At 42.8% G+C, this 168,860-nt stretch carries 140 protein-coding genes; 99 read left to right on the top strand and 41 right to left on the bottom strand.

Features of this window, described 5'->3' with window-relative positions:
• Both M3180_RS15990 and M3180_RS15985 read left to right on the top strand, forming a co-directional pair.
• On the top strand, positions 1 to 269 hold a 269-nt coding region (locus M3180_RS15990; RefSeq protein ID WP_285855757.1), incomplete at its 5' end, for a group II intron maturase-specific domain-containing protein.
• Positions 270 to 528: 259 nt separating this feature from the next.
• The gene (locus M3180_RS15985) at positions 529 to 2,907 is read left to right on the top strand and encodes a polyprenyl synthetase family protein (protein ID WP_251669321.1); all 2,379 of its coding nucleotides are present in this window, start codon (positions 529 to 531) and stop codon (positions 2,905 to 2,907) included.
• An 86-nt stretch (positions 2,908 to 2,993) separates the two neighbouring features.
• Here M3180_RS15985 and M3180_RS15980 read toward each other — a convergent pair whose 3' ends face one another.
• The 13 genes from M3180_RS15980 to M3180_RS15920 all read right to left on the bottom strand — a co-directional run bounded on the left by M3180_RS15980 (position 2,994) and on the right by M3180_RS15920 (position 18,667).
• Entirely contained in the window at positions 2,994 to 5,696 is a 2,703-nt protein-coding gene (locus M3180_RS15980) for a beta-mannosidase (protein ID WP_251669319.1), read from the bottom strand.
• Positions 5,697 to 5,710: 14 nt separating this feature from the next.
• On the bottom strand, positions 5,711 to 7,273 hold the full coding sequence (locus M3180_RS15975; RefSeq protein WP_251669318.1) for a helix-turn-helix domain-containing protein: 1,563 nt from the start codon (positions 7,271 to 7,273) through the stop codon (positions 5,711 to 5,713).
• Positions 7,270 to 9,033, bottom strand: coding sequence for a sensor histidine kinase (locus tag M3180_RS15970; protein ID WP_251669316.1), 1,764 nt, complete (start codon positions 9,031 to 9,033; stop codon positions 7,270 to 7,272). The genes M3180_RS15975 and M3180_RS15970 overlap by 4 nt, the downstream gene beginning before the upstream one ends.
• A gap of 29 nt (positions 9,034 to 9,062) precedes the next feature.
• Positions 9,063 to 9,902 (bottom strand): carbohydrate ABC transporter permease, encoded by an 840-nt coding sequence (locus tag M3180_RS15965; protein ID WP_251669331.1) that lies wholly within the window; start codon positions 9,900 to 9,902, stop codon positions 9,063 to 9,065.
• Positions 9,903 to 9,957: 55 nt separating this feature from the next.
• The gene (locus M3180_RS15960; RefSeq protein ID WP_251669313.1) at positions 9,958 to 10,827 is read right to left on the bottom strand and encodes a carbohydrate ABC transporter permease; all 870 of its coding nucleotides are present in this window, start codon (positions 10,825 to 10,827) and stop codon (positions 9,958 to 9,960) included.
• A 59-nt stretch (positions 10,828 to 10,886) separates the two neighbouring features.
• Positions 10,887 to 12,200 carry an extracellular solute-binding protein gene (locus M3180_RS15955; RefSeq protein WP_251669311.1) on the bottom strand — a complete coding sequence of 438 codons (1,314 nt, stop codon included), beginning with the start codon at positions 12,198 to 12,200 and terminating at the stop codon, positions 10,887 to 10,889.
• 275 nt (positions 12,201 to 12,475) lie between these two features.
• Positions 12,476 to 12,724, bottom strand: coding sequence for a hypothetical protein (locus tag M3180_RS23145; protein WP_251669309.1), 249 nt, complete (start codon positions 12,722 to 12,724; stop codon positions 12,476 to 12,478).
• A gap of 178 nt (positions 12,725 to 12,902) precedes the next feature.
• Positions 12,903 to 13,169, bottom strand: a complete 267-nt coding sequence (locus tag M3180_RS15945) for a CD3324 family protein (RefSeq protein ID WP_251669308.1) — start codon at positions 13,167 to 13,169, stop codon at positions 12,903 to 12,905.
• Positions 13,170 to 13,611: 442 nt separating this feature from the next.
• A complete protein-coding gene (locus tag M3180_RS15940) occupies positions 13,612 to 14,661 on the bottom strand; it encodes an NAD(P)/FAD-dependent oxidoreductase (RefSeq protein WP_251669306.1) in 1,050 nt (349 codons plus the stop codon).
• On the bottom strand, positions 14,658 to 15,488 hold the full coding sequence (locus tag M3180_RS15935; protein WP_251669304.1) for an ABC transporter ATP-binding protein: 831 nt from the start codon (positions 15,486 to 15,488) through the stop codon (positions 14,658 to 14,660). Before M3180_RS15935 ends, M3180_RS15940 begins: the two co-directional genes overlap by 4 nt.
• Complete coding sequence (locus M3180_RS15930; protein WP_251669302.1) at positions 15,488 to 16,525, bottom strand: FecCD family ABC transporter permease; 1,038 nt, start codon at positions 16,523 to 16,525, stop codon at positions 15,488 to 15,490. Before M3180_RS15930 ends, M3180_RS15935 begins: the two co-directional genes overlap by 1 nt.
• A complete protein-coding gene (locus tag M3180_RS15925; protein ID WP_432806948.1) occupies positions 16,522 to 17,532 on the bottom strand; it encodes a FecCD family ABC transporter permease in 1,011 nt (336 codons plus the stop codon). The genes M3180_RS15930 and M3180_RS15925 overlap by 4 nt, the downstream gene beginning before the upstream one ends.
• A 19-nt stretch (positions 17,533 to 17,551) precedes the next feature.
• Positions 17,552 to 18,667: an iron-siderophore ABC transporter substrate-binding protein gene (locus tag M3180_RS15920; protein ID WP_251669301.1), complete on the bottom strand. Its 1,116-nt coding sequence runs from the start codon at positions 18,665 to 18,667 to the stop codon at positions 17,552 to 17,554.
• 222 nt (positions 18,668 to 18,889) lie between these two features.
• Here M3180_RS15920 and M3180_RS22780 point away from each other — a divergent pair, with 222 nt between their 5' ends.
• Positions 18,890 to 19,018 (top strand): hypothetical protein, encoded by a 129-nt coding sequence (locus M3180_RS22780; RefSeq protein WP_285855755.1) that lies wholly within the window; start codon positions 18,890 to 18,892, stop codon positions 19,016 to 19,018.
• Between the two features lie 368 nt (positions 19,019 to 19,386).
• Here M3180_RS22780 and M3180_RS15915 read toward each other — a convergent pair.
• Positions 19,387 to 20,720, bottom strand: a protein-coding gene (locus M3180_RS15915) for an IS3 family transposase (protein ID WP_251669299.1) whose coding sequence is annotated in 2 segments (ribosomal slippage) — positions 19,387 to 20,336 and positions 20,336 to 20,720 — 1,335 coding nt in all. Because the reading frame shifts where the segments join, the coding sequence is not laid out codon by codon here.
• Between the two features lie 113 nt (positions 20,721 to 20,833).
• Positions 20,834 to 21,229, bottom strand: a complete 396-nt coding sequence (locus M3180_RS15910) for a VOC family protein (protein ID WP_251669297.1) — start codon at positions 21,227 to 21,229, stop codon at positions 20,834 to 20,836.
• Positions 21,230 to 21,532: 303 nt separating this feature from the next.
• Here M3180_RS15910 and M3180_RS15905 point away from each other — a divergent pair, with 303 nt between their 5' ends.
• Positions 21,533 to 22,534 (top strand): DoxX family membrane protein, encoded by a 1,002-nt coding sequence (locus M3180_RS15905; RefSeq protein ID WP_251669296.1) that lies wholly within the window; start codon positions 21,533 to 21,535, stop codon positions 22,532 to 22,534.
• A gap of 102 nt (positions 22,535 to 22,636) precedes the next feature.
• Here the strand turns inward: M3180_RS15905 and M3180_RS15900 are convergent, their stop codons facing one another.
• The 3 genes from M3180_RS15900 to M3180_RS15890 all read right to left on the bottom strand — a co-directional run bounded on the left by M3180_RS15900 (position 22,637) and on the right by M3180_RS15890 (position 28,023).
• Entirely contained in the window at positions 22,637 to 24,829 is a 2,193-nt protein-coding gene (locus tag M3180_RS15900; protein ID WP_251669295.1) for a methyl-accepting chemotaxis protein, read from the bottom strand.
• 443 nt (positions 24,830 to 25,272) lie between these two features.
• On the bottom strand, positions 25,273 to 25,674 hold the full coding sequence (locus tag M3180_RS15895) for a hypothetical protein (RefSeq protein ID WP_251669294.1): 402 nt from the start codon (positions 25,672 to 25,674) through the stop codon (positions 25,273 to 25,275).
• Positions 25,675 to 25,899: 225 nt separating this feature from the next.
• On the bottom strand, positions 25,900 to 28,023 hold the full coding sequence (locus M3180_RS15890; RefSeq protein ID WP_251669293.1) for a pectate lyase family protein: 2,124 nt from the start codon (positions 28,021 to 28,023) through the stop codon (positions 25,900 to 25,902).
• Positions 28,024 to 28,378: 355 nt separating this feature from the next.
• Here M3180_RS15890 and M3180_RS15885 point away from each other — a divergent pair, with 355 nt between their 5' ends.
• The 4 genes from M3180_RS15885 to M3180_RS15870 all read left to right on the top strand — a co-directional run bounded on the left by M3180_RS15885 (position 28,379) and on the right by M3180_RS15870 (position 33,566).
• Positions 28,379 to 29,062, top strand: a complete 684-nt coding sequence (locus M3180_RS15885) for a response regulator transcription factor (protein WP_251669292.1) — start codon at positions 28,379 to 28,381, stop codon at positions 29,060 to 29,062.
• Positions 29,059 to 30,321: a sensor histidine kinase gene (locus M3180_RS15880; RefSeq protein WP_251669291.1), complete on the top strand. Its 1,263-nt coding sequence runs from the start codon at positions 29,059 to 29,061 to the stop codon at positions 30,319 to 30,321. The genes M3180_RS15885 and M3180_RS15880 overlap by 4 nt, the downstream gene beginning before the upstream one ends.
• A 136-nt stretch (positions 30,322 to 30,457) precedes the next feature.
• Complete coding sequence (locus M3180_RS15875; RefSeq protein ID WP_251669290.1) at positions 30,458 to 31,219, top strand: ABC transporter ATP-binding protein; 762 nt, start codon at positions 30,458 to 30,460, stop codon at positions 31,217 to 31,219.
• A 1-nt stretch (position 31,220) separates the two neighbouring features.
• Positions 31,221 to 33,566, top strand: a complete 2,346-nt coding sequence (locus M3180_RS15870; RefSeq protein ID WP_251669288.1) for an ABC transporter permease — start codon at positions 31,221 to 31,223, stop codon at positions 33,564 to 33,566.
• A gap of 134 nt (positions 33,567 to 33,700) precedes the next feature.
• Here the strand turns inward: M3180_RS15870 and M3180_RS15865 are convergent, their stop codons facing one another.
• Entirely contained in the window at positions 33,701 to 34,402 is a 702-nt protein-coding gene (locus tag M3180_RS15865) for a Dph6-related ATP pyrophosphatase (protein ID WP_251669287.1), read from the bottom strand.
• A gap of 260 nt (positions 34,403 to 34,662) precedes the next feature.
• Between M3180_RS15865 and M3180_RS15860 the strand changes: the two genes are divergently transcribed.
• From M3180_RS15860 to M3180_RS15830, 7 genes are all read left to right on the top strand, one after another.
• Entirely contained in the window at positions 34,663 to 35,277 is a 615-nt protein-coding gene (locus M3180_RS15860) for a DUF4358 domain-containing protein (protein ID WP_251669285.1), read from the top strand.
• A gap of 45 nt (positions 35,278 to 35,322) precedes the next feature.
• Entirely contained in the window at positions 35,323 to 36,726 is a 1,404-nt protein-coding gene (locus M3180_RS15855; RefSeq protein WP_251669283.1) for an MBOAT family O-acyltransferase, read from the top strand.
• A gap of 41 nt (positions 36,727 to 36,767) precedes the next feature.
• Positions 36,768 to 37,925 (top strand): DHHW family protein, encoded by a 1,158-nt coding sequence (locus M3180_RS15850; protein ID WP_251669281.1) that lies wholly within the window; start codon positions 36,768 to 36,770, stop codon positions 37,923 to 37,925.
• Between the two features lie 203 nt (positions 37,926 to 38,128).
• Positions 38,129 to 38,656, top strand: coding sequence for a YceI family protein (locus tag M3180_RS15845; protein WP_251669280.1), 528 nt, complete (start codon positions 38,129 to 38,131; stop codon positions 38,654 to 38,656).
• Positions 38,657 to 38,788: 132 nt separating this feature from the next.
• Positions 38,789 to 39,730: a ring-cleaving dioxygenase gene (locus M3180_RS15840; RefSeq protein ID WP_251669278.1), complete on the top strand. Its 942-nt coding sequence runs from the start codon at positions 38,789 to 38,791 to the stop codon at positions 39,728 to 39,730.
• Positions 39,731 to 39,923: 193 nt separating this feature from the next.
• Entirely contained in the window at positions 39,924 to 40,817 is an 894-nt protein-coding gene (locus tag M3180_RS15835) for an aldo/keto reductase (RefSeq protein WP_251669277.1), read from the top strand.
• A gap of 162 nt (positions 40,818 to 40,979) precedes the next feature.
• Positions 40,980 to 41,750: a hypothetical protein gene (locus M3180_RS15830; protein WP_251669275.1), complete on the top strand. Its 771-nt coding sequence runs from the start codon at positions 40,980 to 40,982 to the stop codon at positions 41,748 to 41,750.
• Positions 41,751 to 41,850: 100 nt separating this feature from the next.
• Here the strand turns inward: M3180_RS15830 and M3180_RS15825 are convergent, their stop codons facing one another.
• A complete protein-coding gene (locus M3180_RS15825) occupies positions 41,851 to 42,636 on the bottom strand; it encodes a glucose 1-dehydrogenase (protein ID WP_251669273.1) in 786 nt (261 codons plus the stop codon).
• A gap of 82 nt (positions 42,637 to 42,718) precedes the next feature.
• Positions 42,719 to 42,895, bottom strand: coding sequence for a hypothetical protein (locus M3180_RS15820; RefSeq protein WP_251669271.1), 177 nt, complete (start codon positions 42,893 to 42,895; stop codon positions 42,719 to 42,721).
• A gap of 220 nt (positions 42,896 to 43,115) precedes the next feature.
• Here M3180_RS15820 and M3180_RS15815 point away from each other — a divergent pair, with 220 nt between their 5' ends.
• The 4 genes from M3180_RS15815 to M3180_RS15800 all read left to right on the top strand — a co-directional run bounded on the left by M3180_RS15815 (position 43,116) and on the right by M3180_RS15800 (position 47,096).
• On the top strand, positions 43,116 to 44,072 hold the full coding sequence (locus M3180_RS15815) for an ABC transporter permease (RefSeq protein ID WP_251669269.1): 957 nt from the start codon (positions 43,116 to 43,118) through the stop codon (positions 44,070 to 44,072).
• Complete coding sequence (locus M3180_RS15810; protein ID WP_251669267.1) at positions 44,059 to 45,015, top strand: iron chelate uptake ABC transporter family permease subunit; 957 nt, start codon at positions 44,059 to 44,061, stop codon at positions 45,013 to 45,015. The genes M3180_RS15815 and M3180_RS15810 overlap by 14 nt, the downstream gene beginning before the upstream one ends.
• Complete coding sequence (locus M3180_RS15805) at positions 45,012 to 45,779, top strand: iron ABC transporter ATP-binding protein (RefSeq protein ID WP_251669265.1); 768 nt, start codon at positions 45,012 to 45,014, stop codon at positions 45,777 to 45,779. Before M3180_RS15810 ends, M3180_RS15805 begins: the two co-directional genes overlap by 4 nt.
• A gap of 270 nt (positions 45,780 to 46,049) precedes the next feature.
• A complete protein-coding gene (locus tag M3180_RS15800; protein ID WP_251669263.1) occupies positions 46,050 to 47,096 on the top strand; it encodes a siderophore ABC transporter substrate-binding protein in 1,047 nt (348 codons plus the stop codon).
• 156 nt (positions 47,097 to 47,252) lie between these two features.
• Here M3180_RS15800 and M3180_RS15795 read toward each other — a convergent pair whose 3' ends face one another.
• Positions 47,253 to 47,582, bottom strand: coding sequence for an antibiotic biosynthesis monooxygenase family protein (locus tag M3180_RS15795; protein WP_251669261.1), 330 nt, complete (start codon positions 47,580 to 47,582; stop codon positions 47,253 to 47,255).
• A gap of 196 nt (positions 47,583 to 47,778) precedes the next feature.
• Here M3180_RS15795 and M3180_RS15790 point away from each other — a divergent pair, with 196 nt between their 5' ends.
• From M3180_RS15790 to M3180_RS15765, 6 genes are all read left to right on the top strand, one after another.
• The gene (locus M3180_RS15790; protein ID WP_251669260.1) at positions 47,779 to 48,519 is read left to right on the top strand and encodes a MerR family transcriptional regulator; all 741 of its coding nucleotides are present in this window, start codon (positions 47,779 to 47,781) and stop codon (positions 48,517 to 48,519) included.
• The gene (locus tag M3180_RS15785; protein WP_251669259.1) at positions 48,512 to 50,236 is read left to right on the top strand and encodes an ABC transporter ATP-binding protein; all 1,725 of its coding nucleotides are present in this window, start codon (positions 48,512 to 48,514) and stop codon (positions 50,234 to 50,236) included. Before M3180_RS15790 ends, M3180_RS15785 begins: the two co-directional genes overlap by 8 nt.
• A 201-nt stretch (positions 50,237 to 50,437) precedes the next feature.
• A complete protein-coding gene (locus M3180_RS15780) occupies positions 50,438 to 51,421 on the top strand; it encodes a ring-cleaving dioxygenase (RefSeq protein ID WP_432806949.1) in 984 nt (327 codons plus the stop codon).
• A gap of 54 nt (positions 51,422 to 51,475) precedes the next feature.
• Entirely contained in the window at positions 51,476 to 52,420 is a 945-nt protein-coding gene (locus M3180_RS15775) for a ring-cleaving dioxygenase (RefSeq protein WP_251669327.1), read from the top strand.
• Between the two features lie 217 nt (positions 52,421 to 52,637).
• Positions 52,638 to 53,240: a helix-turn-helix domain-containing protein gene (locus M3180_RS15770; RefSeq protein ID WP_251669257.1), complete on the top strand. Its 603-nt coding sequence runs from the start codon at positions 52,638 to 52,640 to the stop codon at positions 53,238 to 53,240.
• A 99-nt stretch (positions 53,241 to 53,339) separates the two neighbouring features.
• The gene (locus tag M3180_RS15765; RefSeq protein ID WP_251669256.1) at positions 53,340 to 53,588 is read left to right on the top strand and encodes a hypothetical protein; all 249 of its coding nucleotides are present in this window, start codon (positions 53,340 to 53,342) and stop codon (positions 53,586 to 53,588) included.
• Between the two features lie 74 nt (positions 53,589 to 53,662).
• On the opposite strand, the gene M3180_RS15760 is transcribed toward M3180_RS15765, so the two are convergent.
• Positions 53,663 to 53,851, bottom strand: coding sequence for a hypothetical protein (locus M3180_RS15760; RefSeq protein WP_251669255.1), 189 nt, complete (start codon positions 53,849 to 53,851; stop codon positions 53,663 to 53,665).
• Positions 53,852 to 53,990: 139 nt separating this feature from the next.
• Between M3180_RS15760 and M3180_RS15755 the strand changes: the two genes are divergently transcribed.
• On the top strand, positions 53,991 to 54,875 hold the full coding sequence (locus M3180_RS15755; RefSeq protein ID WP_251669253.1) for a helix-turn-helix transcriptional regulator: 885 nt from the start codon (positions 53,991 to 53,993) through the stop codon (positions 54,873 to 54,875).
• Positions 54,876 to 55,317: 442 nt separating this feature from the next.
• Here the strand turns inward: M3180_RS15755 and M3180_RS15750 are convergent, their stop codons facing one another.
• A complete protein-coding gene (locus tag M3180_RS15750; RefSeq protein WP_251669251.1) occupies positions 55,318 to 56,046 on the bottom strand; it encodes a hypothetical protein in 729 nt (242 codons plus the stop codon).
• Positions 56,047 to 56,335: 289 nt separating this feature from the next.
• Entirely contained in the window at positions 56,336 to 57,817 is a 1,482-nt protein-coding gene (locus M3180_RS15745; RefSeq protein ID WP_251669249.1) for a catalase, read from the bottom strand.
• Positions 57,818 to 58,564: 747 nt separating this feature from the next.
• Here M3180_RS15745 and M3180_RS15740 point away from each other — a divergent pair.
• The 10 genes from M3180_RS15740 to M3180_RS15695 all read left to right on the top strand — a co-directional run bounded on the left by M3180_RS15740 (position 58,565) and on the right by M3180_RS15695 (position 69,871).
• Positions 58,565 to 59,320 carry a hypothetical protein gene (locus tag M3180_RS15740; protein WP_251669247.1) on the top strand — a complete coding sequence of 252 codons (756 nt, stop codon included), beginning with the start codon at positions 58,565 to 58,567 and terminating at the stop codon, positions 59,318 to 59,320.
• A gap of 134 nt (positions 59,321 to 59,454) precedes the next feature.
• Positions 59,455 to 60,921: an MFS transporter gene (locus M3180_RS15735; RefSeq protein ID WP_251669245.1), complete on the top strand. Its 1,467-nt coding sequence runs from the start codon at positions 59,455 to 59,457 to the stop codon at positions 60,919 to 60,921.
• 158 nt (positions 60,922 to 61,079) lie between these two features.
• The gene (locus M3180_RS15730) at positions 61,080 to 61,514 is read left to right on the top strand and encodes an Hsp20/alpha crystallin family protein (RefSeq protein WP_251669243.1); all 435 of its coding nucleotides are present in this window, start codon (positions 61,080 to 61,082) and stop codon (positions 61,512 to 61,514) included.
• Positions 61,515 to 61,742: 228 nt separating this feature from the next.
• Entirely contained in the window at positions 61,743 to 62,852 is a 1,110-nt protein-coding gene (chvE, locus tag M3180_RS15725) for a multiple monosaccharide ABC transporter substrate-binding protein (RefSeq protein ID WP_251669241.1), read from the top strand.
• Between the two features lie 91 nt (positions 62,853 to 62,943).
• Positions 62,944 to 64,473 (top strand): multiple monosaccharide ABC transporter ATP-binding protein, encoded by a 1,530-nt coding sequence (mmsA, locus tag M3180_RS15720; RefSeq protein ID WP_251669239.1) that lies wholly within the window; start codon positions 62,944 to 62,946, stop codon positions 64,471 to 64,473.
• A 3-nt stretch (positions 64,474 to 64,476) separates the two neighbouring features.
• Positions 64,477 to 65,640 carry a multiple monosaccharide ABC transporter permease gene (gene mmsB, locus M3180_RS15715; RefSeq protein ID WP_432806947.1) on the top strand — a complete coding sequence of 388 codons (1,164 nt, stop codon included), beginning with the start codon at positions 64,477 to 64,479 and terminating at the stop codon, positions 65,638 to 65,640.
• 61 nt (positions 65,641 to 65,701) lie between these two features.
• Positions 65,702 to 66,715: a substrate-binding domain-containing protein gene (locus M3180_RS15710; protein WP_251669237.1), complete on the top strand. Its 1,014-nt coding sequence runs from the start codon at positions 65,702 to 65,704 to the stop codon at positions 66,713 to 66,715.
• Positions 66,690 to 66,845, top strand: coding sequence for a hypothetical protein (locus tag M3180_RS15705; protein WP_251669235.1), 156 nt, complete (start codon positions 66,690 to 66,692; stop codon positions 66,843 to 66,845). Before M3180_RS15710 ends, M3180_RS15705 begins: the two co-directional genes overlap by 26 nt.
• The gene (locus M3180_RS15700) at positions 66,835 to 68,700 is read left to right on the top strand and encodes a cache domain-containing sensor histidine kinase (RefSeq protein ID WP_251669233.1); all 1,866 of its coding nucleotides are present in this window, start codon (positions 66,835 to 66,837) and stop codon (positions 68,698 to 68,700) included. The genes M3180_RS15705 and M3180_RS15700 overlap by 11 nt, the downstream gene beginning before the upstream one ends.
• Positions 68,660 to 69,871: a response regulator gene (locus tag M3180_RS15695; protein WP_251669231.1), complete on the top strand. Its 1,212-nt coding sequence runs from the start codon at positions 68,660 to 68,662 to the stop codon at positions 69,869 to 69,871. Before M3180_RS15700 ends, M3180_RS15695 begins: the two co-directional genes overlap by 41 nt.
• 129 nt (positions 69,872 to 70,000) lie before the next feature.
• Here M3180_RS15695 and M3180_RS15690 read toward each other — a convergent pair whose 3' ends face one another.
• The gene (locus M3180_RS15690) at positions 70,001 to 70,558 is read right to left on the bottom strand and encodes a DUF1697 domain-containing protein (RefSeq protein WP_251669230.1); all 558 of its coding nucleotides are present in this window, start codon (positions 70,556 to 70,558) and stop codon (positions 70,001 to 70,003) included.
• A 371-nt stretch (positions 70,559 to 70,929) separates the two neighbouring features.
• On the opposite strand from M3180_RS15690, the gene M3180_RS15685 reads away from it, so the two are divergent.
• From M3180_RS15685 to M3180_RS15665, 5 genes are all read left to right on the top strand, one after another.
• Entirely contained in the window at positions 70,930 to 71,931 is a 1,002-nt protein-coding gene (locus M3180_RS15685; RefSeq protein ID WP_251669228.1) for a LacI family DNA-binding transcriptional regulator, read from the top strand.
• Between the two features lie 99 nt (positions 71,932 to 72,030).
• Positions 72,031 to 72,993: an ABC transporter permease gene (locus M3180_RS15680; protein WP_251669226.1), complete on the top strand. Its 963-nt coding sequence runs from the start codon at positions 72,031 to 72,033 to the stop codon at positions 72,991 to 72,993.
• A gap of 17 nt (positions 72,994 to 73,010) precedes the next feature.
• Positions 73,011 to 73,898: a carbohydrate ABC transporter permease gene (locus M3180_RS15675; RefSeq protein ID WP_251669224.1), complete on the top strand. Its 888-nt coding sequence runs from the start codon at positions 73,011 to 73,013 to the stop codon at positions 73,896 to 73,898.
• 75 nt (positions 73,899 to 73,973) lie between these two features.
• Positions 73,974 to 75,599, top strand: coding sequence for a type 2 periplasmic-binding domain-containing protein (locus tag M3180_RS15670; protein ID WP_251669222.1), 1,626 nt, complete (start codon positions 73,974 to 73,976; stop codon positions 75,597 to 75,599).
• Between the two features lie 64 nt (positions 75,600 to 75,663).
• Positions 75,664 to 77,016, top strand: coding sequence for a glycoside hydrolase family 30 protein (locus M3180_RS15665; RefSeq protein ID WP_251669220.1), 1,353 nt, complete (start codon positions 75,664 to 75,666; stop codon positions 77,014 to 77,016).
• Between the two features lie 193 nt (positions 77,017 to 77,209).
• Here M3180_RS15665 and M3180_RS15660 read toward each other — a convergent pair whose 3' ends face one another.
• Entirely contained in the window at positions 77,210 to 77,761 is a 552-nt protein-coding gene (locus M3180_RS15660; RefSeq protein WP_251669218.1) for a CGNR zinc finger domain-containing protein, read from the bottom strand.
• Positions 77,762 to 77,941: 180 nt separating this feature from the next.
• Between M3180_RS15660 and M3180_RS15655 the strand changes: the two genes are divergently transcribed.
• A complete protein-coding gene (locus M3180_RS15655) occupies positions 77,942 to 78,421 on the top strand; it encodes a DinB family protein (protein WP_251669216.1) in 480 nt (159 codons plus the stop codon).
• Between the two features lie 2 nt (positions 78,422 to 78,423).
• On the opposite strand, the gene M3180_RS15650 is transcribed toward M3180_RS15655, so the two are convergent.
• The 3 genes from M3180_RS15650 to M3180_RS15640 form a co-directional block, all read right to left on the bottom strand.
• On the bottom strand, positions 78,424 to 79,158 hold the full coding sequence (locus M3180_RS15650) for an SDR family oxidoreductase (protein ID WP_251669214.1): 735 nt from the start codon (positions 79,156 to 79,158) through the stop codon (positions 78,424 to 78,426).
• Positions 79,159 to 79,210: 52 nt separating this feature from the next.
• Complete coding sequence (locus tag M3180_RS15645) at positions 79,211 to 79,798, bottom strand: Crp/Fnr family transcriptional regulator (protein ID WP_251669212.1); 588 nt, start codon at positions 79,796 to 79,798, stop codon at positions 79,211 to 79,213.
• A gap of 83 nt (positions 79,799 to 79,881) precedes the next feature.
• Entirely contained in the window at positions 79,882 to 81,486 is a 1,605-nt protein-coding gene (locus M3180_RS15640) for an alkaline phosphatase family protein (protein ID WP_251669210.1), read from the bottom strand.
• A gap of 191 nt (positions 81,487 to 81,677) precedes the next feature.
• On the opposite strand from M3180_RS15640, the gene M3180_RS15635 reads away from it, so the two are divergent.
• The 10 genes from M3180_RS15635 to M3180_RS15590 all read left to right on the top strand — a co-directional run bounded on the left by M3180_RS15635 (position 81,678) and on the right by M3180_RS15590 (position 91,616).
• Positions 81,678 to 82,451 (top strand): alpha/beta fold hydrolase, encoded by a 774-nt coding sequence (locus M3180_RS15635; RefSeq protein ID WP_251669209.1) that lies wholly within the window; start codon positions 81,678 to 81,680, stop codon positions 82,449 to 82,451.
• Positions 82,452 to 82,654: 203 nt separating this feature from the next.
• A complete protein-coding gene (locus tag M3180_RS15630; RefSeq protein ID WP_251669207.1) occupies positions 82,655 to 83,389 on the top strand; it encodes a glucose 1-dehydrogenase in 735 nt (244 codons plus the stop codon).
• A 295-nt stretch (positions 83,390 to 83,684) separates the two neighbouring features.
• Positions 83,685 to 84,116, top strand: coding sequence for a MerR family transcriptional regulator (locus M3180_RS15625; protein ID WP_251669204.1), 432 nt, complete (start codon positions 83,685 to 83,687; stop codon positions 84,114 to 84,116).
• Positions 84,117 to 84,206: 90 nt separating this feature from the next.
• Complete coding sequence (locus tag M3180_RS15620) at positions 84,207 to 84,869, top strand: MBL fold metallo-hydrolase (RefSeq protein ID WP_251669203.1); 663 nt, start codon at positions 84,207 to 84,209, stop codon at positions 84,867 to 84,869.
• A gap of 1,532 nt (positions 84,870 to 86,401) precedes the next feature.
• Positions 86,402 to 87,070: a response regulator transcription factor gene (locus tag M3180_RS15615; protein ID WP_251669201.1), complete on the top strand. Its 669-nt coding sequence runs from the start codon at positions 86,402 to 86,404 to the stop codon at positions 87,068 to 87,070.
• On the top strand, positions 87,067 to 88,422 hold the full coding sequence (locus M3180_RS15610; protein ID WP_251669199.1) for a HAMP domain-containing sensor histidine kinase: 1,356 nt from the start codon (positions 87,067 to 87,069) through the stop codon (positions 88,420 to 88,422). The genes M3180_RS15615 and M3180_RS15610 overlap by 4 nt, the downstream gene beginning before the upstream one ends.
• A gap of 214 nt (positions 88,423 to 88,636) precedes the next feature.
• Positions 88,637 to 89,545 (top strand): ABC transporter ATP-binding protein, encoded by a 909-nt coding sequence (locus tag M3180_RS15605; protein WP_251669197.1) that lies wholly within the window; start codon positions 88,637 to 88,639, stop codon positions 89,543 to 89,545.
• Positions 89,545 to 90,255: an ABC transporter permease gene (locus tag M3180_RS15600; protein WP_251669195.1), complete on the top strand. Its 711-nt coding sequence runs from the start codon at positions 89,545 to 89,547 to the stop codon at positions 90,253 to 90,255. The genes M3180_RS15605 and M3180_RS15600 overlap by 1 nt, the downstream gene beginning before the upstream one ends.
• Entirely contained in the window at positions 90,256 to 90,987 is a 732-nt protein-coding gene (locus M3180_RS15595) for an ABC transporter permease (RefSeq protein ID WP_251669193.1), read from the top strand.
• 86 nt (positions 90,988 to 91,073) lie between these two features.
• Positions 91,074 to 91,616, top strand: a complete 543-nt coding sequence (locus M3180_RS15590; protein ID WP_251669191.1) for an HPP family protein — start codon at positions 91,074 to 91,076, stop codon at positions 91,614 to 91,616.
• Between the two features lie 99 nt (positions 91,617 to 91,715).
• Here M3180_RS15590 and M3180_RS15585 read toward each other — a convergent pair whose 3' ends face one another.
• A complete protein-coding gene (locus M3180_RS15585) occupies positions 91,716 to 94,064 on the bottom strand; it encodes a glycoside hydrolase family 2 protein (RefSeq protein ID WP_251669189.1) in 2,349 nt (782 codons plus the stop codon).
• Between the two features lie 716 nt (positions 94,065 to 94,780).
• On the opposite strand from M3180_RS15585, the gene M3180_RS15580 reads away from it, so the two are divergent.
• From M3180_RS15580 to M3180_RS15530, 11 genes are all read left to right on the top strand, one after another.
• On the top strand, positions 94,781 to 96,856 hold the full coding sequence (locus tag M3180_RS15580; protein WP_251669187.1) for a hypothetical protein: 2,076 nt from the start codon (positions 94,781 to 94,783) through the stop codon (positions 96,854 to 96,856).
• A 114-nt stretch (positions 96,857 to 96,970) separates the two neighbouring features.
• The gene (locus M3180_RS15575) at positions 96,971 to 99,847 is read left to right on the top strand and encodes an extracellular solute-binding protein (protein ID WP_251669185.1); all 2,877 of its coding nucleotides are present in this window, start codon (positions 96,971 to 96,973) and stop codon (positions 99,845 to 99,847) included.
• Positions 99,848 to 99,889: 42 nt separating this feature from the next.
• Positions 99,890 to 100,819, top strand: coding sequence for a carbohydrate ABC transporter permease (locus M3180_RS15570; RefSeq protein WP_251669183.1), 930 nt, complete (start codon positions 99,890 to 99,892; stop codon positions 100,817 to 100,819).
• A gap of 1 nt (position 100,820) precedes the next feature.
• On the top strand, positions 100,821 to 101,711 hold the full coding sequence (locus M3180_RS15565) for a carbohydrate ABC transporter permease (protein WP_251669181.1): 891 nt from the start codon (positions 100,821 to 100,823) through the stop codon (positions 101,709 to 101,711).
• A 59-nt stretch (positions 101,712 to 101,770) separates the two neighbouring features.
• The gene (locus tag M3180_RS15560; protein ID WP_251669179.1) at positions 101,771 to 103,225 is read left to right on the top strand and encodes a hypothetical protein; all 1,455 of its coding nucleotides are present in this window, start codon (positions 101,771 to 101,773) and stop codon (positions 103,223 to 103,225) included.
• Between the two features lie 52 nt (positions 103,226 to 103,277).
• The gene (locus tag M3180_RS15555; RefSeq protein WP_251669177.1) at positions 103,278 to 103,901 is read left to right on the top strand and encodes a Yip1 family protein; all 624 of its coding nucleotides are present in this window, start codon (positions 103,278 to 103,280) and stop codon (positions 103,899 to 103,901) included.
• 6 nt (positions 103,902 to 103,907) lie between these two features.
• Positions 103,908 to 106,523 (top strand): DUF5696 domain-containing protein, encoded by a 2,616-nt coding sequence (locus M3180_RS15550; protein WP_251669175.1) that lies wholly within the window; start codon positions 103,908 to 103,910, stop codon positions 106,521 to 106,523.
• Positions 106,524 to 106,626: 103 nt separating this feature from the next.
• Entirely contained in the window at positions 106,627 to 107,556 is a 930-nt protein-coding gene (locus tag M3180_RS15545) for a carbohydrate ABC transporter permease (protein ID WP_251669163.1), read from the top strand.
• Positions 107,543 to 108,547 (top strand): carbohydrate ABC transporter permease, encoded by a 1,005-nt coding sequence (locus M3180_RS15540; RefSeq protein WP_251669162.1) that lies wholly within the window; start codon positions 107,543 to 107,545, stop codon positions 108,545 to 108,547. The genes M3180_RS15545 and M3180_RS15540 overlap by 14 nt, the downstream gene beginning before the upstream one ends.
• Before the next feature lie 246 nt (positions 108,548 to 108,793).
• A complete protein-coding gene (locus M3180_RS15535; RefSeq protein ID WP_251669160.1) occupies positions 108,794 to 111,547 on the top strand; it encodes a beta-galactosidase in 2,754 nt (917 codons plus the stop codon).
• 144 nt (positions 111,548 to 111,691) lie between these two features.
• The gene (locus M3180_RS15530) at positions 111,692 to 112,747 is read left to right on the top strand and encodes a LacI family DNA-binding transcriptional regulator (protein ID WP_251669158.1); all 1,056 of its coding nucleotides are present in this window, start codon (positions 111,692 to 111,694) and stop codon (positions 112,745 to 112,747) included.
• Positions 112,748 to 112,947: 200 nt separating this feature from the next.
• On the opposite strand, the gene M3180_RS15525 is transcribed toward M3180_RS15530, so the two are convergent.
• Positions 112,948 to 113,568 (bottom strand): HAD family hydrolase, encoded by a 621-nt coding sequence (locus M3180_RS15525; RefSeq protein WP_251669156.1) that lies wholly within the window; start codon positions 113,566 to 113,568, stop codon positions 112,948 to 112,950.
• Between the two features lie 274 nt (positions 113,569 to 113,842).
• On the opposite strand from M3180_RS15525, the gene M3180_RS15520 reads away from it, so the two are divergent.
• The 10 genes from M3180_RS15520 (at position 113,843) to M3180_RS15475 (ending at position 124,491) form a co-directional block, all read left to right on the top strand.
• Positions 113,843 to 114,202: an ArsR/SmtB family transcription factor gene (locus tag M3180_RS15520; protein WP_251669154.1), complete on the top strand. Its 360-nt coding sequence runs from the start codon at positions 113,843 to 113,845 to the stop codon at positions 114,200 to 114,202.
• Positions 114,195 to 116,357, top strand: a complete 2,163-nt coding sequence (locus tag M3180_RS15515) for a heavy metal translocating P-type ATPase (RefSeq protein ID WP_251669152.1) — start codon at positions 114,195 to 114,197, stop codon at positions 116,355 to 116,357. Before M3180_RS15520 ends, M3180_RS15515 begins: the two co-directional genes overlap by 8 nt.
• Positions 116,358 to 116,510: 153 nt before the next feature.
• Positions 116,511 to 116,729, top strand: a complete 219-nt coding sequence (locus tag M3180_RS15510) for a hypothetical protein (RefSeq protein ID WP_251669150.1) — start codon at positions 116,511 to 116,513, stop codon at positions 116,727 to 116,729.
• Between the two features lie 127 nt (positions 116,730 to 116,856).
• The gene (locus M3180_RS15505; RefSeq protein WP_251669148.1) at positions 116,857 to 119,742 is read left to right on the top strand and encodes an S-layer homology domain-containing protein; all 2,886 of its coding nucleotides are present in this window, start codon (positions 116,857 to 116,859) and stop codon (positions 119,740 to 119,742) included.
• Between the two features lie 271 nt (positions 119,743 to 120,013).
• On the top strand, positions 120,014 to 121,135 hold the full coding sequence (locus tag M3180_RS15500; RefSeq protein WP_251669146.1) for a helix-turn-helix domain-containing protein: 1,122 nt from the start codon (positions 120,014 to 120,016) through the stop codon (positions 121,133 to 121,135).
• The gene (locus M3180_RS15495; RefSeq protein WP_251669144.1) at positions 121,135 to 121,335 is read left to right on the top strand and encodes a PLDc N-terminal domain-containing protein; all 201 of its coding nucleotides are present in this window, start codon (positions 121,135 to 121,137) and stop codon (positions 121,333 to 121,335) included. The genes M3180_RS15500 and M3180_RS15495 overlap by 1 nt, the downstream gene beginning before the upstream one ends.
• A complete protein-coding gene (locus M3180_RS15490) occupies positions 121,332 to 122,249 on the top strand; it encodes an ABC transporter ATP-binding protein (RefSeq protein WP_251669142.1) in 918 nt (305 codons plus the stop codon). Before M3180_RS15495 ends, M3180_RS15490 begins: the two co-directional genes overlap by 4 nt.
• A complete protein-coding gene (locus tag M3180_RS15485; RefSeq protein ID WP_251669140.1) occupies positions 122,221 to 123,003 on the top strand; it encodes an ABC transporter permease in 783 nt (260 codons plus the stop codon). The genes M3180_RS15490 and M3180_RS15485 overlap by 29 nt, the downstream gene beginning before the upstream one ends.
• Positions 123,004 to 123,264: 261 nt before the next feature.
• Positions 123,265 to 123,471 (top strand): copper chaperone CopZ, encoded by a 207-nt coding sequence (copZ, locus tag M3180_RS15480; RefSeq protein ID WP_251669138.1) that lies wholly within the window; start codon positions 123,265 to 123,267, stop codon positions 123,469 to 123,471.
• Positions 123,472 to 123,774: 303 nt separating this feature from the next.
• Entirely contained in the window at positions 123,775 to 124,491 is a 717-nt protein-coding gene (locus tag M3180_RS15475; RefSeq protein ID WP_251669136.1) for an alpha/beta fold hydrolase, read from the top strand.
• Between the two features lie 77 nt (positions 124,492 to 124,568).
• Here M3180_RS15475 and cobA read toward each other — a convergent pair whose 3' ends face one another.
• From cobA to nirB, 4 genes are read right to left on the bottom strand one after another with little or no spacing between them, the layout of a single operon-like run.
• Entirely contained in the window at positions 124,569 to 125,372 is an 804-nt protein-coding gene (gene cobA, locus M3180_RS15470) for a uroporphyrinogen-III C-methyltransferase (protein ID WP_251669134.1), read from the bottom strand.
• A 4-nt stretch (positions 125,373 to 125,376) separates the two neighbouring features.
• Positions 125,377 to 126,216, bottom strand: a complete 840-nt coding sequence (locus tag M3180_RS15465) for a formate/nitrite transporter family protein (RefSeq protein ID WP_251669132.1) — start codon at positions 126,214 to 126,216, stop codon at positions 125,377 to 125,379.
• A gap of 18 nt (positions 126,217 to 126,234) precedes the next feature.
• The gene (gene nirD, locus M3180_RS15460; RefSeq protein WP_251669130.1) at positions 126,235 to 126,552 is read right to left on the bottom strand and encodes a nitrite reductase small subunit NirD; all 318 of its coding nucleotides are present in this window, start codon (positions 126,550 to 126,552) and stop codon (positions 126,235 to 126,237) included.
• Positions 126,553 to 126,563: 11 nt separating this feature from the next.
• Positions 126,564 to 129,005, bottom strand: a complete 2,442-nt coding sequence (nirB, locus tag M3180_RS15455; RefSeq protein ID WP_251669128.1) for a nitrite reductase large subunit NirB — start codon at positions 129,003 to 129,005, stop codon at positions 126,564 to 126,566.
• A 323-nt stretch (positions 129,006 to 129,328) separates the two neighbouring features.
• Here nirB and M3180_RS15450 point away from each other — a divergent pair, with 323 nt between their 5' ends.
• The 4 genes from M3180_RS15450 to M3180_RS15435 all read left to right on the top strand — a co-directional run bounded on the left by M3180_RS15450 (position 129,329) and on the right by M3180_RS15435 (position 133,190).
• Entirely contained in the window at positions 129,329 to 129,925 is a 597-nt protein-coding gene (locus M3180_RS15450) for an ANTAR domain-containing response regulator (RefSeq protein WP_251669126.1), read from the top strand.
• Entirely contained in the window at positions 129,922 to 130,971 is a 1,050-nt protein-coding gene (locus tag M3180_RS15445; RefSeq protein WP_251669124.1) for an anthranilate phosphoribosyltransferase, read from the top strand. Before M3180_RS15450 ends, M3180_RS15445 begins: the two co-directional genes overlap by 4 nt.
• 355 nt (positions 130,972 to 131,326) lie before the next feature.
• Complete coding sequence (locus M3180_RS15440; RefSeq protein WP_251669122.1) at positions 131,327 to 132,664, top strand: hemolysin family protein; 1,338 nt, start codon at positions 131,327 to 131,329, stop codon at positions 132,662 to 132,664.
• 211 nt (positions 132,665 to 132,875) lie between these two features.
• Positions 132,876 to 133,190, top strand: a complete 315-nt coding sequence (locus M3180_RS15435) for an MTH1187 family thiamine-binding protein (protein WP_251669120.1) — start codon at positions 132,876 to 132,878, stop codon at positions 133,188 to 133,190.
• A 348-nt stretch (positions 133,191 to 133,538) separates the two neighbouring features.
• Here M3180_RS15435 and M3180_RS15430 read toward each other — a convergent pair whose 3' ends face one another.
• Positions 133,539 to 135,929 (bottom strand): cellulase family glycosylhydrolase, encoded by a 2,391-nt coding sequence (locus M3180_RS15430; protein ID WP_251669118.1) that lies wholly within the window; start codon positions 135,927 to 135,929, stop codon positions 133,539 to 133,541.
• Positions 135,930 to 136,212: 283 nt separating this feature from the next.
• Here M3180_RS15430 and M3180_RS15425 point away from each other — a divergent pair, with 283 nt between their 5' ends.
• The 12 genes from M3180_RS15425 (at position 136,213) to M3180_RS15370 (ending at position 153,813) form a co-directional block, all read left to right on the top strand.
• Positions 136,213 to 137,319, top strand: a complete 1,107-nt coding sequence (locus M3180_RS15425; RefSeq protein ID WP_251669116.1) for a M24 family metallopeptidase — start codon at positions 136,213 to 136,215, stop codon at positions 137,317 to 137,319.
• A 212-nt stretch (positions 137,320 to 137,531) separates the two neighbouring features.
• Complete coding sequence (locus tag M3180_RS15420; RefSeq protein WP_251669114.1) at positions 137,532 to 138,086, top strand: hypothetical protein; 555 nt, start codon at positions 137,532 to 137,534, stop codon at positions 138,084 to 138,086.
• Between the two features lie 17 nt (positions 138,087 to 138,103).
• Positions 138,104 to 139,591 (top strand): methyl-accepting chemotaxis protein, encoded by a 1,488-nt coding sequence (locus M3180_RS15415; RefSeq protein WP_251669112.1) that lies wholly within the window; start codon positions 138,104 to 138,106, stop codon positions 139,589 to 139,591.
• 361 nt (positions 139,592 to 139,952) lie between these two features.
• The gene (locus M3180_RS15410; RefSeq protein WP_251669110.1) at positions 139,953 to 140,948 is read left to right on the top strand and encodes a phage lytic cycle repressor MrpR family protein; all 996 of its coding nucleotides are present in this window, start codon (positions 139,953 to 139,955) and stop codon (positions 140,946 to 140,948) included.
• A gap of 189 nt (positions 140,949 to 141,137) precedes the next feature.
• Entirely contained in the window at positions 141,138 to 142,703 is a 1,566-nt protein-coding gene (locus M3180_RS15405) for a response regulator (RefSeq protein ID WP_251669108.1), read from the top strand.
• A gap of 15 nt (positions 142,704 to 142,718) precedes the next feature.
• On the top strand, positions 142,719 to 144,452 hold the full coding sequence (locus tag M3180_RS22945) for a sensor histidine kinase (protein WP_251669106.1): 1,734 nt from the start codon (positions 142,719 to 142,721) through the stop codon (positions 144,450 to 144,452).
• 414 nt (positions 144,453 to 144,866) lie between these two features.
• Entirely contained in the window at positions 144,867 to 146,558 is a 1,692-nt protein-coding gene (locus M3180_RS15395; protein ID WP_251669105.1) for an ABC transporter substrate-binding protein, read from the top strand.
• A 158-nt stretch (positions 146,559 to 146,716) separates the two neighbouring features.
• Complete coding sequence (locus tag M3180_RS15390; RefSeq protein ID WP_251669323.1) at positions 146,717 to 147,625, top strand: ABC transporter permease; 909 nt, start codon at positions 146,717 to 146,719, stop codon at positions 147,623 to 147,625.
• Between the two features lie 27 nt (positions 147,626 to 147,652).
• The gene (locus M3180_RS15385) at positions 147,653 to 148,579 is read left to right on the top strand and encodes a carbohydrate ABC transporter permease (RefSeq protein ID WP_251669104.1); all 927 of its coding nucleotides are present in this window, start codon (positions 147,653 to 147,655) and stop codon (positions 148,577 to 148,579) included.
• Positions 148,580 to 149,040: 461 nt separating this feature from the next.
• On the top strand, positions 149,041 to 151,110 hold the full coding sequence (locus M3180_RS15380) for an alpha-glucuronidase family glycosyl hydrolase (RefSeq protein WP_251669103.1): 2,070 nt from the start codon (positions 149,041 to 149,043) through the stop codon (positions 151,108 to 151,110).
• 112 nt (positions 151,111 to 151,222) lie between these two features.
• Positions 151,223 to 152,221, top strand: coding sequence for an endo-1,4-beta-xylanase (locus M3180_RS15375; protein WP_251669101.1), 999 nt, complete (start codon positions 151,223 to 151,225; stop codon positions 152,219 to 152,221).
• Between the two features lie 23 nt (positions 152,222 to 152,244).
• Positions 152,245 to 153,813 carry a glycoside hydrolase family 43 protein gene (locus tag M3180_RS15370; protein ID WP_251669099.1) on the top strand — a complete coding sequence of 523 codons (1,569 nt, stop codon included), beginning with the start codon at positions 152,245 to 152,247 and terminating at the stop codon, positions 153,811 to 153,813.
• Between the two features lie 59 nt (positions 153,814 to 153,872).
• Here the strand turns inward: M3180_RS15370 and M3180_RS15365 are convergent, their stop codons facing one another.
• The 3 genes from M3180_RS15365 to M3180_RS15355 are packed head-to-tail and all read right to left on the bottom strand — an operon-like array spanning position 153,873 to position 155,602.
• Positions 153,873 to 154,721: a DUF4097 family beta strand repeat-containing protein gene (locus M3180_RS15365; RefSeq protein ID WP_251669097.1), complete on the bottom strand. Its 849-nt coding sequence runs from the start codon at positions 154,719 to 154,721 to the stop codon at positions 153,873 to 153,875.
• A gap of 1 nt (position 154,722) precedes the next feature.
• Entirely contained in the window at positions 154,723 to 155,280 is a 558-nt protein-coding gene (locus tag M3180_RS15360) for an HAAS signaling domain-containing protein (RefSeq protein ID WP_251669095.1), read from the bottom strand.
• Positions 155,273 to 155,602, bottom strand: coding sequence for a PadR family transcriptional regulator (locus tag M3180_RS15355; RefSeq protein ID WP_251669093.1), 330 nt, complete (start codon positions 155,600 to 155,602; stop codon positions 155,273 to 155,275). Before M3180_RS15355 ends, M3180_RS15360 begins: the two co-directional genes overlap by 8 nt.
• A gap of 563 nt (positions 155,603 to 156,165) precedes the next feature.
• On the opposite strand from M3180_RS15355, the gene M3180_RS15350 reads away from it, so the two are divergent.
• The 10 genes from M3180_RS15350 to M3180_RS15305 all read left to right on the top strand — a co-directional run bounded on the left by M3180_RS15350 (position 156,166) and on the right by M3180_RS15305 (position 167,395).
• Positions 156,166 to 156,954, top strand: coding sequence for a response regulator transcription factor (locus M3180_RS15350; RefSeq protein WP_251669091.1), 789 nt, complete (start codon positions 156,166 to 156,168; stop codon positions 156,952 to 156,954).
• Between the two features lie 106 nt (positions 156,955 to 157,060).
• Positions 157,061 to 158,479 (top strand): type 2 periplasmic-binding domain-containing protein, encoded by a 1,419-nt coding sequence (locus tag M3180_RS15345; RefSeq protein ID WP_251669089.1) that lies wholly within the window; start codon positions 157,061 to 157,063, stop codon positions 158,477 to 158,479.
• 61 nt (positions 158,480 to 158,540) lie between these two features.
• A complete protein-coding gene (locus M3180_RS15340; protein WP_251669087.1) occupies positions 158,541 to 159,509 on the top strand; it encodes a carbohydrate ABC transporter permease in 969 nt (322 codons plus the stop codon).
• Positions 159,510 to 159,512: 3 nt separating this feature from the next.
• Positions 159,513 to 160,361 carry a carbohydrate ABC transporter permease gene (locus M3180_RS15335; RefSeq protein WP_251669086.1) on the top strand — a complete coding sequence of 283 codons (849 nt, stop codon included), beginning with the start codon at positions 159,513 to 159,515 and terminating at the stop codon, positions 160,359 to 160,361.
• A gap of 312 nt (positions 160,362 to 160,673) precedes the next feature.
• Complete coding sequence (locus tag M3180_RS15330; protein ID WP_251669084.1) at positions 160,674 to 161,006, top strand: metal-sensing transcriptional repressor; 333 nt, start codon at positions 160,674 to 160,676, stop codon at positions 161,004 to 161,006.
• 94 nt (positions 161,007 to 161,100) lie between these two features.
• Positions 161,101 to 161,307 (top strand): copper chaperone CopZ, encoded by a 207-nt coding sequence (gene copZ, locus M3180_RS15325; protein WP_251669076.1) that lies wholly within the window; start codon positions 161,101 to 161,103, stop codon positions 161,305 to 161,307.
• A gap of 78 nt (positions 161,308 to 161,385) precedes the next feature.
• Complete coding sequence (locus M3180_RS15320; RefSeq protein WP_251669075.1) at positions 161,386 to 163,815, top strand: heavy metal translocating P-type ATPase; 2,430 nt, start codon at positions 161,386 to 161,388, stop codon at positions 163,813 to 163,815.
• Positions 163,816 to 164,527: 712 nt separating this feature from the next.
• Complete coding sequence (locus tag M3180_RS15315; RefSeq protein ID WP_251669073.1) at positions 164,528 to 165,643, top strand: hypothetical protein; 1,116 nt, start codon at positions 164,528 to 164,530, stop codon at positions 165,641 to 165,643.
• 27 nt (positions 165,644 to 165,670) lie between these two features.
• On the top strand, positions 165,671 to 166,138 hold the full coding sequence (locus M3180_RS15310; RefSeq protein ID WP_251669071.1) for a hypothetical protein: 468 nt from the start codon (positions 165,671 to 165,673) through the stop codon (positions 166,136 to 166,138).
• A gap of 309 nt (positions 166,139 to 166,447) precedes the next feature.
• Positions 166,448 to 167,395, top strand: coding sequence for an alpha/beta fold hydrolase (locus M3180_RS15305; protein WP_251669069.1), 948 nt, complete (start codon positions 166,448 to 166,450; stop codon positions 167,393 to 167,395).
• Between the two features lie 121 nt (positions 167,396 to 167,516).
• Here the strand turns inward: M3180_RS15305 and M3180_RS15300 are convergent, their stop codons facing one another.
• A complete protein-coding gene (locus tag M3180_RS15300; RefSeq protein WP_251669062.1) occupies positions 167,517 to 168,452 on the bottom strand; it encodes an MBL fold metallo-hydrolase in 936 nt (311 codons plus the stop codon).
• Between the last annotated feature and the right edge of the window lie 408 nt (positions 168,453 to 168,860).

Below are 168,860 nucleotides of genomic sequence, written 5' to 3'. Positions count from 1 at the left end.
GTGTGTTCCAAGCGTTGGACGAATGGATAAGAAGAAGGCTTCGAATGTGTATATGGAAAGAATGGAAGCAGCCGAAGACAAAGGTCAGAAAACTGCTGTCGTTAGGCGTTTCGAAACAAAAGGCACATGAATGGGGAAATTCGAGGAAGAAACACTGGCGAATTGCATGTAGTCCGATTCTTCATCGGTCAATGAACAACCAATATTGGTCATCTCTTGGACTGAGAAGTTTAACGGACAGATACAGTCTTTTGCGGAATATGACATGAACCGCCGTGTACCGAACGGTATGCACGGTGGTGTGAGAGGACGGGGGCTAGCCGCCCCCTCCTACTCGATTTATGTTGAATTTGTGAATGAGGAAGTAACTTAATTAGCAGCTAAATTTGCAATAACATTATGTAGTAAGATCTTTCTAAAAAGCATATGGTTAGTGATAACAATATAATCTACAAGATGACATGCAACCGGACTACTATCCCTTCGTATTAGTATGACACGGATTTGATAAGTTGAGGTATACATCATATGAATAAAGAATTAATTGTTGATGTCGATACTAGTTATCGGCAGGCAGAACAGAAAGCCAAGCAATATTTTGCATCATTATATAAGATTGTTAAGGAAAAAACGTATGCTCCTGCTTTGACAGAGGACTTCAGATTATGGAAGGAACATCACACTCAACATGGATCCTGGTTATCCTTCCTGTCACCAAGAAGAAAATCAAAAGCTGGGCATAATTATAGTTATATTCAATGGCTGAATCGTACAGGCAAATTGGATGATTACCTCGATCGAAGCATCTCCTATATTTATATGAGAGATTTGGGCAAAGCCTTGGATTCACCTGATACTGAGGCCAAAATTCAGCGTGTTGCTGCTGACGTTAAGCAGCGCTTGCTTCGTTCCACGAAAGGCAAGCAAGACGAGCAGTCAGAGTTTTTCAGCTTAGTAGAGCTGTATCGGTGGGCACAGAAGGAAGATGTAGAAACAGCTGTAATCTGGGTGTTAGAGAAGCTACGGAATGTTGCGTCTCATATCCCCGAGGGAATGAATGCCGAGCATGCCCAGCGCAAGCTGATTAAGATTATTGTAGGTGTTGTCCTACATGCGAGTGAAGAGATAAGTGAAGAGACATCGACTGAAGAACGTGCTCGTAGACTTGATGAAGCGATAAGGCTTGGCTATTCCTATGGATTGACGTACCCATTCATAGATGATTTGCTCGATGCGCAGGTGTTAACGGATCAAGAGAAAGCAGAATATTCTCGAGTAATACGAGCTGCGCTTTGCACGGGTACGGTGCCGCAGGTTGGCGAATGGACGGGAGAGAACAACGCTTTAATGCTCTATATTCACGCAGAGCTAACAGAGGCTTTTGAATATATTAAGCAGCATCAACAAGACGCGCAGAGTCAATTTTTTGAGCTGGCGTATACATTCTTTCATTCCCAGGAGCGTGATAGAGCTAAGAATTTATCCGATGCTGCGTATACGAACGAAGAGCTGTATATTCCTGTTATATTGAAATCTGCTGCTTCCAGATTAATAGCAAGATCTGTCATTCGTGCTCCTCTTGATCAAGGCTTTGAGGATCGAACCTTCTTCTATGGTATTTATAATCAGCTGGCAGACGATTTTGCTGATATGTTCGACGATATGAAGGATGGAGCGGTAACATCCTATACCTATTATTTAACATACCGAGATCAGCGACCAGATCTCATTAATCCCTATGAATTATACTGGACGGTTATATACTATTTGATTCACGAGGTTTATCATTCCGATGCTAAGAGCCGTGAAGTTATTCTTAGTCGTGCCATCAACGGTCTCAAGCGGTATAAAGCTAGAATCGGTACGGAACAATACAATCGAACGATGGACATATTCGCTTCCGGAAATTCCGTGTTGAATCGGATCATTCAACGACTGGTGCAAAAAGCTGATGATGTGGATTTCTTTGACAAGCTACTGCGAGATCAATTTATTAACAATCTTAAAAACGAACGCAAGCTTAAGGAAGAGTTTAAGAAGACGATTCAGGCGACACGTGAGCAAATTAATAGCACGCTACAGATCGCCAAGTCCGACGAGCTCCTTGCTACAAAGGAGATACTAATCGATGCGGCAAATTATAGCCTGGCAGGAGATGCTAAACGGCTGCGACCAATTATAACTTGGTTCATGGGTGTGCAGGAATATGGATTCAAGCCGGAATCGATCGTGCCTTTATTACGATCATTAGAGTACATGCATACTGCTTCTCTTATATTTGATGATTTACCATCACAGGATAACGCGTCTATTCGAAGAGGGCGCTCAACACTGCACCAGATACACAATAGTGCAACTGCAGAATTAACGGGTCTATATCTCATTCAAAAGGCGATTCAGGATCAAACCTCGCTTGACCAATTCGACCCGAAAGCCGTACTTAAGCTTATTCATTATTCTTCGCGTACAACAGAGGAACTCTGTATGGGGCAGCTAATGGATCTAAACGCTAAAGGGAAAGCATTAACGCTGGAGCAATTAAATATGATTTGCTTCTACAAAACCGGAATAGCCTTTGAGGCTGCCTTACTCATGCCGGCTATACTTGCGAACGTTGATGATCAGGAAATATCGCTACTAAAAACATTCGCTTATCATGCAGGAATCGCTTTTCAGATTCAGGATGATTTACTTGATCTGGAGGGAGACGCGCATTTGCTTGGAAAATCCGTAGGTCAGGATGCTCTGAACAATACGTCAAATTTCGTTACCGTATTAGGGCAGGAAGGTGCGAAGAAGGAGATGTGGAAGCACTACTGTCTTGCTATGGAAGCGTTGAAGGAGATGCCGCGGCGAACAACATTTTTGCAGCATATATTGAATTACTTAGTCAATCGAGACCGTTAAGGGGTTATAACAACAATGGCGTTGCAGGGATAACCTCCCCGCAACGCCATTTATTCATGTATTGTAATAGGATTAGCTTTTGCGCCCTATGTTGAAGGAGTCGGCTGCACGCTATTTATAGCAGTGATGTGCAGATGTTCCCACTGAATCGAAGCATCATGCTTAACGACGTTAATGACTCGCTGCTCACCAGCTAATAGGTCGAAGTAGTTATCCTCAAAGCTAACGGCCTGATTCATGATTTCTAGCTTAACCATACGTGCTAGTGCGTGATTTGCTTTAACGGTAACGCTTTGTTGTTCATGGTTGATGCTCCACTCGAGCTCAGCAGAAGGAAGCGAAAGCTCCTTATGATCTCGTAAATAATAATAGTTATTGCTGACAGGCAGATCATTAGAGGACATGACAACGACGACGTCGCTTGCCTTCCATGTCGTTAAATAGAGAGCTTCTTCAATTATGCCAATAGGTGTGCAGCAGCCTGGCTCCACAACAACATCATAGCTTTCCGAAGCAATCTGTTCACCTGTGAATGAGGCAAGTGTGACAGTGACCTTACCGGAATAGCGCTCAAGCGTATCATTAACGACATAAAATTTCATTGGCTCATGAGGCTCATGTTCCATCGATAGTAATACAGGAGCAAAAAAACTTCTAGCGTAATAGTAAGATGCTTTTGGAAGCAGTAAATAATCGACTAAGGACCAGCTGGTACCCGGCCAGCTATCGTTAAACTGCCAGATTAAAGCTCCGCTTGTTCGGTGCATATGACGACGGTAATGCTCAATACCATACTTCAGTCCTTCAGCCTGTGTAAGCATTGAGAAGTTCATGTACTGCTCAATGTTTTGCGGGATATCGGTATATCCCTCCATTAATAGAATCCCCTTTAGATGATTCGTGTCCTTGTTCCGATAAGCCATCTCATCGCTATTCCAGTAAAACTCACCTTCTGGAATATAGGATTGCAGCGTAAAGCGATTAGCCGAAGCATGCATGCCGAATTCACTGCTAAACAACGTAAAGTCCTGCTTATAATGCTTGAAGCTAACGCCCTCAACACTGTAATCAAGCAGTGGAATGTCTCCAGAGCGGCGCGGGTATACAGAGCCATGCCATACCTGCCAGTTGTGACGATCACCTACATCTGGATCGTTCGCATCATCGCCGCCATAGGGAGATGAGGGCCAATAAGGACGATCAGGATCCAGCTCCTCCAGCAGCTCAGGAATCCACTCATGATAGATGGCTTCTCCATAAAAGGGGGAAGTGATGCTGCCTTCGGAGGATTTCATATCATAGAGCCAGTCGATCTCATTGTTCCCACACCAAAGTGCAAGGGAGGTATAGCTGCGCAATCTCTTCACATTATCGATAATCTCTGCCTTCACATTGTGCTCGAATGGCTGATTAAAGTCCGGGAACAAGGTGTTAGCAAAGGCAAAGTCCTGCCATACTAGCAGTCCTTGTTCATCACATTGCTCATAGAAGATGTCCTTTTCATATATTCCTCCGGCCCAAACACGTAGCATATTCATGTTGCTAGCGACGGCCAGCTTAATATGCTCGATATAACGTTGATCTGATATCGTAGCTATCATATGATCTGCAGGAATCCAGTTTGCTCCTTTGGCAAAAAGCTTTACGCCATTAAGGACAAATTGGAAATGTGGCTGCCCTTGCTCGTTCTCTAGCTGTAGCTCGATGGTGCGAATCCCAACACGTTGTGACTTTTTAGCGACGCACACATCATTAACGCTATCAATGAGCTCCACATGCAAGGTATACAGATACGGCTTACCTAAGTCATGTGTCCACCATAGCTGGGGCTGAGCAACAGTAAGCAGTACGGTACAGACATTGCCTTTTACGCTGGCCGTTTGCTGAGTAACAGCTGTTTCGTTTGTGCTAGCAGTATGCTGATTGTTGGCACTGTTGTTTGAGTTAACTGTCTGCTGAGTGATTCGGCTGTGCGCTACGTTAACAGTTCGCTTAGCGTCAGCACTGCTTCTATTGTCCAGCTCAACGGTATGCTGCGCCACGATGCTGCCCTCGGCGTCATACAGCATAGCTCGACATTGATATTGTGAATAGCTTCTTGCTTTTGTTAGCTCGACATTTACTTTAAACTCGGCGTGTTGATCCTGAATTTGATTTGTTTGCACATGCAGGTGCTCGATCGTTATTCTGTGCTTCTGCTCGAGCCTAACCTCTTTCCATATCCCAACGGTAACGAGACGTGGGCCCCAATCCCAGCCCCAATTCATCGCTGCTTTACGTATCCATGGTCTTTCCTTCGTATAGGACGACCAGTCGAACAGCATTTTGTTTTCATAGTGAAGATGGAGCGGGTCAAACCGTATCGCAATAACGTTTTTTCCATTCTTCAGTAGCCTCGTAACATCAAAGCGATACGTGCGATGCATATTTTCTGCTTTGCCAATTTCTACACCGTTAAAGTAAATGGTAGCAAACGTGTCGAGGCCTTCAAAAATGAGCTCATGCTTTAATGCAGTAGATGACTCGGATTGCTGAGTTGAATGAACAGTCTCATGCTGGAATGACTTGCGATACCACCATTCCTTGCGCTCAATAAATCGGCTTGCTTGATCCTGATGCCCAAAGTACGGATCAGGAATGAGTTTACGCTGAATATAGATCGAATGGATATCTGCTGGCACGGAGGTGTTAATCCAAAAACGATCATCCAGATCCGCAGCAGCTAGCTCCAGCGGCCTGCGTTCCCCGACTTCAAAGCCTTGTACCTTCCAATTATTATGCAGCTTCATCGATATGCTCCTTCCTATTGATACGTCATCTCTCTATACTCGCTTGGAGTAATACCTGTATCCTTCTTGAACAGCTGACTAAAATACTTCACATCGGTATAGCCAACATGGTTTGCGATTTCGCCTACCTTCAATCTCGTCGTGCTTAATAGCTGAGCTGCACGCTTCATGCGCTGCTGTGTAATGTAATCGCTAAAGGTCATGCCTGTTTCTTTCTTGAACAGCTCACTCAAATGGCTAGGATGAATATGGATTCGGTTCGCTACCTGTTGAAGATTGAGATCTAGCTCAGCATTAGATTCAATAAAGCTTTTCGCTTTTTGAACATGTGATATTGTCGAGCTAGCAAGCTGATGATGATACATTTTCATGACGGAATGAATATATTGGAACAAGCAAACAGAAGGCTCCATCTCTCTGCTATAACGGAAAAGTATGCTAAGAGGGTAGAGACTTGCTCTGTCGATGGCTTGCTGTGCCCTTGTTAGCCATTGATTCACAATCGTGACGACATGCTGCATCGCAGCTTCTAATGAATCAAGTGTAAATTGTGGATGCGCTAAATGCTGCTGGATGTAATCATTCACCCATGTCTTCAACGATAGCGGATCATCCTCAAGCAGAATTGTAATTAGTTGATGCTCATGGCCTGCTGTACAGGTGGTAGGTGCACCTGCTCGTAAGAGCATATCGTCATACCGAGTAATGGAATCGTTAATCAGACGATGATAAGGCTCGATGTGCAGGGCGGATTTATAGGAATCATGTAAATGTACTTTGTTATGAACAAGCTGCCCAATCGTGACATTGAGCTGGCAACGCAGCATGCTTTTTATCTTCATGACAGCTTGCTCGTTACGACGAAGCTTAAGCTCACGTTCACGTTCATCCTGCATGTGAGGAACAGGCATAAGCACGATGACACGCTCCTGTTGAATAAATGTTTCACATTGAAGCAGCTCTCTGCAGATGTTTTCAATCGCAAAGGAGAGCAGCTTTTCCTTCTTAGGTGACTCATTCCAGCCGCTGCCTGTAATCATCCACACTTGATACCCCAAAATCTGTTGCGCCTGACTGTCAGGATTCAAGAGCTGCAGCTCTTCAAGCTCATTCTGTTCTTGAATAGGCTCACCGTGAATGATCCACTTTTCGAGTAAATGATTTCGACGGGCAAGCTGCTCTTGATTATGCTGATGACTTTTTTCCTCGAGACGCTGCTTTGCTCTTAGAACCGTTCGGATAATATCATCGGGCCTGCTCGTTTTTAGTAAGTAGTCATTGATTCCTTGGCGTATCGCCTGCTGGGTATAGCTGAAATCATCATAGCCAGTCAAAATAATAATATCTAAACTAGGTAAAATCTCTCGTGCTTCTTCGGCAAGCTGAAGTCCGGTTTTTCCAGTCATGCGAATATCGGTTAACAAGATATCAGGCTGCTCTACTGGAATTCGTTCCATCGCTTCCTCTGCAGATGCCGCAGGCTCTAAAAAGGTTAGTCCTAGCTCATCCCACTTAATTACGGTGGCTAATCCGGTACGAATAATCACTTCATCATCTACAATCATAATTTTCATCATGGCTTATCTCCTATAATTGGAGTGGTGAAATAAATTTGAGTTCCTTGGTTAGCACTGCTCTTTATATGTAATCGTGAATCGGGACCATAGTGTAGGATGAGGCGTTCGTTTACATTGCGTAAGCCGTAAACCTCATCGGAGCTTTCATCCTGCATCGAGGATTGCAGCATTTGCTGTACAAACTCAAGCCTTTCAGCGCTCATGCCGACTCCATTATCGAGCACCATATAGTGAATAAGATTACCCTTTTGCTCAATACATACGGTAATACTGCCTTTGCCAGTAAGCTTTTGAATGCCGTGAATCATCGCATTTTCTACAAGTGGCTGCAGCAATAGCTTGAGCATATAATGATTCGTTACGTCAGCATTCACAATATAATCGACGTCAAATTTATCAGGGTATCGGATGTTTTGTATCGTTACATAGTTTTTTACATGTTCGATTTCATGCTCAATTTTACAAAATTCATTGCCCTTGTTTAGACTAAAGCGCAGAAAGTCACTTAGTGCGCCGATCATATCTGCAATTTTTGATTGGTTCTCCATTAAAGCAATCCATTGGACGGAGGAGAGTGTGTTATATAGAAAGTGAGGGTTGATCTGGGATTGCAGTGCACGCATATCGGCTTCTTTTTTTCGAACTTCAATCCGAACAACCTTTTTCTTTAATTGCTCAATATGCTTACTGAGCCTGCTATAGCTCTTGGCCAGCTCACCTATCTCATCATTAGAGCGGCTATGATAGACAGGCATCGGCTCGTCGGGATTGATCTTGGACAATAATCTTGTAAGCAGTCGTAGTGGATTCGTAATATGACGCACTGTAAATAGTATTAAAAAACCTGTAATCATAATCGATATGACGACGGTAATGATGGCGAATTTTAGAATGGAGCTGCTTTCAGCTCGGTAGATATCGTGAGGATACATACCGATAATACTCCATTGCTCATAGAAATTAGGGGAGTACAGCATGACGTGGCGAGTGCCCTCATAGCTATATCGATTTACCCCTTTATGAAACTCAGCTTTTTCTCTAGCGTCCTTCACTAATAATGGATAATAGTGGCCCATTGCTTCAGTAAGCCTATCTTTTTGTGAGGCAGCGATAATGATATTGTGTTCATTAAGGATGTACATGTCACCTTGCTTACCGTCCAGTCGAAAATGGAGGAGTGAGTCAATGAGCTGCTGTTCATTAACACTAATAGAAATCCAGCCTAATGTCTCGTAGTTGTTAATGCTGCGCAGTGGGCGAGCGAACGTAATGATGCGATGCTCTCCTGCATAATTAACGACGGCATAAGGATTACTCCATACCTTTTTGTTCACGGAGCTGATATCTAGATGATTGGATAGGTCGGAGGAGTACAGGCTCGAGGTTGATATCACATCAGGTGAGCCCTTCGTATATAGCGATATATCAAAGATATGGTCCTTAGAGCTGACGAGATTCGTTAGTATGCTCAGAACGACCGATTGCTGTTGTCCTGTAGGGCTTGTGCTGCTAGCATAGGCTTGAATTTCTTGCAGGCCAATTAGAAAGATGGACGTTCGCTCAATATCCTGCAGCTGATACTTGAGACTCGCTTCCATCTGATTTAATATATCGTTGCCTGTTTGATCAATGTTTTGACGGTTTCCCTGCAGTGAGATGTAGAAGGAATATATCCCCAGTAGCAAAATCGGAAATATCGTAGATAATATCATAAGTATCGTTAGCTTTTGACGTAAAGATTGATCAATCCATCGCTTCAAGAATATATCCCCTCCACAAATCGAAGCATCTAACCTTTCACTGCTCCAGCGGTCATGCCCTTCATCACCTGCTCCTGAAATAGTAAAAATACGATAATGGTTGGTATGACGGATAGCGTCATTGCTGCCAGCGTTAGACTATAATCCGTCTGAAAGCCATCAGCGAAGTTGGAAACAGCAAGTGGTAATGTTTTTAATGTAGACTTGCTTATAAATACTAATGCAAACGAAAAGTCATTCCAGGAGTGAAGAAACGTTAAGATCGATACGGTCGATAGAGCAGGGAGTGAGATCGGCAGCATAATTCGGAAGAATACGCCCCATAAGCTAGTACCATCTATATAAGCTGCTTCTTCTATTTCCTTCGGAATGGTAGATAAATAGGCCGTTAATATAAAAATTGCTGTCGGCAGGGCGAAAGCTGTATAAGGTAATATAAGCGCCCAGTAAGAGTTAAGTATGGATAGCTGCTTCATTAATATAAAAAGGGGGACCAGCGTGCTATGGATCGGAATTAACATGCCGACAACAAAAAAGAGCATCGTTAGGCCCTTTAGTTTGAAATTAAATCTAGCAAGTACATAAGAGGTCAGACCAGAAAGCAATAAGGTAAACAATAAGGCAATGATGGATACGAGCGTCGAGTTGCGGAAAGCTACACCCATCTTAGACGTTGTCCATGCGGTAATAAAGTTATCGAACATCCATTGATTAGGCAATGCAAAAGGCTCACTAAAGAACTGTGCATTGGATTTAAATGAGCTTAGAATAAGCCAAAACAAGGGATATATAGTAAGAATGCCATAAATCGTAATGAATATCCATCCGATCGTAGATACGATTCTACGAATGGAATACGTTTTTTTCATAGAATAGGGAGAATGAAACGCAAGTTTACTCATGATAACCTCCTTTGCAGGTGCTTTATTTTCTTCTGCTTGTTAACCATTGACTCGTACCGATGAGTAATAGGCTAATGATCACAATCGCTGTGGATATGGTGCTGCCATAGCCATATCGAAAGGTTGAGAAGGTAGCATTATACATATAGGTCGCGAGTAGCTCAGTCGCATGTGCAGGACCTCCACGTGTCATGATATAGACGAGATCGAATGATTTTAAGCTGCCTGCAATACACAAGATTAATGCAACTTGAATGGTTCCCCATATCATAGGCAATGTAATTTTGAACAGCTTCGTGAAGCCCTTTGCGCCGTCTATTTTAGCTGCGTCATCAAGCTCCCCTGGAATATTTTGCAATGCAGAAATAAAAATAATGAGATAGAGTCCGACAAAGCTCCATATTAGTGGTGGAATTAACGAAAAGATGGCGATGTCAGGATCGGATAGCCATTCCATTTTTAATGCGCTTAGATTTAAGGCATCTAATAAAAAGTTTAATATACCGATTTGTGGATGATAGACATAGTTCCATATGAGCCCGATGACGACCGTTGATAGCACCATTGGCATAAACACCGCTGCTCTAAGAAAGCGCTGAAGCGCATTGCTTTTATATAAAATAATCGCCAGCAGCAAGGCGAGAGGGACTTGCCCAAGAACAGAGGCGAGTACAAAAATCACATTGTTACCGAGAGAATGCCAGAATATGCTGTCGCTTAGAAGCTCTTTGTAGTTTTGCAAGCCAATAAAGGCCGCTTGCCCGATCCCTGACCAGTTAAATAGGCTGTAATATGCTGACCATATAACAGGGACAAACACAAACAACGAATATAGAATAAGCGAAGGAGCTAGCGCTACAGCGATAAATCGTTTGACGGTTGCAGAATTCATGATCTCACTCCTTTAAAGGAGTAGCTCTCCATAATGGAGAGCTACGTCCAATCCTTCGATTAATTAACAGCTCCAGCTTGTGCAGCTTGGATTCGTTTCGCAATATCCTCTGGATCTCCGCCAAGCAGCAGCTCCTGTAAGCCGTTATTGATGGCTTCTACTGCAGCAGAGCTAAGCTTGGAATCATAGACAGGAACGATTTTTGTTTCCTTCATTAGCTCTGTCAGCTTAATAAATAAAGGGTTAGCTTTAGAAGGATCTAGCTCAAGATTGTAGCTAATTAGTGTACTGCTCTCTAGTGTAGCTTTTTGTCCATCTGGGCCAGCTAGCGCATAGAATAGCTTCATTGCAGCGTCCTTTTTAGCACCAGATAGCTTTTTGTTGACGCCAAGACCAGTCCCAACAACGCCAGCTGTTGTTTTCGCAGCACCTTTACCGCCGTCGACTGTAGGCAGAATGGTAATATTGGTTGCGTTTAATATCTCCTCGGAAGCAGTGTTTACTAGTCCAGCTACTGCCCAGCCACCGTTAATCACCATAGCTGCTTTCCCTTGTGTATATAGCTGCAACATTTGGTTTTCATCAATGCTGTTGAAGCCTTCCTGATAAGCTTTTGCTTCTCCTAGCTCTTGATATAGCTTCAATGCCTCAATAAATTCTGGGTCTGTAAAGCTCGCTCCACTCTGATCAACTGCTTTAAGGAACCATTCTGTCCCAGTTACTCGATCACCGATCGTGGAGAAGGTAGTAGATTGAGCGACCCAGTTTGCTTTATTGCCTAGAGCAATGGGGATAATGTTATTAGCATTAAAGGTATCGACGGCTTGTAACAGCTCATCCCAAGTGGTAGGAACCTTTACGTTGTACTGCTTGAACAGATCCTCGTTATAATATAGCAATGAGCTTGGTGCGAGATTCATAGGCACAGAGTAGATATTATCCTCGACCGTGAAATCGACCAATGCATTTTCGATAAAGTTGTTTTTCCACTCCGCGTTCTGATCTAGAAATTCATTAATAGGCTGCAATAGATCACCCTGCACAAACTCCTTCGTCATAGCACCCGGCCACATAACGAATAAATCTGGCATTTCATCAGCAGCAGCAGCTGTTCTCAGTCTAGTTTTCAATCCATCAGTTGCCAGTGCTTCAATCTCAAGCGTAATATTTGGATTTTCAGATTGAAAGTCTTCTAATATTTTGCGCATGGCTACCGCTTTAGCATCTTGTCCGGACCAGTTATTCCAAATGGTAAGTGTAATTTTTTCTGTAGACTTATTGGTGGAGCCGTCGCTCGATGAGTTTGAACCGCACGCAGCAAGAAGAACAACGATGAGTATTCCGACTAGCCCTAACTTTGCAGCTTTAAACATTTAATATTTCCTCCCTTTATATGAATATGTTGTAATTGTAAGCGTTTAATAGAGTGAGGGTAAGGTGAGAAATATCGGATGCAGGGTAGAAATGTTTCGGCAATGAGGTCAAGAGGTGGCATAATGAGAGGAGAGGGACGAGCTAAATAATAACGGCAGTGTACATCGCCTTGGTTAATATCATGGGCAAAAAGCGATGAAGAAACACTTCATCGCTTTTTTTGTGCAGGTAACATATCTGCTCTGTTGGCCTACTATCTCTTGAAGCACTGTTTTCAGGTCCGTACATGGGGCAGCAGCTTTTTATGCTTTCGTCGGAAGGGAAGGGGCAGATTACTAAGGTATGCCTCATCAACTTTATGGCTAGCTGCAGCTGAGCAACGTTTACACACCTTCATTTGTTCCCCATGTGATGTAGTGCGCGTATATAACAGTTTAATTCTTGTTGCTAGACAGATTGGGCAAGTGCCTCTACCTCTTGCTGGTACATTCCAAAGTGCCTTACCTCTATTTACTTTTGGCATTCATTTCCTCCTAATTTTTGTAAATAATGCTTTAACGTTGACCTCATTGTTACGGGATGTTGCGGGATACTGTAATTATAATAAGGACGTGAATTAGAACATATATCCAGAATAACTAGAGCCATTCTTTACATATAAAAAAGCCACATCAGAATTTATCCAATGTGGCTTATCGGGTCTATTTTCTCGAATAGACGATTTTTTTAATGCTTTCGCAAGAGAGGAAGAATTGTTCTGATAGTTGATCGATGGTTAAACCTTCAGAAAATTTTCTTCGAATCTCATCGTTTCGGAGGTTCAAATATGTTCTACCCCCGGAGTTTTCGCCCCATCCTTTTCGCGAGCTTTCAGGAGTAGGGATATATACCATTCCACCTTGGATATACTTCTGGACTTCCTTTAGTAGATCGCTTGGTAGAATAGTATCAGCGTTTATATATTTCATCGTTGCTCTGCCCCTTAAAATTTTTTCGAAGTTTTAAGGAAGCAAAGTCTTAACTACAAACGCGTAATCACCATATATTTGTTAGCGGTAAATGTTTTTCCAGCTCCATACAACAACCGCCGTTGTTTGTAGTTCAGACTTTGCATGGAGCACATCGTAGTAAAAACGAACATTTTCATTCCCTCCTTCTTAAAGGATAACAATAACATTCTAGAAGATTATACCATATGATACCTTAGATACCCTTATTTTCAAAAGAAGTTATTGTATACAGATATTCCTATTATATTGGTTTGGATTAGCACAGAAATATGTAAAAGATAATTAGAATCGTTTTTTACATAAATGCACGTTGCTTACAATTGTTCAGATATCAGGATAGTAATAACTTTAAACGAAAAAAAGCTGCAGCCAATGTGGACGCAGCTTTCTTTATATATGTCTAGACCAGCATTTGCTGGATGAGTTCCTTATTTTTTGCTTTGAACAGATCATTGTGCGAGGATACCATACCATACGAGGTAGCATCCGGTGTAATATATTGCTTCGCACGATTTGCTGCATTAGCAGCATCCTGAAATGTGCCGGCGATGAGATGGAGCTTCCCTTCATGAGTTAGCACATCTCCCGCAGCAAAGATACCCGGCACGGAAGTCTCACTCAGCGGCGTGCCGTCAATGCAATATTCATTCTTCATCTTAATGCTGACCTTGCTGTTGTTAATAAGCTCCTTCTCATGCTCATAGCCGTGACACACAATGACTTCATCGACTTGAAGCTCGATGGAGGAATTCTCTTGCTGGTTGTGCAGGATAACACGTTCAATAACGGTGTGATCATCAGAAGCAATTAGCTTCTCAATCTCTGTATTTAGTAGAAATTGCACCCCGTTCTGCTGTACCTTTGTAATCGTGGCCTCGTGTCCCTTCAGTGTATCCTTACGATACGTAATATACACCGCCTTGGCGATTTCGCTTAATTCATGTGCCCAATCTAATGCAGAGTTACCTCCACCTGAGATAAGAATCGTTTTATTATGAAAGCGTGCGTACGACTTCACGGTATAATGCAAATTCGTTACCTCAAACTTTTCGGCGCCCTCAAGCTGCAGCTTCATCGGCTGCAGAATTCCTCCACCGATAGCGACAATAATCGTTTTAGAGTAATGCAGCTGACCGGAGCTCGTATGGAGGACGAACAAGTCTTCTTCGTCCTTGTCGATGGAATTAACCTTTTCATTTAACACAACGGTAGGGTTAAAGGTTAATCCTTGCTTGATAAGCTGCTGAATTAATTGCTCTCCTGTTACTGGGGTTAGCCCGCCAACATCCCAGATCAGCTTCTCAGGATAGACATTGACTTTACCACCCAGAAAGGATTGAAACTCGATAATTTTGGTTTTCATCTCTCGAAGCCCACAGTAAAAGGCAGAATACAATCCGGCTGGTCCTGCTCCGATAATCGTTACATCGTACACATCTTTAGTGTTCATCCTTGTACCTCCATTAACATATTCCCGTTCACATGATGTCTTCCAATCGGAATTACCGATGGAGAATCAGATATTGGATCCTGAATGACTGTACAGTCTAACCCAAAGACGTCCTTAATCAATTGACTCGTAATGACCTCTGAAGGAGGGCCCTCTGCAATAAGCTTTCCTTGACGCAGAGCAAAGATATAATCTGCATATCTCGCAGATAAATTAATATCATGCAGCACCATTACGATCGTTGTACCGTAGTTTCGATTAAGATCGGTTAGTAAATCTAAAATTTCAACCTGATACGTAATGTCTAGAAATGTAGTTGGCTCATCGAGAAATAAGATATCGGTTTGCTGCGCCAGTGCCATCGCAATCCATACGCGCTGACGTTGACCACCCGATAATTCATCGATATTTCGATTAGCGAGCTCTGTGATGTTCATAATGTCCATCGCTTCGGCAACCGCTTCGTAATCACGCTTGCTCCAGCTGCCGAAGATTGACTGATGAGGATAGCGTCCGCGTCCGACTAGATCAGCTACCGTAATTCCTTCTGGAACAATGGGTGACTGAGGAAGCAGGCCAACGACTCTAGCTAGCTGCTTAGAAGGGATTTTATGAATAGGTTGCCCGTCGAGAATAACTTGACCCGAGGCTGGCTTGATCAAACGTGCTAGCGTTTTTAATAAGGTCGACTTACCACAAGCATTGGCACCAATAATGACGCTAATCTCATTGCTGGGGATTTGCAGGCTAACATGATCAAGAATCATCTTCGAGTCATAGCCAGCCACAAGCTGCTGAGCCTCAAACATATGGCTTTTTGTTATCATTAGAAATCCCCCCTGCGGTTCATTTGAATTAACAACAATAATAGATAAGGCGCACCAATGATTGCGGTAATAATACCTGCTGGGTACTTCGTCGTAAATGCGAACTGACCAATAAGATCAGCAGCTAATACGATGTTTGCGCCGACAAGCCCTGCTGCTATACTGTTTGAATTGCCAGCGCCAACTAGACGATTCGCTATCGGACCAGATAGTAAAGCGATAGAGGCGATAGGTCCAGTAATCGATGTCGCAATGGCTACAAGAAATACGGCACTTACGATCAGCAGAACGCGTGTAAGATCGGTACGTACACCGAGCGTTGTCGCCATCTGCTCACCAAGCTCCAGCATCATGAGCGGTCTGCCTAGTATATAGATCAGCGGTACGAGAATAAAGGAGGAGATCATAAGCACAGGAAGCTCATCCAGCTTTACTCCATTCAAGCTCCCAGTTATCCAGCGAATGGCAGCAGGGAGGTCATGCTCTTTTCCGATCAGTAATAGATAGGTGACGATGGAGTTGCACATCGCTTGAATTCCAATCCCTACGAGTACTAATCGTCCAATCGAGAAGGTGTTTCCGCCAACACGCGCCAGCATATAGATGACAACAACGGTTACAAGCCCTGCAGCAACTGAGGCGATAGATATAACCGCTTTGCTGCTTTGCAGTACAATAATACAATATACGGCAGCGGCGCTTGATCCAGAAGTAATCCCAATTACATTTGGATTCGCTAATGGATTTCGAAGAATCGTTTGAAATACATAGCCTGCGATTCCGAAAGCAAAGCCTGCAAATAGTCCAGCAAGCATTCGGGGCAAGCGAATCGTCTCAATGGCAAACGTTGCACCCTTTATTTCCTCACCCATTAAGACTGATATGACAACGGGGAGCGGATAAAATGTATTGCCTAGCAATAGAACGGCCACGCATAAGCAGCATGCCAGAGCAGCGAGCAGGGCTGTCACTAGCATCCATCTGCGTCTACGCTGTAATCGGCCTGCGATAACATAGTCAATCGAATGTATTTTCATAGTGAACGCACTTTCGCTTTCATCGCTAATATGATAAGGATGGGGGCACCTATAAATGCGGTCAGCACCCCAACCTCTAATTCTCCTGGTCTACCAATAATTCTGCCTAATACATCGGAAATCGTTAAGATTACGGCACCCGATATAGCGGACAGTGGAATGAGCCAGCGCTGGTCAGAGCCTACAATGAGTCGGATGACATGTGTAGCTAATAGGCCGATAAAGCCGATCGGACCAGCGACAGCAGTGGTTGCACCACATAGAATGACACCAGCAAATACTGCAAAGAATCGCAGCAAGCCCGTTTTAACTCCAAGCCCAGTTGCAACCTCGTCACCTAGTGCTAGCGCATTTAACGCTGGTGCACTGATGAGTGCCACGATTACGCCAACGACTAGAAACGGAATAAAGGTCGTCAGTGAATTCCAGGTGCCTGCGCCAACACTGCCAACCTGCCAAAACCTAAATTGATCCATCACATAGGAGCGCGGAATCATGATAGCTGTCGTTAAAGAGGAGAGGGCAGCTGTCGTAGCAGCTCCAGCTAATACAAGCTTTAATGGTGTAGCTCCGCCACGTCCCATCGATCCGATACCGAACACGAACACAGAGGTTATGACTGAGCCAGCTAATGCGAACCAGATATATTGATTGGCTGTACTGATCTGGAAAAATACCATGCCACAAACAACAAACAAGGCTGCACCAGTATTGACACCAAGAATGCTCGGGTCAGCGATAGGATTACGGGTGACAGACTGCATAAGGGCACCCGATATTCCTAATGCTATGCCGCAGCATAAGCAAAATATCGTGCGCAGCACTCGCTTCTGTATAATACTTGCGGCGCTGCTGTCTGGATTTTGCATTAAGCCCTCAATGACCTCTTGAAGGCTTAGTGGTCTAGCGCCAAACATAATGGAGGCTAGAATACAGAGCATTAGTAAAACGAGAGAAAACACTAACACTGCTATAAAATGTTTTGGTAAATACGTACCTCGCTCCATTGATGTAGACCCCATCTTCTTATTGATTAATTTTTTGGATTGCATCTGCAACTAATTCTAAATATTCACCAGTCGTGTACTCGATGGAAAGTGGATTCGGATTGCCTGCGGCAGCTAATGCTGTGCCGTCTGGAATGAGTACCATAGAGCCTCTTTTAATCGCTGGAACTTGACTGAATAGTGGATCAGCCTGCAGCGCTTCAAGTAATGCTTGGTCGCCATAAGTAACGAGAATATCAGCTTCATTCAGCGCATCTGCATTTTCTGCACTTAACGTAAGGGCAAAGCCTGTTTCTGGCGTAAAGTGGCTGTTAATGCTCTCTGGAAATTCCATACCAAGCTCTAGTAGAAATTCTCCGCGAGGATCAGTAGTACCATATACATAGAAGCTTGATAGATCAGAAGGCGAGAAGTAAGTAAAGGCTGCCTTCACACCTTTTAACTCTGGATATTGACTTGCTTTATCTGCAATGAGCTGTTCTGTTTCCTTAATTAATTGCTCACCCTCAGCGACCATGCCCATCCCAGCAGCATTAAGCTGAACCTGCTCGCGCCATGAGATGACCCAAGGAACCGTTGGATAGGCTACTACTGGAGCGATTTGGCTTAGTGTGTCATATTCCTCCTGTGTAATGCCTGAATATGCTGCAAGAATGACTTCAGGATTGGAATCGGAGATCGCTTCATAATCTAGACCAGCCGTATCTTGATACACATTAACATCTGTCGCGCCAAGCTCCTCCAGCTTCTTAGCTGTCCATGGCAGTAGGCCGCTATCGTCCTGAACGCCATAGTTTGCAGCAGAGAAACCTACAGGCACGACGCCTAATGCAAGTGCAACGTCATGATTCGCCCAAGCGATCGTAGCTACACGCTCCGGCTTACTTTCAATAATGGTTTCGCCGAAGGCATGCTTAATGGTAATAGGGAATTGCGTGCTAGCTTCTTCACCGGACTCTGTGTTAGCATCTGCATTCGTTTCTTCTGGTGTAGCTGTAGCTTCGGCATTGCTATTGGACGCTTGATTTGTGTCAGGTGTATTAGACGACGAATTGCTTGAACAACCAGTGATAACAATTAGTGCTAGAAAAGCAAAAACAATGCTCTTTATTGATAAACGACTTACTAATTTCATTACAAAACCCACCCTATCTATTATTATTGATGATGTCGTCGTGTAGATGATAATGATTATCAGTGTCGTTTGTATTATAGGTATTTATATAAAATTTGTCAATAACTTATTTTATTTACGGAGGAGTGTACCTATACCACATACGGTGGCTTTAAAGGAATAGAATAATAGATTGCGAATAATATTGTATTTATTTACAATAAATGGTGAGGAGGTGGCGAGATGAATCATATTAAAAAATATTTTGTCATTGGGTCTTCAGAGTGGAAGGTAACGGTAAAGTGGTCATTGCTATTAGGTGTTATGCTAGGTGTATTAATGGGAACGGCGTATCTACTTAATGTTTTGTAATATTTATAATTCCCTCATATTCACCAGCTCAACTAGAAAAGCGACCTGCAAAGGTCGCTTCATTATATTTAGAGGAGATTATATATGGAATTAGGTGCATTTTCAGTAAGTCTTAAAACGCTGAAAACCTCGATACGTTTATGGATATTCGAGATATTCAAAAACAACTCAAATCTAAAGGATTGAAATTGTTGACTGAGGCGGATGAAACGAATCAGGGTCCAGCACATCTAGTCATTGAAGATCCCGATGGTAATCAAATTCTCATTGATCAGCATCGGTAACGAACAAAGACACCATCTAAAAAAGGATGGTGTCTTTGTTCGTTATATGAAATGTACCCTTTGTAAAGGACAATTATTAAAAGGTTAGGCAACTTGAATAAGCTGCTGTCTGTATTTTGCAGGCGGCAGCTTATTTAGATTCCACTGACCACGATAATGATTGTAATAAATTATATAGTCTTTAATTTCTTGTCTAACCTCGTCTTTCGTTTCACAATGACTAATTCTTGTTTCATCTTTAAAATGACCAAAGAAGGATTCTTGCGGGGCATTATCCCAACAATTTCCTCTACGTGACATCGATTGGCCCAACTTCATTTTCTTTACCAGCTTTTGAAATTTTGGATTTGTGTAGTGCACTCCTTGATCGGAATGAATAATAGCATCTTTGGTTAAATGACGGCGTTTTAACTTCAATTTTTGGAGCGTGTTGATTGCAATATCTAATGTGATTTTATCGGATACTTCATAGGCTAAAATTTCATTGGTTTCGGCATCTTTTATGGTAGACAAATAGGCACGCTTGCCGTATCTATACGTTAAATAGGTAATGTCCGTTAATAATACTTTTCCTGCTACCCCTTGCTTAAACTGACGTTGTAGCAGGTTTGGACATGTTCGATGTTCCTTTGTTGCTTTCGCCATTCTTCGGTATGGATTGGCTTTTCGAATCGGACATAGGATTGAAAACTTTTTCATAATACGACGAATTCGTTTTAAGTTAAATACAATCTGATATTGATTTTCTAACGTCATTTTAATTTGACGTGCCCCTTTGTTGCGATGGCGGAAACGATAGGCTTTTAGAATGATCGCTCTCAATTTCATATCGGCTTCCTCACGCTTTATCCGATTGCGTACTGCCTCTTCTTTGAAATAACCATAATAGCCTGAACGTGATACGCCTGTAAGTTTACAAAGATAGCTAGCAAGACGTTTTAATTGATATTTCTCAATGATATGATAAATGAGTTGAAATTTCTGACTGGTACTTAATAGGATTTCTTTTTCATCATCTGCCTTTCTAGTTGATCGAGCTTTTTTAATAGTTCATTCTCCGCTTGTACTAATTTCATCTTCGCCTCTAAACGTGCATATTTCTCTTCGATGCTTAACTCACGCTCTAACGGGCGACCAGAACTGTGCTTACGTGTATCCTCTAATCCCGCTACTCCGTTATCCTTATAAGCTGCACGCCAACGACTAGAAGCCTTCCAGATACGTGTCGTCCCTAACACTTCTGCATCAAACCCAGCTTCTTCAAAAATTTGAGATGGGAGTTTCCCTTGCTCATTTTCATGAATAAATAACTGCTTAAATGCGTCCGTATACGTAATTGCTTTTTCGCTAACTCTTTTTACATGAGGATTCTGTCTTAATTGCTCCTGTTGCTGCTTTGTAAATAATTGTTTGCTCATATTCATCCGCCCCGATAGTTTGTACTTCTCATTATAAACAAAAAAGACCCAATAAGATGACCTTTTTCAAGTGTCCATCTTATTGGGTACATTTTAATATGGGCAGTTACCATTTATTTTGCATTTTTATCCGGCTGATGAACACCGAAAATATTACCTTCTGTGTCTAAATAATAGCCTTGCCAAGCCATTCCGGGAAGTGCATGCTTAGGCAATGCTACTTTCCCCCCAAGGCTAAGGATTTTAGCCTCCGTTGCATCATAGTCTTCTACATTCATTGTACAAGCAAAGCCACTCAACGGCTTACCTGGTTCAGGGGGAGAACCGTGACGCTGCATTAAAGCACCGTCAATGCCAGGTTCACTAGAATCACCTGTAACAGCACCGAAGTAAGGCATGCCAGCATAGCTGCTCCAATCCTCAAATGTCCACCCAAAAACGTCACCATAAAATTTTTTTGCGCGCTCCATATCATCGACGTGGATCTCAAAATGAACGACTCTACCCATCATTTACCTCCTATGTATCGATTGCTACTCCATACATTTTTTCTATTACAACGAAGTTTCATACTTAGCTTAGCAGAATTATACACCAAAAAAAGAACGTATGTTCTGATTTTAGTCAAGCATATATAGAGATGATAAATTTATTAGTATTTAAGGTGGCTGAGAATGGGAAGGATAAGAATAATATTATGCTGAACTACTGCCAAGTCATATGTAATGCCATATTAGCTTGACATGTGAACTATTGTTATCTGTCATAATTTGTTACAATGTTCAAAAATAGAGATCAAAGGATGATTATGCTTGAAAAAACCAATCGTTATTTTACTTGCAGGCTTGCTTATCTTCTGCTCAGGGTTGACTGTTGCCGAGGCTCACGTTAAGTGGTTTACCGATGTTGCACCAGAAAAGGAAACGATCACCAATATTTTATCGCCATTATTTTTAGTCTTAGCTGTATTTATCGCGATTTTGCTCGCGGTCTTAACGCAGCTACTACCTTCCTTATCGAAATGGGGACCAATGGCTGCTGTTGATCGCAAGCTAGATCAATGGCGAGATTATACGTATACGATATTAAAATACGGACTGGCAGCGGCACTGCTCATTCAGGTGATTTCTGGCACGCTTTTTGTACCGGAATTTGAGATTAGCTCAATAGTTGAAACTATTCTGCTTTGGGGCGCCATCGTCCTCCTGCTGATTCCTCATCACATCGCTACGAAAGCTGGGGCATTCGTAACGTTGGTGCTGTTAATTATGCTAACGATATCCGTGGGCATGTTTCATATGCTGGATTACGGCTTCTATCTGGCAATCGTTGGTACGTTATTGCTGCAGAAGACGAAGTGGGAACCATGGGGGATGCCGCTACTTTATCTAGGAACGGGGCTATCCTTGTGCTGGGTTGCCGTAGAAAAATGGGTTTTTCCAACGATGGCGCTAGACATTATCGAGCATCATGGCGTCCCAACCTTCGGTTTTGCTCCTGAGGCATTCGTAGTGATGGCTGCTTTTATCGAGTTTATTGTCGGTTATTTACTCGTAGTTGGTATCTTAAACCGTCTGCTCTCTGCCGTCCTAACTGCTATATTCATATCGACAACGATGTTGTTCGGGATGACAGAGCTGATAGGGCATTTCATGATCCATATCGTATTGATTATCTTTATTATTGAAGGCGTCAGCTTCTATAAGCCTCCTGTAGAGATGCATAGTAGAAGGCTGGACCAGATGATCTTTGTTTCACTGAATTTCATCTTTGCTCTGTCTACGTTCCTGCTGATCTATTATCGCTTTACATAAAAAGATCCGCTACTTTCAGATGGATGACAAAAGGGATTTAGAGTCGTAAGATTCTAAATCCCTTTTGCTACTATACTATTTTATCTCTTTAATTTTTAATCATTAAAGCTTAAACCGTGTAACAAGTTGTTGAAGATGTGCTGCCATATCAGCCAGTTGTTGAGAGGATGTATTGATCTTCTCGATTGAACTCATTTGTTCCTTGACCGCAGTAAACGTGGTCTGTGCTCCCTCAGCAGAGTGGGCTGACACTCCCGACAGCTCGTTAACAGATGCAGCTACTTGCTCTGCACTTGCAGAAAGTTGCTCGGAAACTGCTGAGATTCCTTGAATCTGTTCGGTGATCTTAGAAGTGGACTGTTCGATATTTGCGAAGGCTGTTGCGGCCTCACTGCTAATGCGAATCCCTTCTTGTACTTGATTCGTTACATCACCTTTCATCTTTTGACTAGATTGTTCAATGAGATCAACCATTTGCATTATCGTAGCATTAATTCGCTCCGCAGCTTGTCTGGATTGTTCGGATAGCTTGCGTACTTCTCCAGCTACTACTGCAAATCCTCGGCCTTGCTCACCTGCACGTGCCGCTTCAATCGATGCATTTAGCGCTAGTAGGTTCGTTTGCTCGGAAATATCAGTAATCGATTCGTTCATTCTTCTTGCGTCTATAGACAGGTCGCTTAACCCATTCATTATCTCCGTGCTTTGACCTACCGCATGTAGGATTCGATCCATCTGTGACTGAACCTGTTCAATGGTATGATTGCCGATTATTACATCCTTTTCTGTTTGCCCCGTTGTATCCACGATCACAGCTGCAGAATCAGCAATGCTTGTCACACCTTTAGCCATTTCATCAACTGCAATCGCTGTTTGTTGGGAAGAGATTGCCCCACTACTAGCTAGCTCAGCTGTCTCCTGCATCGTTGTAGCAACCTGTTGAATCGATTCGGCAGTTTGCTCTGTGCTTGAGTGAATCGTTGTCGACGAATCTGACAAGCGAGAGGAAGTCGTGCTAAGTTCACGAACCATGGATTGCAGTGACTCTGTCATATCATTGAAAGCTTTCGCCATAAGCCCGAATTCATCCTTCGTGCGCATATTAACCCGACTAGTTAGATTACCGTTACTTACCGCAATCGTTCCTTCGCGCAATGCAATCATCTTCAATATAAACCCGCGTATGATGATAAACACAATGATGGCAGCGAAGAGAAAGGATATTCCTATAACGGTTATGGCCCTTTTCAGAATAGGCGCTGCCGCGTCATTATAATCGGCAACGGCTAGCATACCTGTTACGGTCCAACCGGTCATAGGGTCAGCAGCGGTATACATGTCGAGAACCATTTCATCATCATCCGGTGCCCCAGAATTAACTTGCACATACGATATATTTCTCGTTTCATCCATTACAGGTTCTGATAAAGCTGGCATTGGAAAGTAAGGCATGCCAGGCACAAAAATACCAATGTCGAAAATAAAGCCTGAGCCTGATACCACTTTGTTTTGTGAATCGACCACAATTAACGTTCCAGTATCACCAATTAGAGTTCTTTTTACGAGCTCTGTAAATTCACTCATATCAATTCTTACTTGCAGCACATCTCCGCTAGAGAGCAATCTGGAAACGGCGACGGTTGTCTGACCAGTCGCTTGATCGACTAAAGTGTCAGAGATCACAGGCGCACCTGATTTTTCAATCGTATGGACATACCACTCTGATTCAAGAATATTGTCCGGTTTTCCATTATTCATAGAGGGAGGGGGCGCTTGTTCGGTTGCACCAAAAGCTTCTTGCATTTGCTGTATGAAGGCAGCAGATTGCTTATCAAGTTCTTTAAAAACTTCTTGTGAAGATGACTCGACAACCGTGCCATCGTTTTTCACCAAACGAATAGATTTAAGATCAATAAAACGTGTGTTATTCATTATGGCGTTGAGTTCATTACTGGTTAAAGCTCGATCACTTGTCTGAAGCTGTGCCTCTAAGCCCTCAATCGTGTTTATTGCAGATTTAAGCTGCATATGAAGATTACCACGGATTAGATCAAGGTTGTAATCAATAGAATCTTCAATTCTTTTTTGCACTTCATCTTTGGCAGTTTGATATGAAAAGTAGCCAATTAGAAAACTTGGTGCAACGAGCACGAGTAAAAAAGCGAGAATCATTTTTGTTCTCATCATACTGAGCTGTCTCCATGATTGCTTTACTAATGACCTGCGGTCACTCCACAGTTGCTTTAACGAAACTTTAGATTTCTTTGCCCTTGGCTGCTCTTCTCTTGCTGTCATTTGGCGTCATCTTCCTTCTAATATGTATTTATATAATAGATATCGACATTTTTCGTCATAATCTTAATATGTTCAAAAGTTTTTGATGAAACGATAATTAAAATTTCGCTAGCGGTAGAATACCAATATCCAATATTTACGATGATGACCCAATATCAAATTATGCGGTTTGATGGTCGTGACACTACAACTCTTGAGAAAGAGATGGAGGAGCAAGTCTCATTTTTCTTACACAAAATTACTAAGGAGTGAGGAGATGAAATGGTTTAGTACCAATTTCAAAGTTTCAGATAAGGCATAAGTGTGATTGAGCGCGTTAAGATCGGAGGGGCTAATGCAAAGCATCCTTATACAGACTGAAAAACCAGGTAGTCCGGTTGTGCTTTTAATTCATGGGGGTCATGATGGTATAGTTTAGATGTCCTCGCTCTGTCTGCATACTATTATCTTTTTTCAATCGCCATACGCAAGTTCGAGATGACTCCAATAAGCAATACTAACGAACAAACCATTTTTTCAAAAGGTGTTCCAAACAATTGTTGTATAAAACCCAAAGACCAAAGTACAACAAAAAACCAACATATAACGGTTATTCCTCTTTTGTATTTATATCGTTTAATTCTACCAACAATCAACGTAAAAACTACACCAATAATAGAAATAACGAAATTTACAATAGATATTGGTAGCTGTTCAGCGAATGATTCAGACCTTCCGCCATTAACCCATGTGAATGGAATACTTTTGCTTATAATAAGAATGTGGATTAAGATAGTCAGTGAGTAAAAAATAATACCCATAAATACAGCAGTTCTCATATTAATTTTCCTGAGTTTTTCTAACATGAAATCACCTCATATTTCTTCCTGTTTCAATATTATTAATCCAGCAATATACAAAGTTGGATTTTATAATTCATATATTCATTATACCCTTCGTTATCTGCTAAGAAATTAGTCTGGGGTTGGACTTAATGTCAATCGCAAGAATGAAAGAAAAAAGCGGCCTGTAGAGGACGCTTTTTTCTTTCATCATAAATATAAACAATATCACGAGTTTCCTATTAGCTATTACGTTAGCTGCATGTAGTAGAGATTAGACACGCTGTCTTTTGTAATCGTGTGAGCACCAGGTGAAAGTGATACGGTGACGATACCACCTGATATCGTATGACTTGTTCCATCTACTTTAATTTTCGTGCCATCTGCAGAATTAAGCACTAGCGTTAGCGTTGTGGAAGTAGTTGTCGTAAAGGTAATGCTGGTTGAGCTTTCAATTTTTAAGCACTGCGTAAGGGTCAGTCCGTTATAGGACACTGTACCTTTGCTAGTCGATAGATTACCTTGAATATTGAAGAAATTGCTCGTCGTTCCATCGGCCGTAAAGTTATGAACATATTGACCCGCTGTAGGCACAGGAGTTGTGGTCGGTACAGGAGTCGAGGTCGGTGTTGGAGTCGGAGATGCTGTTGGTGATGGTGTAGCTGAAGGAGTAGGGCTAGGTTGTGCTGGGCTAGAATTACCGCCTACAGAAACAAGCTGTGAGGTGTAGTTTATAATTTTATTCATTAGCGCTGCGTTAACGGCATAGGAGGTATCGTCGACGGCATTATTAAACTGCCACGTAAAGTCTCCCTTGTTCAAGCGTCCCGCCTTTGACGTAACGACTTGCACCACATTGCTTACTTGATCAATATTGGAGGATTGTACGCCCAGATCGACACTTGTATCAAAGTTGTTGTAGACGGTTCCGCCCTTCAATGCTTTGTAGGAGCTCGGAACGGTTTCATTTCTAGTTGAAGCGAGATAGGCATCAAAGGATGTGGCGTGTGCAGGAGCTGTTCCCGCATTGGCGTTTGCATAGATGAGACTTGTAGCACCGACAATGGTATTGTTGTAGGCTTTTATCATGCCACCGTTCTCACCTGAGAACGTACCTGCTCCTAATGTATCGGTTCCTTGCTGTGAGCTCATCATTGGGTATTTGGCATTTCTAAAGTAGTTAGATTCTACAAAAGCAGACCCACCTGTTGTAATTCCAACGCCGTATTTGGAAATACCATCAAAGTAGTTATTGTAAATATGGACGGAGGCTACTCTAATGCGTGGATGGCGAGAGTCCGAATGATCAAACCAGTTATGATGGAACGTAACAAAGAATTCAGAGGACTCACTGAGCCCGACAAGCGATGCTTTTCCTGAATCCCAGTAGTGATTGTAGGAGATGGTAATGTAGGTTGATCCTTTTTTCAGATCAGTGGAGCCGTCACCTTTTGCCTGATCTGCATCTCCGCCTGCCGCTCCATAGAAAATATCGTTATTGTGCACCCACACATTAACGTTACCTGTATCCATCGAGATCCCATCGTCAGGGAACATCATAAGGCCGAGATTTCTTACCTCGACATTGCCTACATATCTAAGCAATAATCCCCAGCCATAAGCGTAGGCATCATTTCCAATGCCTTCAATCGTCATATTCATCTCTGAATAATTGTTCTTACCTTTCACCTCAAGATAGCCACTGCTGTTCAGCTGTCCGCTCATATCACTTGCCGTCACTTTACCAATTACTCTAATGGCAAGCGGAGTAGTGTCATAGCCTTTTTGACGCAGCTTTAATATTTCTCCAATCCCAATACCGGTTTGTATTTGTCCAGAGCTGCTTGTCTTTACGTTAAGGGTAACTGTTCGAGCTGTCTCCGAAGTAATATAAAGCACCTGGGCGCCAGGCTTAAGTGTTCCGTTATTATTGTAAGCACCTGAGCCCGTACCGTATGTGGAATTACTCGAGAATGCGAATCCAGATCGGTCATGGGCGGCTACAGATAATGTACCCGATACTGCACTTGCGGTTGAACCACCAGACAGTCTAGCTTCCACCTTCATCACATATTGTCCAGCCGCAAGACCAACCGCGTCAGCTCTCCAATGATTAGGATACTTACGAATGAGTTCATTATCGAGTTGTTGGTATTGGGAATCAGAAGCATTGGCGGCTTTTACATATACGTTATATCCTACTGCATTGCTTACAGAAGCCCATTCGACATATGCAGCTTCATTCCAGCCACCGCTATTGATGATGGTTAGACTTGCGGCCTGTACAGACGTAACCGCTGCTGCAGCAATAAGTGTTAATGCAAGTGAGAGCACTAAAGCGATGCTGGTGACGCTTTTAATAGTTTTCTTCAATGAAATCCCTCCTGATTTTTAGATTAGGTATGACATTGAATCCATAGGGTAAGCAGCTCAGAAGCGAAGCTTAACATTACCTCCTTATATCATTGTTTTATTTACAAAAAATTTACATATTTAGCATATCAGTAGGTAATCTGATTCCGAAACAATCATTTGCTCATATCGTCAATAACGTCATATGTAAATAAATGCTCTGCAACTAATGAGGACCAGTTCTGAGCTAATGATTATTAATCAGGTGAAATGATACTCATAGTACAATCTATGCAATAAACAGCACCGTAAACGAGAAATATGATATGTTAGAGATGAGCTATGGTTAGCTAAATAATGGATATGGAGATTGATCATGAACTATCATTGCTTAATTGTAGATGACGAGTTGGAGCTAGCAGAAACGACTAGTGAATACTTTAATATGTTTGATGTAAAAACCTACTATGTTACCAGTGCGGAGGAGTGCTTGCAGTTTCTGGAGCAGCACAATACAGAGCTTATCCTGTTGGACATTAATCTAGGACAAAATTCAGGCTTTGACTTATGTAAGAAGCTAAGAGCAACGACGCAAATTCCGATTTTATTTATTAGCGCCAGATCGAGTGATGATGATGTGCTGATTGCGTTGAACATCGGAGGAGATGATTATATCCATAAGCCGTATACGCTTAGTATATTGCTCGCAAAAGTAAAAGCCGTTCTAAAGCGATATGGTGGTCAGCAGCAGCTTGAAACGTTAGCATTTGGTGACGTATATATTGATCGAGATAAAAATCGGGTGCGAGTAAAGGGCAAAGAGATATCGCTAAAAACGATGGAATTCAAGCTGCTTTGTTACTTGGCAGAAAATAAAAATCGTATCATCTCCAAGGATGAGCTCTTCCGCAAGGTTTGGGGAGACGTCATCACGGGAGATGGAACTTTGAATGTACATATTCGTCATTTGCGTGAAAAAATAGAGGAGAACCCTAATGAACCAATCTACATTAAAACGATTTGGGGCACAGGCTATATGCTCGAGGATCAACCGTTATGAGGATGAGAGGGCTAATACTTATTAGTGCTGCTATGCTCGTTGTCAGTATTACGATAACCATGCTGCTCTTGCAGAGAACAAACATGAGCAGTCAAGTGGACGTAGTGGCAATGAATGAAATTGTGAAATTGGTTGAACAGCATTGGTCAGATATTGAAGCGGGAAACTATAGTGAGAGCGATCTCGTTTTCTCAGTTGTAAATGACAAAGGTGAGCTCATCTACCAAAATAATGAGAATGCGGACTCTTCGATTAATGAAGCAATAAAAAACCGTAGTACCGTCATCGATGTCTCCATTATGCAAAAACATGTAGGGAAAGTGCTCATTCACAATAACTACGAAGCGGTTATTAACGATATTAAGCATCGGCTTGTTGTTGCACTTATTATTATTTTCATCGTAATTGCTATGTTTTTAATGGTTTATATTGTCTATATTCATCAAGTTATATTTAAGCCGTTTAAGCAGCTGCAGCATTTTGCTCAGCATATTGCTAGAGGGAATTTCGATATTCCGCTGCACATGATGAAAAACAATCCATTCGGTGCGTTTACAGAGAGCTTTGATATGATGAGGGATGAATTGGCAGCTGCAAAAGCTAGTGAATACGAAGCCAATCGCAGTAAGAAGGAGCTTGTCGCAAGCTTAAGTCATGACATTAAAACTCCTGTAGCATCGATTAAAGCGATTAGCGAGCTAATGCTGCTTCGTGCCGAAGATGAGAAGACGGTGAAACAATTAAATATGATCTATTCCAAGTCTGAGCAAATTAATCTACTCGTTACGGATATGTTCCATGCAACGTTGGAGGAATTGAATGAGCTGCAAGTTACATTATCTGAAGAGTTAAGCATCGTATTAACGCGTATGATCGATTCGGTTAATTACGATAACCGGATTATCTGTGGTGATATACCAGAGTGCCTGCTTCTAACCGATACGAATAGATTGCAGCAGGTTATTGATAATGTAGTTAGCAATGCGTATAAGTACTCGGATGGCAGCGTAGCTATTCAAGCCAAGCTGGTGAATGAATATCTTGAGCTTTCCATTACAGATGAAGGGAAGGGAATGAAAGAGGATGAAATCCCTCTCATCTTCCGGAAATTTTATCGTGGAAGTAATGCAGACGGTCAAAACGGATCGGGGCTGGGCTTATATATTTCAAAATATCTCATGAACAAAATGCAGGGTGATATTTACTGTTTTAATCATAACGATGGATTTACGGTTGTCCTGCAAATTAAGCTGGTATAGCTAGCGGGTTATCGATAATAGTTGAACAATTAAGAATCAGTTAAGGAATAGATAAAGATTCAATAATATCTTCTTTTGTATGATAGAGCTACCTTGATAAATAAATTAATGTTCGATACAAAAGGAAGGTGCAAGCATGTCTGACAGTTTAATCGTAACGGAAAAGCTTTGTAAAACCTACTCTAGTGGTGGTAATCAGCAGCATGTGTTGAAAAACCTAGATCTAACGCTGCAAAACGGTGATTTCACCGTTATTATGGGCGCTTCAGGCTCTGGGAAATCCACACTGCTTTATGCGTTAAGCGGTATGGATCAGCCAACGCTTGGAAGCATCATCGTGAACAATCAAAATATAAGCAAGCTGAATCAGGATCAGCTCGCATTATTTCGCAGAAAACATTGTGGATTTATTTTTCAGCATATTAATTTGTTGGATCATATGAGTGTCCTTGATAACATTCTAGCTAGTGGTTTGCTGGTAAGCAGAGATAAGAAGAATGTAGTAAAAAGGGCGAAGGAGCTACTATTAAAGGTAGGCTTGCTAGAAAAGGATTGGGGCAAGTTCCCTTCACAGCTTTCTGGAGGAGAGGCTCAGCGTGTGGGGATCGTGCGTGCACTTATTAACAGACCACAAATCGTATTTGCAGATGAGCCGACGGGCGCGCTTAACTCTTCTTCAAGTGATGCCGTGCTAGATATTTTAAGCAGCTTCAATGAACATGGGCAGAGTATTGTTATGGTTACACATGATTTGAAAACAGCTCTTCGTGGTAATCGAGTGCTCTATTTACGGGATGGCGTTATATGTGGAGACTTATCACTGGACTCCTACTATAATAACAACCGCGAACAACGACAGCACCAGCTCCAAGCTTTTCTCAATGAGATGGGGTGGTAGTATGAAGCTGTGGAATCTTGCTCTATCTAATATGAAGGGCTCTAGAAGCTCGATTATATCTTTATTTTTCATGATTATGATAGCAAGCATTTTGCTGAATGTCAGCCTAACGATAGCTATAAAAATGAATACATTTTTTGATAACAAATTCGAGCAATTGCAGGAGCCTAACATTAACCTTTTACTTGATCGCTCCGATGAACAGCAAGTCTACTATGATTACATTAAGCAAGACCCTCGAGTAGCCGCTTCGGAAAGAGAGGCTGTCATTTGGGCCGCAGGAAGGTTTTCCTATGGTGAGAATGATATGAGCATTGGTATAGCTGTGCAGCAAGCCGAACAGGATAGACAGCTTTCTCCAATAAAGCTGGTCGAGCAGTCATCAGAGCCAGAGGTTACAAATGGGATTTATGTTCCATATGACTTTAAGCTGAATGCGGGGTATCAGCTAGGGGATTCCTTTACCTTGCATATTGACGATCAGTCATTCCACTACACGATTGCCGGTTTCTTTGAAAGTGCAATGATGGGGATGCATAATACCGGAATATTAAAGTTTTATTTGCCAGAGGAACAATTCATTAAACTAGAGGAGCATACTGCCGATCATGGCGTTCTATATTCAATTAAGCTTCAGGATAGTGGACAGATCACCGGTTTTCTGAACGACTTTACTGGGGAATTTCCAGATCCTCCTGGGAGAAGTGCGTCAGCTCCATTATTTACAACGCTAGATAGTGACATTGTAAAGAGTGTGGGATCTATGACCATCAACATCATTACGATGATTCTTATGGCATTTGCTCTAGTTATTATTGCTGTCGCATTAATCGTCATTCAATTTAGAGTGAGCAATCATATTACAGAAGGCATGAATAATATTGGGGTTCTTAAGGCGCTAGGATATACAAGCTATCAAGTCATGTTATCGATCTTATTGCAATTCGTCATCATCACTTTAAGTGCAGGTGTGTTAGGAGCAGCTATATCTTATCTCGTTCTACCTGTATTCGGTAGTGTTGTGACGACACTATCTGGCTTGTTATGGAGTAAAAGCTTTTTACCACTCATTAATCTCATAAGCATTGCGCTAATTCTACTATTAATCGTGCTTGTGGTAGTTATGTCTTCACTACGTATTTTCAGACTACCTCCTGTCGTCGCGTTAAGAGGGGGAATTATTACTCATAACTTCAAGAAAAATAGATTTCCGCTCGATAAAGCGAAAGGCCCTCTTCAATTGCTACTAGCCTGTAAGACGACCCTTACGAATATGAAGCAAAATTTAATGATATCTGTTATCGTAACAGCTATTACCTTTGCATCCGTATTCTCGGTTGTGCTTTATTACAATATTGGAAAAGACAAAACAGCTTTTATCCATCTTGTTGGTGCAGAAACCTCAAATATTATGCTGCAAATTACAGATGCAGCCGATTATGAGCAAATCCTGACGAGCTTGGAACAGATGGAGCATATGACTAAAGTTGCCGTACTGGATATGACCAGCATGAAGGTAGATGGCCAATCGTTCTATATGAATATGTCCGATGACTACAGTAAATTGAATAATCAATTGGTCTATGAAGGGAGATATCCGAAGTATGATAACGAAATTGCTGTGTCATGGGTTGTGGCCAGCGCGCTAAATAAAACGATTGGTGATATGGTCGAGGTTGAGGCAGGGGAGCTGAAGTCCAATTATCTGATTACAGGTTTGAGTCAGTCCATTAGTAATCTCGGTCAGATGACGTATATAACGGTGAGTGGGGCCAAGCAGGTGCTGCCACATTATGAGGGGACATTGTTAAACCTGTATATAGAAGGTGTTGATAATACGAGCTTTATTCAACAACTAAAAGCTCAGTTTGGACATGACATTACCAATATTATTGATGTTACAGATACGATCCAAAGTCAGAGTAAAATCTATACTTCAGCGGTGTTTACGGTCATGGTTACCGTATTGGTGATCACCTTTCTAGTTGTTGTGTTAATTCTGTACCTTGTTATTAAGAAAATGATCCTGCAGCGTAAAAAAGAGCTAGGCGTTCTAAGGTCATTAGGATATACGACCTTTCAGCTAATGTCGCAAATATCATTGAGCTTTTTGCCGGTCGTTGTACTATCTGTGCTGTTAGGTGGGGGCTTGGGCGCTATATATACTAATCCATTGTTGTCCGTGCTGCTAACCGGTGCAGGGGTTCGAAATGTGCAATTTATTATAAACATACCGCTTATTCTGTTCGTTTGCATCGCTCTTATCCTGTTGTCCTATGTCATATCCTTCCTTGTCTCTTATGGAATAAAAAAGATAACGACACGCCGTTTAATGATAGAGGAGTAAATGAGTATGCAATAAATGAGTAATGTTCAAATCAATAAGTGATGGTTCATGAACTGTTCCAATCAACGATGGGCGATAGCATTAGCATTAACCCATCGTTGATTTTTATTTGAAGCAAATGTCTCTGTACTTTCTTAGCTCCGCTTGAGATCCTCTGTTGCTAATGGTAAGAAAGCATACTCCCCGTTGCGAATGATTTCACCTTTTGTTACGTTGATTCTTTGTTTGAATAGAGGGCCGTCAATGACAGTCGTATGGAACTCACCGCCTTCGCCGCATGGGTCGATCCCGCGTACAATAAGCTCATCCACATAATCAAGGGTCAGTATACGCCCAAGATCCTCCTCTTTCATACCTAATGACAAATTAACCGTGACAATGATCGTGATGAATCCAAGCCGGATAAACTCTTCAACAGCATCTCGATGATTCATCTCCCATAGAGGCATGGCGAGCTTTAACCCAGCTATTTTTGTTACTTTATCGTGCCAACAGCCGTGAGCAGGCATGTCCAAGTCTCCCGTTACTAACACTTCGGCACCTTGAAGCTTAGCTGTTTCTAGCATGCGTATAAATTTTTCTTCGTAATCTTGCCAGCTAGAAGCCGTGGTATGTAGTGGTAAGCCTATAGAATCAGCTTGCGCTTGCAATAGCTCGGGAGGCATGCCATGAGATCTGGAGCGTGTTCCCTCTTCCTCCAGCATAGCGATAAGCCCAATGGCTTCCCCAGTCTTCATTGCTTTATATAAGGCAAGGGTACTATCCTTACCTCCGCTAAAGGAAGCTATAAATTTGTATCCGGTAGCACCTGTTTTCCAATTTGGATGAGTGGACATTTCTTTCATACCCCTTTATTCAATATGACCTTATATTATCATGCTTCTGAATATGCCGTCCCCGTCCTGGTTGCATTAACGGAAAAAAAAGTGGATAAGTTTAGCGATAATAGCTCTAGAATTATTCCGGTTTTTAACATATAACCTAACGATATCATCAGATTCTAAAAGAGTATTCGACAATTTTTGCAACAATATTTAAATTTTATACGTTAGTGATACATGAAACGACAACTATGAGATAAGGGAGTATGACAACTATGAAAAAAAGAGCAATCGCATTTGTATTAGTCATTGCTATGGGACTTGCACTAACAGCCTGCGCTGGTAATGACAACAAGGAAAAGCCTGAATCCACGCCACCAACCGAGCAAGGTTCAAACAATAACTCGAATAATGATGCGGCTGGTGAGCAAAATAAACCAACTGAAGATGCTGGCAACGATCAGACAGGAAGCGAAGAAGAACTAAATGAAGTCAACGGTTCAAGTACTCCTGCAGAAATGATGGATGCTATTCTTGCAGCTGTAGAGGAGCCATCACAATTAGATATGAATGCTGAGATGATCAAGGATATGTATCATTTCGACCCTGCTTTGGCAGAGCAATTCGTCGTCAAAATGCCAATGATGAATATAAAAACGAATGAGATTGCTATTTTTAAGCTTAAAGATGCAGCTTCAATGCCTACAATTGAAGAAGGCATAAAGCAACGTGCGACAGATGTTCAGAAACAATTTGAAACCTATCTGCCGGATCAATATGAAAATGCTAAAAACTACAAAATTGTTACACAAGGCAATTATGTGCTTTTCGTAATATCTGAAAATGCTGATGATATTGTTGAACAGTTCAATAGCTTTTTTGCTTCATAATATTGAACCTTTCTAATTTTTATTTAGGAAAAGATGGAGGCCAGTATGGTCTTTAGCAGCTTATTATTTTTATTTCTCTATTTACCTATTTTGCTGTTCATTTATTATGTTTCTCCTAAACGCCTGAAAAACGTGGTACTACTAGTAGCTAGCCTCGTCTTTTACGCTTGGGGGGAGCCTGTCTACATTGTGCTCATGATTTTTGCAACGATAGGAGATTATGTTTTCGGCTTACTACTTAGCAGTCCAACGTACGGTGCTATGAAAAGAAAGCTTATAGTCGTTGCATCGGTTGCAATTAATGTTAGCGTGCTTGGTTTTTTCAAGTACGCTGATTTTTTAATTATTAATATAAATACAGCATGGGGTACATCTATTCCATTGCTTGAATTACCGCTGCCCATCGGTATTTCCTTCTATACGTTCCAATCGATTTCTTACATTATCGATGTGTATCGAAGAGATGTTGAGGCTCAGCGTAATTGGATTGACTTTGCAGCCTATATCTCACTATTTCCGCAGCTTGTTGCAGGCCCAATTGTTCAGTATTCAACGATTGCTGAGCAATTGCTCAGCCGAACGGTTGGTCATGCGATGTTTGCTGAAGGCGTAAGGCGCTTCATTATTGGTCTTGCGAAAAAAGTACTGCTTGCTAACAATATCGGTATCATTTGGAACCAAATTTCAGCACAGCCAGTTGAATCACTCTCGATGCTCATGGCATGGCTCGGTATTATAGCTTTTGCCTTTCAAATTTATTTTGATTTTAGCGGCTATTCAGATATGGCTATCGGACTTGGTTTAATGCTTGGCTTTCGATTCAATGAGAATTTCAACTTTCCTTACATTTCACGGAGCATAACCGAGTTTTGGCGTCGTTGGCATATATCGCTAGGGTCATGGTTTCGCCAATATGTCTACATTCCACTTGGAGGCAATAGGCAAGGGCGACTCAAGCAATTACGGAACATAGCAATGGTTTGGATGCTTACAGGAATTTGGCATGGAGCAAGCTGGAACTTTCTGATTTGGGGCGTTTATTTCGGCATTATTCTGATGCTAGAGAAGTGGTTTATGTTGCGTATGCTTGATCGTTTACCGGCTTGGATGAGTCATGGCTACGCTATACTTTTCATTCTGCTTGGTTGGGTTATATTCGCAGTTGAATCCATACCACAGATGGCCGGCTACTTCAGAGCTATGTTCGGTGGGAATAGTATGCCAGCTTGGAATGAACCGTTTCTATACGTGCTATATACAAACGGTATATTGCTGTTAATCCTTATCTTGGCATCGATGCCGCTCAGTAAGAGCCGTCTCATAGCATCACATTCCAGTTCGCTCGTATTTCAATCTGTCTCGTTCATTTGGCACATCATCTTGCTGCTTGTATCGATTGCTTATTTGGTCGATGCATCGTTTAATCCGTTTCTATATTTCAGGTTTTAATGTATTCGCCACAATCGTGTATTAAGGAGGAGCCGCTCATCATGTCATCACATTCATCAACGATAAGCAAATGGTATACGTGGAGCTTTATTACTATTTTGAGCGGCTTATTCCTTCTGTTTATACTGCTGCCCAAAAGCTATTATTCGGAGTTGGAAAATCGAAAATTACAAGGTGTTCCGCAATTTACTTGGATGAAGCTGTTCGAGGGTCAATTCACCAAAGATGCCGAGACTTACATTACCGATCATTTTCCTTATCGGGATCAATGGGTGGTTAGTAAATCTATATTAGAGCGGCTTAGGCTGCAGCAAGAGAACAATGGCATATACCGCGGTAAGGATGGCTATCTCTTTGAAAAATTAGAGGCCCCCGATTATGATAAGCTTGAGCAGTATACGAATGCAGTGAATGAGTTTGCAAAGCGTCATCACGATAAGAACATTACTTTTTTGCTAGCTCCTACTTCTATCGGGCTCTATCAAAATAAACTTCCTTGGCTTGCACAGTCCTACTCACAGCAGCTCATCCATCAATTTATTGCTGAGCAGGTAGCTGCTAATATGACATGGATTGATGGCTATACTTTTCTAGAGCCGATGAAAAACAGCAGTAAACCGATTTTTTATAAAACCGATCATCATTGGACTAGCTATGGTGCTTATTTAGCTTATGAAGCCTATGCTAAGCAGCAGGGATGGCATGCAGCTACAGAGGAGGATTTCACAATAACAACCGTATCTGATAGCTTTCTTGGAAGCTATCATACAAGAAGCTTATTTAGCGGGATAAAGCCAGACTCCATTGAAATCTATACGCCGGTTAAACCTGTCAGCTCAGAGCTATATATTGCGGATACGAACACGACGAGTCATTCGCTATATGATCCTACTTATTTAACTAAAAAGGATCAATATTCATATTTTCAAGGCGGTGTCCATGCGTTGATGCAAATTGTTACGGAGCTAAACGCTAAACAGGTTGATTTAGATAAGCTCTTAATAATTAAAGATTCTTACGCTCACAGCGTGCTTCCATTCCTCGTTTCTCATGTCAAGGAGCTGCATGTTATCGATATTCGTTATTACAATGGCAGCATCGACAGTTATATGGAGGAGCATCAGATTAACGATGCACTATTATTATTCAATAGTTCGACATTCAAAACTGAACAAAATATATTAAAGCTCAAATACTAATTGTCGTTTATTCCCTGATTGCTGCTTATCGTGAGCTCCAAATGGAAAATAATTCTTAAAATACAGTAGACAGTGTATTCGATCTATGATAAATTTATCTTAAATTTAAGATTAATTACTTCATCAGAGCAAGAAGAGCTAGATGATTTTTTTTCAAACACATATCTCAATTTAGAGATAATAACGAATTGGAGGAATTTATAATGGCTAAATGGGTAGTAGATCAATCGCATTCATCTGTAGGTTTTGAAGTGAAGCATATGATGGTTTCTAAGGTGAGAGGAAAGTTCAATGCATATTCTGCAGATATTGAGGCAGCAGATCTTGCTGATCTAACGACAGCAACGATTGCCTTTTCATTCGATGTAGCAAGCATCGATACAAGCAGTGAGGATCGCGATAATCATTTGAAATCCGCTGATTTTTTTGATGTAGAGAACAATCCTACGATTGACTTCAAGTCAACAAGCATTACGAAAGACGGCGACGACTATGAAGTAACTGGCGATTTGACAATTAAAGGCGTAACGAAATCCATTACGTTTGAAGTGGAATACGGTGGCAAAGGTAAAAATCCTTGGGGCGTTGAAGTATACGGCTTTGAAGCAGAGGCTAAGCTGAACCGTGAAGAGTTTGGTTTGACTTGGAACGCAGCGCTTGAAACTGGCGGTGTGCTCGTAGGTAAGGATATTAAAATTAAAGTTGAATTGGAAATCAATCCAGCGGCATAATAATACAAAGGTTATCGGCATGCTGCCTGCTCTATAGTTGGAGCGGGCAGCATGCTGTAATCGTATATAATAAAGTGACATTATTTTTGGGTGATTATCTTAATATTAAGATAATTTATGGAGGTTATGAGCATGCTTCAAATTGCTGGACATCATCACATTTCGATGATTACAAAAAATGCACAGCAAAATCATCGTTTCTATAATGAAATATTAGGCATGCGGCGAGTGAAAAAGACAGTCAACCAAGACGATCCTAGCATGTATCACTTATTTTATGGTGATATGACGGGAAGTCCAGGGACAGAGCTAACGTTTTTTGAGCTTCCATCAGTCGGCAGAACACATCGTGGCACGAACGCCATTACGCGTATCGGATTATTCGTTCCTTCGGTGGAAAGTCTTCATTATTGGAGAGAGCGATTTTCCAAGTATGGTGTGTCCCATGGTGAGCTGACAACCTATATCGGTCGTGCTGCACTGCATGTTGAGGATGTGGATGGACTTAGACTGGTGCTGCTGCATGTGAGTGGCGATGAAGTGCCGGATTACTGGACGGCATGGGAGGGTTCAACGGTTCCTAAGGAGCACCAAATATTAGGGATGGGTGCTGTGGAGATGACGGTCGAATCAGCGGCTAGCTTAGCTCATACGTTAGAGCATATCTTCGGTTACGCTTTGGCAGGAGAAACAGAGCAAGGACTACTTTACCAGTCCGTAGAAGGAAAAGCATACGGTGAAATTGTTATCGTCGAGCAGCAAGGGCCGAAGGAGAGAGCTGGGAGAGGCAGCGTTCATCATCTGGCGATACGAGTGAAGAATGGCGAGCAGCTGCGTCAATGGTATGATCGCATTAATGAGCATGGCTTTCACGTCATGAAAATTACCGATCGATATTATTTTGAAAGCTTGTACTTCCGAGAGCATAATGGAATTGTATTCGAGCTAGCAACGGATGGTCCGGGCTTAACGGTAGATACATCGATAGAGGAGCTAGGTCAAAGGCTTGATCTACCGCCATTTTTGGAAGGTAGACGTGCGGAGATTGAAGCGATGCTTACGCCAATTGAATAATTCATCGTAAGTCCATTGTAAAGTATCGTAAAGACCATAATAAAAGTTCATAGAAAGCGGCTAGTCGGTTATGTCCGATTAGCCGCTTTTTATATCGTACAAGTCGATTCGTTCCACATGCTGAATCGGTATGATTGGCGTGATTCGTATTCATAAGTTGGTTATAATGAAAGGAGAACAGGAGGGGGATCGTATGAAGAAAAATCAATTAGGTCGCTCAGAGCTTATGGTGAGCGAGATTGGATTAGGCTGCATGTCATTAGGCACAGAGGAAGCGCCTGCTACGCGTATCATTCATGAAGCAATTGAGCTTGGCGTCAACTTTATTGATACGGCTGACTTATATGATGCGGGTCGTAATGAAGAGCTTGTTGGAAAAGCTATTGCAGGCAAGCGTGATCAAGTGATTCTAGCTACGAAGGTTGGGAATCGACGCATTCCAGGGCAAGACGGATGGGTGTGGGATGCCTCTAAGGAATACATATTACGTGCAGTGAAGCAAAGCTTGCAGCGTCTCGGCACAGACTATATTGATCTCTACCAGCTGCATGGCGGAATGATCGAGGATAACATAGAGGAAGCGATTGAAGCGTTCGAGCAGCTCAAGCAAGAAGGTGTGATTCGAGCATATGGAATTTCCTCCATTCGTCCGAATGTAATACGAGAATATGTAGCTCGTTCCTCTATCGCGAGTGTCATGAACCAGTACAGCATCGTGGATCGTAGAGCAGAGGAGGAGGTACTTCCACTGCTACAAAAATCCGAAATTAGTGTCATTGCACGCGGGCCGTTAGCAAGTGGTGCTTTAGCAACTGGTCGTGAGCCAGTAAAAGGTGTGTTAGGCTATGAGCTGGAGGAGCTTCGTGAGCTGCGCAGCCAGCTGCAAAACATTGATCCGAATTTAACGCAGCTTGCGATTCGATACTCACTTAGTCATCCAGCAGTTGCCGTTGCGATTCCTGGGGCTAGAACGCTGGAGCAGCTAAAGCAGAATATAGCAGCTGCCGATATGCCAGCATTGACTAGCGAGCAGATTGACCGCATTCGCGCCATTAGCAAAGCGAATGTATACACAGCTCATCGCTAAGGTAGTTAAACGATAAGCTATCAAGCAGAAGCGCATCATCTCTAAACTAGAGTGATGCTAATAGGCGAAAAAAATGAATAAAACAGCTTATGAACAGCAACATATGGTGACGTCCTATCGTTAGGTAAGCAATACAATCTAACGATAGGAAGTGTGAGTGATATGAGCATGAAAAGCTGGATAGCAATCCTATCAATGCTCGTCATACTAATGGCTTGCTCTGCATGCGCTGGTAAAGGCAATGACACGGCTGGAAACGTGGCACAAAACCAATCTAATAAGCATGAGGAGCAAGTGGATGGAGCAGGCAATGAACAGATCAATGGTGAGGGCAATGACCAAATCGCAGTTGAGGGCATAGACCAGAACATTGGTGGGAGTGTTGACTCAACCGACGATCATACTGATAGCGAGCATGATGGGCTGACGAATGATCAGCCAAATCCATCACCTGCCACTCAGGGCGAATTGGTGCCGCTTGAACATCAATATGCCATCGTTTATGAGGACCATGTCATTCCACTTAAAGCATTGGACGATGAAGTTGATCTCGAGTCGATATTTGGTGCGCCGATGTCAACAAATGTACAGGAAGTAAAGGGCGACACACTAACAGGATCATTGCAGAAGACGATTATATATGAAGGTCTACAGCTCGAGCTGTTCTCGCCTAAGCAAAACCGTGAGCAGTTTTGGATAATGTCCATCTCATTAACAGCAAGTGGTTATCCCACCACTAAAGGCATTGAGGTCGGCAGCTCGTTAGATGAGGCGCTTATCGCATATCCAGAGCTTGTTCTAAGTAATGATGGCAGAAGTAAGGAGAATAATGGAGCGTATATTGTTCAGGACCCGATGGAATACAACTTTATGGAGCTGGAAGTGAAGGATGGCATAATTGAAAAGATAGAGATATACCATCTCATTCCTTAAAGGCATGAGGGACTAAATTAGCTCGCATAAAAAGTCGACTGCATTGCTGCAGTCGACTTTTTTGTGCTCGATATCTCGGAGCCATATTGAAGAGGCAATCTTAGTATTTATACGATTGACCACCATCGATAGGAATAACTGTCGCATTAATAAAGGAAGCTTGATCCGATAATAGAAAGGCAACGAGATTAGCTACTTCCACTGGTTTACCAAAGCGCTTCATCGGATTGCTTGAAACAAACTGCTTACCTGCTTCTTCCCAGTTCACGGGATCTATTTGCTTTAATGAATTTTCCACCATTGGCGTCATAATTGCCCCTGGCGCAATGGCATTGACAGTTATTCCAAACTCCCCATACTCAATGCCCGAGTTGCGAGTTAAGCCTACTACGCCGTGCTTACTTGCTGCATAGCCAGATTGATTGCCCACTCCACGGATGCCTCCTACAGAAGCCGTATTTACAATCGCACCGGAGCCTTGCTTTTTCATCACTTCAAGCACGTATTTTAGCCCGTAAAAAACACCGTTTAGATTAATATTGACAACTTTACGGAACTCTTCAATGCCATAATCCTCGGTTAGATTTTGCTTGCCTTCAATGCCTGCATTGTTGAAAAAGCCATCAATACGACCGAATTTCTGAACCGTCTGATTAACAAAGTCTTGAACCGCTTGTTCATTAGAAACATCTGCGGTAATTAACAGTACTTCAGCCTGCGGTGCAGCCTGCTCGATTAATTTCTTGGAAGCCTCTAAACCCTCCTGACTGAGGTCGACTAAGGTAAGCTTCGCTCCCTCCTTAGCTAACTGCACAGCAGAGGCTTGACCAAGTCCAGATCCCCCGCCAGTAATTAATACAACCTTACCCTCAAAACGATGACTCATCGTATGTATCGCTCCTTAGTTTTTATTTAGCTTTTAATTATAATTGAACTCGACTGCTGCATTGCAGCCGAGCTTTATCATGCTATTCGTGATCTCGATGGCTAATAAATTCATTCGGCACGTCTTCGCCTTGCGGATTGTTATTCTTGATTTGGCTTAAACGTCCATTGCGGAATTCCCCGCCATGTACCTTGTTTTTTCGCTGGCCATTATTGTCTGTGCGTTCATGATCATTATGAATATAGTTTCTATCACTCATGTTACGTTGCGCTCCTTTCCTTAGACCTATGACTTAGCATGGTTAACTAATCTCAAAAATATGTACGCATATAAAGCAAATCCAAAGGATGGCATTGCATCGTAACAAGCTAGTCATTGATTTTAAGGCCTGTTTTTACTATAATTGAAATCGTACACTCAGAATGATAATCGTTTTCAATTTTCATACTGAAATAATAAATACATGATGAGGATGACGTATGAGACTTTGGATGTTAATGATTGCCATTGTGGTCTTGTCATGTATATCGCTATTTATTGGTGCAATCGATATTAGATTGAGTGATCTGTTTAATGGGAACACAGATAAAATTGAAATCTTTCTCATTAGTCGGGTTCCACGCTTAATGGCGATTATATTGGCGGGCGCAGGCATGAGTATTGCGGGATTGATCATGCAATCTTTAAGCCGTAACAAATTCGTTTCACCAACGACAGCTGGTACATTAGATGCAGCAAAGCTCGGGATATTAATTTCGATGCTGTTTATCACGAATGTAACGTATACGCAGCAAATTATATTTAGCTTTCTATTTGCCTTAGTCGGAACGTTAGTCTTTATGCAAATTCTTGATCGCATTAAATTCAAGGATGTCATCTTTGTTCCGCTAATCGGAATTATGTATGGTAATATCCTTTCATCAGTTACGACATTTTTCGCCTATGAAAATGATTTGATTCAAAATATCTCATCCTGGCTAATGGGCAGCTTTACGCTAGTGATATCAGGACGCTACGAGCTGCTGTACATCAGCATTCCAGCGGTTATACTTGCCTACCTGTATGCTAATAAGTTTACGGTTGCAGGCATGGGCGAGGACTTCGCGAAAAATCTAGGACTGAGCTATAAGCTTGTATTGAATCTAGGGCTCGTACTTGTTGCCATTATTTCAACAACTGTCGTCCTTACTGTCGGGGTAATCCCATTTTTAGGTTTAATTGTACCCAATATCGTGTCATTATATTTGGGAGATAACTTGCGCAAGACGATTCCACATACTGCTGCTTTAGGTGTCGCATTTTTATTGCTTTGTGATATTTTAGGGCGTGTCATTGTTCATCCTTACGAAATTCCAGTTAATGTGACCGTTGCAGTTATCGGTAGTGCGATCTTCTTATTTATGCTATTTAGGGGGAGAGCCTATGCGAAAAAATAGTACAAAGCTTATTGCTCTTGGCGTGCTAGCAATCATTTGCATCTTATTTTATGGTTTTTATGATATAAAGGGCGGCTTTGATTACGCATTTCCACGTCGTATGGTACGCGTAGCTGCTATGGTACTTACAGGTATCGCCATCGCTTATTCAACGGTCGTATTCCAGACGATTACTCACAATCGAATTCTGACTCCATCGGTTATGGGACTGGATTCCATGTATACCGTCGTCCAAACGTTAATTTACTTTTTTGCTGGCTCGATGTCGGTATGGGTATTGAACAAGTATCTTAACTTTGGGGCAGCGATCATTGCGATGGTGTTATTTGCACTCATACTGTACCGATTTCTATTCCGAGCAGATAAGCACCCGATCTATTTGCTACTGCTCATTGGGATGATTCTCGGTACACTATTAGGCAGTCTCGTCACATTTCTGCAGGTCATTATTGATCCAGTTGAATATCTCAGCCTACAAAACCGACTATTCGCGAATTTTGTTAATGTGAAGAAGGATCTGTTATATATCGCCCTCGCTATATTAGTCGTCGCGTTTATTTACGGCTATCGTATGATGGGCAAGCTTGATGTCATGTCACTTGGTCGTGAGAATGCGATGAACCTTGGTATCAATTATGATCGAATGGTTATGAATGTGCTTATTCTGTCATCGGTTTTAATTGCAACTTCCACAGCACTAGTTGGACCAATTACGTTTCTAGGGCTGATCGTAGCTAATTTAGCCTATCAATATTTAACGACCTATAAGCACTCGGTTCTTATTCTTGGGGCAAGTCTAATTAGCATTATCGCGATCGTTGGCGGTCAGTTTTTGGTCGAGCATATCTTCGAGCTACGAACGACATTAAGTGTCATCATTAACTTTATTGGCGGCATTTACTTTATTTATCTATTACTGAAGGAAAGTAGGGCAGCAGGATGATTCAAATCAAAGATTTAACGAAACGATTCGGCAAGAAGCCTGTTGTAGAGGACGTGTCGATTACGATTGAGCCTAAAACGATTACATCGTTCATCGGGCCGAACGGCGCCGGCAAATCCACTCTGCTATCTATGGTAAGTCGGCTGCTAGAAGCAGATTCTGGTGAAGTACTATTGGACCAGAACAGCGTTAGGAAGTGGAAATCTAGTGAATTTGCAAAGCGTGTATCGATCCTAAAGCAAACGAACCATATTAGTGTTCGCTTGACGGTACGCGAGCTGGTTTCCTTTGGACGCTATCCATATTCCAAAGGGCATCTGAATTCCGAAGATGAGAAATTCGTGGATACTGCGATTGAATATATGAACCTTGGCGATATGCAGCATAAATTTATTGATGAGCTGTCAGGCGGACAGAAGCAGCGTGCGTTCATTGCGATGGTTATTGCTCAGGATACTGAGTATATTCTGCTTGATGAGCCACTCAATAATTTAGATATGAAGCATTCGGTTCAAATTATGAAGATTTTGCGCAGACTCGTTGATGAGCTTGGCAAAACGGTTATTATCGTTTTACACGATATTAACTTTGCATCGGTATACTCTGATCGTATTGTAGCGCTGAAGGATGGCAAGCTCGTAAAAGACGGACCAACACACGAAATTATTAACTCCGATGCTTTGCGTGACATTTACGACATGGATATTCCGATTCAGGAGCAGAACGGTTGCCGGATTTGTATATATTTTAATTCTCATACGTAATGATTCATGTAATGATATAGCCCCTTGTAGATTAGAGCGATCTAACCTGCAAGGGGCTTTTGTAATAGTAAGCTTGTTACTAGTTAGTTTTAGTTAGCTATAGATGAATGATTGTTAACATTTCAGAAAAGAATATGACGATACAAATAAATTTTACAAAATATACTTGACGATGCTGACAAATGCATCTATAATGAGAATCGTTGTCAGTGATAATGATTATCATTTTTGTAGGGGTACATAGAACATATATAAGGAGAGAGATATAAAATGAAAATGTGGAAATTAGCAAGTGCCATCTTGGCAATTTCAGTTTTACTTGTTGGATGTGGAACTGAAAAGGGGAATGAAGCAAACAAAACGACAGGTGGTAATACGACTGAAGAGCAACCAGTTACTTCAGAACAACCAGCTGCAGATGAGCAAGGCAATTCAGCTTATCCTCTAACGGTTTCTTCTACAGTAGCATCTACTGAAGACGAAGCAAAAGGCACGATTAATTATGAGGATGTAACGTTTGAAACAATGCCAGAAAAACTTGTAGTATTTGACTATGGTTTCTTAGATACATTAAATGAACTAGGTGTTGAAGGTGTTGTTGGACTTCCTAAGGATTCTACTTTGCCAGCACATCTACAAGAGTTTGCAAGTGATGAGTATACAAGCGTAGGTACATTAAAAGCACCATTGCTTGAAGATATCGCTGAGCTTGCTCCAGATGTAATTTTTATCTCTGGTCGTCAATCTACGTATTATGAAGAGCTGAAAGAAATCGCTCCAGTTATTTTTGTAGGTGCAACGCAGGATGATTATTGGAATACATTCCTAGCATCTGTAGATGTAGCAGCTACAATGTTCGATAAAAAAGCTGAAGCTGATGATTACCTAGCTAAATTTGATAGTGCGCTTGAAGAAATTAATGCACTAGCTGGCAACTTTGAAACATCTCTTGTAACGATGTATAACGAAGGTAAATTGTCTGGCTTCGCACAAAATTCTCGCTTTGGATATATTTATGACATCTATGGCTTTAAGCCAGTGACGGAAGACATTCAGTCTTCATCTCATGGCTCTGACTTTGGCTTTGAAGCAATTCTAGAGTTCAACCCTGAAGTATTGTTCGTTATCGACCGTACAGCTGCAACGGGTGGAGAATCCAACATCCAAGCGGATATGGAAAACAACATTATTAAGAAAACAACAGCTTATGAAAATGGCCGTATTGTATATCTAGATGGACCGCTTTGGTACCTAAGCGGCGGTGGCTTGCAGTCTGAGCTAGCTAAAATCGAAGAAGTGCTTGCTGAATTGAAGTAATATGTAATAAAGCCGTGAGGCATCTGGAAGCTCCAGATGCCTTGCGGCTTTTTATTATGCAGGAGAGCTTGATAAACAATAAAGCGCAAAGCGGACAGACATAGTACGCTTTGCGCTTCATTCGTGATGCAGGGAATAGCTTGAATTGTTGACGAGCTATTCTACGACGTAGTACGCGCCGTGCTCCATGCTGATTACATAATCTGGCTGAGCAGGCTTGCCGCCTTCTTTCAACTTTGCACGGTGTCCAGCGATATGCTCGGGGCTTTTTTCCCAAGCCTTCCACGCTTCCTCAGACTCCCAACGAACAAGCATAATGACCTCTTCGTCACCGCGACGAGTTTTCTTCACTAGAAGCTCTCGACCAATGAAGCCTTCACGCTGCTCGATCAGTGAAGGTCCATCCTCAGGCTTTCTTTTGAATCGCTCTAGTATTTTATCTGCATTCCCTTCAGTTACAATCCATTTGCGAAGCTGTATAAACATATTGCTCCTCCTTAAGTATAGGAATAGTGTATTTCCGTTAAATAATAATGAGAATCAATCCCAATAACAATAGTATACCTTAAACGAGCTATATGCGTAAATGCTTGGCGAAAGATATGAAGAACGAATTATAAAGATAGCGCTTGATTCTACCGTTACGTCAGCATTTATAATGAAGCGTGAGGGAGGGAAAACAATGCTTACGATAGGACAATTTTCCAAAAAGACCGGAGTTACAATTAGAACATTGCGCTATTACGACGAGAAAGGGCTGCTTAAGCCTACTTATGTATCGCCATCTGGGCGAAGATATTATGAGGATGACAATATGGTCACCTTACAGAAAATATTGACCTTTAAATTTTTAGGGTACCCGCTGGAGGATATACAGAGCATGCTGGCTACGAGTGATCTTAATCTTCATAAATCGCTCGTAAGGCAGAAGCAGGAGATGCTTATTAAAAAGGCACAAATCGAAAAGACGATTGCTACTCTTGAGAATGCGATTACACTGTCAGAGAACCAGGAAGAGATTCATACGGACGTCTTCTTATCGATCATACATGATTTAATTCATAGCGATGAGCAGCATACCTACTTCAAGACGCTTCTGCCTGAAGATTTGGTAGATGAGCTAGAGCAATTGTATAAGGAAAACATTATAGATTACACGAAGCATCATATGGAAACGACGTTGAAGCTGAAGGAGGCATATCGCATGCAGCTGCCGGATGAAGAGGTTCTCCTTATCGTTGAAGAGATGCTCTCCATTGTACCCGAGCATTTGCTGACTCGTATTATTGAAGCGACAAAGCAGATTGATGAAGGAACAGAAATTGACGAATCGCTTTTTCATATGCCATTTACGAAGGAAGAAGAGCAGTGGCTTGAACGAATTATGAAGAAGTCCATACTAGGAGGGAATAACGATGAGTAAGGCTGCATTTCAACCGAGTAAGCTGCTGAGGCTTATGAAGGAGGCCAATCCTCCAACATGGATGATCATCATCGCCGTGCTGCTAGGCATTATAGAAACAGGGCTTGGACTAGCGGTGCCTTTACTGACGATGAACGTCGTCAATTCATTTGCAGAGCAGGGCATGTCGTGGCTGTCGCTGATTTTCGTGGGACTTGCGCTGATCGTACAGACGGCGATATCAGGTGTTGCCTTTTACATGATGTCGGCGATTGGTGGTAAGATCGTAGCAGCGATCAGACAGCGAGTATGGTCACATGTGCTGCGTTTGCGTATTACTTATTTTGATCAGCATGAGTCAGGCGAAACGATGAGCCGCATTACACAAGACACCAATGTAATTAAGGAACTGATTACCCAGCACTTTATATCATTTTTTACAGGTATGCTTTCCGTTGTTGGCTCTGTAGCTATTCTGCTATGGATTGATTGGAGAATGACACTTCTTATGCTAGTGGCCGTACCTTTATCGATTATTGTGCTGCTGCCGCTTGGGCAGAAGATGAATAAAATTTCTCTTGCTAATCAGGATGAGATGGCAAACTTCACAGCTAATCTTGGACGTGTGCTTACCAATATTCGTCTTGTAAAGGCCTACCAAGCTGAGGAAACAGAAAATAAAAAGGGACAGCAGCAAATTCATAATTTGTACCGTTTCGGGCTAAAGGAAGCGAAAATATTATCCATTCTGTCTCCGGTTATGACACTCGTTATTATGCTGGTCCTTATTATGATCTTTGGTTACGGCGGAGCACAGGTAGCGTCTGGTGCTGTAACAGCGGGTGCACTTGTCGCTATTATGTTCTATCTCGTTCAGATTGTCGTTCCATTCACGCAGATGGCGACCTTTTTCACCTCCTTCCAGAAAGCTTTAGGAGCGACAGAGCGTCTGCACGAGATGCTGGAGCAGCCAGTTGAGTCGTCTGGAAGTGAAGGCCTGAAGTCGAAGCAAGGAGATATCGTATTTGATCAAGTTAACTTTCGATATGATGAGAAGGAAATCTTCGATCAGCTGTCCCTTCATATCCCTTACGGCAAAACGACGGCGCTTGTTGGTACGAGCGGCGGCGGGAAGACGACGATCTTTTCCTTGCTTGAGCGCTTTTATGAACGGGCAGGAGGCAGTATTATGTTCGGAGAACAGCCGATTGATCAGATTAAGCTTACAGAGTGGCGCGGGCTGTTTGGCTATGTATCACAGGAAAGCCCACTAACGAACGGAACTATACGTGAAAATGTCGCTTACGGTGATGCGAGCGCCAGTGAGACAGAGATCATTGCAGCACTGAAAAATGCAAACGCTTGGGAATTTGTAAGCAAGCTAGAGGAGCAGCTCGACACTCAGGTTGGGGAAGCTGGTATTAAGCTATCTGGAGGGCAGCGTCAAAGAATTGCCATTGCGAGAGCTTTACTACGAGATCCCAAAATATTATTGCTGGATGAGGCCACATCTAGCTTAGATAATGAGTCAGAAGCCTATGTGCAGGAAGCATTACAGCAAGCGATGAAGGGAAGAACGACAATTATTATCGCGCATCGACTATCTACGGTTACACATGCCGATCAATTAATTGTACTTGAAAACGGTGAGATTACAGGAAGAGGAACGCATCAAGAGCTGCTGGAGCGTCATGCTTATTATCAGAAGCTTGTGAAGCGTTCGGCAGAGGCCATATAGTACGTACGTATATGAAGTCTTGAGCGCAGCAGATAATCTGCTGCGCCTTTACGGTTGACGAGAGAAAACAAAGATGCTACAATTATCTTAAATTAAAGATTATTTATTGGTCGCTAGTTGAACATAATAAGCAAGAGTTAACATTTTTTTTGGATATATATCTTAAAATTAAGACATATAATATTGGAGGAAAAACAAATGATTAGTCCATTAAAAGGTATTCACCATGTTACTGCCATTACAAGCAGTGCAGAGAAAAATTATCAATTTTTTACGTATGTGCTTGGCATGCGTCTCGTAAAGAAAACGGTCAATCAGGATGATATTCAGACCTATCATTTATTCTTTACCGATGATACCGGCTCAGCTGGTACAGATATGACGTTTTTTGATTTTCCAGGCATTCCAAAGGGAACACACGGTACGAACGAAATTTATAAAACAGCATTTCGCGTGCCTACCGATGCGGCACTTGAGTACTGGGTTAAACGCTTCGACAAATATGAGGTCAAGCATACAGGCATCGAGGAGCTTTTTGGCAAAAAAGTATTGTCCTTTGTTGATTTTGATGATCAGCAATATATGCTTGTATCCGATGAGCATAACGAAGGCGTTGCCTCTGGTACGCCGTGGCAGAACGGTCCCGTACCGCTTGAATTTGCAATTACAGGCCTTGGGCCGATTCATATACGCGTTATGAAAATTGAATACATGCAGGAGCTGCTAGAAAAGGTATTGCTGATGCGTCAGGTAGCGAAGGAAGGCTCGTTATATCTATATGAGACTGGCGAAGGGGGCAATGGTGCCCAGGTCATTGTCGAACACAATATTGTTCTACCACCTGGACGACAAGGCTTCGGGACTGTGCATCATGCTGCGTTCCGTGTAGAGGACAACAGCGTACTACATGATTGGATTAAACGAATGAGCGATTTTGGATTCCCGAACTCAGGTCACGTCGATCGCTTCTTCTTTGAATCATTATATGTGCGTGTTGCACCGGGGATCTTATTCGAATGGGCAACAGACGGACCAGGCTTCTTAGGTGATGAGCCTTATGAGACACTCGGTGAAAAGCTATCCTTGCCGCCGTTTTTAGAGCCGCAGCGCGAGCAGATCGAACGATTAGTTCGACCGATAGACACCGTTCGCAGTACGTTGAAGCTGGAGAAGGAATATTTATAATGGGGGAAGCTTCATGTGAATAGAAGCTTTCAAACCGTATTGGAGATGAAATATATGAAGAAGCATACTGCTGGCATACACCATATTACCGCCATTGTCGGGCATCCACAGGAGAATATCGATTTTTACGCAGGTGTGCTTGGCTTGCGTTTAGTGAAGCAAACCGTTAACTTCGATGATCCAGGCACCTATCATTTATACTTTGGGGATGAAGCTGGAAGTCCAGGGACGATCATCACGTTTTTCCCATGGGCTAACGCACATCCTGGGGTCATTGGCGATGGTCAGGTTGGAGTTACGACGTATGCCATTCCTGTCGGCGCACTTGAATATTGGAAGCAACGTCTAACGTCTTTTAACATTCCTTATGTCGTGGCAGAGCGATTTGGCGAAACCTTGCTGCAGTTTGACGATGTTCATGGACTGCATCTCGAGCTGGTCGAGCGTGAAGAAGGTCCGTTAAATCACTGGACATTCGGAGGAGTTACGAAGGATGTAGCTATTAAAGGCTTCGGTGGTGCAGTGCTCTATTCCAGTCGTCCGCAGCATACAGCGACTGTACTGTCCGATGTGCTTGGACTTCAAGCAATTGGAACGGATGGGGTATATGCTAGATATGCTTCTACTGCACAGATCGGCAACATCATCGATATAAAAATGACCGAGGGTCAGCTTGGTAAGATGGGGCCAGGCACCGTCCACCATATCGCTTGGAGAGCGGAGGACGATCAAGATCAACGCTCATGGCAGGAGTTCGTATCGAGCTTTGGCTTGCATGTGACAGATGTGCGAGATCGCAGCTATTTCAATGCAATTTATTTCCGCGAGCCGGGCAGCATTCTGTTTGAGATTGCGACCGATCCGCCAGGATTTGCTTATGATGAATCGCCAGAGACGATGGGCAGCAAGCTAATGCTGCCGGTACAGTACGAGCAGCACCGTGACCGCTTAAAGCAAATGCTTCTTCCAATTGAGGTGCGAGAGCTAACGAGTGATTGATACGTATCTGCACAGGAGCATAAGCTATTGATTCAGAATGCATCAGTCAGAACGTGTGATATACTGATGAAAAGTTAAACAGGAAATATCGAATGAAAACAGGAGCTAGCATGGTATAGCTCCTGTTTTGTGATATATAGCGGTAAACTCTACGAAGCGTTGATTGAGCGCGAGCATCGGTTCGCGTTATGATGGAGAAGCTGGAGGTGAATGAACGGTGGATTGCGTAAAAGTCGGTGCACTAATTCTTCAATTACGAAAAGAAAAAGGAATGACGCAGAAGCAGCTAGCCGATCAGATGAATATTAGCGATAAAACAATATCAAAATGGGAACGCGGCCTAGGCTGCCCTGATGTGTCCTTGCTAAGTGAGCTGGCTGCGATATTGGGCGTTCATGTCGATAAGCTATTAGAAGGGGATCTAAAACCGAATGAACAGGATCGTGGAAATATGAAATCAATTAACTTTTATGTATGCACAGATTGTGGGAATGTCATGACGAGTACTGGCCATCCAACACTATCCTGCTGCGGTAGAATCGTAGAACCACTCAAGGCTCAACCTGCAGAGGCTGAGCATCAAGTACAAGCAGAAGCGGTAGACAATGACTATTATATGACGCTGGAGCATGAGATGAGCAAGGAGCATTATATCTCCTTCGCAGCGTTCGTTACGTATGACCGTATGAACCTCATTAAGCTGTATCCGGAGCAGAATGCAGAGTTCCGCATGCCGATTCAGACTCGCGGTACGCTTTACTTCTATTGTACAAAGCATGGCTTGTACAAGCAGGATTTTATAAAATCGAAGAAGGTTTAATGACAGACGATAAGACATGATTATGCTCGTATGCAAGCTACAAAGAAGGATATACTAAACTTGCATGTTTACATCATGATGCTACCGGAGGAATGAACGATGGCAGTATGTCCTTTATGTAATGCACTACGGCAAATAAATGATGAATGTCCGGTATGCCGTGCTCAGATGACCGATGCAGGTAAAGTTAGCGATTTTCTTGACCCTTACGGTCATTATAATGATGACGAGACCGTGAAGATGGGGGATGGCTATCCTCATACGGCTAATGAACCGGTATGTCCTCATTTGCTAGTATGTGAGAGCTGTGGTAAAGATCAAGTAGCGTTTATTGCATACGAAAATTAACGACAAAACATAGGACAGTCATTCTAAAAAAGGGTACGCCAATTCAACTGCTGCTGAATTGGCGTACCCTTTAATTATGGAGATTGGTCATCTGGATCATGCTGCTCATTGGATACATCTGATTCAATAGAAGAATCGGGAGTAAAAGCAATTAAATTCACGGTTCTGCCTAGCTGTTGTTCAATTTTTTGTTCAAGCTGTTGAAGATCTTCAAGCAGCTCTGGTTGATCGTTCAGATCTGCAAATGAATATTGCTCTCTCATTAGGTTTTCCTCACAGTCGATGATTGAGTTTAGCTGTCATTATTGTTTACAGCAAGCGCTCGAATATTCGTCAAAAACATAGCAATTTATATCAAAACGATCTTGTTCGGATACGTTATGATAAGGATGAGGTGAGCGAATGAAATATAGTAACGTTACGCAGCGAACCATTCAATATATTGAGGAGCATCTGACCAGCAGCTTATACTTAGACGACTTTTCAGAGCTAGTAGGATATTCAAAGTTTCATCTGACACGGATATTTAAGCAAGAAACAGGCCTAGCCATTAGTGAATATATTCGAGTACGAAGGCTAGCCCTTGCAGCGATGCTGCTTATGCACACGGATGAGCCGATACTCCATATTGCTATTGAGCTGCAATTCCAGTCACAAGAAGCATTTACTCGATCATTTCGTGAGCTGTATGCGATGCCACCAGGTAAATATCGAAAAATAATGAGCACGTTAATTGGAACGGAGGACAATGGTATGAGCAATGATGACAAGCAAGCAAAAGGTTGGTTTTTAAGTGGTTCACATCCAGGGAGTTATGCTTTTGGCGTAGATGAAAAGATTTTTCATTCAGGAAAAAAATCAGGCGTTCTATATTCGATAGAGGAAGTGGATGAATCTGGAGGCCAATTCGGTACAATGATGCAAAGCTTTCTTGCAGATGATTATAAAGGCAAACGTATCAAAATGTCCTGCTATTTGAAATCGGAGAATGCGGCACGATGTGCAGCATGGTGCAGAGTGGACAGTGCTGCTGGCGATCCAATTCAATTTGATAATATGGAGAATCGACCAATCGTTGGCTCTACGGATTGGAACCATTATTCAATAGTGCTCGATGTGCCCGAGGAAAGTGCGTCGATTCACTTCGGGGTGCTGCTTATCGGCAAGGGTAAGGTATGGGCAGACGGCTTTAAGTTTGAAGCAGTCGATCATCGAACACCAGTAACCAATATGATGGCACTAGACGCACTTCCGAAGCAGCCATCCAACCTTGATTTTAGTGAATAAACAAAACCCTCCTGCTGGCCAAGGTCAGCAGGAGGGTTTTGTTAGTCGAAGTTTAGAAAGTTCGGCTTTCAGTACCGAGAAGATGGAGGGCTAGTAGAAAACGAGGAGCACAGCGTAGGTACCACTACGTGAGCACCTAAAATGTTTTCGTAGAAAACATACTACGGAAGCATAACCTTTCGGTAGCACTACATATTCGATGTCGAATAAACGACAACGGATTACCTCGTAATTAAAGCTGGACTTTTTGAACATCTTTGCAAATGTAGTTTAGAAAGTTCGGCTTTCAGTTCCAAGAAGATGACTGGATACTAAAAAGCGAGGAGCACAGCGTATGTTTTTAATACGTGAGCACCGCAGCTTTAGGTAGCCTGACATATTCGAAGTCGAATATGCATCAGCGCTATACACCGAAATCAAAGTCGTACTTTATAAACAACCTCTACACGAGTTTGATTTGTGCGAGCTTAAACTGCTTCTCCAGCAACTCATAGCTCATCTCCAGCGTACCGATTGTAAGGGTAGGAGCAACCTGCAGTGATAACGATACGATAAGCTGACCGTTTTCGATTCGGTATGTCGTTGTTTTGCCGACAACAACCTCTTCGAACCACATCGCAGCTTCATCGTGCTTGAAGGTATACGTATAGGTTTTATTCTGTAGTTTTAAAGTATAGTGTTGCTCGCTATCGATCTCTTCTACGGAAGATTGCAGCTTGTCCTTTAGATCTACGGATGGATTAGGTGCGGTAATTTCTGAAAAATCTTTACGTAGAATATGGATTTGTGTGTCAATAACACCTGTGCCGTAGCCTTTTGTTAGGAATAGATAGATCTCATCCTGTTGATCTTGATTGAGATCGTCCACAATAAGCTTGGGGTAGTATTCTGGATCAGCAACGTTTTGCCATTGGTACGTTTTCGATTTATCATCTATATGCACGGTGATAGGTACAATAATCTCTGCATCTTTTTGAAGTGCTCCTGTAACAGAAATTCCATTATTTTCTATAAGTAGAATGTCAGATTCAATTTGATCAACCGTTAATGGTACTTCCGAAGGCTGATTTTGCGCTTTATTAGCAGGTGTATTATTTACAGCGCTTGAACAGCTCGATAATATGATGCCTAAGAAGCCAAGCACGATTACCGTTTTTGTAAGCTTGGACAAGGAGAAATACCCCTTTCTAGGTTAAAGTTTTCTATAATCATAACATACCCCGATATTAGACTAACAAATGTTACGGAAAGTTGCAAAATACAGTGAAATCAACCTATCTCACCTTAATTTATTCTACAAAATGCTACTAAAGTCCTTTATTTATTCGCTTTTTTCACAATGAAGTAACATAATTTAGCGGCAAGAAAAAAGGATGGATCTCTCCGTCAGCTCACAATGACGAGAAATCCATCCTTTTTATATACCGAGAAGCTTAGAAGCTTCTAGCTTCAGCATTAGCTTAATTACTGCCTGCAGCTGCTTCAACTTCACTTAGTGCAATACCAAATGCATTTGCCAGACCTTCACCATATGCAGGATCAGCCTTGTAGCAGTTGTTGATATGGCGCAATTTGATATCCTTCGTTGTTCCTTGCATAGCAGCTACCGTGTTAGCGAACAGTCTTTGCTGCTCTTCAGCGGATAGAAGATTGAACAATTTACCTGGTTGCTCGTAGTAGTTGTCATCATCCTCACGGAAGTTCCAATGATCTGCAGCACCGAATAGGTCAAGAGCAGGCTCTTGATGCTCTTTGCTGCTTTCATTTTGATTATAGCTGTTTGGAGCGTATGGAACGCTTGGATTGTTCTGATATACACGACCAGCACCATCACGATGGAACGGGCAGAAGTTTGCAACGTTTTTCGGATAGTTTACTGGAATTTGCCAGTAGTTTGTTCCTAGACGATAACGTTGAGCGTCACCATAAGAGAACAGACGACCTTGAAGCATTCTATCAGGTGAGAAGCCGATACCTGGTACTACGCTCGCAGGAGAGAATGCTGCTTGCTCTACGTCGATAAAGTAGTTTTCAGGGTTACGGTTAAGCTCAAGCACACCAACCTCGATGAGAGGGAAGTCTTTTTTATACCATACTTTTGTTAAGTCAAACGGATTGTATGGCATATTGTTCGCTTGCTCTTCAGTCATCACTTGGATGTACATTTTCCATTTAGGGAAATTGCCCTCTTCAATTGCGTTGAATAGATCTCTTTGATGAGATTCACGGTCTTGGCCGACAACTTTCGTTGCTTCCTCATCGGTTAAGTTATGAATGCCTTGCTCGCTGCGGAAGTGGAATTTAACCCATACACGCTCGTTGTTTTCGTTGTACATGCTGAACGTATGGCTTCCGAACATATGCATTTGACGATAGGAAGCAGGGATACCACGGTCACTCATAACGATCGTAACCTGATGAAGTGCCTCTGGAAGGCTAGTCCAGAAATCCCAGTTCGCTTGAGGGTTATGCATATTTGTTTTAGGGTCGCGCTTTACAACGTGATTAAGATCAGGGAAACGCTTAGGATCACGGAAGAAGAATACTGGTGTGTTGTTACCTACAATATCCCAGTTGCCTTCTTCAGTGTAAAACTTAATCGCTGTACCACGAATATCACGCTCAGCATCAGCGGCACCACGCTCACCTGCAACAGTAGAGAAGCGAATAAATACATCGGTTTGCTTGCCGAGTTCTGAGAAGAGCTTTGCCTTTGTATATTTAGTAATGTCGTTAGTGACTGTAAATGTACCGAAAGCACCGGAGCCTTTAGCATGCATACGACGCTCAGGAATAACCTCGCGATCAAAATGAGCCAGCTTTTCAAGAAGCCATACATCTTGAAGTAGAACCGGTCCACGAGGACCTGCTGTTAATGAATCATCGTCGTTAGCCACAGGAGCACCAAATGCTGTTGTAAGTTTTTTGTTAATATCTGTCATGCTAATCCCTCCCGAAATAATTTATAAGTGAACTTATACTAAGTATTATATTATATTTAGTCTAAAAGTAAAATGAAAATCTGATGATATTTCAAGAGAGATAATGGAAACTGTAAAAAGCGAGTAGATATGTAATAGATATGAAAATAGACTGAGAATGAGATTGAGATAGATCAAGTTAGCTTGAACATAGCTTGAAAACAGTTGGCGGTTATTTAAGATCGGTAACGATGCTTAAGAAGTGTTAAGAAATACGCAGATGGTTTGATGGATTGATGAATGACAGTCTGATGAATGGAAGTGCTGTCTTACATTGAAGGTAAAAGTACATCGAAGGTGAACGTATGTATAAAGCTAGAAAGCTAATCTTATACTTTAGTCAATTAGAAGAGAAATACATAAGGAATAGAAGCTATATTCCATAGAGAGTATCGTAGAGAAGGTAAAATGAAAAGAAGGGTACAAGCCCGTGTCTTTACTATAAACGAAAATCACCACAGCTTCTAGGCTGAACTTTGTATATAAATGTTGAATTCAAATGTAAAAAAAGTGATAATCCGACATCCTTCTACGATCACCATAATAGTAATCATAAATTGGGAATGAATCTAGAAGCGACAGCTACAGCTACAGTCCATGACACTGGTCTAACGATAGCACTGTAACCTCGTAGGAGTATGTATCGTCTAGACTTATAACATCGGAATTTTAGATGAAGGAGAAGTTCCTGAATAGGAGTTGAGGATATTGAAAAGGAAGCTCGCTATACTATTGATCGTTGCAGTAGTACTGATCATTGCCTTGTTCAGCTGCGGAGGTCGAGGAATTCTATATCTAAATCCAATAAAAGGCGTTCCTCAAGCTTCGATTGACTGGGTGGATTTTGTTAAGCTAAAGAATAATCAGTACACAGGGCTGCATAATGCGATAATCGCTGACCCTGCTTTAGTAACGGATGAGGTCGTTGGTGAGGTAAAATTTAAAGTAGGTGACGTCGTGACCAATGCTAGCTATCGCATTCAGCCAGGAGATGCAGCTTATCTCGACATTGGCACGAAACTGTATCGGGTAGAAGGCTACGATACCACTGTGCTGATTGCAGCAATTGATGAGCGTAGCATTAACGGTTACCGTCTATATGTAGCCAATGACCAGCGGGATCCATTCAAAACAAGCTTTAGCGAAGGCATGAAGAAAAATATTGAAAAGATAGAGTGGTATAGCCTGGAGGATGGGAAAGCTCCTTTAGTTGTACTTGATGCAGCTCGAAGTAACGAGCTCGTTACGTTGCTTCAAGAAGGTGAGCCAAAGCTTAGCTCCAATAACAATAATGGCTATCAACAGAATTATTATAAACTATATATCTTCAATGGCGAGCCCATTGCCTATTCCTATACGATGCTCGACAACGGCCTACAGGTATTATTTTACGGCTATGACGAGCCGGTCGTGCTAGATGAATCTATTCGGGAGTGGATGAACCATTTTCAAGCAGTACATTGAGCAATTACCAAGCAATTTGTGAAGCTGTTCGCTTAAAAGTCATCATATTGGCATGAAAATGTTTATCAATTGTGATATTTTCTCGCGCTAAATCCTTTATAATAGAGTAAATATGATGATAAGGACATGGTTAGATGAGAAATCAAAAACTTCCAATACGTTTTTTACGTTTATTTGGTCTTATGGATGGCTTATCCTTGCTTGTGCTGCTATGCATCGCTATGCCTCTTAAATATTGGGCTGGTATGCCACTAGCCGTTACAATCGTTGGTGCGATTCATGGATTTATATTTACTGTTTATGCGATTTCCATCGTTGTTGCGCAGCTGTTTATACGATGGAAGCCCTATTGGAGCTTGCTCGCAGTTCTTGTAGCATTTATTCCACTTGGAAACTTTGTGTTCGATCGGTACTTGAAAAAGCATGAAGAGTCCTTGCTTGCAAAGCCGATACCGTTACTATGGGTCGTGTATAGCATTATATTTTTCACCTTTATTGATCTGTTTACGCAATTGCCCGTTATGAGTACCTTTGCAGAGTCGTTAGGAGCTTCACTGACCGTTGCAGGCTTTATCGTAGGGGCATATTCACTGGCTAATACAGGTGGAAATATATTAGCGGGATTCTTTACAGACCGCTTCGGTGCATTTAAGATGCTGACGGTTGGGCTGGTCGGAACAAGCATACTTCTTGTATCCTATAGCTTTGTAAGCACACCAGCTGCGCTGTTAACGGTTCGATTTATTCACGGGTTTATCGGAGGCTTTATCGTACCGGCTGCCTTTACCTTTGTAGCGAATCAGAGTAAGGCAGAGAAGGCTGGCAGTCAAAATGCAGTGACGGGCGCATTTGTAGGGATTGCGGCCATTGTTGGTCCAGCCTTTAGCGGGATCGTAGCAGCGAGAACGTCAGCTCCAACCGTATTTATATGCGTGGCTGTGTTTGGAATACTGCTTGCGATCGTTACGTTAATTTACTTGCGTAATATCGTATTTAACAAGGAGAAGAAGGAATCACAGCCATTTACATGGAATCGTCCGGTGGTCTTCTCTTTCTTAGGCGCTTTTCTGCTTATGTTCTCACAAGGGGCGCTAGCTTATTTGCTGCCGCTGCGTGTAGCACAGTTCGGCTACGACTCTAGATTTAGTGGAACGCTGCTAAGTGTGTTTGGTCTAGTCGTTGTATTTATCTTCGTAATGAGGACTAAAAATTTATTCGACCGTATCCCTGCGCATTACAGCTTAATTATAGGGCTATCCTTACTTGGCATTAGTCAGCTTTTGCTCGCAATGATTGAGAGTGTGAGTGTTTATTACGGAGTGCTCGCATTATATGGTGTCGGCTTCGCTTTCTTGTTCCCTTCCATTAATGTACTGCTCATGCGCGGCACGAACAATGAGAACAGAGGTAAGGCTTACGGATATTTCTATGCATTCTTCTCCTTAGGAGTTGTTGCAGGCTCTTCAGGCTTAGGTCTGCTGCAAACCTCCATTGAGACGCTATTCATCGTTACGAGTGTTTTACTGCTATTCGGTGCACTGTTTGTGCTTCTATTGAAGAAAGCAACAGGAGCTGTGCTGCAGCACTCGATAAACAAATAACAAGCTACAAATAACAAATAAATGTAAACAAATGATCTCAATAGGCATGGAACGGCACTTGTGCTATGTTCCTGCCTATTTTTTTAACCTTTTTTTGCATGCTGCATATAGTTTTTTCAGAAGTCACTTTAAGAGTAGGAAAAAGGGAGGCGTTTGCTATGGCGCAATGGCCATATGATCCGTTTCGTCAGTTGAGCCAATTTAGGCATGAAGTAGATAGCATATTCCAGGAATTCTCTTCGATAAGCCGTGACTATCTTTTTGGGAGTGTTCGTGTAGATGTATACGAAACAGCCGATGAAGTCATTGCGACCTGTGATCTACCTGGCATAGAGAGTAAAGAGGATGTGCAGATCAGCATCGATAACCATATGCTGCATATTAAGGGCACGTTGAAGCGCTCGAATCAAGGGAAGGAAAAACATACGCATAGACAGGAGCGGGTTGTTGGCCGCTTTGAACGTGCGGTATCGCTGCCTTGCGCTGTGTCTCAGGATGGGATTAGTGCAGTATATAAAAATGGTGTGCTTGAAGTGAGGATGCCAAAGCTTGCAGACGAGCAAAGGAAAAGCATCGATATCGAGTTTTATTAATCGTATATATTATTAAACTCCTAAACGATACATCCTGCTAAGCAATGCGTAAGAGAACAAATACCCCTTGAGCTCATTCGAATGAATCCAGTTCGAAGCTCAAGGGGTGTTTTGTTTTAAATCGAAGTAGTTAAATTTTTATAAAAACTGGTTAATTCATTCGAAATACATAAACTGGAGCCCTCGGTACAATGGGGATGAATTCAAATGAAAGAGGGGATCGTCGAGATGAAAAAAATGTGGTTAAGTGTGCTCATTGTTATGCTGGCTGTCGTATTGGCTGCATGCGCTGGTAATGGTCAAAAGGAAAGCAACGGTGGAAGCAATGGCGGCAGCAGTAATGGTGGAAGCAAGGGCAGTGTTGGGCTTGCTATGCCAACAAAGTCGTCTGAGCGCTGGGTTAATGACGGGGCGAACATGAAGAAGGAATTCGAAGCGCTTGGCTACTCGGTTGATTTGCAATATGCAGAGGATGTCATCGAGAACCAAGTCTCTCAGATCGAGAACATGATTACGAAGGGCGTTAAGGTGCTTGTCATCGCAGCGATCGACGGTGAATCGTTAACGGATGTACTGCAAAAAGCAGCGGATGAGAATATAGCAGTTATCGCATATGACCGACTTATTCGCAATTCCGAGCATGTTAGCTACTACGCAACCTTCGATAACTTTAAGGTTGGTGTACTGCAGGCCTCCTACCTAGAGGATAAGCTTGGCCTGAAGGATGGCAAAGGTCCATTCAATATCGAGCTGTTTGCAGGCTCGCCGGATGATAACAATGCATACTTCTTCTTTAACGGTGCGATGAGTGTGCTACAGCCATATATCGATAGTGGCAAGGTAGTCGTTAAGAGCGGTCAAACAACAATGGAGCAAGTTGCAACGCTGCGCTGGGATGGAGCTACAGCTCAAGCGCGAATGGATAACCTGCTAAGTGCGAATTACACAACAGAGGATGTTCATGCTGTATTGTCGCCTTATGACGGTATTAGTATCGGAATTATCTCTTCATTGAAAGGCGTAGGCTATGGTACAGCGGATAAGCCAATGCCGATTATTAGCGGTCAGGATGCAGAGCTTGCTTCCGTTAAGTCAATTGTTGCTGGTGAGCAGACATCTACAATATTTAAGGATACGCGTGAGCTGGCTAAGGTCGCTGTAAGTATGGCAGAGGCTGTGCTAGAAGGTAAGGAAGCGCAAATTAATGATACAGAAACATATGATAACGGCGTAAAGGTTGTTCCATCGTTCCTACTGGAGCCTGTATCGGTTGATATCGAGAACTATAAAGAGGTGCTGATTGATTCCGGCTACTACAAGGAAAGCGATCTGAATTAATCAACGATAAGCAATGAACGAATGATTTAGCGCACATGCTGCGCTAAATCATTTCTGTCTCACTGAGTATAACGACAGGAGTGTGAGTACAGTGTCTGATTATATATTGGAAATGCGAAGCATTACGAAGGAGTTTCCAGGCGTCAAGGCGCTTGAAAACGTAAATTTGCAGGTAAAGGAAGGCGAAATACACGCCTTAATGGGAGAAAACGGCGCGGGCAAATCTACCCTGATGAAGGTGCTGTCAGGTGTGTACCCAAGCGGCTCCTATGAGGGAGAGATACTTTTCAAGGGACAGCTCTGCCAGTTTCGCACGATTACGGACAGCGAAGCGAAGGGGATCGTCATTATCCATCAGGAGCTGGCTTTAATTCCGCAGCTTTCGATTGCAGAGAATATATTTCTAGGCAATGAGCGGGTAGCTAGAGGATTAATAGATTGGTATAAGACAGAGCTTGATACAAGAGCGCTTTTAACAACGGTTGGCTTACAGGAATCACCGTCTGTACGTGCCGGCTCACTTGGTGTTGGTAAGCAGCAGCTCGTCGAGATCGCCAAGGCATTATCTAAGGAAGTAAAGCTGCTCATCCTAGATGAGCCTACTGCAGCCTTGAATGAAGAGGATAGTGAAAACCTGCTGCAGCTGCTGCTAGCCTTCAAGAAGGAAGGGATCACCTCAATCATTATTTCTCACAAGCTGAACGAAATTATGAAGGTTGCTGATTCGATTACGATACTTAGAGACGGGAAAACGATCGAGACGCTTGATGTACATCTTGAGCAGATTACCGAGGAACGGATTATTCAAGGGATGGTTGGACGCGATCTGACCCATCGTTATCCACACCGTAAAGCGAATATTGGAGAAGCCTTCTTTGAGGTTAAGGACTGGACCGTATATCACCCGACACAGGCGGAGCGGAAAATCGTCGATCAAGCAAGTCTTCATGTACGAAGAGGCGAAATTGTCGGTATAGCCGGGCTAATGGGGGCGGGAAGAACGGAATTTGCGATGAGCCTGTTTGGAAAAAGCTACGGTCAAAAAATTAGCGGGCAGCTGTCTAAGAACGGACAACCGCTCAGGCTGAATACCATTACGGAGGCGATCGAGCACGGTATTGCCTACGTAACAGAGGATCGCAAGGAGTACGGTCTTATTCTTATGGAGGATATTAAGCGCAATATCACGCTTGCTAGCTTAAAGAAAATATCGAAGCGCTATTTGGTGAACGATCATCAGGAGCTCATTGAAGCCGAAAGCTTTAGAGAGAAGATGGCGATTAAGACGCCAAGCGTGCATCAGAAGACAGGTAACCTGAGCGGCGGTAATCAGCAGAAGGTTGTCCTTAGTAAATGGATATTTACAGATCCGGAGCTGCTTATTCTCGATGAGCCGACGCGGGGCATCGATGTTGGCGCCAAATACGAAATTTATACGATTATTCACGATGTTGCGGCACAAGGCAAGGGTGTATTGATGATTTCCTCCGAGCTGCCCGAGCTGCTCGGCATGTGCGATCGCATTTACGTAATGAATGAAGGTCGAATTACAGGAGAGGTGGGTCGTGAAGACGCCTCACAGGAGCTGCTTATGAAGTACATGACGAAGGGAAGGGATTAACCGATGCTGGATACCGTTAAGAGGTTATTTGTTGGCAACATAAGACAGTACGGGATGTTTATTGCATTAGCACTCATTATGCTATTTTTTCAAATTATTACAGACGGCACTTTGCTTAAGCCGCTTAATATTACCAATCTAGTTCTACAAAATAGCTATATTCTCATCTTGGCGATCGGGATGCTGCTCGTCATTATTACTGGTCATATCGACTTGTCTGTTGGCTCTGTCGCTGCCTTCGTCGGTGCGGTGTCAGCGATTATGATGGTCAATTACAACATACATTTTGGTGTAGCGATTGTGCTTTCGCTGCTGATCGGTGCAGCGGTCGGGGCGTGGCAAGGCTTTTGGGTGGCCTACGTAAAAATACCGTCATTTATCGTTACGCTCGCAGGAATGTTGCTGTTCCGCGGCTTGACGATGCTTGTGCTTGATGGCAAATCTGTCGCTCCTTTCCCGGATGGCTTCCGTGCAATAAGCACCGGCTTCCTGCCTGACTTTTCAAGTGGCAGCACGCATTTGCTAACGATTATGATCGGTGTGGGCTTGTCGCTGCTGTTCGTGTTAATGGAATGGAGAAAGCGGATGATAGATCAGCGCTACCAGCTGGAGGTGCTCCCTTTTGGTATGTTTATCGCGAAGCAAGTGCTGATCGTGGCGATTATTAACTACTTTATGATTATCTTAGCCTCCTATAAGGGCTTGCCTAATATCTTCATCTTGCTGTTTGCTTTAATTGCCTTCTATACCTTTATGATGCGCAGAACTGTGATGGGTAGACATATCTATGCCCTTGGAGGCAACGAGAAGGCCGCGCGTCTATCAGGGGTAAAAACGAAAAAAATGACGTTCTGGGTGTTCGTAAATATGGGCGTAATGGCTGCACTAGCTGGTCTAGTCTTTGCTGCTAGATTGAATGCTGCGACACCAAAGGCCGGTGTGAACTTCGAGCTTGATGCGATTGCTGCCGCATTTATCGGAGGCGCCTCAGCAACAGGTGGTGTCGGAACGGTCATTGGAGCAATTGTTGGCGGCCTTGTTATGGGGGTCATGAATAACGGGATGTCACTCGTCGGTCTCGGTATTGATTATCAGCAGGGAATTAAGGGGCTCGTGCTGCTGCTTGCGGTCGCATTTGACATTTACAATAAAAACAAGTCCTCCTAAATGGTGGTATAATACGATTAAATGCTAGATTACCATAAATGAAAGAATATGGGGGAGTTTCATGAAGAAGCTGCTGCTGCTATACCTCGTTCTCATTGTGACGCTGCTTTCTTATTTGTATGTCGTTCATTTTCGGGAAAATCAGACGAGCTTCATCGAGCAGGAGGCTGGCCTTCGAGGCGGGCTTGATGAAAAATACGTCATGGTTAATTTTCTTACGGGCATCGACTATTGGAAAAATGTGCTCAAAGGATTCGAGGATGCTGCTGAAGCTTTAGGTGTCTCTGTAGAGTATCGTGGTTCCACGCAGTACGATACACAGGAGGAGGTCATCGTGCTGGAGCAGGTCATCGCCCGCAAGCCAGCGGGCATTGCAGTAACTGCAATCGACTCTGAGGCGCTGAATGACGCAATTCAGAAGGCGGTAGAAGCGGGTATTCCTGTCGTCATGTTTGATTCCGATGCGCCTAACAGCAAGGCTTACTCCTTTATTGGAACGAACAATTACGAGGCAGGCGTAACTGCGGCAAGAGAGATGGCAAAGCAAGCAGGCGGCACCGGTCAGATCGGCATCATTACATTACCTAATCAATTGAACCACCAGCAGCGAACGATGGGCTTTCGGGAAACGATCGAGCGTGAATATCCGGATATGCAGGTTGTCTCTATCGCGGATGGCAAAGGTGATCAGCTGATTTCTGAGCAGAAGGCGCTTGAGATGATCGAGACCTACGATAAATTAACGGGGATTTTTGTGACGGAAGCGAATGGTGGAGTAGGCGCAGGCAATGCGCTGCTTGCATCGAGCATGCAGAGAAAACTGACGATTATTTGCTTCGATACCGATAAAGGAACGCTAGATATGATTAAGTCCGGAACGATATCAGCAACGATTGCGCAAGGCACGTGGAATATGGGCTATTGGTCGCTCATGCAGCTATTTCATCTTAGAAATGAGCTCACAGAGCCGATCTCTGATTGGCGAAGCGCTAACGTGTCGCCGGTACCGACCTATGTAGATACAGGTGTAACGGTGGTGACGAGAGATAATGTCGATCATTTCTATGCGAAGTAGCAACGATGAGATGAATCGAATGATGGGGCGGTCGGAGGAGGTAGGCCGTCTAATCTTTGCATCTCCTGCGGCAACATTGAAGCAAGCGGCTACGCAATATAAGCGGATGGTGATGGGATATGCTGCGTGAACGACTACAACTAAACAACTGGCCAATTCGTAATAAGCTCATTGTACACTTTTTGCTTATTAGTATTCTGCCTTCGCTATGTATTACGATTCTACTGTCATGGGCGGTTAGCAATGTGCTAGAGAAGCAGGCGAATTCACAAACGCTGCAGCTGATCGGTCATGTGAACAAATCACTAGATGCCCATGCCGCCAATATACAAAATATCTCTTACTTTATTTCGATGAATCCAGAGATTCAAAGCTTTTTGAATGATGGGCATGTCTCGATTACGAAGGATGAGGACCGTTATCGCGTATTTAAGTTTCTACAGGGCTTCTCAACACTGTACCCTGAGATTGCCGGTATTATGATCGTAAGCAGTGATGGACAATATTTAAGCAATGAAATGTATGCGCGTGGCGACAGCAACCTGACCGAGGAGTATTGGTACAAGGAAGCGGTAAAGGAGAAGGGCATCTTCAAAATGATCGGGCGCCCATACAACCGCAACGTTACGACGCATGTCAATTATAAAGAGAATGAGCTAGTGTCGGTCGTGCGATCGATCCAGGACCCATACACCGGTCGCAATAAAGGCGTTGTGCTGATTGATCTAAAGCTGCGCGTTATTGCTGAAACTGTACGAGATGTAAAGCTTGGCAAGTGGGGCTATCTTGTCGTCATTGATGAGCATGGCGATCCGATCTATGCGCCAAGTGGGCAGACGCTAATGGATGGTGAGCTGTATCGAGAGCTTGTAAGCAGCAACTCAGGTATACTGTCGCGCGAGGTGAATGGGCAGAAGCTGCAGTTCATCTATCAAGCATCGAGCTTTACGAACTGGACGACCGTAGGCATATTTCCACTGCAGGATACGCTGCAGGCCATCAAGGACATGAACCTGTATTTGGTGCTGTTCGTATTTGTTGTTTGTATGCTTGGTATTACCGCGTCATACTTTTTAGCTAATTCAATCTCACGTCCCATCTCCCAGCTTGCCTCTGTGATGCGGAAGGTAGAAGAGGGCAATATGAGCATACGGATTAATGGCGAGCGAGCAGATGAGATCGGCTTGCTGGGCCGCAGCTTTAATAAGATGCTTGCCCAGATCAAGCGTTTAATCCATCAAGTAGAGAAGGAGCAACGCAAAAAGCGGGAGGCCGAGCTGCGCAGCCTGCAGGCGCATATTCAGCCGCATTTTCTATACAATACGCTCGATACGATCCAATGGCTGGCACGCAAGGATGGTGCGAAGGAAGCAACAGAGATGGTTGAAGCGCTGTCTAAGCTGTTTCGCATGGGTCTAAGTCAAGGCCAAGAGCTGATTCCGCTTGAGGATGAGCTTGATCATATAAGCAGCTACTTGAAAATTCAGAAGACGCGATACAAGGATAAGCTTAATTACACGATAGAGGTCGAGGAGCAAGCAAGAGGTCTTATTGTCCTTAAGCTGATCCTGCAACCGATTGTTGAAAATGCGATATACCATGGGATAAAGGAACGCAGAGGACCGGGCCAGCTGCATATTAAAGTAGGTGTCGCTGATGGTTCGTTAATGCTCCACATTGAGGATGATGGCGCAGGTATGTCCGAGGAGCGATTGGACGCGCTGCAGCAAGCACTGGCATCAGCGGCTTCTAGTCAGGAGCTAGTAGAAAGCGCAGAGCTGACGCTGAACGGCAACCGTTCAGGCTATGGGCTGCGCAATGTACAGGAAAGGATTCAGCTTAGCTTCAGTAAGCATTATGGCCTAACCGTACAAAGTAAGGTAGGCAGTGGTACCGTTGTGACGATTCGTCACCCTATTGTGAAGGCACAGGGGAGGGATAGTAATGAACGGAGCGGGAACATGGAGCATCATTATCGCCGATGATGAGGCGATTATTCGCGAAGGGATACGTACAGCCATTGCATGGGAGCAGCTTGGCTTAACTGTTGTCGGTGAAGCAGAGGATGGTGAGGAAGCGCTCGAGCTTGCGCTAGCGCATCAAGTCGATATTATGCTCGTTGACCTCAGTATGCCGATAATGAATGGGCTAACGTTAATCAGGCACATTCATGAGCAGCTGCCTTCCTGTAGAATTATTATTATTACTGGACATGATGAGTTTTCCTATGCGCAGGAAGCGATTAAGCTTGAAGTAACGGACTATATTCTTAAGCCCGTTAATCCTGAGCATTTAACAGAGGTGCTGGAGGAGGTTATCTCCAGGCTTGAGAATGATCATACGCAGCAAAACCTGATGCAGGCAGCCTCCAAGCAGATTGAGAAGCATATTGATCTGCTGCGGGATCGATTCTGCCTAGACTGGATGCGCGGTGAATTAAGCTTGGATGAAATTCGTGAGCAGCTGATGTTTCTTCATTTGCCGCAGCATGAGATCTCAGCGGTGTGCGTGCTGCGCTGGCCTGAGCTGTCGAGCGGTGAAACGCTGTATTCGCAGCGGGACCGTCAGCTGCTGCTGTTCGCGATAGAAAATATTGCACTGGAATGTCTTGGTGAGAAGGAGTGTATTCATTTTCGAGATTATGATGAATATCTCGTGTTTTTACTTCAGAAGCAGCCTCCTGACCATATGCTGCAGCATCTCATTCAATCGGTGCAGGATTATCTAAACATTCAGGTGCTGATCTGCTGTGAGCCGAACAAGCAAGGGATGGAGGAGCTGCACTCCGTATATCAGCAAGCGAAAAGCAATATTAATCGCGATTGGAAGCTATCACCGCTAATTAAGCAGGCTAAGGAATGGGTTCAAGCGCATTATATGGATCAGCAGCTGTCACTTGAAAAGGCAGCAAAGTCACTGAATGTCTCTCCGGTATACTTGAGCCGCTTGTTTAAGCAAGAGACAGGGCGTTCCTTCATCCATTATCTAACGTATGTACGGATGAAGCGAGCGATTGATTTATTGCATGGCAGTGATCTGCCGATTCATGAAATTGCCCAGCAGATCGGATATGATACACAGCATTACTTCAGCACCGCCTTTAAGAAGACGATCGGTTTATCACCGAATCAGTATCGTAAAAGCAAGGTGGATTAGGGCAGATTAACGCAGATTAGCGTAGTACAACTTAGAATACCGCCGCTAGTACATCGCGGTACAACTTAGGAAGTAGAGCCAGTACAAAGCAGGACATTATCGTGGCCTTAAAGGTCTCGGATAATGTCCTTATTCTTTTACCTGTTTCTCTGCCGCCAGCATAAGCTCATATATTTTACGAGTCGTGTTTACATTCCTAATCGTCATCTGCTGATATAGCTTCGTACCAATTAGCTTAGTCATGCCGCCCTTCGTTACGGTTGCTTTGTCTATTGACCATAGTATGGCACCAGGTGCATACTTCACCGTTTCTAGCTCCGGCTTATATGGGAGCCTTTCAAGGATAGATTCATCATTGATCGCTTCCCATAAAAACAACACATCGCTTCGCATCTTGTCGTCGTTTGTCCATGAGGCTGGAAGAGTGGACATGACCTTTTGCATATCTTCTAAGCTGACAATAAGCACCTTAATCTGTAGTCCGAACGTGTCCAGGATAGCTTTTTCTAGCAATTGCACGAGCTCGTCCTTAGTGTAGTCAGCGGCAGTGAACACAATATTGCCTGAATTAATATAGGTGACGACGTTGTTCATGCCGACTTGCTCGAATGCTGCTTTCAGTGTTTTCATATCGATCTTGTTATTGCCGCCGACATTTATTCCCCGCAGTAGAGCCGCATAGACCATATAGGTACCTCCTAGATTAAATGATGATAAAGAGTTTGAGAGTTGATTTACTATAGATACTAACAGAAATTTACATAAAGCAACAACTAGAATAGGAAGGAACCCGTATTATTTCAAAGTCATGGAAACAGGTATTTTCTATGATGGAATCTAAATCTAAAAGTATTGTAAGCCAACTAAATGAATTTATTAATCGTATCGAAAAAGAGCAAACCAACTAGAATGAGTAAAAGCTTGGGAGTTCCATTACGGCAATCGATTTTGTTGTAAAAAATAAAAAGTTTAATTTCTGTAAAAAACAGTTGTAATGGAAACGCTTTTATGCTAACTTTTTAGATATAAAAACGTTTTTATTGAAAAGGAAGAACTTCATGAGAAAAGTGACGATAAAAGATGTGGCTAGGGAAGCTGGGGTGTCGATCTCCACAGTTTCTAATGCATTGAATGATGTGGATGTACTAAATCCGGTAACGAAGCAGCATGTGCTTGATGTTGCAAAGCGTCTAAACTATGTGCCGAATCTGAACGGCAAGCTGCTAAAGTCAGGAAAAACGAAAATGCTCGGCTTTTTCACGACGAGCGTGTCCGGTCCTTATTTTTATATTTTAGTAGACACGATGTCGCGTGAGTGCGAGAAGCGAGGCTATGGGCTGAACGTTTTTGTGACGAAGGATAAAAAGACAATAATGAGCAATATTCTTGGTGGAAGAGTAGATGGCGTCATTATTTTCGAGGAAGAGCGAATCGCAGAAAAAGAGCTTGCCGCGATGGAGAAGAACAATATTAAGGCTGTGTTCTTGGATCGCATGTTTAGCAACAAATCGATGGGCAGTATCATTTTTGATTCCTATGTGGCTGGCTATGAAGCAACAAAATACTTAATTAACTTAGGTCATAAGCAGATCGCTTATATTTCGGGCGTTGATTCGATGTTCGACAGCGTTCAACGTAAAAAAGGCTATCTGGCCGCACTTCAAGAGTTTAATTATCCGATTGACGATGATTATATATTGCAGGGATACTTCGAGGAGGAAGGCTCCTATAATGCTGTTAAGTATTTTATGCATAAGCACGCTGAAAAGCTGCCGACAGCATTTTTAGCAGGGAATGACTTAAGTGCAATTGGCTGTATTCGTGCCTTAAAGTCAGAGGGCTATGATGTACCGAAGGACTTTAGTGTATTGGGCTTCGATGACATTGATATTGCTCCTTACTTTAACCCGCCATTAACGACCGTTCGCAATCCGATTAAGAGGCAGGGCGTTATGGTGATTGAGCATCTTATCGATCTAATCCAGCAAAAAGAGCAAGGGAAAATCGAAAAGCTGCCAGGTGAAATGATTGTAAGAGGCTCTACACAAATCAAATGCTGATTCATAGAAGGGTGATAGCTCAAAAAAATATTGCAAAAACACACATAAAAAATTTTTACGAAAAATAAAAACGTTTTTATTATGCGAGGGGGCTGAAACATGAGTAAAGCATCTGGCTATATGAGCGAGAAACCAACTATGGGGCAACGGTTTAAGCAGTTTTTCGTTGATTTTGCTAGGCAATGGGAAATACAGTCGATGATCTGGCCTGGTGTTATTTTTATGTTTATTTTTTGCTACATTCCAATTTACGGCTTAACGATTGCATTTAAGCGCTATACGGTCATTGACCGTCTCGATACCGCTCCTTGGGTAGCCTTCGAAAACTTTGAAATTATTATGAAGGATAAGTTTTTCTGGGAATCGGTCGTCAATACGCTTGGCATTAGCTTTTTGAAGCTAGCGATTGGATTTATCGTTCCGATTATTTTGGCCATTATGATTTACGAAGTGAGCTTACGAGGCTTTAAGAAATTTGTGCAGACGATATCGTATTTACCGCATTTCCTATCATGGATCGTGCTAGGCGGTATGCTGATTAACTGGTTTGCGACGACAGGATTGTTTAACGAGCTGCTGCTCGCACTAGGCATTATCGATGAGCCGAGAAACATTCTACTGGATCCAGATAAGTACTGGTGGATCGCCACGCTCTCTGATATTTGGAAGGAAGCGGGCTGGGGAACGATTCTGTACTTGGCCGTCATGGCTAAGATCGATCCAACCTATTATGAAGCTGCGAAAATTGACGGTGCTAATCGTCTGAAGCAGATCTGGCATATTACGATCCCCAATATGAAGCTGATGATCAGCTTGAATTTGATTTTGACGATCAGCGGCTTGCTTGGCTCTAATTTGGATCAAACACTCGTATTAATGAACTCGCAAAACCGTGAGAAGGCCGAGGTTATTAACTCGTACGTTTACCGAATGGGTATGACACAGGGGGATTTCTCTTACGCGACTGCAGTTGGTCTAGGTGTTTCAATTGTCTCTGTCATTTTGCTCGTTTCCGCTAATGCAGTTACGAAGAGGCTAAATGATAATCAGTCGGTATTGTAGGCAGGAGGAGGAAAAGCATGGAACGAAAAATTATGCGCAAGGACTGGGATAGTCGTGTATTCGATACGATCAACATTACATGCCTATCGATTGTGTTGATACTCATTCTAGTACCGCTGTGGAATGTCGTTATTTCATCATTTAGCTCAAGCAAAGCACTCGCTGAAGGAGGATTTATATTTTGGCCTTCCGAGCTGTCGCTGGAAAACTATCGTGCCGTATTCCGAGATGATTCGATCGGTCAGTCGTTCTTTATCTCCGTCGCGAAAACAGTGATAGGTGTCCTTACGCACGTACTCTTTTGCGCGATGGTCGCTTACGGACTAAGCAAGAGCAATGTTCGTGGACGTAAATTTTATGTGACGATGGGTGTCATTACGATGTTTTTCTCCGGAGGGATGATCCCAACTTATCTATTGATCAAGTCCCTTGGATTACTGAATAGCTTTTGGGTATACATCATACCTGCGCTGTTAAGCTTTTATGATGTCATTATTTTAATGAACTTTTTCAGAAATGTGCCTTCCTCACTAGAGGAATCAGCCAAAATTGACGGTGCTGGAGATTGGCGAGTATTTTTAAGTATTTTTATTCCGCTTTCTATGCCAGCTATGGCAACGATCGCGATGTTCAATGGTGTGAATCAGTGGAACGACTTCATGACGACGAAGCTGTATGTCACGAATGAAGCACTTTATCCACTGCAGATGAAGCTGTATGAGATCATTGTTCAGTCTCAAACACAATCGATGCAAAACATCGGCGGCTCCGTCATCATTGAAACGACGACCAAAGGGGTGCAGCTAGCGACAATTGTTATTACTACATTGCCAATTGTTGCTATTTATCCGCTATTACAGCGCTATTTCATTTCAGGAATGATGCTGGGTGCGGTAAAAGAATAGAGCTCAAGGATTGAAGGTTGTATCAGCTTGTTGCACTAAAAAATTAAAACGTTTTTATTAAAGGGAGGGTTTTTAATGGGAACAGCTAGAAAGAATAAGACAAAAATTTTGCTGATGTTGTTAATGGCTGTCGTGCTTGTATTGTCGGCATGCAGCAAGGAAAAAAGCGGTGGTGCTGGGTTAAATACGTCAATCGAGGATCGCTATACGCTTGATCCGAATACGCCGGCGTGGAAGCTAGATACGAAAGAATCGACGACATTGACCTGGTATGTGAATGCCGACTGGTGGAATAGCGATTATGGCAACGATGTTGTAACGAAAAAGATTAAAGAAGACTTAAATCTTGATATTACGTTCATTACTGGGGACGACACGAAGCTAAATACATTTTTTGCTGGTGACGATATGCCAGATTTAATTTCCGTGTTTGATTCTAATTCTTCAATCGTACAAAAGGCGGATACATGGGCATTGCCGCTAAATGATCTGGCTGAGAAATACGACCCTTACTTCAATCAGGTTGCAGCTCAGGATACGTTAAACTGGTTTCAGCTAGCAGATGGTAAAACATATGGCTATCCGAACTACTCCAATACGCAAGCGGATTATGAGCAAGGGACCATTCCAGCGAAAACAGCTTTCGTTATTCGTAAGGATGTGTACGAAGCGCTAGGTCAGCCTGACTTCTCGACACCAGAGCAATTTACTGCGACACTGCAAGCGATTAAAGCTCAATTTCCGGAGCTAATTCCATTTGGCTTTAACTCAATCGGAACCGGCACAGGCTCCTTAGGCGATGTATTCCAGGACTTCATCGGTGTTCCGCTAACGGATGCAGACGGAAACCACTACAATCGTAATCTCGACGAGGACTATTTAACTTGGATCTCCACGCTGAATGGAGCGTACCGCGGCGGTCTAATTAGTGATGACAGCTTCGCAGATGATGGTACCGCTTTCGAGGAAAAGGTCAAATCAGGAAAGTACGCTACGATGATGTTAGATGGTACTCCGCAGCAGGGTGGTAATCTTCAAATATTCGCAAGCAACAACGAAGGCAAGGAATATATAGCGATTGATGGACCGCAAAGCACCGTAGGCAATTCACCGACATTGAATCAATCTGGTATTACAGGCTGGATGATTAGCTTCATTACAAACTCCAATATAGATCCTGCCAAGTCTATTCAGCTCTTCACGTATTTGCTCAGTGAAGAAGGACAAATGCTGATGAACTATGGCATTGAAGGCGAGACGTATGAGATTAATGCTGAGGGTAAAGTTGCACTTATGCCAGAAGTAAAGGAAATGCAGCTGAACAATGCGGATCAATTTAAGAAGGAATACCGCTTCGGGGAATTTATGTTCTTCGGTCATGATCGTCATAAAACATTGAGTGATGATGCCTTCCCGGATTCCATTAAGCAAATGCAGGAATGGGGTAAGGGCAAGCTTGTACCACACTTCATTCTAGAGAACATCAATCCAGATCAAGGTACGGCAGAAGCGCGTTCGTTAAGTGCGATTAATACACAGTGGAATACGACACTTGTAAGTCTGATCCGTTCGAAGGACGATGCTACCTTCAATTCGGTGCTAGAGGAATACAAGCAATTCCTGAACGATAACAACTGGGATGCAATTGTAAGTATCTACAACGAAAAAATGGCAAGAAACAAAGAAAAGCTTGGTTTATAAGTATCTGTTCAATACGTCCGTTTATCAGAAGTAGTCAGCATAGAGAGTAGAGGAGTGGTTTGGAATGGCAAGAAACGTCATATTGTATTACTCAAGTGGAGAGCATGAGCTGTTCGCTTCAAAGACGCTAGAGGAGCTGAAGCCGCAGGCGAGAGAAGGGGCGGCGGTAAAGATTACGATCAATCCCGAGCAAGCCTATCAAGAAATTGATGGATTCGGCGCATCCTTTACAGATTCCTCTGCATATTTAATGAATCAAGTGTTAACGGAAGCACAGCGTGAGGAAGCGATGCAGAAGCTGTTCCATCCAGAGCAGGGCATCGGACTATCTGTCATTCGTAATCCGATGGGTGCCTCTGATTATGCAAGAGATTTTTACAGCTACAACGATCTTCCAGAGGGCGAGGAGGACGTTGATCAAGCAAGGTTCTCTGCTGCACATGATGAAGCAGATATTATCCCTCTGACGAAGCAAGCGCAAAAGCTTAATCCACAGCTTAAGCTAATGGCATCTCCGTGGAGTGCGCCTGGCTGGATGAAGACGAGCGGCTCGATGATCGGTGGCGAGCTGAAGCCAGAATATTACGCTTCGTATGCGCAATATTTTGTGAAATACATTCAAGCCTATGCGGCACAAGGGCTGCACATCTATGCGGTGACGCCTCAGAACGAGCCGTTATATTGTCCAGGTCACTATCCTGGCATGCTGATGCTGCCAGTGGTGCAAAGCGAATTTATTAAGCATCATCTCAAGCCTGCCTTCGTTGCAGCAGGAATTACGACGAAGATACTGTGCTACGATCATAACTGGGATCGACCAGATTATCCGCTTCACGTGCTGGATGAGGCTGGTGATGCTGTAGACGGCGTAGCTTGGCATTGGTATGGCGGTAGACCGAGCGCACAGAGTGATGTGTTCCTTACGAACCCTAGTAAAGAGGTTCACTTTACGGAGGGCTCTGGCGGTGATTGGATTCCTGCTTTTGAGCCTGCGTTCTCCAACGTCATGCGCACTGGTATTGCTATCCTTCGTAATTACAGTAAGAGCTTTGTGCTGTGGAATATGGCGCTTGATGAGGAGAATGGTCCATTCGTTCCAGGCTTCGGGGAGAGCACCTGCAGAGGACTGCTGAAGGTAAATCAGCAAACGAAAACGCTGGAGTATACGCTTGATTACTACGCACTTGCACATTTTAGCAAATGTGTTCGTCCGAAGGCGCTCCGTATAGAAGCTAGTGCAGATCATGAAGCAATCCATACGGTTGCGATGCGCAACGTTGACGGGTCAATTGCCGTTATTGCCTTTAATGATAGTGAACAAGCAAGTAATGTATTGATTGAGCTGGCGGGACATGAGCCGATCGAGCTGAATCTGGGGGCTAAAAGCGCCGTAACTGTGCAGTTTGTTGAGGATTAATTAACTTATATCGGTACCAACTGACACCCTTAATAGATCTCGGAAGATGAATAATTAATATGAATAATCATTAAGAGCGTAAAGCTAATGTGATATGCTCCTATCGTTGTAGTAGTAGTCATTTTATTATTTCTACTGTCTACTACTTGATAGGGGCACTTCATAAAGAGGCTTTACGCTCTTTTTTATCTACTTATATGTCCTTGGCTTGCTCTTGCTTTTTTTGCTTCTGATGGCGTGTTACCTTCATGCGATTTCCGCAAATTTTCATCGAGCACCATTTGCGGCGCGGATTACTATCGATAAACAGCAGCACACATTCAATGTTGCCGCAGCGATGAACGTGCTGAAGCTGACCGCTTGCTAGCAGCTGCATAGCATTGAGCGCAATGATCGATAATAATGCAGCCTCAGGAGCACCGACAGGAACAGAAAGCATGCGATCCTTACGCCATTGATAAGCAAATGGCGCGCGCTCTATCATCGCTTCCAAATGAGCAATCCAGCCTTCCTCTGCTCGCACACCATCGGCCATTCGCTCAAACTGTAAACGCAAAAACGAGCGCAGGCTGCGAAGTTCAGGCAAAGCTTCCACTGCCCATTGCGCAACCGGTGCTCGAAATTGCTCATAGTTGATATAACCGGCATCCGCTAACGTATCGATCCAAGCGATAAGATGACTTGGCTCAGCAAGTAAATCATGCCGATGACCATAGCTAACGACCTCTGTATTGACGAGATCCATGCATAGATCTCCAGAAAGCAAAGGGAACTTCAATTCTGTGTTCATCCGTTCATTCCAATCTCTTACGTGATTTTAACCTATTATACCATGATTGACGGGTTAATGAGTACAATGTATAATTTTAACTATTAAACCATGCGTTATACGGTTAATTTTTGTTATGAAAAGGAGAAGATGTGGATGAAGGATTGGATATTTAACCAGCTTGAATTTGCACGGCTGCAGACCATTCGAGCGATTGAACAACAAGCGGAAGAAGAGCTTGAGATTATTCCTGAGGGCCTGAACAACCATGTAAAATGGAATCTCGGTCATATTTATGTTGTGACAGAAAAATTCGCATTTACGTTGACTGGCGAGGAGGCAAACATCCCTGAGCACTTTCACGAATGGTTTGCTACAGGTACATCCCCTAAGGAGTGGACGAAAAAAGCACCAACGAAAGAGGAGCTTATCACGTTATTAAAGCAGCAGCTTGAGCGAATTCAAGCACAGAACGAACAGTGCTTGAATGCTCCACTGCCTGAAAGCTACGCGACATCGACAGGATTGCATCTATCAACAGTAGGTGAGAGCCTTAGCTTTTGTCTGTACCACGAAGCGATGCATTATGCTGCTATAAAAAGCATCATAACGTTAATTAGCAGCAAGTGGGCATGAATCTAACTGTTTCGTAGCATTCGTTCAGCTAATGTGGGAAGTATGCGATTTATTAGACTGAGCCACTTGGATTTACCGATAGGGGCCTCAAAGCGATCTTGTTCATAATAGCGGAAAAACTGCTCTGCTAGCTCATAGGGAGATATTTTCCCGTGTCCTCTGCCTTTTGTCATGTCGGTTTCGACAATGGGAGGAATGATCTCGAACACCTTAATAGGCGTAGACTCAAGCTGATAGCGAAGGGCCTTGGTGAATATATGGAGTCCTCCCTTGGTTGCACAATAGACAGGTGCCGATTGCTTTGGAACAAAGCCTAAAGCAGAGGATACATTGACGATGGCTGCTTGTTTTTGTTGTCTAAGGAGCGGGATAAGTTGAGCAGTCAACAAGATCGGCGAGGTCAAATTCGTCATAATTTCAGCTTCAATCTGAGCATCATAAAGTTCATTGCCAGCAAGAGAATAGTTGTATTGTATTCCTGCATTGTTAATGAGTACACTGAGCCGCGGGTGGTTATGAATCACTTGCTCAGCAAGCTGCTTTACTTGCTCATTATCGTTCAGATTGCAAGTATAGGTTGAGATAGCAGCATAGCGCTGCTTCATCATTTTCAGCTTCTGTTCATTGCGTCCCACAATAATAACCTCATTATGGGTACTAATAAATTTCTCTGTTAGCGCCTGACCAATACCAGCAGCGCCACCAGTAATAAGCACAGTATGCCCTGATCGATTCATAGCTCCCACTTCCTTTCTTTTCTCAATATAGCGAGAAAGAGAAAGCTTGTAATTAACCTAGGTTAATTTTTCTTTTAATTCTACTTAAGGCAACGGGTGTAATTCCTAGAAAAGATGCAATATGATATTGCGGAATATCGTTGATCATGTGAGAATGTCTTTCTAGAAATAGACGATAACGTTCCTCCGCTGAGAGCATAAGTAGCTCGTATTCACGTTGTTCTTTTTTTATATACAGCTGCTCTACTATATTTCTTCCTAATCGTTCCCAACAAATATGCTCTGTAAATAACGATTGAAAATGCTCGTAACGAATAACTAGCAATTCACTATCCATTAATGCTTCTATTGAGAAGTATGATGGCGAGCTAGTTAGTAAGGCACGATAAGATGCTACAAAGTCTCCTGAGCTGCAAAAGCTCTTATTGAACGTTGTACCATCCGCAGTTGTATAATACAGTCTCAATAAACCGTTCATACAAAAGGCAATGGAATTAGAAGGCTCACCTTGTCGAGCAAAATAACTATTTTTCTTGACTGTCATTGGTTCAGCTAGCTTTTGGAATATAGTCCATTGTTCATCTGGAATGTCTGACATCGTTTGAAGTTTACTGTAAAGCGATAGCCATGCGAATTCCATCGTTTCAGTCCCCTTAACATTATATGAAATATAGCTTTATTCCAGTTGCGTCACATGAATCCCTTCCCTTTAATGCGAACAATTTATAGTTTATTTTGCCCGAGAACGATCGATAGCAGCCACTCTTGGAGTGCAACAAGTCTCGTATCCTTGAGCTCTATCGTTGTACCAGCAGCTATAAGCGGAACAAGTGAATCTACTTTGTGAAGAGAACCGTGCGAGCCGCCGCCTGTATGGTTATAGCTGTGATGATCAGAAAATTCATAGGAGGGCTTGGCATCAATAATGATGAAATTCCCTTCCTGTGTATGTAAAGCGCCATGTAATCGAGCAAGTGCATCAGGATAGTCTTCATAATAAAGCTGCTGCTTGTCATCAAGCGTTAAGCTCAATAAGGATAAATCCCCTGCGATGTTCCATGTTTGCTGATATGAATCGCGATAAGGTCCGTTAGGTTTATAGATGAGCAGCTGCTCATGCTCTGGGCTTGCAACATAGTTCACACCATCCTTATGCCAAGCAATAAATTGAATTCTTTTTTCCTGCTTTAAGCGTTGAATGAGCTCCTCTTGGGGTAGCTGTTCATCTAGAATATGGATATATCCCATACGCTCATTCAGCGCAAAGGCAAGCTGACCGTTCGGATGCTTCTTGCTCCATAAGCTGTAGCCTGACAGCAGCTCATTCATATTGATTAATCCACGCTCTTTGTCTTCAAGAACAAGCGATTGCCCACTGTCTCCCAATACGATCCACACCGCTTCCTCCAATGCCTGATCCCAGGAAGGATAGAGATTAAATAGGCTTTGAATCGTTTCATCGACTGTTTTTATAGCCTGCAAATGTTGAGGTCCGTGCTTATGCAGGGTTGCATCCGTATCAGGGAAGTATGCAAGCGTAAAGGCTGGCAGCTTATCATTCTGTATGAGATACGCAAGCTCCTGGACTGTAAATTTATTATTTATGCCTAAGCGGTCCCACGCAAGATTATGCTGGTCGTTCTTTTTGTTATATTGTGCTAACACACCAAGCGAGAGTAGATCTGGACCATTCACTGCAGCAACGCTGCTAGGCATCAGGCTAGAACGCGACAGCAGCCCAGGTATGGTCAACGTGTGAGGGGTATTGCCGCGATAAATTAAGCCATTAATCGAGGCGCTTTGAATCTGTGCTTCGGCTAATCGCTCGTGAATCGTCTTAACCTCATCGCTTAAATGCTGCCCATTCAGCTTAAGGATGCTGTTTTGCAGCACTTGCTTTACACCATTATCCCAAATCTCATGAGGTCCGCTACCGTAGCTAACGATTTGCTGTTCGGACTCGTTGAACCATATGAGTCCTGGAATTCGGTGCTTGTCCGCGTAGCTGCCAGTCAAGATTGTGCTGTCAATCGATACAGACATCGTTGGATAAGCGCTGACGACCTCAGGATATAATGTGCCATGCTTCATCAAATAAGAAATAGCGGGAGTCATCCCTTCCTTAACCGCAGCTTGCATAGGCTCATTCATCAGTGAATCGAACAGTAGAACAATGACCGGCTTATTAGCTTTCTCGATCGGCGCAGCAATGCTTCGCTCTTGCGTTATCGACAGCGCAATTATTAGCCACATAACAACGCTTAATAGTAAGAGTAGGATAGCGGCAAGCATAGATAGTTTTTTTGAAGCTTTAGCATTGTTTAACAAGGAAAAGTCTCCTTCACTATGAATTATTGTTCATGTTGCTTGTGATGAGTGCAATGCTTAGAGGTTAGAGGTATAGGTATGGGAAGTATGCCCAATTTAACTAGTGATGATTCTATAGAAATGCAGGACATAAGTGCTACCATCTAGAATTACCTCAATAACAGACAGCATGAAGAGATGAGGTGCAATAAATGTCAGTACACTATGAAGAGTATGGCGATAAAAATGGCCCACTTCTCCTGTTTTTACATGGGGGCGGAGTAAGCGGCTGGATGTGGAAAAGACAGGTTGAACATTTTTCGGATTATTACTGTATAGTGCCCGATCTTCCAGAGCAAGGCTTAAGCAAGCAGACGCCGCCATTTTCGATGGAGTCAAGCGCAGAAGCAATGCTTGAACTAATTGAGAACAAAGCGAACGGGATGTCTGTCAATGTGGTGGGATTTTCTTTAGGAGCGCAGGTGCTTGTACAGATGCTAAGCATGAAGCCTGATCTTATTGATTATGCCATGATTAATAGTGCGCTCGTTGTACCGCAGCCCGCGATGGCAAGATGGATCGGCCCATCAATTAAGCTAATGCACCCGCTAATTCGCAATCGTTCATTTTCAAGGCTGCAATCCAAAACACTGTACGTTCAGGATGACGATTTTGAGCGCTATTTTGAAGAAAGCAAGCAGATTACAGCTGAAGCATTAATACGCGTTCTTCAAGAAAATATGAGCTTCCAAATCCCATCTCAGTTTTCACGTGCACAGTCACAAATGCTTGTTACTGTAGGTGATAAAGAAAAAGGGATGATGCGTAAGTCGGCAAAGCTACTTAGTGATGCCAACCCTAACTGCCATGCAGTGGTGCTGCCTAATATAGGGCACGGCATTTCCATGGCTGCACCTCAAGCGTTCAATGATATGCTAAGAGCGTGGCTTGAGCAAGGCTTATTACCAGAGGGTAAACCTTGTTAATGTTTCATGTTGTGAAATATTAAGGCAATAAGTTAACTTTCGAGCATAAATGTAATAAGCTAAACTTTAACCATAATTTGAGGTTTTGCAGTATGAGAAAGCAACGGAAAGTAGGACTTCAACATTTTTGCTTTCGAAACTTCCGAGCGCTATAATTTACTTATCTTCATAATTCACACTTCACAATAAAGGAGTAATGACAGATGGGTAGATTAGCTAATAAGGTTGCTATTGTGACGGGCGGAGCTCGCGGTATGGGTGCTTCTCATGCACGTAGGTTTGTTGAGGAAGGTGCAAAGGTCGTTATTACGGACTTAAATGCAGAAGCGGGACAAGCACTTGCTTCTGAGCTTGGGGAAAATGCAATGTTTGTTCAACAAGACGTGACGAGTTCACAGGACTGGGAACGTGTTGTTACAGAAGCTGAGAAAGCATTCGGACCAGTGAATATATTGGTTAACAATGCAGGGATCAGCGTAGCAAGCAGCTTTGAGGCAATGACAGAGGAGCAATATCGTAAAATTATCGATATTAACCAAGTATCGGTTTTTCTAGGGATGAAGACTGTGCTACCCTCTATGAAAAAGACTGAAAATGGCTCCATTGTTAACATATCTTCCATTAATGGGCTGGTTGCTGGTGCGGTGGGCTATACGGATTCAAAATTCGCTGTTCGTGGAATGAGTAAAGCAGCAGCGATTGAGTTTGCTAAATATGGAATTCGCGTAAACTCAGTTCATCCTGGAGTGATCGAAACACCGATGGTTTCGGAAGGCGATGCAGTAGAGCAAATTAAACAGTTTGCGAAATTCATTCCACTGCAGCGTATTGCCCAATCAGAGGAAATTACGAATCTTGTACTGTTTCTAGCATCCGATGAATCTAGCTACTCAACTGGAGCCGAATTTGTCGCTGATGGCGGTTTGACTGCTCAGTAGATAGATTTGAATTTTAGTGCGAAGTAGAAATCCCTTCAATTATACGAAGTGAGCATTCCGTCACTTAAAGGTGACAATTAAAATAGTAAAAAGCAATTGCGCAACGTAATAGAGGCTGTCTTAAGGTCATAAACAATGACTTTTAAGACGGCCTTTTCTGATTTTGTTCGTTCACGTTAACCAATGAAATAATGAATGCATTCATGATGAAACAATTAATGCATTCATTGTCAAAAAACTATTGACCTTGGAGTATACTCCAATGATACGCTACCCTTAAAGAGGAGGGCACACGATGCATATTAAACAATTTACTGAGAAATATCAGATTACGAGTGATACAGCAAGATATTATGAAGCAGAAGGGCTGCTGAAGCCGAAGCGTTTAGATAATGGCTATCGTTTGTACGATGACCAATGTGAAAAATCAATGAAGTATATTATTGTGCTGAAGCAAATAGGGTTCTCACTGCAAGAAATCCGATATTTGCTTACGTTGGAGCAGCAGCCGATTTCACAGGAGTGTAATATTGCGTCAGTGACAACATTCACTCAGAAGATTGAAGATATTGAGCGGAAAATTAAGTTTTATGAAAATGCACTGCACGCACTGCGACTTGCTGGCAGCTTTATGGAGCAAGGAAAATACGCCGAAAATCAATCGAAAATCGATGAGCTTGTGGATGACATTTATCTCAGTATGTCGGATAAAGGAAATGAAGCTTAAGGTTTGTGTGGGGGTTGTTTAAGTGTAGTGGTGAAGGAGTCAAACTATTAAGATAGTCCAGTCATTTAGAGGAATAAGGGAGGATTATTTATGAAAATTTGCAAAATTTCAGAGCATATTACGAAGCTGGAATTCTGGTGTTTGTTCAAGGTTAGTGTATGGCTTGTGCAGGCTAGTAATGGTGTTTACATCATTGATACTGGTATGGCCTTTATGAGTAAACATATATTGCGCGAGGCCGAAAAGCTTGGCGAGATAAAGGCAATCCTACTGACACATGGTCATTCTGATCATGTCGGCGGGGTGAAGAACATCATTCGTGAGCGAAATATTCCTGTCTATGCTCATGCCTTTGATCTGGACTATATGGAAGGCAAAGCTCCATTCCCACGTAGAAAGAAAGCGGAGGCACTCGTCCCTCCAAACGTTGTGCAGCCCCTGCCAATAAACGAAAATGGTGAGCTTGAAGCCTTCGGTGATCTGATCCCTTATCATACGCCAGGTCATTCACCTGGTCATGTCGTGTATTATCATGCCAAGGATAACGTATTGCTCAGCGGAGACCTATTTACCTCAAAAAAAGGACAGCTTCAGCAGCCAATGAAAATGTTTACCGCATATATGGATCAGGCAATTGCAAGTAGTCGTATCGTCCGGGAGCTAAAGCCAGCACTAGTGAGCATTACACATAGTGATGATGTAAAGGATGCACATCTGCAAATCGATGAGTATATGAAGCAATACGCTGTATAGTGTAGGGGCATATTGTAATTTGAAAGCAGCTCACCCAAAAGTAGGTGACTATGTGTCGTTATTGCCCCATTCGTGTGAAAAAGCATACAAAAGGCGCTGATCGTACGCTGTAAGTAACGGTTTTGTATGAAAAAGCACCCAAGTTCGCTGATTCAGCGCGGTAAGTGATACATTTGTATGGAAAGTCATCCAAAGTCGCTGATTCAGCGCCGTAAATGCCGCATTTGTATGAAAAATCACCCAAAGTCACTGATCCAGCACCGTAATTGGCTCAGTTGTATGAAAAACCATACAAAAGTTGCTAATCGTGCGCTGTAAGTGACGGTTTTGTATGAAAAAGCACCCAAAGTCGCTGATCCAGCACGTAAATGCCATTTGTGTGAAAAACCATACAAATTCGCTGATTCAGCGCCATAAGTGGCTCATTTGTATGAAAAAGCACCCAGAGTCGCTGATCCAGCACCGTAAATGCCTCATTTGTGTGAAAAACCATACAAATTCGCTGATTCAGCGCCATAAGTGGCTCAATTGTATGAAAAACCATACAAAAGTCGCCGATTCAGCACCGTAAATGCCTCATTTGTATGAAAAAGCACCCAGAGTCGCTGATTCAGCGCCGTAAGTGGCTCATTTGTATGAAAAAGCACCTAAATTCGCTGATTCAGCGCCATAAATGGTTCATTTGTATGAAAAACCATACAAAAGGTGCTAATCGTGCGCCGAATGCGCCACTTTGTATGAAAAACCACCCAAAAGTCGCTGATTCAGCGCTGTAAATGCCTCATTTGTATGAAAAGTCATCCAAAGTCTCTGATTCAGCGACGTAAATGCCTCATTTGTATGAAAAACCACCCCAAGGTCGCTGATTCAGCGCTGAAAGTGACGGTTTTGTATGAAAAAGCACCCAAATTCGCTGATCCAGCGCGGTAAGTGACTCATTTGTATGAAAAATCATCCAAAGTCGCTGATTCAGCGCCGTAACTGCCTCATTTGTATGAAAAAGCACCCAAATTCGCTGATTCAGCGCTATAAGTGGTTCGTTTGTATGAAAAACCATACAAAAGGTGCTAATCGTGCGCCGAATGTGCCACTTTGTATGAAAAACCACTCAAAAGTCGCTGATTCAGGCCGTAAGTGATACATTTGTATGAAAAATCACCCAAAGTCGCTGATTCAGCGCCGTAAATGCCTCATTTGTATGAAAAATCACCCAAGATAGCACGCCCCACACCACAATATCTCCTCGTGCCGTACTATTCATCGCCCCACGCTGTACAAGTCACCGCCCCCACACCACAATATCTCCTCGTGCCGTACCATTCATCGCCCTCACGCCGCACAAGTCACCGCCCCCACACCACAATATCTCCCCGCGCAGAGAAAGTAGTCACCGCCCCACGCCGCACAAGTCACCGCCCCTCGACCCAAGTATCCACCCTCACGCCTTTACCAAGACCAAACCAACCGTTGCTGGATTAAAAACTTGTGGGCTATAATGACGATATCGTTGATTAGAACGGAGTTGGTCAAAAATGCCTCACATTTTATACATTGAAGATGATCATGAGATCGGTTCGTGGCTGTCACAGGAGCTGCAGGATAAGGGCTACGAAGTAAGCTGGCTACAATCAGGAGAGGGAGCTGAAGCGTACGCGGGGCAAGCAGATTTAGCAATTTTGGACGTTATGCTCCCTGGACTAGACGGATTCTCGATTGGTAAGCGTCTAAAACGAGAAAACAGCACGCTGCCTATCCTCATGCTGTCGGCGCGAACAGCAGTGGAGGACAAGCTCGAAGGCTTAAGCTTCGCGGATGATTATGTGACAAAGCCATTTCATCCCGATGAGCTTGCTGCACGCATCGAGGTACTGCTTCGTCGCTTTCAGAAAAATGAGCAGACGATAGAGCTCCAGCATTTGCGGATTCATACGAAGGAGCTTCACATTGTGAACAAGCAGACGAATGAGGAGATACTGCTGACGGGTAAGCAATTTCTGCTGTTCCAATGCTTTATTCGTCATTTGAACCAAATACTGACGAAGGAGCAGCTCTATGAGCAGGTATGGGGAGAAAGCTATATCGAAGGCGATAAAACGCTTATGGTACATATCCGATATTTGCGCGAGAAGATCGAGCTTGACCCATCACAGCCAACTATCATAGAGACGATTCGCGGAATCGGTTATCGTGTGAAGCTATGAGGAAGCTATTCGGCTCTCTGCAAGCTAAGTATATGGTTATTATTTTGTGTGCGTTAGGTCTGTTTCAACTAACGTATATTGGCGGTGCAATTATTTTCACCGGTATAACGAATCAAATGGCTCAAAACGATATACCCGAGTATGAGAAAGTAGAAAACAGCTGGCATCAGGCTGCAAGTGACACCTCTGCCACTGAAGAGGACGTAAAGCTGCTTTATCAGAAATGGAGCGAGCAATACCCAGAGGCAGGTATGTTCTGGATTAGCCAGGACGGGCAGCTACTGAGCAGCTGGAATGTACAATATGAGCTGCCACAGCAATGGTCACAGTCAGACATTGTTTCTTTTATGAAGAGCAGATATGGTAAAGATCCCTTTACAGTCGTTGCTTTTGTAGAGGGCAAGGAGAACAATGGCTTTGTCGTAGTTGAGCTTCCTCGAGAGCTATTCAGAGATCCATATTCGGATATTTTTGAGAAATTCGGCATATGGTTGCTGGCAGGTATTTTAATTATTGTTATCGTCTTTATCGTCATCTCGTATTTATTTTTCCGTAATATTCGTAAGCGGCTGCTCTTCTTACAGCGTGCGATGAGTAAGCGTAATCCCGATGGCTTGCCAGTATCTATTGACGTTAAGAAGCAAGATGAGATCGGTCAGCTTGAGCATTCGTTCAACAATATGGTGGAGCAATTGAATGATAGCCGCCAAAGAGAGCTGAACGAGGAGCAGATTCGGCGTGAGCTGATTGCTAATTTGTCACACGATATTCGGACTCCACTAACGAAGCTGCGTGCTAATGCATATACCGTCAGCAAGTACGAGCTGCCTGATGGAGCAGCAAAAGCGCTGCAGACGATGGATAGCTCCGTCCGTCATATCGACGAGCTTGTAGATAATTTACTTGCCTATACGCTATTATCGAGTGCTCAGTATCGCTATGAACAGGCTCAGCTTCAAATTAACCGATTTTTGCGGGAGCATATCGCGGCTTGGTATGCGGTATTTGAGCAAAATGGCTTTGAGATTGAGATGAGGCTTGGAGAGCTTCACGTACCGACGTGGGAGGTAGATCCGATCTGGATGAAGCGAATGTTCGATAACCTGCTGCAAAACGTGCTGCGACATGCTCGTGATGGCAAGCTTGTTGCGATCGAAACGGAAGCCTGCGAAGGTTATGATGCGATCCGTGTGGTAGATCGTGGTCAAGGGATGGATGGCGTGACTGATAACAAGGGTGCAGGCATTGGCTTGTCCATCGTCCATATGATGGTAGAAGGTATGGGCTTAACATGGCAGCACTATCGTAGAGATGAAGAATTCATCATAGAAATACGACATCCTCTAAACTAAGCCTCTAGACATAGCAGAAATCATTGGATTCTCAGTGAAATGGAATTGTAAAAGTCAAACAATAGAAATTAAAACAACTCCGTAAGACTAACCACTAAGCAGAACTTTCCCAAAGTACAGGGGAAGGTTCTGTTTTTAATTTAAACAAAATTTAACCTTTCCCCACACCTCACTTTAACCTTGCCTATTTATACTGGCTTTAGAGGTGAAAAACATGAGTATTATTGTACAAACAGAGCAATTAACGAAAACATTTCAGAAGCAGCAAGCGGTTGACCATGTCGATATGGTCATTCGTGAAGGGGAAATTTACGGGTTTTTAGGTCCGAATGGAGCAGGGAAAACGACGACCATTCGTATGCTGCTTGGATTAATGAAGCCTACATCTGGTACAGTGCGCATCTTTGGTAAGGAGCTACAGAAGCATAAGCTAGATATCTTGCGTCAGGTCGGCTCGCTCGTTGAGAATCCATCCTACTATCCGCATCTTACCGCCTATGAAAACTTGAACGTTGTGCGTGAAATCGTAGGCGTACCACATAAGCGCATTAGTGAGGTATTGGAAACGGTGCGCTTAACGGAGGCTGCTCATCGTAAAGTTAAAGGCTTCTCACTAGGGATGAAGCAGAGATTGGGCATCGCCGCAGCATTGCTGCATCAGCCGAAGCTGCTGGTGCTGGATGAGCCAACGAACGGACTTGATCCTTCAGGCATTATTGAGATTCGTGAGCTTATTAAAAGCTTGCCGCAGCAATATGGCATGACTGTATTAATATCCAGTCATCTCTTATCCGAAATCGACCAGATCGCTACAGCGGTAGGCGTGGTGTCGAGGGGGAAGCTAATCTATCAGGATCAGATGTCGAATTTGCGAAAGCTGGCTCGTTCTACGATTAGAATTCAATGCAGTGAGCCTGGCAAAGCGGTTGCTGCGCTGAAGCAGCTGGAGCTTGCAGCTGCTCATGAGCAAGAGCAGCTTATTCTCGAAAACTGCTCGAATCGCAGTGTGGCAGATGCGGTCTCTTTACTCGTTCATCAAGGACATGACATCTATCGGGTGGAGGAAAACAAGCAGTCGCTCGAGCAAATTTTCTTAAGTATGACGGATGGGGTGAGTTTATAATGCTCAGCCAATTACTTCGATCAGAATGGATGAAAATAAAGAGAAAGGGTCTTTGGTTTCTAACCGTATTAGGCCCGCTAGGTGTAGTCGGTTTGACGATGGTCAATTATGGCGTTCGCAAAGATTATTTGCTGTCATTAAGCGATGACGACTGGGCGATTTACTTAGACAATATTCTTAGCTTAACGCCGCTTGCACTCGTATTAGGTATCGTCATTTTGACGTCGATGATGGCAAGTATAGAGAACCAAACGAATGCCTGGAAGCAATGGCTGGCGCTACCGGTCAGTCGATCGTCAGTCTATCTATCTAAGTACGTAATCGCGACGACGCTATTATTCGTATCCTCGATTATACTAGGCATCGGCACGACGTTATACGGACTAACGCTAGGTCTAGGCGATGACATCCCGTGGCTGCGCATTATGCAAGTCAGCTTTTATCCGTGGCTTGCGTCACAGGCGCTCATTGCGTTTCACCTGTGGGTTGCGGTCGCTAACAACAATCAGGGCATCACCGTGAGCATAGGGGTAGTCGGAGTAATTCTGACTTTCATGGCTTTTTTTCTTCCCGATTGGTTCCTATGGAAATGGCCAACATTAGCGAACGATTGGAATAATCCTTTCATCAATATCGTACTTGGCATTAGTGCTGGCTTGCTGCTGTTTATAGCTGGCATGTGGCACTTCTGTAGAAAGGATGTGAGCTAAATGAAGGCATTGCTGAAGACAGAATGGTTTAAACTATGGAAAACGAATATCGTTCCCTTTATATTGCTGGCACCTCTAATCGTACTGGCGATTGCTTTGAATGTTAATGTTGATGCAGAGGAGCTAACAGGTCAAAAGTACGTGTATGCAGCGATAAATGCGAATCTAGCTTATGGCGTTTTGTTTTTGCCGCTAATGATCGGTGTGCTTGCAACGCTAATTTGTCGCTATGAGCATCAAGCAGGGGGCTGGAAGCAGCTGTTTGCTTTACCAACGACGCGGGGAAAGGTATATGTAGCCAAATTCCTAATCGTTAGCCTATTAAGCTTATGTATGCAGCTGCTTGTGCTGCTCGCACTGCTAGTGGCTGGCTTGTTGAAGCAGTATGGTGAACCATTCCCGCTAGAGCTGCTGATACGCGGTACGATAGGGGGCTGGCTTGCAACACTGCCACTAATCGCGCTTATGCTGTTTCTTTCCACGCTGTTTCAATCCTTGGCTGCTCCATTTGCTGTAAATGTCATCTTTACGATTCCTACGATGCTTGTTCTGAATTCGGAAGATCTTGCGCCCTTTTATCCGTGGGGACAGCCTTTTTTGATGATGTATATTACGGATAATGAGAGTGATATTTTCTATGCTCCGTGGGAGCAGCTCATCACGGTCATTGGAGGTAGCTTTGTCTTGTTTTTTATCGCCGGCTTTATTTACTTGCAGCGCAAGGAGGTTTAGTAGGTCAACGCTTCACTTAGATAAAATTGACAGGTAGTACGGTTCATTGTATATTGATGGATGGGAAATGGAGGAAGAAATATACAATGAATCGTACTGCAACAAAGACAGGGCATGTGATGCACCGCTATATCTCGAAGATGGCGGGCAGAGGGAATAATCCATCCACCGTTGACATCAAAGATATGCTAACAGTCGTAATAGGCGGGACGGTTACCATCGGAATATTGCTTTCATTAACTGGCTTTACTGAAACACTATGGATTATGGCGCCATTCGGAGCGAGCTGCTTGCTTGTGTTTGGCGCATGGCAGGTGCCTTACTCTCAGCCGCGTAATGTAATTGGTGGGCATTTGCTCTCAAGTGCAATCGGTATAGCTGTGCACGCATTATTTGGCTATTATGCATGGACGCTTGCACTAGCCGTTTGCGTCTCATTAATTGTCGTCATGCTGACGAAAACGACGCACCCGCCTGCCGCGGCTAATCCGATCATTATTATCGCAGGTGGCTATAGCTGGCAGTATCTTGTTACGCCAGTCCTTATCGGATCGGTAACGATCGTAATTATGGGATTAATCATTAACAATTTACGCAGCAATCGAGCGTATCCTACATATTGGCATTAAACGATGGACTAGCTGCAATAAATATCATTTAACGCAAGAAGGGGCTGTTCAGCAAGTAAGCAGATGCTTACTCGCTGAACAGCCCTATTCATTTGCTTGCTACTTCAACTCGGGAAACAAATTCACTTGTTCGATGATGATCTGCTCATTCGCTTTTGTGCCTTCAAATTGAAGCTGAACAGTTACACTGGTAACCCCATTATGCGTCAGCGTAAATGGCAGCTTGATCGAGCCGCTAGAATCAAACGTCTTCTCTAATGATCCGCCAGACAAATAGCTGGACTTAAGCACAATTTTTCCAGCTACAGCATCTTCTGGACTGCTTAATTGAAGCTCTAATACATATTTGCCCGCTAAGAGATCAAATGCATTTTGCTTCAACATAATAGAGTCTGATGCATTTAATGTGAGCTGCAGACCTTCCTCAGTAGGCGTGACCGACTGTTGTTTAGTAGAGGAGATAACCTGCCATTCCTCAATACCCCGTTCAAAGCGAGGATTCATGATCCGATTCGCACCGCGATCTGTTGCTTCCTGGAAGTAGTAATAGACAACCTTAGGTGAACGATTATTCCAATCCACCATTCCCATTCCCGACAGGCGCTGAGGATCTCGGCTTGTGTACTCCATCTTGCTGCGATAATCCTTTAGATTCCAGAAGGTGTAGCCTGCTGTAAATGGATAAGTAACGGTTACGTCCCAATGGGCAGCAAAATTGCCTGCTTGCCACTGCTCGCGTGCGCGATCGCCTAAGCTCGACCATGTTCCATTCTCTGATAGAATGATAGGCTTGCTAGGGTAACGCTCGTGGATTTCTAGCAATTTCTTTCTGTACTGCTCGGCGCCGTAATCCTCAGATTCGCCACCGTGGAAGCCATAATATTGGTTGAATCCGATAATATCGGCCGCTGACATGGACATATCAACCGGATGATGCTGGGTATTGGAAGCGTAGGTGACAGGTCTCTTCTTAGGGTCGACCAATCTTACTGCATCTCTCATATCGTTAAACCATGCCAAATGTGTCGTATTATTCGGTGTATTTTCATTCGCCACACTCCAAATGATGACAGATGGATGATTCACCTGATTCCAAGCCATAGCGATTGCTTTTTCGCGTGATAACCCTTTTTCGTACAATTGATGACCGATCGCCTGCTCACTCAACCAGTAATTCTCGATCTCATCCATGACAAAGATTCCGATCTGATCAGCATACTCATAAGCATATGGATGACGATTGTAGTGAGCATTACGGATAAGATTAGCGCTCGCGCTTTTAGCGACATCAATCTCTGCACGATATTCCTCAGGTGACATGGATCGGCCTGACTCTTTGTTCTCATCGTGCCAGTTTGTCGCCTTGAACCATTCTGGAGAGCCGTTAACTAGCACCTTTGCATCTCCAACCTCTACGTCTATCGCGCCATATTGTGTAATGAGCCGATCGCCATTTATAATTTCAGCTGTTAGCTGGTATAGGTTGGGTGACTCTGTTGACCACGCCTCGATATCCGGTGCATCAAATTCAAAGCCAACGACCTTTACTTCATCCGCACCTAACGATACGCTTTTCGTTTGAGCTTCTATATTGTCCACACCTGGATGAACCTGCACATCTAGCGTTGCAGCTTCTTTGCTGTAGTTTAGTAGGACGACAGAAGCACGGACTCGTTTCTTAAGAGGAGAAGCATCGACAATGACTTTAGAGATCGTCTGTGGAGCTGTCGCCTCCAAGTAGATATCTCTAGTAATGCCGGAATAATCCCACCAGTCAAATCCACCAGCTGGCAGAGCTCCAACATCTTCATGGTCGTGTGCTCGTCTAATAATTTGGACAGCGATGATATTGTCTTCGCCATAATTTAAGTAAGGCGAAATATTGAAGGAGAAGGGCGTTGCGCTGCCTTCATTCACTCCAACCTTCGTTCCATTGATAAAAACAACAGAATGATAGCCCATTCCTAGCGCGTTTAATTTAACGAATTTGTCGTTCCAATCTTGTTCGACCTTAAAGACTTTACGAAACCAAAATGAACCGAATGTATATTGGTATTTCTTATTATCGTAGGCTAGGTCAAGACTTGCTGGAACGGGTTGCACAGACCAAGCGGAATCATCATACGTAGTATCGCTGCATGTAAGATCAGCTTGGGGACAATTGATGTCATCCTCATGTCCGAATTTCCATTCTCCATTCAAGGAAATATATTGTCTGCGTTCTTCATTCATCTTCCAAGTAGAAAACTCAGGGATTGGTAATCCATTTTGATAGGCTACCTGCACGCCATCATGCTCAATCAAATGGACAGCCGTATTTTCTACTAGCATGTCAGTATCACTAGTTATCATTTTTTTCTCCCTCATATTCATAGTTAAAGTAACAAGACAGACGATAAACAAGACTGCAACTAAGGCAATCAGGAGCATCTTTTTTTGACTTGTCATTCACACCCTCCAGTTACGAATAACATACCCTTTATGAAACCCATTTCATAAAGGGCTAAGAAGACCCAAGAAAATAACAAATTCAAGAGAGAATAATTCATGAATAAAACAAGAGTAAAACAAGAGTAAAACAAGAGTGAAACAAGAGTGAAACTATACAAGAGTAGAACTATTCAAGAGTAGAACGATGAAAGAGAAGTATGATTAAAGTGAAGAACAGTTTGCTTATAAAATTTGCCGGATCATCATAGAAAGCGGTTACATTTACACCATTATACGAAGGACGTCATTAAAAAACAACGGTTATTTTCAAAATTTTTGAAGTTTTTGTGTTGATAGCTCAGTAAGGCTTGGTCAGAATGGCATTAAAATTTTTGTGTTGACAATATAAAGTATGAGGCGATAAAATGGCATCAAACAAGAGATGAACTAATTCACCTATTTTTTTTGAGAGAAGTGAAACCCCTTTCATAAAACGGGTTACATTATGATTAATTTTGCAGGGATCATTTGATTAAGGTTATGAATAAGGGGAACGGATAGGAAGGTGATAAAAGCTTTTTTTGAATGAATGTTGCTTGAAAATTAAAGCGCTTACTTTTTACTTTATGTGTGGTGTAAATGAGTCATTCGTCAACTTCTGTCTAATCATAATGTTTTTCTTTTTCTGATCGAACGATTGGATTACAAATTACGAAAACAGGGGGAAGCAAAGTATGGTAAGTAAATCAAAAAAAGCTTTTACGTTGTTAACGACATTAGTTCTAATTACTACAGTATTGCTCAGTGCTTGTTCTAAAACTGAGAATACCCCGAAACCGACCAATAACAATACCAATACAGAAAACACAGAGCAAACAAGCAACAATGATCAGCCGAGTGGAGAGCCAACGGTTATCGTTTTTGGTACTCACTGGCAGCCTGGAGATGACCCAAGCTGGACAGATCCAGTAACTGGTGAGCCAGGTATGCCTCCAGATCAGCTTGCAGCTAGAAAAGCAGCTGAAGAAGCCGTGTTAAATGAACTAAACGTAAAAATAGAGTGGAAGCAATATCCTGAGGATATCCGTGAATCATTGCTGAAATCTGTCCTTGCTAACGATCCTATCGTAGACATTGCTTTGCTATGGGGCGGTTCTCAAGGGACATTGCTCGGACAAAATATCTTCCAGCCACTAGATCAATATAAAGACATCTTTGCAGATCCAGACCACGAGTGGATGTTTGGTAACCAAATGTTCGGTGGCGTTTATTTCTTGAACTACATTCTTGAATTCGTGCCACAATGGCCGCTTGTCTACAATATCGACTATCTAGATCAGGTTGATGCTTTGAAGGAAAATGGTCAGACTGTTTATCCACATGACCTTTGGAAAAAGGGCGAGTGGACATGGTCAAAATTCGAAGACTACTTAACGAAAATTAACGAGTTCTATGCTAACAAAATGTCTCCAGTTAGAACGGATGTGCCTATTAAAGCGTTCCAAACGGACTACAGACAAACAGCCTATCATGCAATCCACTCCAATGGTAGTGCGGTGTATGGCGAAAATGGCCTAACAGCTGATTCTGCAGAAGCAAAGCAAGCGATTGAGTACATTGATCGCCTGACGAATAAAAACTTAATGTTTACAGCTAGATACAATGATAGCGAGCCTGGACCAGGCTGGACTTGGAATGCGAATGATTTCGGTAATGGTGAAACGGTATTTACGAATATGGTTCCTTGGCTAGCAGCTGGCGCAGGTCAGGCATTAGCTGAGCGTGGAGAGTCTATGGGGGTTGTTCCATTCCCAAGACCAGATCATTTGTCTGCTGATGATCCGAAGTACCAACAGCACGTTGCTCCTGGTAACCAAATGGCTGTACTGAAAGGTATTGACGAAGAGCGTACAAAGCTTGCACTTGAAGCATACAAAATCTACTGGTCAACTGCATATAAAACATTGGCTAACAGTGATAAAGCGCTTGATTATTTAACGACTCAAGCGAAGGCTGCAGCACTTAACTTTGGTTTAGACGTAACGAACGAAACCTATGGTGAGGCAGTAATGGAAGCGTTCCTTGCTCTATCTGCAGATCCCGTTCCAAACGAGTTTGCAACGATTCTATCTTGGGGCCCAATGTGGGAAGAGCAAATCATGGGTAGCTCGATTTACGGCTTAAACGGCACGCCAAAATATGCAGCTGCAATTGATGCGAATAAAAACCGTATTCTTGACGCGATGAGCTCGACGGAAAGCGCATTGAGTGCTAGTGCGCCTGTAGATAATATGCCTCCGTTCTTTACAGAAACGGTTACTCCGATTGCAGTAGCAGCAGGAACTGATCCAGCAACTGTGAATTGGAATGAATTCGTAAAAGCTGAAGATGGTGTTGATGGCGACATTGCATTTGAAGCGGTTGCTGTAGATACGAGTGCCATTGACTTTACAGCAATAGCAAAATATGAAGGCGGCTTAGCGTTAAGTGTGAAGGATGCTGCTGGCAACGAAGCAAGCAAAAAGTTTAATGTTGTTATTTACGATCCAAATAACACAACTGCACCTACCATTACAGCAAAAGCAGAGTATCGTACGGTTAATGTAGATGAAGATGTTTCAGCGATTAACTGGAAGGATGACTTTATTGATACTGCTGCTGATAAAGACGGCTTTGATGTAAAAGCGAATCTAACGGCTGATGTAAGTGAACTGGATGCAACGACTCCAGGTGAATACGATGTAGTAATTACAGTTACAGACTTTGCTGGAAATACAGCGAATTTGACGCTGAAGGTAAAAGTTGAGTAATTAACGAGGTAGTTCAAAAAGTCCTTCTTTGAAAGCTGGACTTTTTGAACTCGCACTATAAGGTTGTTGAACCGCAATGATAGCGGCACTTCGTAATTATCACGGAGGTAAGGTATGGGCATGAAAAAAAGAGCGTTCAGATTCAGTATGGTTTTAGTCTTAGTTTTAGCCATGTTCATGCCTGCAGGGCTAGGGTCAGGTAACACTGACCCTGCTTTTGCTATTGAGCTGGAGAAGGAAAGCCATGAATATATTGAGGATTCATACGGCGAGTACCTCTCAGCACAAGGGTATGAAGGGAACATGGCATCCGCTGAGGTAAAGGTGGATGTGACGACGTTTAAGGCGCTTGATGGTATGGAAGCGTTAGTTAATGGAGAAGCGGTTACAACGGGTGAACAAGGCGCGATTGAGTGGTCGTTTCAAGTGAAGGAAGCGGGCTTCTACAATCTTTCACTGTCGTATATCCCAGTAAAGGGTACAAACTCGAAAATTGAAAGAAAGCTCCTTATTGATGGTGAAAGCTATTTTAAGGGGATGAATCAATTAGTGTTTAACCGTGTATGGGACAATAGCAACGGGGAAGCCATCATGGAGCGAAACGGTAATGAGATTAGACCTTTAGCGGTAGAAAAGCCGCGATTGACGACGGTGTATATCGGTGATGCACAAAAAAGAAATCTAGAGCCCTACAAATTTTATTTTAGTGCCGGCACACATACGATTACGCTTGAATCCGTAAAAGAGCCTATGGAGATTCATGATCTTACGCTAAAGACTGCTCCACAAGTAAGATCCTATGAAGAAGTGCTGAGCGAGTGGAAGCAAAAGTATAGCGTGTATAGCAAGGAAAACCTTGTCTACCAAGCAGAACGTATCGATGGCAGCACATTAGGTATTGAAAAGTCATCTGTGGACATTACGATGGCTACTGATTATAGCAATCCCAATACGGAGCCTTATCATCCGTACAAAATTAAGCTAAATGCTATTGGCGGACCCAACTGGAGAACGCCCGGAGATTATATCGAGTGGAAGATTGATGTGCCAGAGGAAGGCTTGTACCACCTATCCTTCCGAGGCGTACAAAATACGAACCGTGGCGTAATGTCCTATAGACAACTAAAAGTAAATGGTGAAGTTCCATATCGTGAAGCGATGGCTGTTCCGTTTGCGTTTCACTCTGGATTCGTCAATTACACCATTGGACAGGAAGATGAAGAGTATTTTGTTCTGCTGCAGGAAGGGGAAAATACGATTTCCTTAGAGGTTGTGTTAGGTGAATTTGCAATGCCTCTATCCGAAGTAGAAAAAAGTGTATTTGTTCTTAATGATCTTTATCGAAAAACTGTGCAAATTACTGGACTCGTACCAGACCAATATATTGATTATGAAATTACGAAAAAAATTCCTAACTATTCTGAGCTTTTCCAAGCTGAGAGTGAACGCTTGAAGCGGGTTGTTGACGAATTAGTGAGAATCACCGGTGAAAAGGGCGAAAAAACAGCAATGGTCGAGAAGATGCTGGTACAGGCAGCGGGTATTGCAGCTAAACCTGACACAGTCATTAAAGAGCTCGGTACGTTAGCGAACAATATATCTTCTTTAGGTACTTGGATTACATCGATTTCTGAGATGCCTTTGCAGCTTGACAGCTTCACATTGTATGCTCCTGGATCTGAGCTGAAAAAAGCGAAGCCAAACTTTTTTGTTAGCGCATACAACAGTGTGTCTCGATTTTTCTCTACATTCTTTGTAGACGAAACAGAGATGTTTGGAGATACAAGTGAGGATGCCATTACGGTGTGGGTATCGTCTGGTCGAGATCAGGCTCAAATTATTAAAGATATGATTGATCAAAAATTTACTCCGCAAAGTAATATTCCAGTCAATTTAATGCTTATTCCCGAGGACGTTATATTGCCAGCTACTTTAGCAGGCAACGGTCCAGATGTGGCATTGTCCATTCCGCAAGACATGGTTGTTAACTTCGCCATGCGTAACGCCCTAACGGATCTTTCAAAGCTAGAGGGATATGATGCTATAGCCGAAAAGTTCTATGATAGCGCACTTCGTACGGTTACGTTCCAAGAGGGAGTGTATGCGCTGCCAGAGCAGCAAACCTTCCTCATGATGTTTTACCGCGATGACATTTTATCGCAGCTTGAGCTTACACCGCCAAAAACATGGGATGACGTAGAGCATGTTATCTCAGTGCTCCACGCAAACAACTATGATTTTTACATCCCAGGTCAAGAGCTAGTCCCTTCTATGGTGTTTCAATACGACGGTGATCTATTCAAGGGTGAAGGCAACGATTACGGCATAGAGAGTGCACTGACGGAAGACAATGCGATGAATGCATTTAGTCGTGTGACACGCTTCTTTACAAGCTATCGCCTGCCTGTTTCTGCTGATTTTCCAAACCGCTTCAGAACGGGTGAGATGCCAGCTGGTATCGCGCAATACACGACCTATAACCAGCTAGAGGTATTTGCTCCAGAGATTAGAGGTCAATGGTCCTTCTCTCCACTGCCTGGTATAGAGCGAGCGGATGGCACAATCAATAACCAGGTCGTATCAAGCACAATTAATACTGTTCTTCTTGATGATGCTGACAACAAAGAGGCTGCTTGGGAGTTTATGCAATGGTGGCTGTCGACAGAAACGCAAACAGAATATGCCAATGCATTAGAAGCGATTATGGGATCTGCTGCTCGTTATCCAACCGCAAATGTCGAGGTACTCGATCAACTGCCGTGGTCAATTAAGGATGCCGCACAGATTAAAGAACAGTTCGAGGCTACTGTAGGCGTGCCAGAGGTGCCTGGCGGATATATGACAACGAGGGCCATTGATTATGCGTTCCGCGGCGTCGTTACGAGTGGTGAAAGTCCACGTGAAGCCTTATATCTGAACAACAAGCAGATCGATAAGGAGCTTACAAAAAAACGTCAGGAGTTCCATCTATCCTATATCAGCAGTGATTGAAGTACGTCTTGCAATCTATGGGAAAAGGAGTAAACAGAGAGTATGCTGACAAATCAAACAATCACGCGAAGAAAAAACAATAGGTCATTTTCGAAGATATGGAAAGAGCATGGGGCGAAGTATCTATTAATCATGCCGTTCGCGATACTATTCATCGTGTTCACTGTCATTCCAGTAATGGCGTCAATGGTTATTAGCTTTACATCCTTCAATATGCTTGAAGCTCCTTCATTTGTCGGATTTAGAAACTATATTAATCTCATAGTAAATGATGATATATTCCTGATCGCCGTAAAAAACACATTGTTTTTTGCATTGATTACAGGGCCAATAAGTTACTTAATGTGTTTTGTATTCTCTTGGTTAATCAATGAGCTTACCCCTAAGGTTCGTGCCATTATGACGTTAGTGTTTTATGCACCTTCTATCTCAGGTAATGCCTACTTAATCTGGAAGCTTATCTTTTCTTCCGATATGTATGGTTACGCTAACTCCTGGCTGCTGCGCTTAGGCTTTATAACAGAACCCATTCTATTCTTTGATAATAAGGATTACGTATTTCCAATTCTGATCCTAGTTCAGCTTTGGTTAAGCTTAGGCGTCAGCTTCCTGGCCTTTATTGCCGGACTACAAAATGTAGACAAAACGTTGTACGAAGCAGGCAGCATTGACGGAATTAAAAATCGTTGGCAGGAGCTATGGTACATTACACTGCCATCGATGAGACCTCAGCTTCTATTCGGAGCGGTTATGCAGATTACAGCTTCATTCTCGGTATCCCAGTTATCGATTGAATTAGCTGGATTCCCATCCGTTGAATACTCAGGTCATACGATTCTGACGCACCTACATGACTATGGCTTCATTCGATATGAGATGGGTTATGCTTCTGCGATTGCAACAATCTTATTCTTTACGATGCTGTTTACTAACATTATCGTGCAGAAAGCATTAAGAAGGGTAGGTGCGTAATGTGAGTAGTATTGTTGCGACAATAAAAAAAGCTTATGTATCTAGAAAATTCAAGCGTAGAAACAGAAGCATTATGGGCGATATGTCGCTAACGATCCTTTTAGGGTTGTTCGGTCTATTCAGCGTATGGCCCTTAATCTTCATCATTAATAACGCGTTTAAGCCGTTGAATGAGATCTTTATCTTTCCACCACGATTGTTCGTAATGAGTCCGACACTTACGAATTTTCAGGACTTATTCATCGTCATCGGAAATTCGTGGGTACCGATCACGAGATATATTTTCAATACATTTTTTATTACAGCAGTAGGTACGCTGGGCTCGGTTATTATTGGCTCAATGGCAGCCTTTCCACTTGCAAAGTATGTTTTTCCTGGCTCCAAAACGATGTCAAAGCTGATTGTTTACTCTCTCATGTTTAACGGTACGGTAACGGCTTTGCCGAACTATATCATTATGTCAAAGCTGCATATGATTGACACATATTGGGCATTGTTGCTGCCTTCTATTGGTGGAACGCTGGGACTATTTTTGATGATGAACTTTATGGTTCAGGTTCCAGATGCCTTAATTGAAGCGGCTAAAATTGATGGTGCCAAGGAGCTCACGATTTTCTGGCGAATTATGATGCCATTATCTCGCTCGGCTTGGATTACGTTAATTATTTTATCTTTCCAATCGTTGTGGGGAACGACAGGCGGGGGCGTCATCTTTACGGAGAAACTGAAGCCGGTCAGCTATGCGTTATCACAGATCGTTAATGCAGGTATAGCGAGAACGGGGGTTGCTTCCGCTGTTACATTAATCATGCTTGTTGTACCTGTTGTCGTATTCGTTATCTCTCAAAGTAATGTAATCTCAACGATGGCTACTACAGGTATTAAAGAATAAGCGAGATTGAGATAACGATCAGCAGGTCAATAAACATATGGAAAGGAAGTCTAGCAGCGATGAAGAAAAAGAGGGTTTTATTATTCGTTTTAATATTATGTATGCTTCTTCCCTCCACTCCAGTGTTCGCTGAACATACGCAAGAAACGAATTACATCTATGACTATTGGGGCGATACCCCGAGAAGTCTGCCTGCTTTTGAATGGATGGATACGATCGATCAAGGTCAGCTCGGGCAGATTAAGATGGGGAGTATCGATGATGTATTTGTAAGCAAGGATGAACGTATTTTTCTAGTCGATACATTGGAAAGTAGAGTGAATGTACTAGACGCCAACCTACAATTATTGCAATCCATTAAACTCATTCGAGACGAAAACAATAAAATTATCGTTGATGCTGCCAACAAACAGCTCATGTTAGATAAGCCAGAAGGGGTATTCTATCATGAATACAGCGATGAGCTCTATATTGCGGATACGGGAGCAGAGCGGATTGTTGTCCTAGATGGTCTTACCTATCAATTTAAGCGTATCATCGAACGGCCAGAAAATATGGTCGGCGCTACATTATTCAAGCCTTCCAAAATCGTGGTAGATAAGGATGGGAAAATTAGCGTCATTGTCCAGGGTAGCTACGAAGGCATTATTGAGATTCATAACAATGGGACTTTCTCTAGATACTTCGGCTTGAACAAGCCACGAGTAAATGTGATCGATCATTTTTGGAAAACAATCGCAACAAGTGAGCAAAAGGAAAAGATGGAGAAGGTGTTTGCTCCAGCCTTTAACAACCTTTCGATTGATTCTGAAGGCATGATCTACGCAACAACCTTTGATTCTTCTGCTCAGGATAAAGTGTTTCGCTTTAATTCCAAGGGCGAGAATGTACTGATGGAGAATGGTTACTTTTGGGTCATCGGTGATGTGAATTACTTGTCGGCAGATGATCGCAGCCAATTTGTTGATATCGCTGTTTCAGACTATGGCGTGTATGCATTACTAGACAAAAACAAAGGCAGAGTGTTCCTTTACAACTTTCAAGGAGATCTATTGAATATTTTTGGCTCGATTGGATATTCGAAGGGTGATGTAAGGGAGCCAACTTCTATTACTTGGTTTGGCGACAAACTAATCGTTACGGATAAACAGTTTGCCATCGCACACGTGTATCAACCGACCGAGTTTGGTGAAGCGGCATTGTATGCAGAGAAGCAGTATTACTATGGACAATGGGAAGAGGCTGCAGAAAGCTATGCTAAAACCATTGAGCTGAACAGTAACTATGATATTGCTTATACAGGAGTAGGTAGAAACTATCTCATGCAGGATGAATATGAAGAGGCGATGTATTATTCCAAGCTAGGCAACGCACGCAGCTATTTCTCAAAAGCATTTGCAGGATATCGCAATATTTTCATTCAAAATAACTTCATTTGGCTTGTGATACCGTTTCTACTCTTTGCTGGTTACTTAATTTATTCGGAATACAGATATAACAGGAAGAACGGTTAAGCATAGTTCCATAACCTATTAAATCCGTTTAGAAAGGGTATGATCTGTATTTATGTCTATTATCGAAGATGGAAAACTGATGTTTCATGTGTTATTGCATCCATTTGATGGATTCTATCAAGTCATTAATCATGAGAAGAAAAGATATATCCTTCCTACCTTGATTCTGATTCTTGTCGGTATTGTTGGTGTTTTATCCTATCAATATACAGGCTTTATCTTAAATACTTTTCCGATTCACTATATTAACAGCATAACGATTTTTATTACGACCTTGTTCCCGATCGTCCTGTTTCTTATCAGTAATTGGAGCATTACAACGCTGTTTGATGGGAACGGCTCCATTGGCGACATATTCATCGTGATGTGTTATGCCTTAGTGCCGAAGCTGCTTTTTGATATCTCAGGCATTTTACTAAGTAATGTCGTGACGATGGAGGAGGCACCGCTGTTAAATGCCTTTACGATGATTGGAACCGTATGGTTTTGCTTTCTATTGTTCTGCGGGCTTTGCGTGGTGCATGAGTATACGGCATTAACGAATGTGTTGACGCTCATTGCTACATTCATCGCAGCTGTTATTATTATCTTTCTTGCGATGCTGTACTTTACATTAATGGGTAAAGTGATTGGATTTGTATATTCCGTATTTAGTGAAATAACAAAAAGGTGGTGACGCAATGTGATTAGAAATTTTAGCGAAACAGCAATCAACCGCATCAGAAATGCGGGGGCAAAAGAGATGATCATTGCGGCGATTTTACTTGTAGCCTTTATTTCACTATTTTTTGTACCTTCACAGGTTCAATCTCTAGGCATTAAGCGTCAAGCCATGCCAGAATACGTTAAGGATGGAATAGCTGAAGTAATTGGTGAGCTTGATCAGCAGGCAGGTAATATTAAATTAGCTAGCAATGAAGGTAAGGATTTGTACATTAATACGGAAACGCTCAATATCAAAGTGATTGACACACAAACCCGTACGGAGTGGAGCAGCTTATCGCTCGATAAGGATAGCAGTGTCGTCGATAAGTCTCCGGTTATTATTAAGTATCTCGGTAAGGACGGGGCGTTGTACGAATGGGATGCATATACGTATGCGATTCAAAACAAACGCTATACGCTCAATCAAATTGAAAACGGTGTTCAAATCATATTTGATTTCTTCGAGACGGAATCGTATCGCTTGAATGAGTATGTGCCACAAAAGATATTAGCTGAGAATTATGAAGCTCATTTTATCGATAAGATTGATGAAAAGCTGGCAGAGGGTGCAATTACAGAGGCTCAGGCCTTGAAGTTCAAGGATGCCCTAACCTTAACGTATCAGTATGATAGCGCGAATGATCTGTATTACTACCGATTCGCAGGGCTGCCGCCGTTGTCACTCGTACGTGATCTAATCGCGATGACGAAGGCGATTGACTACACGACAGATATGTTAGTTGAAGAGAGCAGCATTCACGGACTAACTGTTAAAATTACTCAACCAGCTAACTTTATTGTGACGATGGAGGTCACACTAGACAACGGTGATCTCGTTGTTAAGGTTCCGACCTATGAGATTGCTAACAGTAACGACTTCTACACGATGCAAAATATTTCGGTGCTTCCTTCATTCGGTATGGCAGCAGCGAAAAATGTTGCAGACGGCTATATTTTTGTTCCAGATGGCACAGGCGCTTTGTTCAAAATGAATACCTTTAACGGTAAATTTCCGGAATATGAGCGGCCGATCTACAACAACACCTATTACGACAAGCTGTATGAAATGTCTGAATTCCCCGAGGATCTAATGATGCCAGTGTTTGGCCTATATTATACCGATCAAAAGGGCAAAAGCAGCGGTCTTCTCGGCATCGTTGAAAAAGGAGCAGAGCTAGGTAAAATCAAGGTTCAGCTTGGGGTGGAGGATACGTCACTTGGTGGAACGCCTAATAATAAGGTGTTCAGCAGCTTTGATGCGATGCAGTTCTCTCGCGTAAAGGTATTCGGTCCATATAGTGAGGAGGAAGCGCGGTATACCGCTTCAACGGGCGTAATGGATATTGATTATACTGTTCGCTATAAGCTGTTTGCTAGTGAGGTAACTCACTATGAATTAGCAAAGGCCTATCAGAGCTATCTAATTGATCAACACGGGCTGCAGCTGTCCTATGACAATCGTCCGAAGCTATTCTTGGATGTCATTGGCGGACTTATGTTAGAGAAGCGCTTCCTCGGGATCCCTTATGAAAAGTCACAGTCTATGACGAGCTATGACCAACTGCAGGGCATTCTGCAGGATTTAGAGGGAATACCGACGGTTGTAAATTATAAAGGCGTGTTTAACGGCGGATTGCACAATTCAATCGGTAACAAAGCCGAGCTAGTGAAGGCTAATGGGGATAAGAAAGAGCTGGAGCAGCTCATGAACTATGCTGCGAGCAACGAGCATGAGTTATTCTTCAATATTGATTTGATGCGTGTATATGATGATGAGGACGGGTTTAAAGCGAAACGCAATGCAGTATATGGCTTTAACAATAAGCCACAGGCTATTCATCAATATAATCTTGCCCTTGGCATATTCGATACGTATACAACCGCTCAGTATCTGTTAAACCCGTTAAATCTAAGTAACACGGTAGATCGATTCATTAAAGACTCTAGTGGGTTTGACTCTATTTTTGTCAATGATATGGGATCTACCTACTATGCGAGCTATAAGGATAAGGAGATTGTTAATCCATATATCTCAAATTCGATTGTCCATGACAATTTGCAAAAGCTAACTGAAAGCAAAAAAGTAGCTCTTGATAATCCGAATAGCGATAAGCTGCCTTATGCGACATATGCGGCAAATATCTCTCGTGAAAGCAGTGATTACGGAACGATGTATACGTCCGTACCATTTAGACAGCTCGTTATGAATGGATTAACGCAATATACGACGCTAAATGTGAATCTATCGGCTGACCGTAGTGACTATTTTATTCTGCAAGCACTGGAGCTCGGTAGTATTCCGAAGTTTACCATTACCGCAGAAAACGTTGATATTCTTAAGTATTCAGAATTCAGAGAGTACTTTGCAACGGAATATCGCGCGATTAAGCAACGAATGAAGGAGCTATATGAGGAATATAGCGCAGGAATCGCTAAGATTGGCTCAGCAGAGATTGTGAACCATCGTATGGTAGATGAGAATGTGTTTGAAACAACCTATGCATCTGGAGTCAAGGTGATCGTTAACTATAATAAGTTCGCTGTAACCGTTGAAGGACAGCAGCTTGATGCACTTGGCTACGTCATTCAATAGTTATTCTTGAATGCAAAACGCTAAGAGTGTGCTTCCGAAGCAGCGTTTTGCTGCTAAGAAGTATATTCATTCGGGAAAGCAAAACGCTTTAGGAGGTTGGGTAATGGAAGATACCGCACATAAAAGCAGGAGATTTCAGATCTCACATATGAATATGCGAAAGATTCACGGTATCATCTTTGTGCTTCCTTGGTTGCTTGGATTTATATTGTTTTTTGTAAATCCGTTAATAAGCACAATTAAGTATTCATTCCATAAGGTTGGCGTTGCTGATTCCGGAGGGATGAGCCTTGAATATGTTGGCTTTCAAAACTTCATTGATTTGTTCACGACGGAAGTTTCAAGCCAAAGTACGCAGTTTTTACGGATATTTACGGATGAGAATGTAGATATTTTCATCAATACGCCCGTAATCGTTATTTTTAGCTTGTTCTGTGCGATCCTTGTAAATGCTAATTTTAAGGGGCGTGGACTTGCTCGCGTTATCTTCTTCCTGCCAATCGTACTAGGGTTGAAGGTCGTTGTTGATTTAACACTAGTGACAACAGGTGGCGATGTAGCAAACGCTTCGATCACAGAAACGTTTGACAATGGGTTTATATTAAACTTCCTAAGAGAATATACCTTCTTGCCGCGTGACGTTACAAGATTTATTTCGGAGCTAATTAACGGTGTGTTTTTGCTTATCTCACAAACAGGCGTGCAAACACTCATTTTTCTAGCAGGGTTACAGTCGATTAATGCCTCCCTATATGAAGTGGCTAAAATCGAGGGAGCGAACGGCTACGAGGTATTCTGGAAAATTACATTGCCGCTACTTGCAAACATTATGTTATTTGCGATGATTTATACGTTCGTGGATATGTTTCTTAAATCGACCATCTCGACGGAAATCTATTATTTCGCATTTAATAAAAATAGTATTGGTACGGGTTCTGCGCTTTCCGTTGTCTATTTATTGAATGTATTAATCGATTTATTGATCTTGATGCTAGTTATTAACAGGGTGGTGAAGCCATATGACTCAAACTAAAACATCAACAAGAAAGCAAACAAAGCAATTAAATTTATACAACGTAAAAGAGAGCTTTAAGAAAATTCTTTTCTGGTATGCGTTCATATCGTTGATTGTCGGTCTTGGCTTTGCCATTCTGTATCCGTTAATTAAGCTAATACCGACCGTGTTCAATAACCTAGAGGATCTAGGGAATCCTGATGTGGTCTGGGTGCCGATGGAGTTTTCCATTGTCAGCTTTGAAGCCGCAATAAGACTGGTGTTTGGCAATGGGATGCCGATGGTACAATCGATTCTCTACTCGGCTATGATTGCAGCTATCCAAATCTTTGTCTGTGCGCTTGCAGGCTATACGCTTGGCAGAGTGAATTTTTGGGGAAGAAACATTGTCATGTTTCTCGTCATTCTTACATTCGTTGTGCCGCCTCAGTCCTTGCTCATATCACAATATTTGAGCTTCAAAAACTTTGATATTTTCGGCATCTTTACGGCGATTAGTGGCAGCACGGTTGATTTGATCAATAAGCCGATTACGTTGATTTTATTGGCGGTTTTCGGCTTTGGTGTGAAGCAGAGCATGTTCGTGTTTATTTTTAGACAATTCTTTAAAGGACTGCCTAAGGAGCTGGAGGAGGCGTCGCTCATTGATGGATGCGGCTTCTATCAGACGTATTTCCGAATTTGTCTGCCTAATGCGATACCGGCTATTATGACAGTTGGCATACTGTCCTTTGTATGGAACTATGGGGATACCTACTACACTGGCTTTTTCCATCCAGATGGACCGTACTTAAGCATTAAGCTAGCTCAGACCTTTTCACCGGCTAATGTAGACAACATTTTGTATGCTGTGCAAACTTGGTACAATGTACCCGGGGCTAATGTGTTTGCGTTTGATGCGGTGAAACAAGCGGCAGCATTCATTTATCTGTTGCCATTGCTAATTATTTATTTCGCTGTACAGAAGAAACTCGTACAGAACTTTGAACAGTCAGGTATTGTTGGCTAACTTTTGGTTTGCGATGTAATGGTGACAAATCCGGACGGCCTGTGGGTCTACGGAATGTTCATAAAGTTCGGATTTGTTACTACACTTTTTGATCAGACGATAGGTATCACTGACGCTGATCTGGCCTCATACAGTTGCTATTTAATAGTAGGTTGTGTAACCCATTTCAATAAGATGGTTACAGGTGTGTGATATGGATAGATCGACTAGGCCATAAACAAATAAATAGGATGGGTGAGATCAGCTATGACGATTCAGTATGATAATAAAAGTTTTGTTATAGATGGCAAGCGCGTTTTCCTTAATAGTGCAGCAATTCATTATTTTCGCATGCCGAAGGAGGAATGGCGAGACGTACTTACAAAGGCTAAGCTTGCTGGCATGAACTGTATTGATACTTACTTTGCTTGGAATGTACATGAAGCAGAGGAAGGCAGCTTTAACTTTGAAGGTGATTACGACTGTGGTGCATTTATCGACCTTTGCGCTGAATTAGGACTATGGGTCATTGCTAGACCAGGACCATTCATCTGTGCAGAGTGGGATTTTGGCGGTTATCCTTGGTGGTTATCTACAAAGGAAAATATGCAATATCGCATCGATCATGAGGAGCATTTACGCTACGTATTTCGCTATTTTGATCAGCTGCTGCCAATCATCTCGTCTCGGCAGCTAACAAAGGGCGGGAACGTCATTCTCGTTCAGGTAGAGAATGAATACGGCTATCTGGCGGAGAGTGAACGCGGTAAAAACTATATGCGCTTGCTTCGTGATGGCATGCTAGCTCGCGGAATAGAGGTTCCTCTTATTACGTGTGTCGGCGGGGCTGAGGAAACGATTGAATGTGCGAACTTCTGGTCAGGTGCTAAGCATCATTACAATCAATTAGTAACGAAGCAGCCAGACACTCCGAAGCTGGTAACAGAGTTTTGGACCGGATGGTTCGAGCATTGGGGCGGCTCTGCAGCGTTGCAGAAAACAGAATTGCTTTATGAGAATAGAATGCTGGAGACAATTGCAGCGGGCTTTGATGGTATTAATCATTATATGTTCTATGGTGGAACGAATTTTGGCAGCTACGGCGGAAGAACTGTAGGCAGCAGCGATATTTTTATGATCACGTCCTACGACTATGATGCGCCGCTTAATGAATACGGGCGAACGACTGAAAAGTACTATTCAGCGAAGAAGCTGTCACAATTTACTGGAGTGATGTCTTCGTTCCTATTGGAATCGCAGGAGGCAGATGTCTCATCTATTAAAGCATCTGGAGGCCTAGCGATAGCTGGACTTCAGATGGATGAGCAGCGGCTTCTGTTTGTGGAAAATAAGAAGGAGGAGCGGGACAGCTTCTTTATTACCCTGCATGATGAGTTAACGTTACCGATCACACTGGAAGCTGGTCAGATGATTCCGGTGCTGAATCGGATTAACGTAATGGACGGTCTAAGCCTAACGATGGGTGGCTATCTTATTGGCAATGAAAGTTATGCGAATCGTCAGGTGCTAATCATTAGCGGTGGTAAGGGACAGCGATTGTCTGTGCTGCTTGAAGCTGTTGATGAGCTGGAGTGGACAGCGAGTGATTATCCGTCTGTTCGATATACATGGCATAATGAAAGGCAATTACTGCTTGACCTCTATAGCTTCGAGGAGCCACAGCTTATTACTATGAAGGTGAACGGTCGACTCGTAGAGCTTGTCGTGTTGAATGCAGAGAGCACGAAACAAGCTTGGCGGGTTAGTCATTCAACGGCGGACTGGATTATTGGCTGCAAGGATATCTCAATTACTGCAGAGGGAGTGCTGGAAGGGGCACAGGATGATAGCAGAACAACGCTATACATTGATGAACAAAGCAGCAGCTTCTCTTATAATTCACCGGCATCCCTGAGCAGCCGCAATACTATGACTCAGGCTGAAGTGCCGCAGCTAACGAGCTGGTCCAGCTCACAGGTTATGCTAAGCAGCCCATGTGGAATTGTGCTGCAGCGTCCAGTTGGCTTTGCAGAATTTGGTCAAGAAGCAGGATACTTGCTATATTCCCATGAGCTGCATTGTGATCACGCAGGTGAAACAACGATTGCGATCTCAGCTCTGCAGGACCCTGTGCGCGTATACGTTAACGGTAAGGAGCAAGGGTTCATAAGGGATGTCGGAGCTGGAAGCATTCGCTTGCAGCTGCCGCAGGGACGTAATCAGCTTCAATTTCTCGTGCAGCATATGGGCCGATTGAATTTTTCGCCTTATCTTGGTGAGGAGAAAGGAATTTCAGGCGCTGTGTATAAAGATGCAGACGTTGTTGATTTCCGCAGTGGTTGGCAGCTAGAGAATGCCATGGTGGATTTGTCGCAAGTGAATGCTGTGGGCGATACTAAAACGTTAAAAAAGACATGGCATATGGAAGCAGGCAAGCGTGTATTGCTTGTTGGAGCAATAAGCTTACCACTGAAAATTAATGGGGTTAACGTTGAGCTCGAAGGCTATGCAAATTGGTTTAAATTCCATACGGCAGACCTCACTTCCTATCTGCAAGCTGGATCGAATGCGTTCGAAATGGAGTATGTAGCTTCTCCGATTGATCGATTGCAGCTTATTGTATGCGATGAGCAGCATCGACTGGACCCGTGGCAGGTTGTCTCACTGGGTGATTTACAAGTCAGCGAGCGATCGGCCTCGAGCCAGCAAAAGGGAGGACCAGCGTGGCAGCGCTGCAGCTTTACTTGGTCGCAAGCGGATATGCCAACTCATGCTAGGCTGAAGCTGCGTCTAACAGGAATGAGCAAGGGCTTTATTAGGTTGAATGGCAGAAACCTTGGACGATATTGGCAGGTTGGTCCGCAGGAGGATTATAAGCTGCCGCTTGCTTGGCTAAACGATGGGATCAATACGCTTGAGCTGTTCGATGAGCAGGGAAGATTGCCGCATCGCGTAAAGCTGCTGTTTGACAATCACACATCTATGCCATGGACAGAGCTGAAAAGTCATGTTCTAATCTAATAGTAATAAAGTAGTAGGTTCGTGTATTGTGCACGAACCTACTGTCACATGTATATAAATATGTATAAATATGTTAGGTTTTAATTATTTTTGCTATAATATGTGAAAGTAATATGTGGACATTAGTTCGGAGGTTCTACTGTGATGAAGCAGATGACAATATACGATATTGCCAAGCTTGCCAATGTATCTGTGGCAACGGTGTCTAGGGTAATTAATGATACGGCACCTGTTAAGGATTCAACACGCAAAAAAATAGAAGCACTCATTCAGCAATATCAATTTCAGCCGAATGCTATGGCACGGAGCCTGTTGAAGAAGGAAACGGGAATTATAGGCATTATTGTTCCGGATCTGACTAACCCGTTCTATACAGAGGTGTTGGCTGGTGCTGAAACGGAAGCATATTCAACAGGGCATACGTTTCTATTGATGAACGCAATCGGTAATTATGAGAAGGAATCGGCGTATTTAAGCATGCTGCGCGAACGACGCGTAGATGGCATGTTATTTCTCGGAGGCCGAATCAATCTTAAAAATGGTGATGAGGAGCTGGATCAAGAGCTTATTCAGCATGCATCATCGATTCCTACCGTGCTGATTAATGGTACTGTAAAAGGTAACGTACTAACCCGAGTAGCCACCGATGAATACAAGGGGGCGTGTATGGCTGTACAGTATCTTATCGATAATGGACATAAGCACATCGCCTTTTTAGGCGGTGAGATGCATATGAGTACGACCTCCAGTAAGCTGCGTGCCTTCAAGAAGACTTTGAAGGATGCTGGACTAACAGTACGTGAGGAGTGGATCCTGCCGGATAGCTTTTCCATCGATTCCGGACGGAAGCAAATGGAGCATTTGCTTTCTTTGAAGAAGCAGCCTACCGCAGTGTTCTGTGTCAATGATTTTGTAGCGATTGGTGCGATTAAAACCGCAATTGATCATGGCGTTCAGGTGCCAGAGGATATGTCAATTGTCGGCTTTGACGATATTCCGCTTGCGCATCATTTTATACCAGAGATTACGACCGTATCGCAGGAGGCAAATGAGCTTGGACGTACGGCGATTCAGGTGTTGCAACGGATGATGAATCAAGAGAAAGTGAAGAAGCATACCGTTATTGAGCCTAAGCTGATGGTTAGAAAAAGCTCGGCATCACTCCGAGCAATTGCAGCGCCTGCGAAGCAGCAAGCTTGAACGTCATTGCTTCAATGGAAGGCTAACGCGACAGAAGCTAACGTTTGGCGTGTGACATCTGAACGAGAGTGTCTGAAATAGTAGAAAGATGTATCGGAAACAGTAATCTATATCGTTAATATAGAATAAAGAAGACCTTCTAGCTACTGCGATAGAGCAGTGCAAGAAGGTCTTTTTTTGTTGTATGGAATGTTTCTAACCTAATCTACAAAGTTCAGTATATCTAACGGCTTTTCAAACTTATATTTTGCCGGTATGTTTTCATGATTTTTACATCCCCATAAAGCTAAACCAAAATCAACACCAGCATCTCTGGCACATTCATAATCGTAAATCGTGTCTCCTATGTAAATTGAAGATGAGGGTTCAGCTTTTGAAATCTCTAAAAATTTCAAAAGTGGTTCTGGATTTGGTTTATGTTTCTTCGTATCATCTGCACAAACTATGTATGAAAGATATTTCATTAGACCAAATGGTACAAAATCGTCTTTAAGTTCTTGTGTCGTTTTTGATGTGACAATACCTTGGTTTACCCCCTTAATCATTAGTGTATCTAAAAGATTATTGATTTCATTGTATACATGAATTAAATGATAGAAGTCTTTCATAAAAAAATTCCATCTTTCATTAGCCTTATCAATATTATCTATTCCTAGTTTAGGCAATGAATCGGAACCTGGAATCCCTAATACAAAGGACAATTTTGAGCGTTCAATATCCTTGTTGTAATCTATCTTTAGGAGCTTTTGAAGTGAGCCCAAAACCGCATCTTCTGTATTTATAAGTGTTCCGTCAACATCAAAAATAATGGTCTTATACATGGATACGGTAAACCTCCTATAAGTTACTGTGCACCTATATCATTGTATCATTTAAGATTGGTTGCATTCAAATAATTGATTCGGGGTTCTAGTTGGAGTAATGAACATAACAACGATATAACGCTACATAAGAAGTGCTTAAGAATGTCGAGTAAATTCCTTATATACTGGAAACATTATGTTAGACAACATTCATTCTAACCTCAGCTTGAATAAAGTAAGGGTAAAGCTTATAGTATATTCAAGCAAATGTTTGAATGAAGAGGTGAACGGCATGAGCCTATGTGAAACGTATTGCTATAACGAAGAGAAGGTTACCAGCATTCAAGCGGCGATCAAGCTTGAGGAGCTTCAGCTTGTATCGCAGCTGTTCAAGGCGTTAGCCGATGTGAATCGCTCGAAAATTATTTATGCCTTATGCCAATCAGAGGAGCTATGTGTTTGTGATATAGCCCATATTATCGGTGCGACCGTTGCGACAACCTCCCATCATTTACGTGCCATGAATAAAAGTGGTCTGGTGAAGTTTCGTAAGGAGGGTAAGCTAGCTTTTTATTGTTTAGATGATGATCATGTTCGCTCATTAATGGGAATCGCATTAGAACATAGCAAGGAGCTGAAGCATCATGAGTAATGGAAGCGAGCAAGCGAACACCTATCACTCCTATCGCGTGGAAGGCTTTACCTGTGCGAATTGCGCCGGCAAATTTGAACGTAACGTAAAGGAAATCGAAGGGGTGCAGGATGCTAAAGTGAACTTTGGCGCTTCAAAAATTTCAGTTGCCGGCAGCGTTACAATTGCTCAGCTGGAGCAGGCAGGGGCATTCGAATCATTGAAAATTACGACTGATGAACCGGCTAGTAGCCGCTCTGCTGCAGCTACATCTAATGAAGCGAAGGAAAAGCCCTCGTTCTGGCAGACCTATCATTTGCTGCTATATTCAGTACTGCTTATCGTGCTAGGTTACTTGTCCTACGGCATCAATGGTGAGCAAAATCTCGTTACGATCTTATTGTTTCTTGCAGCAACAATGATTAGCGGTGCTAAGCTGCTAAAGATAGGCTTGCAAAATTTGCTGCGATTAGATTTTGATATGCGTACGCTTATGACCGTTGCCGTGATCGGTGGCGCCATTATTGGAGAATGGGCTGAAATCGCTGTCGTTGTTATCCTGTTTGCGGTTAGTGAGGCGCTAGAGCGTTATTCGATGAATCGAGCAAGACAATCTATCCGGCAGCTTATGGATATTGCGCCTAAGGAAGCGTTAATACGCCGTGGCAATCAAGAGCAAATGGTTGCAGTAGAAGAGATTATAATCGGCGATATTATGCTCGTTAAGCCTGGTCAGAAGATCGCTATGGATGGACTCGTTGTTCAAGGTCAATCTGCAGTTAACCAAGCAGCCATTACAGGGGAATCGATTCCTGCCGCCAAGGGGGTTGGCGATGAGGTGTTTGCTGGTACTCTGAATGGAGAAGGCTGGATCGAGGTTGAAATTACGAAGCATGTTGAGGATACAACGATTGCACGAATCATCCATCTCGTAGAGGAAGCGCAAGCTGAGCGTGCACCTGCCCAAGCATTTATCGATAAATTCGCTAAAGTCTATACACCCGCTATTATGCTCGTTGCTGCGCTTGTTGCTGTGCTGCCTCCACTATGGTTGGATGGATCATGGTCGACTTGGGTGTATCAAGGGCTTGCGGTGCTTGTGGTGGGTTGCCCATGCGCATTAGTAATATCAACACCAATCTCGATTGTATCTGCGATTGGTAATGCCGCTAAACAAGGTGTGTTAATTAAGGGCGGGATCTATCTAGAAGAAATGGGCTCAGTGAAAGCTGTTGCCTTCGATAAGACCGGAACGCTAACGGAAGGTGTGCCAAGCGTAACGGATTATGAGGTGCTTGAGGAAGCAGACGCCGATCAGCTGCTGGCGATTATTGCTGCACTGGAGCATCGCTCGCAGCATCCGCTTGCTTCAGCCATTGTAAATAAGGCACATGAAGAGGACGTTGACGATTCAGCAGTTAAAGTTGAAGGCTTTACCGCGATAACAGGTAAAGGGATTAGCGGCAGCGTTCAAGGGACTACGTTCTATGTAGGGAGTCCGAGATTATTTACAGAGGAGCTTGCTATCCGGCTGCCACAATCGCTGCAGCAGCGAATTGATGAGCTTCAGCAGCAGGGCAAAACGGTCATGCTGGCAGGGATGGATAACCGTGTATTAGCATTAATTGCAGTAGCCGATAAGCTTCGCAGTTCAAGTCGGAAAGTGCTGCAGGAGCTACAAGCGCTAGGTATTAAGCAGACGGTTATGCTGACAGGCGATGCACACAGCACAGCGCAATATATTGGCCGAGAAGCAGGAGTAACGAATATTGAGGCTGAGCTGATGCCAGAAGAGAAGCTTCAGCGAGTGAAGCAGCTGCAAGAGCGTTACGGCAAAGTAGCGATGGTAGGCGATGGTGTCAATGATGCGCCAGCGCTCGCTGCCTCAAGCGTTGGTATTGCGATGGGGGGAGCGGGAACAGACACCGCGCTGGAGACGGCAGATATCGCCCTGATGGCGGATGACTTAAGCAAGCTGCCATTTACAGTAAAGCTCAGTCGTAAAGCGATGCAGATCATTAAGATCAATATCGCCTTTTCCATCGGCATTAAGTTGATTGCTTTGCTGCTCGTTATTCCAGGCTGGTTGACGCTATGGATAGCCATTACGGCAGATATTGGCGCTACGCTGGCCGTTTCACTTAATAGTATGCGATTAATGCGTATGAAGCAGTGAAGCATAAGAAGGTAGTTAACGGAATAGATATGATTGATGATACGTGTTTAATTAAGCTTGCAGCTAGATCATGGCAACGAAGTCCATAAACTAGCTGCAAGCTTTTTTTGCGCTGCTGGAATGAAGTTATTGTATGTTTATGGAAAATAATGTATGATGACGTTGGAGGTGAAAGCGAATATGATATGGGTCATCGTAATTGTCGTATTGCTCCTAATCGTCATCGGTGCTTTTACATCTGAAAGTCCAGGCTGCGGCACCTGTCTGCTGCTTGTTTTAATCATATTCGTCCTGTGGAGGCTTGGCGCGGGAGCATTTTTATGGAATATACTCCGCTATTTATACCAAGAACTATCAAAGCTGTTAGCATAGCACCGTGAGGGTGCTTTTTTTATGCTTAGAAAACTAGTTAATTATAACTACGAAATTATGATACCTATTGTATATAAATAGGCAAAAAGGTATATTGTAGGAAATGACTTTTGAAGGAGGAAGTTGATTGAAAAAAATAACGAGCTTGATATGTCTTAGTTTTATAATAATGATTATTACTGCTACTGCAGTAGGAGCTAGCGCATCAGCAAGAACAGATTTTAAAGGACATTGGGCTGAGAATACAATACTTAAATGGCTTGACGAGGAATATATTTATGGATATTCCGATGGCACGTTTAGACCTCAAGCTACTATTACTAGAGCAGAGTTTGTTACTATTGTTAATAGAGTTTTTAATATACAGGTTAAAACACCTGACCAGAAAATGAGCTTTAGAGATTTACCATCAACACATTGGGCTTACTATCCAATGATGACAGCCGTATATAAAGGATATGTTTCCGGCACAAGTAAGGAGAAGATTTCCCCGAGTGCCACGATAACTAGACAAGAAGCAATAGTAATGCTAGTAAGATTGTTAGAGGTAACAGGCGATGGAAAACTATCCTATTCCGATAATAATAAAATTGCATCATGGTCACGTTCTTCCTTTGGAGCACTTGCTGCTAACGGTATAACGTTCGAGGATGAAAAGGGACAAGTACGTCCTATAGATAAGCTAACAAGAGCAGAAACGGTGGCAATTGTAGATCGGTTGAAAACAAGTTTACCATTACCTGCTCATTTAAGTAACAATGAGAAGGAAGAAGATATTACATTAGCCATAGAAGGGTATGGAAAATTACAGTTATTAAAGAATCAAGTCCGATCAGAAAAAAATTATGGTGTGAAAGGATTTCATGAAGACCACTCAGATTATTATGTCATTATTCCTCAACGTTTTGCAAATAAAGATGTAACCTTAAAAATCCAATTATCATCGAAACTACAAGACAAGACACTTATAGCGTCGGCACCTCTAGAGGAAGCAGCAGTTACTATCTCTTCAATGATAAATGAGGATGGTAAACATGAACTGGGATCACCTGAGTATGCACAGCACTTCTCTAATGATAAAGGTGTTATTACATTAACATTCAACGCCTCACAGGATCATATCGTCAGAATAGATGGGAGATTCATTAACCTAACTGTTGAACCAATATTTCAGGACGGATTCAAGATTAAAAAAGAGAATGATAGACTTTTTTTGAATAACCCACTATTACAGAACGGCGATATGGTGTATTATTCCATTCCATCAAGTAGCACAACAAATGGTTATTCTTGGAGTAATTCTGTGTATTATTACGATAATGACTATAAATTAGGTTCAATATTAAGTGAAGATCGAATATATTTACTTAATGATCTTAAACCTAAAGGAAAGTTAAACGTAGAGGTGGTAAGGAAAGGTAAAACCATCTACTTAGGTGATGTACCATATGATCTTAACGAAGCTACAACGAAAGTTTTAAATGAACGTGATTATACAATCTCATATGTAAATAAAGAAGAACTAAATGAATTTAATGGCGTGAGTTATAGGCATTATTATCAATATTCCATTGATATGGACGACTATATTAAGAAACACTATCCAACTGCAAGATTTTATGAAACGACTTCACGTTTAGGCAATGATAGATCAATTGGTTTTACAAAAGAAGATCAGAAATGGACGATTGATAATGAAGAAGATATATCTAAGAAGCTTCCCGTATCTCTAACAAGCTATGACTATGAATATGGTAATAGTCGGGATGAAATAAGTATTCATGCTGAAGCCGAACACTATATTACACTGTACGATAGCAATAGGAAACTAATAGAAACACTACAGATTTACATTGATATTCCGCAGCAACATTTAGGTGACGGTATATCAAAAAAAGGAAACATTGATATAGATAAGCTCATTGCTACGAAGGCTAAGCTTAACAACGTTACATCAAATGTGAATTTCACGTGGTCCTACGGTACGTATAAGCCGCAATATTATGATGTATATGAAGAAAATAAACAATATCCTATTCAGGTGTTAACAAAATTCAAGCCGGATCTGAATTATTACGAGTTTTACTTTGAACCTAATGCTGAAGATACGAAAGAACCATTGATCATCAACTACGATGTTTTAAATGGTATGAATGTAAATGTTGATATTGAATATCGTAAGCATGGAAAATTTGTGAAACGTGATAGGGAGAAAGAACAGGGTATTGTTGTGGAACTAGACAAGGATCATGTGGTAGACATTCGAATGATCGTGAAAAACCCATACAATGACACCGAAAGCATATATCAGTTTGTTATTAAACCGAAACGATCACTTCAGCAAGAATTGAGCTTTTCTCCATATGATATGTCAATAAATCAACTGTTGCCTGGTGATCAAGTAACATTGAATATTCCTTCTTCATTAACTCTCACTGGAAAACAAGTGAATAAGATGATAACGATTAAGAAATACCAGCAAAGTTACTTTCTGAGCGATGACGAAAAAACTATTCTAAAGACTAATGTAAAGGGGAATATAAAGGTCAAGGTTACTCGAGGTAAGGGTGTAGTTTACGAAGGAAACTACAACTATAATTCAACACCATTAAAAATGTTTGATGGAGCAAACTATAAAATTCCCATTACTCAATACGATTCAGAGCAGCTGAAGAAGGAGCGAGGGGTTATTGGCTCTACTATTTTCTATGCTGGGAAAGTAGATCTGAGTAGCATTCCTAATGCTAGATTTGCTATAGCTCTGTACAACTATGATTATCCTAGTACGTATGAAGCTTTTAACTCGTATAGAATGACATACGATAATATCGATGATGTCAAATACGAATCGGGAGTTGTAGTGTTCTTTAAGGGAGATGAAAAATATAAGCTAGAACAACATCAAAAATTGTATTTTGTTGTGTTCGATAAGGATTTATATCCAATTGGAGTCGTTAAAGTTAATTTAAAGCTTACGGAAAAGTATATTCATCCACGAGCAGTATTTAAATAGTAAAAAAAACGAGAGTTTAATAGTGACCTTTTGTAAGAGTATTAAGAAAACCGATACTATACAAGAGCTGTAAAATGTAGATAAGTGAAGCACTGTCTCTTTCATGAATTGTCAAAGAAGTACTATGTACTTCGCGAGGGAATTCGGCAAAGAGCAGTGCTTTTCTATAATCCTCGATTCAACCATTGGTTGATTTTATTAATGAATAATTACAATTAATCGTTAGCAAACGTTAGCTTTTCGTTTTATGCTTAATGGGAAAGGAGCGAAAATGATGCAGCAATTAAAATTTGCAGAAATTTTCAGTAGCCGTCGCAAACAGCTTCGCATGACACAAGGTGAGGTAGCTGCTTATGTAGGAGTATCGAATGCGGCCGTATCCAAATGGGAGCAAGGCTTAAGTTATCCTGAGCTGACGTTGCTACCTAGGCTTGCAACGCTAATGGATTTATCGATAGATGCACTATTAGGCTATAACCCTCAATTGACAAGGAAAAAAATTAATGAGCATTATGCGGCATTTGCCAATCGATTCAGGGATGAGACCTTCGATAAGGTGCAGGCAGATATAGAGAAGCTGCTTCTTGAGTATTATTCCTGCTACCCTCTATTGGTGCAGATGTCTCAGCTATATCTCAACTATTATACCCGAGCTTCAGATCAGGCAGCTGTGCTGAATCGCATTGCAGAGCTTAGTGAGCGAGTGATCTCACATTGTGACGATTATAAGCTGACACATCAAGCGAGAATGATTCAAGCCTATGTGCTTCTTCTAACAGGTAAGCCTCAGGAGCTGCTCACTTTTTTAGGTGACAAAATTTCTATTCAATATGGGGAAGAATTTTTAATCGCAAAAGCGCATGAGATGCTTGGTGATCAAGATAAAGCGAAGCTGGTCGTACAGGTCAGCATGTACCAATACATGATCGTCATGATCACCAGTGCAACGGAAAGTCTAGCGCTGGAAGCAGCTAACAGAGAGCATTTTGATGAGACGGTGAATCGTATTGAACAAATGCTTCAACTGTTCCAAGTCGAGCAGCTTAACCCTAATCTTAGTCTAACATTTTACTTTAATGCCGCGGCAGGATATATGAAGCAGCAGCGTGAAGCGGATGCGCTTCGCATGCTAGAGCAGTATTATCGAACATGCCGTAGCATGAAATTTCCATTACAGCTAAGAGGAGATGCATATTTTTATTTAATTGACGAGTGGATTGCTCAAGAAATTTTTCTTGGAGCTCAGGCGCCGCGCGATGAAGAGTCGATTAAGCAGGATATTGTGAATCTGCTGCTCCATAATCCGAGCTTTGCACCGTTACAGGATGATCCCGCTTTTCAAGCTATAATTACAAATCTAAAGCATGTCTTAAAGCTTAAGGAGGATGTGTAATGAACGAATTATCCGCAATCCCATGGGAGCTTATTGCGCCGATTCTTGTTATTCAGCTTGTGCTGCAAATTATTGCAATTATTGACCTGATCCGTGTTCCAGAGACAAAAGGACCTAAAGTGATGTGGTTGCTTCTCATTTTAATTAGCGGAATGATAGCCTCTATCGTTTATTTTATTATAGGGAGAAAACAACAATGAGCCTATTAAAAGTGGAAGCATTAACGAAGAAGTTTGGCAGTAAGGTCAGTGTTGATGCATTGAGCTTTGCGCTTCAGCCTAATACAGCCACTGCCTTAATTGGTCCTAACGGTGCTGGTAAAACAACAACGATGTCGATGATTTGCGGACTATTAGAGCCTAGCAACGGGAAGGTTACGCTGGCAGACGGCGGAGACATTCGCAAGCATATTGGCTTTCTGCCGCAATATCCTAAGTTTTACTCGTGGCTTAGTGCGCTAGAGTACGTTGAGATGACCGCTAGACTTAGCGGTATCTCTGCAAGAGAAGCGAAGAAGCGTAGTGAAGAGGTATTAACCTATGTTGGTCTTGGCAAGGATATGAAGCGGCTAACGTCTACCTTCTCAGGAGGAATGAAGCAAAGACTCGGAATCGCGCAAGCGATTGTTCATAAGCCGCAGCTTCTGCTGCTCGATGAGCCGGTATCTGCACTTGATCCGATCGGACGTGCAGAGGTGATGGAGCTGCTTAAAGAGCTGCAGCGGGAGACAACGATTCTGTATTCCACGCATATTTTACACGATGCTGAAAAGGTGACAGATCAGGTGCTGTTTATGAAGGAAGGCAGACTGGTGGAGGAAGGCACGCTGCAGGAGATACAACAGCGCTATGCCAATCCGAGATATTCAATCGAATTTGTACACGAGGCTGAAGCGGAAGCCTTCGCGCAGTCCTTAGCAGAACATGCAGTGAGAGAGGGCAGCAATGTCACATTGCCGATTGATGAGCAGCTGCCAACGATGAACGCATTAATGGCACTGCTGTCGTCCTCGCGCTATGAAATTATTAAGGTTGAGCGTGAAAGTGCATCGCTGGATCAAATATTCATGAAGGTGGCTGGTGTTGGTGAATTCACTGCAAGTACTGCTCGTTAAGGAATTTAGGGAAAGCTGGCGTAGCTTCAAGTTTATATGGATTCCACTTGTGTTCATACTGCTAGGGGTAAGTGATCCGGTCATGAATTATTTCATGGAGGATATATTAAAGGCTGTAGGAAATATGCCTGAAGGCTTTCAAATGATGATGCCCGAGCTTCAGCCGCTGGATCTGCTTATGGCTTCCACGGGTCAGTTTCAATTAATCGGTGTTATCGTGCTTATCGCTGTTTTTGTAGGAACGATAAGTCGAGATCGAAGCAGCGGGACAGCGACCTTGATCTACATTCGTCCAGTATCAGCTGTTTCATTGTTTATGAGCAAGTGGATAGTTGCAGCCTTAGTCGCGATCTTAAGTGCTGTGCTAGGCTATGCTGGCAGCCTGTATTATACATCGGTGCTATACGGCTCGGTTTCATTCAAGGATGCCCTTATTATGATTGTTACTTATGCTGTTTGGTTGCTCTTTGTTATGGCGTTAACCGTCGCACTCAGTGCTGCCTTTAGTACGGGATTAGCTGCTACGATCGCTATTATTGTTATTCCGATCGGTGGCATGATCGATTCAATCATCGGCAGCTTCTGGAATGCTTCACCATGGAAGCTAGTTAGCTATGGAGTAATGCTCGGAAGTGATACAGCGTTGTATGATGATTACTGGAAGACGTTGGCGGTAACGTTCGGCTTGATCATCATCTGCCTTGTTGTGGGTGTATGGGCGACACGATATAATCGTTCGAGAACAAAGGTATAATAGACATGCTGATGCTAAACAATAACCTCGGAATGGCGGCTGAAAGAGTGCTGTCCAACGCGAGGTTATTGCTTTTTATTGGTGTAATTCAAGCTTTACATACCCTGACGGGGTATATTATACTAGGATTAAGCTTGCAACAATGCTTGTTGAACAGCTGAGATATATGCTTGTAACGATGCAGAAGCTATGAATCAATAGCGATGCCATATGTATAGTAAGTGTACAGGATGGAACGTTAATGAATAGGGAGGAATGAACATGACAGAGGTAACGTTGAAAGTAGAAGGCATGAGCTGTAACCATTGCGTACAATCAGTAGAGCGCAGTGTAGGAGAGCTGGCTGGTGTAGATGACGTTAAAGTGAATTTGGCAGATGGCAAAGTAGCTGTTAAATTTGATGAAGCTAAAGTAACACGTGCTCAGATCGAAGAAGTGATTGATGATCAAGGCTATACAGTAGTTTAATGAACATCTGCTGTTAGCAGGTAGAGCTGCAGCTAATGATAGAAATGATAAAGCCAAGTGGATAGGGTTCAGTCCCGTTATCCACTTGGCTTTTTGTGCTAATGTTACTGAACCCATAAACATATTACTTCATCTCAACGAGCTCGCTTGATTCCCATAAGGTTTGACATTAAGCTGATCATTATTTTTTTCATCGAATCCCCCCTTCGCTATGTGATGCCGAGTATAATATCTATAAAGTTTCTGATATGTGGAAATACTTATTGACTCATATCAATCCAATAGTGAAATGGGGGGATTTCAGTGAAGTTGTCTTCAGTAATAAAGACGCAAGGAGAAATAAGGATTGCCTACTTGGATTCAAAAGCTTTCGCTGATGAAAAGCTAGCCCCTTTGGTGGTATGTCCTGGTTTATCTGAAACTGCTGAGGACTATTTGGATTTTATTAAGTTTATGTTGCCAAGAAGGACGATTGTGTTGTCTTTCCGCGGAAGAGGATTAAGTGATACGCCAATACACGGGTATAATCTAAACGATCACGTGATCGATCTCGAGCAAGTCATAATGGATGCACAGCTCAGAGAGCTACATCTGATGGCATTTTCAAGAGGAGTGTCCTACGCACTCGGCTATACTAGAAGGAATAATGATCGTATTAAAAGCTTAATGCTGCTAGATTATCCGTTAGAGCATAGAAGCATGGACGAAGACTGGGTTCATGACTATATTGAGCATTACTTGAAGCCGACAAAGCGAATTGAACTGATTCGTGAGGAAGCAGTAATTGGCATACAACTCGATTCTACAGATGAAGAGCTGAGCATTGCGTTTAATAAGCCAGTGCTGCTTATATATGGTGGATTGGAAGGGTCACTAATCACTACAGAACAGCTAGAACGGTATAAGGATAGTTTTAATTGTCTTGAGATAGTCAGGCTAGAAAACAGTAGTCATAATATAAGAGATACTGAGGGAGTGAAGCTCAACCAATCGATAAAGGAATTTATCGACAAGCTCTAACTTTACAAAAAAATGTCTGCCATCCTCCACAACGCAGTCAAACGTTGACGCATTGCAGGGACAGCAGACACAAGCATTTATCCGATCTGCTGAAGCTTGAGTGCTTGCTTCATTGCATACTGCAGCTGATCGCGAACGAGGACAACCTCGCCGATAATGATAAGCGCTGGATTGGTAAGCTTTTTGGCTTCAGCAAGCTTGCTCATCTCACCTAAAACGCCCGTAACAATCCTCTCGTTACTGGTCGTTCCCTGCTCGATAAAAGCAATGGGGGTGACGTGTGGCTTTCCAGCCTGTAACAGCTCCTGCTGGATATCGTGCAGCTGACTGACACCCATATAGATCGCTAACGTATCGACGCTATGCGCCAGCAGATCCCAACGAATGGGCTTATTGCTGTCTTGGCAGCGTGAACCGGTTATGCAGGCAAATGAAGCAGCGATGCCACGATGCGTTAACGGAATGGATGCAGAAGCAGATGCACCGATTGCGGAGGTAATGCCAGGGATGATCGTATAGGGAATGCCGACTTCAGCCAGTGCCAGTGCCTCCTCACCGCCGCGACCAAAGATGAGAGGATCACCGCCTTTAAGTCGCACGATGTTTTTACCAGCATGAGCATATTGGATCATTGTACTGTTGATTTCTTCTTGGGTCATTGCATGCTTGCCTGGTGCTTTGCCGCAGTAGATCAGCTCGGCGCTTGGTTTAGCAAAGGAGATGATGGCACGACTTACGAGTCGATCATATACGATGACCTCCGCTTTCTGAATGCGACGCAATGCTTTTAGCGTTAGCAGCTCAGGGTCTCCAGGGCCAGCGCCGACAATCGCAACGCTGCTGTTATTGGCAATCGAAGTCTTTCTGTTTCTTTCACTCATAGAATCAACTCTTTTCTTGAACAGTTTCTGAAGCTTTAGGTTGAAGCTGTGAAAAAGAAGGTAATGGTTTATGGGAAAGATACAAGAACAAAGCTGTAAACAATACACTGCCAATGAGGTTACCGGCAAGTACGGGAATCTGATTCCATATCCACCAGTCACCCATGCTTACGTTAGCTCCAAACATCATGCCCATCGGGATCACGAACATATTAACGACGGCATGCTCGAAGCCTTGTGCGAAAAAGATTAGGATCGGAAGCCACATCGCTGTAATTTTACCGATCGTTGACTTGGAGGTTAACCCCATGACGACGCCAAGGGTAACCATCCAGTTACATAAAATAGCTTTAACAAAAACGAGAACCAAGCCTTCCATGCCAAGCGCTTTGTAGCTTAATGTTTTTGCTTCCGAGATACTAATAATGTTTGCGATCATTGGGTGCTCTGTATTGCTGCCTATGCTTGTTATGCTTACCCAGTAAAGCAAAGCGTAGACGGCGCAGCCTAGTAAATGACCGATGATGACATAGAACCAATTGCGCAACATAGCAGCAGACGTTGTCTTTTTTTCTAATACAGAAAGAGGAATTAGTGCGAAGTTACCTGTGACAAGCTCAAGTCCTAACAATACGATAATGACAAAGCCAACAGGAAACACAAGAGCACCTACAAGGCCGAGTCCAGTTTGAGCAGTTGCTGTAAAGGCAAGCGTTGTAGCACATGCTAAAATTGCTCCTCCTAATCCGCCACGGATCAGCATTTGCAGTGGGGTTGCATTGGCTTTGTTCGCCCCGTTAATAACCATCGTTTCCAGCACCTCTATAGGTTTTACATAACTCATGGCTCAGCCACTCCTTTTTTACATGTGGATATAGATGTCACCGCTTTGCTCATCAACTTCTGTCTTAAACGTTGTAACGCAGCCTTCATCCGGATCTTGCACCTTGCCACTGCGTAAATCAATTTTCCAATCGTGAAGCGGGCAATGAACCTTGCCGTCACAAACCATACCTTCAGATAGTAAGCCGCCTTTGTGCGGGCATTTGTTTTCTACAGCTAGCACACTGCCATCTGATAAGTGGAAGAGTACAATGTCGATATTTTCAATGCGAAGCTTGCGAGAGCTCTTTACATCGATTTCAGATCGTTTACCTACTAAAATTTTTGAAGTCGCCATTGGAATACCTCCTATTGAGCAGCCGTTTGAATATCGGCAAGCTGTTCAAAGTTTTTGCGTAGCTCTTTGTCCTGAATGATTTCTTTCCACGGATCAGTAGTGAGGCTTAATGTTTTATTAATGCGCGACATTAACGCCAAGCGATCCTCTTGCTTTTGTAGTGCTTGCTTCACATAATCGAGACCTACACGTTCAATCCATTGAGCGGTACGCTCGTTCCATATCGCTTGCTCGCGATATAACTGAAGGAACGCAGAGGACCATTCCATTACCTCGTCCTCAGTTTTTACAACACAGAGCAGATCAGTCGCTCTAACCTTAACCCCGCCATTTCCGCCTACATGAATTTCCCAGCCGCCGTCAATCGCAACGATACCAAGGTCTTTAATCGTAGCCTCTGCACAATTACGAGGACAGCCAGATACAGCCAGCTTTACTTTGGAAGGAGCATTAAGTCTTTCAAATGCTTTTTCCATTCGAATCCCCATGGCGATTGAATCCTGTGTGCCAAAGCGGCAGAAGGTGGAGCCAACACAGGTTTTTACGGTTCGTAACGTTTTACCGTAAGCATGACCTGATGGCATATCAAGCTCTTCCCACATTTTTGGGAGATCCTCTTTCTTAACGCCGAGTAGATCAAGTCGTTGTCCTCCTGTGAATTTAACCATCGGAACATTGAATTTCTCTGCAACCTCAGCAATTTTTTTGAGATCGGAAGGAGTAGTCACCCCGCCATACACGCGAGGTACGACAGAGAAGGTGCCGTCCTTTTGGATATTAGCGTGGTAGCGCTCGTTCGTGATTCGTGATTCCTTCTCATCCGCGTACTCCTCCGGATAAAGCATACCAATATAATAGTTTAAGGCTGGGCGGCATTTTGAGCAGCCTTCTGGCTCTGACCACCCAAGTACATTCATCGTTTCTTTTATAGATAACAGCTTCATGCGCTGGATCTCAGCGACGATCTCATCACGAGAAAGTGTAGTACAGCCACAGATCCCTTCCTTTACAGGTTCAGCTGCTGCATCACCTGCATATACGCTCAGCAATCCTTCCACAATAGGTTTACAGCCGCCACAGGAGCCAGAAGCCTTTGTGCAGGCTTTAATGCTGGATACGCTATTGCAGCCCTTCGAGTGGATAGCATCAACGATTGTTGCTTTTGTAACACCATTACAGCCGCAGACAATTTCGTCGTCTGGCATTGCCTCGTATCTAGCGGCAGGATTGCCGCCGTTAAGCTGATCGAGTGAGATGCCTAGGAGCAGCTCTTTCTCACGTCCTTCTACGATTTCTCCTCTTTTAATAAGGGAGAACAGCTCTGCTCCATCAGAGGTATCGCCAAACAGTACAGCTCCAATTAACTTGCCGTTAGAATCGATCGTAATTTTCTTATATGTGCCAGCAAGATCATCTTGAATGCGGAGAGATTTTCTGCTTGCATCTTCTATGAAACTCCCTGCTGAGAATACATCAACGCCAGAAACCTTCAGCTTAGTCGATGTCACAGAGCCTTGATATCCTGGTGCATCAATACCGGCAAGTCGCTTTGCCAGCACCATACCTTGCTCATAAAGTGGGGCGACTAGACCGTAGGCAATGCCGCGATGCTCCGCACATTCACCTACAGCGTAGATACCAGGGAGATTGGTTTCCATTTCATCGTTTACAATAATTCCGCGATTAACATCAATGCCAGATGCTTTTGCAAGCTCAACATTCGGCCGGATGCCAACTGCCATTACGATAAGATCGGCTTGAACCTCACTGCCATCGGTAAAATGCAATGCCCTCACACGCTTGCGACCGGAGATGAATGCGGATTGCTTATTCAGCAGGAAGGTCATGCCTTGAGCTTCTAGCTCTCGCTGCAGCATTCTAGATGCAGGCTCATCAAGCTGTCTTTCCATAAGATAGTCATGAATATGCACGACGGATGTTTCCATTCCTAGATGAATGAGGCCTCTAGCTGCCTCAAGTCCAAGCAAGCCGCCTCCTATAACGACTGCCTTTTTATATTGCTTTGATGCTTCCAGCATCGTCTCGCAGTCTTTAATATTGCGAAACGCGATGACGCCTTCTTTATTAGACCCTGCAATTGGGAGCATAAACGGCTGTGATCCAGTAGCGATAATGACGCGATCATAATCAAAGTGTTTGCCTAGCTGGGTTGTGATTTGGCGCTGCTTCGTATCGATACGTACAGCCTTTTCCCCAACAACAAGCTTGATGCCGTTCTCCTTGTACCAATCCCAGTCATTAATAACGATTTCCTTCATATCCGTGCTACCAGCCAACACCGATGAAAGCATGATGCGGTTGTAGTTCGGGTGCGGCTCATCTCCAATAATTGTGATGTCATATGCATGGGGGGCTAGCTTTAGCAAATGCTCAACGGTACGTACACCAGCCATTCCATTACCAATCATTACAAGCTTCTCTCTTTTTTTCATCGTTCTCTCTCCTCTCCGGTCCCGAAAAAACTAGAAAAAGCCTGCTTCCTATAACGAACTAGGCACACGTTGGGTGTGATTATACGTTCGTTATATGAAGACAGGCTTCTTTGCCATTTCATGTGAATACGCCATTGTATTCGAGCATGTTCTGATTTCTTTCTTACACCAACTATACTACAAAATGGAATCCATGTAAATATACCTAACATAAAAAGTTATGGATTTATTGTTATCGACAAGACAACCTCACATGTGTTATATATATTAACATGAGTTTAGGGCGGAATATTAGTGCTATACAGTAGAAGGGAGAGCTTCCTATGCGTTCGATATTAATGATCTCTAGTGTGAAGTTAGACGAGATGCATTCAGCTAATAACGACACGAACCTTCTTATAGATGCACTTGAGTCAATCGGCTATATGGTAAGTCATGCACATTGTATGAGTGAGGCAAAGGTGAGTATTCAAGCAGCTGATGTTATTATACTGGATATGACTTTAGATGAAACGAAGCAATGGGTTCATTCACTAATGAAGTCGAGGAAGACCCCAATGCTATGGTGGTGCAGTGCACAATCAAGTGAGCGTTCCAAATCGTTTTGTGACAGTGATTTGCAGCTAGACGGAATGTTGACTCCTGGTATGAATGAACAGGAGCTGCATTGGGCTCTATTTCTTGCCTCGAAGCAGTGCTTTGAACGACAGCAATGGGCAACGGAGCTAAAGCTGCTTAAAGTAAAGCTCGAGGAACGAAAATGGGTTGAGCATGCGAAAGGTATACTATGTAAAGTGAAAAATGTATCTGAAGCAGAAGCATATAATATGCTGCGTAAGCAGGCGATGAATGAACGGAAACGGCTTATTGATGTAGCGTCATCAGTAGTGAATGTATATCGAATGCTGGAGGAATCATGAAAGGGGCGAATCGTATGTTTACAGGATTATTGAAGGAAGTTGCAAGAGGCAAGAGAGGTGCGCGTGACTTGACCTATGAAGAAGCGCTCGGAGCAGCGGAAGCAATCCTAACAGGAGAAGCTACACCTGCACAGATTGGTGCTTTTTTTGTTGCACAACGGATTAAGATGGAAAGTGTGGCTGAGCTAAAGGCATTCGTGGTGAAATGTCGTGAACAGGCTCATAGATTGCCAACTATGGAAGGAATGGATTGTACAGGTCCGTATGATGGAAGAGTGCGATCATTTTATGCTACGTTTGCAACCTCATTTGTATTAGCAGAAGCGGGCCTGCCGGTAACCCTGCATGGTGCGCCGACACTTCCGCCTAAGCGAGGCATTACCCTGCATGATATGATCACTACACTAGGGGTCGAGCTCAATCAACTGAGCAGGGAGCGTGCAGCCGATATAGCTCAGGCTACAGGTGTATTATATGTTCCTGCACAGCACTGGAGTCCAGCTATAGAAGCACTGCGTAATATACGTGAGGAGCTGGATATGCGAACAATAATGAGTACGGTAGAAAAGCTAATCGATTATGCACATTCTCCCTATCTCGTATTTGGTGTTTTTCACAACACAGTATTTAATCGAATGAGTGAGTTAGTTCAGGAGCTAGCATATGAACGAGCACTCATTGTTCAAGGCGTAGAAGGCTCGGAGGATTTATTTATTGATCGTCCAACACGTACTTACTATGTTGAGTCTGGAAGATCGGAATTACTCGTTATTGATCCAGAGCTATATGAATTAGCTGCAACGATTCCAGAGATGGAATGGACGGCCAGCAAGCAGGTTCAGGTGACGGAAGAGGTGCTGAATGGAAAAGGGCATCCTGCCTTTACGAACCAAGTGCTGCTTAATGCAGCGATGCGATTGTACGTAGCCCAGCGCGTCAATGGTATAGAACATGGCTTGGACATATGCAAGACGATCGTTGAGAGTGGTGCGGCGGCAAAGCGATATGAAGCTTGGAAGCTAGCGATGGCTGATCACTCTTTATAGAAGATAGAATTAAAGTAGTCCCTCCGAGTCGAAATGTTGTATAATAAAAATTGCAACCACGTGAATGGAATTCACGTAAATAATGATGTCAAGCAAATTTATGAGACGAGGAGGAAGAGCAATGGGAAGGATAAGCTTCATTTTTGTAAGCTAGTCGTTGCAGGGATCATCGGCACAAAAGCGCATGGCGATTCATATGCAACAGCTGGCTAATACGGGATAAATGAGGTGCCCATCGTTATATCATTCCTTAGCGTAAAGGTCAGCTCTGCAATATGATCGATCTGCGTGAAGTTAAGATCAATTATCATATTGTAGGAGGTGGAGTTCTACTTTATTGAAGTAGGACAATCATTTGACAGGAGTTTATATTTTTGTTTTTATCATTTTAATTGCATTAACCGCATTTTTCGTAGCTACGGAATTTGCCATCGTAAAAATTCGTAGTTCTCGTATTGATCAGCTAATCGCTGAAGGGAAAAAAGGCTCCAAGGCAGCCAAGCATGTAACGACGCATTTGGATGAATACTTGTCTGCGTGTCAGCTTGGTATTACAGTAACTGCCCTTGGTATCGGTATGGTCGGAGAAAGAACCTTCGAGTTTATTTTACACCCATTTTTCGAAATGATCGGCATACCTACTAATCTAATCTCTGTATTTACAATTGGTGGAGCATTCTTGTTTGCAACATTCCTACACGTCGTAGTAGGTGAACTAGCTCCAAAAACGGTAGCGATTCAAAAAGCGGAAATGGTTACACTTGCTTTCGCAAAACCGATTATGATTTTCTATAAGGTATTGTTCCCATTTATTTGGTTCTTGAATGGTTCAGCACGTCTATTAGTTGGTTTGTTCGGCTTGAAGCAAGTAAGTGAGCATGAAGTAACTCATACACAAGAGGAAATTCGATTGCTTATTGCAGAAAGCAACAAGTCCGGTGAGATCAACAATAGCGAAATGAAATTTGTAAACAATGTATTTGAATTTGATGACCGTCTAGCTCGTGAAATTATGATTCCGCGAACAGAGATGGTTGCTTTTAGTATAGATACGCCGTATGACGAAATTCTTAAGCGTATCTCGCAGGAAAAATATACGCGTTATCCGATCTTTGATGGTGATCGTGATAATATTATCGGATTTTTTAACATTAAAGACTTCTTGATTAAAGGTCTAGAAGACCCTGGAAAAGCAAAAACATTTGCACTCAAAAACTTTATTAAACCCGTGATCAATGTAATTGAAACGACACCGATTAAAGAAGTTTTGCAGAAGATGCAAAAGGAACGTATTCATATAGCTATTCTTGTTGACGAATATGGCGGGACATCTGGTCTTGTCACAGCTGAGGACATTATTGAAGAGCTTGTTGGTGAGATTCGCGATGAGTTCGACGGTGATGAAGTCGCACATGTACGTACGGTAAGTGAGGGGCATTACGTTATCGATGCTAAAGTGTTGCTAGAAGAGGTATCAGAGCTTCTGCAAATCTCACTAGAAAACGATAATGTAGATACGCTTGGTGGTTGGATCTTTGCGCAGAACACGGATCTTGATCTGAATAAAGTCATTACTCATGAGGGCTATGCGTTTACGATTAAGCAGAAAAAGGGCTTAGTTCTGAAATTCATTGAAGTGAAAAAGCAGCCGGCAGAAGTTATTGAATTTATACCGGAAGCACAGCCTTCCTAATAGGTGATATGAGTAAGAGTCATTAGTAAGCATAAGCTAACCGTCATCGTTCTATGTAACGATGACGGTTTTTTTGATGCTGCTCTACAATAAGTAGAATGCTTCATTCGTATGACTTGCAGCTGCAGCGCATATTAAGCCTACAAACTTGCTTTACTTTCACCGTTGTAAACGTTAAAGTAAGGGGGAATTAAGAAGGAGGGGTTGGAAAGTGGCCATTGCTGAAGTAACAATCATTCCGATTGGAACAGGAAGTACGAGTTTGAGTCCTTATGTAGCTGAACTGCAGCGCGTGCTGCAGCAGCAGGAGGGCGTTCGCTATACACTAACATCGATGAGCACAATTATTGAAGGTCCGTTGGATGAGGTGTGGAAAGCGATTGCTGCACTGCATGAAGCGCCGTTTCTATCAGGGGCTAAGCGTGTGTCGACCTCAGTGAAAATTGACGATCGTCGTGATAAGGAGAGCTCATCTGAGCAGAAGCTGCGCTCTGTCATGGAGAAGCTTACCGATTCATCGCAATGAAACATAAGAGCTGATTACGATTATAAGTGCTAAACATATTAAAATATGGTAAATTGTACATAAACATAGATGAGGTGATACGATGTCCGGGTCCATTTTTGGTATTTGGTTCTGGCTAATCATCGGCTTAGGATTTCTCGCTATTGCAGGCATGGTATTTGCTGTTGCTTATTTGATATATTACATGACGACCAAGAACAAAAGGAATATGTAGACCGATGTGGAACCAGTAGAAGGCAAAACGCTCCGTCTTCATAGTGATCAACAATGATCCTATGAATCGGAGCGTTTTGCTTTTAAGCTACCCTATTAAGTTATCGTTATTGCTCTAAGGCGATATGATAACGTTTATGGTGTTGTGGAGCTTACACTTGTAAGATAATCAATGACGCGAATTATGACTGCTGCTGCTTCAGCGCGTGTTGTCTCTGCTTGAGGAGCGAAGCGGCCATCGGCTTTGCCTGTCATAATACCTAGCTCATCTAGCAGTGCTGCTTCACTCTGTGCCCATGCTGGTATGCTCGCTTGGTCAGTAAAGCTAGATGCTGCGCTGCCCTCAAGCTTCAAGGCGCGAGCAATGACAACGGCAAGCTCAGCACGTGTAATGCTTTCATTTGGACGGAATGAGCCGTCTGTATAACCGTTAAGCAGACCAAGCTTCGTAAGCTGTGCTATAGAGGACTTCGCATACGAAGGAGTCTTGTCATTATCTGTAAAGCTAGTTTCGTCTGTAGAGTTCACAGGCAGCTTTAATGCACGAGCTACGATCACGGCAAGCTCCGCACGATTTAATGCTTGATCTGGACGGAACGAGCCATCCGCATAACCGTTCACTAATCCTAGCTCCGTAGCACGGTAGATCCCGATATAGCCCCAATGAGAAGTAATATCGTTGTATGAAACAACAACTGGTGTCACTGGATCTGATGGCTCCTCTGTAGGCGTATTTCCATTTCCATCACCATTGCTGTTATCTGGGTTATCGTTACCGCTGTTACCTGTAGAACCATCGTTTCCAGTAGAACCGCCATTGCCGGTAGAGCCGCCAGGTGCTACACTGCTAAGACCAATAATATTGTCACCCGTTTTTGTAATGGTGTAGTTGAGTTTTTCACCGCTCCAGAAATGCAGTGTTAGCTTAACCACGCCATCGTTAACCTCGTTGAAGAAGTTTTTTGTCAGCGTAAGCGTGTTTTCATCATAATTTGGCTTGAACGTATAGGCGAATTCCTTGAAGGACGTCCAGTTCTGAGGGCCAGCAATGCTGCCATCCTCGTAGAAGGCTTCCATCGTCGCTAGCTTATCACCGTTAAACGCTACAGGAATTTTAAATTGCTCAGTTGTTCCGCTCGTATTGCTTAATGTTGGTGTTGTGTAGGTGATGATAAAGAATTTCCAATCCTTTCCGCTGTTGAATGTAGCAGTTAGAACGGTATTGGATCCGAGTGCTTTAGATTCAGTAAGCTCTTGAATGAGGCTCGCCTTTAACGTAAGCACATCGTTATGAAGTACATAATCATCGCCTGCAACTAACACTTCATTGCCATACTTGAGTTCGACTAGCTCGTTACCATGAAGCTGGAGCTTGATGTCTACATCTTTAATCGCAGCATTCTTTCTAACGAAGATAGAGTCCGTGTCCGCTGTAGCTGAACGTCCAGCCCAGCTTGCTTTCATCATGTCATATAGCTCTTGATCGGACCATTCGTAAGAGGTACGTCCAAAATGCTGACCATTATCCCAAAGCATATGTGTCAGTTGCTTTTCTTGTGCATAGTGGAGCATATATTCGAAAAACTTTAGCTTTTCACCCTGCTGGATCGCATGAAGATCCGTATCGAAGCCGAGCAGCCCAAACTCTCCGATAATAACCGGGACGCCATCTGCGACAAAGCTGTCATATGCACGATCGAAGGTTGTAATAATATCATTTTTCGTTTCTTCATTAAAGGTAGTGAACCCTGCGATATTCACGCTGAATGGCCAGAAGCCATAATAGTGAATGGTAGCGATAATATTAGGATCATCCAGCTCTTGTATAAAGGCTTGAAGCGCTTGGACTTTATGTGGTTCACTGCCTGTATCTAGCGTAGGCAGTACGAGCGGACGAACGTCGTTATGCCCGCCTGAATTTCTAACAATTTCATAAAAAGAAGCATTTAGTTCATCAAGATAGGTTTGCTTTTCCTCGTCACTGCCATGGAAGCGAGGCTCGTTGATGCTCTCGAACATAAGCTTCGTGGAGTGATTTTTATAACGGTCTGCAAGCTGTGTCCAGATCGCCTCGAAGCGTGCAAGTGACTCATCATGGTTCTCATGCATGCCTTGCTCAAGCCAGATCCATGAATCATGATGAATGTTGATCATGACGTACATTCCTTCATCCATGGACCATTGAATGACTTGATCTAATCTACCTAGAAACGCTTCATCAATCGTATATTCAGGGCCAGCTGCCATTCTCTGATCAAAGGTAACTGGTATACGAATGCTCTTAAATCCTTGCTTTGCAAGCTCTTCAATAAATGGTTGTGTAACGCGAGGATTGCCCCATGCGGTTTCATCTGTACCTACAGCATCAAAGGTGTTGCCCAGATTCCACCCAGGCTGCATCGCTGTTACATAATCTTGAATCGTGGTCGTATCCTTTTCAGCGTCCGCTGCATAGCCTACAGCTGGTATTGCTAAAGCAAGCAGCACAATTAGGGAAAGCATAGTGTTTCGAATGTGTTTCAACATAATACCTCCTTAATATAATGGTAAAGCACCTCAATAGTATACGGAGCTGCAGATCTAGGTAGAATTATTGGCAGCGCTTCCAAAATAATTTACCATATAATAATGAATGGACAATACATCATAAATTGGATAATAATTCATATGCAAAATGGAGATGCAGCATTGCTTTTGCGGCCAATCGTTAATATTGGGTAGCATAATAGTCTATATTTCGTAAAAATGAGCTTGATCCTGTACAATAAAATAAAGGATAACAGTAGAAATAGGAAGGAAACTAACTTGTATGGATAATACTTGGGTGAATCGTAAAAAGAAGCTTGAAACATATATGCAGGAGCAGCAGCTGGATGGTATGCTGATCACCTCACCAACGAATGTGTATTATTTGACGAACTTTGATTCAGATCCACATGAACGCTTTCTAGCGTATTATATGAACTCAGGTGGTGAGGAATGGTTGTTCGTCCCGCAGCTGGATCTTCAAGCTGCAAAACAAGAAAGTAATGTAGCATCGATTATCGGTATCGAGGATGGCGTTAATCCTTACGATGTATTGCTTCGTACGATGAAGCAAGAGCCAGCACGACTTGGAATCGAGAAAGGAATAATGACTGTTGCACGCTATGAGCAGCTCATTAAGGCATTAGATCATCCAATCTGTATTGACCTGGTGGATGCGCTTCTCTCGCTTCGCATCATAAAAAGCAATGAGGAAATTATGAAGGTGCAGCGGGCAGTTGATATCGTGGAACAAGTGATGGGAGCAGCAGCTAAGCTGGCTGCCGTTGGCGTGTCGGAGCTGGAGCTTGCTGCTGAGATCGAATATCAGATGCGCAAGCAAGGTGCAGATCGCCCGGCATTTGAGACAATGGTGCTATTTGGTGCGAGATCTGCATTGCCGCATGGCAAGCCAAGTGGTGCTAAGCTGCAGCGGGGAGATTTCGTGCTTATCGATATCGGTGTACAAGCCGCAGGCTATTGCTCTGATATTACAAGAACCTTTGTGATGGGCGAGCCTACTGAAGAGCAAAAGCGTATCTATCATACTGTGCTTGCGGCAAATGAAGCTGCGATTGCTGCAAGTCGATCAGGCATCACCTTTGCCGAGCTCGATCAGGTGGCAAGAGCTCTAATTGTGGAAGCGGGATATGGTGCTTTATTCACGCATCGCTTAGGACACGGCTTTGGGATGGAGGTACATGAGCAGCCTTCTGTCTCAGCAGGGAACAACAAGCAGGTTAAAGCTGGGATGCTGTTTACGGTTGAACCAGGCATCTATCACCCGACGATAGGCGGCGTTCGGATTGAAGATAATATCTATATCGCTGAGAGTGGAGAAGCGAAAGTTCTAACAAGCTACCCGAAGCATTTGATTCAGCTAGGACAATAAATATAGCATGGCAAGCAGCCCTATTGATTCCGTTCAATAGGGTTGCTTGCTGTTGAATGTAACGACCAACAATTTTGGGTTAATATTATAGATGGAAATTTATGACATGAAAATAGTGCGACAGTCCCATTTATTGGCATGACAATATATTACATAATGGTAATTGTAACCATCGTTTTTATAGGATATTAGTAGGAGTGGACGCAGCTTATATGTACAAATCAGTAGCAAATGAAGTGGATTTAGCACTATTTAACGGGGTTTGGATCACAGTTTGGCGAGAAAAGGGGTATGAGCTCGAATTTGGCGAGAACGCTCTAGAACGAAGTATTATTTACAATGAAAACGGGGAACCGATTGGCACCTCAGAATTGAAGCGATATTATGCAGATCATCGAAGCAGCATAAATGAGGTCGCACCATTTGCTAGTCATCCGTGGGTAGTAAACGCTAAAGGACAAGTAGGTGAAAGTGACAAAATCGCATTATTAAGCTCTTATCGCGGAAAAGGGAGGTATACGGATTACGTCCTTTCTTCGATATGCGCCAATGCAGCGAATCACAATATTACATGTATCGTATCGTTGCTAGAGCCAGTATTTATGAGAGCGTTAAGGATTCTTTACAAGGTGCCTATGCAGAAGCTGGGTGGCAAGCTCTTTTACAAAGGGGATTACGTTGTGCCTGCCGTCATGGATGTTGGATATATCAATCAATATGCACATCAATTTTCATGGTACAAGTCTCTGGTCAACAGCGGCAATTAAATAGAAAATGAGGTTTTATGATGACGAAGATAGCTCTAACAGAATTGGATAAACGTAATCGATTGCTTGTCTGGATAATATGGTGTTTGCTTGCGTTGGGTGTCGTTACCGACATCAGCATCGGGTTACCTTGGAATATGATCATTGTGCTTCTCATCGTTGGCGGCTTGATCTCAGCGGTTGCGACGATCATGACCTTTGTGAATAAGCTTAGTCCGTATGTGAAGTACGTTATTCCGTTCGGGCTAGTCAGTATTACTGCAGTGCTTATTGTGAGTGATCCGGCGCCGATTGTCAGCACGTACTTTTTAATTTATGTAAATATGGCGATTGTAACGCTTTACTCGGATTATCGTCCGATTGTAATTACTGGTGTGCTTGGTGGAGTGTTAACGACATACTTGTATATGGATGAAGCGATTCGAGATAGAATTTTCCCGAATGATTCCTTAATGTATTTATATTTATATCTCATTTTTGCGGCGCTTGCTCTAAGTGTGTCTGCTTACTTTGCACAACGGCTGCAGCGCAACATTCAAATGAGAGAGCAGGAGGCTCTAGCGTCTAAGGAGCTGTCAGATAAGCTTATCGATAAGCTTGAGCAATCGATTATGGTGCTTAATGAATTTAGCACCAAGCAAAAAGAGCAAGTGACGACTGCAACAAGCATCTCACATGAGGTAACCTCTACATTTAATGAAATGACTTCAGCTGTTGAGCAGCAAACGAGTCATATCGTAGCCATAAATGATGCAACTCAAACGATGGATGCTAGTATTAATGAAATGACAGACAGCTTTCATATGGTTGAGAAGTATACCGAGGAGAATGCAAGACTAACAACACAAAGCACAGAGCAAATGCAGCATATGAAGGAAGAAATGCTGCAGTTAAAGCAATCTACGCAGCAAGCGCTCGAGGAAATGGAGCGTCTAAAGCGAAGCAACGAGCATGTGCAGGATATTGCTACAACGATTAATGACATTGCTTCACAAATTCATTTGCTTGCGCTTAACGCTGCAATCGAGGCAGCACGTGCAGGTGAGCATGGCAGAGGCTTCGCTGTCGTATCAGGTGAGGTTAGTAAGCTTGCCGAGCATACAAGAGGCTCCGTTGAACAAATCAGCGAGCTGCTTGCCGTCATTCACCAAAGCATCGATGCAGCCTATCATCACGTTGAAGCAGGCAACGATTCCGTTCTGCGCAGCAGCAGATCATTGGAAGAAACATCGGAAGCACTTGCTCAGACAGAGTCGAACTCGGTGCAGGCGTCAGAGCATACATTAAAAGCAGCTGCCACTACAGAAAGCTTAGCTCAGCAGTCGTCTATGCTTGCTGATCGAATGAACGGTATATCTGCAACGACACAGCAAAACATGGGTGCTGTTCAAGAGGTGAACGCGAATATGGAGCAGCAATATGCCCAAATGGTTGACATGAGTCGACAGTTTGAGAAGCTTGATCAGTTGGTGTCCGAACTTAAGCAACTTGTTGCTAGACGTTAGCAGCATGATTCAAAGCAATACAGCGAGCAACCCAAGTTACTCTAGGCTTACGTAAGAGCAAAGCGATCCATTAAAAAAACGATAGCTCCATTCGTCATTCGTAATGACACTTGGAGCTGTCGTTTTTTTACTTAAATCGACTACAAATGTCGACAATATCACGCAAAATATTTTATGAAAATAATATGTGTATTACGTGGGATTAATTCATAATTTCAATAAAATAATTATAAATTAATTTGTCAAGGCATTATTTTAATAGAAATATATGGTTGTTATTATGTCATTATGTGGTTTATAATACAATAAATTTATCTTTTAATATTGATCATGATAATTAGCTTTGGGAAGGAGTCGACTGATGCATCAGCACAGAATTGACGCCATACTGTACAATAAACCTGTAAAGATACAATACTTGGACCGTTATGACAATGAGGATACAAAAGAGGTTTATGGGCGTATTTTTAAGAAATCGGCAATGTTGGAACAGCAGTATCAGAAAGATCTCTGTGATTTTACCGAAGAGCAATTAAAAGAATTTGTTATTAACGTACTACAGCCAAAAACGAAGGAAAGCTCGAGATCGATCTATTCAACGATCTCTTCTTATATTGAGTGGGCAATCCAATCTAAACTCTCGATTCATGAAGTAAATCCTTGGAAAAAGCGCAGCACGGCTTATATATACAGTCTTGTCATTCCCGTGAAAAACTACATGTCCTTCGAGGAGAAGCAATATATATTCGAAGCGCTCGTTAATGCACAAGATAAATTTATCGTAGAAGCGTTATGGAATGGAATTCAAGGTGAAAAGCTGATGGAGCTAGTCACGTTAAAGATAGAGCATGTTCACCCAGAGGAGAATAAAGTTACGATTTACGACGAGCAGGGTCAAGTTAAACGCGAAATTATTGCGTTTGATGATCAGCTGTGTACCTACGCTTTGATGGCAAATGAACAGCGAATTTATGTTAAACGAAATGGTCAATGTAGTGAAAATGCGATTTCAGATAGTGCAGACCTGGTAGAATCAAGCTATATCCTTAAGCACTCCAACACAAAGCATCGCGGTGCTCGTACGTTCACGACCCATTATACGGTATACAATCGAATTGAAATGCTGCGAAGCTTGTCAGAGTTAGAGAAGCTTGCCAAAGTGCTCGTTACGAAAAATATCGTTCGAAGTGGTATGATTTATCATGCGATGCAGTTGTATCTGCGTGATGGAGAGCTAGAGCGGGCACAGATTCAAGAGGTATGTGAACGCTTCAATGTACGCTTTAAGTGGTCGATGAAGGACTTTCTTAATGTGGAGATGATTCAAAGCTTGTATCCTGATCTCAAGCTTGGATAAAACCAGACTTTATGATCGACGAATATGCTCCCCTTACTGTGGACAGGTGTATTTCAAACCTGAGGCAGTAAGGGGAGTTTTTGCTTGAATAGCGTAGACTGTTTCCTTCGCTTGTTGTTTATGTCGAATCATATCAGTACAATATAAATAATTCAGATTGATGTACAGTCAGCAAAGGGAGGCGGAATAATGTATAAGGTTTTAATTGTTGACGATGAAATTTTCGTGAGAAAAGGACTAATTAATTTAATGGATTGGGCATCTTTGCAGTATGAGATATGTGGCGAAGCGGAGAATGGACTTCAGGCAATCGACATGATTGAGCAGCTTAAGCCTGACCTTGTCATTGCAGATATTCGTATGCCCGTACTTGATGGATTAGCACTAATTAAACGAGTGAAAGAGGAGGGAGCACACCAGCCTCTTTTTATTATTGTAAGCGGATATCATGATTTCTCGTACGCTCAACAGGCGCTGCGTTATAATGTGCAGGACTATATCCTAAAGCCTGTTGATGAAGAGGAGCTAGCGTCTACACTGCGCAAGCTGGCAAGCACGCTGAATCAAAAGAGACTAAGCATTCTATCGGGAGCAAGACCGATTACTGAATCGATCCTGGAAACACTACTACAGTCCGAGCTAAGCGAGCAAAGCATAGATCAAATTGCTGGTGCACTTCAAATTCCTGCAGCGTCCCCTTATACCTACATGCTGCTTGAGGTTCAAGATTTACAGCCTGATGGTATGACGAATTATGTGCCTGCGATAGAGCGCGTTATGGAAAAGTTCTTTGATCACCATGGAACGACGCTGCCTATACAAGTTCGAGACCATAATCAATACGGGATGATTATCCCACTGCAGCTTATAAGCGGATTGAACAATGATAGAGCAGAGCTCTTCAATAGGCTTCGTCAGCAGCTTGAGAAGGAGCTCGAGCAGACGGTTGCCCTCTATGTTGGTGAAAGTGTTGAACATCTTAAAGAAATCGCTAACTCGTATATTAGTGCGAATCATTGCTTGGATTATAAATTTGTAGAGCCAAGCAAATCTGTCCTATTTGCCGAGGAAGTGCTGAAGACGTCTTTATATTATTTCGATGTTGATGAAGAGCTGCATAGCAAGCTTATTGATCAGGTTGAGGAAAACCAAAACGAAGCATATGAAGCGACGATTGCAGCGATGTTTGAACAGTTCCATACGAAGCGATTCGCGCCAAGCGCAGTATCGAACACGATTACGCGCAGCTTAATTGGGGTTATTAACAGCATTAGACAGATGGAAGGCGATGAAGAGGAGCTAGACCTGCTTGACGAGCTGCTTGCCTGGCAGCGCAAATACCGCAATTTAACCCAACTTCAGCATATCTATGTACAGTTTGTACAGCAGGCAGCTGCTTATATTGCTCAGAAGCGCAGCGAGCAAGGAAAGGGCAGTATTGAAAAGATTAAAAAGTATATCGATTCTCATTACAAGGAAAATATCAATTTAAAAAGTATTGCTGCAAAGTTTTATATGAATTCTGTATATTTAGGTCAGCTTTTTCGTAAAACATACGGAGTTTACTTTAATGAGTACTTGCTTTCGCTCAGAGTGGAGGAGGCGAAGCGGTTATTAAGGCAAACGGATATGCGTATGTATGAGGTGGCAGAAAAGGTAGGCTTTCAAAACGCGGACTATTTTGTTACGCAGTTCGAAAAGCTTGAGAAGCTAACTCCTACCGACTATCGCAATAAAATGCTTGGCAAAAAATAATGAGGTGAGCAGGCGGTGCACAGATTTCATTTTAACCATCTAAAATTAAGAAGTAAGCTAATCTTTATTTATATTGTATGTGTGTGTATCCCGATCATCCTAACGAATATCGTTTTTTATAATGTCACGACCAATAACATTAAGAAGCAGAAGACGGTTGATGCCCAGCAGGCCATGTTTCAGCTGAAAAATGAGCTAGGTGTTGTCATCGATGATGCTGCAAGTATTGCCTACCTTTATTCGATCGACAAGCTGCTGGAGAATCATCTTGAGACGGACTATGCTTCGTACGATCAGTACATTGAGTCACTTGCCTCGATAAAAAATATATTTATTCGTTCAGATAAGGAGTATAAAACGGTTAGCTCTGCTCACATTATGACTGATAACCCTACAATTTTGGCTTCAGGCAATATTATCAATTTAGAAGATTCTATGCGGGAGACGGATTGGTATCGTAGTATCAAGGATCACAACAACGCGTACCCTAATCTATATGTGACTCCGTCATCGATTAGTGTGATTCAGCAAATAGCGGACAAGCGGTATCGAAAGTATGAGCATATTATAAAGATTGACCTGAATATGGAATATGTCAATCAGCTGCTTACGCTATCATCGTTTGAAGGCGATGTTTATTTTACGGATCAGAACAATGAGGTTCGTTACAGTAATGCTCCCGCATTTTTAGCTAATATGGAGCCCATGTTGAAGGAGAATATCAGTAAGCCCCAGCAAGCCATCACCTTCGAGCAAATGTATGAGAATAATCGCTACTTAGGTGGATGGTCGCTTTATGGTGTACTAGATGAAGCGAAAGTTCTTTCTGAGGTTAGACATTCGGGTCAGTTTATTGTATGGCTTGCCGCGATCAATTTTTTTATTCCAACGTTTATTATTTTGATGATGTCGCGTTCGATTCATACGAGAATTAAGCATCTGTTGAAGCATATGAAGAAGGTCAAAGGAAAAAACTTCGAGCCTGTTCCATATGTTCAGGAGCGGGATGAGATCGGAGAGCTGGCTGTTGAATTTAACCGCATGATCGAGCGAATTGAGAATTTGATCAACGATGTGTATTTGGCTGATATTCAAAAGAAAGAGCTCGAAATCAGGCAGCGGCAAGCTCAGCTTCACGCGCTTCATAGTCAAATCAATCCGCATTTTCTGTTCAATGCACTCGAAACGATACGGATGCGCAGCTTAATGAAGGGAGAAGGGGAAACGGCAAAAACGATTCAAAATATGGCGAAAATTTTTAGAAAGTCGATCTCCTGGAAACGAAGCTTTGTTACGATCCGAGAGGAAATCGAGCTGATTGAAAGCTTTCTTGAAATTCAAAAATATCGCTTTGCCAATAAGCTGCAATATCAAATTACGGTAGAGGAAGCGCTGAAGGAGCTGCTTATTCCGAAAATGACGTTTCTTCCTTTTGTGGAGAATGCAAGTATTCATGGCGTAGAAAACAGCCCTGGCATCGGTCTCATTACGATACAGATTGCCCGTGAGCATGAGCAAATCGTCTTTGTTATTACCGATAACGGAATGGGAATGAGTGCTGAAAAGCTGGACGAGCTGCATCATTATTTCACCGAGGATGATAGTATGGGTGAATCGGTAGGAATGAAAAATGTCTATACTCGATTAAAAATCTGCTATGGCGATGAGTTTACGTACAAGATTGAGAGTGAGCATGGGCATGGGACACGGATCATATTACGCTTACCCATTAAAGAGGTAGTTCAATAAGTTCGCCTTTGATCACGAGGTAATACTGGAAGCTAATTCGACATCGAATCTTGAATTCAGCCGGGCCTTCCGGTGCTCACGTACCAACTACGTACGCTGCGCTTCTCAAGCTCTAGCTTCTTCCAAACTTCTCGGTGCTGAAAGCTGAACTTATTGAACATCGATTAGAAGAGGTAGTTCAATAAGTTCGCCTTTGATCACGAGGTAATATTGAAAGCTAACTCGACATCGAATCTTGAATACAGCCCTATGCGATAAAAGTTGAATAGTGTCGAAATAGGATATTTACTACATTAAGTAAATATCTTTATTTTACAAAGGACGAACTAAAGTTTTATGGGTAACGATTAAGTTAACAATATCCTATACTGAAAGTGCTTACAAAATAAGATTGTTAGGAAGGGGAACAAATCAATGACCAATAGAAAATGGTTAAAGACGGGTCTAGCAGTTGCAATGGCATCTATATTGCTCATTACAGGCTGCGGTAACAATGATGCAGGAAATAAAGAGAATAAAAACGCTGCAAGCTCTGGTAACAACGCAGAGGTTAGCACGGATCCTGTAACATTTACTTACTTTGGTTTTGGTTCTGGTAAGGATGTACTTGCAAGTGAAACAACAATCGGTAAAATCCTTCAAGAGCAAACAGGCGTTGACTGGAAGATGGAATTTGCAGTTGGCGATGTTGCGACGAAATCTGGGGTAATGATTGCTGGAGGCGAATATCCAGATGTTATCGTTCCTGAAGGTGAAATAGAGAAGTTGCTAGATGCTGAAGCATTTATTCCATTGAACGATCTGATTGAGCAGCATGCACCTAACATCAAACGCGTTTATGGCGATTATTTTGACAAGTTTACAGCAGAAGATGGCAACATCTACATCCTGCCTTTCTCTGCAAACCAAGGATACATTAGTGATCCAAACGTTTCTCAAGGCGCATTCTGGATGCAACGCCGTGTTCTTAAAGAATTCGGTTATCCAGAAGTAAAAACGCTTGATCAATACTTTGATCTTATTGAGCAATATCAAGCGAAATATCCTTCTGTAGATGGTAAAGATACAATCGGCTTCATTACATTTGCAGGTGTTCAGGACAACTTCTTCACAATCACGAACGCTCCAATGCACCTTGCTGGTTATCCTAATGACGGTGACATCTACGTTGACATGGAAACTCATGAAGCAAAAGTTTATGCAACAACAGATTATGAAAAGCAATGGCTTCAATCTCTTAATGAGTTGAACAGCAAAGGTCTATTCGATCCTGAGACATTCACAGCGAACAAAGACCAATATCTTGCTAAGCTAACTTCTGGCCGCGTGCTAGGATACTTTAACTACGGCTGGCAAGTAGGCGATGCTACGAACAACTTGAAAACTGCAGGAAATGATGATTTCCGTTATGTAGGTCTACCTGTTGTATTTGATGAAAATACAAAAGACCAATATATCGATCCACCAGCGTTCGTTAACAACCGCGGTATCGGTATCTCTGTAAGTGCGAAAGATCCAGTTCGTATCATTAAGTACTGGGATAACTTGTTGACAGAAGAAAACCAAGTTCTCGTTCAATGGGGTGAAGAAGGCGTAACATACTCTGTTGATGAGAATGGCCGTTACATCATGAGCGATGAGCAAATTGCTAATCGTAACGACAACGACTTCAAGCGTTCTTATGGGTTCCAGTACTTTGAGTACAGCTGGCCTCGTTATGGTAACAACTCTGTGTTTGAAAATGGTAACTCTTATGCAGTAGGTAATCAGCCTGAAGTCGCTTACGCTGGTTATACGGAAGGCGACCGCGCACTTCTTGATGCATACGGTTCTCAAACGTTTGCAGGCATGTTCGCAGAGCCGGACGAGCGTCCTTGGTACCCTGCTTGGAGTATCAACAAAGCTCAAGGTTCTCCAGAGCAAATCTATGCACAAAAAGCTAGTGACCTTCAACAAAAATTCTATCCAAAACTAGTATTTGCTGCTCCATCTGAGTTCGACAAAGTATGGAATGAGTACCTAGCAGAATTCGGTAAGCTAGATGTTGCTGGCTATGAAGAATTCATGACTAAACATGTAAAAGAGCGTGTAGCAGGCAACTGGTAAGAAGTAAATAAAGCTTAACGGAAAAGCGAAGCGAGCCTTCGCTTTTCCCTTCTACCCGTTGGAGAGAAGCACGCATTTTTTGCCGGAAGGGAGATTTTAAGGTGGGGAAACATACAGGACAAACCGTAACTGCAGCTGCTACTACTGGCAATTCGCGTATCGGAACATTTTTCAAACAGCTATCTAAGCAAAAAATGCTTATGCTTATGTCTCTGCCGTTTCTATTATGGGTGTTTGTGTTTAAGTACGTTCCGCTATGGGGATGGACGATTGCGTTTCAAAAGTTTAGACCAGCAAGAGATTTGTTCAATCAAGAATGGGTTGGACTCAATAACTTTAAGATGCTATTCCAGGAAGAAGCGTTTTATCGCGTATTAAGAAATACGCTAGTGATGAGCTCAATTAACCTCGTGCTTGGCTTCGTAACAGCGATCGTGCTCGCACTTTTGCTTAACGAGCTTCGAAGCTTAATGTTCAAAAGAACGGTACAAACGATTAGTTATTTACCACACTTTATTTCATGGGTCGTTGCGGCCAACATTGTACAAACAGCATTAGCACCAGAAGGAATTATTAATGTATTAATGTTAAAGCTTAATCTAATTGATCAACCTATTCTGTGGCTTGGTAAGGGTGAATACTTCTGGGGTATTCTAGGGGCAACAGAGGTATGGAAGAATGTTGGTTGGAATACGATCATTTACTTAGCTGCCATTACAACAATTGATCCATCACAATATGAAGCAGCTGAAATTGATGGAGCGAATCGCATACAACGTATTCTGCACATTACGCTTCCAGGAATGAAATCCGTAATTGTAATTCTGTTGATCATGAACCTTGGGCATATTCTGGAGTCTGGGTTTGAGCCACAGTATCTACTAGGAAACGGTATGAACGTGGATTACTCGGAGAACCTTGATATATTTGTCTTAAAGTACGGGATGAACATGGGCAACTATGGTTTAGCGACAGCTGCTGGTATGTTTAAGACCGTTGTCAGCTTCATCTTCCTAATGGTTGCTAACAATGTAGCAAAACGATTAGGTGAAAGCAGACTGTACTAATCATCATCATGTAAGGAGGCTAACAACATGAGTGGAGCCAAATCATCTCGTAAATTGTATTCTTCAGTTCCTGATAAATTGTTTGATACAGCTAACATCATTTTCATGATTTGCTTAATGATTGTTACATTATATCCGTTCTTGAATATGTTCGCTCTTTCCTTTAACGATGCGAATGATTCGATCCGAGGCAATATCTACATTTGGCCACGGGAATGGACATGGGCGAACTATGAATATATTTTTAATGAATCATCAATCTTTTATGCAACCTATATCTCAGCAGCACGTACGATTATTGGTACTTTAGTGTCTGTATTCTGTACGGCGATGCTAGCATACACGATTAGTAGACAGGATTATGTACTAAGAAAATTCGTAACGATTGCCTTTATCTTTACGATGTACTTCAATGGTGGTCTTATTCCTAACTACTTGCTGACAAAAGAGCTTGGTCTATTAAACAACTTCTGGGTATATATTATTCCTGGTATCATCGGTGTGTTTAATATGATCGTCGTTCGCTCCTTCATCGAAGGCTTGCCAGAAGGGATTATGGAATCTGCTAGAATCGACGGTGCGGGCGAGTTTACAACCTTTATGAAGATCGTTCTTCCGCTTACTATTCCAGCACTTGCTACTGTATCTTTGTTCGTTGCAGTATCACAATGGAACTCTTGGTTCGACGTATTTTTATATAACTCTTCACGATTAGAGCTAAGTACTTTACAATATGAGTTGATGAAGATATTGTCAACCTCGAATACAGCAGCAAGCTCGGGCGCTACTGCAGCAGATGCCTTTGCAGGTGCACAAGGTAACGTGACGAGTGTAACGCCAACTTCGATTCGTGCAACAATGACGATTGTTGCAAGCTTACCGATCATTATCGTGTATCCGTTCTTGCAGAAGTATTTTGTGCAGGGGATGACGGTAGGTGGCGTTAAAGGCTAGTCCAGCTTTGATCACGAAGCAACACTAGGTAGCTTATTCGGCATCGAATTTTGAATTCAGCTTGGGTCTTCCAGTGCTCACGTACCAACTACGTACGCTGCGCTCTTCAGACCCTAGCTTTATCCAACCTTCTCGGTGCTGAAAGCTGGACTTGGGTTCAGCTTTGATCACGAAGAGTAACTGAATGCTTACTCGGCATCGAATCTTGAACTCAGCCGAGCTTTCCGATGCTCACGTACCCATAACGTACGCTGCGCTTCTCAAGCTCTGGCTTCGTCCAACCTTCTCGGTGCTGAAAGCTGGACTTGGTTTGAACCTTGATCACGAAGTATGACTGAATGCTTATTCGGCATCGAATCTTGAACTGACAATTAACATTTCATCAAAAATTTAATGAAGGGCTGTGTCTGTTCGATTTAGGACAGCACAGCTTTTCATGCTAGAGAGGATGAAACAAAGACATGAAGTTTAACGGGTATGAAGCGTGGCTCAGGTATGATACGGTAACAGATGAGCAGCTTGCAGAGCAGTATCGAAACTGGACGAATACGATTGTCGTTGCAGGTAATACTGACGCAGGCCCAATTACATCCGCGGTTAAGGAGCTTGAGCTAGCACTGCCTAAGCTGACCGGTGCAGCACCAAAGGTTGCAAAGGATGCGCAGGCGGAAAATTCATTCCTAGTGCTGGGAACAATCGGCAGTAGTGCATACGTTGACGATGCCATTATCGGGCCAATCGCTGCTTTAAGCCATGAGGAAGGCTATGTTTTGAAAACGATTACTTCAGAGAAGCAATCCTATCTTGCCATTGCTGGAGCAAGTGAACGTGCAGTGCTGTACGGTGTATTTCACTTGCTGCGACTGATGGCTCAGGGCGAAAGCATTGAGCTGCTTGATATAACTGAACAACCGAAGTATGAGCTGCGCATGATTAACCATTGGGACAATATGGATGGCAGCATCGAACGCGGTTATGCTGGAAGATCTATATTGTATAAGGATAATGAGCTGCTCGTCGATAGTCCTCGTATTGTTGATTATGCACGGATGATGGCATCGATTGGAATTAACGGGATTGCCATTAACAACGTTAACGTGCATCGAGCGGAAACTTTTCTGATCACAGATAAGCTTCTGCCACAGGTAAAAAAATTCGCAGCTATATTCCGTAGCTATGGCATTAAGCTTTACTTAAGCGTTAACTATGCGGCAACGATTGAGCTTGGTGAAGTGGACACGGCAGATCCGCTTGATGAGCGTGTTCAGGCATGGTGGAAGAAGAAGGCTGAAGAGGTTTATGCGGCGATTCCTGATTTCGGGGGCTTTGTCGTAAAGGCCGATTCTGAAAACCGCCCGGGTCCATTTACGTATGGTCGAGATCATGCAGACGGTGCCAACATGCTGGCGACAGCACTTCAGCCATATGGCGGTCTCGTGTTGTGGCGCTGCTTTGTCTATGACTGTCATCAAGACTGGCGCGACCGTTCGACCGATCGTGCACGTGCAGCATACGATCACTTTAAACCGCTAGATGGGCGCTTTATGGATAATGTCATTCTGCAAATTAAAAATGGTCCAATGGATTTCCAAGTTCGCGAGCCAGTTTCACCGCTTTTTGGAGCGATGCCGAATACAAATGCAGTGATGGAGTTCCAGATTACGCAGGAATATACGGGACAGCAGCGTCATGTATGCTATCTCATTCCACAGTGGAAGGAAGTACTGGATTTTGATACGAAGGTGAAGGGTGATGGCAGCACCGTTAAGGAAATTGCTGCTGGAAATATTCATCCGTATAAATATTCAGGTATTGCAGCGGTTACGAATATTGGAGATGATGACAACTGGACGGGACACCATCTTGCGCAAGCCAACCTTTATGGCTATGGTCGCTTACTATGGAATCCTGAACTAAGCAGTGAGGAGATTGCTGCGGAATGGGCACAGCTCACGTTCTCATCGTCAACAGACGTACAGCAGTTGCTAATTGACTTCTTGATGGAATCCTGGTCTATCTATGAGAAATACACCTCACCGCTAGGTGTTGGCTGGATGGTTACTCCGCATTATCACTATGGTCCAGACATTGACGGCTATGAATATTCAAAATGGGGTACGTATCATTTTGCGGATAACAAAGGCATTGGCGTTAATCGTACAGTTGCAAGCGGAACAGGCTACACTAGCCAATATGAGCCGGAGCATGCTGCGCGCTATGAAAGCTTAGACACTTGTCCAGATGAGCTGCTGTTATTCTTCCATCACGTGCCGTATACGCATGTGCTGCATTCCGGCAAAACGGTTATCCAGCATATTTACGATACGCATTTTGAAGGAGTCGAGCGTGTGGAATATTGGATCTCACGCTGGGAAGAGCTTAAGGACAAGGTGGATGCTGATCGATATGAGCATATACTTGGTCGTTTACAGATGCAGCTGGAGAATAGCAAAGAGTGGCGTGATATTGTTAACACGTACTTCTATCGCAAGTCCGGCATTGCTGACGAAAAAGGCCGGAGAATATATTAATTTGAGATTGGAATGAAGGGTACAGCCTTAGAGGATAAGAAATTTACTACTAAGGCTCCCTTCGTAATGTACGCGCGATCATAAATTTTCTCATTGAGAGGAGAACGATAGTATGAGACAGGTACCGAAGCTTTGGGAAGTGTATAAGGATCACTTTGATATTGGTGCGGCAGTTAATTTGACTACAATCAAAAGTTCTGAAAAGCTCCTTCAGACGCATTTTAATAGCCTTACGGCTGAAAATGATATGAAATTTGTAAGCGTTCACCCTGAAGAGAAGCTGTATACGTTTGATGCGGCGGATAAGCTAATGGATTTTGCTAAAGCAAACGGTATGAAAATGAGAGGGCATACGCTCGTGTGGCATAATCAAACCACCGATTGGGTGTTTGAGGGTGACAATGGTCAGCCTGCAACACGTGAGCAGCTGCTTGCACGTATGAAATCGCATATCGATACCGTTGTTGGTCGCTATAAAGGTCTCATCTATGGCTGGGATGTCGTGAATGAAGTTATCGAGGATAAAAGCGATCTATATTTACGTGATTCTCGCTGGCTGCAGCAGGTGGGAGAGGACTTTATCGCTAAAGCCTTCCACTTTGCGCATGAAGCAGATCCGAATGCGATATTGTTCTACAACGACTACAATGAGTGCAATCCTGTAAAACGCGACAAAATTATTAAGCTTGTTCAATCTCTGCTTGATCAGGATGTACCGATTCATGGCATCGGCATGCAAGGTCATTGGAACTTGAAGGGACCAAGCATCGAAGATATTCGCGCAGCGATTGAGAAGTATGCTGCACTTGGCTTGCAGCTTCAAGTAACAGAGCTTGATGTATCAGTGTTCGATCATGAGGATCGCCGAACAGATCTGACGGCACCGACTGAGGAGATGCTTGAGCTTCAGGCAGAGCGTTACGATCAAATTTTCCAGCTGTTCCGTGAGTATAAGGATGTCATTACTGCAATAACCTTCTGGGGAGCAGCCGAGGACTATACATGGCTGGATAATTTCCCTGTAAGAGGACGTAAAAACTGGCCATTTGTATTTGATGAGAAGCATCAGCCTAAGGAATCATTCTGGCGTATTACTGATTTTGCTAAGTAGGTTCGGACGGAGGAGTAATAAGAATGACGAAAACATTGCACTACCGCAATCCAGTATTGTCTGGCTTTTATCCTGATCCAAGCGCAATTCGTGTTGGTGAGGATTACTATCTCGTAACGAGCACATTTGAATACTTTCCTGGTGTGCCGATTTTCCACAGTAAGGACTTAGTGAACTGGAAGCAAATCGGCCATGTGCTGCATTCGGAAAGTCAGGTGCAACTGCTTAACCGTAAAAGCTCTCAGGGAATTTACGCGCCTGTGCTTCGTTATCATGACGGTTTATTCTATATGATTACGACAGATGTATACGGCATCGGTAATTTCTTCGTCACAGCGACGGATCCAGCGGGACCTTGGAGTGATCCAATTCTCATTCCTCATGGTGGTATCGATCCATCCTTGTTCTTTGACGATGATGGCAAGGTGTACGTATCAGTGCAGTCTGGCTTTGCAGAGACGTCTCATGTTATTCAATATGAGATTAATCCGAAAACAGGCGAAGCGCTAACCGAACCAGTCGTTGTTTTCGAAGGCGATGAAGGACCATGGGTCGAAGGACCACATCTATATAAAATTAACGGTGTTTACTATATGATGACCGCCTCAGGCGGAACTGGACCGGAGCATCGTGAAATTATCGGTCGCAGTGACAATCCGTATGGCCCGTTTGAGCTGCTGGAGCATCCTATTCTGACGCATAATGGACTGAAGGATCATCCAATACAGTATACAGGTCATGCTGAGCTAATTGATGATACAGATGGCAACTGGTGGGTCATGTTTCTAGGTGTACGTCTGCGCAATGAGCAAGGCAGTGTGCTAGGTCGCGAGACATTTCTAGCACCAGTTACTTGGGTAGATGGATGGCCGATGGTCGATAACAATGAAGGGCATGTTGGACTGCAGATGCAGGTAACCGTACCGTCGAGCAGCACCTCGGAGCAGATCATTAAACAGCAGGAAGAGCCGAAGCAGCTGATTACGGCGTTCTCATCAGAAGCACCGCTTAGCTTGGACTGGATCTACTCACGTGTACTGCCTGCTGCGGATGCAGTTAGCTTAAGTGCGCATGAAGGATATCTGACTCTCGTCGGTAATGCGAACACACTTCATGATGGGCAGAACACTGTGTATGTATGTCGCAGACAGCTGCATCATGCGATGCGTGTCGAGACAACGCTCGCCTACGAGCCGGTACAGGATGGTGAGGAGGCAGGTATTGCTGCTAGATTGAGTGATAACAACTACTTTGCAATCGGCTTAGTACAGCAGAACGGCAAGCTCAGTGTGCAAGCGACGCTTATGCGTAATGCGGGTGCAGAGCACACTCTCGCAACGATTGATGCTACGGCGTTCAGCGGCAACGGAGGGATTAAGCTTGCTATTCAGGCGACTGAAGAGGAGTATAGCCTATCTTACTCCTTGGATGGAGAGAGCTGGATTCAGCTTGCAGCAGCTCCGGCAAGTGATATCTCGCCAAACTCCGGAACGACGTTTACAGGTGTAACGGTTGGAATGTACGCACACGGTACGAAGGAACAGGCATCAGCGCCTGCTCGCTTTGCGGTTTTCAAGTATGAGGCTTTGTAATACTCACTTTATAACAAAAAATCGGGATGCATCCATGTTCATGGGCATCCCGATTTTTGCTATTGCTTAACTGTAATATTCCCTGAGCTGGTTTTTATTTTAATGATCTCGTCAGAATTTCCATTGTTTTCTGGAGCTGACACAGTCCCCGAGTTGCTTCTTACATCATAGAAGCCATCAAAGTTGTTAGCAGCAATAAACTTTACGTCACCAGAAGAAGTCGTGACCGTAGCATCACTAGATTCCTCTTGGTTAATTGTAATATTGCCAGACTTGGAATCCGCATCTAGCTCTCCGGTGAGAGTTTTAATATTAATATTACCGGAGTCAGTTGATGCCATTAGTTTGCTCGTAATGTTCTCTATCTTAAGATTCCCTGATTGTGAGCTAATTGCAGCTTCGATCGCTTGAATATCGCTTATTGTTGCGTTCCCTGATTTAGATTCTAGTGTGATGTAATCTACAGCTGCGCCGATTACTTTTGCATTGCCAGAGGACATCGACACTTGTAAATGATTGAGTTCATCAGACTTTGGCATGCTTACTTGAATGTTGATTTCTGTATCGGTGAAGCCAAACTGGACAAATCTCATATTACCGTTCGTTTCCAAATCTAATTTTAATGCTTCATGCGCAACGACAGTGTTTTTTATTCTTTCGGCGACAACTGGCTCAACTTTACCTGAGATGGATATATTAGCGGTCTCGCTTGCACTCTCGATAAACTCGATCTTCACGTCAGATGAAGCTCCGTCTACGATCAGCTCGTTCAATTCATTGCCTTGAATAGACCAGCTTTTTTCAACACGGATGAGTCCTTCATCACCGATCTGAAACTTATTAAACGCTAATCCAATAATGCCTACACCAACGAGTAGGAAGGCTAAAATCCAAAGCTTTCTCTTCATATTATTTTCCCCCTCTAATGACGCTTAAGTTCCAACGAACGTAGGAAATGGTCACTTTCTTAAGCATGGCTCCTAACGAAAAGAGACCAATAGACAACATGATGCCAATCCCCGACATCGCAATCGATGCGAATAATTTGCCACCGCCATAATAATCGTTAGTAATAAAATCTACTATAGCAGCAAAGGGGGAGAGGACGACTATAATGGAGCCAGCAAAAAGACTCAGCCATGCCGCCCATACCGATAAGCCGAGTGGTACAACACAAACCATAAAATTAAGGATGAAAAGCCCAATACACGCCATAATGGTACGTGAACGGTTATTTCTGCTGCTTATCGAATGTTGAATGGGGTTGCGATGCTCATATTCCGCCAACACCTCTGCAGCTATTTCATTTGGATCGCCGAGCTCCGCCGAGATTTCCTCTTCACTCTTGCCTGCACTTTGACCAAAGACATAGTGATGCTCATAGTCTTCTACTAGCTCATCTCTTTCCTTTTGCGGCAAAGCACGTAGTTCTTTACGCAATATCGTTAAAAATTGCGCTTTATTCATTGGCTGTACCCTCCTTTAGTAATTTGGAGACACTCGAGACGAATTTATCCCATTCCTCAACCATGGTATTCATATATTGCTCTCCTTCAGGGGTAAGAACGTAATATTTTCGCGGTGGCCCTTCATTAGATTCCTGTAAATACGTTGAACAATGGCCGTCTGCTACAAGTCTTCTTAGCAATGGGTAAAGCGCGCCCTCGGCAACTTGAATATGCTGAGAGACCTGCTGGGCTAGCTCAAAGCCATAGCAAGGCTTTCGATGTATTAGCACTAAGACACAAAGCTCCAACGCACCTTTTTTGAATTGAACATGAATATCCACATACTCACCTCACATTTATCAACGAACACTTCGATGTAGGAATTATCATTCACTACTGTATTATATTCACTACCTGTTAATCATCATAACCAATTATGTATTTTTTTACAATTGATTTTTTCTATTTTTTATAAAATAGGTAAATTTGTATAATATATAGGCTTTTTGCGAAGAGAGAGATGGCAACAGCCAGCGATCAGCTGTTACTTCAAAAAGTTGGAAACTGCTCATATAATATAAGAAATTAATATAGACGCTAGTTCTAGCTTAATGGTACATTTAGTTCATAGTGATTAATACGAGGTAAACTAGAGATAATAATGTGATATGCTAAGTAAAAGGAGAAGGACATTGACGATGAACGCTATAGGCATTGTGACTTCGACTAGTAGATTATTTTTTCAATGTAAAGTGTTGAAACCGCTTTCATAAATGATTGGATTAATTGAATACATTCCAATACATATAAATTTGAATATTCTGCATCTCTACATTGTAGAGGAGCGGGGGTTATTAATAATGTTAGCGAATGAGCAAGATTCAAGAAGGGGGAACTGACTATTATGAAAACGATATTAATTGTAGATGACGAGCTGCGCACAAGACTAGGCATAAAGAAAACGTTAGAGGTCTGGTCAGCAGGCAAGCATCGGATTGAAACGGCTCCGAGTGGAGTCGATGCACTGAAGTGGCTTGAGGAGAATACCGTTCATATTATTATTACGGATGTCCGTATGCCAGAAATTAACGGACTTCAAATGCTGGAAGCGTTGGCTTCGCATAGGCAATTACCGGTTGTAATCGTTATGTCTGGCTATGCTGAGTTCGAATACGCGAAGAAAGCACTGCAGCTTGGCGTGTTCGAATACCTTGTTAAGCCGATAGGTAAAACGTTATTAATTGAAACGATACAAAAAGCGTTAGAGCTTGATAGAAGTATGGAACGCCTTCATACGATCGAGAAGTTAGTCGACCCTAAGCTGCTTGAAGTACGAAGCGAGGAAGCTCGTTTTGGCCCGCAAATTCAAATGGCGATGACTTATATTGATGAGCATCTTCATGAAGCGATTAGCATGAAGCAGGTAGCAGACTACTTCCATCTGAATGCGAGCTATTTCAGCGTGCTGTTCAAGGAGGAGACAGGCGTTACGTTTAGTGACTATTTGACGCGCACACGATTACAAAAAGCGAAGGAGCTGCTGATCACGACAAGTATGCCAATATGGGAAATCGCTGAAAAGGTAGGATATAGCACAGCAAAATACTTTATCCAAGTATTTAAGGATAATGAAGGGATGAGCCCGAGGCATTATAGGAAGGAAATGACAAGTATAGAAGGAATGACCCAATAATATTGGAACTTTTCCCAATATCGTTGCCTTTTAACCACTATTTAGAAGCACTATAATATGAATGCGGTTACAAAAATACAGTAAGAGGTATAAAGGGAGGTTCACTATGAAACGCATTCTAACTCTAACTACTATCATTGTCTTACTAGCATCTATGCTTGCAGCCTGCAGTAGTGGCAACAACGGAACTAACAATGGCAATTCATCCACTGGCAATTCTTCTACTAATACTCCGTCTACTACTGACAATTCTTCATCCTCAGGGAATTCATCTTCCGGAGAAAAAATCACGATCAATCTTTGGAGCTTTACGGATGAAATTCCTAATATGACAACGAAATATCTTGAACTGAATCCTGATCTTAACGTTGAATTTAATACGACTATTATTGCTACAACGGATGGGGCATACCAACCAGCACTTGACCAAGCACTAGCGGCTGGTGGAAAAGACGCTCCAGACATTTATGCAGCAGAAGCAGCATTTGTTCTTAAATATTCTCAAGGTGATGCGTCAGACTACGCTGCTAATTACGCAGATCTTGGATTAACGGATGATATGGTAAAGGACGCTGGAATCGCTCAATACACGGTTGATATCGGTAGTAAAGAAGGTCAACTGAAAGCTCTTGGCTATCAAGCGACTGGTGGAGCATTTATTTATCGTCGTTCCTTAGCTCAAGATACATTTGGAACGGATGATCCGGCAGTGATTAAAAATGAAATCGGCCCTGGCTGGGATAAATTCTTTGAAGCAGCTGCAAAATTAAAAGAAAAAGGCTACGGTATTGTTTCTGGTGACGGCGATATTTGGCACGCATTTGAGAACAGTTCCGATAAAGGCTGGGTTGTAGATGGCAAGCTTCATATCGATCCTAAGCGTGAGGATTTCTTGGATAAAGCAAAACTACTTAAAGATAATGGCTATCATAACGATACAGAAGACTGGACGGAATCATGGTATGCAGACATGTCTGGTACTGGAAGCCAACCAATTTTCGGATTCTTCGGACCGGCATGGCTTATTAACTACGTAATGAACGGTCAAGTAAAAGATACGCATGGCGACTGGGCGATTGCTGAATCTCCTGAAGGTTTCTTCTGGGGCGGTACATGGCTGCTAGCTAACCAAAATGTTCTAAAAGATGAAGCTAAGAAGCAAGCAGTGGCTGACTTCATTGAGTGGGTAACACTTGATTCTTCAGACACAGGACTTCAATATTTCTGGGCTAATGGAACAATGAAGGAAGGCGAGCAAGGTACGAAGGATAGCGTAGCATCCTCTGTTGTTATGGATAAATCTAACGGTGAAGTTGATTTGTTAGGCGGACAGAATATGTTTGATGTATTCGTTCCAGCTAACGCTAATGCAACAGGTAAAAACTTAACACAGTATGACGAATCTATTAACTTAATCTGGCGTGATCAAGTTCGTGAATACACAGCGGGCAACAAGAGCCGTGAGCAAGCACTTGCTGATTTCAAAGCACAGGTGAAAGACCAATTGGGTATCGAAAGCGAATAGAATAGTAACAAAGGGGCGAGAAGTATTCCCGCCCCTTATTTCAACTTATGAGGTGGTATAGATGCGGCAAAAAGGAGTCAGCTATGCAAAATATGGCTATATCTTCTGCTTACCGTTTGTTATAGCGTTCGCAGTTTTCTCGTTATACCCAACTTTATATACTGCGATCATTGGGTTTACTGATATGAAGGGAGTAATCCCAAAGCCTATCCAATTTCTCGATAATCCTTTCCAGAACTTTAAGGACTTGCTTTTTGACAACGCTTCCTTTAAGAAATCACTATATAACACTGGCCTAATCTGGATTATTAACTTTATTCCACAGATCGTATTGGCATTATTGCTTACTGCATGGTTTACTAATCGCCGCCTTAATATTAAAGGTCAAGGCACATTTAAGGTTTTGCTTTATATGCCGAATATCATTACAGCAGGTACAATTGCTGTATTATTTAGTGCTTTATTTGCCTATCCAATGGGACCCGTGAACAGCTTCTATGAATTGGTGGGAATATCAGAATCGCCAATTAATTTTTTACAAGATAAAGCGACTGCTCGTGGTCTAGTTGGGTTTATCCAATTTTGGATGTGGTATGGAAATACAATGATCATTCTAATTGCAGGTGTAATGGGAATTAATCCAACACTCTTTGAGGCTGCAACGATTGACGGTGCTTCAGATGTACAAACCTTCTTCCGTGTTACGTTACCGATCTTGAAACCAATTCTTCTGTATGTGCTTATTACATCGATGATTGGTGGCCTGCAAATGTTTGATATTCCGCAGCTGTTCTTGGCAGGCGGACCAGATAATGCTACGCAGACCGCATCTGTGTTCATTTATAACCAAGCGTTCAGAGGAACTTATATGTATAATCGTGCTGCGGCAGCGAGCATGATTATGTTTATTATCGCTGTAGTGCTTTCCTTAATTCTGTTCTACTTCATGCGTGACCGTGATGCAGCAGAATTGAAGAAAGCAGAAAAGAAGAATAGAAAAGCTGCAAAAGCGGCCGCAAGAGAGGTGTAATTCATGGAGACATTGCTGAACAAAAAATCTTTCTCTATAAACAAGGCTATCGTATACGCGGTATGTATCTTCTTCGCCTTACTTAGTATCGTGCCTTTTTATATTATGTTTATCAATGCTACACGCTCTACACCGGAGATACAGAGCGGCCTTTCATTAATACCGTCCACGCATTTATGGACGAACTGGAATGTATTGCTTGATAAAAGCTTTGATCCGTTCAAGGGATTCTTAAACTCGTTTATTGTCTCTGCAGGAACAACGATAAGCGCAGTTTACTTCTCTGCACTAACCGCGTATGGGCTTGTTGCGTACAACTGGAAGCTTCGTCAGCCATTCTTTTCTTTTATTCTGTGCGTCATGATGATTCCAGCGCAGGCGAGTGCGATAGGTTTCTTTCAATTTATGTACCAGCTAGGTTGGACAAACAACTTTCTTCCTCTGATATTACCTGCAATAGCGTCGCCGGCAGTCGTGTTTTTCATGCGTCAATATTTGCTTGCTACGCTGTCACTCGAAATTGTAGAGGCAACGCGTATTGATGGTGCAGGTGAGTTTTATGGCTACAATAAAATTATTCTACCAATTATGGTACCAGCGCTGGCAACGCAAGCTATCTTTGTGTTTGTAGCTAGCTGGAATAATCTATTTACACCGCTTATTCTACTAACACAGAAGGATAAGTATACCTTACCTATTATGGTTAGCTTACTGCGGGGAGATATTTATAGAACGGAGTTTGGATCGATCTACTTAGGTCTCTCCCTAACGGTATTGCCACTATTTGTGTTCTACTTCCTGTTGTCGAGATATATTATTGCAGGCGTGGCACTTGGTGGCGTAAAGGAATAAGGTGGTCAAGAGCATTGTACTTAGGCTGATTTACTTTATTTAATAAGCTTTGATTACATGTAAATCAACGATACGATTCCGGGGAGTATAAATCTGGGTTGGTGAGCAGTATATCCATATGGTTTTATTAAAGAACCTACCGTCACAGGTAGGTTCTTTACATTGTGTAGAAGAAGCGCAGTGACATTAGATTTATGGAGCAGTTACATAATAAACAAAGGGTAAAAAGAATTTCATGTCGTAGTATATTTGCCACTTTACATACCCTGCTAGGGTATGGTAGTATAAAATCAAGATAGGAGGTTGACTTACATGGAGGAAACATCGAAGGAAGTAGCTTGTCATACCGAGGATAGTACGTCTTGTCGTAAGAGCCATCATCCTGAACGCGTGAAGAAGGATTTAACGACGCGATTAAATCGGATCGAAGGCCAAATTCGAGGCATTAAAGGCATGATCGATAAGGATGCTTACTGTGACGATGTCATAACGCAGCTTTCCGCTACGCAATCTGCTTTAAATAGTGTTGCCAAAATTCTTCTTGAGGGTCATCTCAAGGGCTGTGTAGTAGATCGTCTCTCTGAAGGCGATGAAGAGATTTTAGACGAGTTAGTAGGGACGATTCATAAGCTAATGAAAAGATAACATAGCTAGAGGGAAATAAATTTTTTTATCTTCCTTATACCCCCATAGAGTATTTGTATGACACAGATATGCTACAGATAAAGGAGAGAGTACGATGAAAAATGTAACATTACATGTACAAGGTATGTCCTGTGGACATTGTGTAAAATCGGTTGAGGGTAGCGTTGGTCAGTTAGCAGGTGTTGACCAGGTTACTGTAAAGCTAGATGCTGGTCAAGTTGACGTAACTTTTGATGATTCGCAAGTATCCCTAGACACAATCAAAGAAACGATTGAGGATCAAGGCTACGGGGTAGAATAGAGTGCTATAGAAGCACTCTCTTATTTTCAAACTTACATACCCTATAGGGGTATTCGATATAGAAGAGGTGACATGATTATGGGCACAGCAGACAAAAGTGCAGCGATGAAGGAAGCGAGTATTCAAATAACTGGAATGACTTGTGCAGCTTGTGCGACACGCATAGAAAAAGGACTCAATAAAATGGATGGAGTTGAGCAAGCGACGGTTAATCTAGCTTTAGAAAAGTCATCGATTAAGTACGACCCTACCAAACTGAGTGAGCAAGACTTCGAGAAGAAAATTGAGCTACTTGGCTACGGCGTTGTAAAGCAAAAGGCAGAATTTGATATTACCGGCATGACATGTGCAGCCTGTGCGACCCGGATTGAAAAAGGGCTAAATAAATTAGATGGCGTAGCAGTAGCTAACGTTAACTTAGCACTTGAAAAAGCCACGATCGAATACAATCCTTCAGAAGTAACCATCGCCGACATCATTGCAAGGGTAGAGAAGCTAGGCTATGGCGCGCATCAGAAGCAAGACGAGAAAGAGCAAGTCGACCACCGCGAAAAGCATATTAAAGCTCAACAGCGCAAATTCATTCTATCAGCGATTTTATCTTTACCGCTATTATGGACGATGGTGGGGCACTTTTCATTTACATCGTTTTTATATGTACCGGATCTCCTCATGAATCCGTGGTTCCAAATGCTACTGGCGACACCGGTCCAATTTATAATCGGAAGACAGTTTTATGTAGGTGCCTATAAAGCACTTCGTAATGGTAGTGCGAATATGGATGTACTTGTTGCGATGGGCACGTCAGCAGCTTATTTTTATAGTGTATATCAAGCGATTGTAACAAGCGGAACGCACCACGGTCCACACCTATACTTTGAGACAAGTGCAGTATTAATTACACTAATTCTGTTAGGCAAATTGTTCGAAGCAAGGGCAAAGGGACGTTCATCTGAAGCCATTAAGAAGCTAATGGGGCTTCAAGCCAAGACAGCCGTCGTTATACGTGATGGAGCTGAAATAGAGGTACCGCTTGAGGAAGTAGTGATGGGTGATACGATCTTAGTGAAGCCAGGCGAAAAAATTCCAGTAGACGGCGAAGTTTTAGATGGCATGACCTCTGTTGATGAATCGATGTTAACTGGAGAAAGCTTACCAGTAGATAAGCAGGCGGGCGATCTATTATTCGGGTCAACCATTAACAAAAATGGCTCTATTAAAATGACAGCGACAAAGGTAGGGCGTGACACCGCATTAGCCCAAATCATAAAAGTCGTCGAGGATGCGCAAGGTTCAAAAGCGCCGATTCAGCGGTTGGCCGATCAAATTTCAGGAGTATTTGTCCCTATTGTGGTAGGAATTGCTTTGGTTACCTTCCTCATTTGGATAATATGGGTGACACCTGGTGAATTTACACCAGCGCTTGAAGTGTTAATTGCAATACTTGTAATTGCTTGCCCATGTGCTCTCGGTCTAGCAACACCAACCTCAATTATGGCAGGCTCGGGTCGAGCTGCAGAGTTTGGTATCCTGTTCAAGGGTGGGGAGCATTTAGAGCAAACGCAAAGCATTGACACGGTTGTCGTAGATAAGACGGGGACTGTTACACATGGTAAGCCTGTATTAACAGATGTTCTCGTTGCCGATGGTCAAGATGAAGAGAAGTTTTTATCTCTGATCGGTGCAGCGGAAAAGCAATCGGAGCATCCGTTAGCGGAAGCAATCGTTCAAGGGATTCAAGAGAAGGGAATGACACTTGGCGATGTTCAATTTTTTGAGGCCATTCCAGGCTACGGTGTGATCGCAACGGTGTCAGGTCAAGGTGTTGTAATCGGAACAAGGAAACTGATGCAGCAATATGGGATCGATATTCAAGCAGTTCTCCCTCAGATGGAGGAGCTAGAACGTAGCGGCAAAACAGCGATGCTAGCTGGTGTTAATGGACAATATGCAGGACTAGTAGCTGTAGCAGATACGATCAAGGATACTTCGCGGGAGGCAATACACAGACTGCAAGATATGGGCATCAACGTCATTATGATGACTGGTGATAATGAACGTACAGCTCAAGCTATCGGAAAAGAAGTCGGTGTGAATGTTGTAATTGCGGAAGTGCTTCCAGAGGGTAAAGCAGAAGAAGTGAAAAAGCTGCAGCAGCAGGGTAAGAAGGTAGCGATGGTTGGTGACGGGATTAATGATGCTCCTGCACTTGCAACAGCGGATATCGGGATGGCGATTGGCACAGGTACCGATGTTGCGATGGAAGCTGCAGATATTACACTCATTCGAGGCGACTTAAACAGTATAGCCGATGCGATTGTCATGAGTCGTAAAACAATGCGTAATATTAAACAGAATTTATTTTGGGCATTTGCCTATAATACGGTCGGCATTCCAATTGCGGCGATCGGCTTGCTTGCTCCATGGGTAGCGGGCGCAGCGATGGCATTCAGCTCTGTGTCCGTAGTATTGAACGCACTACGTTTACAACGAGTGAAGTTAAAATAGTCATTACCGCCTGCCACTGCTATGCAGTGGCAGGTATCTTATCCGCAAAAAATATAACATACCATTTCCGCGCCAATAATGTCGATTAAATAATGTCAATCTCTTTCTCAGCAAGTGCATACTATTTATCTATTCTCTCCATATCTTCCATAGTTAGTATATAATCCATCCTTATTAATCTCCTTTCTTTGATTACCTTGATATATAAAAACAGCTTACAGAGATCGTAAGCTGTTTTTAGATTGTTATGATGTTGAACGTCTATCCTTAATGACATTAAATATTGCGAAAATGGAGAAGTTGATTGTTTAAAGGAGAATAGTAGTACACTGAAACAGTCACAGTCTTGGATTTTATTTTCTCATCCTTGGCTGTCGCTGTTTCAATTAAGTGTTCAGTCTAAAACTTATTCTATCCAGTCTGTAACTATAAGCCAGTTATTCCACAAAAAAAATTATTTGTTTTTCGGAATAACTGAAATTACATGTGCAGCGTCGCGGATTCTGTGGTGAAGAATGTATGCTTGCGTAATGATTCTACCTTTACAGTGTTAGGTAATAAGTAACAGTTAAGATGAATAAGGCCTATAAAAACATCCGAATATGATGTAAAAATGTAAACTTATGACAGATTATTCGATACTATGATTAGTAATGCTATCCTATTACCATCTGAGATGATTCAGATATACTATATAATAGGAGTTGATTTCATGTTAGGTACAAAACGTAGGTTAAATGTTATCCTGTCTTTTGTTTTAGTCTTTTTACTGGTCGCACCAACAGCCTCAGCAAATTCCTTCGATCTTCGTTCTGCTGACAGTAAGCTATCTGGTCTGAAACCGGTAAGTACAGCTGCTGTGAAGCAAATCGAACAGCTTGAAACGGAGATTATGAAACTCAACAATGAAAAACTAATCCTAGAGAAAAAGAATGAATATATCTCAAAAAACTACGCAACGGCTACGAACAAAAAATCTTTACTTGATTCCTCGCATGCTCGAATGTCACAAATTGATGCAGAGATGCAATCTATTGATACACAGTTAGCTAAATTAGGCGTTGAGAAACCTTCTAAAGAATTGTTACTAGAATTCCTAAAAAGCAATCCGGAAGCTTTCGAGGATAAACTTCAACTAGATTATTCAACGAGCAGCATTTATGATGAAATGGAAGATATTATTGATACATGGAATTACATGTATAATGTCACAGGGTATGCAACGACTTACTCTGGTAAAACACAATACCATCTAACTTTCATGTACAAAGGCAATGATCCATACCTTAGTAAAAACCAAACAAAAACGGTCTATAGCCAATTTAGCTCGGGAAGCACGCAAGCGACCTATTGGATAAATGAAGTCCTGTCTATTTATGTAGATAAATTAATCGGGGCTTCCCTTAAGAAATTCGACTTGCTGCCATGGGAGTTATTGTTCTCTAGCAAACCTACGAACTCCATTTCTTCCACTGGTGATGCAACGGTGGCACACTTGCAAACGCTAACTACGGTTAAGTTTGTATTTGTATACAACACATCGAGTGAGTACTGGTTCTTTGCATTATCTACAAACTATGTAAATGTGGCATATAATGTTGACGCGTACATTATCCGCAACAACCAAATTTATAACGATGGTACTGACGGCAACCTAACAGAATATGGTGACTATAACAATTCACTTTCGCTTGCCAATTCTGCATACAATAATGGGTATGCAGATAAGAGAACCTTAACGAAAGTTAAACTGAAAAGTAAATCCATGGGGAATGATCAAATCACTATTAACTTGCATAACCCTACTTTTATCGCGCATATGTATTAAGAATGAAATAAACAGGAGGCAACTATCTTGAAGAAAAAAATATTATGGCCAATACTAATCCTTGTCTGTGTACTTATCATTCTTTTTATCGGTTCTAATATTAAGTATGAAAAGATAGCTACAGAGCTTCCTGGGATGTATGTGGAGAATTTCATTATCGAGGATGGTCAAACAATCCCAACCACGATAAGTGAGCAGAATGTTACAGTTGAAGTCGATATTTCGTTGAGAAAGTTTTTCTCCAACTACAAATTAAGTGGTGAAGTGATAATAGATGGGACTACGCACAAAATTATTTCTTCTGACAAGGGGAGCGGGAGCTACATCGCTGCATTGTCATCTAATCTCAACAGAATGTCTGGAGATATAAAAATAGCTGAAGATCTACAATATTTCTCGATCCACTTAAACGACGACAACCATTACATCATCGCACCAGCTCAATCGGAAGATGATACAAAAAAAGTGGTTAATCTTTTGTATGGCGATCGGTAGACACCGATGACGCATTAGATAAAAGGGTTCACTCCTGTCATAATGACTTGGGAGTGAACCCTTCTATTATTTTTGTTGTAGGTAAACGGATATGTAGTTGATCTTCGAATTTACTAGGTGGGAAAGATGACGGTGTAGTTCTTTTAGATAAAAATAAAAGAAACATTATCTGGTAAGTTTAACAACAGTACCTGTATATGATTAGGAAGGAATGAGTAATGAGTACGAACCTTGAGAAAAATCCAAGAACGTTCCTTAACTGACATTGAATGACCTGAATAATAATAGTTCACGATTAGGGGGAGCAGTATGGCTCAGATACCTTTTATCGAAAGAAGTGTTCGTTCAGCAATATCAGTAGTTGGTTTCCCATTATCCATTTGTCAAACTCTGGTTACCCAATATCAGCTACATAAGAACAAACCAAAAGGGCAGCTCTATCTCATAGGTCAGCGTAGTCTGCATGCAGTCGTGACTGGAGAGACTAAACATGATCAACCGACCGTAATACTAGAGTCTGGCATGGGTGGCTTCTCATTAGATTGGTCGCTAGTTCAGCCAGAAATATCAAAACATACAAAAGTAATCTCTTATGACCGTTCTAGTTTTGGTTGGAGTACAGGAGCAATGGATCGAGCTACTTGCCAAAATTATGTTCAGGAGCTACGTCTATTGCTAAACGAAATGAATCTCAAACCGCCGTACATCCTTGTCGGGCATTCATACGGTGGAATGATGATGAGGTTATTTGCAGCCCAACATCCAGAGGAAGTGAAGGGGCTAATCCTTGTTGACTCGACTCATGAAAGCCGATATCTCGATCATAGCATGAGCCAACACAGAAACGTGGAAAGAGAAAAGAATCTGAGGTTGTTTAGACTGGGTTATTTATTGTCGCCCATTGGCCTTCCGCGATTATTGAAAAGACATATCGGGGCAAATAGGCTACCTACTCATATTCAAAGTAAAGTAACTGCCTTAGGGCGTAGTAATAAAGCCTTTAGAGCCGTATATTTGGAATTGATTTGTACAGAAGAAAGTGCCGTTCAGTTGAAAAATGCTCCTCCGCTCAAGGAGGATATGCCTGTCATCGTTCTATCAGCTGGAAAACAAAGTGAGGATTGGAAAAAGAGTCAAGAGGAACTGTTAAACTTAACGAAACGAACGAAACGAATAATGGTAGAGGATAGCTGGCATTCCATTCAGATTTATCAGCCGCATGTCGTAGTTGAAGCTATAAAAAGCTTGTTAAACTAAAGCAGTTCTAGTTTCTTACCATGTAAATGAGTAAAAAAGGGATAGAGGCTCATAGACTTCTAGAACCTCTATCCTTTCTAATATTACAATATAATGCCAATCTGATAGTTGAAATGCTTGATCATACCATTTCGAAGTCTTTATTCCATATCTTTGTTCTCCCCAGCTCCATCGTCCAAAGCCGCTCAGCTGGCAGTTCACGTTTAATCCACTCAGCAAGTAGCCGATCAAGTGCTTCCTTAGGCGTATCATCAGCAAGATGGAAAGCATCATAATGCATCGGCACAAATATGCTTGCACCAATATCAATGAACGCTTGCACCGCTTCCTCTGGCGACATATGCGAATCACGCATAAACCACTCCGGCTCATATGCCCCGATTGGCATCAAAGCAACGGATATATTGCTGTAGCGCTCACCTATTTTAGAGAATAAATCATCATAGCCGCTGTCACCGGCAAAGTATATGCACTGCTGCTGGTGCTGCATCACCCAGCCACCCCAATGTGACGAATTCATATCCCAAGGTGTACGTCTCGTCCAATGCTTGGCAGGCACAAAGCCAAAGGTTACCTCTCCGATCTGCTTTTCTGACCACCACGATAGCTGCTCTACACGAGCAAAGCCTTTGCGTCTCGCCCAATCTCCTAAGCCTTCGGGAACTAGGAGCATATAATCTCCTGGCAGTCGTTTTAAGCTAGCTAGATGAAGATGATCGTAATGTGCATGTGATAAAACAACGACATCAATCGGAGGCAGCTGATCGATCGGCACGCCAGGAGCATTCAATCTTGCACCAAAGCCCATACGTGCTGCCCACACTGGATCTGTCACGATATTCAATCCGCCAAGCTGAATAAGAAAGGTGGAGTGCCCGATAAAGGTGACGGATGTTTGCTCGCGGTTATTCGTTAAAAAATCAATGTCAGGAGCGACGCGAGGCAGCTGAAACGATAAATCCTTTTTCTTAGCGCGTCGTTCCTTCTGCCATTGCTGCATCTGAGAGAAAGACTTGGCATTCGTCGAGCCATCTAAATTCACATAACGTTTTCGCATAGTTTAACGCAGACTCCTTTCGGAAGATCAATCATTTATAAAAGTAGGTGATGACGATCATTGATAGGCATGAATAAATCTAGTACATACCTAGTACTATTATGTGCTTTTTTAGCAATGGGATCAAATTCAGTAGGATCGATTTATATATACGATCAGCATTGGTTTATCATCCGCTATATTAGGTTAAGTTTAAGTAAAGCTAAGCTAGTAGAGCTTAAATACCACTAATAGAATAAAAAAGTACTCCGCCACAATTAAGATGGCGGAGTACTTTTAGCAGTGTGCCCAGCATGGGCGCTATCTCTAGGGTTCAAGTCCCGAATGGTGAAGGCAGTAGTAGCCATAGCTTAAGGCAAGGGTGTCCATCGCGAGGTGGAATCTGAAGGAAGCCAGCGGCAAATCTCC

The sequence above is a fragment of the Paenibacillus camelliae genome, assembly GCF_023715345.1.
Lineage (GTDB): Bacteria > Bacillota > Bacilli > Paenibacillales > Paenibacillaceae > Pristimantibacillus > Pristimantibacillus camelliae.
Note: the sequence above shows the minus strand (reverse complement) of the source record. Positions and strands in the feature narration are given on the sequence as shown.

Excerpts from the sequence above, each read along its gene's own strand:
- chvE (WP_251669241.1), top strand. The coding sequence starts at position 61,743 with ATGAAAAAAATGTGGTTAAGTGTGCTCATTGTTATGCTGGCTGTCGTA.
- M3180_RS15860 (WP_251669285.1), top strand. The coding sequence starts at position 34,663 with ATGAAAAAAAGAGCAATCGCATTTGTATTAGTCATTGCTATGGGACTT.
- copZ (WP_251669138.1), top strand. The coding sequence starts at position 123,265 with ATGACAGAGGTAACGTTGAAAGTAGAAGGCATGAGCTGTAACCATTGC.
- M3180_RS15350 (WP_251669091.1), top strand. The coding sequence starts at position 156,166 with ATGAAAACGATATTAATTGTAGATGACGAGCTGCGCACAAGACTAGGC.
- copZ (WP_251669076.1), top strand. The coding sequence starts at position 161,101 with ATGAAAAATGTAACATTACATGTACAAGGTATGTCCTGTGGACATTGT.
- M3180_RS15670 (WP_251669222.1), top strand. The coding sequence starts at position 73,974 with ATGGGAACAGCTAGAAAGAATAAGACAAAAATTTTGCTGATGTTGTTA.
- M3180_RS15985 (WP_251669321.1), top strand. The coding sequence starts at position 529 with ATGAATAAAGAATTAATTGTTGATGTCGATACTAGTTATCGGCAGGCA.
- M3180_RS15855 (WP_251669283.1), top strand. The coding sequence starts at position 35,323 with ATGGTCTTTAGCAGCTTATTATTTTTATTTCTCTATTTACCTATTTTG.
- M3180_RS15840 (WP_251669278.1), top strand. The coding sequence starts at position 38,789 with ATGCTTCAAATTGCTGGACATCATCACATTTCGATGATTACAAAAAAT.
- M3180_RS15730 (WP_251669243.1), top strand. The coding sequence starts at position 61,080 with ATGGCGCAATGGCCATATGATCCGTTTCGTCAGTTGAGCCAATTTAGG.
- M3180_RS15450 (WP_251669126.1), top strand. The coding sequence starts at position 129,329 with ATGCGTTCGATATTAATGATCTCTAGTGTGAAGTTAGACGAGATGCAT.
- M3180_RS15875 (WP_251669290.1), top strand. The coding sequence starts at position 30,458 with ATGTCTGACAGTTTAATCGTAACGGAAAAGCTTTGTAAAACCTACTCT.
- M3180_RS15975 (WP_251669318.1), bottom strand. The coding sequence starts at position 7,273 with ATGATGAAAATTATGATTGTAGATGATGAAGTGATTATTCGTACCGGA.
- M3180_RS15775 (WP_251669327.1), top strand. The coding sequence starts at position 51,476 with ATGAAGAAGCATACTGCTGGCATACACCATATTACCGCCATTGTCGGG.
- nirD (WP_251669130.1), bottom strand. The coding sequence starts at position 126,552 with ATGGCGACTTCAAAAATTTTAGTAGGTAAACGATCTGAAATCGATGTA.
- M3180_RS15925 (WP_432806948.1), bottom strand. The coding sequence starts at position 17,532 with ATGGAGCGAGGTACGTATTTACCAAAACATTTTATAGCAGTGTTAGTG.
- M3180_RS15650 (WP_251669214.1), bottom strand. The coding sequence starts at position 79,158 with ATGAATCGATCAGGGCATACTGTGCTTATTACTGGTGGCGCTGCTGGT.
- M3180_RS15465 (WP_251669132.1), bottom strand. The coding sequence starts at position 126,216 with ATGAGTTATGTAAAACCTATAGAGGTGCTGGAAACGATGGTTATTAAC.
- M3180_RS15510 (WP_251669150.1), top strand. The coding sequence starts at position 116,511 with ATGATGACGTTGGAGGTGAAAGCGAATATGATATGGGTCATCGTAATT.
- M3180_RS15635 (WP_251669209.1), top strand. The coding sequence starts at position 81,678 with ATGTCAGTACACTATGAAGAGTATGGCGATAAAAATGGCCCACTTCTC.
- M3180_RS15625 (WP_251669204.1), top strand. The coding sequence starts at position 83,685 with ATGCATATTAAACAATTTACTGAGAAATATCAGATTACGAGTGATACA.
- M3180_RS15425 (WP_251669116.1), top strand. The coding sequence starts at position 136,213 with ATGGATAATACTTGGGTGAATCGTAAAAAGAAGCTTGAAACATATATG.
- M3180_RS15300 (WP_251669062.1), bottom strand. The coding sequence starts at position 168,452 with ATGCGAAAACGTTATGTGAATTTAGATGGCTCGACGAATGCCAAGTCT.
- M3180_RS15590 (WP_251669191.1), top strand. The coding sequence starts at position 91,074 with ATGAATCGTACTGCAACAAAGACAGGGCATGTGATGCACCGCTATATC.
- M3180_RS15850 (WP_251669281.1), top strand. The coding sequence starts at position 36,768 with ATGTCATCACATTCATCAACGATAAGCAAATGGTATACGTGGAGCTTT.
- M3180_RS15870 (WP_251669288.1), top strand. The coding sequence starts at position 31,221 with ATGAAGCTGTGGAATCTTGCTCTATCTAATATGAAGGGCTCTAGAAGC.
- M3180_RS15695 (WP_251669231.1), top strand. The coding sequence starts at position 68,660 with ATGAACGGAGCGGGAACATGGAGCATCATTATCGCCGATGATGAGGCG.
- M3180_RS15630 (WP_251669207.1), top strand. The coding sequence starts at position 82,655 with ATGGGTAGATTAGCTAATAAGGTTGCTATTGTGACGGGCGGAGCTCGC.
- M3180_RS15490 (WP_251669142.1), top strand. The coding sequence starts at position 121,332 with ATGAGCCTATTAAAAGTGGAAGCATTAACGAAGAAGTTTGGCAGTAAG.
- M3180_RS15445 (WP_251669124.1), top strand. The coding sequence starts at position 129,922 with ATGAAAGGGGCGAATCGTATGTTTACAGGATTATTGAAGGAAGTTGCA.
- M3180_RS15865 (WP_251669287.1), bottom strand. The coding sequence starts at position 34,402 with ATGTCCACTCATCCAAATTGGAAAACAGGTGCTACCGGATACAAATTT.
- M3180_RS15935 (WP_251669304.1), bottom strand. The coding sequence starts at position 15,488 with ATGATAACAAAAAGCCATATGTTTGAGGCTCAGCAGCTTGTGGCTGGC.
- M3180_RS15920 (WP_251669301.1), bottom strand. The coding sequence starts at position 18,667 with ATGAAATTAGTAAGTCGTTTATCAATAAAGAGCATTGTTTTTGCTTTT.
- M3180_RS15380 (WP_251669103.1), top strand. The coding sequence starts at position 149,041 with ATGAAGTTTAACGGGTATGAAGCGTGGCTCAGGTATGATACGGTAACA.
- M3180_RS15660 (WP_251669218.1), bottom strand. The coding sequence starts at position 77,761 with ATGGATCTCGTCAATACAGAGGTCGTTAGCTATGGTCATCGGCATGAT.
- M3180_RS15680 (WP_251669226.1), top strand. The coding sequence starts at position 72,031 with ATGAGTAAAGCATCTGGCTATATGAGCGAGAAACCAACTATGGGGCAA.
- M3180_RS15745 (WP_251669249.1), bottom strand. The coding sequence starts at position 57,817 with ATGACAGATATTAACAAAAAACTTACAACAGCATTTGGTGCTCCTGTG.
- M3180_RS15845 (WP_251669280.1), top strand. The coding sequence starts at position 38,129 with ATGGCTAAATGGGTAGTAGATCAATCGCATTCATCTGTAGGTTTTGAA.
- M3180_RS15305 (WP_251669069.1), top strand. The coding sequence starts at position 166,448 with ATGGCTCAGATACCTTTTATCGAAAGAAGTGTTCGTTCAGCAATATCA.
- M3180_RS15765 (WP_251669256.1), top strand. The coding sequence starts at position 53,340 with ATGGCAGTATGTCCTTTATGTAATGCACTACGGCAAATAAATGATGAA.
- M3180_RS15365 (WP_251669097.1), bottom strand. The coding sequence starts at position 154,721 with ATGAAGAGAAAGCTTTGGATTTTAGCCTTCCTACTCGTTGGTGTAGGC.
- M3180_RS15605 (WP_251669197.1), top strand. The coding sequence starts at position 88,637 with ATGAGTATTATTGTACAAACAGAGCAATTAACGAAAACATTTCAGAAG.
- M3180_RS15690 (WP_251669230.1), bottom strand. The coding sequence starts at position 70,558 with ATGGTCTATGCGGCTCTACTGCGGGGAATAAATGTCGGCGGCAATAAC.
- M3180_RS15415 (WP_251669112.1), top strand. The coding sequence starts at position 138,104 with ATGATGACGAAGATAGCTCTAACAGAATTGGATAAACGTAATCGATTG.
- M3180_RS15805 (WP_251669265.1), top strand. The coding sequence starts at position 45,012 with ATGATTCAAATCAAAGATTTAACGAAACGATTCGGCAAGAAGCCTGTT.
- M3180_RS15945 (WP_251669308.1), bottom strand. The coding sequence starts at position 13,169 with ATGAAATATATAAACGCTGATACTATTCTACCAAGCGATCTACTAAAG.
- M3180_RS15830 (WP_251669275.1), top strand. The coding sequence starts at position 40,980 with ATGAGCATGAAAAGCTGGATAGCAATCCTATCAATGCTCGTCATACTA.
- M3180_RS22780 (WP_285855755.1), top strand. The coding sequence starts at position 18,890 with ATGAATCATATTAAAAAATATTTTGTCATTGGGTCTTCAGAGTGGAAG.
- M3180_RS15375 (WP_251669101.1), top strand. The coding sequence starts at position 151,223 with ATGAGACAGGTACCGAAGCTTTGGGAAGTGTATAAGGATCACTTTGAT.
- M3180_RS15335 (WP_251669086.1), top strand. The coding sequence starts at position 159,513 with ATGGAGACATTGCTGAACAAAAAATCTTTCTCTATAAACAAGGCTATC.
- M3180_RS15895 (WP_251669294.1), bottom strand. The coding sequence starts at position 25,674 with ATGTTAGAAAAACTCAGGAAAATTAATATGAGAACTGCTGTATTTATG.
- cobA (WP_251669134.1), bottom strand. The coding sequence starts at position 125,372 with ATGAGTGAAAGAAACAGAAAGACTTCGATTGCCAATAACAGCAGCGTT.
- M3180_RS15795 (WP_251669261.1), bottom strand. The coding sequence starts at position 47,582 with ATGTTTATACAGCTTCGCAAATGGATTGTAACTGAAGGGAATGCAGAT.
- M3180_RS15410 (WP_251669110.1), top strand. The coding sequence starts at position 139,953 with ATGCATCAGCACAGAATTGACGCCATACTGTACAATAAACCTGTAAAG.
- M3180_RS15645 (WP_251669212.1), bottom strand. The coding sequence starts at position 79,798 with ATGGAATTCGCATGGCTATCGCTTTACAGTAAACTTCAAACGATGTCA.
- M3180_RS15545 (WP_251669163.1), top strand. The coding sequence starts at position 106,627 with ATGGAAGATACCGCACATAAAAGCAGGAGATTTCAGATCTCACATATG.
- M3180_RS15535 (WP_251669160.1), top strand. The coding sequence starts at position 108,794 with ATGACGATTCAGTATGATAATAAAAGTTTTGTTATAGATGGCAAGCGC.
- M3180_RS15340 (WP_251669087.1), top strand. The coding sequence starts at position 158,541 with ATGCGGCAAAAAGGAGTCAGCTATGCAAAATATGGCTATATCTTCTGC.
- M3180_RS15910 (WP_251669297.1), bottom strand. The coding sequence starts at position 21,229 with ATGGGTAGAGTCGTTCATTTTGAGATCCACGTCGATGATATGGAGCGC.
- M3180_RS15430 (WP_251669118.1), bottom strand. The coding sequence starts at position 135,929 with ATGTTGAAACACATTCGAAACACTATGCTTTCCCTAATTGTGCTGCTT.
- M3180_RS15320 (WP_251669075.1), top strand. The coding sequence starts at position 161,386 with ATGGGCACAGCAGACAAAAGTGCAGCGATGAAGGAAGCGAGTATTCAA.
- M3180_RS15595 (WP_251669193.1), top strand. The coding sequence starts at position 90,256 with ATGAAGGCATTGCTGAAGACAGAATGGTTTAAACTATGGAAAACGAAT.
- M3180_RS15555 (WP_251669177.1), top strand. The coding sequence starts at position 103,278 with ATGTCTATTATCGAAGATGGAAAACTGATGTTTCATGTGTTATTGCAT.
- M3180_RS15710 (WP_251669237.1), top strand. The coding sequence starts at position 65,702 with ATGAAGAAGCTGCTGCTGCTATACCTCGTTCTCATTGTGACGCTGCTT.
- M3180_RS15585 (WP_251669189.1), bottom strand. The coding sequence starts at position 94,064 with ATGACAAGTCAAAAAAAGATGCTCCTGATTGCCTTAGTTGCAGTCTTG.
- M3180_RS15675 (WP_251669224.1), top strand. The coding sequence starts at position 73,011 with ATGGAACGAAAAATTATGCGCAAGGACTGGGATAGTCGTGTATTCGAT.
- M3180_RS15790 (WP_251669260.1), top strand. The coding sequence starts at position 47,779 with ATGCTTACGATAGGACAATTTTCCAAAAAGACCGGAGTTACAATTAGA.
- M3180_RS15570 (WP_251669183.1), top strand. The coding sequence starts at position 99,890 with ATGCTGACAAATCAAACAATCACGCGAAGAAAAAACAATAGGTCATTT.
- M3180_RS15965 (WP_251669331.1), bottom strand. The coding sequence starts at position 9,902 with ATGAAAAAAACGTATTCCATTCGTAGAATCGTATCTACGATCGGATGG.
- M3180_RS15815 (WP_251669269.1), top strand. The coding sequence starts at position 43,116 with ATGAGACTTTGGATGTTAATGATTGCCATTGTGGTCTTGTCATGTATA.
- M3180_RS15885 (WP_251669292.1), top strand. The coding sequence starts at position 28,379 with ATGAACTATCATTGCTTAATTGTAGATGACGAGTTGGAGCTAGCAGAA.
- M3180_RS15530 (WP_251669158.1), top strand. The coding sequence starts at position 111,692 with ATGAAGCAGATGACAATATACGATATTGCCAAGCTTGCCAATGTATCT.
- M3180_RS15540 (WP_251669162.1), top strand. The coding sequence starts at position 107,543 with ATGACTCAAACTAAAACATCAACAAGAAAGCAAACAAAGCAATTAAAT.
- M3180_RS15955 (WP_251669311.1), bottom strand. The coding sequence starts at position 12,200 with ATGTTTAAAGCTGCAAAGTTAGGGCTAGTCGGAATACTCATCGTTGTT.
- M3180_RS15615 (WP_251669201.1), top strand. The coding sequence starts at position 86,402 with ATGCCTCACATTTTATACATTGAAGATGATCATGAGATCGGTTCGTGG.
- M3180_RS15800 (WP_251669263.1), top strand. The coding sequence starts at position 46,050 with ATGAAAATGTGGAAATTAGCAAGTGCCATCTTGGCAATTTCAGTTTTA.
- M3180_RS15580 (WP_251669187.1), top strand. The coding sequence starts at position 94,781 with ATGGTAAGTAAATCAAAAAAAGCTTTTACGTTGTTAACGACATTAGTT.
- M3180_RS15515 (WP_251669152.1), top strand. The coding sequence starts at position 114,195 with ATGAGTAATGGAAGCGAGCAAGCGAACACCTATCACTCCTATCGCGTG.
- M3180_RS15930 (WP_251669302.1), bottom strand. The coding sequence starts at position 16,525 with ATGAAAATACATTCGATTGACTATGTTATCGCAGGCCGATTACAGCGT.
- M3180_RS15620 (WP_251669203.1), top strand. The coding sequence starts at position 84,207 with ATGAAAATTTGCAAAATTTCAGAGCATATTACGAAGCTGGAATTCTGG.
- M3180_RS15825 (WP_251669273.1), bottom strand. The coding sequence starts at position 42,636 with ATGAGTCATCGTTTTGAGGGTAAGGTTGTATTAATTACTGGCGGGGGA.
- M3180_RS15940 (WP_251669306.1), bottom strand. The coding sequence starts at position 14,661 with ATGAACACTAAAGATGTGTACGATGTAACGATTATCGGAGCAGGACCA.
- M3180_RS15520 (WP_251669154.1), top strand. The coding sequence starts at position 113,843 with ATGAGCCTATGTGAAACGTATTGCTATAACGAAGAGAAGGTTACCAGC.
- M3180_RS23145 (WP_251669309.1), bottom strand. The coding sequence starts at position 12,724 with ATGCCAAAAGTAAATAGAGGTAAGGCACTTTGGAATGTACCAGCAAGA.
- M3180_RS15835 (WP_251669277.1), top strand. The coding sequence starts at position 39,924 with ATGAAGAAAAATCAATTAGGTCGCTCAGAGCTTATGGTGAGCGAGATT.
- M3180_RS15525 (WP_251669156.1), bottom strand. The coding sequence starts at position 113,568 with ATGTATAAGACCATTATTTTTGATGTTGACGGAACACTTATAAATACA.
- M3180_RS15385 (WP_251669104.1), top strand. The coding sequence starts at position 147,653 with ATGAGTGGAGCCAAATCATCTCGTAAATTGTATTCTTCAGTTCCTGAT.
- M3180_RS15500 (WP_251669146.1), top strand. The coding sequence starts at position 120,014 with ATGATGCAGCAATTAAAATTTGCAGAAATTTTCAGTAGCCGTCGCAAA.
- M3180_RS15610 (WP_251669199.1), top strand. The coding sequence starts at position 87,067 with ATGAGGAAGCTATTCGGCTCTCTGCAAGCTAAGTATATGGTTATTATT.
- M3180_RS15755 (WP_251669253.1), top strand. The coding sequence starts at position 53,991 with ATGAAATATAGTAACGTTACGCAGCGAACCATTCAATATATTGAGGAG.
- M3180_RS15600 (WP_251669195.1), top strand. The coding sequence starts at position 89,545 with ATGCTCAGCCAATTACTTCGATCAGAATGGATGAAAATAAAGAGAAAG.
- M3180_RS15700 (WP_251669233.1), top strand. The coding sequence starts at position 66,835 with ATGCTGCGTGAACGACTACAACTAAACAACTGGCCAATTCGTAATAAG.
- mmsB (WP_432806947.1), top strand. The coding sequence starts at position 64,477 with ATGCTGGATACCGTTAAGAGGTTATTTGTTGGCAACATAAGACAGTAC.
- M3180_RS15345 (WP_251669089.1), top strand. The coding sequence starts at position 157,061 with ATGAAACGCATTCTAACTCTAACTACTATCATTGTCTTACTAGCATCT.
- M3180_RS15395 (WP_251669105.1), top strand. The coding sequence starts at position 144,867 with ATGACCAATAGAAAATGGTTAAAGACGGGTCTAGCAGTTGCAATGGCA.
- M3180_RS15685 (WP_251669228.1), top strand. The coding sequence starts at position 70,930 with ATGAGAAAAGTGACGATAAAAGATGTGGCTAGGGAAGCTGGGGTGTCG.
- M3180_RS15370 (WP_251669099.1), top strand. The coding sequence starts at position 152,245 with ATGACGAAAACATTGCACTACCGCAATCCAGTATTGTCTGGCTTTTAT.
- M3180_RS15960 (WP_251669313.1), bottom strand. The coding sequence starts at position 10,827 with ATGAATTCTGCAACCGTCAAACGATTTATCGCTGTAGCGCTAGCTCCT.
- M3180_RS15980 (WP_251669319.1), bottom strand. The coding sequence starts at position 5,696 with ATGAAGCTGCATAATAATTGGAAGGTACAAGGCTTTGAAGTCGGGGAA.
- M3180_RS15705 (WP_251669235.1), top strand. The coding sequence starts at position 66,690 with ATGTCGATCATTTCTATGCGAAGTAGCAACGATGAGATGAATCGAATG.
- M3180_RS15560 (WP_251669179.1), top strand. The coding sequence starts at position 101,771 with ATGAAGAAAAAGAGGGTTTTATTATTCGTTTTAATATTATGTATGCTT.
- M3180_RS15735 (WP_251669245.1), top strand. The coding sequence starts at position 59,455 with ATGAGAAATCAAAAACTTCCAATACGTTTTTTACGTTTATTTGGTCTT.
- M3180_RS15330 (WP_251669084.1), top strand. The coding sequence starts at position 160,674 with ATGGAGGAAACATCGAAGGAAGTAGCTTGTCATACCGAGGATAGTACG.
- M3180_RS15820 (WP_251669271.1), bottom strand. The coding sequence starts at position 42,895 with ATGAGTGATAGAAACTATATTCATAATGATCATGAACGCACAGACAAT.
- M3180_RS15420 (WP_251669114.1), top strand. The coding sequence starts at position 137,532 with ATGTACAAATCAGTAGCAAATGAAGTGGATTTAGCACTATTTAACGGG.
- M3180_RS15760 (WP_251669255.1), bottom strand. The coding sequence starts at position 53,851 with ATGAGAGAGCAATATTCATTTGCAGATCTGAACGATCAACCAGAGCTG.
- M3180_RS15575 (WP_251669185.1), top strand. The coding sequence starts at position 96,971 with ATGGGCATGAAAAAAAGAGCGTTCAGATTCAGTATGGTTTTAGTCTTA.
- M3180_RS15405 (WP_251669108.1), top strand. The coding sequence starts at position 141,138 with ATGTATAAGGTTTTAATTGTTGACGATGAAATTTTCGTGAGAAAAGGA.
- M3180_RS15495 (WP_251669144.1), top strand. The coding sequence starts at position 121,135 with ATGAACGAATTATCCGCAATCCCATGGGAGCTTATTGCGCCGATTCTT.
- M3180_RS15785 (WP_251669259.1), top strand. The coding sequence starts at position 48,512 with ATGAGTAAGGCTGCATTTCAACCGAGTAAGCTGCTGAGGCTTATGAAG.
- M3180_RS15810 (WP_251669267.1), top strand. The coding sequence starts at position 44,059 with ATGCGAAAAAATAGTACAAAGCTTATTGCTCTTGGCGTGCTAGCAATC.
- nirB (WP_251669128.1), bottom strand. The coding sequence starts at position 129,005 with ATGAAAAAAAGAGAGAAGCTTGTAATGATTGGTAATGGAATGGCTGGT.
- M3180_RS15665 (WP_251669220.1), top strand. The coding sequence starts at position 75,664 with ATGGCAAGAAACGTCATATTGTATTACTCAAGTGGAGAGCATGAGCTG.
- M3180_RS15655 (WP_251669216.1), top strand. The coding sequence starts at position 77,942 with ATGAAGGATTGGATATTTAACCAGCTTGAATTTGCACGGCTGCAGACC.
- M3180_RS15360 (WP_251669095.1), bottom strand. The coding sequence starts at position 155,280 with ATGAATAAAGCGCAATTTTTAACGATATTGCGTAAAGAACTACGTGCT.
- M3180_RS15900 (WP_251669295.1), bottom strand. The coding sequence starts at position 24,829 with ATGACAGCAAGAGAAGAGCAGCCAAGGGCAAAGAAATCTAAAGTTTCG.
- M3180_RS15315 (WP_251669073.1), top strand. The coding sequence starts at position 164,528 with ATGTTAGGTACAAAACGTAGGTTAAATGTTATCCTGTCTTTTGTTTTA.
- M3180_RS15880 (WP_251669291.1), top strand. The coding sequence starts at position 29,059 with ATGAGGATGAGAGGGCTAATACTTATTAGTGCTGCTATGCTCGTTGTC.